Source organism: Kineothrix sp. MB12-C1 (assembly GCF_030863805.1).
Taxonomy (GTDB): domain Bacteria; phylum Bacillota; class Clostridia; order Lachnospirales; family Lachnospiraceae; genus Kineothrix.
Genome location: NZ_CP132957.1, coordinates 230,685 through 461,370 on the forward strand (window position 1 = coordinate 230,685; position 230,686 = coordinate 461,370).

The window sequence follows — 230,686 nt, forward strand, 5'->3', positions numbered from 1 at the left end:
ACCTATCATCATCTTCTTGTCATCTTGCTCCAGACCGAGTTCTGCCTGTAATGCGCGCTTATTTTTAATCTTTTCCTTACGGAAATTTACTGCATTATAGTTATGTTCAATATATTTATCTGTATCCGGATTGAATTCTTCATAATCAATTCCATTAACTATTCCTCTTAGATCCTGTTCTCTCGCACGTAAAAGTCCATCTAAGCCTTCTCCGTAGAAAGCTGTCTTAATTTCCTCCGCATAGGTATCGCTTACCGTCGTAATAACATCCGCATATACCATTCCGCCTTTTAGAAGATTCGCATCTTTATAAGCTTCTATCTTATCGGGCGTAAAGAAATAGTCCGGCAGTCCGGTAATAGATTTTACCGCCTTTACATCCCATTTTCCCTGGAACTTCAAATTATGAATCGTCATGACAGACTTCATTCCCCGGAAAAAGTCATTTCCCTGAAAACGTTCTTTTAAATATACCGGAACCAGCCCGGTCTGCCAGTCGTGGCAATGAATAACATCCGGCCTGAAATCAATGAGGGGTAGAGCAGACAAAGCCGCCTTGGAAAAGTACGCAAACTTCGTAATCTCATCTAATACATTGTCTCCATATGGTTTAAATCCTGTAAACATAGACTCATTATCGATGAAATAATAGGTAATACCATCTTGCATAGTTTCCAGAATTCCGACATATTCATTCTTCCAATTAAAATCCATATAAAAATAAGTCTTAAGAGTCATTCTTTCTTTGATTTCCTCAGACATACAACTATATTTAGGAATCATGACTCTAACGTCAAAATACTCTTTATCGATACATTTGGGTAAAGAACCAACAACATCCGCCAACCCACCCGTTTTAATAAACGGCACACCTTCCGATGCTACAAATAAGATTTTTTTCATAGCTTTACCTCCAATATAGTTAGAAATATTATACATCATATTGAAGCGCTTTGAAAGTGGTAAAACACGAAATTACGGTTTTTATCGGTTACTGTGAACAGTAACTTTTATTGTTTTCTGTATTGCAGGCGGATTTTATCTGCAATTAATGCTATAAATTCGGAATTGGTCGGTTTCCCTTTTCCTGTATTAATCGTATATCCGAACAAAGCATCCAGTGTTTCCATCCTCCCTCTGCTCCAAGCTACTTCGATCGCATGCCGAATAGCACGTTCCACACGGCTTGAAGTCGTCTGATATTTTTTTGCGATGGAAGGATAGAGTACCTTGGTAATGGAGTTTAACATTTCCGTATCCTCTACCGACATCATAATAGCTTCCCGAAGATACTGATACCCTTTAATATGAGCGGGAACACCTATCTCATGTATCATATCCGTCACATCCTTCTCAAGGTCTCTTTCCATCGTTATCCTCTTCACAACTGCATCCTGCCCAGTTTCTGATGAATTCTTATGACTGGATGGCACCGTTATCATAATTTGAAATTCTTTATCCATGTTCATCAGATCGCCAAGTATTTTATATACCCTTTCGTTATCCTTTGTAGCTGTTAGATTCAGTTGCTCCATATCAAACCTCCGACTTTTTTCTTTGCTGATATCTGAAAATCCAAAACAAATGCTAATTATTTCCAAATATTGCTAGTGTCTATTATAAAGGAACACTATTTGATGATTCAACCGTAAAGCATCGCATGAAAAAGGCAAAAGTTTCCATTATTTTCAATGAAGCAACATACTCTCTATAAATATGCCGTATCCACTCGTCGCATCCTGTACCAAAACATGGGTAACGGCCCCGATTATTTTACCATTTTGTACAATCGGAGATCCGCTCATTCCCTGTATAATCCCTCCTGTCAGGGCTAAAAGATTCTTATCCGTAATACGGAGCAATATCCCTCTATTAATATTATCGTTATTTAAATGCACCTCTAAAATTTCGACATCATAATACTTCGGACTTCCCTCTATACTGCAAATAATTTGGGCCGGCCCCTTTTCAATTTCCTGCTTCAGCCCTATGGGTAATTCTTCAAAAGGAATTTTTGCCCTTACTTGTTCCCCACAGTAGCCAAAAATACCCTCCGATGTATTTTCATTGATCTCACCGATAATATTCGCATCATCATATTCGATATAGCCCGTAAGCTCTCCGGGTGAACCATTACTCCCCCTGGTAATACCAACAATTTCAGTCTGATAAAGAGTCCCCTTTTCCAACGCCATCAATGTACTCGTATCCACATCGTTAATTCCGTGTCCCAAAGCACCAAAGCCTGAGCTTCCATTGATGTAGGTCATCGTTCCTACTCCCTGCGCGTTATCCCGAATCCATATGCCAATCTTATAATCTCCGGCCTGATTTACTTCGGGCTTCACCTTACATGTCAGTTGTTCTTCTCCCCTTCTCACCGTAAGCACCAGTTCTTGTCCTTCACAATGCTTCACCGTTTCCACGAAGGCTGCTTTGCCCACAATTTTCTCATCGTTGACATGGGTAATGTAATCGCCCGACTGCAAAATATATTCGGACGGAGAACAACGCTGTCCGTCCTCCCCGGTAAATTCTCCCACCCCTATAACAAGGACGCCTTGCGTCTTTACATAGATTCCAATGGGGATTCCCGCCGGCGTCAGCGTCTTATTCTGTATCACCTGAACACCTACCGTTTTTAACGGAATAAAGCCAAACAATTTCAAATCTAATACATACTCATTGATTTCATTGGCTTTAATCGTTACCGGCCTGGCCAGATCGATATGGATACTGTCTTTGGGAATATTAGATGCAGCAAGCCCGCTTACTTGTATAGCCTCCCGATACAAGTCTCCTGAAGCCGGAAGCTGCAGATTCAAAGTCTGATCCACGCCTGCCTTTATTTTGATATTGGAAGGCACCATCTTCCATAGAGCAAAATAGCAAGTACTGACAAGCGCAGTTACACCACAGCACAGTATAATATAGAGGAATATTTTATATTTTTTTACATTTTCCAAGCTATCACATCCTTTCACCGTTTATCGCAAACGATAAGCGATATCTTAGTATGTGAAAAACTTGCTCATTTTACTTTATTATTGTTTTGTATTTCTTGCCAATTCTTTCATTTCTTTTGCATTTTCAAGTGCCGCTTCTGTAATTTCCGCACCTCCGAGCATTCTGGCAAGTTCATTCAAGCTGCCATCTTCCACTATTTTCCTGATATTTGTGACTGTACGACCCTTTTTTGTACTTTTTTCAATCAGAAAATGGGTATCCGCCCTAGCCGCTATCTGTGGAAGATGGGTGATGCAGATTACCTGATGAGACATACCGAGAAGTCCCAGTTTCCCTGAGACCTTCCACGCCGTTTTTCCACTGATACCGGTATCGATTTCATCAAAAATCAGCGTCTGAATATCATCTTTATCCGCCAACACTGTCTTTAAGGCGAGCATAATTCTTGACAGTTCTCCCCCGCTTGCCACTTGACTCAAAGGCTTTAATACTTCTCCCTTATTGGTGGATATCATAAATTCCACATCATCATAGCCTTCGGCGGAGAATGCTCCTTCCTGAGGCCTCACCTGTATCTCGAACTCCACATTTTCAAAGTTCAAATCAATCAGAGCTTCTTTTAAATCCTTCGTCAGAACTTTCGCATATTTACTGCGGACAGAGGAAGCTTTTTGACAAAGAGCGGCCAGTTCCTTTGTTACCGTCTCATAAGATGCCAGCATCTGGTTCAGATGTGCTTCATAATTTTCCAATAAATTAAGTTTCTCTTCCACTTCTTCTTTATACAGAAGAATTTCTTTTATATCTTTTCCATACTTTGACTTTAAATGGTTGATAAGGTTCAAACGGTTTTCTGTATGAATAAAATCCTCCTCATCGAAATCCAATTCCTCCATATAGTCCATAAGCGACCTGTTAAAATCATTTAAAAGACCATCGATATCCTGAAGTTGTTGTTCCATATCAGGAAGCGTTTCATCATATTTGGATACACTTCTTAGCTCCCGCAGAGCTCTTCCTATACCCTCTCCTGCACTTTCTTCCTCTTCATAGCCGGTCAAACGATACACGATAGAAACCGTCTCTTTTATCTTACGACCGTTTACCATCCTGCGGTATCGCTTCTCAAGCGTAATATCCTCATCGGGTAAAAGTGATGCATCCTCTATTTCCTTTACTTCAAATGAAAGAAGAGAGACCTCCTTTTCTCTGGCACTCTCATCCGAATTTAATTCCTTTAATTCTCTTCCTATTTTCTGATAGTTATGATATTTCTCCTTCATATCAGCTTTTATCTGCGCAAGCGCATCCTTCGCATAGCTATCGAGAATCTCCTTATGCCTTTTCCTCTGCAAAAGAGACTGATGTTCATGCTGACCATGAATATCCATAAGAACACCCGATATTTCCTGAAGCTGCTTCGCACTCACCGTCTCACCGCATACCTTACATACACTTCTGCCGGACATAATTTTCCTCTGGATAAGAAGCATTCCATCCTCTTCCGGAAAAATATCCATCTTTCTCAGTTCCTCTTCCTGCACCGCGTCTAGCTGGAACATCAGCTCAATTAGCGCATATTCAGCCCCTGTACGAATCAAATCCTTATCCGCCTTGGCTCCGAGCGCCAAATTCACAGAGCCGATAATAATTGATTTACCAGCTCCAGTCTCACCTGTCAGAATATTTAAGCCTTTCTCGAAGCAAACTTCTTCTTCATCGATCAACGCCAGATTTTTCACATGTAAACTTACTAACATCCTTCTACTCCTTATGTGCTCAGGACAAAAATCATAACACACAAAATCTTTTTCCGGCTAGCCTTCTATTGTCTTTTGAATCTTATCCATTACAATAATAGTGTCTTCCACCGTTCTTATCGCAATCATAATCGTATCATCCCCTGCGATGGAACCTACGATTTCTTTCATCTTCATGGCATCGATAGCTGCCGCAACGGCCATTGCCATACCGGAAACGGTCTTAATTACGAGGATATTCTGTGCCATATCCATAGAAGCAAACCCGTCTCTCAGTACACGAATATATTTCTCACCGAGATGGCTGTCATCTTGTTTAAGTACAACATACTTCTGTTTTCCATCCCCTGTAGGAATCTTCGATAGCTTCAGTTCTCTTATATCTCTCGACACAGTAGCCTGCGTCACCTGGAAACCTGCCTCTTTCAGCCGGTCTGCCAATTCATCCTGTGTCTCGATATTATAATTTTCAATTAGTTCGACGATTTTCCCATGTCTGCTCTTTTTCATAACTGCTCCTTTCCGGTTCGGAACTTCATATCTTAGTCTTTCATCAATCACTCATTTTCTTATGTAATACCTCCAGGAAGCTAACTCGGTTAAGTTTAACAATTCCTGTCGTTTTCATCGCACGTCTGATTTCCACCCGGTCGCCGGTATATAAAATAAGCTTATGGCTTCCGTCGAAATTCACTTCCACTTGTTGGACAGAGTCTTCTCTTCCCGAAACAATTTCTATCTCTATTTTATCCGCAGGAGCTAAAACAATACTCCTTGTATTCAATGTATGCGGACAAATAGGTGTCACCACAATAAGTTCCGCCTTCGGTTCCACAATCGGACCTCCTGCAGACATATTATAGCCGGTAGAACCTGTCGGTGTGGCAACAATAACACCATCCGCATTATATCTATTTAAGAACTGCCCATTTACATAGAGATTGAACTTAATGATCTGCAGCGTCCCGCTTCTCGTAATCACAATATCGTTTAAAGCATATGACTCTTTCTTGTCATAATCTACAATTCCATTTTCTTGATGAAGCTTCTCATGATATTCGTTTCGTATCACTTTACCGCTAAGCATCATCCGCTGTTCAATGTCATATTGACCTTCCAACAGTTGATCCAGTGCTGACTCCAACCCGGACTCTTCAATTTCTGCCAGATAACCAAGAGTACCCAAATTAATGCCAAGTAACGGCATATCCTTATCGATAATGTCCCTGGCAGCCTGTAAAAGTGTACCATCGCCACCGAGTACAAGTACACAGTCCACATCCTCAGTAATCTTGTTTGCATCCGCATTTATGCTACATGTCCGATTATGAGATTCCAGATATTCTTTTATATAATTGGATTTTTCCAATTTGCCGTCCTTATGCTGGTTGGCAATAATATAAAAATGTTTCATATTTATACCCCATATCCGCCTCAGCGGACTTAAGACCAATAAGTTGAAAGTGCTTTTCTTTCAATTTTTTTATAACTCCTGATGTGCCTTTTTTACAATAGCTTTCATCATTTCTATGCTGTCACCCATAGAATCTATACTTTCGTTTTCTTCGGATAAGTAAACGGTATCTTCATCCTTTTTTTCCAAATAGAGCAGGTATTCAATATTCCCTTCAGGTCCTTTAATCGGGGAATAGTCCAGGCCGAGCAAAGAGAAACCTATCGATACCGCATAACTTGTAACCTTTTCTATTACTTCTTCATGAATCCCCGCTTCTCTTACAACACCCTTTTTCCCCACCTTGTCCTTACCAGCTTCAAATTGAGGCTTAATCAGACATACCATCTTCCCTTTGTCCCGCAACAAGTTTCTTGCAGGCATAAGAATCTTCGTCAGGGAAATAAATGATACATCTACAGAAGCAAAATCGAGAATATCCGCAATATCTTCCGGCTTCACATAACGGAAATTAGTCTTTTCCATACATACGACACGTTCATCATTTCTAAGCTTCCAATCTAGCTGCCCATGTCCTACGTCGACAGAATAAACCTTTATCGCACCGTTTTGCAACATACAATCGGTAAAACCGCCGGTAGAGGCTCCGATATCCATACAAACCATGCCATCTAAGGAAATATCAAATACTTCCATCGCCTTTTCCAGCTTCAAACCGCCTCTGCTCACATATTTCAGAGTGTTACCCCTTACCTCTATATGGACTTTTTCTTCTTCGAAAACAGTCCCTGCTTTATCCTCTCTTTGCCCGTTCACAAAGACATTTCCCGACATGATAATCGCTTTTGCCTTTTCCCTCGACTGAGCGTGTCCCTGCTTCACGAGAAGAACATCCAAACGTTCTTTCATTGCTTATCTTCCTTACCTGTTATTTGTCCTGCGTATTCTTACGGTCAACGCAGCAAATGCGCAGACCTACTGAATAGTTGCTAATGCCACATATGCAGTAACGATGCGTTTCACGATGGAGTCCGCATCGATACCGATTTCCTGCTTGAGCAAGTCCACGTTTCCATGCTCCACATACTCATCCGGTATTGCTACGGTAAGCACCGTCTTTTTCTCTTCCTTTCGGTCCAGCAGTTCTCTAACCTTTTCACCAAAACCACCACTCGCCACATTTTCCTCTAAAGTAACGAACATTCGATGTTCATCCCAGGCTTCTTCTATGAGCACCTCATCGATAGGCTTAACGAATCTCGCATTGATTAAGGAACAGGAGTATCCCTTTTCCTTTAACTGCTCCCTTACTTTTTCAGCCACGCTTACCATGCTTCCTACTGCCAGCAGACAGATATCCTCTTCTTCGTAGATATATTCGCCTTTTCCATATACAATAGGAGCCCGGTATTCTTTCAGACCATCATAAGCCTCTCCTCTCGGATAACGCAGTGCAATTGGGCCGTCAAAATTCACAGCGAACTTCATCATATCCGATAATTCCCACTTATTCTTAGGTGCCATAATATGCATATTCGGTATCGAAGATAAGAAGGATAAATCAAAAAGCCCCTGATGTGTTTCCCCATCGCTTCCTACAAGTCCTGCCCGATCAATCGCAAAGATAACAGGAAGATTCTGGATACAAACATCATGTAGTATCTGATCATAGGCACGCTGTAAAAATGAGGAATAAATAGCCACTACAGGCTTCAGCCCTCCTGCTGCCAGTCCTGCCGCAAAGGTCACTGCATGTTCCTCCGCAATCCCCACATCGAAAAAGCGATCGGGATACATATTCTTAAATCGTTTCAGCCCTGTTCCATCGGGCATAGCCGCAGTAATCGCAACGACCCGCTCATCTCTTTTACCCAGCTTTGTCATAACTGTGGAGAAAATATCCGAGTAATTCGCCTTAGTGCGGGAACGCAGCGGCACTCCGGTCTCCACATCAAAGGGTTCCGCCCCATGGAATCTTGCAGGATGCCTTCTTGCCGGCTCATAGCCTTTACCCTTTTCGGTAATTACATGAATCAATACGGACTTCTTAATCTTCTTCGCCTCTTGGAATACTCGCACCATCTGTCCGATATTATGTCCGTCTACCGGTCCCAGATAGGTAATACCCATATCTTCGAAAAACATACCGGGAATCATAAGCTGTTTAAAGCTATTCTTCGCACGACGAATAAAACGTACCATTTGATCGCCATATTTCGGCATATCTTTTAAGGTATTATATACGCCGTCGCGAAGGTCTAAATAACTATCTGCCATACGCACGTTATTCAAATATCTGGATACACCGCCTACATTTTCTGAAATAGACATATTATTATCATTTAGGATAATCATGAAGTTAGTTTCCTGCCTCGCAGCATTATTGAGCGCTTCATATGCCATACCTCCCGTTAAGGAGCCATCGCCGAGAACAGAAACGACCGTGTGCTTTTCTCCTTTGATATCCCTTGCCTTTACAAGACCTAATCCTGCTGATATGGAAGTGGAACTATGTCCCGTATCGAAACAGTCGCAATCGCTTTCCTTCCTCTTAGGGAATCCACTCATCCCTCCGTACTTGCGCAGAGTCTCAAATCCTTCTCTTCTTCCTGTCAATAACTTGTGGGTATAGGACTGATGTCCCACATCCCATACGATTTTATCCTCCGGAAGATGAAGTGCCAAATGAAGTGCCATGGTGAGTTCCACAGCTCCTAAATTGGAGCCTAGATGCCCCCCCGTCACACTTATCTTTTCTATAAGAAATTCTCTGATTTCCTGTGCCAGAGCCGGATAATCCTTCTCCTCCACCTCTTTAATATCATTCACCTTACGAATATCGTCCAACAGCATATATGCACCTCATTTATCTATCTTTCTCTGGTAATTAACTGTTCTACCAAGGCCTCCAGAAATTCATTACGCTCTGCAAAGGAGCCTAAAATATCCATCGCTTCCTTAGATAGCCGTTCCACCTCTTTCTTCGCTTCTTCCATTCCTTTTAAGCTCACATAAGTTGCTTTATGATTCTTCTCATCGCTTCCCGTCTGCTTGCCCAAGGCTTCCAGACTTCCCGTAATATCCAGGATATCATCCTGAATCTGAAAGGCCACGCCTATGTTATAAGCACAATTTTCTATTTTCTTAATCTGTTCTTCGCCAGCATCTGCGAGTACAGCACCAATCATCATAGCGCATTGGATAAGAGCTGCCGTTTTATATCCGTAGATAAACAAGAGCTGTTCTTCCGATACCACTGCCCCTTTATCCTCTGCTTCAATGTCCGCATTTTGTCCGCCTATCATACCATAGATACCTGCTTTTCCCGACAGGATAGCGAGAGCCTTCGATACTTTCTCCATTTCTCCTGCATCTTTTGCCTTAGAAAGGGCTGAAATCGCTGTTTCAAAAGCGTAGTTTAACAAAGCATCACCTGCAAGGACCGCCATGCCCTCTCCATACACCGCGTGGGTCGTCTTTCTTCCTCTCCGATATTCGTCATCGTCCATACATGGCAAGTCATCATGTACGAGGGAATAAGTATGTATCATTTCAAGCGCTGCCAGAAATGGATTCACCTCTTCTCCGTCTCCTCCGAACATACGATAGGTCTCCCACAAAAGCATAGGGCGCAGCCTTTTTCCTCCGGCGAGAACGCTATAATTCATCGCTTCAATTACCGTCTTTTGATATCCTTTTTCCTTCGGAAGAAAACTTTTGATTACGGACTCTATTTCTTCTATTCTTGCCGCCATTCCATTTTTAAAATCTATATCATTAAAATTCATTGATTTCTCCATCTTCGTTAATTTGAAGTACCTTTTTTTCCACCTTATCTATTTTATCGTTGCAATACTTCAACATATTCATTCCCTCTTTATATACTTGAAAGGATTCCTCCAAGGAAATATCTTCCGCCTCCAACTTCGAAACGGCTTCTTCCAATGCTGAAAACGCTTCTTCTAACGTCAATTCCTGCTTTGCTTCTCCCATACCACCATCTCCTTTTCCGTCGTTGTCGCTTTTACCAATCCATTTTTCATATGAATTTGTAAGGTATCTCCAATGTCCACCTTGTTAACATCCGTTACTGTCCTCCCCTTTTCATCCGATACATAAGAAAATCCTTGGTTAAGTTTATCTAATGGGGACAGCCCTTTCAGGCGTTCGATATAAACATCGAGCCGATGTCTTTTCTTCGACACTTTAGCCTTAATCGCGTCTTCCAAACGTCCTTCCAATCTGAGCGCCAGCGTACGTTTTTCCCGAATCTGCCCCGCCGGGCTTAAATATTTCAATTTTATCGTTAAGTTGTCCAACCTGCCTCTATATATATTTATTCTGTTTCGAAACAGACGCTTCAACGTATAATCATAATCCCTCAAATTCTCTTCATACTTCCGATATTCATATACGGCTAATTCAGCCGCTGCTGAGGGAGTAGGTGCGCGCAGATCCGACACATAATCGGCAATCGTCGTATCCGTCTCATGTCCTATCGCGGAAATAATGGGAACACTGCAATCAAAGATTGCCTGTGCCACCGCTTCTTCATTGAACGCCCACAAATCCTCGATAGACCCACCGCCTCTGCCGACAATAATTACATCCGCTCCATAACGCTCTAAAGTACGAATTCCCTTAATAATTGAAGCCGGCGCCTGTTCTCCCTGTACGATTGCCGGATATAAAATGATCTGCACGTAAGGATTACGCCTGGATGCAATATTGATAATATCCCTGACTGCTGCCCCTGTAGCAGCCGTAACAACGCCGAGCGTCCTTATATATCGAGGAATCGTCTGCTTATAAGAATGATCGAACATCCCACGCTCTTCCAGTTCTCGTTTCAGACGTTCGAACTTCTCATGCAAAAGTCCGGAGCCATCCAACATAATCTGTCTGGCATAAAGCTGGTACTTTCCGTCTCTTTCATAAATATCCACGGCACCGCCTACAATTACAGACTGACCTTCCTGCATCCGAAAAGCAAGACCGGAACGATTCCCTGCAAACATCACACAGGAGATCGTTCCTTTCTCATCCTTTAACGTAAAATAAATATGTCCGGAAGAATGATATTTGCAGTTGCTTACTTCACCCTTTATGAGTACCGACTGCAACATAAAATCTTGCAAAAACATATTTTTTATATATGAATTTATTTGTGCTACGGTATATACATTCTGCATTCTTATCCTACCTAAGCGAATTTAGCAAGAACCCCATTGATAAACCCGGGGGAATTATCCTGCCCAAACTTTTTTGCTAATTCCACTGCTTCATTGATAGCCACTCCCGTAGGAATTTCATTATCATATTTTATTTCATAAACTGCAAGACGAATAAGGGTCAAGTCCACCTTCCCCATACGAGAGGTGACCCACCCTTTTGTTTCTTGATTAATCAACTCATCGATGACATCCAATTTCGAAACGATGTCCTCATACTTCTTTAAGATATAGCCTTCCTCATTTTCACTGGCTGTATTTTCATCGTCAAAAAAAAGCTTTTCTTGTTCCGGCATATCTTCTTTTTCATTGAATTCTATGCGAAAGAGCAATTTAAAAATCTGTTCCCGCAGTTCTCTTCTTCCCATTAGTATATTCTTCCTATCTGTCTTTCTGCATATTCACGCCGGCAATTTTAATATTCACATTCGACACCGTAAGCCCAGTCATGTTCTCGATGGCATTTTTAACCTTTTCCTGCACCTGTCTGCTGGTCGCCGGAATGTTATATCCATATTCCATAATAAGTCCAAGGTCCACAGATACCTCTTTATTTATTACTTCTACTTTTACACCCTTTTTTAGGCTCTTTACGCCTACCATGCTCATCAGCTCATTGGTCGCATTGCCCGCCATTGTTGCGACTCCTTCCACCTCTGCTGCTGCAATCCCGGCAATCATCGCAACTACATCATCCGCAATCTTCACCGCTCCGGCGCTCTCATCTTCTTGCAATACATAAGTGCTTCTATCTAATTCCTTTTCCATATCAAGTGACCTCCATTTCATACGAAATTCAATTCTTCCTATTTGTATAATATACCAAAAACTACAGCCTTTGCATAGACCTTTCTTTCCATTAGAAAACGATGGCGGCCTGTTCTAAAGCCAAAAACTCAAACTAAGCTGTTCCTTATTGTCCGCATAAGCGACCACCCCGTCAGGACTATCCAAATATTCAAAAATCTCCTGTTCATCGATAAGTACCCGTCCCATTTCTTCATACACTGCTCTATCGCTGCATTTTAAGGTGATATAGGTACTTTCCCTTTCATACTCTTTTTCAAACAAAGCTTTCAGCTTCTCCTTATCCACCGAAGTGAAATAAGCTCCCTCCCTCACATAGTAGTTCGCTGTCATAGAGATACAGTCCGGTAGCTTCACTACGTTTTCTATCGTATGGGTTTTCTCAAGCTGTTTCGTCGTTACACATAAATAATCATAATTAATCGTCGGCAAGTGATTCTGTTCATAGCCCGTCTCTCCCTCATTCTCCTCCATCTGATAAGATGCATCTCCCCATGTGGGATCCACGTGATAATAAATCCCATCTATTCTTACCAGATTCCAGGCATGTCCTTCTCCTCCCGATACTCTTCCTATTACGAGTGTGGAAAAGACACCCACCCGTTCCAGCAAATATTGCATCGCCTTGGCATAACCTTGACAAACTGACTCACCATATAAAAAGACGGAGCATATATTCTGATTGTCCTCCGCTTCCAAATTGTATTCCGTACTATTGATAATATATTCATAAACAAATTTTACTTTTTCATATTCATCCGCATCCGCAGGAAGATGTGCGAGAAATTCTTTCACATAAGCATCGATAAGAAGCTGTCTTCTTCCCACCTCCTCAGCGTCAATATGATACGTCCCGGTAAAAGTGATCTTTTTTAATTCCTCTCCCAGCGTATATTTCGTAAAAGTATAGCCATCCACATAGAAAATCTCGGGATGATCGTTTAACACGCACTGAAAAACCTTTTCTATCTGATTAGTATCCATGGAAGAAATAAGTACGTTTTCTCCCCATCTTTTCAATATCTGAGTAATTTCCGCATAAATAATCTGTTCCTCTCCGGTAAGCCTTTCAAAGTTGTATTTCCCCTTTTGTCCGGCGAGGATCTTCGGCATTTCTTCTTCCGTAAGTCCGATAGAGGCACGTATTGAATCGTCGTCTAATTCCTCTTGTTTTTCATCATCATTTTGTCCCTTTGTACTTTGCGGCCATTCTTCAGGCACTGCATCGTCATCCTGCGTAACTGTTACCGGAGTTCTTCCGGGCTCCTGTAAATCTAAGGAGCATCCTGCAAGGAAAAGAAGCAGCAGGAGTAAAAAGGCAATCCGATTCTTTTTTCTCATTTAATCACGTCCAAATTCAGATAATATCAATCCTTCATTCCTTTCCAGTGTCATTCCAATGCTCCACTGATTGATAAACAGAAGCAGAGGATGTCCTTTCATATCTTTCACTTTTTTCATATCGGAGGTCCCTGTTAATTTCACCATATCGATATCTTTATTTTCCACCCACCTAATATGCTCATAAGGTAAGTTTTCCAAGCGAATCTCAACATTATACTCATTTTCAAGGCGATATTTCAAAACTTCGAATTGAAGGACACCTACCACGCCTACTATGATTTCCTCCATACCTGTATTAAATTCCTGGAATATCTGAATGGCACCCTCCTGCGCTATCTGGGTAATCCCTTTCACAAATTGCTTACGTTTCATCGTATCCATCTGACGCACCCTTGCAAAATGTTCCGGAGCAAAGGTAGGAATACCTTCATATTCTATCTGCTCCTTAGGCATACAAAGCGTATCGCCGATAGAGAAAATCCCCGGATCAAAGACTCCGATAATATCTCCCGCATATGCTTCCTCCAGCATCTTTCTTTCGCTCGCCATAATCTGCTGAGGCTGGGATAAACGCATGGTCTTCCCACCTTGTATGTGCTTCACTTCCATACTCGCTTCATATTTTCCGGAGCAAATTCTCATAAAGGCGATTCTGTCTCTATGAGCTTTATTCATATTAGCCTGTATCTTGAATACAAACGCAGAGAAATTATTTTCCACCGGATCGATCAAACCGATATCCGCTTTTCGGGGAAGCGGTGTTGTCGTCATCTTAAGGAAATGCTGTAGAAAAATCTCCACACCAAAGTTCGTCAGAGCAGATCCAAAGAAAACAGGGGTCAAATCTCCCGATCTTACCACCTCTAAGTCGAATTCTGCGCTGGCGCCATCCAAAAGCTCAATTTCCTCAAAAAGCTGTTCTTCCAATCTCTGACCGATATATTCGTTCAGCTTGTCCTTATCCGAAATGGGAATTATCGTCGTAGCCCCTCCCTGTGTTCCTTTATGTGTATCGGAATAGGTAACTACGCATTGTTCTTCCCTATCATATACCCCTTTGAATTCCTTGCCTGAACCTATGGGCCAATTCATAGGGCATGTGGCAATACCTAGTTCTCTTTCTATTTCATCCAAAAGCTCAAACATATCCCCGGCATCCCTATCCATCTTATTGATAAAGGTAAAAATGGGAATCTTACGCATAACACATACTTTGAAAAGCTTCCTTGTCTGTGCCTCTACACCTTTGGAAGCATCGATAACCATTACCGCAGAATCGGCCGCCATTAAGGTTCTATACGTATCCTCGGAAAAGTCCTGATGTCCCGGGGTGTCCAAAATATTAATACAAAATCCACCATATTCAAACTGCAGAACACTGGAAGTAACGGAAATACCCCTCTCTTTTTCTATTTCCATCCAATCGGAAACGGCATGCTTTGCGGTAGCTTTTCCTTTGACACTCCCTGCCATATTAATGGCACCTCCATAGAGCAGAAACTTTTCCGTCAAAGTCGTCTTTCCCGCATCGGGGTGCGAAATAATCGCAAAAGTCCTCCGTTTATTTATCTCCTCTGCATAGTTGCTCACACTTTTATCCTCCTGTCGCCCTTTTACAGCATTGATCTGCCGTCAAACTGGGGCTTAATATTAAAATAATCGAGTACCGTTGCTCCAATATCCGCAAAGGCATCTCTCGTACCCAGATTTTCCGGGGTAATCGCTTGACCGTACATAAGAAACGGCGTATGCTCTCTGGAGTGATCTGTAGACACCGTATAACCGGGGTCACAGCCATGATCCGCAGTAATCATAAGAACATCCTCTTCCTGAAGCTTAGAAAGAATCTCCGGCAGCCTCTCATCGAAATAAGTCAGTGCTTTCGCATAGCCATCAATATCATTGCGGTGACCGTAAAGCATATCATAATCCACCAAATTAATAAAGCACAATCCTTCGAATTCTTTGTCCATCATCGTCAGTGTCTTGTTAATTCCGTCTTCATTGCTCGTTGTATAGGTATATTCAGTAATACCTTTACCGGCGAAAATATCGTTAATCTTTCCAACTGCGATCACGGCTTTCCCCTCTGCCTTCAACTGGTCCAACATGGTAACTGCCGGCGGCTCCAGAGAATAATCATGTCTTCCCGATGTGCGTACATAATTTCCGCTCGTTCCGTTAAACGGTCTGGCAATCACTCTTCCCACACCGTGTTTTCCCACGAGCATTTTCCTCGCCATGGTACAATATTCATACAAATCAGCGAGCGGAACTACATCCTCATGGGCTGCAATCTGAAATACACTGTCTGCTGAAGTGTATACAATCAATTTCCCTGTTTTCACATGCTCATCACCATAATCTTTTATGACTTCTGTACCTGAATATGGCTTATTGCATAGAATTCGCCTTCCGGTCAGAGCCTCAAACTCATCAAGGACCTCTTGGGGAAATCCATCCGGATAGGTAGGCAACGGTTCCTTAGATATAATTCCGGCAATCTCCCAGTGTCCGATTGTTGTATCTTTTCCTTTGGAAGCCTCTTTCATGCGTGCAACCTTTGCTTGCGGAGATAATTCCTTCTCTCCACAGGTCACACCTTCTATGTTAAACAGGCCCATTTTCTTCATATTAGGCATAGAAAAATAAGGACTGGATGCGGCAGAAGACAGGGTATTGGTTCCTTCGTCCCCATATTCTTTCGCATCCTCCATTGCTCCTATTCCCACGCTATCAAGTACAATTAAAAATATACGTTTCATAAGTACACCTCTCTACTTCTTCCGACATCGAAATTATCGACTAACGGTAACTGTTCAGTATTCTCACAGTAAGCGCAGTAAATGCACAGACTTACTGAATAGTTACGACTAACGTTATGATTATACCATATCTTTTTTCGCAAATAAACTGTTATCTTTTATATTTTGAAGCTGTTTATTACCCTATTCTGCAGCCATTGTACTGATAATAATGGTCTCAGGAGCTACTCCCGTTTTACGAATGATGATATCTTCTATCTGAGCACGCTGTGCTTCCGATAACTCTGTTGCATTCACAACAACATCCACTCCGGTACTGCTAATGCTTACGACAACGTCAGAGAATCCTTTGGCTTCTAATAAGATTTCAGATGCGGTTTCTTTCTCTGCTATATCCGTAATCGCGATCATGTTATTAACGGCTTCTTGCTTCTGTGTCTCTGTTATGTTGGCATTATTAATAATTTCCATCAAAGTCTCTTTATTTTTCGCTCTTGTCTGTTCCTTCAAAAGTTTCGCGCCTGAAAGAGAATTCATGCCTGTAGTGGAAGTAAATACCGCTTCACCGGGAGTACCGCTTTCCGTAGTGGTGCTCTCATCTATCCCTTCTGCCATTCCTTCATCCAGGTAGTCTTGTGCCGCAAGAGTATCATCGGAATCCAGGCTGTTAATATCTCCATAAGTAGAATCTGCAAGGATATCCTCATCAGAAATATCGAACATTGCGGATACTTCTTCATCGGTAGTACCTACACCTGTTCCTCCAAGTATTAAATCATTGCCATCACTCACTACAGTATCGCTTTCTACTGTCATAATTTCATCTTCCGTTAATTTTGTACCTGCGAAATTAAGGTATCCCGCAACAGCAATCATTATCGCAAGTGCAGTAATCATAATCTGGTTCTTTTTCAGCATATTTTTCACGCAATTCTCCCCTTTTCTTTATTAGGTTTCCTTATTCGGATTGCATCTTAATTATTTTAATTTTATGTGACTCTATTCCAAATAATGCCACAATTGCTTCACTAATATTTTTCCTTACTTCTAGTTTGTCTCCGCCCTGTACCACTACGACCACTCCTTCTATAACAGGCTGCAGTGTTTTTACTACATAAGGAACATTTCCTACACCACTCTCCTCTACATATACCGTTTCCTCCTGGAAAGAGTCTTCTTGCATAATTCGGCTCCCCCCCTGAGCATCCTTCTCTTGTGTACTGCTTCTTGTCTCAGGTATATCTTTTTCCACCACCTTTTCTTTAGAAGCGCTCACTGTTACAATTACCTTTGCCTTACCGGCCCCCTCCATTACAGAGATTATCTGTTCTAATTTATTCTCAAGATACTTCTCATATGACTCCGCATCCTCATTTCCTGCCTCCCAATTCTCATATTCGCCTGCTTCCATCGGAATTTCCCCTGCCTTCTCCTTTGTTATCTGTGTATCTTCTATCTTATCTGCATTGGATTTTGCACCGCTCATATTCCATAGTCCGGCTGCCCCCTCGCTTTTCTTCGACGTTTCTGTGGGAAGAGCAATAATAATCAAAAGAATTCCTACTAAAATGAAAATAACAAACTGTTCCTTCCCCAGCCTCTTTCCTGCCTTAAGTCGCAAAAGTAAGCTATCTTTGTTCTCTCCCCCCATATCTATCTCACCTCCAAATATTCCTCATCCACTCCTAACAAAATACAAAATTCCTTTTTCATCGCCCCTATCACAGGGGATTTCTCCATATCTTTACTCCCTTGTCCATCTCCTGCCTCTTCATCCGCACCTATTTCCACCTTTATGCCTATTCCATCGCTTATTGTAATTGCTTCCACTGCCGTACTCTTATCTATCGATACGCTATCTCCCTCTCCTGCCGCTTCCGCCGTCTCAGCTCTTGAAGAAACCTTGAGCACAAACCCCGGAGGTTCCTCCCGGAATAATACTTCATCAATACCATATCCATATCCTTGTGCCGTACCCTGCAGCTTTTGTTTTACTTCTTCCTGTAAAAGTCCTCTTATCTTTTCTTTCTCTTCTTCCTCTGCACCGCCGAGAGCAGAGCCCGTTCCATTTTTTTCATAAAATATTTCCGCACCATCTATTCCTTTTTCTATGGCTGATTCCATATCTTCTTGGAATGCGAGAATACTTCTTTCCATTTCTCCACTTTCTGCTCCCAGAAGCAAGGATCTGATCGGAACAATGAACTGAGCCAGTATCATAATCCCCACTAACACTTTAATATATTTCTCATAAGATTTCTCCGCCGCAAAATATATAAGGCTCTGTGCACATATCATAAAAATTCCAATACTTTTCATAAATTCCAAAAGGGTATATCCCATAATCACATCCCCTTGCCCGTAGTATATGCCGCAATAGCAATTGTAATCATAAATAATGCCACCGAAGTGAAGGTTGTCCGGAATAAAAGCAAGCTTCCATCCCCTACTCTATCCGTGCATCCTGTAATCCGTTTGTCGCTGACAATTCCCGCAAGAGCTGCACTTCCCTTTATCATACAGGCGATTACAAAAAGCTTCGCCAAAGGTATCAGACAGATGGCAAGCAAGAGCAAAAGCATGAGAACTCCGATACTATTTTTAATAAGAACTGCAGAGCCTATCATCATTTCGGTTATCCCTTCCGCAAGGTTACCGATTCCCGGAATAACTGAAATCGCTTTCTTTACCGAAGAAGCTTTCAGCGAATCTATAACAGGTGTTATCATTGATTGGAACAGGCCAAATCCCGTAATCGCCCCCATCGCTACTTTAAGCCCGAGTATAATTCCCTTTTTCAGAAATTCAAGCAAGAGAGTAAGCCGTTCTTCTGCCCATATTCCATTCATCAATGCCATAAGCACATAACTGTATATAAGAGGTATCATAATAAATAACAATAGTTTTTCTACTGCATACACTAAAAATAACGTGAATTGATAGTAAGCAGTAGCTGTCATAACTCCCGATGCAGCCCCTACCGCCATAAAGTAGGTAGGAATGAACATTTTAATAAATAATACAATCGACTCCACCGTATCCGCTGCAATTGCTGCCGCAGCCAGAAAGGACCTCATCAATACGGCCATCAAAAGAAGATAGAGAAAATAAAAACCGATATCCGCAATTTGATGGTTCTTAAAGATATCCGAGAAGTTGGAGAATAATGCGGATAAAATACCGAGCACCAAAATAGAAACAAAAATATGCCTCATTGCCGATAGCTCAGCTCCCAGTTTTCCCTTGATTCCATCCCAGAGCAGCTTAATTGCCTCTCCGATCTTCCCTTGTATAATCTTCGATAATAATTCCTTCACATCGAATTCATAATCTGGCAAAAGACGCCCTAATTGCTGAGAGATTTCCCCCATTCCATAATCCCCCCATAGAGTACTAAAGTCTGTTATAATCTCTGCAGCATGTACCTGCTGACCCGAGAAGAAAAAAATGGTAAGTGCGAGTACCATCCCTGCTACTATCTTCTTTACGCCCAAGCGTTTCCGCATCCTTGCTCCCCTTGTTCTCTTCTTTTTCATTTCACACCTGCTCTTTTCCCCTAGCCTGATATTTCCTGAATACTTTGAATAATTGCCAGCAATACCGGCATTCCTGCAATTAATACCGATAGTTTCCCGAAGATTTCTACTTGTCCGGCTATTGAAGAATAGCCGGCATCTTTGCAGATTCCCGCACAAAATTCACAGATATAGGTAATCCCTATTACCTTTAATAAGATACGAAAATAGGCGTTGTCCGAATTTAAATACTGTTTAAGCTCTCCCATACCATTTAGAAAAGAGCCAAGTCCCGATATTGCATAGGAAAAAATAATCAGGCATACGGCAAACCCGATATACAATCCGTATTCCTGTTTGCCCGATTTAAACTGTAAGGCTATCATAACACCCGTTATTCCCAACAAACTGATTTTAAATACGTCCATCTTATTATGCCTTTCTATAATTCGAACAGATTCTGAATCAACATAAATAAATCATAGATATATGGAACGATCCATGTCAAAACAAGTATTAGCCCTGCCAAACTGATTAGAAACGCATGCTCTTCTCTTCCACTATGCTTTAATATCTGACCCAAAATTGTTATCAAAATTCCTACTGCCGCAATTTTAAACATTAGACTAACGCCCATAGTTCCCCCTTATGTATCGGTCAGAGCAGTATAATGACGGCGAGCAGACCGCCCATTATACTTAGACTCATAATCACCTTACTTTTATTTGCAATCTCTTCTTCCAGCCGCTTTACTTCCAGTCCCAGACGGTGTAGATATTGCGCAAACGCCTTTGACTGCATTTCTCCATCCATATATCCCACACAATCGCCGAAATCCATACACACCTTTTTATCCGCTTTAGAAAGAACCGTCTCCTTTAGACATTCTTCCATATGCCTCTTCCATATTTCTGAAAAGGAACAACCATTATTCATTGCCATTTCTTCATAGACCCCTTCAAGTGCTTTCCGGTATGGTTCCTTACTTCTTGCAGCAATTCTTCTGCATGCCTCCGGCAAAGATGCTTTGCTGTAGGTAATTTCATTTTGCAGCATTTTAAAAATCTGTTCCCATTGATAAAGAGCACTTAATCGTTCTTTCATCCGGCCTCTTAAGGTCCAACCAAAGCCGATACTTCCTCCCATCAGACATAAGATTCCTATTATTCGTAACATAACGCAAAACTCCTATCATAAATTGCTTTTACCATGCATTTCCCCTTTACTTTACCGAGTAAAATATAACGCCCAAATACTTTCTGTTCTCTGATATCTGTCAAAAAATTCTTATGCATTGCATCCTCTAGGGAGTCTCCGTGTACCGTTGCAATGATTCTACTCCCTGAACGCATTACCTGATAAACAGCTTTCATATCCTCTTCACATCCAAGCTCGTCTACCGCTACCGCCTTAGGAGCCATAGAACGAATCATCATCATCATTCCGAGTACCTTCGGGCAGCCATCCAGAATATCTGTCCGCATCCCTATATCATTCTGAGGTCGTCCCAAATAACTTCCCGCAAGCTCCGAACGTTCATCCACTACCCCTACATTCATCCCTTTTGCATAACGATTGCCATCGGAAACCTGTCGTATCATGTCGCGAAGTAAGGTTGTCTTACCGCAGCCCGGAGGCGAAATCAACAGGGTATCCAATAATTTCCCATCCTCATAGATATAAGGGAGGACCCCGTCAGCAGCTCCTTTAATTTCATGAGAAATACGTACATTCATATAGCCGATATGCTTCATATTACGTATCTTTCCTTCTTCTTGCAAGATAACCTGTCCGGCTAGTCCAATACGATGCCCGCCAGGAATAGTAAGAAATCCCTGCCTGATCTCATCAGCAAAAGCATAGAGGGAGTATTCACATATATGATTTAAGATTGCTTCCATATCCCTCTCCGATATAAGGACTGATTTCTCGTGTTCTTCAGTCAGTTCTCCATCATCGCCTAGATACCATTCTTTATTATCCGATATAATTATAATTTCTTTGCCTATGCGCAGCCTAATCTCCTGCAAATTATCCGGCGCTGCGGCTACCTTTCGCCATCTCTCCCTCATATAATCAGGAAAAATATGAAGTATTTCTTCACTTCCGGCCATATTTCCTCCTCTCTGTTCTTTAATTATTCCCTTATCTCAATATATGAGTTGTTGTCCAAGTTATTCCAACTATTTTGGTAACTGTTCAGTGCCCTCACAGTTACATGCGAAAATCCATTAAAGTCACCTCCGGTGATGGGATTTTCACCTGCTTTTCCACGTTATTCTTGCGGTCAGCGCAGTAAATGCGCAGACCTACAAAATAGCTACCTATTTTGTATCAAAAAAAATACACTTCTTTTTATAATTACCATGGACATTATCCTTCATGGATGATAATATAATACTATAATTATTAGTAACAATTACTATTATTAATAGAATAATATATGATTTTAAGGAGGAATTTTTATGACAAACTCAGCTCAAATTGATAACCTGGTAAGCTTATTGGATGGATATGCAGAAAAAGGCGGCCATCACCTGAATGTAAATGTATTGAACAAAGATACTCTTCTGGATGCACAAAAACACCCTGAAAAATATCCCCAACTCACAATCCGTGTCAGCGGTTATGCCGTTAACTTCATTAAACTCACACCTGAGCAGCAAAATGACGTTATCAGCAGAACCTTCCACGAATCCGTTTAAAAGACTCTTTTATAAAGTAGAACCACAAAAAAGCTTGTCGTACGAAAGTACGACAAGCTTTTTATTTCTACTGCTTTTGTTTTTTAAACTACATCCTGTGCTACATCTTTCATAGAGAAGCTCATTCTTCCCATCTTGTCTTTTCCAAGGCATACTACATTCACCTTATCGCCAAGTGTAAGCACATCTTCCACTCTATTCACTCTTTCCTTAGAAATTTTAGAAATGTGAACCATTCCTTCTTTTCCGGGAGCGAACTCTACAAAGGCACCAAATTCTTTGATGCTTACAACTGTACCTTTGAAAATCTGTCCTTCTGCTACATCGGTAGTAATAATTTTAATCATTTCTACCGCTTTATCCATCATCTCTCCATCAGTACCGCATACAGATACTTTACCGTCATCTGTAATATCTATTTTCACACCTGTACGAGCGATAATCTCATTGATGGTCTTTCCACGCTGTCCTACTACATCACCAATCTTTTCAGGGTCGATTTGAACGGAAATAATCTTCGGTGCATATTGACCTACTTCTTTTCTAGGTTCCGCAATTGCAGGAATCATAACATCATTTAAGATATATTCTCTCGCTTCCTTCGTTCTGCGAATTGCTTCCTCTACGATAGGTCTGGTCAAACCGTGAATCTTAATATCCATCTGAATCGCAGTAATACCATCATGGGTACCTGCCACTTTAAAGTCCATATCTCCGAAAAAGTCTTCCAGACCTTGAATATCTGTAAGAACGATATAATCCTCGTCACCGCCTTCTCCTGTTACCAATCCACAAGAAATACCCGCTACCGGCTTCTTAATCGGCACACCTGCCGCCATAAGGGACATGGTGGAAGCACAGATTGCTGCCTGAGAGGTAGAACCGTTAGATTCGAAAGTCTCAGATACGGTACGGATTGCATACGGGAATTCCTCTTCGGAAGGAAGTACAGGAATTAATGCTTTCTCAGCCAAAGCACCATGGCCAATTTCACGACGTCCCGGTCCTCTGCTAGGTCTTGTCTCACCTACGGAATAAGAAGGGAAATTATAGTGATGCATATATCTCTTATTTACTTCATTTTCATCCAAACCATCGATTCTTTGCATATCGGATAAAGGTGCTAAAGTGGTAACCGTACAAATCTGTGTCTGTCCACGTGTGAACATTGCAGATCCGTGCACTCTGGGAATTAAATCCACTTCTGCTGCAAGATGACGTATCTGTGTGATTTCACGGCCATCGGGACGCTTCTGATCCTTTAAGATCATCTTACGAACAGTCTTTTTCTCATATTGATAAATCGCTTCTCCGAGAATAGCAAGCCATTCTTCCTTCTCTGCAAAAGCTTCTTCCAATTTCGCTGTGATATTTCTTATATTTTCTTCACGTACCTGCTTCTCATCAGTAAATACTGCTGCTTCCATATCTTCCGGTGTCACGATTTCCTTCATCGCTGCAAACATTTCATCCGGGATCGCACAACTTGTATATCCGTGTTTAGCTTTTCCTACTTCTGCAACCATCTGATTGATAAATGCGATTAAAGTCTGATTCACTTCATGAGCCATATAAATGGCTTCAATCATTTTTTCTTCCTGGATTTCATTTGCACCGGCTTCTATCATAATTACTTTTTCACTTGTGGAAGCTACCGTCAAGTTAAGATCTCCAACTTTCCACTGCTCCTGAGACGGATTGACAATGAGCTCCCCATCGATCATACCAATCTGTGTCGTAGCACAAGGACCGTCGAAAGGAATATCAGAAATACTCGTTGCAATAGCGGAACCAATCATAGCTACCAACTCCGGACGGCAAGAAGGGTCTACTGCCATTACCATATTATTCAAAGTCACATCATTCCTGTAATCCTTAGGAAAGAGCGGACGCATCGGTCTATCGATAACACGGCTTGTCAGAACAGAGTTCTCAGACGCCTTTCCTTCTCTTTTGTTGAATCCGCCCGGAATCTTTCCTACTGAATATAACTTCTCTTCATATTCCACGCTAAGCGGGAAGAAATCAATTCCTTCCCTTGGCTTCTCAGAAGCCGTTGCTGTACAAAGTACCGTTGTCTCGCCATACTGCATAAATGCGCAGCCGTTGGCTTGTTTGCCTACTCTGCCTACATCAACGCGCAGAGTTCTTCCGGCAAGATCCATTGTAAAAGTCTTATAATTCTTTTCCATCTACTCTTTTCTCCTTTTGCTTTTTGCAGTTTAAAAATAAATTTTTAAACTTTTTGATTTTTTATAATAATGAAAAGGCAAGAGAGACCGAAACTACTGATGTATCCTCGATACCGCTATATTTCTTTATCGAATGCACATCAGTGGTCTCGGAACCTTCTCTCTACCTTTTGTTACTGAAGCTTAATTTTTATCGTTAAAAAGACGGACACTTAACCTTTCAGTCCGTATCCGCCTTCTTCCATCTTCATAATTACTTTCTGAGTCCAAGTCTTTCAATCAGAGCACGATATCTTTCGATTTCAGAATCTTTCAAATAACCGAGCAGACCACGTCTCTGACCAACCATTTTAAGAAGACCTCTTCTTGAGTGGTGGTCCTTCGGATTCTCTTTCAAGTGCTCAGTAAGCTCCTGAATTCTTGCAGTGAGAACTGCAACCTGAACTTCGGGTGAACCTGTATCACCTTCTGATCTTGCATATTCTTTGATAATTGCTGTTTTCTTTTCCTTTGAAATCATTTGATTTCCTCCTTCTTTTCATACACCGGATACTAAGAATGGGTCGGAGTCGTCCCTTATCTGAGCATCGGTACTATTTCATACTTTGCTATTTTACCACATTTTATTCTTCATGTAAATACCGAAAAATCTAATCTCTGGGCAAAACACGGACAACTTTCGCAGGTGTTCTGTAGTTATAGGTAGAAATCTTAATTCCCGTCTTAGGACTGCTGGCATGCACTACCTGACCGCCCCCGATATAGATTGCCACGTGATTGATATTTCCGCCTTTTGCATAGAAAATCAAGTCCCCCGGCTGAGCCTGAGACATCGTAATCTTCGTTCCTGCTCCCGCCTGAGAACCGGAGTTTCTCGGAAGTGAGATTCCGAAATTCTTAAACACACTTAAAACAAATCCTGAACAGTCTGCTCCCTTAGTCAAACTCGTTCCGCCCCATACATAAGGATTCCCCACAAATTGCTTCGCATACTGACATAAATCCACACGAATATCGGATACACCCTGCCCGTATAGCAGCTCTGTCATCGTAATAGCCGTTCCCAGTTTTTCTTCAATCTTCACATATTCCGATGCTATATAATTTTCTTCATCGTCTATTAAAATTTTCACCCAATCGCCGTTCATTTCTACGACATCCAACTCTTCTCCCTTTGGAACCATCGTAACCACTTCGGAGTCCGTATTGGGTTCTTCTCTTACCTTTAAGCTATCGGTATTGACTACTGCAACAACTGCCATCGCTTCATTAGCCCGCTTTTTCGCATTCCAACCGTCTAATAAAAATTCTCCCTTTACATAGCCCTCTACTTTTCCCGAACGAACAAGTGCCCATTCACCATCTCTCTCTATAATTTCACAAGCTGCATTTCTTGGAAGCTTCCCTACCAGCTTACCATCCTCTGCCGCAGTCTGCCTTATATTCAAATTATTATCCACATTCGAAATGCCGAGATTCGTATATCCCCACAGAGAGCCTTCCGCTTCGCTTGCAGTCTCGATATACTCTACCCTGGTCTTCTCCGATTCCAGCAAGGTGGCTGCTCCTATCGGTTGTGCTATCGATTCCTTAATGGAGTCCATTCTTATATTGCTAACTACCGGCATCACTGCCTCATTACCAACAAGACTTGCCGTATCCAGAACCGTCTCCGCCTGAGCCGGAGCAAGAAACTTCTCCAGTACCCCTTGATTCTCCACCGCATACACCGGAAGATTCTGTAAAAGAATTAAACCAGTTATGCACATCCCTGCCACGCCTGCCAATTGATATTTCATGAACGCCTCCAAAATATATTACAAAATATATTACAAATTTATTACATATATTACAGGGTTATTATACCAATGGTCTTCTCTTCTGTCAAATAAAAAAAAGCGGAAATATTTGGAAAATTTCGCGCTTTTTTTCAACTTTTTATTTACATCTTCTTGAGGTGAAACATTCTTCCGTCTTCGATATCTCGTGCCATTTGCTCTTGTAAAGCTTCTTTTCCCTCGAACTTCTTTTCCTCTCTCTGAAAGGCGAGTAACCGCACCACTATCTCTTCCTCATAAATATCCTTATGGAAGTCATAAATATAAGTCTCCACTCCCAGTTGCCTTTCATCGCTCACTGTAGGCTTATATCCAATATTCGTTATTCCCTTATGCACTTCTCCACGAAGTAATACTTCTGAATAATACACCCCATTGGGCGGCAGCAGCTTACTCGCTGCAGGAAGAATATTCGCCGTAGGCATACCTATTGTTCGACCAAATCGATTGCCATGAGTCACTGTACCACTAATGCCATAAGGTGCACCCAAAAGTTCCGTTACCGTCTCCATATGCCCCTTTGCCAGCTCCTTCCGCACATAAGTGGAACTGATTTCTTTTCCATAGAAATATACCTTATCTATAATCTGAACTTCATATCCAAGTTCTCTCGCCAGTGCCTGGAGAAGTACATAGTTCCCAGCCCCTTTATCTCCAAAAGAAACATCAGGCCCCGCAGCAATATAACCGGCATGGAGCTTTTTCGCTAAAATGTCGGTTATAAATTCTTCGGGCGAAATGGAAGCACTCTGCACTGTTAACGGAAACTCTATCAGCACATCCACACCCATTTTCTCAAAAGCAAATCGTTTCTCCGCTCTGGTCATCAATTCTTTTTCTTCTGTTCTCCCGAAGAACACAGAAGGAGGAGGATCAAAAGTAAATACAACTGCCTTCATCCCCTGTTCTTTTTGTTCTAATATGTGATGCAGCAATTTCTGATGTCCTAAATGAATACCATCGAACTTACCAATAGAAACTGCACTTTTTTCTTCTAATTCAAATTCTGTTGTTCCGTGAATCACCCGCATGCTCTTCTATTTCTCCATAAAGTAACTGTTACTCCATAAACATTTTCACCGGTTTAAACCGTTTCTCATAAGAACTATATGCAAAGATACCATAGAAACGATTATCCTGACTATATACTCTGACAGACTCCCCATCGATACAGGCACCGCTTTCCATTATCATATCTTCATAAAAAGCATTACCATTATCTATTAATTTGCGGAACCTGTCATCTACCGTTACTTTCCGGTAATCGGCAAAAATCCTCTCCACCGGAAGAATATGTCCATCTATCGTTCCCTCTTTTACCATCTGCTCTACCTCGGACAAAGGTAACGCTTCCTCCATGAGAAATTCTCCTACACGGCTGCGCTCTAAATGGGTCATAACCGCACCACAACCGAGTTCTTGTCCAATATCATGACATAGTGTACGAATATATGTACCCTTCGAACAACCGACTACCATAGCTATTTCAGGGAGCGCAAGTTCCTCGATATGAATGTATTCAATATGTACCTGTCGTGACTTCCGTTCGATTTCCTTACCTTCTCTGGCCAGTTGGTAAAGTCTTTTTCCATCTACCTTAATAGCGGAATACATGGGGGGAACTTGGTCATAATCGCCAAGAAAGGAGTGAATCACCGCTGTAACTTGTGCTTCGGTAACCGTTACAGGACTTTGTGTCAGCACTTGCCCGGAACTATCTTGTGTGTCCGTTGTTCTTCCAAGTAAAAAGCGTACGCGGTATTCCTTACTCTTATCCGTAAGCATATCACAAAGCTTCGTTGCGCTTCCCAGACAGACAGGGAGTACCCCTACCGCATCCGGGTCTAAAGTACCTGTATGTCCGATCTTTTTCTGCTTTAAAATTCCCCGAAGCTTCGCTACTACATCGTGAGAAGTGAAGCCAGCCTCTTTATAGATATTGATAATTCCGTTATACATTCCCTACTCCCATCTGCGTAACTGTGAGGGGACTAAACAGTTGCATTTTGCTTTAATTGATTTTCAATATGTAGCGACAGATTATTCACCACATCATGAAAATTACCATTCATCGTACAGCCCGATGCCCGCACATGACCGCCGCCGCCAAAAAGTACTGCAATCTTCGCCACATCCACCAAGCCCTTAGAACGAAGGCTTACTTTATATTCCATCGTACCCGTCTGATACATGAAAATCGTACATTCAACGCCTTTTGTCATATTCAATTGGCTGACAATTCCTTCTAAGTCCTTAGTGCTTGCCTGGTAGAAATCGAGAGTCCTTTGATGAATCGCACTGACAATGCACTTACCATCCATAAACTGTATACTCTCTAACAAAGCACGGCCAAGTAAAAGAGTCTGCACATAGGTTTTTTCATAAAAAGTTTTTTCTATAATTTCCGAAAAATCAAAACCGTAAGAAATTAACTTTCCTGCGGTTATAAGAGTTTCAGGGGTAGTATTAGAATATTTTAAAACACCGGTATCATGAATAATGCCAATATAAATTGCTTTGGCGATCTCTGCATCTATCTTATCCTCTTCCAACACTCGATACACCAATTCTGCGGTGGAACTGGCCTGCGGGTCGATGTAATTCACATCCCCGCTTCCAGTATTGCTTATATGATGATCGATATTAATCTTCTTTACCGCCCGGTCAAAGAATTTCTCTGCTTCACCCATCCGTTCCTTTCCCGTATCGAGAGCAATAAAAACATCAAATCTATCCACATCCGTTTTAAAATCAGTGCGGATTTCCTTTATATCCCGAATACACTCGAACACCGATGGCGGTTCTTCCAAAAAGACCTCTATTACCGCATCCTTATATTCTTTTTTCAAATACATATATAATGACATACAGGAGCCGACACAATCTCCATCCGGCCTGATATGCCCGCTGATTCCAATGGTTGCTGCTCCCTGCAATTCGTCTGAAATCCTCATCGTCTGCTCCCTTTCCCCGTTATCGATATACTACTATTTATTCTTTATTATTCTTATTCACATCATCGATTAACTTCGACATATTTACGCCATAAGCGATAGACTGATCAATAATAAATGTAATCTCCGGTGTATTTCTTAAATTGATTTCTTTCGCAAGCTGACTCTTAATATAACCGGAGGCGCTTCGTAAACCAGCCAAGGTATCTTTCTGTGCCTGTTCTTCTCCAAGAACGCTAATCCATGCCTTACATGTCTTAAGGTCAGGAGACACCTCCACCGATACGACCGAGGTAAGCGGGCTGATACGCGGGTCTTTAATTCCGCCGCGTATAATCTCAGCCAGAGCTTTTTGTACCTCTCCGTTTACTCGCGTATTTTTTACACTATTTTTTCTCAAATGAATACCCATACCTTTCCTTGCAGGCTTACGCAGGCAAGGTTCTTATCTGGGCACCTCTACCATCGTATAAGCCTCAACAATATCAAATTCCTGTATCTGATCAAATCCGTCAAATACAAGACCACATTCAAATCCTGCTTTCACTTCTTTAACATCGTCCTTAAATCTCTTAAGGGAAGCCAATTCACCTTCAAAGATCAGCTCGCCTTCTCTCGTAACACGAACCTTACTGTCTCTTTTGAACATACCGTCAAGCACATAGGAACCAGCGATATTACCGATAGCAGATGCCTTGAATATCTGGCGTACTTCCGCATGACCGATTACCTTTTCCTCGAATACAGGATCTAACATACCCTTCATCGCAGCCTCGATATCCTCAATCGCCTGATAAATTACTTTATACAGCCTAATATCAACGCCTTCTCTTTCCGAGATAGTCTTCGCCGTCGCATCCGGTCTTACGTTGAAGCCGATAATAATTGCTTGTGAAGCAGAAGCGAGGGATACGTCAGATTCATTGATAGCGCCTACGCCTCCGTGGATGCATTTTACAATCACTTCCTCGTTAGACAACTTCAAAAGACTTTGTTTTACCGCTTCCACACTTCCTTGTACGTCTGCCTTCACAATCAAGTTAAGCTCTTTTAAGTTACCCGCCTGAATCTTTGTAAAGAGATCATCGAGCGACATCTTAGCCTTAGTATCTTCCAGCATCTTTTCTTTATTCTGTGCGAGATAAGTTTCCGCATAAGATCTTGCAGTCTTATCGTTTTCATGCACAATAAATACTTCACCGGCACTCGGTACATCAGAAAGACCCAGAATCTCCACCGGCGTAGAAGGGGATGCTTCCTTCACTCTTCTTCCCTTGTCATCTATCATGGCTCTTACCTTACCATAACTTGCTCCTGCAGAAATGAAATCTCCTACACGAAGTGTACCCTTTTGTACGAGCACAGTAGCGACCGGTCCTCTTCCCTTATCCAGCTCAGCTTCAATAACGAGACCTCTTGCATGTCTTTCCGGATTCGCCTTAAGTTCCAGAATCTCTGAAGTGAGTACTATTGTTTCGAGTAAAGTATCGATTCCTTCTCCCGACTTCGCAGAAACAGGTACGAATTCCGTCGTTCCGCCCCAATCTACCGGAATAAGCTCATATTCTGTCATTTCTTGTTTTACGCGATCCATATTTGCACTCGGCTTATCAACTTTATTCACCGCAACGATAATCTCAATACCTGCCGCTTTCGCATGGTTAATCGCTTCCACCGTCTGAGGCATTACACCATCATCCGCTGCTACAACAAGAATGGCGATATCTGTGGAATTAGCTCCACGCATACGCATAGCCGTGAACGCTTCATGTCCCGGTGTATCGAGGAAAGTAATCTTCTGATCCCCTACGGTTACCATGTAAGCACCGATATGCTGTGTAATACCGCCTGCTTCTCTATTGGTAACATTAGTCTTACGAATCGCATCGAGTAAAGAAGTCTTACCATGGTCAACGTGACCCATAACACAAATAACCGGAGGTCTTGTTGTCAATTCTTCTTCGATCTCATCTTCCTCTTTCAAAAGCTCCTCAATAACATCGACCTTAATTTCTTTTTCACAGATAATGTCATACTCAATCGCAATGTTCTCCGCTTCTTCATATGAAATCTCTGAATTCACCGTAACGATCTGTCCCTGTAAGAACAATTTTTTAATGATGATCGAAGGCTGAAGCTTCATCTTATCCGCCAGTTCCTTAATTGTAAGGAAATCTGATATCGTAATTACTTTAATCCGTTCTTCTTTTGTTTCTTCCATCTTCTTCTCTGGTTTGATAAATCTTCCGGCTTTATTCTGCGCCTTAACGTCCTCTTCATACATCAGGTCTTTTCCAGAGCGTTTATCCCTCTCCTGACCGATCCTGCGCTTTTCTTCATCTCTGCTATGCTTCTTAGGTTCCTTTACCGGGCTTTCCGCAGCAAACCCTTTACCAGGCATAGGTTTTCTGAAACGATTGTCCGGCCCCGCATTGCCTCTGTTATTTCCATCATTATTGTTATAAGGCCTGCTGCCATTCTGATTAGAAGAATAACCGCGCCTATCATTCTGACCCGCCTGATTCCTTTCAAAAGGAGGTCTCGCTGGTCTATTGTTGTTGTACGGGCGATTATTATTATCCGGTCTCGTTCCATCCGTTCTATTGTTATTGTACGGACGATTATTATTATCTGACCTCGTTCCATCCGTCCTATTATTGTTGTATGGACGATTATTATTATCCGATCTCGTTCCATCCGTCCTATTATTGTTGTATGGACGATTGTTATTATTGCTTCTCGTTCCATCCGTCCTATTGTTGTTATATGGACGATTATTGTCGCCGCTTCTACCGCCATCCGGCCTGTTATTTCCGTACGGGCGAGTATTATCACCACCGTCTGTTCTATTATTATTGTACGGACGATTATTGTTATCGCTTCTATTTCTACTATTCCCATCGGCTCTGTTATTGTTATATGTGCCGCGGTTATTATCGCCGTTTGCATTATAATTGGATCTGGCCGGTTGTGCAGTCCTTGTCTGAGCAGGTGCTGAACTTCTGGTTCCTTCAGCAGGAGTCTGTACCTTTTCCTCTACTGTATTTCTCGCTAAAGCTTCTTCCTTCATGGCAGGCTTCGCCTCTTTCTTTGGCATATTATTGGAAGCCGGCACCATCGTTACGGGCGGCGTAGGGGAGGGAGGAGTCAACGGTCTTACCGGACGATAAGGCTCCGGCGCATTATTATTCCTCCTCTGATTGGAATTTCTCTGTTGTGCAGCCGGTCTTCTATCATTACCCTGATTTTGACCGTGCCCCTGCTGGGAAGATTTCTGTCCCGGCATCTTGCTGTTATGAGGATTGCTCACAAAGATAATTTTCTTCTTTTTCTTCGGCTCATCCGCTGTTTCTTGTTCCGCTCTTACCTCTTCTTTATTCGGCTTTACCATTTCCTGTTTTGTAATTTCCGGTTTCGTCGTTCCTGCCCCCTCTTTCCCAAATTGTTTTCTTACCATTACAACCGCATCCTCTTCCAAAGAACTCTGCGGTGCTTTTACTTCAATACCCTTGCCCTGTAAAAAAGCAATTACTTCTTTGCTCTGTTTATCTAATTCTTTCGCCAATTCATGTACTTTTATTTTCGCCATGCTCACTACCTCCGTTATATTCTTCCGATGCTTTTAAATGTTTCTTTATGGATTCTGCAAATCCGTTATCCGTTACCGCTAATGAAGATCGCATTTCTTTCCCCATGGCGTGCCCCAGTTCTTCTTTCGTTCCATATTGAAAAAATGGCACATTATAAAAGTCACACATATTGCGAAACATTTTGTTGGTATTGCCGGAAGCATCTGTGCTTATAATTACAAGCTCTGCACTTCCTGTCTTCACTGCTTTTTCTGTGGATAATTCTCCGCTCACTACATTTCGGGAGCGGGCAGCAAGGCCAAGTAATGAATACACCTTATTCATTTTCCTTTAACTCCTTCTCAAGCCTCTCATATACTTCATCCGGGATGCTCATTTTGAAAGAACGTTCCAGACCTTTATTCTTTCTTGCCTTTTTCAAGCATTCTTCCGAAATACAAATATAAGCGCCTCTTCCGTTCTTTTTACCTGTTACGTCAAGAACAATGCCTTCGTCCGCAGTCTTGAGTACGCGTATCATTTCCTTCTTGCTTTTCATCTGCGCGCAACCGACACATTGTCTTAAAGGGATTTTCTTTGCCATTCTCTGCCCTTTCCCTAATTTATTATTCTTCCAAAGCTTCCTCAGAATACTCTGGTGAAGGTTCCTGCAACATACCTTCTCCCTCTACATATTCCTCGTTGCTTTCATACTCTTCATCATATTCCTCATCATACTCATCGTATTCATCCTCATAATCTTCATAACGGAATCCCGGAGCATCTTTCGCCTGCGTCTCACTCTTAATATCTATCTTATAGCCGGTAAGTCTTGCCGCAAGTCTTGCATTTTGTCCTTCCTTACCGATTGCAAGAGACAATTGATAGTCAGGTACTACAACTTTCGCTGTCTTTTCGTCCGGGTCTGCGAACACTGCAACTATTTTCGCAGGTGAAAGTGCATTTTGAATGAGATTACCCGGATTCTCATCCCAATTGATAATATCGATTTTCTCTCCGCGAAGCTCTTCCACAATGGTATTCACCCTGGTGCCGTTAATACCGACACATGCTCCTACCGCATCCACGTTCGGATTGTTAGACCAAACTGCCATCTTCGTTCTGCTTCCTGCTTCCCTTGCAATACTCTTAATCTCAACCGTACCGTCCTTAATCTCAGTCACTTCCGATTCAAACAGACGCTTTACCAATTCCGGATGTGTACGGCTAACCATGATTCTCGGCCCCTTAGGAGTGTTCTTTACTTCGAGAATATACAACTTCACACGTTCTGTGGGCTTAAATACTTCTCCCTTTACCTGCTCACTTTCGTTTAATATTCCATCTGCTTTTCCCAGATTAATACTAATGTTCTTTCCTACATAGCGCTGTACAATACCTGTTACTACATCTTTTTCTTTTTCATAATACTGATTGTAGATAACACTTCTTTCTTCTTCTCTTATCTTTTGCAAGATAACGTTCTTAGCATTCTGTGTTGCAATACGTCCGAATTCTTTGGACTTTATTTCTACATGGAGTAAATCACCAAGCTGCGCTCTGTGGGAAATCTCTTTCGCATCAGTAAGGGAAATCTGGCAGCAGTCATCTTCCACCTCTTCCACTACTTCCTTTTCCGCATAGCATAGAAAATCACAGGTCTCTCTGTTGATTTCAACCTTGATATTGTCCGATTTACCAAAATGATTTTTGCAGGCTGTAATCAATGAATTCTCAATAGCATCAAATAAGGTCTCTTTACTGATTTCTTTTTCTTTCTCCAGAATATCTAATGCTTCCATTAATTCTTTGTTCATTTTTCCTTTTTCCTTTCTGCTTATCTCGTGTTGAGATTATCCTCTCTAAAAATCAAGCGCCAGCCTGATAAGTGCAATGTCTGTTCTTGCAAAAATCAGTTCTTCTTTTTCATCTTCTATCGTTATGGAACTCTCATCAAATGCCTTTAATTTCCCCCTGAATTCCTTACATTTATCAATTGCCTTATATGTCTTGATTTCCACTTCTTCACCGATACTCTTCGTTAAATGTTTATCTTTTTTCAAGGTTCTTCCAAGTCCCGGACTGCTTACTTCTAAAATATAAGCATCAGCAATAAAATCTTTCTCGTCCAGAGCCTCTGATAACGCCCTGCTCACCGTCTCACAGTCATTGATGTTTACCCCCTCCGGCTTATCGATATAAACGCGCAAATAAAAGTCGCTGCCTTCCTTCACATATTCTACATCATAAATTTCAACCTCTGCTGCTTCCACTATCGGATGAAGCAGTTCTTCCGTCCTGTTCTCGTATGTTTCTTTCCTGGACATCGATGCACCCGTTCCTTTCCATCATCTCATCGCTACTCGCAAAAAGAGTGGACTCGCAAGTCCACTCCAATTAACAATAGCATTTATTCTCTTATACTATAACACTGTATACCTTTAATTGCAAGGCTTTTAGAAAAAATACTTAAAACAGCTCGTAGGGGACTCGAACCCCTGATTCCGCCGTGAGAGGGCGGCGTCTTAACCTCTTGACCAACGAGCCAGAACAAATTCGACACGAATTATTTTCGTTATTCTCTTGCCGACTTGCTTATTCTATTACAAAACTTATTAGATTGCAAGCACTTTTTTTATCTTTTTTGCATTTGTTCTTTATTTTTTCTTTCAATATCCGAAAAACGCCCATTTTCCGCCTTTATTTTACCAAATTATTAACAGTCTCTATGATAATACCCGCTTCAAAGGGCTTCGTAATGAAGTCGGAAGCACCTTCTTTAATTGCTTTTACCATCTTCTCTTTCTGACCGGCTGCTGTAATCATAACAATCTTCGCCTCTTTGTCTTCATTCCGGATACCTTCGAGCGCCTCGAGCCCGTTCATTACAGGCATCGTAATATCAAGCGTTACCAGATCCGGTTTAAGTTCTTTATACAAAGCAATCCCTTCTTCGCCATTGGACGCCTCGCCAACAACGGTGTGTCCTGCACCTTCCAACACTTCTCTCAAGATTTTACGGGATGTTCTCGAATCATCTACAATTAAAATATTTGCCATAATCTCATCCTCCTGCTGCCATTCATTATGCGGAAACTTCAAGCTCAGTGTCTACTGAGATGAAGATTTCTACCATGTAGTTCTTAATACTTACGGGAATAACTAATGCTTTTTGTCCTGTTTTCACACAGCCCTTCTGATAGTAAGTAGGGGGAATCATATCCACCTGTATCCCTTCCGCACTAAGAGCGGATGCATACAGCCCATTAATACAGTTGATGAACTCACAAACAGAATCAAAAGCATAAATATCCATTTCTTCAAAAGATTCCCTGGCAAAGGTGCTTGCAATCGCCATAAGTCCGCACTCTTCTCCTGCCAATGCGAGAGCTATATTGCGTTCCCCCTCTACCTCCTGTAAAGCAATATCTTCAAACTCGTAATTATCCGCTTCTCTCGACGCACCAACAGAAATATTAGAATCGATTAAACGTACTATCGTACGAATAGCCACCCCTGCCAGTTCCCTGGCGAATCTGTTTTCACTCCTTACAAAAAGAGGAACGATACGATCCACATCGCCACTTTTCAAATCATCCATATCAGTAGGAGTGAATCCATTTTCCTTCTGATAGCTTTCCATTGCCTGTTCTATCTCTTCCAGCGTCATAAATCCCTTCTCCGTCACTGTCTGTATGAATATGAGATAAGGATTCCCTTGCTGCTTCAATAATCGTTCCACCTGATTCTCAGTCAGGTATCCTAACTCCACAGCAATATCACCAAAACGCTTGTCCTCTTGGGCCTGTCTCTTATTGATCTTATCTGCCTGCTCTTCGGTCAAAAGCTTCTCAGATACTGCAATAAGCCCCATTTTCACTCGCACATTCTTCTGTTCTTCTAATACTTCTTCCAGCTTTTGTGCAGAAATCAAATTCTTCTCTACCAAAAATTTCCCCAAAATCTGACTAAACATATGTACCCTCCATACAAGTTTTATCGTAATGCCAAAACTTTCCTTCAATTATATAACATTTAAGAGACAAAATCAAATAAACTTATTTGATTCGATTCCGGAAGATTTCCTAAAAGATTTAAGGTATCCATCAACTCCACCACCGTCTTGGAGACCTTCGTTCTCTGCCTAAAATCATCCTTTGATAAGAAAGGGCCGTTCTTAGCGGCTTCCACAATAGCATCCGCCGCCTTCTCGCCCAGACCATCGATACTATTTAAGGAGGGCATAATATCATCTCCTACAATTTGAAACAGTCTGGACTTAGCCGAGAAGATATCGATAGGAACGAACTTGAATCCTCTGGCATACATCTCCTGCACCAGCTTCATATCTTTATATGAGTCTTGCTCCTTTTTGGATAAGATATCGCTCCTCCTTCTATAGTCCTCCATCATCTTCTCCAAATGCTCTTTCCCCTGACACATCAGTTCGTAAGAAAATGCAGAGGCACGAATACTGAAAAAAGAAGCATAAAAAGCAAGGGGATAATTAATCTTGCAGTAAGCAATACGCCATGCCATCATAACATAGGCTGCCGCATGCGCCTTAGGGAACATATACTTAATCTTCTTACAAGACCAGATGTACCAATCCGGGACATTGGCCTCAACCATAGCAGCCTCCATCTTATCGGTCAGTCCTTTACCCTTACGCACACTCTCCATAATATTAAATGCAAGAGAGCTTTCCACTCCCATACTAATCAAATAAACCATAATATCATCTCGCGTACAGATGGCCGTAGAAATCGTTGCCGTTCCTTCTTGAATGAGGGTCTGTGCATTACCCAGCCATACGTCAGTACCATGGGCCAACCCTGCAATTCGAACCAAGTCAGAAAAAGCCTGGGGCTTCGTATCGATTAACATCTGCATCGCGAATTCTGTTCCGAACTCCGGTATTCCCAATGCTCCCAGCTTACAACCGCCAATTTCCTCCGGTGTAACACCGAGAGCACTCGTATTCTTAAACAGCGACATTACTTGCGGATCATCCAATGGTATGGCTACCGGATCGATACCTGTCAAATCTTGAAGCATACGAATCATGGTAGGATCGTCGTGCCCGAGAATATCCAGCTTTAATAAGTTATGATCGATGGAGTGATAATCGAAATGAGTGGTAATCGTATCCGTCGTCATATCGTTAGCCGGATGCTGCACCGGCGTAAAGGAATTGATATCTTCCCCTATAGGAAGTACGATAATTCCACCGGGATGCTGTCCGGTACTTCTTCGGATTCCCGTACACCCTACAACGATTCTATTAATTTCACAAGTGCGTTTTCTATGCCCTCTTTCTTCAAAATAGTTCTTAACATAACCAAAAGCAGTCTTATCCGCCAGCGTACCTATCGTTCCTGCCCGGTAAGTTTGTCCTGCACCGAAGATAACCTCCGTATACTTATGTGCTTTACTCTGGTACTCGCCGGAGAAGTTAAGATCGATATCCGGCTCCTTATCTCCTTTAAATCCAAGGAAGGTCTCGAAAGGAATATCAAAGCCATCCTTCTTCAAAGAAGCACCACAAACCGGACAGGGCTTATCAGGCATGTCACAACCTGCCCTTCCGAAATAAGCTTTCACTTCCTCCGAGTCAAAATCGTAATAATGGCATTCGCTGCAGTAGTAATGAGGACTTAGCGGATTTACTTCCGTAATTCCCGCCATGGTAGCTACGAAAGAGGACCCCACAGAGCCTCTCGAACCTACCAGATATCCATCTTCTACCGATTTCCAAACTAATTTCTGAGAGATAATATACATCACGGCAAATCCATTCGTTATAATGGAATTCAGCTCCCTCTCCAACCTTTTTTCTACAATTTCAGGCAGATTCTCGCCATAGATTTCATGCGCTTTATTATAACAGATATCTGTCAGCATTTTATCGCTGTCAGGGATGATAGGAGCACATTTATCCGGTCTTACCGGAGACATCGTTTCCACCATATCCGCAATCAGATTCGTGTTGGTAATAACGACCTCCTCCGCTTTATCGCTCCCCAGATAGGCGAACTCCTCCAACATTTCCTCCGTGGTGCGCAAGTAAAGGGGCGGCTGATCATCGGAATCAGCAAATCCTTTCCCCGCCATAATAATGCGACGATATACCTCTGCTTCCGGGTCGAGGAAGTGTACATCACAGGTCGCCACTACAGGTTTATCGAACTGCTCCCCCAATTCCACTATCTTTTTGTTAATTTCTATGATGTCTTCCATGGAATTAATATTTCTTATCCTATCGGATTCGATCATAAACTTATTGTTACCGAGAGGCTGTATTTCCAAATAATCATAGAAGTTAACGAGCCTTGCAATATCCGCATCCGACTTGCCGTCAAGAAGCGCCCGGTACAGTTCACCCGCTTCACAAGCACTACCTATAATCAGCCCTTCTCTATACTTTTGCAATAAGCTCTTCGGTACTCTCGGCCGTTTGCTATAATAAGTTAAATGAGACTCCGATACGAGACGGTATAGATTTATCCGCCCGGTATCATTCTTCGCAAGTATGATGGCATGATAGGACGGAAGTCTTTTCACAATATCCGTACTGGATGCACCGAGCTCATTCAGCTTATGAAGGGTATCTACTCCCTCCTCCTTTAACCTGGGAATAAACTTCGTAAATATTTCTGCGGTCGCTTCCGCATCATCTACCGCGCGGTGATGATTTTCCAAAGATATCCCGAGAGTCTTCGATACCGCATCCAGAGTATGCTTCGCCTGATGAGGCAGTAAGATTCTTGCAATTCCCACCGTATCCACATAAGTGAATTCTCTCTCCAGCCCAAGCCTTCTTGCATTTTCTATTACAAAACTCATATCGAAGCCCGCATTATGTGCTACCAATACCGCATCTGCACAAAAGTCTAAAAACTGCGGAAGTATCCGGTCGATCATAGGTGCATCGATTACCATATCATCGCTAATTCCTGTCAGCTTCTCAATTTCAAAAGGAATCGGAACGTCTGGATTCACAAACGCCGAATAACGCCCTGTAATCTGCCCCCCTTCTACCTTAACTGCACCAATTTCGATGATTTTATTATAAACCGGGGAGAAGCCTGTCGTTTCGATATCGAATACAACAAAAGAACCGTTAAAATCCTGCCCCTTATCCCCCGTTACAATTTCCTTCAAGTCATCCACCAAGTAAGCTTCCATTCCATAAATTACTTTGAAGAAATCCTGTTTATCCGGGTTAGATTCACCCGCTTCTTTTCTCCTTCCCTTCTCTGCCTTCCACAAATCCTCCCATACATGGTTGGCATCGGGAAAGGACTGCACCACCCCGTGATCGGTAATGGCAATAGCCGGATGCCCCCACTGATAAGCACGCTTTACAATATCCTTCGCCTCGGAAACACCATCCATATCGCTCATTTTCGTATGACAATGAAGCTCCACCCGCTTCCTTGCACTGGTATCCATCCTGGACGAAGTGAAATCAGGAATCTTTTTTACGCCGCTTATGGAGCCTATCGTCAATTCATTATCAAATTTATCTATAACCGCAACGCCTTTTAACTTAATAAAAGCACCTTTATTAATTCCGGAAGTTATTTCTTCCACCTGGTCGTTATGGACGAACATCTTCACGGTCATAGTATCGGAAAAGTCTGTAATATCGAAGAAAAGAATTGTTTTCTCATTCTTAATCTCCCGCTTATCCATATGAATGACTTTACCGCGTATTGTCACTTCTCCAATTTCTCCAATTACATCCTCGATATGCATCGCTTCCTCATCGAAATCTCGTCCATATAACACATCCGGATTATCAGAGCGTTTAATCGCACGCCTAAAGTCTCCCTTCTCACTATTCTTTCTTCCTCCGCGAAAATCGCTCCGAACTCCTGCTTCCTTAGACTTTACTACACCGCCCACTTTTTGTTTATCGGTATCCTCCCTTTTATCCTGAGTCTGAGCGGTTGCCGCGGGGGATGCTGTCTCTATAGTAGCAGGGGAATCGAATTCTTCATTGGAAACACCTGCTGCTCTGGCCGTAATATCCGCTACCTGCCTTGCAATCTTTAGATCATCATCCTCTTTATGTCGTCCGGCTTTCGCTTCCTTATAGGAAACCCCGACTTCTACTTGGAATTCAAACCGTTCATTATAGATCTTATCGATAATATGTATCAGTTCGTCCGCCTTGCTTCTGGCCGGCACGGAATCTTCTATGGTCAGCATTATTTTATTTTCCGACGGATAGCTGATATCCGCATTTTTAAAGAAATTGTATACCACCGGGCTATAAGCCCTTAGTTCCAGCAAAATACTATCTTTATAAATGTTCATAAATTTTTCCGGATTGTATTGAGCCGACAAATGATATTTCTCGTATATCTTTACCGTAATTTGAAAACTCGAAAAGAGTTGCTTTCGAATCGTTTCCTCCGCATTTAAAATGAACTCTTTATGAATGAGCCTATCGCTTACAATATAGATGCGAAGAAAATCCTTCCTTTTAGTGGCGGAGATTCTCTCTACCTCCACCTGCTCAAATAAGTTTCTTATCTTATCATCCAATTGTAATGAAGGAAATACATCAAAAAACTTTTTTCTCATCTCTTCTTCCTATTCCGGCTTCTTATCTCAGGCTGCACTAGTTCCAATGAAGAAGTTCTTCTCGTAATGTCTCAAGAAGCTGCTCCTCCGGCACCTTTCTAATAATTTCACCTTTTCTAATCAGCAAGCCTTCTCCCATACCTCCGGCAATGCCGATATCCGCTTCTCTCGCCTCGCCGGGGCCATTTACTGCACAGCCCATTACCGCCACTTTGATATCGAGGGGAATATCCTGTACCATTTCTTCTACCTGATTGGCGAGTTGTATTAGATCTATCTTCGTCCTTCCACAAGTCGGACAAGACACCACTTCGATTCCGCCTTTTCTAAGTCCCAGTGTGCGAAGAATCAATTTTGCCGACTTAATCTCCTCTACCGGATCGCCGGTAAGGGAGACGCGAATCGTATCGCCGATTCCCTGATATAACATAATGCCAAGCCCTACGCCCGACTTAATATTTCCCCCCAGCAAGGTGCCTGATTCCGTAATGCCCACATGAAGCGGGTAATTCGTCTGAGCCGCCAGGAGTTCATGAGCCCTTACGCACATAAGTACATCGGAGGATTTGATACTAATCACCAGATTATCATATCCCAAGTCCTCTATCATCTTCACTTTGTCCAAAGCACTCTCCACAATACCCTGCGCCGTAACTCCATTATATTTTTCGATCAAAGGTTTTTCCAAGGAACCGCTATTTACTCCAACACGGATAGGAATACTTCTTTCCTTCGCCATATTCACTACAGCAGCGACATTTTCCTTTTTTCCAATGTTTCCCGGATTAATTCTTATTTTATCAGCACCATTTTCCATAGATGCAATCGCCATTTTATAATCAAAGTGAATATCTGCAACGAGCGGAATAGATATTTGCTTCTTAATCTCTGCAATCGCATATGCTGCCTCCATGGTCGGAACCGTACAGCGGACAATCTCGCATCCTGCTTTTTCTAATCTATGTATTTGCTCCACCGTGGCCGCTATATCTTCCGTACTCGTATTTGTCATAGACTGGATTAAAATCGGATTCCCGCCTCCGATGACCCTGTCTCCTATTTTCACGATTCTTGTATGTTCTCTGTGCATAAATGCCTCCTCGCTGTCCATTTCCAGCTTCTTTCTCATGATGTAATGAAGTCTATCATACCCGTATTTTAGTGTCAAGGTTCGAGACTTTTCAGGTAGAAGGTTCTGCTTTTCTTCTCATTGGTACGAATTCTTACACATTCTACGGTAAGCTCATAGTCTTCCCCTCGCAAAAAATAGTCCGAAGGCACCTCCATCCTCATTGCTCCCTTGGGAGAATATTGTGCATCGTAGCGAATCAGTATCTTCTGCCCCTCCTCATTGCGAACTACAACGGGAAGCAACTCCTCTTTCGCATACACAGTATCAGGACTGGCAAAAAGATGGATACAAATTGCCACACACACTATCACTATGAGTCCTTTATTTCTCTTTGCCGATAAATATACCGCATTCAACTGTCGAATGTTCTTTCTGAAATGCTCATAGATCTTATCCCACACATATTTGCACAAACAAAGCAATAACACACCTCCCGCAATAACAACTACTCTTTCTCTATATCCTGTAATCTCAATAGTTTCTTTTATTCCGTCTTTTACATATCCACACAGATTCAAAAACATACCTCCCAATAAAAACAACAGCATATAATATAATCCTTCAACCACATTATATACATAGCGCCATCTCTTCTCCGATGTTCTCTGCCTTTTTAACGCTTCTTTCATCGGGGATATCCCTGCATATCGTTTTCCTTTCTCCGCCTGTGTGGATTTCTCTATTATTTTCTCAAGTCCGGCCGAAAGCGATGCATCGTAAAAACGGAGCGGCTGCACGATAAAAGGCGGGCAGGAAGGATCATTTCCGGTAAGCATATAATGTAACGTCATTCCCAACCCATACACATCGCTCTTTTCATCCGCTGTCTCCTTGCCAAGATAACCGAATTGTTCCGGTGCTCCATATCCATAAGTGCCGGTATATGGATGTTCCCTCCCCCGATGGTCACAATATTTCAATTGGGCACTCCCGAAATCAATCAGCTTAATCTTGCCTTCCGCGTTTATTATCACATTTGACGGCTTCATATCCTGATAAATAATGGGATCACTACTCCTATGCAGATATTCGAGCACTTCTGCAAGCTCTATCGCCCAGAAAACAGCCTGTTCACTATTCACCTTACCATATTTCTTTATATAGATATCCAAAGTTATCCCCTCGATATAATCCATTACGAGATACTTCCTCCCGTCAACCTCCATATAGTCGATAATACTCGGAAACGCCGGGTGATTTAGTTCTCTTAAGAAGCTAATCTCTTTCTCCAAGACATCCATCTCCCCCTCCTTATTATAAAACGCTTTCACTGCCCGGTAGCAATCCAGATTCCTATCGAATACTTTATAAACAATACCACTTCCTCCACTTCCCACAACTTCTATTACCTCATATTTCCCTCCTATTACTTCACCTTCTTTTATTTTGTCTTCTATTTCTTCCCTTATTTCCTTTCTTTTCATACCCGTTTCCCCTTTCTCCATTATTTGCATTAGGTTATTTCTTTTTCATTATTTTTTACCAGACCCTCACCCTGTTCGAATCACCACCGCTGAAATATTATCCATCTCCCCCTCTCTCTTCGAGTATTCAGCAATTTCCCTTAGCCTTCTCTCTATCTGCTCCTTAGAGGTTAAATATTCCGGGAGCAATGTCTCCATCATTTTCTCATCGGAAACAATATGGCGAAATCCATCCGAGCAAAGTAAAAAAGTATTCTTCCTCGTAAATCTTCCATAATGGCTATCCGGCTCCTTCCACACAAAACTGCCAATGCATTTAGTCAGAACCTGCTGCTGCGCTGCATGATCTCTCGTCAACTGCTTCATTCTCCCTTTTCTCCCCCTTCCTGCAATCCGGTAAGCCCTCGTATCACCACTATGCCATAGAAAATAATTCTTCCTATGAAAAAGAAGCATGGTAACAGTCGTTCCCATTTGTTCCTTATTTTCTTCCGAAAAATCCTTCATTTTTTGATTACAGGCATATAAACTTCTAATTCCGGATTTCCTTATTTTATTTTTACTCTTTCTCTTTTCCATCATAGGTATCGCCTCTTTATAGAACCACTCTGTCATCTGTTCTGCCACGAAACCACTAGCCAACTCTCCTTTCCACAGACCCCCAATGCCGTCACAGATAAGAGCGAACACAATTCGCTCTCCTTTTAGAAATACTTCCTGTAAGGAGATAGAATCCTGGTTAACAGGACATTTGCCCGTATCCCAATACACTTCTGTAAGAAAATTCATACTTATAACCATGCTCCTTTCAAAGTCTGGAGATTTGTTCTGCTGAAGGGGTAGAAAATAGAAATCATAAGATGTGAATCGATAGAATTTAATAAAGTACATAAATATTTACTTTTAGATAAAGAGATTCTTAAAATGTTAAAATGATTAATAGACCCATAGATTAAATATTTTTAAATTTGGGAAAAACATATCTTTGATTTGGAAAGAAAATAACTTCGATATGATATTAAGAATTATTTGACTGATAAATGATTAATAAAATTATATCGGATATTTAAGCCGGTGACAAGTATGCAATTTGTACAAATCTCTCAAGCCATTTGCCGAAGGATTTTATATCATGGGAAGTACAATCCTTTCCTATTGCATAACAAAACGTGCATCCAATCATGAATACACGTTTTCATAAGTCATCATTTATTCTTCTAAAGAGGCATTTCCTTGTTATCCTACGTAAATAACCTGGATATATCATTGAAGAGTACGAATACCATGAGAATCATAAGCGCTGCCATTCCTGCCAGATGTACCATGCCTTCCTTTTCTGGCGGAATCGGTTTCCCTCTAATTGCTTCTATTAAGAGGAACACTAACCGCCCTCCATCCAGTGCCGGAAGCGGTAAGAGATTCAAGATTCCCAAGTTCACGGAAAGCAAAATAGCAATATTCATCATAGAAAAGACAACCGAACTAATGCCGTAGGGTTTCACTTCCTCATAAGTCTCCCCTACAATCTGCGCGATTCCTACCGGACCGGCCATATCATCCTTACTCACCTGACCGGTGAAGAGCATTCCCAAGCTTTTTACTGTCGCTTTTACCCAGTATTCTAATTCATAGAAGCTGTACTGGAATACTTGAATAGGATTGCATTTGAAATATTCTCCTGCCCCCATCAGGCCAATATAATAACGGCCCGCTGTACTATCATAAATAGGGCTAATTGTCACACTGTACTTCTCGCCCTGACGCTCGAACTGAATATTTAATTCTTCCCCTTTATTCAGCGCTGATATCAAGTTCACCTGCCGATATAAGTGTATGCTTTCTCCGTTAATCTTCGTTATCAGGTCTCCGGACTCTATTCCGGCAGCCTGCGCCGCTCCTCCCGGAGTTACCTGCTGGACGACCGGCCTGTCAGAGCCGGTGAAAGCAACAATAATAAGCGCCAGAACAAAAGCGAGCAAAAAGTTAAAAAGAGGTCCCGCTAATACTGCGGATATCCTCGCCCATACATTTGCATGCAGAAAAGAGCCTTCATCCACCGCTCCATCCTTAGCGCTTACACCATCTTCTCCGTCGAAGATACATGCGCCGCCAATAGGAAAGGCTTTCAAACTATATATCGTCTCACCCTTTTTAACGTGGAATAGTGTCGGCCCCATACCTATGGCAAACTCTATAACACGAATCCCATTTTTCTTAGCCAACAAAAAATGCCCTAATTCATGGGATATAACAATAACACCGAAAATAAGTAAAAATAAAAGTATCGTTATAATCAATTGACCACCTGCTTTATAAATTCATAAGTTTCTGCTTCTGCTTGAAGAATCTCCTCTACCTTAGGATTCTCAAGTAGCTTATGCTTCTCCATCGAAGCCTCTATCAGTTCCGGTATTTGCATAAATCCTATCTTTCTGTCCAGAAATAAGCTCACTGCTTTTTCATTTGCCGCATTATACACTGTAGGCATACTGCCGCCTAAGTCTGATGCTTCAAAAGCTAAATTAAGTCCCGGAAAAGTATCCAGGTCCGGCTTTTCGAAAGTGAGCTGCCCCAAAGAGAAGAAATCGACTCTTTTCCCTTCCAAAGGACGTCTATCCGGATAAAAAAGCGCATAAGCAATCGGAAGCTTCATATCCGGCGTTCCCATCTGAGCCATCACTGCGCCATCCGTATATTCCACCATAGAATGAATAATACTCTGAGGGTGAACTACAACTTCGATCTGAGAAAGCGGCATATCGAACAACCATCTCGCCTCAATTACTTCCAACCCCTTATTCACCATTGTAGCAGAGTCTATCGTAATCTTTCTTCCCATCGCCCAATTGGGATGCTTTAGCGCATCTTCTACTTTCATATCAACAAGCTGAGCTTTTGTTTTCCCCCGAAAAGGCCCGCCTGACGCCGTTAAAAGTATTTTACTGATCCGCTTCTTATTTTCCCCGTTCATCGACTGGAAAATCGCACTGTGTTCGCTGTCCACCGGAAGAATATCTACATGATGTTTTGCCGCCAGCGGCATAATAATATGCCCTGCCGTTACCAACGTCTCCTTATTGGCAAGCGCAATCGTTTTTCCTTTTTCTATCGCTGCTATCGTTGGCCTTATTCCAATCATTCCCACAATCGCAGTTACCAATACTTCGGCTTCCTCCATTTGAGCAATTTGAAGAAGTCCATCCATACCGCATAACACTTTTACTCCTGTATCTGCAACTTTGATTTTCAGCGCTTCGCTGGCCTTTTCTTCCCACATTGCTGCATATAAAGGTCGGAATTCCCGTATCTGTGCCTCCATAAGCTCTACATTACTGCCTGCCGCAAGAGCAACGACCTGTAAGTCTTCGTTATTTCTAACGATTTCCAACGTCTGCGTTCCAATAGAACCCGTAGATCCCAGAATAGCTATCTTTTTTTTCACCATGTCTTTTCTCCATGCAAATTTTGCATTAGTATTGTAACAAATATTTGTGAAAATATTATGTTTCTTACAAGTATTTACATCTGTTTTATTAAAAGCACTGCCAGGGCATAAATCATTGGTGCGGTAAAAATAACGCTGTCAAAACGATCCATAATTCCGCCATGCCCCGGTATTAAATATCCATAATCTTTAATAGTATGATCTCTCTTAATAGCAGAAGCAGCTAAATCACCTATCTGAGATATTATTGCCCCTATCGCACTGATTATAATAAAGATCAATGTCATTCCCTGCTCCGCTATCACTCGTTCCACAATAAAGTGAGCATATAGTCCACCGACTAAAGCGGAGCCTGCAATTCCACCGATAGCACCTTCCACAGACTTCTTCGGGCTTAACCTCGGTGCCAGCCTGTGTTTTCCGAAAAGCATTCCTGTAATATATGCGCACGTATCACAGATCCATGAGCTGATAAAAATCATCCATACGATATAAATACCGCTCGGAAGCTCTCTCACTAAATAAATAAAAGAAAACATAACAGGTGCATATACAAAACTAAAAAATGCTGCCATAATCGTCGATGCCTTATATGTAGGAAAAGAAAATACATATACAAACATATATGCTACCATTACAAATAAAATACAAAGCAAAGAAAAGGAAATATTCTCCGTAAAGGTGAGCACAACATAATAAAAAATAATTCCCACATACCCAACAACAAGGAGCGCCGTCATTCTTTTTCTATCTTCACAGACTTTGCATGCCCGGCACAACTCATAGTAGGCAACCAATGATATGAATAAAAGAATGCCGGTCAGAAGGAACCCTCCCTGCAGTAAAGTGATAAGTGCGAGAAGAATCAACACCACACTGCTGAACAAACGCTTCATAAACATAGCTATTCCCCCTTTACTAAGCCATATCTTCTATCTCTCATATTATATGCTTCTATGGCTTTTACCAATTCTTCTTTTGTGAAATCCGGCCACGCAACTGGTGTAAAATACAGTTCCGTATAAGCGAGCTGCCATAACAAAAAGTTGGAAATACGCTGTTCATTACATGTACGAATAAGCAAATCAGGATCTGGAATCCCCTTCGTATCCAAAATATCGCCTAATGACTCCTCACTAATATCTTCCACACGCACAGCCCCGGCCACAGTATCCCTGACGAGGCTTTTCACAGCCCTTACTATTTCATCTCTTCCGCCATAATTCAGGGCAATCTGAAAATGAAGGCCATCATTATCCCTTGTAGCCTCCTCCAGTTCACCGATCCTTCTACGGATATCTTCATCTAACTGTGACTTATCCCCAATAACCCGGACACACATTCTGTTCTTTTCTGCAGTCTTCAAGCATGTTTTCAAATAATTACGCAGTAGCTTCATAAGTGCTTCCACTTCGTCCTTGGGCCTGTTCCAATTCTCTGTAGAAAACGCGTACACAGTTAAATATTGTATCCCCATTTTATAGGCTTCTTCACAAATGACTTCCACCGCCTTAGCACCTTGGATATGACCATAATTTCTCGGCATCCCTTTACTTTTAGCCCATCTGCCATTCCCATCTAAGATGATTGCCACATGTTTCGGAATATTTAATTCCTCAAGCATCTTGTTTCCTTGCATATCCGCTCCTGCTTTCATACCGTTAAAAGGGACAATACGATTACTATCGACTGTCCCTTTTTATTTTTATACCTTGTCCGCAAGCGGACATGATATGTTTTATGCACACTCGCTTCGCTCGGCACAGTATAATATTATACTATACTGTAAGGATTTCCTTTGATTTTTCTTCCACGAGCTTATCAATTTCTTTGATAAATTTATCTGTCATCTTCTGCAGTTCTTCTTCTAACTGCTTAATTTCATCCTCAGAGACATCCTCTTTTGCAAGCTTCTTAAATGCTTCATTGCCTTCTCTTCTTATGTTACGGATCGCAACTTTGCCTTCCTCGCCCTTTTTCTTCACATCTTTTACCAGGTCTTTTCTTCTCTCCTCTGTAAGTTCAGGGAATATCAGACGAATGTTGACACCATCATTGGAAGGAGTAATTCCCACATCGGAAGCCATAATAGCCTTTTCAATACTTTTAATCAGTGTTTTCTCCCAGGGTGAAATCTGAATCATTCTCGGTTCAGGAACTGTAATATTACCTACCTGCTGAATCGGTGTAGGAGTTCCATAATAATCCACTTTGATTTTATCTAACACATGGGGATTAGCACGCCCTGCACGGATTGCTGCGAAATCCATCTCCAAATAATCATATGCTTTCTTCATTTTTACATCATAAGTTTGTACTCTTTCATTCATGTTTCTTTCCTCCCACTTATTTATCTCTCATACCGTTCAGCCTTCGGCTAAACAGTAACCTTGGTACCCTTGAAGGTTCCCTTTACGGCATTCACTATACTATTTTCTTCATTCAGACCAAATACCCACATAGGCATCTTATTGTCCCTTGCCAAAATAGAAGCAGTCATATCCACAACTTGCAGATTCTTGGCAATCACCTCATCGATAGTTACCTTATCATATCTTTTCGCATTCGGATTCTTATTCGGATCATCATCATAGACCGCATCCACCGCTTTCGCAAGAAGAATAACTTCAGCCTCTACCTCTACCGCACGAAGAACAACCCCTGTATCCGTTGAAAAATAAGGATGCCCTGTTCCTCCTGCAAAAAATACCACTTTTCCCTGAGCAAAATATTTATTCGCTCTGTCCTTGGAAAACAGCTTTGTAAAAGAGCTGCATTCAAAAGGCGTTAAAATCTCCGTCTGCATTCCGGTTGAACGAAAGATCTCAGAAGTGTAAATACAGTTCATTACGGTGGCAAGCATACCGATCTGATCCGCTTTCGTCCTATCTATGTTCTCGCTGGAACGCCCCCTCCAAAAGTTACCGCCGCCGATAACGATTCCCACTTGCACGCCATCATCCAGCAGTTGTTTTACTTGTAATGCCACTTTTCTTACTGTATCTTCATCGAATCCCGTTTTCTTCGAGCCCGCAAGTGCTTCTCCGCTGAGCTTTAATAAAATCTTCTTCATAGTTATCTTTTCCCTTTATTGAATTCTTCAAAGAAGTCCGATGGCCTAACTTCTGAATAGCACTGTGAACACATACCTTCAATGACCGCACCGTTATTTATCTGGATGGATTGTGATCTGATGTTACCCATAACAATAGCTGTGGAATCCAACAAGACAGGACCGTGTATATCGATATCGCCCCTTACCGCACCGGATATCACCGCACTATTGGCAAATAGATTGCCAATTATTACAGAGCCATTACCGATTCTGACACCTCCTTGGCTGCTTAGCTCACCAAAAATCTGCGCATTCTCAGCATAAATTTCAACTGCTTTCGAATCCCCTTGAATACATCCGGTAACATTCAGCTTCCCTAATATGTTAATATTTCCGATTACCGTTCCTATTAAATCAACAGAACCTTCCGAGGTAATATCACCGTTAACAATCATTCCTGCCGTGATAACAGCGAGTTCGTCAGATGCCTTCCCCCCAGGCGTATCTTCTTTCTTATCGTGTGATTCCGTATCCGTATGAGAGATGTTCGACAATTCCTCTGAGACCGCCACTGTCTGTCCTTTCGAATTATCTTCGCCGGCTGTTCCTTCTACTGCCTCCGGTATGACTGTATCCCCCACAGCCTTTCCATCCGCTGGCTTCAATTCGTTAACCGCCTGCGACAAATCATCTTTTAAATCAGTAAAAAAACCCATACTATTTTCCTCCATGTCCCGGATACTTCTTTTGTCATTGTTTTACACAATTATATCATATTGTAACACATCTGTTCTGTATAGAAAAGAGAGAAAATGGAAAAAAGAGCAAAAAGGCAGCTCTTCTTTCGAAAGGCCGCCTTTTATCTCATCATATTCCCTATTAGCCCTGTCAGCGCACCCCTTTATCATAAGGAACACCCGCAGCTTTCGGTGCCTGAGAATTCCTGGAAGTAAAGATAAGAACGATTAACGTAGCAATATAAGGAATCATCTTATAAAGATAGCTGGGAATTCCCATATTTACCAGGAAGGGGATTCCTGAATATGCCGCTGCAATCGCCTTCATCAAACCGAAGAACAAGGAGGCCCACATAATCTTAAGCGGCTTCCATTGTCCGAATATAAGTACCGCCAAAGCCAGGAAACCATACCCAGATACTGTCGCATTGAAATTCGTAGAAGTAGGTACAACGAATACCAGGCCGCCGAGACCGGCAAGGGCACCAGAAATAATTACACCGGCGTATTGCATTCTATAGACGTTAATTCCTGCTGCATCGGCTGCCTGAGGATGTTCTCCGCATGCCCTCAGCCGTAATCCGAATTTCGTTTTATATAATACAAGAGCGGATATGGCCAAGACAAGAAATCCTAAATAAGTAGTCACATACGTATTCTTGAAAAATAAATCGCCAATGAACGGAACCTTTCCAAGAACCGGAACCTCCGCAATGCGGAAGGTATTGGTAAATGGAATCTGCTGTACACCCTGAATCACTCGCGCTACGAAGATCGCGAACGCCGGAGCGAATAAATTAAGCGCTGTACCACTGATGACCTGGTCCGCTTTCATGTTGATGGATGCATAAGCATGAAATATAGCAAAAATACCCCCTGTCACCATAGAAATCACTACCGCAATCAATAGCTGGCCCTGGCCGCTCATCGTGCCCCCGGTCAAACTAATAAACAAGATACCCGTAAAGGCACCCATAGTCATAATACCTTCCAGAGCGATATTAACGATGCCGCTTCGTTCGGAAAACATACCGCCAAGAGCCACTACCAGAAGAGGAATCATAAAAAACATCGTTTGTTGGAAAATAAAATATACTACGTTCATTCTCCCTTACCTCCCTTTTCTTCTCTTTTTGCCTGTCTGTTCTTTGTCACTTTCGCCATAAAGGACTTCACAATTAACGCAAAAGCACTGAAGTAAATAATAACAGCAACGATAATATCGATAATTTCCGTGGAGAATTCATAAAGCTGTAAATAGAAGCCTCCGGCCGTTAAGTACGCAATAAAGATTCCGGCGAACAAGACGCCAATAGGATGACTCAAGCCTAAAAGGGCTACCGAAATTCCGGTGAATCCTTCGGATGCAAGCACATCCACAATTTCAATATGTTTTCCAGTACCCGCCAAGTATAATAATCCCCCTGCAAGACCGGAAATCATACCCGCTATCATCATGGAGAATACAATACTCTTCTTTTCATCAATACCTGCATATCTGCTGGCATCCCGGTTAAAACCTACCGCGCGCAGCTCATATCCAAATGCAGTTTTGTTCAATACAATGTAAATGATAATAATAACTAAAATAGCGATTAAAATACCACCATTCACGCTGGATCCGGGAAAAAGCTTATCCATACCGAGTTTCGGTATTTGTGCACTGCTCGCCACATTCTTGGATTCATTACGCATACTGTTAAATAATACTTTATTCGCTTTTACCGTCCAGTTCACGGCATACATGCCGATGTAATTCATCATAATAGAGGAAATTACTTCATTCACATTAAAAAATGCTTTTAAAAGTCCCGGAACCACTCCCCATGCGGCCCCAAAAAGTGCGCTTACAAGGACTGCAACAATCCAGTGCACCGGTCCGAGAGATGTGAATACGATTCCTACATAGACAGCACCGAATGCTCCCATTATGAACTGCCCGGGCGTTCCGATATTAAAGAGTCCTGTTTTAAATGCAAACCCTACCGATAAACCAGTTAAAATAATCGGAGTGGCATAATAAAACACCTGTCCCACGCCCTTTAGTCCATGGGTAAAAGCCCCTGTTAAAATCGTGAAAAAACCCGGAACTGCCTGCGCAGGATTACATAGAAGCAACACGATGAATCCGAATAAAAGCCCAATTACAATTGCAAATACCGAAGATGCCGGTCCAGTCAGATTTCTAATTCTTCTATTTTTCATCTTAACCTGCCTCCCCTTCTCTCACTTGTTTCTTGGAACCGGCCATATAAAGTCCAAGTTCTTGTACCGTAATTTTCTTTGGATCTAACTCTGCCACAATACTTCCCTCAAACATTACCAAAATTCTGTCGCTTAAGTTCATCACCTCATCCAATTCCAAAGATACAAGCAATATACCGGCTCCTTCATCCCTTTTCTTTATAAGCTGCTTATGGATATATTCAATAGCTCCTACATCCAATCCACGAGTCGGCTGTACCGCTAACAGGAGGTCAGGATTCTTGCCTATTTCTCTTGCAACAATCGCTTTTTGCTGATTACCGCCCGACATACTCCTTGTAATAGTTGCAGTTCCCTCACCACTTCTAATATCGTACTGCTTTATTAAATTGTCCGCATATTCATAAATCTTATCTTTCTTCAAGAAACCAAGCTTCTGAAACTGCGGCTTAAAATATTGCTGCAATACGAGATTATAGGCCAGATTATAATCGAGTACCAAGCCGTGCTTATGCCTGTCCTCCGGGATATGTGAAAGACCATGGTCACTTCTATAACGAATACTCTTTTCTGTCATATCCTCACCATGCAAGATTACATTTCCTTCACTCATACGTTCCATTCCGGTAATTGCATATACAAGTTCCGATTGACCATTCCCGTCAATGCCCGCAATGCATACAATCTCACCCTTGCGAACCTCAAAACTCACATGATTTACCAGGTCCTTCGTATGGCCCTCTTTTCTCGTCTTTACAGATAAATTCTTTACAGAAAGCACTACGTCCTTCGGCTTTGCCGGCGGCTTCTCAACCGTTAGGTTAACTTTACGCCCTACCATCATTTCAGACATCATCTCTTTATCGGTATCTGCCACATCGATGGTCCCTATATATTTACCCCGTCTTAGAACCGTACATCGGTCCGCCGCTTCCTTGATTTCATTTAATTTATGAGTAATAAAAAGGATGGATTTCCCTTCCTTTGTCAGATTTTTCATAATTATCATCAGTTCATCGATTTCCTGCGGAGTCAATACCGCCGTAGGCTCATCGAAAATCATGATTTCATTATTACGGTAAAGCATTTTTAAGATTTCTACCCTTTGCTGCATTCCTACTGTGATATCGGAAATAAGAGCATCGGGTTCAATGAAAAGATTATACTTTTCACTTAATTCCACTATCTTCTTACGAGCCTCCTCCATACGGAGAATTCCACCCTTCACAGTTTCAATACCGAGTACAATATTTTGCAGAACTGTAAAATTATGCACCAACTTAAAATGCTGATGTACCATACCTATTCCCAGGGCATTTGCATCTAAGGGCCCCTTGATCTTCACTTCTTTTCCCTTTACTTTAATTACGCCCTTCTCCGGCTGATACATACCGAAAAGAACACTCATTAAAGTTGATTTTCCAGCACCATTTTCCCCAAGCAAGGCGTGAATCTCGCCCTTCTTTAACTGTAGGGTAATATTATCATTGGCAATAATCCCCGGAAACTCCTTTGTAATCCCCATCATCTCAATTACATAGTCCATAGCTTCTCCTTCTTTCATTACTTCTGAAAAAATCAGACCGTGTATTATAGCAGTTCTAGTAGAAAAAGGGCGCTTACCATAAATAAGCACCCTTTTTGGCTGTAACTCAAATTCCTTCAAATACCTTAACGCCTAACCTTATTCAACAAAGGTAACCTTTGAAGAAGATAAAGTAAGATCTGCTGTCGTTGTATCAGATACATCATTATTGATTGTGATAGAACCGTCTACAAGACCTGCAAGAATTGCATCATAATCATCCTGTGTAAAGTTTGTAAATTTCGAGGTCTCCATAGGAAGTCCGATACCATCGTTCTCTGCGGAGAAGATAGAAGTAGAACCGCCCGGGAAGCTGCCATCATAATAATCCCTGATTCCGTCATATACAGAAACAGAAAGTTTCTTCATTGCAGATGTAATAACTGTATCGGATTCAAAAGACTGATCTACGTCAACACCGATTACCTTAGCACCCGCTTCTTCTGCTGCTGCCATTACGGAGTTACCTACCGCACCACCGCAGCCGAAAATAACTTCTGTTCCGTTCTGATACCAGGAAGCTGCCATAGCCTGTGCTTCCGGTGTTGCTGCGAATGCGCCCGTATAGTGATACATAACATCAACATTTACGCCCATCTCTGTTGCGGCTGCATCAGCGCCCTGTACGAATCCATAACCGAAACGAACAACCGCCGGAACTGCCATACCACCCATAAATCCAAGCTTTGTCATACCATCTTTAACAGAAGCATAACCTGCAAGGTAACCGGGCTGGTCTTCCTGATATAAAATTGCCATCGTATTAGCCGCTGTTGTATAATCGGAATAATCTTCGTTGTGAGGTTCGCCGTCAAGTAAGATAAAACTTACATCCGGATACTGCTCTTGTACGATGTAAACCGGTGTCTCAAATAAAAATCCGGGACATACAACGACTTTCGCTCCACCTTCGATCGCAAGACCGATTGTCTCCACATAGGAATCGGTAGTTGCTTCCTGAGGCTGATAATACTTATAAGTCTTGCCAAACTCTTCCGCATACTGAGCAAGTCCTTCCCAAGCACCTTGGTTAAAAGATTTGTCATCGATTGTTCCAAGGTCTGTTACAAGCGCAAGCTCATAACCGCCCGCCTGCTCTTCTGTCGCTTCCGGAGCTTCCGCTACCTCTGTTTCGGCTTCCGTCTCAGTTGCTGTAGTGTCCGATTCAGCCGCCGGCTCCGTCTGTGTACCACCGCACGCTGCTAATGAGAGAACCATGGCTCCCGTGAGAAGCATTGCTAACAATTTCTTCTTCATACTAAAGTTTTCCTCCTTGTTTTTGAAATATAATTTTATTATTTCAACATCTTTATATTATCATGTTATACCGATTATCGTCAATGACAGCTTTATGTGTTTGCGATAATAATCGTCTCCACGGCATCCGCCAAATCCTCGCAGCAATCACATACTGTTTCAAAGGAACGATAAAGCTCTCTCCATGCCATTACTGTGTATGGATCAGCATTTTCTACGGATAATTTGCGAATATACTGAATATATAAATCATCGCCTTTTTCCTCCAGATGATTTAATTCGATAATATGGTTCATGATGGTCTTAGATTTCTTATAATCATGCAGCTCAGCAAGCAGCCTCTCTGCCGAATTACAACATGCTACGATAAGATCCGCGAACTCCATCACATCGTCTCTGAGCGTTGTAATGTTCCACGTATAGAAACCGATTACGATATCCTCTATGGAATCTGTTACATTATCGATACAATTGCTGATTTTCACAATATCATCGCGATCGATCGGAGTGATAAAAGCTTTTACAATTTCTCTTGTCATTTCATGCTTCTTCGAATCTCCCATATGTTCAATTTCATGCATAGCAGCCACGTCTTTTTCAATCGTGCTGTGATCATAATTCTTTATAATATCCTGCAATTTAACTGCAGCCATTTTCGAAACGCTAATTCCTTCCAAGAAATTCTGAAAATAAAAATTATCCTTTGACTTTGCCACGTTACTTCCTCCTTTTGTAATAAACCGTTTTAAGCAAACAATCCAAAAATTCTCACTGCGATATATGCGATAAGACCGCACCCCGGAAATGTCAGTATCCATGTAAATATCATTTCCTTTACTACCGACAGATTAATTGACGACAGCCTCTGTGTAGCACCTACACCCATAATAGCTGTAGTCTTCGTATGGGTCGTGCTGACCGGAATACCGGTAAGTGATGCGACGAGCAAGCAAAGTGCCGCACCTAAGTCCGCAGAAAATCCTTGATAAGTATTGAGTTTTACCATATCCATTCCCACTGATTTAATAATCTTGTAACCGCCAAGGGAGGTTCCAAGGGCCATCAATGTGGAACAAAGTATCATCATCCAAATAGGAAGCTGTACATTCCCTGTAGTCTCACTTCCATTAGCCAGAAATACGCCGAGCATCAATACGCCCATAAACTTCTGTCCATCCTGAGCACCATGCATAAAAGACATAGCCGCGCCGCCAAATACCTGTGCACCTTGGAAAAATCCAACCGTCTTTCTTCTATCAGCTTTACGGAATAATAGTTCTGTCAACTTCGTACACAAGAAACCACTGGAAAAACCAAGCATGGTAGAAAGAACCAGTCCATAAATTACTTTCAGCCACTCATCTCCGTTAATACCATTAAATCCACCGTGCAATGCAATGGCCGCTCCCGATAATCCGGCAATCAAAGCGTGGCTCTCGCTCGTCGGAATGCCGAAATACCATGCTGTCACGGCCCAAAGTATAATCGCCAAAAGAGCTGCGCACAAAGCGAGAATCGCAGCGTTCGTATCTCCATCGAAATTCACCATGTTTTTAATGGTCATGGCTACCGTGGAATTAATCAGGGTCATCACAAATACCCCCAAAAAGTTAAATACCGCAGACATTATAATCGCTGCACGCGGCGGTATTGCACGAGTCGCAATACAGGTCGCTATTGCGTTCGGGGCATCCGTCCATCCATTCACAAATACCACTCCACATGTTAAAATGACTGTAATCAAAAGAATGGGATTCTGGATTACTTGTGAAATGAAGTCAATAATATTCATATTACTTCTCCTTATCGTGTTGTATATGTTATAATTCCCTTGAAAATATACAATATCCAAATTAAAATCGTGCAATAATAACTCGGATACCACGTTTATTAGAATATCATACGCGGACAAATGTATCAACAAAATATTCAAAATTTAGTTAAATTACATTTTCTTTCTTTATGCCTCTTTGTTAATGGGCAAAGTGAACATAAACTGTGCTCCTCCATGGGGCAAGTTTTCTGCGTAAATCTCACCGCCATGGGCATTAATTATAGTCTTGCAGATGGATAGTCCAATGCCTAGTCCTCGCTTCGAATCTCTATATGGCTTATCCGATGTACCAGCTACATTAAAGAGATTGGGAAACACTTCCAGATCAATACCGGGTCCGTTATCGCTCACTACGAAAACTACCATATTTTCAATTTCCTTCATTTCAATCACCACATCCGACCTCTGCCCTTTGGCATGTCTTTGCGTATTCTCCAAGAGATTCGTTAACACCTGAGAAATCAACATAATATCCATGGGAACGAGCAGTACCTTTTCAGGCTGCTTCACCGTAATATTGGCGTCAGGAAAACGTTTATGAAAAATAGCAATAGCGCCCTCCACCACTTCCTCTGCCACTTCCTCCGATTTATCGATAATCATGTCATTTCTTCTCACCTTAGTAATGGACAAAATATTCTCAATCATATTCACAAGCCATTGTGCGTCGCTTTGTATTCCCTCAACCAACTTCTTGCGTTCATCCTCCGACAATTCATCCCCCACTTCCAACAAAGTAGAACTGGAGCCAATAATACCGGTCAAAGGTGTTCTCAAATCGTGAGAGATACTTCTCAAAAAGCTGTTCTTTACTTTTTCCATCTCCGCCATCACTTGGGTCTGCTGCTTCTGTACCATAAGATAATGCATACGAAGTGCTTGTGCCGTCTGCTCGGCAATCAGCGGAATAAACATTTGTTGTTTATGATTTAATTCTTTTGCATTGCAGGAGAAAGCAAACACCCCGTAGTTCTTATTTTGTGTCGTTATCGGAACGAAAAATCCACCACCCTTTACATTCAAAACTTTACGATTCTTGGCTGCACTTTTCACCAAGTAAAGAAGTTCTTCATTGACAAAGTATCCTTCTTCCACATCTCCGGCCATATAGATTAAGTAAGGTTCCGGCTTCTCTTGCGCCTGAACATTTTCAAAAAAACCTATGGAACAATGAAGCTCCTTCTTCAAATGTGCCATGGAATATTTGGCTATGTCATTCATATCTCTCGTGGACAGAAGCTCCCGATTAATACTATAAAGAAATTCAGCAAGTTCCCTTTGCTCTCTGGCGTGTACTACCTGCCTCTTAATTCTTCCCACTACCGTGCTGCTGATAAAAACTACAAGAAGCATAATAACAAATGTTATCGGAAATCCTTCCGTAAAACTAAACCCGAGTCTCGGCGAAGTAATCAAAAAATCATGAACAAAAACTCCGATTACTGCAGACACCACTCCATAAATATAACTATCGGTAGAAGCTGCTATGACAAAGATTGCCAAGGACATTATAATATTAATATTCTGGCCTCCGATTTCCTTTCTATACAATACCTCACAAAACAGTAAAGCTAAAAAAAGAATACTACCGGAGATAGCAATGTTCTTTATTGTCTTCTTCAAATCCATCCATCCTGTACTTTCATATTTCTATGTTCGGTCAATCCACAATATAAGGGCCTGCCGCCCCTGCTTTCATAAGTTCTTTTGCTCTTGTCATACACAATCCCAGCAAAAACATAACGACACCTGTAATGATAAGCAATATTTCTATCGCAACCACATCCGCAACCGGTCCGAATATTATCATACCAAGAGGCATCATGCTCGTATTTATCATCGTCATAATACCAAACACTCTTCCCATATATTTCGCATCCACACGCTCCTGCAACATCGTCATCGCCGGGGTATTTAAGAAAGGAAGCGCCGTTCCGAATAAGAACATTAAGATTACATAAGGAAGAAACGGCATGCGGATACCTAAACCAAAGGTACATAGACTCATAATAAGAACTGCGAGCATCATCGTATTGACCTTGTTCTTCATCCCTCCCCATATGGTAATAATGATTCCTCCCGCCAGCATTCCGAGGGAAAATGCCACCTCGATTGCAGACAAATACCAATAGTCCTCTCCATAATTTCTTACCACTTGTACCTGTGTCAGAAAGGCTGCCGGTGCCATCATTATAAAATAAATCATACAAAAACCGAAAAACTCTATCAAAAAACGGCTCTTGATAATATACCGAAACCCTTGTTTCATTTCCGAGAAATAATTGCCCGAAGCCATCTCTTCCACACTTTTTTCTTTTTTAGGAAGATGAAATGCCGTGAGTAAAATAATAATTGCAATAACTGCAGTGATAATGTCTATAAAGAAAATTTTACCGAGCGGCACAAGGGACAGAAGCAAAGCACCGAGCACCGGTGATGCCAACATAAAAAGGGACTGTATGCTCCCATTGATGCCATTGACCCTTGTCAGCTTATCCTCCGGCACAATATCCGGCAGCAAAGCTCCTACACAGGGGGACTGTACGGCAGACCCCAGGGCCCTGATAATAAGTGCCGCAAAGAGTAATTCAATCGACTCATAGCCAAGCAGAAAAGCAATTGCCACCAACAGGGTACATGCCGCAATACTGCTGTCCGCTATAATAATCAATATTTTCCTATTGTACCTATCGGCCCACACCCCTGCAAAAGGTGATAGAAGAAACACAGGAAGGATTGCGCATAATATTGCAATCGTAGCATATACTCCCGATTTCGTTTGTACTGTTATATAGGAGGTAATAGCAAATTGTACCAGCGATGATCCCAAAAGAGAAATCGCCTGGCTCGACATAAAAATAGCCGTATTTTTTTTCCAACGATAGTTCATATTTATGACCATATTCCTTTCAAGGTCCGGGAATTTTGTACTATACACATTTGCTATTATAACCGCTTCTCTTCCTATTTCCAAGATAATATTTTTATATTTACAAAAAGGGCGGTCACATTTTATTTGACCAGCCCTTATATTGTTTCCTATATTCTATATCCTTTTACTATTATCTTATCTCTATCGGAACATGCTTACTTCGCCGCAGGATATTCATTGCACAAAAGTCTATAAGGAGCCTCATCCTCTTCAATCTTCGGGAAACGCCCTACCTCCGGATTAAAACGATTGTCAACATTATCATCATTGCACATGGACACTTCTCCGATGAGCACATCCCCGGTTCCCGGTTTTACATCAAAATCATGATATTGATTCGGCCAAAGTGTAATACTTTCTCCCGGCTTCAGTTCCACCCCCGTACCTGCCGGAACATAATAAGAACGTCCGTCGGAGTTCACGCAGACATCCGTATCTGCCAGTTCCTCATTATCATCGCTGTTATATACGTGAATGATAAGTGTCCCTCCACCTCTATTAATAATATCTTCTGACTTTGCCCAATGAAAGTGCATCGGAGAATGCTGCCCCTCTTTCAACATCAGAAGTTTCTCCGCATATATTTTCTTATATTTCGGATTATTTCGGCTTCCGTTCCTAAGCGTTATCAGGGCAAATCCTATCTTGTCCCAATCGCCCAGGCCATAATCGGTAATATCCCATCCCAGCATGTTATCTCTTATCTCATCATATTCATGCCCTTTCATTTCCCATTCCTCAGGTGTCCAGTGGCAAAAGGGAGGCAAGTGAAACCCATTCTCCTTAACGAGCCTTTCCATATCTTTAATACATTTATTAATTTCTGAACGCTTCATAATTAATCACCATTCCTTTCTTAATCTATAACTTATCAGGCAATATCATAAATGCTTCGAACCTTTATGCCATTCGGTGTGCCGGATAAAATCTTTACCCTCTTCTCACCGGCTTCCATATCGAAATAATTATCCGATAATACCCAATCCTCCTCTTCATTGAGAAGCTCTACCGAGGCCGCATAAGCCTTAGCCGTAACGACCACCTCATCTCCTTCTGTACGAACTTTAAGTTCAGGATTCACATAATCGTAGAACTTCGGCATAGAAAAGATAACACTTCCTTCTGAAATAATCTCTTCTCCCTGCATACAAAGATAAGAGAGATGATCCTTCTTTAACCTGGCATGGGGCAGTTCTTCCTTTACCAGCCATACGCTTGTTAATGCGGGAACCATAATTTCTTCTTCTTTCTCCTCGCCTATTATGCAAGAGTGATTATCGCGCAGACTATAACGCACTGTTACTTTCCTGTCTTCTCTCGTTTCGTTCGCTACATTTAAACGAATACTCTTCTCCACCGCGTAAGGCCTCGCATTGATATTGGGATTCTGCGTCAAAAGGCCTTCTTCGCAACAGGAAATCATAACTGGTGCGAAGAAACGTTTCTCAAAATAATGCAGCGCTTTCCAACGTCCAAAATAATCGATGGAGGACCAGGACGTTACCGGCCAGCAGTCGTTCAACTGCCATACGATCGCTCCCATACATTCTCCTCTATGCCGTCTCCAATGTTCCACCGCATAACGCATAGCCTGTCCCTGCATCAATTGAGAGGCATAAATAAGAGTAGAAAAATCCTTCGGATACTTAAAATATTGCGAGATATAAACCATCATCTTCGCATAGCCATTCTCACTTCGCTGATGCCTCTCCATTACATAAGAAAATACATTTCTATCTTCCGGCAGCGTGAAGGCTTCTATCGTCTTCAAGGAAGGCATAGCTTCGAATCCGAATTCCGATGCATAACGGAAATTATGCTTTCTATAGTCAGGAAAAGGCTTATATCCGTGCCATACTTGCCAGTAGTGGGCGTCTCCTCTCGTTTCATCCTGGGGATTATCGAAATCCCCTCCCGAAGAAGGGCTGGAGGGCCAATAAAAGGTGTCCGGATCTTCCGCCTTAACCAGCCTGGGAATAATATAACTGTACATACGAGTGTAATCTCCTAACAGCCGCTGCGTCTTGCTGTGATTCTCACAATAACCTCCAAGGAGCATATCTTCCATCTCATTATTGCCGCACCATAGACCAAGACAGGCATGATGACGTATTCTTCGTACATTCTGTATAATTTCCCAGCTAATATTCTCCTCGAATTCCTCCGTCAGCAAATAGGTCGCACAAGCAAACATAAAGTCCTGCCACACGAGAAGTCCCAGCTCATCACATGCATCATAGAACCAATCATCTGGGTAGTAGGCACCACCCCATACCCTGATGGCGTTATAATTCGCCAGCGCACACTGCTCCAGAAGCTTTCTCGTCGTTTCTTCACTTACGCGGGGCAGAAGGCAGTCCTCTGGTATATAGTCAGCCCCCATAGCGAATACGGCTATGCCATTCACCTCATGGGCAAAGCTTTCTCCCCATGCATCCTTTTCTATCTTCATAGTCATTGTGCGAAGCCCTATGCGCCGCTGCCATATATCCACCACGTCGCCGTCCGCAACAGCCTCCACCTTAACCGTATACAAATCCTGTTTTCCGTAGCCTCTGGGCCACCAAAGTGAGGGTTTTGTAATTTCTATGCTTTCCGGTGATCCCTCCCATATAGCCGTACTTCTATCAGGAGCAATTATAGTAACGCGATAGTCACATACCGCTTTCTCTTCCAGCTTCTCCATATCCACATGGAGGGAAAGCCGAACCTTTTCTTTTTCATGCTCCTGGCGGATATGTACATCCGCGATTCTCACTTTATCAGTACCGTTCAGAAACACCTGTCTGAATATTCCCATATCCGGCAGCTTAGGCGCCCAATCCCAACCCGACATACAACTGGACTTACGAAGGTAAGGGAAGCCATCCAAAGTATCCGTATTGCATGGAATCGCCCCATGGACTTCTATCTGCTCCTCCATATAGCGTATCGGTGAAAACAGATGAACTTCCAGAAGGTTTTCCTTTTCTCTTAGAATACTTTCTACGGGAAATTCCCACTCTCTATGCATATTGAATGTCTTGCCAAGAAAAACGCCATTCAAAAAGATATCAGCAAGGGTATCCACTCCTTGGAAGCAAAGCCATATCTTCCCACATTGGAATAAGCCTTCTTCTGCATCAAAGCAAAGCTTATATACATAATCCCTTTCCGACAGAGGCAAGGCTGCTTCTTCATTATACCTGTAAAAAGGTTCTTCAATCTCACCGTGTTTTAACAAGTCGGAATATACGGAACAAGGTACTTCCGTTTCCAAAAGCTTATCATTCCACACAAGCTTCCAACCTGTCTTTAACTGTTGCTTTTCCATTTTTCATCTCCATTCTCAGAAACTGTAACAGTTCAGTACCTTCACTGTTACGTGTGAAAATCCATTAAAATCACCTTATACGTTTTAATCTCAAAAGGTTTGATGAGGAAACTAAACTCCTTATCCGTATATTCTGTCAGAACATCCTCCGGCTCTTCCATTAAATTGCATTCATATACCCCTTTTATCTTCTTACCCATACCAAAACTAATTGTCGCATGTGTCTTCGCATTTTCAAACTCATACATACGGATAATGATTCCTTCCCCATCTTCCGATGCCTTAATGGTCTCTATCATTATATTGGACGCATTCACAGATAAAAGCGATTCCTTCCGGCCAGGCTCGCCTGCCGCTAATGCTCGAAGGGGCACATTGAGCTGATAACTTTCCTTTACCGTGTCACATGCACTTAAATTTCCTGCATGCGGATACAAGGAATAGGTGAAGAAATGTTCTTCCTGATCCGTTACCGGATTAGGTTCAATCCCTGATTTAATTAAGGTAAGAGTAATAACGGAATCCTTCACAGAGTGACCGTATTTACAATCATTCAACAAGCTGACCCCATAGTGCCCTTCGGAAAGATCCATCCATTTTTGTCCGCACGATTCAAACCGGGCCATATCCCAGCTCGTATTCGTATGTACCTTCCTTGTCAGACTTCCAAACTGAATATCGAAAGCAGCCTCATCCGTATGAATATCCACCGGGAAATGAACTTTCAGCAAATGCTGGGACTCCTTCCAATCCACATATGTTTCAAAGTCTATTCTCGGACTGTCTGCATAAAAATATATCTTCTGCTTAATCAGAGAATTGCTCACCTTACGCTCTAAATGAAGTACTGTACATATCGGACCGTCTTCCTTCCACTGCATCGCCGTAAGGTCTTCCACTTTCCAGCTTTTTTCTGTATGATAAATATCGATATCCCAATTATCGTAATAAATCGGCTTATCCTCATACATCTCAAAAAGATTGCCCTTCTCCCCTTCCTGTAATACTTCCCTTTCATTTTTCTTATCGTAAATAGAAGTAAAATGCCCGCTTTCATCGAATTCTACCATATAGTAAGGAGTTTCCAGCTTGCTGTCCATCCTCACAAAGGGGCTTTCCATCATTTCTTCTCCCGCTGTTATCTCAAAGCTTTTAAACCCTTTGGAAGGAATATCTTTCACAAAAGCAAGTGCGCCTTCCTCCGTTTTCTGGATGGGATATAAGGTTCCTTCCTCATCGCGAAGCGCCCCTTGCATATCCCCCGGCAGATGAACGATATCACCTCTATCGAAGCCGAGGGTGTTGAATACAGTCACTGCATCCCCTTCTCCGGCCAGCGTTCCCATGCATTCTTTCAACAGCATATCTCCGTCTTGCGCTAACTGTTCATATTCCTTCTTAGTCACTTCATATACTTCGTGAATGGATGACCCCGGAAGAATATCATGGAACTGATTCAAAAGAAGTACTTTCCACATCTCATCTATCTTTTCCTTAGGATAGGGGATACCCTGCCATGCGGCAAACAGGCTGAGAAGCTCCAAATCCATCATAAGAAACTCGCTTTTTCTGTTGGAGCGTTTATTCCTCGCCATAGAGGTATAGGTTCCTCTATGATATTCGAAATACAGTTCTCCTTCCCAGACAGGAAGCCTGCGGTTATCTTTTACCCGATCGAAAAGCTCTTTGAAATAAATACCTGAAAATTCCTGACGCACCTTGGGGATTCCCTTAATTCCCTTCTCCATTCTCAAAGAGGTCTCCAGCATTTCCCTTGTAGGGCCGCCGCCTCCATCTCCATATCCGTAGGAAATTAAAATATCGTTATTAATCTCCTTGTTCTGATATCTTTTCCATCCACCCATAATCGAATCGGGATGAAGACGTCCATTGTAGGTGGTGAAGAAATTATCCGTACTCTGTCCCACGTCCAGTGTCGTTACCAAATGAGTAAATATTGCCGAACCATCGATTCCTTTCCAGAAGAAGGTATCATAAGGCATTTTATCGATTTGATTCCACGCCAGTTTCGTCGTCATAAAATAGTCAATACCGCTTTTCTTCATAATCTGCGGCAGTGCTCCTGAATATCCAAACACATCAGGCAGCCATAGCATCTTGCAATCTACGCCGAACTCTTCTTTAAAGAATCGCTTACCGTAAAGGAACTGACGTACCAAGGACTCCCCGGACGTCAAGTTGGTATCCGCTTCCACCCACATGCCGCCTTCCGGTTCCCAGCGTCCTTCCCTCACTCGTTCCTTTATCCTCGCATACAAATCGGGATATCTCTCTTTTAAGAATTCATAAAGCTGAGGCTGACTGGACATAAACTTATAATTCGGATATTCCTCCATCAGCTTCAATACTGTGGCAAAGCTTCTTCCTACCTTCTCTCTTGTCTGCTCTACCGTCCACCACCATGCCACATCGATATGAGTATGCCCGATACAGGTAGCGATTACTTCATCATATGGTACTCATGATCAAACTCTGAATCAGCTTATATTTGCGGTATTGGGTAGTAGTATCAGCTTCCTGCGATTCCGGCGACTGAGATAGTAATGTCTGACAGTTTTCACTTACCAGAACAGCGATTGCATCGTTACGAATTCCTTGGAAAAACATATCCAATTGTTTTTCAATCATCTGGATATCCTTCGTATGTTCCGTCTTTGTCTTGCTAAGCAATTGATTTTTCATAATCAGAAAGACACTGCCGACAAATGCCATATTAGAAATAATACTCAATATGGTAATAACCAGAATGATACGTTTTGTAATTGTCTGCTGATAGAAAAATGTTTGTAACCTTTTTGCCCATTTTTTCATATCGATTCCTCATATGTAATCTTTAAAAGCTGGTCTTTTGTTTTGAAAACTCATTCTTCATTTATATTGGCTGATACTGCTTATATTATAATAGTATCTATAGTATAAGAGGTATTTGAATTCTTATCAACAGAAAAGACGCAGTGTATATAAAAGTGCCATGAAAAAACCGACCTCCCAATCATTAGATTTTTGGTCTAACTTTTGGGGATCGGTTTTTTCATGGCATCATACTGATATTTAAAATATTCAGACTAGTTTCCCATCTGCTTTGCAACTTCATCTGCAAAGTTTTCTTCTTTTTTCTCAAGACCTTCGCCTGTCTCGAAGCGAACGAATCTCTTAACTGAAAGGTTTGCACTGTTATCTTTTGCAACCTGTGCGATGTACTGAGCAACTGTCTGCTTTCCATCTTCCGCTTTTACATATACCTGCTCTAAGAGGCATACTTCCTTTAATTCTTTGTTTAAGCGTCCCATTACTGCGCCTTCGATTACCTTCTCCGGCTTTCCTGCCATCTTAGGATCCTGTGCGATCTGAGCCATAAGAATTTCTTTCTCATGCTCCTTATATTCCTCAGAAACTTCATCGGTAGAAACATATTTAGGAGCAAGAGCTGCGATTTGCATAGCCACGTTAGACAGAGCTGTTTTCACATCATCATTTACAACATCTGTATCCGCTTCCACGATAACGCCAATTCTTCCGCCGCCATGTACATAAGAAACAACACAGCCGTTCTCCGCTACTACTTTTTCAAATCTTCTGATATTTAAGTTCTCACCGATTACTGAAACCTTATCGACCAAAGCTTCCTTTACAGTCTTAGAAGTATCTTCTTTCCATGTTTCATCCAAAAATGCTTCGATATCCGCTGAATCAGATGCTACTGCCTGTTTTGCAACGTTCTCAACGAAGTTCTGGAAATCTTCATTCTTTGCAACAAAGTCCGTTTCGGAGTTAACTTCAACAACTGCTGCACATTTATCTCCGTCCACAGCGATACGGCAAAGTCCTTCTGCTGCAATTCTACCAGCTTTTTTCTCCGCTTTCGCCTGTCCGTTCTTTCTTAAATACTCTACTGATGCTTCCATATCACCGTTATTTTCGGTAAGTGCCTTTTTGCAGTCCATCATGCCTGCACCAGTAAGTTCTCTTAACTCTTTTACCATTCCTGCTGTGATATTCATTTCATTTCCCTCCATTAAACTGAACTTATTCTGCTGCGATTTCTTCCATATCAGTTGCCTGAGTATCCGCCTGTGCTGTCATTTCTTCTGCTACTTCTACGAATGCTTCCGCTCCCTGATTTGCTTCGATTACAGCATCAGCCATTTTGGAAACGATTAATTTTACAGCTCTGATTGCGTCATCATTACCAGGGATGATGTAATCGAGTTCTTCCGGGTCGCTGTTAGTATCACCGATACCGATCAAAGTAATACCGAGTGTATGTGATTCCTGTACACAGATTCTTTCCTTCTTAGGGTCTACTACAAAAATTGCATCCGGAATTCTTGTCATATTCTTAATTCCGCCTAAGTTCTTCTCAAGTTTTTCCCACTCTTTTTTCAGTTCAATAACTTCTTTTTTGGGTAGAACATCGAAAGTTCCGTCCTGTGACATTGCTTCAATTTTCTTTAATCTATCAATTCTGCTACGGATAGTCTTAAAGTTAGTAAGCATACCGCCTAACCATCTTTCATTTACATAGTACATTCCGCAACGTTCTGCTTCTGTTTTCACAGCATCCTGTGCCTGTTTCTTCGTTCCAACGAAAAGAATGGTTCCACCCTGTGATGCAATATCGAATACTGCTTTGTAAGCTTCATCAACTTTACCTACAGATTTCTGTAAGTCGATGATATGAATACCATTTCTCTCTGTGAAGATGTAAGGAGCCATCTTAGGGTTCCATCTTCTTGTCTGGTGACCGAAATGTACACCTGCTTCTAATAACTGTTTCATTGAAATAACGCTCATTGTTTCTACCTCCATTTGGTTAGTTTACTTCCATGCACTTTACTCCATTGCCTACCTTTATAAATCAAAGGCACCGACAACAAATGAGCACATGTGTTTTTTCACAACATTCGAATTATAACATAACAAAAACCCTTCTGACAAGGGTTTTTACTAAACTAACTAAATTTATTTTATCTATAATGCATAGACCTACTGAATAGTTGCTACTATTCTACCCTTTGTCCCGTAATCAATCTTGCAATTGTTTCCTCATTCGCACCAGCAGGTATCTTATATTCACCAGCCATAACTTTTCTATCATAACCATTGTTAAGCATATAAGTCTCGAATTCCTCCGCCGAAGAGATTAATTCACTCTTCACAAGGCGCTCTCCTATACTATAAGGAAGTTCTCCCTTTTTAACTGTGAAAATTGTCGGCCCTGTAGGAAGCATACCTTCGTCCCCTTCTTCAAAGCCTCTGTCTTCTTCCGTATCTGAAGCCGCCCTTTCTTCCGGAGTATTCTTTTCCAAGCCTGCATTCTCTTCTTCCTGAACTGACCCGGTAAATGAAGAATCAACTGTTACCTCTGCTGCTTCAGTTTCTTTTTTTACCAAGGCACCCTCTTCTCGCTGCTTTCGGTCTTCCATATATTCTGTCAGCACCTTATCTTCTATCATACCAAGAGCCTTCGCTCTTTCCTTAATTTCTTCGTTAGTTAGCGATTCTTTTCTTCCACCGGTTATAATAGACATAATAACAACTGTAACTATGACACCCAGTCCAATGCCTCTTAAGTAATATTTCAAATTCATACTTGCTCCTGCCTGCCTCTATCTTTGCCACGCATTTTTTAAGCCTGCTTAAAAGTTTAAGTTGCCTTAAACAGGTCAATGACTAATTTCACTTCTCCGACGCCAAGCCCCAAATCTTTTGCTATTTCCGCATTGGATTTCCCTAACTTATGAAGTATCAATATTTGTTCATTGTTATTTCTTCTACCGTCTTCCGTTTCCTCAGCGATACCTTTTTCAGATTTTACTGCTTCCGACTTTACTTTTTTTTCATTTCCGACTATTTTTGTTTTGTTTGCATCCGTCTTGCGCCTTGTACCTCTTTTTGTTACCACCTTTTCCGGCTCTATCGGGGCAAACTCGACTTTTATTTCAGGAAGAATTGTTACTTGTCCGTTTTTCTTTGGCAATTCCTTACTTGCCGGCTTTTCTTCCTTCTTCGCCTCTTCCTTCTTAGGGTGACTTTTATCGTCTACACTATATTGTATCACCTGTTGTATTTCCTTTGATGCTTTTCCGGCTTCATTTACTGCATTTAACAAACTATCATGCTTATCCGTGAGCATATCGTATAAAAAGATAATTTCATTATGACTTTTATTAATTGTCTCTAAGACAAAGTCTGAATACTCATTAACTGCCATAATTTTCTCATTTGTCAATCGTTCCATGGAGCGTTCGGTCTTTTCCATCGAATAAGTAATCGTCTCATCTACAATATCATTAATACGATATTTCGCATCCGCAATTTCTTTTTCCAACAACTCTTTTATCTGTTCTCTATCGATCTGCGGCGCTTTTTCTTCCGTCTTGTCCTTTCTGGCGGGCAATACATAACTTAGTACCATTATAATGCCACCAATAACAAGAAGGACAATTTCTGCTGTACTCATAGACTGCATTCTCCTAAATTTTCATATCGAATCTGCTCATATTTTTAATAAAGACTTTTCCGTCGGAGTCTTTATTTTTTCCTTCATCCTTTTTACGATTCTGTCCGCCATCTCCGGAATATTGCCCATTTCCCTTATCTTTTGCATCGAATCGCTTATTTTGATTTTCAGTATTTTCTCCATGGTGAACCTGTGTGGTACGTTCATCCACCACTTTATTGAATTGGGTCTGGAAATTATTCTGATCCACTATGCCTTTATTGTTTTCATTATGCCTTATCGTTGTGTAATCTTGGGCACGTGCAATCTGCCCTTGCAGTTCAATACGACTAATTGACATCTTTTATGACCTCCTTTTTTATCAAAGTGCTGTCATTTTTACTTCTCCATCAATTTTAAGGAACTTACAATACTGCATTTCGTTTTTCACTACCATGGATACATCACCGATACAAATTCTTGTTCCGGCAAATACCACACCGGTCACAACAACCTGTGCTCCGGTCATGTTACCGATAGCTTCCTGAATTCGATCTATTTCTTCTGTTTTTTCTTCTATTTCCTTTGCCTTTTCCTTGTTTAACATAATGAGGGACTTCATGTATTGTATTTGATCAGGCGGTAGTTTCATACCTTTCGCCAACTTCTGTTGGGTTGCAGCCAGAAGAGGCTGCACAGAACGAACGACCTTCGTTGCTTCCATAATATCTTTTTGTAGTTCCTGTATTCTTACCTTAATCGTAGGGTCTGCCCCTACTTCGATAATTGTATCTGCTCCCATAGAAGAACCGAGTGTCTTAACAGTAATCGTATTAGTTGCGCTCACACGACCACCTGTGATAAACCCCCGGCGGCCGCTTACTGTAATCTCACTCGCTGACTGAACAGTACTGTGCAAAATAGACTCTGCAGATACATAGCCGCCCGCCATCGCCGTAGTATTTTCCATGAATTTCGAAATGATATTTCCTTGTGCTCTTAAAATACCACGATTCATGCCATTCATACCTCTGGCTATAATAATATCGCCGCCCGCCTCGAGATAGGCTCCCTCGACAACACCCTGTACCTCGATATTGCCTCTTGCCTTAACAGTAAAATTAGCACAGACATTTCCCTTTATCTTCACGCTTCCTTCGTAGTCAATATTCCCCGTTGAATTATCCACGTTATCAACTGCCAGAACATCCGATACAAATACTTTTTCATCCACCAGAGTTACATGCCCATCCACTTCGGATATCATTGAGAGCTTATCCTCTGAAAGCGTAACGTTTCTGCTATATTTCAATACTTTCTTTTTAACGTCCCTGGGTTTTATTCTCTCTCCTGCAACGTTCGTACCAGATTCACCTGCATCCTCTGGAAACAATCTGGCAATTACCTCGCCTTTATGACAGTGATTTATCGTATTTAAATGAAAGAAGTCCACACTTCCATCTTCTTTTAACGTTGGTTTCGCCTTTAAGTCAGTTTTGAAATAATATTCAATATATGCATCACTGCCATGGCGCGGTTCTTTTCCTCTCGCTACGATAATATCTTCACAATAACGTCTTTTTTCGAAATATTTATCAATTTCCTCTTCCTGTATACCATACTTTATGCCTTTAAAACCAAGATCATCCATAAATTCTTTCTTGGTTATATTTTCGCCGCCATGAGAAGATGGATAAAAACGAACAATTGCCGTCATCTTGTCCGGATTCACAACTATTTTATAGCTTTCTCTCTCTTCTCTTTTCGTTTCATTGTTTATCACTACTGCATAAGCTTCATTTCTCCCAATTACCGAATGTAGTGCTTCATTATCATAAGCGATATTCCTGTTCGTCAAATACTCCAGAATCTCGCCCATAGAAACCGCCATGCCCCCATCTGTAGGTGGAAATACTTGTAGCTTCGTCAATTTATCTCCACAAATAAGTTGAAAATATCCATTCATATGAAATAACCCCTTTATTTCGCAGTCAATACGCCTATATAGTTCCCCATTTTAGTTTTCATCTTCTGCAACCCCCGTGTATGCAGTTGTGAAATCCTCGATTCAGATACTTCTAAAATATTACTGATTTCCTTTAATGTCAAATCCTCATAATAATATAATTCAATGACACTACGCTCCCTTTCCGTAAGAAGGGCGAGTGCCTCTCCCAACATTTTTTTCAATTCTCCCTTTTCTACTACTTCTTCCGGGCTGTCGAAATGAGCATTTCTATTGTTCTCAATAGGAACTTCACTTCCCTGTTCCATAAATTCATTCAATGATACAACATTGGTGATTTTCATCTGCGACTGCCACTCGATAAATTCCGTCTCCGTAATCCCAAGTGTTGCTGCAATTTCCTCATCAGTCGCATTTCTTCCGTGTATCGCTTCTATTTCCTTAATCGCAGTATCAATTTTCTTCTGCCGCTGTCTTATTGTCCGAGGAATCCAATCCATCTTGCGTATCTGATCAAGGATAGCTCCCCTAATTCGCAGACTCGCATAAGTTTCGAACTTTACCTCTTTCATGCTGTCAAATTTATCGATCGCATCGATCAAGCCGAAAACACCATATCCCACCAAATCATCATATTCTACATTATAACCCAGATACATACTAAGCCTACCTGCTACAAGTTTAACAAGCGGAGCGTATTCCAAGATAAGCTTTTCACGTATTTCCGGCATCTGGGCCCTTCCGTATTCCTCCCACAGCTTTTTTCTGCCTGTTTCGTCCATACTCTCCTCCAGTTACCTTTAAGATTATCCACCTATGAATTAGCCGGCTCCCCTTCTCCAGCCTCTCTTTCTTCCGATTGTTCCACTTCTTCAGACATCGTAAGCACCTCATTTTGCTTGTCGAAAAGATCGAGCATCCATTTCAACAGACAGCCTATTATGTAAAAAAGCACTAGTACACCAAGCAGAATCAAAAGCATTTTATTTGTTTCATAGTGGAGTAACCACATCGTAATACTGGTAAATGCACCTGCAAACAGCATCAAAAAGGGCGGTATCAATTTTCGTTTCATTGTTTCTCCCCTCTTTTATCCCTGTGGAGTAACCACATTTATATTACCCTTTCCGTTTTACCCACCGCACGAATCACAAAATCTCCTGTTTCCGGATAGAATATAACGGTTCTTCCGTAATTTTCTCCTGTATCATGTGCCAAGAGCGGTATTTTAAGCTCCGATAATTTCTTCTTCGTTGCCTCTACATTCCTATCTCCAATACGGACTAAATCTGATTTATTTTGAAATGCGAACATCTGTGCTCCGCCCGCAATCTTCGCCACAAGCCGGCCTTGATTTGCTCCTTTCGCGACTATTTGACGCACCAGTTCGACAATTCCTGTATCCGCAAACTTAGGAATATTACTGTTGTTTTTAATCTGTGTGCTATCTGGAAGCATGATGTGTGCTAGACCGCCCACTTTAGTAACAGGGTCCCGAATTGCAATACCAACACAAGACCCTAATCCTAAAGTGGTGACGGCATCCGGACTCACACATATTTTAAGGTCCGCCATTCCGACTTTTATTGTTTCACTCATAACTTTCTTGAGTCTCCTATTTTTCTCTAGTACACAACTATCCTCACATAATCCCGAGAGAAGACAGTATCTTTCCGTAAGACTCCAAATCAGGAATCAGGATAAAATAGCCATCCAACTGAATCTCATCAAAAAACTGCGTTTGAATCAATAGTATTTTATCTCCTAAAGTTCCAAATTCAATTGCGGGAACGCTTAAAATTGCTCCTGCCATATCTATTGCCAATGATGGAATCGTAGGATATATACTTAATCCTGTAAGAGATGACAAGGAATTCAAGTAAGATCCGGTTATAATGTTACCAACCTCCTGCAGTGCAGACATTTCCATTTCTGAAAAATCATCTCCGTCTAAGGTCATTCCCATAAGTTTACTAACTAAATGCCTCGCCGAATCTTTCTCAAGTAAAAACATAATGCTTCCGCTGATATCGCCTTCTACACCGAGATATATGCCCGCCATTAACTGCTCTTCCCCCCCCATAAGGGAAGCTACATCCTGAAAATCAAGCAATTTTACTTGTGGAACGGACATGTCCACTTTGCATTGCAGCATCTGTGCCAAGGCTGTCGTCGCATTACCGGCTCCAATATTACCCAATTCCTTTAATACGTCAAAATACTCCTGAGACATCGTCTCCAAATCAAGATTAGACACACAAACCTCCTATGCGTTCTCTCTATCCAGTACAACCGTATTCAAGTCAAGAAGGGATATCAATCCTCCATCCCCATACTTTCCAATTGCAAAAATAAAGTTTTCACGCTCTTCTTTACTGTCATATGCTACTTTTTCAATCTGTGACTGATCCAGGGTAACTACCTCTTTCACTTCATCGACAATTACGCCGATATTACCCTGTTGCTCCAACTTTAAAATGATAATTCTGGTGGACTTCGTATATTCATCCAAATCGAGTTCCATCTTCAAGCGAATACTCATAACAGGAATCACTTCGCCGCGCAAATTGATAACTCCGCGTAAATATTCCTGCACCTTGGGAACTCTGGTAATATGCTGCATACGAACAATGTTATCCACATATTTAATATTGATACCATACTGTTCTTCACCAAGGCGTACTACTATGAATTGAGTAACGTCACTCTCTGTGCCTACTTTTAATTCTTCCATTTGCTATTCCTCCTTAAAACAACGCATTCGTGTCCAGAATAAGGGCAACCTCACCATCGCCCAAAATAGTTGCTCCGCTGATAATCTTACATTTTGTAATATATCTGCCCAAAGATTTGATAACGATTTCCTGCTGTCCCATAAGTTCATCCACCACAAGACCTGCCAATCGACTACCTTTTTTAACGATAACAACCGTCATATTATCTTCCGGATCCTTCTTGCTCTCAATATCGAGCACACCGCTCAATCTGATAAGTGGAATAACGACTCCCCTTAAATGAATTACTTCTTTATTCTGTACCGTCTTAATTTCACTTGGAGATATATCTTCAATCGTCTGAATCGAACCGAGAGAAACTGCATATTTTTCTCCACCCACATCTACCATAAGTGCCTGAATAATCGCAAGAGTCAACGGCAGACGGATAGTCCATATACTTCCCTCTCCTATCTTACTCTTAACTTCTACTTCACCGCTTAAGGCTTCAATCTTAGACTTTACAACGTCAAGTCCAACCCCTCTTCCTGACACATCAGATACCACATCTGCTGTAGAGAATCCGGCATGGAATAAGAGATTCACAATTTCCTGGTCAGACATATTCTCGCCCTGATCTACTGTGATAATACCTCTGCTTATCGCTTTTGCCTTCACAGCTTCTGTGTTGATTCCTGCACCGTCATCTCTTACTTCGATAATAACGTTATTGCCGTCCTGATAAGCATCGAGGAAAATAGAACCTACCTTCGGTTTTCCTTTTTCTTTACGAACCTGTGCCGATTCTAGACCGTGATCCGCTGCATTACGAAGCAAATGCATCAAAGGATCTCCAATTTCATCCACTACCGTACGATCCAACTCAGTCTCTTCACCCGTCATATACAGTTCCATCTGCTTGTCTAACTTCTTAGAAAGGTCGCGAATCATTCTCGGGAACTTATTCACTACACTTTCAATCGGAACCATTCGAACCTTCATTACCGATTCATGCAGATTAGTCGTCACACTCTCCAGATATTCAATTTGTTCATTGAACCCATTGCTTTTTGCACTCTCTCCACCGGATACAGATACCAAAGAGTTCTTTGCGATAATAAGCTCACTTACCAGGTTCATAAGTACATCCAGCTTCTCTATATCTACTCGAACCGTTCTATTTACCATCGGCTTCGATGCCTGTGTCTTCTTCTCAGCCGCTTTCGTTGCAGTGCCGGTCTGTTGAAGCTGTCTTTCTGTCTGAACCTGCTCCAACGATGTATTCTGATCGGAAACCACACTTCCTGTATCCTCAGACTCTATATCGGATATGGATAAAAATCTCTCTTTATCGATATCTGCTCCCTGTACTTTTTCAATCTCGGAAACATGCTTAACTGCATTGAGCACTTTATCTAACGGGCTGTCAGAAATAAAAATCAAACTGAAGTCCAAGTCGAATTTTTCATCCTCAATATCCTGCACCGGTGGGGTCGACACAATAATTTCACCCAACTCTTCAAGGGCCTTAAAAACAAGAAATGCTCTCGCAGCCTTTAAAATACAGGTTTCCTGCACTTTTACCGTAATTCCATATACATGTTTGTTCTGTCTGGCAGCTTCCTTTAAGACACGTTTTTGCGTATCATCGAATGCAATATCCTGCCATTTCTCCACTTTTACATCTTCGGCAGGAATGGCAACAGCCTCTGCTGCTTTTGCGACCGGTGCTGATTCGCTTCCCTTACTGTCCAGAACTTCATTTAAAAGCTTAATTAAAGGTTCGTTGTCGTTCGTTCCCTCATCGCCCGTTTCCTGTATTGCATTCAAATATTCTTCTAACGCATCCAGACACCGGAAAAGGATATCGATCATATTCCCTTTTACCTTGATTGTACCATTACGTACTTCTGAGAATACATTCTCCATATCATGGGTAAGCGCCTGCATTCTCTTATACCCCATCGTCCCTGCCATTCCCTTCAAGGAATGTGCCGCACGGAAGATTTCATTAATCGTATTCGCATTATCCGGTTCTTGCTCCAGATTTAATATTTCAGTATTCAAGCTTTGCAAATGTTCTTTTGTTTCATCAAGGAAAATTTCGAGATATTGGCTTACGTCCATTTTATATTACCCCCACGTTCATTATGATTTCCTGTGCAATGCCTTCAAGAGGTATAACTTTATCGGAAAGTCCTGCGTTCACTATATTCCTGGGCATACCATATACCGCGCAGCTTTCTTCCTCTTGTGCAACTACATGTACCTTTTTTTCATTTTTCAGATAAGTAATTCCTTTGGTTCCATCAGCGCCCATTCCTGTCATTACCACACATACAATCTCACTGTAGCGGCTGCCTGCCAGAGATTCATACATATAATTGGCACAAGGCTTTACACCCTCTCTATTAGGCTCATCCGAATAATAAATCACATGACGATTACCTGCATAGCGCACATTAAGGTGTTTCCCGCCTCTAGCAATATACACCATGCCAGCGGCTAACACATCTCCATCTTCAGCTTCTTTTACCTGTAATTCGCTAAGAGAATTCAATCTCTCTGCCAAAGATGCTGTAAAGCCAGCGGGCATATGCTGTACAATTATGACCGGAGCGTTTAATTTCGCCGGCAATTTGGTAATCACCGTTTGCAAAGCTTTCGGTCCGCCGGTAGAGCTCGCAATTGCCACTACCTTATTACCTGATAACTGACCTGTATTTCTATTCATAAGCTCTACTACCTTTTTCGCGTTTCCACGACATTTCCAGTCCTGCTTTTCCAAGAATCTTTTATCTGTGTCCATTATATCACAGACTTCCCTTCTCATGAGTGCAAAGTCATCATTATTCGACACTTTTTCTATTTTGTCTCAGATAAAACTGGAATTATTGGTCGTCGCCTTTCTTTCTTAAAATTTTTCTCTCTTCACCGAAAATAAATTTAATAATTTCTTCCCGTGTTTCTTTATCGATATTAATATATTGTACCCGACACTCGAATGTACCTTCTCTATTCTCCATCGCTTTTACATGAAGAACCTTGCCGAGCAGATCGTATACCTTCATTCCTTTATCACCATCGAGCTGATACTTACATAAAAGCACACTATTTACATCATACTTGAAATCCGAGATAAAACGAAGTCCGCCGCCGCTAATATCTACAATCACACCCTTTTTATAAGGAAGATCCGGAATTACAAATTCTTCTTTCTTTATCTTTCTTTCAAGAGCCTCTATTTCCAGGGGCTCTAATTCCCTGATATCCACCTGAAGCGCACAACTGAACCGAAAATACTCCCGTCTCTGTTCCTTACTCAACTTGCCGATTACTTGCATGGTGAGAAGATAGACATTATTTCTTTTCGTTCTATCAACCACTTTAGCACGGCACTGATAAATACTTGTATCCGTATAAAAAGACAAAATGTATTCTCTGTCGATGGAAAGAACAATGAGTTTTGCCTTTTTCATAGGCATAGCAATCTCAATTCTATCCTCCGCTAAAACATCATATACTTGACTCGAATATACTCTAATCTCCGACTCGATTTTCCCTTCGTTCTCTTTCTTTATTTCTTCCCTTATATCAACTTTACTCCCCGGTATCACATATTTTGATAAAATTTCACTTGCCATGAAGTCACCATCTCTTTATTTCTTTCTACTTAATATATGAGAAAGGAATGCTGTCATTCCTCTCCTGCTCCCGGTTTTATTAATTTCTTTATTTGCCAATATCGCTGTCAGCTCTTCATAGGCAAGCGCTGATTTCGCAGTCGGATTCTCCATCGATACAGGCTTTTGCTGCATTACTGCCTTGCTAAGCTGTCCATCCTCCGGTACTTCTCCCAAGTATTCCATCGGAATCTCTAAATATCTTGTGACAACGGAATAAAGCTTATGATACAGACTCTCTCCATCCCCTCTTTTCAACACCTTGTTAGCGATCATTCGAATCTTTGTTTCCTCTTTCGAAAAATCCGGATGTCTATTCAAAGCTTTCAGCAACGAATAGGAGTCTGTAATCGATGTTGGTTCCGGCGTCGTCACGAGTAAGATTTCCTGACTAGCTACGAGAAACCCAAGTACCGCTTCAGATATTCCGGCTCCGGTATCAATAATGATAACATCTGCAATGGAATCGAGTTCGGATAGTTTCTGAATAATAAAAGCAATGTTTTCCTTCGTAAGATTGGATAATCCTGCAATGCCTGAACCTCCCGAGATAAAACCTACCTCCATCGGTCCCCATGTAATAATTTCCTTAATACTTTTCCCCTGATAGATTAAATCGCTTAAATTGTGCTTCGGTACCGTTCCAAACATGATTTCAATATTCGCAAGCCCAAAATCTGCATCGAGAATAACCACTCTCTGTCCCATTTTTCGAAATTGGATTGCCAGATTGATGGATGTGTTGGATTTACCCACTCCTCCTTTTCCACTGGTAACCGTGATAACACGTGCCAGCGGTTTTTGCGAATGGTTGTTGGCTTTTATAATATTTCTTAACTGCTGCGCCTGGTCCATATTCACACCATCCTCCTATTTTTGTCCGCTAAGTAATGTTTTTACAGTCTTCTGGGGATTGAATTCCTCGATATCATCGGGTACATTCTGTCCGCTGGTAACATATGACAACGAAGCACCTGTATGCAATTTGATATTTAACAAATTGCCCATCGTTGACGTTTCATCTAATTTAGTAAATATTAACTTATAATCTGTAATCTGTGAATAAGAATCAACAATACGAAGTAAATCCCTGTATTTGGTCGTCGCACTAAGCACCAGGAAGATTTCCTTTTCTGCCAATCCATCAACAGAGCGTAGAATACTTTCGGTATTAGCCTTCTGCTCTTCATTCTGATAAGAATGCCCGGAAGTATCTACGAAGATATAATCGAATTCAGCGAAAGCTTTAATCGCTGCCATAATTTCATCCGAAGAATATACGACACGAAAAGGAACTTCAAGAATGTTAGCATAGGTACGAAGCTGTTCAGCCGCTGCAATACGGTACGTATCCGCCGTTAGCAGCGCCACCTGCTTCTTCTCATCCACAATATATCTAGAAGCGATTTTAGCTATCGTCGTTGTCTTTCCAACACCTGTCGGACCTATGAAAAAGATTACCTTCGCCCCATCTTCTGCCGGTGTAATACTTATTGGCTTCCCAAACTTTAGAACCATCTTTTGATAAATATTCGCCAAAGCATAATCAAAAGGCATGTTAGGCTTTACATTTTTCTCAATTTCATCGATAATTTGGTTGGCATATTGCTCGCTGACCTCATTATCCAACATAGTGTTATATAATACCTTTGTAAACTTCTCCAGCTCACTTAACTTCTCTTCATCTTCTTCCTGCTTTTCCTGATCCGAACGCTGTAACTGCTGTTCTAAGAGAGAATGAAGATTATCAAGCTTCTCCTCCAAAAGAGAGTTGTCCCTTTTTTGTTCATCCAGATTTTCTACTACGAAAGACCTGTTCGCCATTCCCGACACAGGCTCTTTTACCTCTTCTCTTCTCGGCGGATAATATCTCTCATTTTCTTCCTCAAGAGCAACAGTAACCTCCGTCATCTCAGAATGGAAGAAGCGGAAAATCCCTTTCCTTCTCACACCTCTAACATTCATGATGACAATATTCTGGCCCAGTTCTCTTTTGGCAGCCTCGACCGCCTCATTTTCTGTTTTTCCTTGGAATTTCTTAATTATCATGCTATCGTCACCATCCCAACAGATTGTAATTCAATATTTGATTCAATTTCATTATAAGAAACAACGATCAAATCTCTATAATAATCTTCTGTCAACCGTTTAAAATACATACGTACAATCGGTGACGTAATTATAATAGGATTCTTTCCCAGATTCTCCAACTTCTGTACTTCATCTCCTACCGCCTTGATAACAGCCTTTGTCTTATCAGGATCCAGTGTCAAGTATGCCCCCTGTTCCGTCTGTTTTACACTATTCATAATTTCTTGTTCAAGTTTCGGATCTATCGTTACCACACTTGTCGTCTCATTTGCCGGGAAATATTTGCCGGATATCGCCCGTTTCAAGCTCTGTCGTACATATTCTGTTAAAATATCCGTATCTCTCGTCGTTGCCGCATAATCCGCCAACGTCTCAAAAACAGTAAGCAAATCTCGAATGGAAATGCCTTCCTTCAACATATTCTGCAGTACCTTCTGGATTTCTCCCACACCGAGCAGCTTGGGTACCAATTCTTCCACAAGAGAAGGGTTGTTCTCCTTCATATTATTAACAAGATTCTGTACATCCTGTCTCGTAAGAAGCTCGGAAATATGCTGTCTGATAATCTCTGTCAGATGCGTCGCAATAATAGATGGCGGATCTACCACCGTATAGCCGAGGCTCTCTGCGCGTTCCCTTTGTCCTTCCGTAATCCAGATTGCTGGTAGATGGAAGGAAGGTTCAAAGGTAGGAATACCGGTAATTTCTTCCTCTACATACCCTGGATTCATGGCCATATAATGATCGAATAAAATCTCACCTTCACTAACCTGAACACCTTTTATCTTAATGATATACTGATTCGGGTTCAATTGTATATTATCCCTCAAACGGATAATCGGAACAACAGTTCCAAGCTCAAGGGCTATCTGCCTTCTAATCATAACGACACGATCCAAGAGGTCTCCGCCTTGATTCACGTCAGCAAGGGGAATAATCCCATAACCGAATTCCAGCTCGACGGGATCCACCTGTAGCAAACTCGTTACATTCTCAGGCTGCCGGATCTCCTCCGCAGCTATTTCATCCATATCCACCTCTGCATCTATCTTCGCCGTCTCAATAGTTCCTGCCATCACTCTTCCGCAGATAATGAACACAAGTCCCATTGTAACGAAAACTAACGCATTTAATGGGGTAATAATACCGAGTACTGCCAAAACAGCTCCTACGAAATACAGTACCCTGGGCACACCGAATAACTGACTAATTAATACCGTACCGAAATCCGCATCCTTCGAACCTTTCGTCACCAGAATACCGGTGGAAAGTGATATTAAAAGAGATGGTATCTGGCTCACAAGCCCATCGCCTATCGTAAGGATAGTATACTTGTCCAATGCCCCTGACATATCCATACCCTGACGAAGCACACCCATCGCAATACCACCTACAATATTAACTACGGAAATAATTAATCCAGCGATAGCATCTCCCTTTACATACTTAACCGCACCGTCCATGGAACCGAAGAAACTGGCTTCTTCCTGTATCTTATCACGCCTCCTCTTCGCTTCCGCATCTGTAATCGCACCGGTATTTAAGTCCGCATCGATAGCCATCTGTTTACCCGGCATAGCATCCAATGTAAACCTCGCTGTTACCTCGGCCACACGCTCTGAACCCTTATTGATAACCATGAACTGGATCAATATTAAAATAATAAATATGATCGAACCGATGATAAGGTCACCACCACCTACAAAGTTTCCGAATACCTGAATAACATTACCCGGATCTCCAGTGGATAAAATCAACTTAGTGGACGATACGTTAAGGGCGATTCGAAAGATAGTCGTAAATAGCAGAATCGTCGGAAAAAATGACAGATCCAATACCTCCTTTGCAAACATACACCCGAACATAACAGCAAACGCCACAGCTATATTAAAAGCGAGTAAAATATCGAGCAGCCAGGCCGGAACTGGCACAATAAACATAACAAATGCCGACAGCACATATAACGCAATGCCGATATCAGCCCTTTTCATACCTTACTCCTCCTCTCCTCTTACGTCTTTCCCTTCAGACTATATACGAATGCGAGCACCTCCGCTACTGCCTGATATAACTCCGGCGGTATGAGTTCTCCCACTTCCACATTTGCATACAGCATTCTGGCAAGGGGTTTATTCTCTACAACTTCTATCTGATTTTCCTTCGCAGCTTCTTTGATCTTCTGAGCCAGATAATTCTCTCCCTTGGCTAAGACAATAGGAGCTTCGTACTTCTCCGCATCATATTTGACAGCAACCGCATAATGGGTCGGGTTCGTAATTACCACATCCGCCTGCGGCAGTTGCTGCATCATACGCCGCTGTGATGCCTCGCGCATGCGTTGCTTTTGCTTCCCTTTAATCTGCGGGTCACCTTCCTGGTCTTTATATTCATCCTTGATTTCCTGCTTCGTCATCTTCATATCTTCTTTGAATTTGATTTTCTGATAAAAGAAATCCAAAGCTCCTATTAGTATATAAACGATGGAAACCCTTATTCCCAAGTCGATGACTAACTCGCCGATAAGCAAAATCGCTTGTTGCAGCGACATGTCATATAACAAAAATATATAATTATATTTATCTTTCAAGTAGGAATATGCCACATATACGACAATTCCAACTTTAAGAATTGATTTAAGAAGTTCCATTAAGGATTCCTTGGACGCAATCTTCTTGAAGCCTTTCAAAGGATTCAGCTTGCTGAGCTTAGGCTGAAGAGGTTTTCCTGTAGGTCTCCACTTCACCTGTGCAATATCACAGATAAATGCCACCAATACACCTATTATTAGTACCGGTGCCATAATAATGATCATTTCCAGAATCATATTGTTAAATATAGCACGAATACTCGTAACCGGAACTTCACCATTATAGGTCTTAATGAAAGAAGGTATCTGATGATAAATACCATAAAAAACTTCCATAAAGCTGTTCCCCATGCTTCCTACGTACATCTTAAGTACAAGAAATAATGCCAACAGCCCAAACGCATTTCCTACTTCCTTACTTTTGGCTACCTGTCCTTCTTTTCTGGCATCTCTTAGCTTTTTATCGGTAGCCGGCTCTGTTTTCTCTCCACCGGGACCTTCTTTTGCAAAAAATTGGAGGTTATATCGTAATATCACATCAATCCCTCTACAAATGCTACAATTATTTTCTTCATCTGTTCAAAAATAAAATTCGATGCGATAGGCATCATTCCCACAGTTAAAAACATTACTGTCAATCCTACAAGAATTTTAATCTGGATACCGACTGCAAACATATTAAGCTGCGGAGATACTTTAGCGAGTACACCTAGCACTACGTTGAGCATAATCATTACTGCAAAAACAGGAAGGCAAATACGAAAACCGATAACGATATACTCGCTCATGAAACGAATCATTGCTGACGTTAAAGAATCTGTCCTAAAAATCGCACCATTTATCGGTATTAAAGTAAAAGTATCCGTCAGAGCCTTAAGCAAATATTGATACATACCGCTTACAATAAGCATAAGTGTTACCACATATTGGTAGAATACACCGGAAATACTCGTGCTTTCCCTCGTGGTAGGATCCATAAGCGATACCATAGCAAGGCCTACCTCCATATCGATTACATGTCCCGCAAAAGATACGATAGAACTGCACATATTCGCACCAAATCCAATAATCAGCCCGGTTAATGCCTCCTTTAGGACAATCACTGCATATCCCAGCAAGGTCGTATAGCCAAGCGGCTCCAAAGGGCGTAATACATAGAAAATAAGAAGCGATGTGAAAAATCCCAGTCCTATCTTCACACGATGGGGTGTATTGTTCATGGAAAAAAATGGCGCAATAAAAATAAAACAAGTGATTCTTGTGAAAATCAATAAAAAATATTCAAGACTTGCATAGGTAAAACTATAATCAATCATAATACTACCTTATATAGACACTGAAATTAGACCATAGGCTTACCATGAATTCAGCCATTCCATTCATCATCCAGTGACCGAGTACGATAAGAGATAAAAAAACACAAATAATTTTAGGAACAAAAGTAAGGGTCTGCTCCTGAATGGACGTAACTGTCTGAAAAATACTAATAACCAAACCGATGATAAGCGAGACGAGCAAAACGGGGGTGGATGTCTTTATAATCAAAAATAATGCGGTAGAAGCAATCGCGGTTACTTCATCAATCGTCATACTCTAACTCCATTTCTATCTAATAAAATGTCTTTACAAGGCTTCCTATAATCAAGTTCCATCCATCTGCCAGCACGAATAAAAGTATTTTAAAGGGCATGGAAATCGTAGTGGGAGGAAGCATCATCATACCCATACTCATCAGCGTGGAAGCCACTACCATATCGATAACGATGAATGGAATATAAATTAAAAATCCAATAATAAATGCGGTCCGAAGCTCACTGATAATAAAACTGGGAACGAGCACACTCGTCGGTATTCCCGCCAAATCTCCCTGCCACTCCGTCTTGCTGATCTCCATAAACAGCCTTACGTCCTTCGCCTGGGTCTGCCCATACATGAAGTCGCGAAACGGCTGTATCCCTACTTCAAGAGCTTCTGACTGATCCAATTCTCCTGCCTCAAAAGGAACGACTGCTTCCTCATATACCTGTGTAAGCGTTGGCTGCATAATAAAAAAAGTCAAAAACAAAGCTAACCCAATCAACACCTGGTTAGGAGGCGCTGTTTGGGTATTCAAAGCTGCCCTCGCAAAATGTAGAACAATGATAATTCTGGTAAACGAGGTTAACATAATAATTAATGAGGGAGCAAGCGCAATTATAGTAAGTGTTAAAAGAATTCTAAGACTTCCATTTAACTGCCCGTTCCCATCATTATAAGTAAGTGACACTGTATTCGCAATGTTTAATTCCTTCAATTCTTCAGGTGTCTGTGCCTCACCAGGATTATTTATATTCGTTCTCTCATCCGTTGTACCGGTCAGATTAGATTCTCTGCCGGACGCATGTACCGTAAGAGGACTTCCTACATATAATAATATGCCTACCGAAAACAGCAGGCATATTATTTTCATCATACTTTTTCCGGAAAAAATTGTTTTCATATATCTCGCCTATTCTTCATTTTTTTCGGTCTTTATCCATAATTTTAGCCTTTTCAAATATCTTCTTGAAGTCTGGCATAGAGACACCCTCTCTGTCAGGCAGATGAATCTGCTCTTCAGGTATCTCCGCAAGCATCGTAACGGTATCCTTACCAATTGCTATCGCAAGATACTTATCTCCGGTTCTTACTATCTGGATATATTTGTTCGCGGTCAGCTTATACGTTTCTATAACTTCAATATTCGTACTTCCCTTCGCTCCGCTTTGCAAGCTCGTCATCCACCTGGTGAAAAACCAAGTAATCACGAGTACAAATACGAAGATAAAAAGCACGGTTATAAGCTGTAAAAAGGAATTCATACCATTTGATACGGTAAGCAGCATAACTAGCCAACTACTTTCTTAACAGCTTCCAATACACGATCTGCCTGGAAAGGCTTAACAATGAAATCTTTTGCTCCCGCCTGAATGGATTCAATAACCATTGCCTGCTGTCCCATTGCGGAACACATAATAACAAGAGCAGAAGGATCCGCTTCTTTAATTTTCTTCAATGCCTGAATTCCATCCATTTCCGGCATGGTAATATCCATAAGAACAAGATCAGGGTTCAATTCACCATATCTCTCAACTGCCTTTACTCCGTTCTCGGCTTCACCCGCAACGTTGTACCCGTTTTTCGTAAGGATATCTTTAATCATCATACGCATGAATGCCGCATCGTCGCAAATTAAAATATTCTTTGCCATATCTCTTTCTCCTATTTCTCTTCTTATTTAATAATTTCTGTTACTCGAATACCAAAGCTTTCTTCTATTACAACAACTTCGCCTTTGGCGACAAACTTACCATTTACCAAAACATCAATTGGTTCTCCGGCAATCTTATTCAATTCTATAATTGTACCCGGAGCAAAATCCAAAATCTCGGATATTGATTTACTCGTTCTTCCAAGTTCCACAGTTACTTCAAGCGGTACATCCATAATCAATCCGATATTTTCATTGCTTTGAAGCCCACTGTAATCGGTTGAAAAATTCTGGAACTGCGCCGGTTGAACATTCATATTCTGCATTTGCATCTGTGGCATTGCTATCTGCGGCTGCATTACCATTTGCTGTGGCATAGCCATCTGTTGCTGCATCCCATTGCCTCCCATCGCTATTTGTTGTGGTATCTCCTGCGTTACTACAGGAGCCGGCTCCGGTTCTACCGGTTGCTCAGGACCCGAGATTCCCATCTGATTATTAATAAAAGTCTCGTAAAGCGTTTTAGCAAAATCAATGGGATACAACTGCATAATCGTACTATCCACTAAATCTCCGATTTGCATTCTAAAAGATATCTTCACAAAAGCACCATCTAGGAAAGATGCAATATCACCGCCTGATTTAAAGGCATTCAAGTCTATCAAACTAGCATCCGGCGGACTGATATCAATCATTGTACCGAGCATTGTTGAAAGAGATGTAGCGGCCGAACCCATCATCTGATTCATTGCCTCCGAAATGGCACTAAGGTGCATCTCACCGAGTTCGCCATCCGTATTTGTTCCATCGCCACCCATCATAAGATCTGTAATAATCTTCACGTCATGTTCTTTTAACACTAAAATATTGGAACCTTCCAATCCGGAAGTATACCTTATTTGAATGAATACACAAGGACGCTCATAATCTTCCGTCATATTTGCCCAATTGGCAAGTCGTACAACGGGCGTTGTAATATTAACTTTTCGATTTACCAAGGAATAGAGCGTAGTGGCTGATGATCCCATACTGATATTGGCAACCTCACCAATCGCATCCTTTTCCACATCCGAAAGGAGATTATCATCTACTATTGCACTTCCCGTGTCAAAAGTATCTGTCCCTTCATTACTTTCGCCTTCCGATAAATCTATTCCATTTAATAATGCATTTATTTCGTCTTGAGATAACATTCCGTCCATGTTATTCCCCCTCTCTGATTACCGAGGTGACTCTTACCGCATAATTATCTTTGCTGGAGCCCGGTAACGCGGTGAATTTCTTTAAATTTCCGACATAAACACTAAGTTCACTGTCTACCCTTTTGTCAAGCCTGATGATATCACCCGGCTGTAAATTAACGAAATCATTCACAGAAACGCTGCTTTTCCCTAAAATGGCCTTTACAGGAATATCCACTTTACGAATTAACGCTTCGATATATTCCTCATAATGCTCATCATTCGTTTCCTGCATCGTTGAATACCAATATTTTGTATTCAGTTTATCCATTACATCTTCCAAAGTAAAGTAAGGAAGACATACATTCATCAACCCTTCCACATCTCCTATCTTGACGTTTAAGGTGATAATCGCAATCATATCGCTAGGCGCAATTACTTGAGCAAACTGTGGATTTGTTTCAATTCTCTCCATCATTGGATTGACATCCATCACATTCTTCCACGGTTCACGCATTAACTGCATACATACTATCATGAGTTTTTCTATGATGGTCATTTCAATTTCAGAAAAGTCACGATTTTTCTCGAGCGTTCCACCGGAACCGCCGAGCATTCTATCTATCATCGCAAATCCAAGATTACACGATAATTCCACAATAATATTTCCAGGTAATGGTGCGAAATTCACTATTCCCAGAATAACCGGATTGGATAACGCATTGGTAAATTCCGAAAAAGTAACCGCTTCGGAACTAGCTACACTGACTTGCACATTCTTACGCAGGTATACCGGTAAGTTCGTAGATATCAGACGGCTATAATGTTCATATATAATTTCCATCGTTCTTAGATGCTCTTTAGAAAACTTTGCAGGACGCTTGAAATCATAATTTTTCACCTGTTTCTCACTTTGTTCCTGCATATCATCCACGTCTAATTCACCTGTGCTAAGCGCTGCAAGCAAATTATCTATTTCGTTTTGTGACAGTACCTCACCCACTCAAGTCACCTCCTGCCTATTTTTTATAGGAGATTATTGGAACTTAATGTCACTAAACGAAACATTGTAAATAAACTCTGATTCAAACATACTCTGAATACGATGTAAAATTTCCTGCTTAGCTTCTGCTTCTTTTTCTCTTGTCTTAAGCTCATCCATCGTATAATTTCCAATGATATTAATAATCTCTCCGGTAATAAGAGGTTCATAGGATGACATAACTTCGGAACTTCCAAATTCTTTATAGCCATCCGCTTTCGTATTAATAGACAACGCCACGGATACCATGCAGTAATGTGTATTGCCATCCTCACCATTACGAAGTGTTACTGTCATTGAATCTGAAATATTGTAAACTTCTGTTTGTGACAAAGGTACTGCCTTCGTCTCCGCCTCTTCATCCCCGAGTTCCAAACGAAGTACCGATGCGATATCGGTCACAAGTTTCGATGTCTTCTTCGATGCTCCGGTTACGCTGAACATCATAATCGATGTTAATATGATGTTTACAACCAGTAAACCCAGAATTAAAATCGACAACAAATTCTTATTCATGTAAAAATCCCTCCTGCTTTTTAATAGGCACTTAGAGAATTATATATTCTTATCTCTACCCTTCTGTTTAATGCCCGGCCTTCTGCCGTTGAATTGTCTGCAATCGGCACATACTCCCCACGGCCGGAGTGCTTAATGGTAGCAGGGTCAAGATTCGCGTGTTCAATCAAGTAATTAAATACCGAAAGTGCCCTTCCACTGCTCAACTCATCATTATTGGAATATTTCGATCCTGACATAGGAACGTTATCCGTGTGACCTTCCACCTCTATCGTACTCTCGGCATAGCGCTCTAATATCACACCAATCTTATCGAGTACGGGAAAAGATCCTTGTTTCAACACTGTACTGCCCGAATCAAAAAGCAAAGCTCCCTGCAGAGTAAGCTGCACATATTGAGAAGTGAATTCAATATCGATAGCATCACTTAAATTCTGCTCTGCAATTGCTTCCTCCACCCTCTCCGCCAATTCTTCGGATTCCTTAATCTTGGCTTCCCTCATCTTCTGTTCCGCTTCGTCCAGCGATTCCGGAATGATATCTCCTTCCGCTGCTCTTCCTGTACTATTTATGTATTCATCCAACTCGTTCAACTGGCTGACACCGTTACTAATCAGGATACCATCACCGATAGCAGTAGCTCCTCCGTTGAAAATGCTAAACGCCTGACTGAACGAGGCTGCCAGCAAGTCGAACTTCTGCGTATCGACTGAAGACATGGAATAAAGCAAAACGAAAAAGCAAAGAAGCAGATTCATCAAATCCCCAAAAGTAGCCATCCAACCAGGGGCTCCTTTCGGAGGGGCATCTTCCTTCTTCTGCTTAGCCAACCGCCTCACCTCCGTCTTCCGGCTTATTCCAGCTTTCTCTATCCTTCGGAGATAGGAATGACTTTAATTTTTCTTCTATCACTCGCGGATTCTCACCCGCCTGAATAGAAAGAAGTCCTTCAATCATAATTTCTTTCATCATGACTTCTTCCGCGTTATTTTCTTTTAATTTACTCGCAACCGGAGCGCAAACCCAGTTCGCTAATAATGATCCGTATAAAGTCGTAATCAGGGCTGTTGCCATACCGGGACCGATTGCAGCCGGGTCATCCATATTCTCTAACATAATTACCAGACCAACCAAAGTACCAATCATACCCCATGCAGGTCCCATCGCTCCAAGCGCATCCCAAAAACCTATCTTTGTCTTATGTCTTTCTTCTACGCTGACAAGTTCCGTTTCCATAATGGCACGTACCAATTCAGGATCTGTACCGTCTACAATGAGTAAAATTCCCTTTTTTAAGAATTCATCTTCAAGGTTCGTTGCCGCTTCCTCCAGGGAAAGCAAACCTTCCTTACGAGCAATATTAGATAAATCGATAATTTTCCGAATCATCTCAGGCGTATCGATAGTAGGACGCTTGAGCACTAACCGAAAGCTCTTTATACCGTCCAGGAAATTCTGCATCGAATAAGACGCTAGTACACAAAACAGTGCTCCTCCAAAGGTAATAAAAACAGAAGGTAAGTCCCAAAAACTTCCCAATGCACCGAAACCACCACTACTTACGATACCGTATACAAATACAACGCCGCATAAAACAAGACCTAAAATTGATGCTATATCCACGAATTCTCACCCAGATTTTCGCGTCAATCCGCAAAAATATCCTTTCTATACGATTTTACTAGATTTTTCACCTCTTGTCTACTTTCTTTTACAATTATTTTGCGGCCTGTCGTAAACGAAACAACTGTATCTGGTGTCTCCTCTACCAACTCTATCAAGTCCGGATTGATCAATATTTTTGTCCCGTTAATCTTAGTTACTTCTATCATTTGTACCCTCCTCTCAAAATTCTCCGAAAGCCCTTCCTTACGGGAATCCTCCCAAGATTGTGGGGAACTTCATGTAGCGTTCCCCACATATTGTAGTTCTTTACATCATATTACTAACGTTTTAAATTGGTCAGTTCTTCTAACATCGTATCAGAAACTGTAATAATTCGGCTGTTGGCCTGGAAACCTCTCTGCGTTGTGATCATCTCTGTAAACTCTGCCGATAAATCCACATTACTCATCTCCAGGACGCCTGTGCTCATATAACCGCCATCCGCAGTGATGTCTACACCAATGCCATCGAAGGCACCGGAGTTCATCGTTGCAGAATAGAGGTTGTCTCCCTGCTTCTCAAGACCCGAAGGGTTGGCGAATACTGCTGTCGCAATCTGTCCTAAGCATTTACTCATTCCATTATCGTAAGAAGCGTATATAATTCCGTCCTTTCCGATAGAAACAGCAATCATCTCACCAATCTTACGTCCTGCTCCGAGACCCTCTACAGTCCCGCTCGTCGCCGCAATTGTGCTGGAACCATTATTATTTACACTCTGAGAATTGGAGAAGTTTATATTGATGGTAGAGAACTTCGGATTATTTCCGAAACTCAGGCTCATTGTTCCTGCACCGTTACCGTTTACACTTACGAAGTTTCCATTGCCCGTATTGTATACGAGGTTAGCTGCTTTTTCCACTGTTCTATTCGTGACTGTTAAGGTACCATTCGCTGCTATTTCAATCTCATTCACGCCTTCAGCATCAATATCCAAACCATAGAGTGTCTTAATAGCCACCTTATCAATCGTCGCCATATTCTGTGCCCCCACCGGCAAAGTCAACGATGTTGCCCCGCTTGTTAATATTATATTTTCAGTTGAGAAGGTGCCACCAACTGCCGAAACCGCGGCCGGGATCGTACCACTGCTTACAGTATCCACTGTCAAAGTCCCCTTCCCATCAATGGTAAAGCTTGTAACTAATGAAAAATCAATACTTGGATATGCCGCTTTCAAAGCTGCCAACTCCGGTGTCCCTGAAGCAGGTATCGTAGTCACTTGATTTCCAACCGTTGCACCAGCATATGTATTTGATCCACTTTTAATTGTAATAATACCTGAACCGTCCGCACTTCCATTTACAAGTGTATATGCTTGTGATACAGCCACATCCAGACTCTCTCCAAAGGCTACCTCATTCATAGCATCTTCACCGATGCTCTTACCATTGGAATCCAAAATATCATCCAACTGTACATAGTAATTGCCATCAGTTGTCGTTCCGTGAACGCTCATTTTTGCCGTATATTTATATCCCTGGTTATCGTAGAATTCCAGGTTCATAATTCGACCGGCAGCACTGTTCACTTTCGTGTCGTTCTTATCGATAATACCTGTCACTCTTGCTTCACTGGTTGCTTCCGCCGGATAACTCTTATTCGTATCATCCATAATACGAAGTGCTGTTACAGTATCGGACTTCGGTTCACCGGTGGTTTCATCCACTTTCCAACCCATTACATTGTATCCGGTGCTTGTCATAGCCAAGTTACCCGCACCATCTACATAGAAGGAACCATCCCTTGTGAAGAAGTTCTCCATACCATTACTTACTACGAAGAAGGCATCTCCTGTGATCATAATATCGAAGGGATTATTCGTTGTCTGCGCGGAGCCCTGCTGCGCGATTGCCGTATTAATCGCTCCCGTTACAACACCGAGACCGATCTGTTTCGCGTTGGTACCACCTACGCCTGTCTCAGCATTTGCTCCGGATGCTTTCTGTGTTGTCTGATACATCAGATCTCTGAATGTAACTGACTGTGATTTGTACGCTGTTGTATTGACGTTGGCAATATTATTGCCGATAACGTCCATCTTGGTCTGGTGCGTTCTAAGCCCTGCCACACCAGCATAAAGTGATCTCATCATAATGAATGACCTCCTGTTTATATTTATAGATGACTCATTCGTTCCTTCTGTCATTCCGGAACATTAGCCCCCATTAAGGTCCAGCTATATAATTACTGCGCCATCTATATTCGTAAATACGTTTTCATCTGTTTCTGTCTGTTTCATAGCAGTTACTACCGTGTTGTTGGGAACATTCACGATAAATGCCAACTGGTCGACAAGTACCAGTGATTCATTAATTCCTTTCAGTCCTGCTTTTACGGTTCCTTCCTGCAATCTTTCCTTCTGGTTCTGCGTAAGTTCTATATTACGCTCTGCCAGACGATTGGCCGCATGTTTGGAGAACTTCACTCCCGACGCGATTTCCGCAGCTTTGCTCGTACTCGTTAATACATCATAAAAGGATGCCTTACTCTCTTCCGAGACCTTGCGGCTTCGCTGTGCCTGGGTAAAATATTTCGCTTGAAGCTGTTCTATGGAAAGGAACTGATTATCCTGAATCTTCATAATCTTCTCCTCCTTGAGTTTTCCTATCCCTTATACTAAGTTTCTATCCTTATGAAACTCTTAAATCTATTCATCGTCCCCATCTTTATCTACATCTTTTTCAGCGTTATTCTCTTCCCAATCCTTTACTAACTCTTCCATACGCTCTGTGTATTCTTTCAGCTTCGTTACATAATCAGAAGCAACAAAAGATTTTTCGTAATCGGACATCTTTTTGTAGGTCTCATCCAGTTTCTCAACCGTTTCCCTATGGTCTAAACTGAGATTCTCCTTTGACGGAAGCTTGTTCATCGCAATTGCGAACTCCACTGCAAGATCATACGCATCCAAATAACCTTGGTCAGCCACTCCGTATACATCATTTAATGAATAGAGGGCACCTCCAATCGATACATAGGCTTTGCTATTTTCATATACGATATAATCGACCTTTCCTTGAATCTGAGTGGTCTGTCCGTTGCTGTTTGTCGTATTAACGCTCACCACCTGCCCTACTAAAGTAGAGGCTCTGGATAACTCTAATGTAGAGCTCATATTCTGCATCTGCTCCAAAGAAGAAAACTGTGCATACTGCGCTACGAACTCCGTATTGGAAGTAGGCTGCAGCGGATCCTGATATTTCATCTGTGCCACCAATAATCCTAAGAATGCATCTTTGTCTAATGTAGATTTATCCTTTACCGTGCTCTTTGCCATAGAAGAGGCCGATGTACTTTCTACTACCTTACCATCCTTAATCTGTGCAATTACTGACATATATCTCCTTTCCGTATGAAATCTTTTAACTGTTCAGTACCCTCACAGTTACACTTATTCATACTTTTCCTGTCTCATTTTCTTATGCCGTATAATCTACGGTACTTCCGTCGGCCGCCATCATCGCCACCGCAATCTGCGCTTCTTCGTCAAGCAGTGTTTCTTCTTCCGGGCTCAATTCGTTCAGATTAATCTTCCTGGCGTTCTTTTTCGCTCCGCCTTTCGACTGTTCCTTTCCGTTTCCTTCACCGTTTAGACTTCTTTCAAACCCGTGACTTTCTACGGCAACTTCTACTGCCTGTACTTTAACACCCTGCTCTTCAAAGCTATTTTTCAACTGAACGAGTTGGCTTTCAATCGCTGCCTTTACTGCTTCATTCTGGGTTAAAAACTGTGCGGTAATCACGCCATCTTTCGCCGTAATGTTGATGTTAACGGTCCCAAGGCTTGCGGGATGGAGTTGTATCTGCATCTGTGTCAAATCAGTCTTTATCTGAATCTTCATATAATCCATAATCTGATTCATAATATCCTGTGTATTCCCTGTCATTGTACTTTCAAAAGCTACATTAGCCTGAGGGACACTTCCCCGATTTGTCAACTGCTCGAGCAATACGTTACCATATGTATTACTTCCTTGAGATGAAGAATCATTCTTTGAAGAATGTTCCTTCCTACTCTCCGCATTGTCTTTTTCTGCTTCTGGTACTTCTGCCTTTTTCGTAATTAACTCCGGGCTCTCTTCCTTACTGCTTCCATTGGCTTTTATGCCAATTTCCACAACCTCACCGTCCCGTTCTAGCGTTACTGTATGAGCCTGCTCTTCGTCCGGCACTTCCTGAGGAACCTGTTCACCTGTTACTTTCGAACCGGCTTCTTCTTTCAACTTTACTTTCGCGGATATTTGTTCAAGAATTGCCGCAAGCTCTTCCGGTGTCAGCCCATTTTCTTCCTGCAACGCCACAAGCGCTTCCTCCGCCTTTCCCAGCAGATTAGTGAGGGAAGCATAGAGTCCTTCATCGGTCATCACCGTCAGCATATCAGCATTTTCCAAAGTAAGTACGAGTTGCATCATATTGTCTGGATTCAGCAGATCTGCCATTGTCAGTCCGAGGACTTCCATAGCCTTTTCCACTTCTTCCATCGAAACACCAAGCTCCTGCGCTACATCACGTGCCAAAGAAGTACCAGCCTTTTGCGCCGCGTCCTCTACGGACTTTATGTTCTTATCCGTTATCACATCTTTTTTTTCTGTCTTGGCCGGGTTTTTGTTACTGTCAAGTCCCTTTTTATCCACATGGTCTACTTTGACCTGAGACCCTTTTGCTGTTTTTTCATTTGCAAACATCATGCCTTGAACGTCCGGTTGCCCTGATGCCCTGCCAAATATATCCGTGAAGCTTCCTGATAGATTCTCCGACGCACCGGAGGCTTGTTTTACCGGCACATAATTCACTAATGGATTAATACCTTTTACTAGTGTACTCATCGTTATTTCCTCCTTTCTCTCTTATTTTCATAGCAATTTATATATAAAATGCACTATTGTGCATGTTACATATCCTTCTTAAGACTCCGGATCCATAATCTTCGTAATACGCGCTGCTATCGTAGGATTCATCGCACCTAAGATTTTACCTCTTTCATCCGCACTCATTACAGACAATATCCTCGAAGCCAGACCGAGATTATCGGTCATCGATTCAAAAATAGCCGCGGCCTCCTTAGGTTTCATCTCAGAATATGCTTTCGCATATTCTTTCACTTCATTGCTCTCTTCTACCTGCTGTACTACTTGCTTGTACAAATATTCTGCTGTTGTCGGGTCGATGCCTTCATAGTATTTTTTATATGCTTCTGCGCCCGGACCATTCTCCGCATATACGACTTCCTCATAGAATTCCGTCTTTATTCTCTGAAATTCTACCTGATTGCTTTCAAAGGTCTTCAGTCGTTCTACTTCCGCTTTAAGATTGGCAACTTCTTCTGAATTGCTCACTCCTGCCGACTGTGCCCGTTGTAATTCAAGTTCCAATTCCTTAATATAATTCACAGCTTCCGCCATACTCTTATAACCACCATAATCCACCGCCTCTTCATCTGTCAGAACTTCTTTCGTTCCTGTAGACGGAAGAATCTTATTCACAATCGGCACATCCCGCAGAACAGGGGATAGAACGCCGGAGCCGAATCCTCCCACATCTAACTTTACAAGCAGACAGAGAATTGCAATCCATACGACAACAATTAACGATGTTACTAAGAACACAGATACGCCGCTCGCCCCATCATCGTCACCTAACTGAGCTTCCTGCATATAAATCTCTTTGGCGCGCCGTTTCGCTTCCTTTTTCTGTTCCTTTTGTTCCGCCTTCAGCTTCTTCTTCTCTTCCTGTAACTTCTTCTTTTCTGTTTTTTGTTCTATATCCGTTATAACCTCTGTACCTGGCATTCCTTCACCTTCTTCTCCGGCCATATGTATAGCTGGTTAATTCATCAACTTCTTTTCCCTCTGCCGCGTTTTCTTCTTGTAAAAAGACCTCAAATGCCTTTTCCCGCAGTTTCTCTTGTACCTTGCGTTCCCGCATAACTTCCTGCAATTCTTGCCTTTTCTCCTCCAAGAACATCTCTGCCCGGCGCACTTCTATCTGCTGAATGGTAATGTATTCATCAAACTGCAAAATAGCATTCTTATTGTCCAGAATATCCTGAACATTCAATGTATGTTCTCTAAGCCTCAATCCTTCTTCTTCATAGGATTTCTTCCTCAAAAAGAGAACATCCAATTTCTCTTCTTCTTCATCCAGGCGAATTCTGGCCGCCGCAAACTCCATCTTAGCCTGTTCTTCCAACTTATATTTCAAATTTAGAATACTCTGCATCCTATATATGAATCTTGACATAAGACCCTCTAATCCTCAAATAAGGCTAACTATTCGGTAGCAAATATGGCTTCCATGTTCTGTACTGTTTCTTCAAAACTAACTCTATCCTCCACAGCCTGAAGCAGAAAGGCGTTTACGGCTTCTATTTTCTCTATTGCATAATCAATATTAGGATTGCTGCCGCTCTTATAAGCGCCTATGTTGATCAAATCTTCCGCTTCATTGTAGGTCGCCAATACATTTTTCAATTTACCCGCCGTTTGCTTGTGCTCACGCTCTGTAATCTGACTCATACAACGGGAAATGCTTTGCAAAACATCAATGGCCGGATAGTGATTTCTGTGAGCCAGTTTTCTGCTCAACATAATATGCCCATCCAAAATGCTTCTTGCCGTATCTGTAATCGGTTCATTGAAATCATCACCATCTACAAGAACCGTGTATAATCCTGTTATCGAACCTTCCCTGGAGCGGCCTGCGCGTTCAAGCAGCTTAGGCATCTCGGAATATACGCTGGGCGGATATCCTCTTGACACCGGAGGTTCCCCGCTGGCAAGGCCTATCTCTCTTTGTGCCATGGAGAAACGGGTAAGAGAGTCCATCATCAACAGCACATCTTTCCCCTGATCCCTGAAATATTCAGCAATCGCTGTCGCTGTCTTAGCCGCCTTATTACGCTCTAATGCCGGTTTATCCGATGTGGCCACCACTACAATAGAACGCTTCATTCCTTCTGGCCCTAAGTCTCTTTCTATAAATTCCCGGACCTCGCGGCCTCGCTCTCCAATAAGTGCAATAACATTAATATCCGCTTTTGTATTTCTTGCAAACATACCAAGCAGAGTGGATTTCCCCACTCCTGAACCGGCAAATATTCCAACCCTCTGGCCTTTTCCTATTGTCAACAATCCGTCCACTGCCTTTACGCCAAGCGGAAGAACATCATCGATAATATTTCTGCTCAAAGGATCCGGAGGAGGAGCTTCCACGGAATAGGTATATCCGTTTATCATTATCTCATCTCCCACAGGTCTTCCAAGGCCATCCAAAGTCTGTCCGAGAAGGTCCTCACTCACCTGTATCGTAAGCGGCGCTCCCGTATTCTCAACTATACTGCCAAAACCGATGCCCTCCACCGACTCATATGGCATCAAAAGCGTTTTCTTATCTTTAAACCCGACCACTTCTGCCATTGCAGGCTTCACATTCTCTCCTGCATCCGGATAAATAAGACAAATATCACCAAGTCTTGCATCCGGGCCGAGAGACTCAATGGTCAGACCTACGATATTCACCACTTTTCCCTTCATCTTGAAATAGGTGCCTTCTATCAACTTCTCATATTTAACAAAATCAATCGTTGCTCTCAATATAGGTTCACCTCTTATGTACTTATACTACCCTCTCGTATACGATAACAGCCTCAGCTTCTGTGAAAGTTCTTCCAGTTGCGTTCCCAATCCGCAATCAAACACTCCGCCATCCGTCTCTATCATGCATTCATTTACTCCAAGAGTTATATCTTCCACAACTTCCACAGAAGCGTTGGGGGATATCCCTGCGGTCAGCAGCTCTTCCTTTTTCATGTTCACATAAGGATAATCTTCCCTCGATACATGAATGAGATAATTATTGCTTCCTTCTATCTTGTGCATGGAATTGGATATCAGATGCAGAATTATGTCTTGTTCTTTCGATAAATCCACTTTAAATATCTGCTCATAAATATCCGTTAAACTTTCGATAAATTTAGGCTCCAGCTCTTTTACCAAATCTCTGTATTCCTGCTCCAAACGCAGTCTTTCTTCTTCCAGATTCTTTCTTTGCATTTCAACTTTCGCCTTACCTTCATTATATCCGGCATTATATCCCTGCGCATGACCCTCATCCCACGCACTTTGGCGAAGCTGTTCCAGTTCCTGTTGAGCCCCGGCCATTACCTCAGACTTAATCTCCTCAGCATCGCTGCGAGCCTGTTCCAACATCTCTTGAACCTGGGCCGATGTAACTTGAAAGGACTCTTGATTCCCTTCTCCTTCTGCCGCAGGCTCTTTCAACATATCCTCTTCATCCGCAAGCAGCGCATCGACCTGTTCAGCATCCACTCCCAGAGTAAAGCCGCCCGGCATATCATTTTCGCTTTCGTTCTTCGCTTCACTCAGCATAAGGCTTTCTATATGTGCTATTTTTTTTGCGATTTTTTCATTATTATCTATCATTAAAGCATCATCATTTTGTACGATAATCTGATTGGATTTATAAATATTACTAGACAATAATCTCGTCACCTCCACCCCTGGAGATAACAATCTCTGCGGAATCTTCCAGCTTCCTTATAATATTAACAATCTTTTGCTGTGCTTCTTCTACGTCCTTCATACGCACAGGTCCCATGAATTCCATATCTTCCTTAATCATAACAGCAAGACGTTTGGACATATTATTGAAAATGGTATTCTGAACCTGTTCGTTAGATCCCTTTAAGGCAATCGCCAAATCGTTATTATCTACATCGCGAAGCACTCGCTGAATCGCTCTGTCATCAAGCAGCAAGATATCTTCGAAAACAAACATTTTCTTTCTGATCTCGTCTGCAAGTTCCGGCTCTTCGATTTCCAAAGTCTCCATGATATGTTTTTCCGTACCGCGGTCTACTGTGTTCAAAATATCTACCACTGCATCTACACCGCCGATAATTGTGTAATCCTGATTTACCAAAGATGCCAACTTCGATTCTAACACCTTCTCCACCTCTTTAATCACATCCGGGCTTGTCCTATCCATAACAGCAATACGCCTCGCCACATCTGCCTGCCTGTCAGGAGGAAGGGCCGCTATAATAAGTGCCGACTGCGCAGATGACAAATATGACATAATAAGTGCAATTGTCTGCGGATGCTCATCCTGAATAAAGTTAAGCAACTGCGATGCATCCGTCTTTCGAATAAACTCGAAAGGTTTTACCTGCAACGATGCTGTCAGTTTGCCGATAACATCCATCGCTTTTTCCTGACCGAGCGCCTTCTCCAAAAGTTCCTTCGCATAACCGATTCCGCCCTCCGCGATATACTGCTGTGCAAGACAAACCTGGTAAAACTCTTCCAATATTTCTTCTTTTACTTGCGGTGTAATACTTCTTGTATTCGCAATTTCCAAGGTCAGTTCTTCTATTTCATCTTCCTTCAAATGTTTAAATATCATCGCTGACCGCTCCGGTCCCAAAGCAATTAATAAAATGGCTGCTTTTTGAAGTCCCGTAATCTTCTCTTCTGCCCCTCTGGCCATTTCTTTTACCCCCAGTCTTCATTCAGCCAATTTCTTAATAAGCTGGCTGCCGCTTCCGGATTCTCCGTTACGAACTTATCGATCATCTTCCTCGTCTCGGATTCCGTTTCAAGTCCAATATTCTCAAGTTCTACGACAGGAGCAGACTGAAGCAGCGCTTCTACAGACAATTCTGTTTCCGCCTCTTGTTCCTTGTCTCCGCGCATACTTCTGAATATTACAAAAGCAAGAAGTAATAGAATTACAACTACCAAAAGAATCTGCATCACATCAGTAGGAGTTACGTTAAGACCTTCGCTATCAAAAAACACATTTTCTCTATATGCTACAATCGTAATGTCATCCGCACTAATACCAGTCGCATTTGCCACTACATCATACAATTCTGTTTCTACATCTATTTTTGTTCTTCCCACATTGGCCGTCTTATACTCAGCCCATGTTATTCCATCGAGCAGACCTTGACGTTTTGCATCCTCCTCACGCACAACATTGTAAACAATACCTGTAACGGAGATGGAGGATTCATTGTACTTAATCAACCCTGCCGGAATGCTCTTATTCGTAATCATCTCGTTAGGGAGGTAATCTCTCGATTCCTCGGAAACAGTAGAACTGCTTTCCGCATTATCCTGAAGTACATAGGTCGACTGATCGTTAGAGTCCGTTCCCGGTATTCCGCTGTTAGAATTAGTAGAATCCGAGTTGTAGATATCTTCATGGCTCAACATACCTTCCGTCCGTCCTTCAGGCGCAGAATAGGTATGCTCTGTTGTGTCCGTTGTCGAAAAATCCAACGCCAAATTGCTTGCAACTTCGATATTGTCAAACTCGTTAGTCCCAAGCAATACTCTCTTCACTTCATTTTTCACAAGGCTTTCCGCCTGTGTTTTCACGGTAAGTTGGGAATTAGCCACTCCGGATATCGTATAATTATCATCCCCTGAGAATAACATATTTCCCGTTGTATCAAGAATTACTATATTATTTGTGGTCGTATTCCCAATTGCTGTTGCCACCGCCCTTGCAAGATATGCGGCATTATCTGTTGTAAATTCTCCGTCAATTTCTAATAATATACTGGCAAATGCCTCTTCCTCTGTAGATATGAGGGTTCCGTCATTTTCCGGTATAGACAATTCCACACTCGCGCTCTTAATCGCCGCGAACTTCTCTATGAATTCTTTTTCCAGCCTGGTCTCCATATAAAGCTGGTATTTCTTCTGTTTATCAGATTCAGTCGTGCTGAAACCGCCATTTGTTACATTATCAATGCTATAAGCCACGGATTGGATATCATTAGCCCCTAGCAAAAGATTTGCATCCGACTGCTGAGATTTTAGAACCTTAATCTGATATCCATCGCTGGATACCTGATGGTTAATACCATTCCCTTCCAAAAGTTCTGTTACTTCTGCCGCCTGCTTTGTTGTTTCGCAATTTAGTAACAATACATATTGTGGTCTTGTAAGAACAGTTACTATAATTACTATCATCAGAATCACCACAGCCGCTGCTGAAATGATAATCGTTTTTTGTTTCGCGGTAAATTTATTCCACCACTCAAGAACCCTGTTTAAAAGCTCTTTCATTTTATCTGTCATGTTAAAAGTCTCCTTATCCGACGTAAAATTCTATCAGACTTTTTAGATTTGTATTTGCATAATCTCTTTGTAAGCATCCAATAATCGATCCCTAACCGCTACCGTATATTGCAACGCGGCAGATGCCTTACCAAGAGCTACCGTAAGATCATGTGTATTCTGGGTTTCTCCCAGCGCCCACCTAATCTCTTCATTTTCCGCATCCGACAAATAACTGTTTGTGGTGTTAATATTTTCCATCGCTTTCGTAAGTATACTATCAAAAGAAGTGTCCGCCGCCTCTATCGCTTTTCTTCCAATTGCGCTAGTTCCTACCGCCTCTTTCACGGCACCCGACGTCACATTGTATAAGGATGTGATATCCATTGTTTCCCTCCATTATTAAACATCAAACTCAGACCCTATGCTATTTACTTTATCACTTGCCCATTTCCAACCCCTTCAAGGCCATGGACTTGCTAGCCGTAAAAGCGGTAGCATTCGCTTCATATGCCCGGCTGGCATCAATCATATTCGTCATCTCTGTAATAATACTCACATTAGGATATAGTACATATCCATCCTCATCTGCGTCCGGATGCGAAGGATCATAAGTCTTCACCATCTCCGTCCAGGTATCCTCATAAACGCCATCCACCTTAACACCCGTTCCCGAGTATCTATCCGTCGCCGTATTCAACACGCGGCTAAAAGGTGTCTGAGAATTCTTCTCAGCAAAAGTAACCACCTGCCTACGGTAAGGAGTCCCATCCTCCGTACGCGTAGTATTGGCATTCGCAAGATTCTGCGAAATGATATCCATGCGATATCTCTGCGCGGTCATTCCTGATGAATTAATGTTAAAAGACGAAAAAATATTGCTCATCTGTCATACTCCCCTGCTTTTTATTTTGAAACCATCTGAATATTCTTGAATTCATGAGTCATGCTGTCAACCAAGCCATTATAACGTAACTGGTTAGCCGCAAGCGTTACGTTTTCAGTCTCGATATCTACATTATTCCCGTCCAAACGATAGGAAAAATTAGCTGAATCTCTGTATGTACGCGGATTTAACCTATTGATCTTCAAATCTCCCACCTTGTCATCCATAGACCCATATTTAGAATTCTTCAAGGCTCGCTTCAATTCCGTCTCGAATTCCACATCCTGCCTCTTATAGCCCGGAGTGGTAGCATTCGCTATATTATTCGCCAGCACTTCATTACGAATCCATGTCGCATCCGCCGCTTTATCCAGAACATTAATATAATCAAATGCATTGCTGTTAATCATACCGGTTCTCCTTTGTTTTTTCATTCCGACTATATCTTGGATAGCAGAAACTACTTTTTCCAAAAAAACCCCTAAATATAGCCATCCTATTCTACTTCTTCTATTATAGATTATTTACAAAAAAACACAAGTTTTTTTGCAAAAAAAGTCGAAAAGGATTTATGAATAATTCTATAAATCCTTTCCATTTTCTTTCATTTTATATATTTTTTCATTGTTTTCTGTTTTCTTTTTTTATTTTCTCTATTTCGTCAAACACTACATCATTTAACACTTTGATGTATGTCCCCTTCATTCCTGAAGAACGAGATTCGATAACTCCCGCACTTTCGAACTTTCTAAGAGCATTAACAATCACAGAACGGGTAATTCCCACTCGGTCTGCAATCTTACTCGCAACCAGTATTCCTTCCATACCTCCCAATTCATCAAAAATATGGGTGACTGCCTCTAACTCGGAGAAAGAAAGTGTCCCTACTGCAGAGCGCACCACCGCAATCTTCCTGCCTTCTTCCGCACTTTCTTCATTCACCGCCCGAAGCATCTCGAGTCCCACTACCGTTGTCCCGTATTCGCACAAAATAATATCATCGATATCATACTGTTCGTTACATTTATAAATAAACAAAGTTCCAAGTCGCTCCCCTGCAATATCGATAGGGGTGATAATCGCCTGAATCTTCTTCACATTCTCGCTTTCAAAACCAAGAGTCTCTAAGTTCACATTTTCTTTCGTAGACAAAACGGCAAGCATTCTCTCATTTAGCATAGCATCAATAAATCCCCCGACGTTGTCAACGATTAGTTCATTAATGGAGTCCACACCCGGAGATGTCGCAACCCCCAACACCTTTCCTTTCTTACTGATGACAAGAACATTAGAAAACAATATTTCACACAAAACATTGCATATATCATTAAAAACTACTTTGCTGGAATTATTATTGTGTAACAGCTTCCCTATTTTTCTCGTTTTGTCCAATAACTGAACGCTGCTCATTCCCCTACCTCACTTTTCCTTTTGTATTCGGCATATGCCGCTGTTTTCCGGTTGCTGCAAATATAAAAACCCTCGGAATTGTTGATTAACAGGTCAATTGTATCACACTATTTTCTCATTATCAACGTTTCCCGAGGGAATTATTTAAAAATTAGACAATTTTATTGCTAATTCTCATATTTTTTCCATATACTTACTATAAATTTTCCGAATTATTTGCTTTATTCTTTACAAAACCGCACTCTTCCTTCGTACATACAAGTTTATTTCCTTTTTCCAACATAAGAGAACCACATTCCGGACATGCCTCTTTGGAAGGTTTTTGCCACACCATAAAGTCACATTCAGGATTATCTACGCAACCATAATACTTTCTCCCTTTTTTTGTCTTCTTAAGCACAATATCCTTGCCGCACTTCGGACAGTCAATTCCGGTTTTCTCCAGATAGGGCTTCGTATTTCGGCACTCCGGGAAACCGGGACAGGCTAAAAAACGTCCATGAGGCCCATACTTAATCACCATCTGTTTCCCGCAAAGTTCGCACACTTCATCCGATACTTCGTCAGCGATCTTCACATGTTCCAATTCCTTTTCCGCCTTCTTCACCGCTTCCTCTAAATCAGGATAGAAATTGGAAATGACAATCTTCCAATTAATCGTGCCTTCCTCCACACCATCCAACAGCACCTCCATATTAGCCGTAAAGTTCACATCAACAATACTCGGAAAGGCTTCTTTCATCATATTGTTCACTACTTCTCCAAGCTCCGTCACATAAAGGTTTTTATTTTCTTTTACTACATATCTTCTTGCAAGAATGGTAGTGATGGTCGGAGCATAAGTACTGGGGCGTCCAATCCCAAGTTCCTCTAATGCACGTACAAGAGAGGCTTCCGTATAATGAGGAGCAGGTTGCGTAAAATGCTGTTTATAATCGAACGCTTCGAAGTTAAGCTTCGTCTCTTTGTCGATACCTCTTACCAAAGTATTGTTATCCACTTTTTCTTCATCATCGGTATAAACGCTCATGAAACCATCGAAAAGAATCTTCGATGCCGCCACAGTGAATCGATGTCCATTTCCGTCTATCTTCACCGAAGTAGTTTCATATTTTGCCGGATTCATCCTACTCGCAGTAAATCGCTTCCATATAAGCTGATACAAACGGAATTGATCTCTTGACAGAGATTCCTTAAGTTCAAAAGGCGTTCTCGCAATATCTGTAGGGCGGATTGCTTCATGAGCATCCTGAATCTTCTGGGTCGCCTTCTTTTCGCGAGCTGTTTCCGCCGCATATTCGTTTCCATATGTTCTATCGATATATTCTTTGGCATGATTCTCAGCTTCCTCCGATACTCTCGTGGAATCCGTACGGAGATAAGTGATAATACCGACCGTACCATTGCCCTTAATATCAATCCCCTCATAAAGCTGCTGTGCAAGGCGCATCGTCTTCTGTGTAGAAAAATTGAGAACTTTACTAGCCTCCTGTTGTAGCGTCGATGTGGTAAAAGGCAAAGGAGCCTTTTTAGTTCTTTCTCCTTTTTTCACTTCTGCTACTTCATATTCAGCACCTTCCAATTCAGCCATAATACCTTTTAGCTGTTCCTCTGAAGAGATATTCACTTTCCCGTCCGGAGTACCATAATATTTAGCCGCTAAAGGCTTCTTCTCTCCCTGAACGTGAAGCAAGGCATCCAGAGTCCAATATTCCTCAGGAATAAACGCGTTGATTTCATCCTCTCTATCACAAATAATACGCAAAGCTACTGACTGTACACGTCCCGCACTTAATCCTCTTTTCACTTTTGCCCATAACACCGGAGAAATACGATATCCCACCATACGATCCAGAACTCTTCGCGCCTGTTGAGCATCCACTAGGTCCATGTCCACTTTACGTGCATTTTTTAATGATTCCTTTACCGCATTTTTTGTAATTTCATTGAAAGTAATACGGTAAACCTTTTTATCCTCTAGCTTTAATGCCTTTGTAAGATGCCACGAAATAGCTTCTCCCTCGCGGTCAGGGTCAGTTGCCAAGTAGATTTTTTCAGCCTTTTTAACTTCTTTGCGAAGGTTTGCAAGAATATCTCCTTTTCCCCTAATTGTAATATATTTCGGTTCATAATTATTCTCTATGTCAATTCCAAGTTGACTTTTAGGCATATCACGCACATGCCCATTGCTCGCCGCAACCTCATAATTCGGTCCTAAAAACTTTTTAATCGTCTTCACTTTTGCTGGTGATTCTACAATTACTAAATATTTCGCCATATTACTTCCCCTGTCTGTTTGTTCATCGTAACGACCTGTTTCTTCTATATATAGTGCATCTATCTAATATAGCAAGCCGCCCGGCTTACAACTTGCACCACTATACAATAAATTCTCATCGCTTGCAAGTAATATTATGAAAAATTTAGAATTTTTATTCATTTATCGGAAACAAATTACTACAATCCCTCTTTCTGATATTGTCCCGCTGACACTTGTCTCGCTTTACCCGCTACACATAAATGCATTAATTCACATACTAATTCCCGATAATCAATTCCCGACTCCATATGTAACTGTTCTATATTCTTAGGATAGAAATCGAGGTGTCGCAATAAGCCTCTTTTCGTTTCATCCAGCTCCTCTTCGCTTCTCCTTCCTTCTGTGCTTTCTTCTCCCTTTTCTAATCGTATACCGCCTCCTCCGCTCTTTTTCTGGCATAATCCCGTTTCTTCCAATAGCTCTGATACCGTAGAAAATATACCAGCTCCTTGTTTGATCAGGCGATTACAACCTTCACTTAAAGGATCTGTCACTCTCCCCGGAATCACATACACTTCTTTCCCCTGCTCCAGCGCCATATCCGCAGTAATTAAAGTTCCGCTTTTCTCTTTTGCCTCCACAATAATGATCACATCCGCCAATCCGCTGATAATTCTGTTTCTCGGCGGAAAAAGCTGTGGCTGTGGCTGTGTACCAGGGTTATATTCGGAGATAATTCCTCCTTTTTTCTTCATCTGTTCATAAACGTATCTATTCTCCGATGGATAGCATATATCGATACCACATCCTAATACGGCATAACTCTTTCCCCCTTCTAAAAGAGCTGCATACTGGCCGATTCCATCAATTCCCCTTGCCATACCGCTCACCACCGAAACACCCGCTTTCGCCAGTTCACTCCCACATACTTTCGCCATATATCGTCCATACTCGGAACACTGCCGTGCTCCTATTAATGCTACTGAAGGCAGCGACTCTTCCGGCAGGCCTCCATAATAATAAAGAGCAAAGGGGGGATCTGCTATTTTTGTCAACTTCTGAGGATAAGCGGACTGTTTCCACCCTACAAAATCCATTCCCTTTATCGAAAGAGTTCGATACTTTTTTTCTAACTCCCAGTCTCTTTTGGAAGCAATAACTTTCTCTACTCTTGCCATTGGAATCAATTCCTTCAATTCCTGTTCCGACATTTCATAGACCGCTCTCGCTGTCCCTGCATAATCTGTCAACATACATCTCATCCGATTGCCAAGTCCCTTTACATTAGCAAGCCAATAGCCATAGGCTGCTTCCTTATCACAATTCGTATTTTCCTTCATTCCCAATATTGATTCCCCTCCACGCGGTAGCCAAGTGCTTCCGACAAATGTATTTCTTCTATCTTTTCACTTCCATCCAAATCAGCAATGGTACGCGCCACACGCAAGATACGATAGTAGCCTCTCGCACTGAGTTTAAATCGTTCAAATGCCTGTTCTATCAATTTTCTTTCTCGTTCCTCCATGGGGCAGAATCTCCCGATATCCTTAGCTGTGAGTCCCGCATTGAAATCATATCCCCTCCCTTTATACCGCTCCTTTTGCCTATTCCTCGCTGCAATCACCCGGCTCCGAATGGAGGCACTGGATTCACCTTCCACTTTATTCACCAATTCTTTCATAGAAATTTGAGGTACTTCGGCACATAAATCAATACGATCCATAATCGGCCCGGATATACTGTTTTGATACTTTACAATCGCCGCATGATTACATCGACATCTGCTCATATCGGGATAGTATCCGCAAGGGCATGGGTTAACTGCCCCTACCAACATAAAATCGGCCGGATAAGTATAGTTTCCTCCAACTCGCGCAATATTGACTCTTTTATCCTCCAGGGGCTGCCTCAACATGTCCAAAACGCTGTTGCTCATCTCCGTCATTTCATCCAAAAAGAGTACACCTTTATGTGCCAGACTTATGACCCCGGGCTTCGGAATAAGTCCCCCTCCTATAAGAGATTTGGCTGTCACAGTATGATGCGGACTCATAAAAGGTCGTTTTGTAATTAATGTTTCCTCGCTATTTAACAATCCTGATATGCTGTAAAGCGTAGAAACCTCCAGACATTCCTCTCTCGTAAGCGGTGGCAAGATACCCGGTATCCGCTTTGCTATCATCGTTTTACCCGATCCCGGCGGTCCAACTAAAAGCAAGTTGTGGAACCCGGCTGCCGCGATTTCCACTGCTCTTTTCGCTGCTGTCTGCCCGCTTATTTCAGAGAAATCAGGAAGTAATTTCCCTTTCTTGTGCCGCACCTTTTTCTTTTCCGATATTCGATCTATTTTCTCTCCCCTTAAATAAATAAGGGCTTCCTGCAAAGAGATAACCCCGATTACATCAATGCCCTCTATCACATCCCCTTCCGCTTTATTCTCTTCCGGAACAAGGCATCTTCTTATTCCCATTTCCTTCGCTTTTCTTACTAAAGGCAGGATGCCTTTTATAGCATTTACCTTTCCGTCAAGACTGAGTTCTCCGGCAATCATAGTGTCCGACAAAGCATCCTCCTTCACGTGACCGAGGGATTGCAACATTCCGACAGCGATAGGAAGATCAAAAGAAGTCCCCTCCTTCCTTACATCTGCCGGGGAAAGATTCACTGTAATACGAACAGGAGGTATAGAGATTCCGGAATTCTTAAGCGCCACCCGAACACGCTCCCCGGCCTCTTTCACCGCACTGCTCAAATAACCGACCATCATCAAACAGGGAAGTCCTTGTGATACGTCTACTTCCACTTGCACAAGAATAACATTCATTCCACTGATGGTGGCTGAAGTAATAGTACTGAACATATTTTCCTCCTTATAATATTAACTTTAAACTTGAAATGAAATACCGGGGAGACTTCCCCATGAAAAACAAAGAATATAAATAGATAAGTCACTCCATACGTCCGGCAAAGAATGCCGGCCGTAGGAAACTTATAATCTTTTAGAAAAACTGTCCCGGGATGTACTCTTCCACTTCTATGACATCACCGTTTTCTTCTTGGATTCCTGTGCGAATTTCGCCTTCATCCTGGCCATCCACATAAAAACCGTGTTCTCTCAAGGTCTGCACATCGATAATACAACGATTATCCATGGTTTTCATAATATCCACGACTTCCAAATCGCTATACGCCCTATCCAATAAATCCATAATATTGTTATGTTTAAACCCTAATACCATCGGACGGAGAATATTTTCATCATTACTTCTGATAACAATAGCTTTTTCCCCCGTATTCAACTCCACACTGGTACCCGGTGCGAGAATATGAATGGATTGAATGAGCGCATCCACCACTTCAGGGTCGAACACATCCGGATGAGCAAGTAAATACTTGATTGCCGACACTTCCGATACCGGAGCTCCATTCAAGTGCATTGCAGTCATCATATCGTAAGTCTGAGCTACCATCAATACACGGGCGCCTATGACCACTGTCTTAATTTTATCATCTTCTTTGCCTCTCCTAAGCCCCTCTAGTATGCGCTGGGACTGCACACAGATACGTTTGATATTAGGCTCCATAGCAAATACTCTGCCTATCAATTCAAAACCGGCCACTTCATAAGAAACCATCGCCTCTTGTTCGGCCTCCGTAGGCAATTCTTTGTCTGCAAGATGCTTTGGCAGAGACAACAAACCCACATTATGCACAAGAGCTGCAATAATCGTATCCGTCTTATCCTCTAGCTTCACATTCAATACATGCGTCATCATTGCACTGAGAATCGCTGTATTCAATGCGTGCTTATAGACATGATCCTCTTTACTTCGCAGATTCTGTATAAAGTTAATCTTTTTATCCAGATGACCATAACGCCTCAAAATATTATTCACAATAACCTGAAGCTTCGGTCCTCTCTTACCTTCCTTTACTTTGTTCAGCTCTTCCCGCAAAGAAAAGACAGTCATCGTCTGGAAGCGTTCAAACAAAATATCTTCCTGTGTCATCGGAGGCACCGGCTCCGCCGGCTCCAATATAAACAGCCCAAGCAGTCCAAATCCTTTAATCCCCTGAATACCTTGAGCCGTAAGCTTAGAACTGCGTTCATATAGCAAAACACCATCCTTGTTATAAATGGGTCTTGCCAATCTCATCCCCGTTTTTAATTGATCCGTTTTTACAAAAAGCATATTCTGTCCCCCTTATCCAACGTTCTTCAAAATTCCTTCTCAAAACCCCTCTTTAGCTTACTCAAAGCCCTTTTCTCAATACGCGAAACATAACTTCTGGATATTCCAAGCCGCTCTCCTATTTCTCGTTGCGTTACTTCCCTTCCGTTCTCCAGCCCATATCTTAAATAAATAATTTCTTTTTCTCTTCCTTCTAATAATTCCAACAAATTCGTCAGCTTCTTCAAATCACTACGCAATTCCATCTTGTCTATTACATCAATCTGTTCCGTCTCTATAATATCGAGCAGATTTATCTCATTACCTTCTTTGTCCGTTCCTATCGGCTCATACAAAGATACTTCTTTCGACGTCTTTCTCTTAGAACGGATGAGCATTAGCAATTCGTTATCAATACAGCGAGACGCATATGTACTGAGTTTCCCTTTGCTAGCATCAAAAGAGGCTACTGCCTTAATTAGCCCTATGGTTCCTATGGAAATTAAATCTTCCATATCCTCGTCTACATTCTGATACTTCTTAGCAATATGGGCCACCAGGCGTAAATTGCGCTCAATTAAAATTTCCCTTGCTTCTCTCGCCTTGTCACTGCTTCCTTTTTGCAGGTTCTGAATATAGCGGGCTTCTTCTTCCGCGGTTAAAGGTTTTTGGAAAGTTTTCAAAAAGCGCCCCCGAAGTCAATTTATTATATTCTATGACCCGGCTGCACTTCTAGTGCCTTTCCATCTAAATTAACTATATTACTAACTGTTCAATACCTTCACAGTTACATGCGAAAGTCCATTAAAATCACCTTCGGTGATGGGACTTTCCCTTGCTATTCCACGCATTCTTGCGGTCGGCGCGATAAATGCGCAGACCTGCTGGATAGTTATCTATATTATACAAATTATTATAAGAAATAGCAATCAATTAAAGAAGAAATTGTGCCAAAACATAATTGCTCACATCCCTGCCAAATGGGGTTAGCGTAATCTGTTCAAATGACTTTATCAGCCCCTGTTTGCGAAGTTTCGTCAGTACATCTCCATATACATCCTCTATATTCTTTTGAAACAGTTTCAGAAATACTGCACGGCTCACTCCCCCTGTCAGACGAAGTCCAAGAAACATGAATTCCTCCATCTGTTCCTCCATGCTTAAATACTGTATTTCTTCCCTAATATCGCTTCTGTCTCCCGAAACATCATCTGCTGCCTGCCCTGAGAACATTGCCATGTACTTCGATATATCGGAAGTATTCTTCCAACGAACATTATCCACCATAGAAGCCGATCCCAGGCCAAACCCCACATAATTCTCACGCTTCCAATAAGCGATATTGTGACGGCACTCTCTGCCGGCCCGCGCATAATTCGAGATTTCGTAACGCCAGTAACCAGCCTCATCCAAAAGCCGTCCGGTCTCTTCATACATAAGTCGCTCTTCTTCTTCTGATGGTAGCATTTCCTTCTGCTTCGCATCAATCCCATACCGATCAAAGAAAGGCGTTCCTTCTTCAATAATAAGACTATAGGCTGAAATATGCTCCGGCTGAAGTTCTATGACTTTATCCAGACTATCCCGATACGACTCTATCTTCTGCCCCGGAAGCGCCGACATAAGGTCTATATTGATATTATCAAATCCCACCTCTCTTGCCATGTAGAACGTTCGGTAGAAGTCGGAAACACCATGAATTCTTCCGAGCAGCTGCAGTTCTTCTTCCTGAAGCGATTGAGTACCTATGCTTAAACGGTTGATCCCTGCCTTCTGATATGCTAATAACTTCTCTTTATCCACTGTTCCCGGATTGACCTCTATTGTAACTTCCGGTGTTGTGGCAAAGTGATAACATCTCTTCAACGCCTCCATAATACCCACAATCTGCCCACCGTCCAGCAAGGAGGGAGTTCCTCCCCCGAAGAAGACCGTATCCACCAGATGGCTTTTATATCGAGGCGCTTCCCTTTTTATTTCTTCGAGCAACGCCTGGATATACGCTTCTTTTTCCTCTCTATCGGATGAAAAGGATAGAAAATCACAATAGAAGCACTTTTTTACACAAAAGGGAATATGAATATATATGCTTAACATATCAGCTCCCTTATCTATCATCCAACTTCAATACGCTCATAAATGCCTTTTGAGGAATCTCCACATTACCAACCTGGCGCATGCGCTTTTTACCTTCCTTCTGCTTCTCGAGCAACTTCTTCTTACGGCTGATGTCACCACCATAGCACTTCGCAAGCACGTCCTTGCGCATTGCCTTTACCGTCTCTCTGGCGATTACTTTGCCGCCTACCGCTGCTTGTATCGGAACTTCAAACAAATGTCTGGGAATCTCATCTTTTAGTTTCTCGCACATTTTCCGCCCCCTCTCATAAGCACTTTCCGCGTGTACGATAAAGGAGAGTGCGTCCACTTCCTCTTTATTAATGAGAATATCCAGCTTCACCAGCTTGGACTCTTCGTAACCCTTTAAATCATAATCGAAGGATGCATACCCTTTAGAACGGGATTTCAACGCATCGAAGAAATCATAGATTATTTCATTTAAAGGTAACTCGTACTTCAACAGAGCACGTGTTTCTTCCATATAGTCCATACCGAGATAGCGCCCTCTTCGCTCCTGGCAAAGCTCCATAATTGCTCCGATATATTCCGTCGTCACCATAATCTCCGCACTTACCACAGGCTCTTCCATATATTCGATTTCCGTAGGTTCAGGAAGATTGGAAGGATTCGTAAGTTCAATGACTTCTCCATTATGCTTATGCACCTTATAAATAACGCTGGGCGCTGTCGTTACGAGATCCAGATTATATTCTCTTTCCAGACGCTCTTGAATAATCTCTAAGTGCAAAAGGCCTAAAAATCCGCAACGGTAACCGAACCCGAGAGCTACTGAAGTCTCCGGTTCATAATGAAGGGAAGCATCATTGAGCTGCAGCTTCTCCAAGGCATCCCTTAAGTCTGGGTATTTAGCTCCATCCGCCGGGTACATTCCGCAATATACCATGGAATTCACCTTCTTATATCCCGGCAAAGGTTCTGTGCAGGGGTTTTTCACATCAGTCACCGTATCTCCCACTGCCGTATCCCTTACGTTTTTAATCGATGCTGTAATATAACCTACCATACCTGCAGACAACTCTTCACAAGGAATAAACTGTCCCGGTCCGAAATACCCCACCTCTACTACCTCTGCTTTTGCCCCGGTAGCCATCATCTTAATCTGTGTTCCTTTGCTCACTCTGCCCTCTTTGATACGGCAGAAGATAATAACTCCTTTATAGGGATCGTATAAAGAATCAAAAATAAGCGCCTGCAGAGGATGATCCGCACTGCCTGTAGGGGCAGGTATTTTGTGCACTACCGCCTCTAACACATCTTCGATGCCGAGGCCCTTTTTGGCGGAAATAAGAGGTGCATCCTGTGCCTCAATACCAATAATATCTTCGACCTCATCCTTCACACGCTGAGGATCTGCACTCGGTAAATCAATCTTATTAATAACTGGGAAAACATCCAGGTTATGGTCCAATGCCAAATATACGTTAGCAAGTGTCTGTGCCTCGATACCCTGTGCAGCATCCACCACCAGAATCGCTCCATCACAAGCGGCAAGACTCCTGCTGACCTCATAATTAAAGTCTACATGTCCCGGAGTATCGATTAAGTTAAACACATACTCCTCTCCATCCTTCGCTTTGTATATAATACGGACCGTCTGTGCCTTAATGGTAATTCCGCGTTCTCTCTCAAGGTCCATATTATCCAGAATCTGTGCCTGCATCTCGCGGCTCGTTAAAAGTCCCGTACTTTCTATAATACGGTCTGCCAAAGTGGACTTCCCGTGGTCGATATGAGCCACAATACAAAAATTCCTTATTTTACTCTGATCTATGCCTGACATTTGTTTCCTCCGCTAGTTTATCATCCGGTTTATAATCCGAATAAGTATATCATAAATCCCCTTCCAACACAATGGAAATTACGTGTGCTAACGGATCACAGGCATTCATAATTTCTTCTACCGTATTGTTCTGCGCTCCCAACTCTATCAACAACGACTTCGGCCTCAAATGCATATTATAACGGAATGCTTTTAGATAGATTCTTCTTGCAATTCCCGGATAATACTCATTGCAAGCGGTCTGGGCCTGGAAGGAAAAGGCGAGGTTGTCATCCGTATATGGATTTTCCAAATGAGAGATATCTCCCTTTTGTCTGCTACGGCTCAATCCATTAAAAAACATGAACTGAGCAGTGGGGCGTCCTTGTAAATCGATAACAAGTCTCCTTCCTACCGGCATCGCATCCCGATGCAGATCAATGACAACCTCTATCGTTGGATTCTCTGCAAGTATTTGCTCAACAGCAGGAAGTGCATTGGCATAAGCATAATCTCTCGATTCCACATCATATTTCCCTGTATGATGGATTACATTATAGCCATATTCTTCTCGAAGAACCTGTGCCAGCCGCTCTCCTGCCCCCACTACTGTAGTGGATTCATCTCCCGGTATCGAATCTGCGAAAGCTTCTTGGGAATGAGTATGATAAATCAATATTTGAGGCATATCTGCGGAGGCCTTCATCTTCATATCCTTCCCCAGAAGGCTTTCCAGGTTCAATTGACTATCTGTAATCGATGTGGTCTTATCAACAGCATAGAAAGCCGATATAATATCATCATATTCGGTAAGAGAGTCCCAATCATATTCATAACTTTTTTCCTCTGCCCGTACAAATTCTCTAATCCCTGTCTTCTCTCCCTCATTCTCCTGCGTTTCCGGCTGGTTCTTCGCTTCTTCCATCGCCGCATCTTCCCCTTGCTCACCGCTTATCTCTTCTTCATCCTTTTTCTGTCTATTTTCCTCCAGCATTGCCCGCTGTAAATCACCATCAATATGGAGGGCATCCTCCTCATACTCCAAAGCTCCGTCATCCAGATCCTTACGTTCCTCATCGGTTCCCTCTTGCCTAATCAATAGATCATAAGTGTCCTCATCTTCTATACTCACCAATTCCCTTGCCTGCGCCTCGCTATATCCATAGATAGGCAGATTCCCTGCTATTGCGTCTTTTAGTTGCTGCGTCAGAAAGCCCGACAAAAAAAGAGAGTTTTGAATGCCTGTCTCTTCTTCCATAAAAGCAAAAACAGGCATGTATGTCTCCACCATCCGCTCTTGTAGCCAGCCAGCCATCTTTTCCCCTATTTTATAATCCGTCTCTTCCCGTTCCTTCGAAAGACCGGATAAAATAACGCAAAAAAGGGTGATTACGATTAAAATCGCCCCACAAACTACCATTATTTTCTTTTTTCTAATACCCTTGTTGTGGCTTTTGTTTTTAAAATGCAATCACTTCACCCCGGCTTCATACGCAAAGTTGCGATAATCGCAAAGTTATTATAAATAACAACTAAGCAATTATATGCCGGAAGACAGCTTATAATTCCAGAGCTTCATTAATCGCATCACAAATCACATGGCTAATCTGTTTAATTTGATAATCCACATCCTTACTCGTTACATACATATTGTTTAATTCCGCCAGGTTAATATCCATTTCTCCCGACACCGCATCATTTACGATCGTTGCCGCATCCACTACTGTCGGTACACCGATAGCGACAACCGGAACTTCAAGACTTTCCTCTGTAATGGCATTTCTATGGTTACCTACACCGGAACCCGGATGGATGCCGGTATTCGTCACCTGTATCGTCCGATTCAGCCGCTTCGTAGAACGGGCTGCAAGAGCATCCACAACAAGGATCACATCAGGCTTTGTCTGTTCCACAACTCCCTTAATGATCTCTGCACTCTCCATACCTGTTTTCGCCATTACTCCCGGCACGATACTACTCACCATATTCATCCGGTCCTTGCTGTACGCCGCTTTGCCATATTCCTTTACCACATGTCTTGTGATAAATAAATTGTCCGCCACATTCGGTCCAAGAGCATCCGCCGTTACATCCCTATTGCCCAGACCTACTATTAGAACTGATTTTTCTTCTTCTGACTCAGGAATAATATTCTTTAATTCCTTTGCCAGAGCAGACGAAATCTCCTGATGATAATTCTCATCCGGTTCTACCATTCTCGGCGCCTCCAAAGTCGTATAGATGCCAATTGGTTTGCCCATTGCTTTCGCTCCATTTTTTGTCTCGATAACAACCCTGGTGACTCTTATCTCATTTTTCTCGTCATAGCTTTCTTCCACACTGACGCCTCTGATTTCCCCGTCCGCTTCTCCGATACTCTCTCTGGCCTCCAGGGCCAAGTCTGTCCTTACCTGAAAACAACCCATCTCTCCGCTCCCAAATCCTTTTCTTTGTTTAATTTATGCAATCCTTACCTTTTGCTGCAAAAAACTTCTCTGACTTGTATTTTTTGCAAAAATAGATGAATTATGTATTGACATCTGCAAAGTCTTATTTTACAATGATATTCGTGTATTTCATTAAAACGTCCGTGTCCGGATTTAATGAAATCTCATACAAAATTGACTGATTGAGAATAAATAGGAGGTGTAAGTCTTGGCTAACATCAAATCTGCAAAAAAAAGAATTTTAGTGAACAACGCAAAAGCTGATAGAAACAAAGCGATTAAGTCCGGCGTTAAAACAGCTATGAAGAAAGTAACTGTTGCAATTGAAGCAAACGACAAAGAAGCTGCTTCTGCTGCATTATTAGCTGCTACTTCTGCAATTGACAAAGCTTCTACGAAGGGCGTATATCACAAGAATACCGCTTCTAGAAAAGTTTCCCGTCTGGCTGCTGCTGTTAATAAGATGGCTTAATTTTTCGATATAGACGAAATGATAAGAATTTGCCTATATTAGGCAAACCAAAAACAACCCATACCGTCATGTGGGTTGTTTTTTTATTTAATAGGAAAGTGCTCCTATTAAAGAACCAATTGATGCGCAGCTACGCGCGCGGAACAAAAGCTGTGCTGCCAAAGGTTTAAATCGCGAGAGTGGGCAAAGCACACTTTTGTTCTTCTATAGGAACGACCTTGTTACATGTAACAGTTCAGCCATCAACACCGCGCCGTAGGCTGAATAGTAACTAGCGGCTTCGTCCGCCTCCGCCGTGGCTTCCACCACCGCCATAGCTTCTACCGCCTCCGCCTCCACTGCCCCTCGAACCTCCTGAGTCATTTCTGGGAATATGTCTTTTTGTCACGACTTTATTCACGAGAATATCTTCTTTTCTTCTCATCTTCGGCCTGCCGTCATTTACATAGGTGGTCGGCACTGTCGTCCTGCTGCCTTTTTTCGAACTCCAATGCAGTGCTATGAAAATAAGGGCAGAAACTCCTGCTATCAAAAGAGGAACCCAAAAAGGTATCGCCCCTGCCAAATCTCCTCGTCCTGTCATCTCCTGATAAAATTCATTTATGTATGCTTCATAGGCCCTGTAAGGGTTATATTCCACATAATTATATACCCCATCGAGAACACGATCGACAAGTTCATTTCCATGTTCTTCCTTCACTCTGCCTGTAGTACAAAGCCAGGTATAGATTCTGCCATCATCCTCACGATACCAATTATCCAATAGAAGAACACCATCACCGATAGGTTTATTGTATCCGAATTTATTATCATCATAAAACTGTTCCGCATAAATCCGCACAAATTCCGAATAAGGAACGTTCCCTTCCTTTTGTGTTGCGTATTCCTTCAACGATTCGTTCAGAGTAACAAGTATAATATCACAACCTGTTTGCTTTTCTCTTTTCGCAATGAGCTTGCGCAGATTGTCTTCTTCCTCATCCAGCAAAACATCGCCATAATCAAATACTCTCTCTGTCGTAAGACTTTCCGTATTAGAACGTTCTCCATAACTATGCATTCCACGGGTAAGTGCTATCCCTCCGTACACAAGTCCAAGAATTGCAGTTATGATAAATATCCATTTAAAGTAGTGAATATATTGCTTCATCGCCTATATCACCTCCAAGATTCCAATAAGAAAGACTAACATCATCCACACAACTGCGAATACAGTAACACCATAAGATAATACTTTCTTCTTAGATACAGGTGTTGAACCGGTAATTTTACCCGTTTGTCCATTCACATGAAAATAATAATCTTTCTCCTGGTAGCGGTAAAGATAACGCCAGACCGGAAGCAACGCATAATTTGCCATATGTTTTTCCATGGATATATTCTGTCTCTCAGGTACTACCGATGTATAACCCGTAACGGTCTCATGCAGTAAAGACTCCAAATCCCGTTTTACCTTTTCTTTAGCCCTGCCTTCCAAAGCCTCCTCTCCTTCCGAATAAATCTCCCCGAAGAAGCCTGACATATATTTTTCTTCAAAACCTTCCAGTAACTTATGGTCATAAGGTTCCATTAAGTCCATCACATCATTTGGCATGACAACCGAAGCATCCACCGGCACCTTCTCGAACTCAGCATCCATATCCCGTTCGATGCGATAGTAGGAAGTCTCTGTATATTCCGTATCTCCCGTTCTCCATACACGGACTTTCGTTCCCTTTCCCGTATATTTATAATTCGATGCGTAATCATACATCCAAAAAGGTACATAGATTCCTTTCATCTCTTTTAAGGTAGCCTCGGACAAGAAACTACCCGGCGTAAAGACTCTCTTCCTGAACTCATTTCGCAACAGCTCTACCGCACCTTTTTTGTCAATCTTAAACGGAAGCATGAGATTCGGCCGATACTCTCCGCTCACTCTATGATCCAATATAATATAGCTTTCGCAATATTCACATTGGCAAGTGGAATCGTACTCACCTATCGTAAGAGGAGCCCCACAGTTTACACATTCCGTCTGCACCTCTTTATTTTCCTGCTCTTCACTATCCAAACCATCGCAGTGAGGACAATACATCCTCCCCACCCCTGGAGCGAACACAGCATTACCTCCACAATTCTTACACCGAAATAACATTTTCTCCCCCTATCTTCCCTGCTTGCTTTAATATGTAATAGTTCAGTATTTTCACTTTAGCCGAACTGTTATCTTTAATATACTATCTTGTTTCTTCCTGAGTGCTTACCGTGATATAGCTTCTCATCTATATCACAAATGGTAACATCGATCCCTTTTTTAAAGTCGAATTCACCCAAACCGAAGGTCATCGTTACCTTTATGGACTCGCCCCGATAGTTGATCTCCATCATCTGTATCTTTCTGCGAAGCTCATCCAGAATAATCATTGCATCATCACCGTTTATGTTATCAAAAACGAAGAGGAATTCCTCACCGCCCCAGCGGCTGCTTTTCCCTTTCATCCCAATGCACTTCTCAAATAGATCCGCCAGATGCTGTAGTACAACGTCACCGCACTCGTGGCCATATGTATCATTTACCCGCTTAAAGAAATCAATATCCGCAAGAGCCAGAGAGAGACTCTGCAGCTTTCCATCCCTGCACTCTTTTTCTTTTTGCTCCAAATACTCCCTGATACTGCGCCTGTTCAAAAGTCCGGTCAACGGATCCAGCGCTGCCAATCCATGAAGTTTTTCATTATATATAACGAGCTTCTTCTCCATTTCCTGCGAATTCTCTGTAAACACTGCCATAATTGTTGTAATGCTGATGAATACAAAGAGTGTGTTTATAACTTGAAAAGTAATCTGCATGTTCTTCGACATAATGAAAACAGGATCATACGTCATCGTATAGACATTTAAAGCAAGCCGGAAAACGCATAATGCAGCTCCTACGAGTAACTTCCAACTAAATTTACTATAACTGGTCGTGAAATTCAAAACCAGAAGAACAAATATAAAATGCTGTACACCGCAATCCCATCCAAAATCTCTGATAAAAAGGATAATCCATCCTCCTGTCAGAATATGTACGAAGATAATTGACTTTCTGGTACAGTTCATGTAGGTCGTATAAAAAGATACCCCATAGGCACATAACAAGGATATACATACAACAAAAAGGTTCGCACCCCCTGTGATAAAAAATGCACATAGAAGAACCAAAAAGTAAATGCACATAATAATAGCATTCATCCTCAGTATGACAGCCGCCTTCTTTGTCTCATTCTCACTCTTTACATCCTGCAATATCACTTTCGTTAACTTACGAATCATCCCTGCCCTCCGGTTCCCTCACCCTGCACTTGCATGATCCCCTTATATAACGATATTATAACTTAATTCTTACCTTTTATCAAACTTTTTTATAACAGTTCAGCCCCCTCACTGTTACATGTGAAAATCCATTAAAGTCATCTTCGATAAAGGGATTTTCACTTATCTTTTCACTGACTTGACGTAAAATAATTCCTCCCGATAAAGAAAAAGCATCCATGGAACAAGTCAGAATCAATTACCGTCCCACAGATGCAATATGTCACTTTTATTACTTCAATTATATGCTATGCAGTATCTACGCTTTGGTGCGCAAAAGAATGGAAAAACTTTGGTACTATTCAGCATATCTGTGCATTTACTGCGTTGACTGTAAGGATGTATGGAATTAGGAAGTAAAAATTCCATCACCGAAGGTAATTTTAATGGATGTTCACATGTAGCTGTGAGGGCACAAAGCTGCTGCAAGTTCTGCTGTGAAATCAGGGATATCTTGAGATAGGTAGTCCTTCACCTCTTGCAAAAATAACCGATCATCTTCTCTTTCCCCATATTCCTCCTGAATAAATATATGAAAAAGAAATCTTATCTCTTCTTCCAACGCTTTTTTATTCTTCCATCTTATTTCTACTTTTTGATTCCTGTATTCCTCATGGGACTCTAGCATACGCTTAATCACACTCCTTAGAACGATGGATGGGAGATTAATCAATAATTCCTCGTATTCTCTATGATATTCGCGCAGCACTTCCAAAACATAAGCTTTTGAAAAAGTCTTCAGGAAACGCTGCTCCGTAGCGATACAAGAAAGATATTTGTAAATTAAATCAATCCCGGATTTCTCTTTTTGTTTTCTCGCATCCAATAAGGGATAATCCAGAGTTAAAATATGATCCTGCGGGAAAAATCTTGCGTCATAATGAATAAAAAATTCCGGCATTCCTTGGCTTACCGTATCGAAAAGAGCTCGATTCCCATAAGAATCGAAATCCTCTATCAAGATATCGTACAGTTCTTTTGTCTTCTTCACTTTCTGCAAAACGGCCTGATATCCTGCTTCGTATGCTTCTATCGCGCTTACCCTATCTTTTTTAACCACAGATACCTCATCCACTCCTAGTTCATCTCCCGCCATTTCACGCTCTTTGATACAATATAAAACGGCCCCCATTAACTGTTCGGCAGTTTCATACGTAATGGAGGTACTGGCTTTACTCGTGTATTTGTCCGTTAACTTCTTGACAACAGGCAGCAATTCTTCCATTTTATAGTCCATAGTTTCCTCCTTATCAGCACAATTCATCATATAAGACTTCGAGATACAAATCCCTGTCCCATCTTTTTTCTTCCGAGAACTTACTCGCTTCCCCTTTCCCTCCACTTTTCTCGTATCCACGGTAACCCGCACGAACTGCTCTGGCGAATCGTTCCAGACAAGTCTCCTCAAGATACTCTACAGAGCCGAAGCAAATCCCTTCATATAACTCCTTCATTACCATAATCAGTTCATCATCCGTTAGGTTATCCTGTGCTTCATTTTTATATAAGTAAAAAATATCCTGCAACTGTGTCAATGTTTGCACATAGTTATTCTGATCGATATACACAGAATCACAGAAAGCATCGATTAATTCAGTTATTATTCCTTCCCCAAATTCTACCCGGCGCTGAGTCTTTAAGCTTTCCTGCCTCGACTGTACCAGCATCTGTGCCTCCTCCTTTGTTAACGAAAGTCCATATTTTTCCGTCCTTGCATTGCATGAAAGTACTGTTTCCAATTGCTGCTTATTTCCAGCCATTACCAGCAATTCATATATATTATCTTTCATATTGAATAACCGCCCTTTCCCCAAAGTTTACTAAAACCATCAAGGTAACCTGACAGTCTTGGTAATTATTCATTTTATACCAAATAAATAACATTACAAGAATTGAAAAAATATGAATTTTGTGGTATTATAATAATAGAAAAAGAGACGATAGCATTTTTGCTTTTCGTCTCCTTTTTATTGTTCTTAACGTCCTATTTATACTTTCGTTCCAAAGAATTCAATATTCTTCCGTATCATCCTCTTTCGTCCGATGTACCGTTCCCCGCAGATGAGCAGGGGGTGCATAAGTAGACGAAACCTGAAGAGGTACCATACCCATATTAATTATATTATGCCAAACTCCGGCCGGCACAAAGACGGTATCTCCTTTACATAGATGCTGCTGGAAATCCAACTCATCCTTCGTATTCCCTATACGAACCAATCCCCGACCTTCCTCGATACGTATCATTTGATCCGTATCCGGATGCCTTTCTAAGCCAATCTCTCCGCGAACCGGAATAGACATCAACGTCGTCTGTAAGTATCGCCCTGTCCACAATGTCCTTCGGAAGTTCTCGTTTTTCCTGGCATCTTCTCCGATATTAGCCACAAAGGGATATGGTCCATAATCAGCAGTACCTGTCGCATGATAATAAAACATTAGAGACTCCTTTCCCCATTCTCTTATCATCATATGCAAATACCATATCTATGGAACAAGAAGCTATTTTGTTTTACAGCAGTTGCGCTATTCTATCTTCTACATATCCCATATCTTCTGTTGGTTCAAAGCGTTCTACTACATGCCCTTCTCTATTAATCAGAAACTTTGTGAAATTCCATTTAATATCCGGTTCATTTTTGTAATTAGGATTGCTTTTTTCCAAAACATCTTCCAATATAGGAGTCATATTGCTCTCCGGACTAAAACCTTCAAAGCCTTTCTCTTCCACCAAATATCGATAAAGCGGTATCGCATGCTCTCCGTTCACATTAATCTTTGTAAAGCGAGGGAAGGTAATTCCATAATGAGCGTCACAGAAGGCAGCAATCTCTTCATTGCTTCCGGGTGCCTGATTACCGAACTGATTACATGGGAAATCCAAAATTTCAAGTCCCTCTCCCTGATACTTCTCGTATAAGTCCTGTAAAATATCATATTGAGGAGTAAATCCACACTGTGTTGCAGTATTCACAATCAGAAGGATCTTCCCTTCATATTCGCTCAGGGAAACTTCATCTCCCTTTATATCCTCTACCATAAAATCATAAACCTTTTTTTCTGCCATAATTTCTTCTCCCTTCCTAATTCTTTGTTTTCATGTTCTTCTAATATCTTTACTATCTATAAATCACCATATTAATTGTTCTCAATAATATTGAGCTTGATTTATATTGATTTTACACAACTTATTTACACTTGTCAATCCTATTCTATATAAAAACTAATTATTAAAAGCAAGATATTAAAAACAAATTTCAATACTTAAATATTCTCTGCAAAGTATTCCATCCATATTGGTGAAAAACCTGCCGAGATTGCAGTTCGGGTTGAAGCTATATTAGGACTCCATGTTGTATAAAAGGGGACCTGATTTCTCTTTTTGCTCTCCATTGCTATTTCTTTCACAAGATATGCCGCAAGACCCTGACCTCTATAATCGACAACAGTATCAATACCTATTTGCCATAGGCCATGATGATAATCATCAACAGCTACAACTGCTGCAATATCCTTGTCTTTTCGCGCAACTATTGCAAGCACCTCCCCTTTATATTCATAATTTAATGCACTATCGAAGCGATTATCCAAATACAGTTCTGGCAAATTCTCTCCATCCATAATATCAATTGCAGGTATATCCGAAAAACTCTCAACACACCAATTGAAAATCTCTTTATCTGCTCTTATCACAGCGTTAGAACCAAACGTTACTATTTCAAAGAAGGTCTTATCGGTTTCTATTATTATATTTTTTCTTTGTGAAAAGACATCTTCAGGGCAAGACCATGAAGTGGAGATACAAGTTTGTACATACTTAATTTTGTCTGGTTTTGTCATATTGAGTGATCCTTTCAGATGTGGTATAAACTTCCTATGTATCAAAAACTGCATCCTCAATTTGCCTGTATAAGAGATTCCATAAAAATAAGTTGCAAAATATCATAAGGTATCTCCTGATTTAAATAAATCTGCAGCATTCCTTGCGGCGTTATCCTATATTGCTCTAATTGTGACTTATACTTAATGATCACAGGTGTTTGAATATTAACATGGTCTTTAAAAGGAATTACTCTTATAAATTTATCTTTCACATAAAAGCTTGGTAATTTAGCCCACATTTTTTCTTCTATTTCACAAAGTGTACTTTTAATAATAAGTTCTCGTATCGCAATAAAAAGATCTTGTATTTCTTCGTTATATTTCCCCAGGTAAGACTGGACTTCTTCCCTCATATACATCACCTCACCAGTTCAACTTTATAATTATTTCCGACATGTTTGCAAGATACTCCTAGGCTTCTAATGTATCGGCCCTCCAATATGCTTATCCTTCCTCCACCGGGGAGGTTCCCCATCATCACCCCAGTATTCATCCAGAGTTTTTATTTTTCTTTCCTCTATACTGATAAATGAAGTTACATGAAAGGACATCTCCTTTGTCCAAACACGGACAACAGAAATAACTGTATTGCCAATTTGTTCTATGCGCTCAACAGCGCCATCCCAACTCCCCGGGTATTCACAGTTCGCTCTTATAAATTCCTCAACATTAAATTGCTCGTTTGTATTATGCCACCGAATACAAGCATCCTCATGAAAATACTTTCTCAGTTCTTCTTTATCCTGCCTCACAATACAGTTCCAGTATTGTTTTATCAACTTCTCCACAACCACATTCCCTTCTCCAAACCATCATTTTATTCGCTGTATGCCACCAATGTCATCTAATATCACTGACTATTATTATGAAAAATTATACTATATCTTTTATTAAGCTTCCATATAATTTTATACCTCTTTTATATCCAGGAAATCATAACACTTCTATCCATTACTACAACAATGATTTCCTATGATGATTCGGGTGTCCAATCCGAATCTTATGATATAAAAAGTCAGGGTGAAATCTTCGAAAGATTTTTCCCTGACTTTTTAATTATGTTTATTTATTTTCTATTATGTATATTTTATCTCTTATACTTATCCAGCATCGCTCTTCTGCGTTCTGCCGTCATACCTATCTTTTCTACATTTTCGATTAAATCCTTCGTAACAGAAGTAATCTGTTCGGTGGCTTGTTTGCAGTCAGATACAAGTCCTTCGAATTCCAGCATAGCATCGGTAGTCTCTCTGGCACTTGTCGTATTAGATATAGCAGCATCGGATAATTCTACAATTCCCTCTTTCATCAAATCCTTATGCTGATCTAAAGCATTTACCTCCGTACTTATCTCATCAATAGAAGCTCCTACACTCATAATTTCATGATTCAGATGCGCAAATATCTCCTTTGTTCTGCGGATCTTCTCATTCTGCAGTACAAAAGCATCGGATACCTTCTGCGTCACTTCCACACTTTCATCGGAATTCGATATTAACAAATTAACAATCTTACTGATATGTTCCGAGGATTCTCTCGATTGATCTGCTAAAGTCCTGATTTCTTCGGCAACCACTGCGAAGCCTTTCCCCTGCTCTCCTGCTCTGGCTGCCTCAATAGAAGCATTCAGCGCAAGCAAGTTAGTCTGACTGGCAATTCCCGCGATAATATCCGTTGCCTGACGAATTTCCTGTGCCGATTGATTGGTAAGATTCGTCTGATTTCTAACATTTTCAATTGAAACGCTATTCTCTTCACTGATTGTTACTAGCTCCTGCATAATCTCTTCGGAGGAACGATTATAATCCTTCATCTTATCCGCACTTCCTGTCAGCGCTTCGATGTTGGATGCAATTACTTCTATGGCATGGCTGATATCGATAATCTCTTCTTCAATACTCTTCGTCTGATTAGCCTGTGACACTGTATTATCCGCAATACTTTCCACTTCACGGCTCACCTGCTCCAAAGCTGTTGTCATATTGCCAAAGGACTCTTTGAAATCACCGGAAAGAGAGTCCAGAGAATCTACCGCATTACGGATTCCTACCACTACTTTAGCAAATGACTGCATCATCTCATTTACACTGCGCATCATCTGTCCTAACTCATCATTGCGTTTCGTCAGCTTATTACCGTCGAGCAATATCGTTCCATCAGCAATCTGATCGAAATTTCTCGCCATTTTTCCCAGGTTCTTCAAGATAACCTCAATCACTGCAAAGATTCCCGCACCGATGCCCAGCAAAAGTAAAACGAGAACCAATGCCGCCGTTCCGGCCGACATCCCCTGTGCTTCCACCTTAAATAGAAAAAATACCATTACCAGGGCAAATATAACCTCCGGTATCATAATCATCACTAAGAGGCGAAGCCATGCCCCCTTCTTATTCGTTTCCTCCATATGTATCCAAGTTCCTTTCTTTTATCATGATTACTTTTATCATACAAGTCTTACTACGATACCGCCTTAATTCTTCTAATCTATCAACTTGTATATCGTATCCTCTTCCTTCTTAACTCTCGCCGTTATCTTATTCAGAATCGTGTTAGCATCCCTAGCGAAGGAAGCTTTTGCTTCTAATAGCTTGGGCTTTGTATTATACTTTTCTTTAAACTCTGTAAATTCCTTCGCAAGTCCGCCCATTTCATCGATATAAGACTCTATGGCAAACCCGGTATTTCCTTTTGCCAACAAACTTGGATAGAGATATTTATCCTCCATCGTCAAGTGGATATTCAACTTTCCTGCAAGCGTATTAATATGCTTCGCAATTTCACCCGCTTCTTCCTCCGAAATATCAGAAGATGCCTTCGATTGAAGAAATTGTATTTCTTCCGCAATGTTTTCATGTTGTTCTAAATAACTCTTAAGATTCATTCGCTGAACCCTCCTTCGTAGGAATAATATGGTCATGATTCTACCACATTTTTCTATTCGTTACCACAGGATTTTTCCTTCTTATTTTTTTATTTATAATCTTACTATTTATTTTATTTTCTTCATTTTATTTTAACAATTTATAAAATAAAATTTTCCGCTAAGGTGGATCCATGCCATAGCCCTCTCATAATTATAGTTATTTTTCATATAATATAATTTTTTTGCGCCAACCAGCAAACTAATAAAATAGCTGTAAGATCAGATAAATCACAGGTTGGTGAAGAAGATAAATAATCAGAGAATGTCTGCCCATAAATGAGAACATCTTCCCCCTGCTTCTTTGGAGAAACGGCTGTCTTAAAAATTCACGCTGCTTCGCATACCGATAGATAAAATATCCTGTCACAAATAAAAAAAACCATGGGAAAAAGGAAAAATAGTCGATAGAGAAAAACTGCCTGTCCGTAAATCCAAGAAAGGTCATGCCATTTCCTTTTTCATACCATTCTTTTGGCAGTTCAGCCAAAACCCAGTTGCCAATTCCCAAATATCCCGAATTGATTCTTTTCATCACAACAAAAAGCAAAAAAGATAGTATAACGCCTACTTTAGATGGAATTCGTCGTAAAACCGGATAAAGCGGAATCATAACGAGCATACAACTCCCTAATAACGTCAGCACACCGAATACAACTCTCTGCTGCGGGGTCGCAATTAAAGTTATTGCTGTCACTAACAGCCCTGCGCCAAATACAATAACTCCCCGCCTTAACCTGTGTCTTCCCATCGGCCAACAAAATCCTGATAAAGCAATAAAAGTCCAGCAAATGCTCTGCTGCCATATATAGGCCGCTTCCGAACGAAACCAAGCCCAATCCCATCCTGCAATATAGACCAGATCCCAGGCTGTATGATATAAAATCATACTGATTAACGTCATTCCCCGTAAATAATCCAGATATCCATATCTCGTACCGCTTTGCTGTTTTTTGCCCATTTATTAGCTCCTGTTCTTACGTTTCTTTATTTCTTTTCGTGCTTTCCTGATTGATTGTGATTGTATAAGAATCCAAGCAGCAAGTCAACTACTCAAAAAGCCAATATCGCAAAATGCTTACTTCGAGGATAAAATGCGTATCTCGGGGATAAATCATGTACAAAAATTATATTTTTATTTAAAATACAGTCAATAGCTTTACTCATAACATATAATTCTTACAATTTATTTTTTGTATAAGGTTTGATAAGTATATTTTGTATTACAGCATGTATTTTTCAACGATTTCAAAATATGAAAGCGCGCAGTTGGAATTGTTGCAAAAATAAAATGAGGAGACGCAAAACAAACTTGAGTAGGTAATTGTGAAACACCCAAAAGATACTCGATATGAATCGACATTTTAGTCATTTCTATGTTTCTCAGGCACCTATCAAACCAAACAGTAAAAGGAGAAGAAAAAATGAAGGAAATGAAAAAGACAAAGAAATTGAACAAGAATAGTAATGTTATGAAAAATACTATCAGAGCGTATGCATGTGCTTGTGAAACACATGGTTGTAACGAATCGTGGCAAGACTACGGGATGCGAGTGAATACCAGAGGAGCAGGACGTCAAGTATAATGATACTACTTCTGCCAAACAGATAAACGTATCTAATACAACATAGTTAAGAATAAGGATATTTGTTTTTACAAATATCCTTATTCTATATAAATTTATAGGAGGCCATCGGATGAACCCTATTTATAAGACATTTTCAACGTTAAAAGGATTCTACGTTTATGATAGAGGTACCAATTCCATTATTAACCTACAAAAAGAAGAATTTGATCAATTGAATAAATATGATAATGAAACAATTATACAATTTAGGGAAAAGGGCTATTTGGAGGATAATACTATTGAAAAAATATGGCATTCTGACATGAATTATCTTGAATATTACCTTCGAGATAGTCTAGAGCATCTCACCATACAATTAACACAAAATTGTAATCTAAGATGCAGTTATTGTCCTTATACTGGAGGATATGATAATAGAAGGCATTTTAACAAAGCCACTTCTATAGAGACAATACAAAAAGGAATTGACTATCTATTCACTCATTCTCAAAATACAACACAACTTTCAATTGGATTTTATGGGGGTGAACCATTGTTGGAAATCCCTTTGCTTAAGAAAGCCGTTGCATACATAGAAGAAATAAAAGAGGGAAGAAATGTTTACCTCACTCTGACCACCAATGGAACTTTACTATCGGATGATAATGTGGAATATCTTATAAAAAAAGATATCCATGTTCTTCTTAGTCTGGATGGCGCAAAGGAATATCATGATGCTAACAGAGTATTTCCTAATGGTAAAGGTTCCTTTGATGTTATTATGGAAAAACTCCGCCATCTAAAGCAACAGTATCCGGCGTTTTTTTCCAAACTTATGATCAACTCTGTTATCAGCACCAACAATGATCTTTCCTGTACTAACGATTTTTTTAATGCAAATCATGTTTTGGAAGAATTGAACGTAAACATGAATACGATAAATGAAAACAACTCTAAAACTATCATACAATATGATGAAAATTTTAAAATAATAGATGATTTCGAAACATGTAAATCATATCTATATATGATCGGAAAGATTTCTCAGAGGCATGTGTCAAAGTTATATAAATTGAATGAGGGGAAAATATACAGTACATATAAAATACTAAAACCTTATAAAATGCAAAAAAAGGAATCTCATCCTGGCGGCCCATGTCTTCCTGGAGTTACCCGCCTCTTTATGGATGTGAATGGATATTTCTATCCTTGCGAAAGGATTAGTGAAACATCTGAAATCATGCGAATCGGTCATATTAATCAAGGAATTGACCTGAAAAAAGCAAAATATCTGCTTAATGTAGGTTCCGTCACAGAAGAAGAGTGTAAAAATTGTTTTGCATTTAATTTTTGCAAAGCTTGTTGCGCATGTGCTGATGGAAATACAGAACTATCAAGGGAAAAGAAACTTACTTATTGTGACGGTATCCGATATATGGCATTAGAAGACATGAAGCTAATTACAATGCTTGAAGAATTTAACTATAAATTTACCACATCAGCATATAAATGAGGATAAATATGAATAAAAAATTAATGATATACCCTTTTAACAAACGCGTAAATTCAATTGCCAAATATGCCCAATTATTAGAAAATTACATATTAATTGCAGCAGTATCTCCCAAAAGCTATGGATATGAGGGAAAAGATATTTCTTGCATAGACGGTAGTTCATTTGTCGGTATCACAATTACTTCTGCTTTTCAGGAAAGTCTTGAGAAATGTGACAGCGTCCTTTTTTCTGCTAGTACTTTTCTTATAGATTTGAGTTATTATGAGGAGCGGATACAAGAGGCTTTTAACTATAACAAAGAAGTATTAATTACAAAGGAATTAGCAGAGAATTTTATCCTTAACAAAAAAAATATTCCATCTAATGTGAAAGTACTTGGAGACAATCCCCCTGGCAAAAAAATATCATATACCGAAATAAAACATATTCAAGAGATTCCTGTTCCAGTTATGACAATTTTTCAAATAGGAGAATTTTGTAACGGTTTTGATACTCAACTACTGATAACCAAAAGATTTGAGGAAGAGGGCTATCGAGTAAGCAAAATCAGTTCCTGCCCACTCGGCAGCATATTCGGTATGCATATGCTGCCAGATTATATCTACCAATCAAATATGACTTACGAAGATAAAATTGTTAGCTTTAATCATTTTCTTATTTCCATTATTGATGAGGAGCAGCCCGATATCCTTCTATTGCAAATTGAAGAAGCCATTCTACCATATAATGATAAAGTTACTAATCACTTTGGAGTAATTCCTGAAATCGTTGCTCATGCTGCCCAAGCAGATATAGGTATATTGAGTCTTTACTATAATGATTTCTATGACAAAGAATATCTTGACCATTTAAGAGCCTTTTGCAGATATACGCTGAATATAGAAATAAATTACATTAATATGGCAAATACAACTATGTCAATTCAGGAATTTGATATAATGAAGCCCATACATTATGTCCTCGTTGATTGGAATATAGTAATCCACTCTATTTCCTCTGATTATAAAAACTATGACTGCCTATTTTTTAACACTTACGATTTAAGCAGTGTGGATACTGTATATTATGATATAATAAATCATCTTTCACAAAATAAAGAAACCGTTAGAATCTGGTAGAAAGGATACATATATGATAGATAAAAAGACGATAATACACCAGCTTAAAGATGTAATATATAATTTATTGCAGATAACGATTTCTGATGAAAACACTAATTTATTTAGTAATAAGATTGATATTTCTCCGGTAAATATGGTTTATTTATTACTAGAGATGGAGAAAGAATTTTCCATTACAATAAATGATCAATTTTTTGACGAACTTCCCTGTATTACTATCAATCATCTAGCAGATGCCATATGTATTTGTACCGAAACAAATATATCATAAATTATAAAAATATGGGAGAACAATTTAGAAATGAAAAAGATATCAAACAAATGTTATGTATTTTGCCCTATCCTACTAATAGCATTTCTTTTGTATGGATGTGGAGCCAGTAACAGCGAGGTTGGTAACCAAAATGGAACTATCATTACACAGGAAGATGTCTTATATGTAACTCAAGATATCCCTCTACCGGCGTATTCTTCTTTTGATGGAGCCTATTCCAATGGAAATGACTTATACTATGCAGCCGCTGAATTCAATGAAAGTTCCCAAACATTTCAGACCTCATTCTATTCCTTAAAACAAGGAGATGCGGACCCCCAGATGAACTTCTCTTTAGCAGAAAATCAAAGAGTACAGAGTATGACTATGGACTCTGAAGGAAATATTTATTACCTTGGTTATGAAGAGCCTTCATTGAAAAATTCAGAAAGTCCAGCGTCTACTGGCACCATGCTTTACAAGTCAGATCCTAAGGGAATGCCCATTCTAGAATTAAATCTGTCAGAATATACCAAGGGACAGGATCAAACCATGGTTCAAGATTTATCTGTAGATGGAGAAAGCCGCATTGTACTGTGCGACTCCAACCAAAATATCTACATGCTTAATCAAAATGGTGAATTGTTGTTTGAAGTCAGAGCAGACGGTCGGATTTATGACTTATGCAACAGCAATGGAAAGGTTCTAGTTGTCCACAGCAGCATGGATGGTATGGAGGTCAGAGAAGTAGATATTGATGGCAAAAAACTGTCCTCAAAGTTAATAAGTGGTATCCCTGGAACGCAGTTTCATATGACGGCCGGAAGTAATGGTAACCTGTTGATCGCTTCCGAAGAAAGTGTTTATCAGTATATGTTTGAAACTAGAGAGACTCTCAAAAAGTTCGACTGGCAAACCCATGATTTTACCGGAATCATAACCGGTATGTTATTACCCTATGGAGAAAATGGCATTTTGGTTATCAATCAAGATTATGCTGCTATCCCGATGAAGGCAAAAGCCACGGTCTTTCGAGTAGCCACTGAAGGAGAAACCATGGTAGAGGGAAAGAAAGTAATTACTCTGGGAATAACTGATAAACTCAAATGGGTACGCGGAGATGCCATTGCCAATTTTAATAAGATTAATCCAAATTACAAGATTGAGATCAAAAATTATCAAGGGGATTACACTCGCCTTAACACAGAGCTAATAGCGGGCAATGGTCCTGACATCCTGGCACTACCCTCCTACCGTGCGAACCTCCTCGCCGAAAAAGGAGTTCTGGAAGACTTGAATCCTTATTTCGATGAAGACGAGACCATTAACCGCAGTGACTACTACGAAAATGTCCTAAAGGCTTTTGAGGAAGAAGGACATCTATATGTCATGCCAATTACTTTTCGAATCAGTACGATGGTTGGAAAGAACTCGTTTTTAGGCGGACGAGAGGGCTGGACTCTGGAGGAGTTTATCTCCTTTGCGGAAAATTGCCCGGAAGGAACACCTCTCTTTGATAATACCTCTAAAAGCGGTGTAATGCGCTTACTAAAATATGCCAATTCCCGACAATTGGTGGATATGAAAAATACAGAAAACCCTCTCAATCGAGAGTTACTTATAAAGATGCTTACCTTTGCCAATCAGTATGACAGTGATGAACGGTATGTGCAAGAAATTAATATGCTCAACCATAAGATTCTAAATGGACAGGTAATGCTCCCTGATGTGATTATTGTGACAGCATATGATTATTTTGGATACTCCTGCATGTTTGGAGAACCGGTGACCTTCATCGGATATCCAACGGAAGACGGGAACGGAAGTTTGATTATTTCCGACAATACCTATTCCATCAATTCAGACAGCGAATACAAGGATGTTGCATGGGAATTTATCAGTACATTATTATCTGACAAGGGGCAAGAAATTATGAGATTTGGTGATGTTCCGCTAAAAAAAGATAAGTGGAGTCTTGTCACACATGCAATCAGCTGGACTGAAAACAGCATTGTTAGGTCAGCATCAATGATTGGCGATAGTGATGATAGCACTAATGACATTGCATACTATTTTCCTGCCGGTAGTAAGGCAAGCAGCGAAGATGCTCAGAGAATTTTGGATTTAATACAAAATGCCGATACAGCAGTACACATATCTCCAGACATCGATAAAATTATTCAAGAAGAAGCTGTTTTTTATTTCAATGGTACTAAGCCAATAGAAGAAGTGGTAGATGTTATTGAGAACAGAATCAGAACCTATGTTAACGAAATGCAATAATGCTATATTCTTTTCAATATATAAGCCTTATCAATTTAGCAAAAGTTATCACAGTTATTTAGGGAGGAGAGACCTTGAGATGAAAATACAAGTAAATAGTTCTTATGCTATTCATTATATTTCATTTGTAATGCTATTCCTGTGCGGATGTGGAAACGAGAATCTTTCAGTAATCAACCAAAAAGAAACTATTATTAAGCAGGAAGAAATCAGCTATATGACTCAAGATATTTCCTTACCGGAATATGACTCTTTAGATGGAGCCTATTCCGATGGGAGCACCCTTTATTATGCTGCAACGGGATTCGAACAAACCTCTCAACAAAATAGAACCACATTCTATTCTTTAAAAGAGGGAGATTCTATTCCCGAAATACTCTTTTCTCTACCTGAAAATCAAAGCGTTACAACGATAACCATGGATGAAAACAAAAATATCTATTACCTTGGGCACGATGTAAGCAAACCTAATGATGACCATCCCATACTTTACAAGGTTGATTTAAAAGGCACGCTGCTGCTCACGTTAAGTCTATCAGAATATATCAAGGAACAGGAACAAGCCGTAATCCAGGGTATAGCCGTAGATGGCGAAAACTATATGGTACTGTTTGATTCCAACCAAAATATTTTTATATTTAATCCAAACGGAGAACTCCTATTTAAGGATAGAATGCCTGATATCATCTATAACATATGCAGCAACAATGGAAAAATATTTGTAGGATATCGTAGTAGCAATGGGATGTCCATTAAAGAAATTGATATTCCCGGAAGAAAACTTACCGCAAAATTAGAGCATATTGTTCCTGGTGATAAATTCTATATGACTTCTGGCTCAGGAAAAAATCTATTAATTTCTTCAGCGGAAAGTCTTTATGAGTATTCTTTGGAAGAGGAATCACTTGTTAAAAAATTTGATTGGCAGACTTATGATTTTGCTGGTATTTCTGCTGGTATTTTGCTTCCTCTGAATACAAACGGTATATTAGCAATCAGCCGTAACTATAGTGCTGTTCCAATGAAAGTAGAGGTAGTTGCTTTTCGGGAAGCATCTGAGGGAGAAATTGCCCTTCCTGAAAAGCTAGTACTTACACTTGGAACGCTCTCTTCTCTCCCATCAGGCCTCAACGCTGAAATTGTTTATTTTAATAAAAATAACCCCGAGTATAAAATCGAGGTAATAAACTATGAAGAGGATTTTATGCGACTCAACACTGAAATCATGGCTGGAAATGGCCCGGATTTTCTCTCAATGCCTTTCGATAGGATAGCCTCTTTTGCAACAAGAGGTGTCGTAGAGGATTTAAATCCCTATTTCGATGAAGATAAAACTCTTAACCGCAGTGATTTTCTGGAAAATATTCTAAATGCATTTGAGACAGATGGATTTCTCTATGGAATCCCTGCTATTAAATTTAGGATTTATACACTTGTCGGAAAATCATCACTTCTGGAAAATAAATCCAGTTGGGATTTAGACGAATTAATTGCTTTTACCAAGAACTTTTCAGAAGAAACGGATGTTTTTGATTCTACCTCTAAAAGTGGCGTTTTGCGTCTAATTAAAACTGCTTATACCAATCAGCTGGTAAACATAGATGATACCATTACCCCTCTTAATTGCGAATTGCTTATAAAAATGCTTTTGTTTGCTAATCAATATGCAAACGATGACCAATATATTTATGATGCCAATTTATCTGGCAAAATCATGGGAGAGCAACTAATACTCCCAGATATTATCGTAACATCAGGTCATGATTTTTTTGGTTGTTCCAGCTTATTTGGCGAACCCGTTACTTATATCGGATACCCCACTGTGGAGGGAAATGGAAATCTGATAGTTTCCTCTCAAACCTTCGCCATAAACTCCGGTAGTAAATACAAAGACATCTCGTGGAAGTTTATTAGTACTCTCCTATCGAAAGAATCCCAAATGAGAATGGAAAAAAACTATACAACAATGGGATTTCACCTTAGAAAAGAAGCCTTGGAAGAACATTTTTCATATATTAAGAAAAATGCCAGCGGCTATGCTATGTGTCTTCTTATCAGCGATCACTACACTGCCATCAAATTCAATCTTGGAGATGTAAAAGAGGAACACATTGATCAGATTCGTTCCTTAATTCAAAATGCAGATACTACACTGATAACTTTACCTGATATCGATAAGATTATAGAAGGAGAAGCTATTTTCTATTTCAACGGTACCAAACCTGTAGAAGAAGTTGTTGATGTTATCGAGAATAGAGTCAGAACCTATGTTAACGAAATGAAATAAGGCTATCTTATCACTTTATTTGTTATGAGAAATAGGTATATAAATTATATGCTATCCTTGAAAGTCGTCATTTCACAAGAACTTCAATCTATTCATAAGCAACATGAGAGGGAATGCTAACATGAGTTTCCCATTATAATAAGCGACCAATTTATTGACTCGCTTCCTGCCATAACCATCAATCATTTGGCAGATGCAATTTGTATACATTCTAAGTAGTAATAAATTAAAACTCATAAAGGAGAATCCGAAAAATGAAAAGGAAATTTATTAATTATTATATACTATATTGCATTTTAGCGGTAACGATATTCCTATGTGGGTGCGAAAACAGAATCGGCACTGCCGATAATCAAAAAGATGATGGAATAAAAGCCGAGGAAACCACTTATTTAGCCCAACCACTTTCTCTTCCAGAATATGCCTCTTTAGATGGAGCATATTCTGACGGGAATAACTTACATTATGCCGCTGCTAAATTGGATCAGACTTCTCAAAAATATGAAACTGCTTTCTACATCTTGAAAGAAGGAGAAAAAGAACCTAAGATGCTTTTCCTTTTACCAGAAAACCAAAGGGTTTTTAAAATGACCATGGATAAGGATGAGAACATTTATTATCTTGGCTATGAAGAATTTTCATCTGATGACGATAATCTGACGATATCTGACATTATTCTTTATAAGTTGGACCAACGCGGAACTCCCCTTCTGGTTCTGGATTTAACAAATTATATGGGAGGAGTTGATCAATCCATGGTTCAAGGAATTGCAGTGGATGGAGAAAAGCGTATTATTCTATTTGCTTCTAATCAAAATATCTATGTATTTGATTCGAGTGGCAGTCTATTGTTTAAAGTCAAAGCAGATGGCAGGATTTACGATATATGTTGCAGTAACGGTAAGATATTTGCCGCATATGACGGCATCGATGGAATTGAAATTAAGGTGGTCGATATCCTCAATAAAAAACTCTCATCCAAATTGGCTCAAACTATACCAGGAAATCAATTTCACATGGTATCAGATAGTAATGAAAATCTTCTAATGGCTACTGAAAACAGCGTTTATACTTATAATCTGGAAACAGAAGAAATAATTAAGAAATTCGATTGGCAAACCTATGATTCCACAGGAATTACTGCCGGGATCCTACTGCCGTTCAGAGAAAAAGGAGTCCTAGCAATCAATCGTGACTATACCTCTTTTCCGATGAAGGTAGAAGCAACATTCTTCAAGGAGGCTGTTGAAGGAGAAAGCATTATACCGGAAAAAACTGTTCTTACTCTCGGTACAGATTATTCTCTTTCCAACGCCATGAATCAAGGTATTGTAGCATTTAACCATTCCAATTCTGATTATAAAATTGAGATAAAGATTTATAATGAAAATTATGCTCAACTCAATACTGAAATCATAGCCGGTAACGGACCCGATATTTTAGTTCTATCTTTTGATAAAATTGACCAGCTTTCTGCAAAAAATGTTCTGGAAGATTTGAATCCTTACTTTAGTGAGGATGTGACTTTGGATCGAGATGACTTCTTGGAAAATATACTCAATTCCTTCGAGACCGATGGACACATCTATGGAATGCCTTTTAGCTTTAATATCGATACACTTGTAGGAAAAACCTCGATTCTGAAGGATAAGTCAAGTTGGAATCTGGATGAATTGATTGCCTTTACAGAAAGTTTCCCGAAAGGAACAGATATTTTTGTTGACACTTCCAAAAGTGGGGTTTTCCATTTACTTAAAACTGCTTATACCAGTCAATTAGTGGATATGAATAATATGGAAATCCCTCTTAATCGAGAGTTGCTTATAAAGATGCTTACTTTTGCCAATCGGTATGAAGACGACGAACGATATACTTATAACGGTCTCTTGGATATAAGGGCTATGGACGGCCAATTGATATTGCTAGATACTAATGTATTTAGCGGAATTACTTATCGAGCTTGTTCAGATAGCGTATTCGGAGAACCTGTAACTTTCATCGGATATCCCACTGTACAAGGAAATGGCAACTTGATTAACTGTGAATGGGCTCTAGCCATTAATTCTAGTAGTAAATACAAAGATACCGCCTGGACATTGATCAGTATGCTCCTATCGGAGGAAATACAGGCAAAAATTGAACGAGACTTAGGATCTATGGGATTTCCAATCAGAAAAGATTCTTTAGAAGAGCATTTCATACATGTGGCAGAATGGGAATATAATGATTTTCTCATTAATTACAATTTTTTACGCCAAAGCGGAAAGCCGGCCATCGAGGAAGAAATTGAGCCTATTCGCAACCTGATCCAAAGTGCGGATACAGCATTCCGTTCATCACCTGATATCGATAAGATTATCGAGGAGGAATCTATCTTCTATTTCAATGGCACCAAACCAGTAGAAGAAGTTGTCAATGTTATTGAAAATAGGATCAGAACCTATGTAAACGAAAACAACTAACACCATTCGAACAGCAAAACTTCTCTTTATATGACATATGGCTTAACATTTTCAATCTACTACCCTATTGCAGAAAAAGGGTAGTAGATTTGATTATGTTCTAACAGCCATATTGACCATCTCTGCAAAACTCGGATTTCCATTATACAATTCTTCATAAGTTCCGCTTACAATGCCTTCCTGATTGATTAACACAATATTATCCACATCTTTCAAAATCTCCTGTTTATGCGTGACTACAATTACTGTTTTTTCTTTCAGTCTGGTATGAAGCAAATTATTAATCTGCATTTCTGAATATACGTCAGTATTAGATGTCGCCTCATCTAAAATAATAATGGGTTTATCATGAATTAATGCCCGCGCCATCGCAATCTTTTGTTTCTGTCCTCCTGACAGCCATGAACCATTCTGCCCCACTAAATAGTCTAACGATACTTCCTCTATATAATCCTTTAATCCGCTATCGATGACTGCCTGCATAATTTTATCTTCGCTCACCTCTTTATATAAGCAAATATTATTACGGATCGTATCATCAAATAAATATATTTGCTGACTTACTATCGATATCATTTCCCGATACTCCTGCAAGGCAAAAGATAGGATATTCTTATCCCCTAGTAAAATTTGACCCGAGTCAGGAATATACATCCGCGTAAGCAATCCTATGATGGTGGATTTCCCTGAACCATTTTTACCGATCAAAGCTGTCTTACTTCCCTTTTCAAATATTACATTTACATGATTTAAAATCGGCTTATCTTGTATGTAAGAAAAACTAACATTCCGTAATTTTAAATCATCAAATTCAGGGGATACAGAAGCGTTGCCTTCTTCAAACTCTTCCGGTAACTCCATAAATTTATAGAACCGTTTTGTAGAAGGGAGAATCCCTGATAGCATATATCCAATATTTAAGATACCTGAAATCGGACTGGTCACGTAGGTGCTATAGGTAATAAAAGCAAAAACACTTCCTACAGACAATTGCAGGTCAAATACCAGATTAGCCCCCATAATATACAACACCATAATCAAAAGCTGAATCATCAGGGTATCCACGGAAAGATTGTAAACTCCCAGTATATTCATCCTTTTTTTCTGATGGATTACTTTTTTCTGCCTGTTCTCAAACTCCTGCTTCTTTACACCTGCAAGATTAAAAAGCTTAATCTCATGAATTCCCCCAATCGTATCCCCAAACCATTTCGCATAACCCTGAGCTTCTTTGATGAATTGATCCATATATGATTTTCTTTTTTTTACAAGGTATTTCATAAAGAAATATTTACAAGGAATATAAAGAAGTACCAATAAAGTAAGCTTGCCATTAATAATAAATAAACCTATGATACCTCCGGTGATGCTAAAGATTTGAGTTATAATGAAAAAAGTGGCTCCATCAGTAATGGAAACCATACGCATAATATCTGTATCCAGATTATTGAAAATCTCGGTATAATTTTTTCCGGTAAAATAATCCGTTTTTAATTTTACCAAATGCTGAAAAGCCTTCTCCATCAAGGAATATTCCATTTTAGCAGAAATATCCGTTCGCTTTTTTTCCTTTATCAGATCAATAACGGCATTAATAACAGGGAGAATCGCTGATAATACAACTAATTGAATCAATAGCTGCTTATTTCCTCCGATGAATCCATAATCCATAATATTCCTACTCAGCAAAGGGATACAGAGATTAAGACCGGTACTGACAATTAGACAAGCAAATATAATACAAATTGTTTTTTTATAATCTCCTAAAAGCCTAACCAGATTTTTCACTGCATCCTTATCGCTCATTTTCATTCCCCCAATACTTCCCTGATTTTTCGAAAAATTGTTTGTATATATTCAGTATCTATTTCTGGAGAACGGACATCTCCTACAGCGATATCTTCATATAGGAACAAAGTTCGATATCCGATTTCACATCGCTCCAATGTAATTTTTAAATCTATTTTATCCTGCAGACATAACTTTTGCTTTCCAAAATATAATGGTGAACCAATCAGAACGGCATCATTTTGCTTATAATGGGTCTGCCAGTAAATAAAACGATACAAAGAAGATATGTATTTCTCTTCAAGAACTTCTTCCGGTATATATTCCAGATCATACAATACACTTTCTGCACAAAAGCTAATAGTATATAGATAATAACCGCCCTTACCAAAGCTTTTCTTTAGCTGAGAGAGCAGGAACATTTCATCAATCTCATCTTTCCATTCGCATAAAATAACAGGAATCTTTAATTCATGCTCCATTTCCGCTTCTATTTCAATATGTTCTCTATTCAGAATTTGTTTCAGTCGATTTTCAGAACTCCAAAAAAACTTATTAGTGTTCGGTTGTTTTACCTTTTCTTTACCTAAATAAATAATATTTTTATTATTGAAAGAACCCCCCTCTACTTTGGATAAATCATCAATCACAACAGTATCAATCGAATGGATAACATCCGCATGTCTCATTTCTTCTACTGCTTTTTCATCTACAGCATTGAAATAATATTCCGCCCGGCTTTTTCTTCCTGTTGTTTTAATCAAGGCATTATGAATCCAATCCGGTTCTTCATATACGGGAGAAAGATATACCTTATGTTCTTCAATTATAGATGCTAAAGCCAGTTTAGCTATATATATATTAATCATAGGCTTTTCCATCGCCAGCTTGCCAATGAGCGCTGTAATATATGGGGCCGCATAACTATTACTTTTCTGTGCTGTTATTTTCTTTTCTCCGCTTATCAACTCCTGCTCTCCCGGAACCAATACATCAATTCCAAGATGCCCATTTCCTGTAAAGTCATTATATGCATCACGGTCTATCGCCACTCCAATCACATGAGATAGAGCTGCCGGGTAAGATACATATCCACTGTTTGCAGTTGCTGCAATGACGATCAATCCTTTCACCGCATATTCATTGATTAAAGTTCTTATTTGATTTCTGTCTTGAAAATGCATGGAGCCGAGACTTACATTTAAGATATTGATTTGATTCTGCAGACACCATTCCATTGCCGGTCGAAGCTTAGTAAGCAGCCCTGTCCCCTTTTCATCTAAGACCTTCACGCTGCTTAAATTACCCTCCGGAAAATACTTTTCAATAATCTGGGCACAGGTAGTTCCATGCAAAAAGCTTACATGCTCCACATCGCTATTATCAGGAATACAGTCTCCATCCTCTGTTATAAGAACCTTATATTCCAGAGGTTTTTTCAAAAAAACTTCATCAACCCCATTATCAACAATGGCAATCCTAACGTCAGGCAATCCCTACTCACCAGCTTTCTAGCATGAATTATATATGAATTCATTTACCCTTTCTTTAAACCCCACTACCCTCTTTTGCGATAAGGGTAGTTCTTCACCATTATCCATCTGTATTCTATATCTCGTAATCTTACTAACTTTTCCAACATTTATGAGAAAACCTCTGCAATTTGTTTCGAATCCTAACGGCTTCATTCTCTCCTCTAGTTCCTTCATTGTCTCAGAATATATATATTTTTGATTGTTCGTAACTATCTCTATCTTCTTTTGTGTCTTTATATATTGAAAATATACAATTTCTTCCACCGGTAAAACTAATAATTCTTTCTTGACTTCAATTTCACCGGATATATATTTCACGTTTTTGAATTCTATATGAAGACGCTGTATCTTATCCTCACTTGCTATAGATTCCTTTATTTGCTCTTCCAATAAATCTGTTTGTATAGGCTTTTCCAAAAAAGCAAAAGCATGAGATCTATTTAAAGCTTCCTGGCAATACCACTTGAAACTTGATTGAAATATAATCTTTGTATAACTATTCTTTTCATAAATAAGCCGCCCAATCTCTATTCCATTTTCTCCGTCTATCCTAATGTCCAAAAATACTAAATCAAATATCCTGGATGCCCTCACCAGCTTCTCGCCGGAATCATACTCCTCAATATTATACGGAATAAGAAGCTTATCCATTATGCCTTGCACTGCTAACTTCAACTGTCTTAGTTCCGACATATTACTATCACAAATCGCTACATATACCATACTTCATCCCCCTTGTACATGCTCCTTTCTTAACGACAAAAAAACTATTAAAAAAAATATTTTCTAATAGTTTTCAATCATATATTCCTCATATTTCCCCCCTCCACATGCAACTATTATCATAAAATAATTGAAATGGCTTGTATTCCCTTCTTTTACATATCTTACATGCATAATATACACAATTTTGAGCTTTTATTCCATTGTCTATGTTGTCATTTTTTGCTCTTTATTGTACATTAATTTCCAAACACAAATGACAGGAATACTCACATTAAAATACTTTTCTTCTTGTATCAAAATATGATAGAATTAGCCATTTAAATTATTCTGGTATTAAAAAAACAACATGCCCATCTCATATACGAAAAGAACATGTTGTTTTATAGTGTTTCATAATATTTTACGTTGCTATTCTTACGGGAATTATCTCTTATTATCTATTCATTTCCCCTACAGCATAAGCCGATATATTGCTTCCACATCCTTCTGGCCCAACTTCACGAATCCCTCAATGCTTCCTGTATTGACATCCCCAAAACATGCAATATGAGCCATTTTCTCGATATCTTCTTCTTTTGCACCTAGTTCTGCAAAATTCTTCGGCATACCGATTGATATTAAGAAATTACGCAATGCTTCGATTCCAGCTTTCGCGGTTCGCCCCGGATGCTCAAAATCCATCTCACATCCCCATACACGAACTGCCACCTTGGCAAACCGCATAATATCATGATGCATGTTGTAGGTAAATACTGCCGGCATAACTACTGCCAGACCTGCACCATGGGCACAGTCATATAATGCGGATAACTCGTGCTCAATCACATGACTCGTCCAATCCTGTGTACGCCCTACTCCACAGGAATTGTTATGAGCCATCATGGCCGCCCACATAATATTTGCCCGCGCTTCATAATTGTTCGCATCTTCCATGATCCGTGTTCCTTCTTGAATCATTGTCAGTAACAACGCCTCAATCATGCGATCCGTCACTTCTACTTCTTTTGTATTGGTCAAATACCGTTCGTACAAATGTGCCATAATATCTGTAATTCCACATGCCGTCTGATACGGCGGCAACGTTTTCGCAAGTTCAGGATTCATAACTGTAAATTTCGGACGCAACGCCTCTCCCGATGCACCGCGCTTGAACATTCCATTTTCGTTTGTAATAACCGAATCTGCAGAACCTTCGCTTCCGGCCGCAGAAATGGTCAGAACGGTACCAAGAGGCAATGCTTCTTCTACAGCCTTTCCCTGATAATAATCCCAGAAGTCCCCATCGTAAACGGCTCCTGCTGCAATTGCTTTTGCCGAATCGATGGCACTGCCGCCTCCGACTGCCAGAATAAAATCGACTCCTTCTTTTTTACATAGTTCGATTCCCTCATATACCAGCCCACTTCTTGGATTTGGCTTCGCCCCACCTAATTCCACATATGAGATTTCTTCTTTAGAAAGAGATGTTTTCACTCTGTCCAAAAGTCCGCTTCGAATGACAGAGCCGCCGCCATAATGGATAAGAACTTTCTTTCCACCGAAACGTTTCACATATTTTCCTGTTTCATTTTCTGTCTCTTTGCCAAACGCAAAATAAGTTGGTGCATAAAATGTAAAATTATCCATAACACTACCTTCTTTCTTTTTTCTAAATTATAAGAGTATTACAGCATCTATACAAGGAGGCACTTTTATTTCCCCTTATCAATACTCCATATAATTTATTCTTCGCCGGAACACTGTGCATTTGTCAATTCGAATTTATCCCCGATATTCCTGCATCCCCAATCGCACATCATCTCAACAATAGGTATTAGAGTCTTTCCCTTCTCCGTCGCGGAATATTCTACTTGCGCCGGTACGGTCTCATAGACCTTTCTGATAATGATTCCATCCTCCTCCAATTCTCTAAGTTGGATGGTCAATGTCTTTTTATTTGCATGTTCCAAAAAACGTAAGATCTCATTATACCGTTTCGGTCCTTCCTCCAATAAATAATGCAAAATAAGAAGCTTCCACTTTCCTCCGATAATTTTCAAGGTAACTTCCATCTCACAGGAAACTTGTATTTTCTCCCCCATCGCTTTCTCTCCTTTAAAATCTCTCTACTGCCTCCGTTACTTTTAATAGCTTACCACAAATCTTTGTACTTTTCATCGCTTCCAGTACCAATGGGCCTTTTCCATTTAGTATTTCTATATAGGTCAGGGTATCTTGTATCGTTATTATCCCGATATCCTCCGGCTTAACCCCTTCCAGATTGGATATGACCCCGACAAAATTCGTTGCTCTCAGTTTCTTTTTCTTTCCGCCGTTAAAGCGTAATTTCATTATCCCCTTGTTTAATCTGTCGCTTTTCATTTTTTTAATTTGAGGCTTCCTATTTATCTTTTTATTAAAAGCAGGCTTCTGAACAGATACCTCCTCTTCGGCAGGTACCGTTCTTTCCTGAATTTCAAACCCAATCAGCTCTTCAATGTCGTGCAAATATTTGGCTTGTGTCGGAACTACAAAGGAAATGGCTTTTCCTTTTTGCCCTGCACGCCCCGTTCTTCCTGTTCTATGGACATAGTTCTCCTCGTCCAAAGGAATATCCAAATTAATAACAAGAGAGATATCCTCTATATCTATACCTCTTGCAGCTACATCTGTAGCTATTAAATAGCGGTATTCTCCCCTTTTAAAGCGTTTCATCGCCGATAAACGTTCGGGTTGTTCCATGCCGCCATGAATTTTAATGCAAGGATAGGATAAGTCATTCAGGTAATCACATACTATATCCACCCGTTCCTTTGTACTGCAAAAGATGATACAACTATCCGGATTTTCTATAATCGTGACATCGATCAATAGTTTGAATTTATCCTCTTCCTTCGTCATATAAAGAAAATGATTGATATCACTTGTCATGATGTCGTCCTCACTGACATCTATATTGACAGGACCTTCCATATATTTTGATGATATATCTTTCACTTCATCGGACATAGTAGCGGAGAATAACATTGTCATCCGTTCCTTGGGCAGTTCTTCCATAATTGTTTCCACTTGCTCAACGAACCCCATATCGAGCATTCTATCCGCTTCATCGATTACTAAGCAGTTAATTTTATTTAAGGGTAATGTTCCTTTCTTTATATGGTCCATCACGCGCCCCGGTGTACCGACTACTACATGTGTTTTCTGCTTCAGTTCTCCTTTTTCAATAGAAAAAGGATGTCCTCCATAGATTGCGGTTGCTTTTATCCGTTTAAACCTGCCTATGTTAATAAAATTTTCCTTAACCTGAACCGCAAGTTCTCTTGTTGGAGTCAAAATAAGCGCTTGTGGTTTATTTTCGAGCCATTCAATTAATTCACATATCGGAATTGCATATGCGGCCGTCTTTCCGCTGCCTGTCTGTGCTTTGACGATAAGATCTCTTTTCTCCAAAGCAGATGGAATCACTCTAGCCTGAACTTCCGTCGGTATCTCATATCCAAGTCCATCGAGTGCCTTTACAATATCCTCGCTGATTCTATCATTATAAAAACTGTTAACATCCATATTAAAACCTCTCGTTCTTTTGTTATGCGTTTGCTATTATAACATAATATTGCTAAAATATTATAGATTTGGTATTATGTAATTCACAAGAATATTTCAATCTGCCAGCTTTCCAGAGGCTTCGGATCATAGATCGAATATAGATTTAAGAAAGTGAAAATAAGAATGAACAATCAAGAACAAAAGCATCAACGCCGTCCCAGATATAAAGGTACTCATCCAAAGGCTTTCAAAGATAAATATAAAGAATTACAGCCCGAACTATATGCCGATGCTGTAGAAAAGGTAATCCAAAAAGGCAATACCCCTGCCGGTATGCATCGTTCCATCTGCGTACAAGAAATAATGGATTTCTTGCAAATTACCCCCGGACAAATCGGTCTGGATGCAACCTTAGGTTATGGAGGTCATACTTTAGAAATGCTTAAATGCTTGGATTCAAAGGGGCACTTGTATGCTACTGATGTAGATTCCATTGAATTACCCCGAACGAAAGAACGCTTGGAAAGCTTAGGCTATGGACCGGAAATTCTAACAATTAAGCAAACAAATTATTCCAATATAGACCAAATTATTTCTACATCAGGTCCCTTAAATTTTATATTGGCAGATTTGGGTGTCTCTTCCATGCAAATAGACAATCCCGAAAGGGGGTTTTCCTTTAAAACAGAAGGACCACTTGACTTACGGCTCGACCCGTCTAAAGGTATCTCCGCCGCGGAGCGCCTTAAAACAATCTCACAAGATGAATTACACAGTATGTTATTAGAAAATTCAGACGAGCCTCATGCTGCTGAAATCGCCCGCGCGATTACTTTAGCGATTAAAAAAGGAACAGACATCACAACGACAAGTCAGCTCCAGCAAATAATACAAGATGCTCTGAAGTTCATTCCGGAAAAAGATAGGAAGAACGAAATTAAAAAATCCTGCCAAAGATCCTTTCAAGCACTGAGAATCGATGTTAATAACGAGTTTGAAATGCTATATGAATTCTTAGAAAAGCTTCCTGCTGCTGTGGCTGAAGGCGGGCGCGTCGCTATCCTTACCTTTCATTCCGGTGAAGACCGCCTCGTTAAGAAATCTTTCCAGCGCTTCTATCGTGAAGGTATTTATAGGGAAATATCTCCAAAAGCCATTAGGCCATCCGCTATTGAATGTAATTCTAACAGCCGCGCCAAGTGTGCGAAGTTACGCTGGGCAATAAAAGCTTAATCTGCCTTTTGCGCTATCATATGTTTACCCTTACAGCGCTGTACCCTTTGTAGGTGCAAACAACCGAGACATGTCGACACCTTCCAATTCGAGCAACTTCACTTTTGTTTTTAGTCCTCCGGCATAGCCTGTCAAACTGCCATTCGCTCCCACAACCCGATGACAGGGGATGATAATAGAGATAGGGTTATGTCCAACAGCTCCGCCCACCGCTTGGCTTGACATCGTTTCTTTATTCATTTCTGCCGCTATCTTTTTCGCGATATCGCCATATGTGATTGTCCCGCCATATGGTATTTCACATAAAATATTCCATACGCTTTTCCGGAATTCACTACCAATAGGAGCCAGAGGTAATTCGGAAATGGCAGGTTTCTTACCTGCAAAATATCTGTTCAACCATTCTGTTGCCGCATCAAATACCGGCATATCGTCCTTTTCGATCATTTCTGCGGATATGGAAGCGCCATGATATTTCTGCCCTTCATTCCATACACCGATAAGATCGTCTCCATCACATGCAAGTGTAATTAAACCTACGGGTGACGGATAAGTTGTCCTATAATACATGGGAAACCTCCTTGCATTCTTTCTTTTTATAACGTATTCCACAGATTAATGGTAGCGTAACTGCGCCATGGATGCCACACATTTGACATTTCCAGAAGTTCTTTTGATGTCAGAGGATAGAGTGCCTTTTTTACACCGGCGTCCGTCTCGAGAAAAGCATCCGGCCACTCCATAGTACGCATGGCTATATATTGTGCCGTCCAACTTCCGATACCCCGGATTGTCATCAGCTTTTTTATTTCTTCTTCCGGTCGAGCCGGGAGCTCGAAATCAATTTCTTTTTGTACGATTGCCCTTGCCAACTCATAGATTGTTTTTGAACGCGTTGTAATGATCCCCAATGGACCGAAATGATTTTCAATAGGACCGTCCAAAGCCAATATATCTTCAGGAGAAGGAAAGACATGGGTCAGACCCGGAATCTTCGTTTGAACAGGCGTACCATAAGTATCCACAATTCTTGCGGTCAATGTACTTGCTGCCTTAACCGTAATTTGCTGCCCGAGCACCGCCCTCACCACCATCTCAAATGCATTAAAACAGCCCGGCAAACGAGTCCCTAAAACACAAAGTCCCGGTCGTATTTCATTCATTACCCGCAGTGTCTCATACACTGCTTCCGGATCACAATATAAGTCAAACATATGCCTTACCCGAGCTAATACTTGCGGTAAGACAGGCAGTAACGTCTCACTTACTGTTACGCTCAAAGCATTCTTATGAGGTCTGTGTCCTACCCTCATCCAACCATAGACATGCTTTCCTTCCGAAGTTACTAAATGTACCGTTCTCATATATGTGTCGTCTTGCACTATATCAATCCCCGGAATTGCACGTCCGGCAAAGAAGTGAAGCATTTCTTCCCAGGGATAAGGCGGTCGATAGCCTAATGCTAAAGTCACATCACCGGTATTCTTTTGTTCCTCCAAAGTACGTTTCCGCAAAGCTGTAGGAGAAAGATTATACTGTTTCTTAAAAAGATCGTTGAATCGGCGCAGACTTCCAAATCCAGCAGCCATCGCAACTTCAATGACCGGTAAGTCAGTATCCGTAAGTAGATTTTTCGCAAGAAGTAACCGGCATGTTTGCAGATATTGCACCGGTGTCACATTGTATTCTGCTGTAAAAACACGCCGTAAATGTCTATCGGTGCAACCAAGCCGTCCGGAAAGCTCGTCCAGACTTTGTCCGCTCCCGCAATTTTCTTCCAGCATTCTTGCTGCCCGGTAAACCAAATTAGGGGTAGCATCAACTATGGAAGAACCCGGGGCAAGTTCCGGTCTGCACAAAAGGCATGGACGATATCCGGCTTGCTCGGCTTCCGCTGCCGTATGATAAAAAGTACAATTCTCAGCTTTAGGTTGTTTTGCCCGGCACACCGGGCGGCAATAGATTCCCGTAGACGATATCCCTACAAAAAAACGTCCATCAAAGCGCGTATCTTTTGCCACAAATGCCGCATATAGCCCGCTTTTATTCTCTAGCATTACTTCACCTCCTACTTGTTCTCAATGTAATTATATCATATTTGTCGAGAATAACTGGCTGTTTTCGGACATGGTTTTTTGATTATCTCCATGTAATCGGATAATCTAAATATTGAGGCAGCTTGGTCTTTCGATTACCTTTCGCCGAATTTATTTGTCCTTGTGACAAATAAACTGCATCTCTTAAATCCGCATTGCTGAAATCTGCGTCACGCGTATCCGCCCCTAAAAAAATCGTTCCATCAAACACACAATTATTAAAATTTGCGGCAATTAATAACTTTGTGCTTAAGTCCAATCCTCTCATATCTTTATTCTTAAAGTTTCTTCCCAGAAAATCGGACGGACATTTCTTATTTTCACAGCCCAAGCTCTTTTGCAGCAAATTACAAACCTGCTTTAAAAGAACATTTACTCTACTTCTGTAACCTTCTACATCGAATATTATAATATCTTGGGGCTTGGAACTACATATCAGTTCATTTTCTTCCAACAGGGCTTCGATATCATTTTTCAATACCTGTGCCGGAAAAATCACTATAGACTCTAATAGAAAGTAACGTATTTGATATAGTTGAAAAACCACTATAAATACATCGAATATTTCTTTTGCCTGCTCCGGTACACTCTGCCACGTTTGCCCGGAATAAATGGATTGTGTTACTTGCTGCCCTGCGCCAAAGCAATCATATCCAATGCATCCTTTCATGTTTCTTTTTTCAAGTTCTCCATGGATCTTGCATCGGAAATCCTTTTGAAGATTCATACAAGGCTTCCCTGCTGCTTTATTTTCCGGAAATCCATCCATTTCAGAGAAAAACAATGCTGTACAACACAATCCACTACATTTTGAACAATCCGATTTCAACGATTGTAATAACATCGTATTTTCATTATGTATTTTCATCCTATATCTGCTCCTATCATTTGCCGTTAAATTTCTACTTAATGTACTGGATTTCACTTACTGCATATCGGTCCATTGCAATAGTGCAACCTGTAGGTTGTGTATAGACCTCCGTAAATTCCTGACTATAAACTTTAATATCATAATATCATATTAAGTCAAAAAATAAACTGAATTTTTCAATAGTAATGTTAGTATATTGTGTGTCAAAAATTTGAAAATCATCGTAGTAGAAAAAATCACCAGAAACCTTCTAAAAGATTTCTGGCGATTTCAAACACGCTCTAATGCACGATGGTAATTATTTTCTCCTTCGGGGATATTTTGCCGCTTACTACTTCCGGTAATACAGATAGGTAGTCGTTTGTATTTGTTACAACTATCATTACCGTTGAATCGTAGCCGGCTTCTTGAATTGCTTTGTTATCAAATTTTACCAACAAATCCCCAGGTGCTACTTTCTGATCCACCTTGCAAATCGCATCAAAATATTGCCCTTCCAACTTAACGGTGTTCACGCCGATATGAATTAAGATCTCTACTCCATGCTCATCTATTATCCCAATTGCGTGTCCGGTATGAAATACCGTTGTGATGATACCCGACACAGGCGAAACAATTTCTCCTTTCATCGGTACGATTGCAATACCTTCCCCCAGTAGTTTCTCTGCAAATGTTTGATCGGAAACGGTACTTAATTCTTGTACGGTACCTTCTACCGGACTATAGATAGCACTGGGAACGTCCCTTCTTGGCAAAACTGTATCCGTTTTATCCTCATTCATGGTATCGTCTTTATACCCAATAAAACATAATACAGATCACCCAGCAGGCTCTGCTTACGAAGTACCGCAAAACTACCCAGCACTCCACTGATCAGTCCCAGAAGCGTTGAACCCAAGGCAACTGTTCGAAATGTATAGTCTGAAAATAACATCATCAAGCTGCTCATATCACATCACGCTCCTTAAGAGTAATCTTGAACTGCGATAGGTCTTCTTTAAATTTTCCTCATGGAATACCTCTTGCACTGGTCCACTGGCAACCACGCACAAGTTAATCAAAGTCACCCAGTCAAAATAATCGGGTACCGTCTGCAGATCATGATGAACGACTACGACGGTCTTTCCTTGTTCCTTTAAGTCTTTCAGCAATGCAACAATTGCCCGTTCCGTCTTAGCGTCTACCCCTTTGAAAGGTTCATCCATAAAATAGACTTCAGCCTCCTGTGCCAACGCACGGGCAATAAATACCCTCTGCTGCTGGCCGCCGGATAACTGGCTGATTTGCCGGTTGGCGCAATCCTGCATCCCGACCTTTGCCAGCGCTTGTTTCGTCAGTTCCATATCCGCTTTACGGGGGCGCCGAACCCAGCCCAGTTTACCGTAGCAGCCCATCAACACCACATCCTGCACTGTGGCCGGAAAATCCCAGTCCACACTGCCGCTCTGAGGTACATAGCCAATTCGGTTTTTTAGGGTGTGGATATCACCTATTCCATCAAGAAACCGGACTTCCCCGGTGACTGGCTTAAGTAACCCCAGCATAGCCTTAATCAAAGTTGTTTTACCAGCCCCGTTGGGACCGACTACCGCCATCAACTGTCCCTTGGGTATTTTCAGGTCAATGTCCCAAAGAACAGGCTTAGCATCATAGGCAACGGTGAGATCTTCCACCTCCACCGCGTAGTTTTGTTGTTTCCTCATATGCTTCCCTCCCCTCACTTTAATGCATCTACAATGGTATCAATATTGGCTTTGACAGTCAGGATGTAAGTATCGGCTCCGGAATCTGCATCCCCTAAGGAATCGGAGAAAAGTTCTCCACCGATAGCGACATCGAAACCTTTTGCTTTGACCGCCGCCTGCAACGCTTCGATAGTCTTAGGCGGTACGGAGGATTCCACAAAGATAGCTTTGATTTGCCGTTCCACAATAAAATTCGCCAGATTACTTACGTCGGCTGTTCCCGCTTCTGCATCGGTACTGATACCCTGAAGGCCCCGCACTTCAAAGCCATATGCCTTACCGAAATACTGGAATGCATCGTGTGCCGTAACCAGTACACGCTGTTCTTCCGATAGTTCTGCCACCCGGTTACGGATGTATGTATCCGTTTCATCCAGTTCTTTCAAGTAAGTTTCCAGATTCGCTTCATAGTCCGATTTTCCTTCCGGGTCTGCTTCGGATAATCCGTCCGTCACGGTCTGTGCCGCTTCTTTCCACAGGGAGACATCAAACCAAATGTGTGGATCGTAGGCGGAACTATCGTCTTCCGAGGCCAGAAGCTTGGATTCGTCTAAGCCTTCTTCAATACAAATGACAGTCGATCCCTGACCGGATAGGTTTTCAAATATTTCACCCATTTTACCTTCCAGATGCAGGCCATTGTACACAACTACATCCGCCTTCTGCATTAGGGAAACATCTCCCGCACTGGCCTGATAGAGGAGAGGATCAATACCAGGACCCATCAAGCCATCCACCGTAACCCGTTCGCCGCCGATTGCCGTGGATAAATCAGCTAGCATAGTAGTGGTTGCTACAACATTTACCTTCTCTTCTTTCGTGGAATCCATATTAGCTACCGGCGCCGTACAGCCCACAAGCAGTAAAGATAAACTCAGGAATGTACAAAATAATGTTTTGATTTTATGATTCATAAGTAACCTCCTAAATAATGTATTTGGTGTTATAACCCCTCCGTCTGGTCCACATAGATTTGACAAGCGGCTTTATAACTGATTTGAACACGCTTGCCATCCAGGTCAAGCGTAAGCGGCCCTTCATATTCCCCAACTTCAATAATGCGAACAGCGTTTCCAATTGCAACCTCGATCTCCTGCGGATAATTCAGAAACTGATCCAGCCGCGCCGTCAGCCGCCGAGGCGTAATATGCTCTAAAAGCTCCGCGTCTTCATGAGCTTCACTCCATGAATATCCAAGATGACGCATAAGGATAATCTTCTCCATTTGCAATTTTAAAATATATCTTTTAGGTATGCCTAAATATGTTTATATTATATGCCTAAACATCAGAAATTGCAACCAACTTTTAAAAATGATTAAACATGATGCTCGTTCGTTAAGCGCGGGAAACACCGTTTACCATGACTAATTTATGAGTTCACGTCATAAAGTGTTACATATGCATAGTATAAAAAATGAAATAGAGGACGAACATTTATGAACAAGCCTACAGAGAATGAATTCCATACCATTCGTGGATATCAACTAAAACAGCAAAATGAGAGCGGGCTTACGCCTGCTCTGGAAGATTATCTCGAAATGACATACCGGTTATGTGTGGAAGAAAAATATACGCGTATTAACAAACTTTCCAAAAGTCTGCATGTCAGTCCGCCCGCTGCATCAAAGATGGTTTCCAAGCTTGTGGAATTTGGGTTTTTAGAATATGACAGCCTTGAATGTATCCGGCTGACTAAAGAAGGAAAATGTGCTGGTGCATATCTGCTGGAACGCCATTATATCATGGAGAGTTTTTTTTCTTTGCTTGGAAGTGAAACTCCCCTAAAGGAAACAGAATTGGTCGAGCATATGCTATGTCGGTCTACCGTGCTTAAAATTCAGGCACTAGTGGATTTTTTTAACCAGAATACAGATCTTCATCAGCAGTTTCATTCATTCATTGATTCCTATAATTTCTCCAAAATCTAAAATATAATCTTTGTCTCAATCTTCTTCATAATCTGTATCCCATAGACAAATAAATTATGATATAAGTTTCCTTTATAAAATGGACAGAATAAAACCTCCAAATTGACTTGGAGGTTTTATTCTACTCACTTAATTTCATTCAGTTTACACTCTTCTCACGCCATACTGTACATCGAGTCTTTCTCATGAGCTAAGCTTTATTACTCATTAAATATTTTGATGTCCTTAAACATTCTATGCATTTTATGCTCATCAAACGGCAGATATTCTGCTATCGTAAATCCAACAACATTGGCGTTCTCAGTTATACACTTCAGTATACCGGAAAGCTTCTCCATCTTCATCCTTCCACTGCCACTACCATCTCCAACCAACTCTTTGTTCGCAAAATAGGTGGAATGAAATAAATTTGCATCCAATACATCAATATCAAGATGAACCAATATATGGTCAAAACGTCACAGGAAATTCTTGATTTCATCATCAGATATAAATTCCTTTGTCTGCACGCTGTAATCTACACCCATATCTTTTAAAAACTTCTCCTGGTAACTATCCGATATACGTTGCAACTCAGGACTCTGCCACTCCCTAAAACCGCGAACCCACAGCATATGTACCCAAAGGGCAAAGGACAACGGCAATAAGATTGGTGATTCAGAACGCCCCGGCCAATTGGAATTTGTCACATACACAACCTACCAAACATTCTTGTGTATTCTTTCAGTTATAAGGTATTCTTTTTGCTCCACGCATGAAGCATTTACACTCGCTTTTCCCACAGCTATAAAACACGGCATAAGGTAATCCTCCGGGAAATTTAATACTTTTCTTGCTATTATCAATTGGTACTATTTCCATCACTATAAGAGCCTACTTTAGCATTCTCTGCGATAAGTTCTACATCTCATGCTGCTTTTCTTTGATCTTAGCACCGTATTCATACTCTCTTTCCGCATATAGAAAACAATCATAACAAAATATTATAAACATATCCTCTGAATTTTACACATACTTATTCCCTTAATATTTTCTGCATTGCTTTACCTTTCGCTAACTCATCTATTAATTTATCTAAATATCGGATTTGCCGCATTAAATCATCTTCTATTTCTTCCACTCGATATCCACAGATAACCCCTTTGATGAGTAAAGCATTCGGGTTAATATGAGGTGCCTGTTTAAAGAATGTTTCTAAATCTGTTTCTTTAGTTATTTGCTGTTGTAATGAATGCTCATCATAACCGGTAAGCCAAAAAATGATTTCATCTACTTCTTTTTTTGTCCTCCCTTTCTTCTCTGCTTTTTGGATATAAAGTGGATAAATACTTGAAAAAGGCATTTTAAAAATACGTGATTTTTCCATATCGAAACGCTCCTTTGCTATAAAATTGAACATCATGCTCATTCTTTCTATTCTTTTGACTGCAAGAAATCATCTTAAGTTGATCTCCAACACTAACTTCGTTATAGCTTTATTGTGTACCCGTATTATTCGTATGATTCATTATACCATTTTTGCGGATTCCCCGGAACCCGCATTTTTAGACTTATCATTTTCAGGAAATGGTTTTATATAGCATGGTGTATAGATTACTTTCTTATCCATTTGAATACCTCCTTAATTATATTTATTCAATCGGTGAATCTGCAGTTTTGTTCTTTTATATACAATTAACCCTCGTGGCTTAATGCAAGCAACGAGGGTCATCTTGAAAATTACATTATCTCACTGTCTCACAGTAAGAACTAATTCTCTTAACTTTATAACTGGGGACCTGCAGAAACTAATGCCTTACCTGCCTCATTCCCTTCATATTTCACAAAATTCTTCACAAAACGCTGTGCCAGATCTTTGGCCTTGGTATCCCACTCGGAAGCATTTGCATAGGTGTCGCGAGGATCAAGAATCTTGGAATCCACTCCCGGCAATTCTGTCGGAATATCGAAATTAAAGTACGGTAACTTCTTGATCGGTGCATTTGCAATGGCACCGTCCAAAATTGCATCGATGATACCACGTGTGTCACGGATAGAGATACGCTTCCCTGAACCATTCCAGCCGGTGTTGACAAGATATGCCTTCGCACCGCTTTCCTGCATTTTCTTAACGAGCTCCTCCGCATACTTAGTCGGATGAAGTTCCAGAAATGCCTGACCGAAACAAGCGGAAAATGTAGGTGTAGGCTCTGTGATTCCGCGCTCTGTACCGGCGAGTTTCGCTGTGAATCCGGACAAGAAGTAATACTGAGTCTGTTCCGGAGTTAAAACGGATACCGGAGGAAGAACACCGAATGCATCTGCCGATAGGAAGATAACATCTTTTGCTGCCGGAGCTGCTGAAACCGGCTGAACAATATTCTTAATGTGGTCAATCGGATAAGATACACGAGTATTCTCAGTCACGCTCTTGTCATTGAAATCAATCTTACCGTCCGCATCAAGCGTAACATTCTCCAGAAGAGCGTCTCGCTTAATCGCATTGTAAATGTCCGGCTCTGATTCCTTATCGAGGTCAATCACTTTAGCATAACATCCGCCTTCAAAGTTGAATACGCCCTTGTCATCCCAGCCATGCTCGTCATCTCCGATGAGAAGACGTTTCGGATCTGTCGATAATGTAGTTTTACCTGTTCCGGAAAGTCCGAAGAAAATCGCGGTATTCTCACCGTTCAAATCAGTATTTGCAGAACAATGCATAGAAGCAATACCCTTCAGCGGCAAATAGTAGTTCATCATAGAGAACATCCCCTTCTTCATCTCACCGCCGTACCAAGTATTTACGATAACCTGTTCACGAGTTGTTATGTTGAACAATACACCCGTCTCAGAATTCAGACCCAGTTCTTTGAAATTCTCTACTTTTGCCTTAGAAGCGTTATATACAATAAAATCGGGTTTAAAATCTTCCAATTCCTCAGCGGTAGGCTTAATAAACATGTTCGTAACGAAATGAGCCTGCCATGCAACCTCAACAATGAAACGAATCGCCATGCGGGTATCCTTATTAGCGCCGCAAAATGCATCTACAACAAAAAGTCTTTTATTAGAAAGCTCATTCAGAGCGATCTCTTTCACAGTGTCCCATGCTTCCTGGCTAGCCGGGTGATTATCGTTCTTATACTCGTCAGAGGTCCACCATACGGTATCCTTGGAATTCTCGTCCATGACAATGAACTTATCCTTAGGCGAACGTCCCGTATAAATACCTGTCATAACATTTACTGCACCAAGCTCGCTTACCTGACCCCTTTCAAAGCCCTCCAAACTTGGTTTTGTCTCTTCCTCAAATAACATCTCATAAGAAGGATTTCGAACAATTTCTGTAACCCCGGTGATGCCATATTGGCTTAAATCAATACTTGCCATCCTTTACCAACCTCTCTTTCATTTTTATTATGTCCAATTTATTGTCTCACTTTTTACATAAGCTGTCAACAAACGGGCGAGATTGAGTTTCCGCAACCTTCCATAAGACCATACATCGACTTGCCTCTTTAATGCTGGTGGGCGGAAAATCAGATGATTTTCCGCCCACCAGCAAGTGTAAAGTATTATATTATTCTACCAACTGAAGGATTTTATCATCTCCGGGGCTCGGAATCCCCCTGCCGTCCAAGTTGCTGGTAGTAAGATATATGGAATCATCCCTCGCATGATAGGCTTCCCTTAATCGTCCGTAACGGCCCTGCAATAACCGTTCCATATTAACCACTTGTGTCCCTAATTCGTCAAAGGTAATTGCCAAGAGTGCACTCCCCCTGAGTGTCGATACAAGCAACTGACCCGTTCTGGGGCCTGAGGCTACAAAAGCTATTCCCGCAGGGGCCCAGGTATTATTTCCACTTTGTATGACCGGCTTAATAAAATCATATCCCTGCATTTCCTCATCACCTATAACTAAGGGCCAGCCATAATTACCACCCGGTTGTACGATATTAATTTCATCATGGGCTGTTTCCCCATGATCCGAGGCATATAATATCCCCCTATCATTCCAAGCCAAACCCTGAGGATTCCTGAATCCTAAAGCATAAACCGGCGAACCATTGAAAGGGTTATCAGGAGGAATACTTCCATCTGTTCCAATTCTTAGAATCTTACCTGCCAGACTGTTTATATCCTGTGCAAGATAACGTTCTTCAGCATCCCCGGTAGTTATATACAGGTAACCATCGGGTCCGATTTTTATCCTTCCCCCGTTATGGAACTGACCTGCCGGAATTCGATCCAAAATAATTTCCTCTCCGGATGCTGTATTGTCCTGGATATGCATACGTACCACACGGCTATAAAGTCCTCCGTTCTCCTGATAGGTATACATAAGATAAATATATCCGTTTGAAAGAAAATCTTTATCCAAAGCAAGCCCCATAAGTCCGCCTTCTCCCATACTGACAAAAGGAGGTTCGAATGTATACACCGGCTCCGGATTTAATGTCCCGTTTTCTATGACACGCAGGTTTCCGTTGCGCTCCGTAAAAAACAGCCTGCCGTCTTCACTGATATCTACTGCCCAAGGTATATGGAGGTTTTCTGCAATCGCCCGAAATTCAAATGAATTATTCCGGGAGTTAAGTACACCTAACCGGGTATAATCCTCCTCGTTTAATGTGATAAGACTTCCGCTAATCATGGCTTCTTCCTTAAACTCTTTACCGGCATTGCCACCGTATCTTTCCTACCACTATATGTAGGAAAGTATGATTATGTGTGCGGTATGTTCTATAGACGTTTTCTCGATTGCCTTGCCCAAGAAAGGTGGAAACGAACAACAGGTGCTCCTTTTTCGAGAAATTCACCTTGCAATTCCTGTTGGGCATCCGTAACAAAATATACTTAACACCCATACTTCATTTATAATATAAGTTCTATACACTTGCCAAACTGGAATCGGCTATTTCAAGTTTGTATAAACCGGTTGCCATATCTAAAATAAATCCGTTTCTTTCAAGAAGCTTTATTGAATCCGTATTTTCAGGAACAGGATCAGCAACAATTTGTACAGGTTCCTCAAGTGAGATGATTAGCTGACACAGTTGTTGAACAATCATACTTCCCATACCTTTTTTAAGAAAAACTTCTTCTCCAATCAGATAATCAATGGCAAAAGTGCCTGGCGGCTCATTATCCCATTCAAAGCCCTCTGGTGTTTGGGAACAATTATAATATTGACAAAATCCAACCGGCGTGTTCTCATATGTAACAATGTAATGACTTAACCAGCCGAAATCACCATTGTCATTTCGAATTTCCGTCAACCATTCTTGCGGCTCACCATACCATTTTTTTATATATTTCTTATTCAGCCACACTTCTAATATAAAAAAATCATCTTTATTTACCGGACGAAGGCAAAACATATTCTCATCAATCCACTTCCTCATATATTTAGTTCTCCTATAAGTAACCAGTTCATATTACAAATACTTTTCTATAATTACTTTGTTCAATAATACACTTATTCCATTCACTTAATTTCTTTCTATTCTGATAGACATCTTGTCAAATATCCCCTGCATTTCCAAGGATAATATTTTTAAATTCGAAAGGGTTATTAATCCAAAACCGAACCTCTTTCTCTTAAAAAAGGGGTCATATCTAAGTTCACTATCATTCCTTCCTGCCTATAATTCATGATATATAGGTTTCATCTTCTCAAAAGTACAAAACGTTCTATATCCCATGCTTTTCAATTCTTCTTTCACTTCATCTATATGGTCTGCCAAATGTTCTGTTTCGTGTGTATCCGAACCAAGTGTTATGATGGTTCCGCCAAGTTCAAAATAACGTTTTAAAATTCTTCTGGAAGGCATTAAATCTTTTAAACCATACTTAAAACTTGACGTGTTAATTTCTATTCCTTTTTCATCTTCAATAGCAAGCCTTAGTATGGGATCAACGTATTCCATAATTTTCTCATCCGGAAAGTCACCCATTTTATCATATCGCTTAATCATATCCAGATGCCCCAGCACAGAATAGGACTTAAAGTTTTTCATTACGTCATAAATTGCCTTGTAATAATCCTCCTGATATTCTTGCTGTTTTTTTCCTCCTTGATAAGCATAATTCCAAAATTCCTTATTATCAATCTGATGATTACTCAATATAATAAAATCAAATGGATATTTTTCGCAGTCTCGCTGGAACTGATTGATTGTTTGAATCTGCACACCAAATTCAATCCCACACTTTATAGAAATCTGTCCTGCATATTTCTCACTTAGTTTTCTCACTTCTTCAAAGTATGCTTCATAATCGCAGTTTAAATCTGTTTTTACACCATAATCCACATGCTCTGTAAATGCAATTTCATCCAACTTAAGCTGTAACGCCCTATGAACCATATCTTCCATAGGGCATTCTGAATCATCACTATAATAGGTGTGTACATGGTAGTCTGCTCTATATTTTTTTAACATTTCCATAATTTCGCCTCCTTTTCTACCGCAGTCTTCTTTCTTCTAAATCTTCAATTGTAATCTCTCTGTCTTTAAAATGACATTTCTCATCGTTTTACCTAAAATAAATATCTGCAATCTTTGCTCGGCGCAGTATAATATTGCTAAAATATTCATCTTTTCTTATGATAAAGGTCTGCCTGATGACAGTATAGTTTTTCTATCCCATTGCCTTCTGAAAATTCCACTAATTCAGAAGACAGATTTTGCAGATATCCCACACCTCACATACTCTCATGGGCAGGAAAATATAATTTTTTTATATATAATTAGTTCTTCTATGTCCATCTAATACTCTTCTACATACACACGCTGATCGTATGGTAACCAGTGGGGAAATAATGGACTTATGTTTTATTCAAGGTATAAACTGCGTAAAAGTTCAGCGTCCTTCTCCGTTATACTAAGCCCTTCCCTTATGTATCCTTCAAAATCACCATAGATCTCTTTCGCCGTATAATACATCGTTTCCAGATAGCTTTCATGAACGGAAAGCAGACGTCTCATACCTTCCAGTTGCTCACTGTTGAATCCTTTTTCTATCTCGATTGCTTCCAATATCAAATTATTCGCAGCCTCTCTGGACTTGTTAGTTTGCAGATAATCTTCAAAAATATCATCTTTGTCAGCGCCAAGAATAGTCAAGACAATCGCTGCACCAATCCCTGTCCGGTCCTTTCCGGCAAAGCAGTGAAAAATTGTCGACCCTTGCGTAATCTCATTTAACTTAATAATAAAATCATGGTATCCCTGACGAGAACCTGAATCCAACGTAATTCCCTTATAAATGTCCTGCATTCCACGGTCAGCGAGGGTAATATTTAAATCTGCACTGATATTATCCAAGCTTGTCTTATTTTCCTTGATTGATTTCATAATGTCGATATGACAATACTCCACACCAGAAATGGTAACATCCGGTCTTAACCCGACTTCTTTTTTATCCCTGAAATCTACTATCATCTTCAATTGATGGTCTCGGATCAGACTGTTGATATCTTCCTTGCCAACCTCCACCAATTCGCCGGAACGAAACAATCTGTTCCTCCTTATGGTACCATATGCTGTTTTCAGCCCTCCCAGTTCTCTGAAGTTCACTAAACCTGACATCTGTACTCCTCCTTTGTTCCTCACTTATAAATAAATTTATTCTTTATATACATCTCAGCCTTTGATCTTTTCCGCACCTTCTGGTCCCTTTTATCCACTTTTCGTTGTAACAGGACTATGGATTCTACATTCCTATAGACGGACGTTTTATACTACATGACAGAAGTAAACTGATGGATTTTTAGGCGTGGTAAAATTTTACCCCTGACACCTCTCTTCTTCATGTGTTCAATTGTAGAATCGAGGTTTGGGGTCTGAAAAACAAAAGATTGATGCCCAGTTGGTTCTACATTACACTTTTTGCAATCCCATATACAAATCATAGGTCCATTTTTTAAAAATCCAAGATAAACACCATTTGTATTATCACCATCTGTTTTGGTAATCGGTATTTCTAATATTTGTGTATAAAATTCAATAAGCTCTTCTGCTTTTTCGGAGAAAATATTGGTACAGTAATATCCTGTTATCATTATCTCACTTCCCTCAAATTCCGATTTGTATTCCGATATAACTGGAAATTTATGTTTCATTGGTACTACCGATTTCAAGTAGATTTCCCTCAGGGTCGGCGACATAAAAGTTGCGAATACCAAAAGGATAGGTGATGGGTTCGCCTGTAGGAAATTGTAGACCCAGCTTTGATAGCCGCTCATATTCCATATCCACATCAGCAAAACTGGGTAACCAAAGGGCAATTTCAAACGTCTGATTGATTCCTTTTGGTGGAATATAACTTTCCCCAATTGCCTTCACGAACTCTTTCCTACTATACATAAATAGGGATAACACACCGCTTGCAGTCTCAAACTCTGCGAAATCCCCACCAGTCCACTCCGTATAAAAGCCTAAGGTATCTCTGTAGAACCGAACCATACTGTCTATATCGTCAACTAATAGACCCGTACCTATCCTTACATCTTTTCCGTTCAAAATCATCATCTCCTTTATATAAGAAAGTTAATTTGCAAATTCTTTAGGTTAGAATCGATGATGGTGTAAACGAGAAAGCAGTTTTTGTTTGCCAGCAACTGCCCTTTCGTTTACATCATTTTCTATTTGACCTAATTGAACAAAGTGAGCGTCCGAATAGCCATAACCTATGGTCTTTCAATTCTTTGCTCCTACCCATGATTATACTGGATTTTTCAACAAGTGCAAGATATTATCTGACATAACTGCTATAAATGGCATGACAATAAAACCTCAGAAACTGGGGCTTGTAAAAAGTATGGATAGCACATGCTAGCTGCGAAGTGGACCTTTTCGCTGTGGGGCACCAAGATGACCACCGCATGTTTTACAGATGTACCCCTCGAGACTGGACATGGTATAATAAACTAGACACTTAGATAAGAGAATTCTGTGAAAGGTGGATGGTTTATGGCAAGAAGAAAGTTTGATAGAAATTTCAAATTAGCAGCGGTAAAGCTTGTTGTTCATGATGAGATGCCCGTTTCTGAAGTAGCTATGCAACTGGACATTCATTATAATAGTTTATATCGTTGGATTCGTGAATACGAAGAGTATGGAGAAAGTGCGTTCCCATGGGTGCGCACTTTTTAATTATCAGTATGAAATTAATAAATTAAAGAGTGAAAATAAGCATTTACAGGAGGAACTTGAATGGTTAAAAAAGTTCCGGGCCTTCTTGAAGAAAAAGAATGTGTGAGATTCCAGTTTTTAAAGGATCATCAGGAACAATACAACATCAAGAGGGCCTGTAAAACACTCCATATATCCCGTTCTGGATTTTATGAATATTTAAAGCGTAAAGAATCTGATCGTGCCATTGAAAACAAAATACTTAGTCAGGAAATTAAACACGTATTTGAAGAACATAAAGAAAGATACGGCTGTTTACGAATTTCAAAGGCTTTGGAAAATGAGGGTTTAAAGATTAATCATAAACGAGTCCAGAAACTTATGCGTTCCATAGGCTTATATGCCAAGGGAACCCGGTATCGATATAAGCATTTGTTCCAACGAAAAAAGGTGTTTTATATCTGGCAGTCTTTTTAGATATATTTTCTCGAAAGATTACAGGCTGGTCCATGGGAAGAAACATGAAAGATACTCTCGTAATGGAGGCTTTCATGCAGGGATATGGCCGGGAACTTCCGGAAGATGAATTAATTGTTCATACTGATCAAGGCTCACAATATACAAGCGGTAATTTCAGAAGGCTATTGAAACAACATAAAGCCATCCATAGTAATAGCCGAAAAGGGAATCCTTATGATAATGCAATGATGGAGTCTTTCTATCGTACCTTAAAAAGAGAGCTTATTCTGGATGCCAGATTTGAAACACCAGAACAAGCTCAAATGGAAATTTTTAAATATATTGAACTATACTATAATACGAAGCGCATGCATTCTGCACTGGGCTATATTTCTCCCGTGCAATTTGAGCAAGAAAACTCATAAAATCAACTTAACTTTGTGTCTAGAAAATGTTGACAAGTACAAGACTTTAATTATTTCATCTGTCTACTATATGGGGAGCATATCATTTACTGGGCTTTCTTCTCTAGCAACAACACCGTCTCCACATGCCCCGAACAGGAAGCAATTTTCAAAGCGGTTAATCATCCCGCTTCTGCGGGGAACACTTGTAGAGAAATCTGCATAGGGGCTCTTTTTTAGGTTCACTCCCGCCTACGCGGGGAACACTTGCTCTTCCGAATCCTCATGCTTCTCCTTCTGGGATCACTCCCGCCTACGCGGGGAACACGCTCACTGTGGTTTATCTTATTGATCTGCCACAGGATCACTCCCGCCTACGCGGGGAACACAGCGTAAAGACCATGCTGAGAAAGGCTGGTGTAGGATCACTCCCGCCTACGCGGGGAACACTCTAATACTGCCCGTAGTAATAGTTCAAATTCAGGATCACTCCCGCCTACGCGGGGAACACAGAAGACTGCTCCATGGAATTCATGTTTTTCCAGGATCACTCCCGCCTACGCGGGGAACACTTAATGCGAGACAGTATTCCTTTTCAGGGGGGTAGGATCACTCCCGCCTACGCGGGGAACACTGCCATTTGCGCAGATAGCAGAGTTAAGGTATAGGATCACTCCCGCCTACGCGGGGAACACAAGTTCCAATCAACATTGCCGGCAGAAGTATTAGGATCACTCCCGCCTACGCGGGGAACACTCTATCTCTGGAGCCTTAAAGTTTAATATTTCAGGATCACTCCCGCCTACGCGGGGAACACGCCGTCTGGATTAAAACGTATTTTCCTGAGCTGGGATCACTCCCGCCTACGCGGGGAACACCCTTCCTCATCCGGATGAAGTCTTGTGGAGTCAGGATCACTCCCGCCTACGCGGGGAACACTCTTAGTTAAATCTCAGTTTATTTTAGAACCCAGGATCACTCCCGCCTACGCGGAGAACACTTAAAGCAAACATCAAATTCCCTCACTTCCCCAGGATCACTCCCGCCTACGCGGGGAACACTTCTGCACCATATAAAACGGGGACTAAAGCATAGGATCACTCCCGCCTACGCGGGGAACACCGAGCCAAGTGACGACTTATTAGAAATCAATGAGGATCACTCCCGCCTACGCGGGGAACACTGACCGGAATGAGATTTGGCCGGCTATCTGTCGGGATCACTCCCGCCTACGCGGGGAACACTACTATTAATGCGGACGGTACAATCCTTACATAGGATCACTCCCGCCTACGCGGGGAACACGTTGTAATCCGACGGGAATGTTAGTCCTAGGGAGGATCACTCCCGCCTACGCGGGGAACACGGCGATAGGCATTGACTATAAATTGTTTTGGCAGGATCACTCCCGCCTACGCGGGGAACACAGTTAACAACCTCGTAAAATCGAATTTAAGCCAGGATCACTCCCGCCTACGCGGGGAACACCAGACCTTGCATTGGTATCCGAAACCTCTACTAGGATCACTCCCGCCTACGCGGGGAACACTCCATATCCAATAGTCCAGATTCCGGCCGGGCAGGATCACTCCCGCCTACGCGGGGAACACTCATTCGGATGGTTGATTCTCCACGCCGGGAAGGGATCACTCCCGCCTACGCGGGGAACACCAATTGATGATGTGCCGAAGTTGTGGAGAGCTGGGATCACTCCCGCCTACGCGGGGAACACACAATAGCCATAAACTCAAACTCGGCGGATTTGGGATCACTCCCGCCTACGCGGGGAACACGAAGGTAGTGCAATGGATGCCGAAGCATCCGCAGGATCACTCCCGCCTACGCGGGGAACACATCCCGTAGCCGGTACAATACAGCGACTCTCCAGGATCACTCCCGCCTACGCGGGGAACACTGCTTGCCATTGATAACCCCCGCATCAGTCATAGGATCACTCCCGCCTACGCGGGGAACACACTTCGGAGCTTGCTCGGAATGCGAATGCTCTGGGATCACTCCCGCCTACGCGGGGAACACTCTACTTTTGCCGATTCCAAACCGACAATCTGAGGATCACTCCCGCCTACGCGGGGAACACTGTCCGGGATAAGTTACAGGCGATAAGGGATTAGGATCACTCCCGCCTACGCGGGGAACACCCTTTTTGATAGACAACAAACATCCCCTTGCCGGGATCACTCCCGCCTACGCGGGGAACACTATACAGTCCCCGACGGTTATGAAAAGTCCGTAGGATCACTCCCGCCTACGCGGGGAACACACTGGATATTTGACAATAAATTTACAGATTATAGGATCACTCCCGCCTACGCGGGGAACACTCATAAATCCCAAGTAGTTCTCCGACCTTACCGGGATCACTCCCGCCTACGCGGGGAACACCCACTGGTTGCAGCGTGAAATCCAATGCCAACAGGATCACTCCCGCCTACGCGGGGAACACATGGCACTTTGGTGGGTAAACTCATGCCTCAGAGGATCACTCCCGCCTACGCGGGGAACACACTTAAAAATCCTTGATTTCTCGCCATTCACCTATCTTACAGTATCAAAAAATATTTAGTTTTACTGCTAATTCATATTCTGCCTTGACATCCACATAAGCTCGATGCAAACCTTCTGTACTTATATCGTATTTCTTTAAAACAGTACTTAGCTTATAATCCCGTAGCAGTTTCTGTTTCCTTTTCGCCTCTTGTAAAAGACATATCGTTTTATTCGTCAATACCGCATTACCACTCTTTTTTAATTCGGCATTAAGAAAACTGATATCAAATTTCACATTATATCCTACTAGAATTGACCCTCCCACAAAGTCCAAGAATTCATCAAGCACGACAGCTATATTCTTACCGTCATTAGCAAGCATTTCATCCGTAATTCCCGTTAATTCAGATATTTCTCTTTGAAGTCCTTTCTCAACTTTTACCAACTCCTGAAAAACAATCATCTCATTGCCTTCCATTTTTACTGCAGCTATCTCAATAATCTGATCCTTTTCTGCATTAATACCGGTTGTTTCTACATCAATAACTACATAATTCTCACTCTTATTTTCGCTTATAACTTTTCTGCGTTGTCTGGCCCTTTTTATTTTTTCAAATTTAGCCGCATTGCTGAATCCCAACTGCTGCAGTGGCGTAGCGCTTAACTCTTTTGGCAAAAAAACCAGAGGTATACCATCGTAATAAATCACTTCTCTCTTTGTATTATGAACCATGAAATCATAACCTATTTCATTACGTTTAGCATAAGACATTGTTGCCTGTCCCTGTTTGATGTTATCAATAATTCGTTTCCACAACTCTTCTCTGATTCGTGTATTTATGTTCCCTACATAAACACCTGTAGATATCTCTTGCATCCATTTCGTCAAATCTCCTCTTAACGAACTGGGTACATTTGTCAATGTAACAACCGTCATAGGCATATCCCCAGCCCCCTTTTATGAAAATTCTTCGTACGAAACACCGTGCTCCACAAGACCCTCTTTATCATCCCACAGATTGATTAAATCTGCAATTACCTCTTGTTCTCCTTCCCCCATAAGTTTATACAGATCCCTCGTTATTTTCTCCATAATCTTGCCATCTACAAACGCATCACGTACTGCCAGCCGCGTTTCTCTTCCAATATTATTCACATCTAATTTTGATGCGATTTTAAAAGCAATAGGTATTGTAACATCTGCCTTATATAAATCTGCAATGTCGTAAACAAAAGATAAATCATGTCCCGTGTGAACAAATCCTAATCCAGGTGATAATCCAAGTGCTACAATCACACTGTACACCAAGCCATATAACGCTGTATGAGCCGCTGATAAAGCTTGATTAATTGGATTTCCGCCTGCAAAATCATTCGGATCATACTCTCTGCCTGTCCATGGAACCCCTGTTGCTTTTGATTCTTTCCTGTAGATGCTTCTCACTCTGGCGCCTTCCCGGCCCCGAAGCTGCTGCATGGTCAGATTTGAAACATCTTCATTTTCAAAACGTATTTGGTACATTTTCCGTGCTACCGATATCCTGGTTCTGACATTGGAGACTAATTCTGCTTGTTTTATCAGCAATTTGGTATTGTGAGACAAAGCCCGGCCATGCGCATAATTCCTGACGCCCCGTTCTCCAGTCCACACAACACTCGTCCCCGTATCTCCTATCAGCTCCATGGCCCTGTGTGTAACATCTGTTCCCGGTCCGAACAGCAATACTCCGACGATTGCAGCCGGAATACGTATAATACCCCGGCTGTCCGTCACTGTAATAGCGCCATCCTGTCTGTTAACCTTTGCATGTTCTACATATAAAAATGTTATTCTATCACCCACACGCGGAAGTGCCTGTAACTCCGGTTTTTTAATTCCTGATATCTCATCCATCTATCTTCCTCACTGTATTACGGTCATCATTCCAAAACCATATGCTTTCTCTTTTCCCACACCCTCAGTTAAGGTTTTTCTAAAAATCTCAGCATTTTCAATAATCAGACTTCCTTCATAAATTGCCCTGGCTAACTTAATACTTTTTCCGCCTTTTTTCCTCAATATCGGAAAGTCTCTTTGTACAATCTGATAGTCATAATCCACCAAAGAAAAACCCAGTCTCTCTGCTCGTTTTTCCAGATATTCCAATTGCTTCTCAACTGTAGTGTGTGGACAAACCTTTCCTCTTTGAGCCTCTTGCTTAGCCGCTCTTGCAGGATTGGCCGTTAATCGAAATGACATTTTCTGACCATGTATCAGGCTTTGTAAAAATGCATCATAGGTTTTACATTGTCCGGTGCCAGGAACTCCATATGCTTCCAATTGTGTCATATCCGGCTCACCTTGGCTGACAATCAACAGATAGCTTCGTCCCTTCAGTTGATCTACTCGCCACAATTTACGGCTTCTTTCCCCAGCAGCAAATTCTTCGGGAAAGCTTTTCTCAACCCAATTGTGATATGCGCCTAAATGGGTAAGTTCCGAAATCTTTCTTCGGTTTCCTGTATCAATTTCCACTCGCGAAATATAATACATCATACGCCTCCTATTCCTTGAAAAGCATCATGTTCTGTGTCTTTGCCCATTTCTGCGGTTTGAATTTCGACTTGCATGGATTTTACCGGCCTAAAACCATGGTTCCGATTCATCAAATCAAATGACTCTGCTCTATCCCGTTGAAACATAGGCGGTAAAGAATCATCTAATAAACCGGCATCTACATAAGCATCTAACATAATCCTATTCAATTTACTTTCTCGTGAAAGCTTTTTCTGATACCACCCACTCGCCTGCCAATGATACGATTTAATGGTAGATAATAAATCGTTTTCTACAACTCCCTGAAAAAATTCACTGTCCACCGGAACACTGCGCCGTCCCATATAAAGCGGAAAAACAGGCGAAACAAGTGCTTTTGCCACAGTATCGATCCAACTTGAATCTTCATGAGAAAGCATTGTCAGAAAGACAGCATCTTGCAGGTAATATCGATTTGTCACATAAGTCTGATTTGCAGACCTTGCAATATGATAATCCTTTAACAAGGTGCCCCTTTGTTCAATGCGGACTCCGAAAGACAATTCATTGAGCTCTTGGATTTTTTCAGTTTCATCCCGACGATACCCCAAGGCTCCGCCAATTAACCCGATGACTGCACTTTTTGTAGGATATCTTGCCGTATCCCTGGTTTCAAAATTAGAACCAGTTCCCCAAGATTGCAGCGGACCCGAAAATTTTAATATAATTGTTTTCATCATGAACCTCACCTATAGCAGTCTATCTATAGTTTCTCCAACCTTCTCCAAAAGCTCATTTAAATTCTTCTTGCCTTCTCCCAGTCCCTCTATATCACCCACGGTAAACGTCGCAATAGATTCCTCCGCAAAACGGTCAATTTTTTCAAATTCTGTTTTCAGCCTGGAAATAGACCCGGTTACATATCCGCCCTGGGATTTAACAGGATTTTCAAAGGCATTTACCAGATTCACCGGGCGGTCCGAGCGAATAGAAACGATTAATGCATCGGGAAGCGTCTGATTGGCAAATGTATTGATTTTTCCTGATGGTAAGGACTGCACAAATGATTTCACAAAAAGTTTTAACGCCTCGATCACCGCATCTTTATCGTCCCCCAATTGGACTCTCAGTTCATGCACCGCCACATTCGCATATCTATATAAGGTAGAAGAATTATATTCCACCGTTCCAAGCATACCCGCTCCCGCCTGATCATCGGGTGTCAAATCATCAACGGCCGTGAAAAAATCAAACTCTGCCGCAATTTCATGTGTCGATATAGCATGGGCAACTTGTGAGCTTGCATCTACGTTCAATTCCGGCGCATCTGCGACCATACGTCCGAACAAAGCAACATCAATACTTTGATTCGCATTTAAGATACTCTTAATCTCTTTCGCCTGTAAATCGCCTAAGTGTTCCACTCCATAAGAAGCAAGCATTTGCCGTTGTTTGCCACCCAGGAAAAAAAGTGCTTTGGCTTCCTGATCTTTTGTAGATATTTTTGCTTTATTAAAAATCTCTTCCGCTAACTTAAGCGCACTGCTTTCATCCATTGACGGTTCTTTTTCTATAATAGCTTTTGCAAGTGAATGTACAATTTTCTTTGTTCTGATTCCCAGATTTTCTTTATCTTCATGCTCTTTGAAATATTCTCTCATAGCCTTTTTCCAGCTTTGAGAAGATACCCGGGCCCGTGTAACGCCTCCATACCTGGCAGTTTTGGGACTGCCTGTATCATCCCGGTTAATATTACTTGGCGGAACAGTCTGAAGCACATGTAAATCAACATAAATATTATTCTGCATCTTTTTCTCCTTCTTTCTCTTTTACTTGGTAGAAATAATAATCTTGTCCCCAACACATACGCATGCGATTGGCAGATTCCGGCGAACTCTGATACCAATAGAAATCCTCTGCTAATTTAGCGTAATCGATTTTTGTATCTGCTTCTTGTTTGAGTATGCTGATGAGATGACGTAAATGTGTGGTCAGTTCTTTAAAATTACCGGAAGTAATCAGTGAATTAAATCGCCTGTCTAATGCTGTATTGTCCATATCCCTAATAGTATGCAAGGCTTTTCCGATACTATTTTTTGATGCTTTATGCACAGAGTCACTCCTTCCCTGCTGATGCAGTGCATACAGCTGCAAAGAGGTTACTATTGCATTTTCCTCATGGGTAGGTATTCCGTTTTTACTTAAGTATTCCACCGGTACTTCTTCAAATACTAACGGCCAAATTTCAACTGTTTCTGAAATATCCCGGCCTATAGAATTTCTTAGACGGGATAAGGCAGCCCTTGTCTCAGATAATTCCAGCCGTTCCCCCAGTTTACAAAGAATTCTTTCAGTTACTTTGTATAAGCCTTCACTCATTCTCTCACCCCCAATTCTCTTTTTAAATTTGTTCTGAACCGAATATAAGCCGTTTCTATATTTTCCAGTTTGCTCTTGTTTTTATCTGTATAATAACCAAGATAATCTCTGTTTCCTGCTTCCTGTATTAATTCGCCTCCCTGTTTAGCAATTTCTTCTCGCAGTATGGTCTTCCATTCCCGCGTGCGCTCTTTTTTCTCATCCTGCGGTGAAATACTGATTATCCACTCACGAAAGCGGCGGTCGATGGAAAAGAATATCTGTGTTTTTGTTTTTTGTTCCGCAGCACCATTTTGTAGATTCCGTATTTTATCAATATCTCTGGCAAAACGAATCACAGTGCTTCCAATGACTCTCTCAGTATTCTTTATCTCCTCTGCAATACAGGTCAGCCAGCCATTTTCCTGCTTGTCCAATAACCCAATGTTCTCATTAATTTGATCGTATATCTGTCTGTCTACCACACCATCTTTTTGAATATAGTTTTCCGCCACTGCATTGAGTGATATCAGACCTGTTACAAGCTTATCTCCCTGCAGACTTCTAAGCCACTGAATAATACCCGGATTATAGTTCTTTTCTTCAATGGAAGAAAAGGTCTGCATCTCCTGCCAGAAATACTTATCCGGGTCATGGCGTTTCGGTACAAATCCCTCTTTTACTTTCCATTTTCCGACATCCAGCTTGGTATCATACCTCCAGAAGGTAAACGGTTCTATTATTAAATTTGGCTCATACTCAAAATTGCTGACAGCCAGATCCAGCCTGTATTCAATAATCTTATGATTCTCATCTGCCTTTAAAAGCAGCTGCCTGCTGGGATAAGTGAAGAGCTGGGCCAGATTATCCGGTATCGCCTGAAAATGGTTGATTTGGGGTTCTGCTTCCCATATTGGCTTTTGTACACAAGCACTCTGTGGAAGATTTAGATTCAGTAACAGGGTTTCAAAAAGATTCTTTCCACTGGCATAAATGCCACCCAGCTTTCCTAAATAGGCTACTCCTGTAGATTCTCTCTTTTTCTTCTTGCCTGGATTTCCCGACTTTGAAGGTGCATAACCGTTGGTATATAACAGCCATCTGGCCGCCACCGAATACTCTAACTCGGTTTGATACTGGCTCATAAAAAGTCTGGGTTTTCTCGGGTCCCCCTCTAGAATCTTACCATTTAATTTGTTGATGCCATTATCCGTTGCGCTATAGGGATAGTCCGGTTCTCCAATTTCCGTAAACTGAAAAAAAGGATATGTTTCATCCAGTAAATTAAAACGGTAACGGTATTTTTCCAGATATTCATTCACAATATCTGGAAACTCCCCTTTTTTCCAAAGAGTTTTCCAAGTCGCATATAAATCTTCTTTATATTCTGAGATATCGTCTTCATCAATTTTTTTCCTGACCTGAAATGTGTCCGTATCCACATCCACCCATTCATAGCCCTCACCCGTTGCCGTAAATCTGGTGAAGACCGTATGTAACACGGCTAACAGCAGCCGTAAAACTGCAAAATCCTGTGTGGGTGTTTCCCCGGCAAGCCGCTTATACCTATGAGCATTTTCGAACAATTCCTTTAATGATACTTCTTCTGTTTCTCCTTTCTCACCGGTCATAACCATTAACCATTTTTCATCCAATAAATTAAATCGGCTCATTCTTCCTCCTTTCCAACCATCAATCCATATTGTTTATCATAATGAAGCTTATATCCTATCAGCTCAGCACTATTATCTTCATCCAGAATGATGCCCAGACTTCCTTTTAACCACGGCTCATCTTGCCAATAAGAAAGTTCGGCATGATTACGTGTCTCTAATTCTTTAATTATGTCATCCGTTTTATAGCAGAAAATATGGGGAAGCCGAATGGTCTGCTGGGATATTTTCTTTGCAAGAGCAGGTGTTAGCTCGCCGCCGATGTTAGTAATATCATCCAGTAGATACAATTCGTCTTCTTTTCTCTTAATCAGTATGACTTCCATGGAATCAGAACCATCCCGAACTTTAGCCAGCCCCGCCTCTTCCGTATCACTTTGTATGTCGTCCTTTAACCAGCCAATCAGGCTGCCTCTCTCCGGATAATAAGGCTCTGCAAGACGAAAGACATCTGCATTTTTTTCCTTTTTCTTTCTTTCTGACCCATCTTTTTCTTTCATTTCCTTATATTTTTCTCTTATTGATACGGGGATATCTAATTCTTCCTTTGGATTTTCCTTATATACTTTCTGAACCAGTCTGGATATATCCTCAGGAAGCACCAGCTTTTCCGGAAGAACTAATTGTGTGCGAGTCAGCAAATAATCTCCGTATATCGTCCTAGTCCCCTCCTCAAATTCCGCCATTCCCTGTATGCCCATCACATACACAACAGGAGCCTTCAGGTTTTCCGGTCTTATCGTTTCCGCATGCCTGTGCAGCCGTCCGATTCGCTGAAGCAGCAAATCTATGGGGGCAATATCTGTAAAAATCGCGTCAAAATCAATATCTATCGATTGCTCTAAAACTTGTGTTCCTATAACAATTCTCAGTTTGGGGCGTTTGGCATTTTTCCCGATTTCATTTAGCAACTGCTTTTCTTTTTCCCGTCTGTGGGGAGCCAGAAAGCCGGAGTGCAGCACGCTGATATTTTCTCGTCCAAATATGTGCTCTAATTTCTCGGCAAATTCTTGCGCCCGTTTCACCGTATTTACAATAATCCCCACAATTCCTCCGTTTGAAAGCGTTCTTTGAAGGATTGTTACTAAATCATCCTCTTCCATCAATTCTACTTTTACTTCTTTTGTGTCTCCCAACGGAAAATCCCGCAGCTGGCTGACCCTGTCACCGTCTGTGTATGTAATCAATGGATAGGCTTCTGTTTCTTTCCAGTCGCTATATTCTGCCTTTATATTCCGCTTCTTCATCCCCATACCCCGGCAATAAGTTTCGACTAATCTTGTCCGTCTCGATGCCGGCAGCGTCGCAGACAGGATGATTATCGGTACCCGGTATGCACCGAGCCACTCAACAACCCGGTATAGAAATTCTCCCATATAAGCATCGTATGCATGTATTTCATCAATCACGATGACCTTTTTGGATAATCCCAAATGTCTAAGCGCCAGATGTTTCTGCTTTAATCCCGCCAGTAAAAACTGATCCACAGTTCCCACAACGAAATCATCTAATATGGCAGTTTTTCTTCCCGTAAACCATTCATTGATAACAACACTGCCCTCATCTGCATAAATATTCTCTGCATTTTTCAAGTTCTGGAATGTCTCGTTAAACTGTGCTTTCCCATGCACGAGCTGAATCGACTTGTTATCACCCGTTTCATTGGCAATTTTTTCAATCCATTCTTCAATCCTTTGGAAAATACTATCAGAGGTCGCCTGTGTCGGTAAGCCAAAAAACATGCCGGAGCACTTTCCTTTCTCCGCCAATTGTTCAACCCCCAATAATGCGGCTTCTGTTTTTCCAATACCCATAGGCGCTTCCAGTATAATAATTCCCGGGGTTTGCGCTTTATCAATGGATTCAGAAAATGCCCGCTGTATTTCTCTTGGATGAAACTGAAATCTTTTGCTGTATTGCTCCTCAACACTACCATCGCACTCAGCAATCCATGGATATGTCTTGGTCCAACGCTCCCATCCATATTCTAAACGTTCTTCTTGAAACTCTTCTTCCTCCTTATCTATCGGAAACAAAGGAAAATACTCCTCATTACTGGCAATCCAGTCAGCCATAATAAGAAGACCTTGTAGAAGAACCTGTGCAGGCTGCTCAATCTTCGGAAGCGCATCAACATTCTTATATCCAGACTCCTCCAGTGCCCACTCAAACAATTTACGCTGCATCTTCTTCCAGTTCTCAGTGCATTCACCGCCATGGTCGTATTGATAGTAGTTCGCAGTGTAAGCCTCCAGCTGTACCCCGATCTCCCATTTATCATTTACCGTCCTTCCATGATGTCCGCCGATAATCGATGCAATATCTTCGCCAACACCATAAGAATCCAGTAAGACCTGACTTGCCAGGGCATGGGGGGATTTTGATGATAATTCTGTGCTCCAATTTTCCAGTCCGGTAAATCCTGATCTTATCAGGTTTTCTGTCAGTATTTTATCCAGATCTGCTGATTGATTGTTCCCTGACGGCCTCAACGCAAAACAGGGAGTGCTTTTGGCCAAATCATGCGTTAAGCCTATAAAGGATACAAGGTTTACTCCAGCATTCTCTTCTGAATCAGAAATAGACTCCAGAATAAATTCCCTTTGTCCCTCGCTAAGCCAATGATTCCATATTTGAATAAGGACATTCGATGTATCCAGTAAATGCTGCTCAAGCGGGAGCCAATAGTATTGTCCGTCTTTTTCTTTTTTCTTACCCCATAGATTAGTTTTTATACGCATTGATTTTCCTCCAAAGTAATTAAGTTGGGTTTTGGACTTTGTCAGGAAGCAGTTAAAAGTCAAAAAAATCATGGGGATTATTCACACCCCCGCATATGCGGGGAACACTTTATTTGCTCCTAGTAAGATTATCTTTACATATGGAACACTCCTGCTAATGCAGGAAACACTTTATCATATTATCATAAACCATTTTCTTTTGCTTCCAGACAAAAACTTTCTATTTCCCACATCATTTTTTTCTTTATAATTAAAATTTAAAGATTATCTTTACATAATTTTATTCTAATATGTTTTCAATTTAAATGCAAGTATATTTTACTTGATTTTTCTAAACGCTAATCAAAAAAGTCATTATCATGTATGCCATCCCAAAATAATTTCACATTAATGTCTTTTCTCTATTTTCTCTAAATCAAAACAGAAACTTATAAATTATTCTACTGAATGTACACCTTTACTTTAACTCTTTCTCAATCTCCTCAATGGAAGGGAGATTACTCCGTAATTCCTCTGGTAAAGATTTCTCCATTTATTTTTCCACTTTGTTACACCAATTGGATTCTGATATCCGGATAAAGAATACTTCACAACCGTCTGGTCTTTACCTTAATCAGAAGTAAACCAATAGCTGGTTTATCGTCTGGGTGGCATAGAATATCATTTACCACATTTTAATACATGTTGAGTTGACTGATAAAACCAGGCTCAAAGTCACATGCTTTCAATTCAATGACTACATAGCAGTGTAATTTAAGATTAGTTCTCCATGGAGTTGGTGCAGCGACCTGTTGCACAATTTTATAATATGGCAAACACCGAGCAAACTTAAGCATGTACTTTATGTTTCTTGGAGAGAAACCGGACATTTGCGGAAAAGTTTTCTTCAAATCCCTTTCCATCCGGTCTATAACCTTGGCTCCCCAGCCCTCTTCCTCTATTTAATAACCCTCTCAACCTCCCTATTACCCCCATTTGAACTGTTGCAAATTTTGCAACAGTTGACTGTCTTACTAATTCACCCTCATTAAACATATTTTTAATATACCTTGAAATTGTGGATTTATCTCTTTGTAACAAATCAGCCATCTGTTCTAACGACAACCACTCTGTTTCATTCTGCATATTAACATTTATTTTCGTCAAACCGTCTTCCGTTTGATATATTATAATTTCTCCGTAGTTGTACACTGCAGCAAGTGTGCAATAAAGATGCGCTACTCATGACTTTTCGTTAAGTCGTGGATTCTAAAATGATGCAACAGTCCCCTAACAGGCCTGCAAAACTTCAGAATAGTGCACCGATTGCATCTGCTATAGAAAAAGATTAGATTTGTTTTTGAGATATAAATCTTTGACTTATGAATGATTTGTATTGACACTATCGAATATAATTACGCTTTCCTCAAGGGCAAAATTATTGAAATTATTAACACACTTACCAATTTTGATAATTTATTATGTTGATTAAATCTTGCATTAGAATGGGTAGAAGAAAACCCCCAAATCTTGTTTGACTTGGAGGCACTGTTCCAACCATTTTAGTACTTATTTGATCTTTACTGCTATTCGGTCTATTATTAAGTCACCTACTAATATCAATACTCTAATGATATCTTGTCACCAATGTACATCATAACAACTCCATACCATTAATCTCGTCCTGTATTTCATCCCTTACCTGTTCAAGGATTATAAGTATTTTAGGCTGTATCATATTCATAATTTTCTTTGAGTCTTTCAAAGCCATATGCATATTTTCCTCATATGTTTGCAGATGCCAGATCATTTTGTGCCAGCCTAAGCCATTGACTGATATAATTGTGCGTTTCGCTCATACAGCTTTACTCCCCTTTCATATACCGTACGTTCTAATGTCATTGCATTACATTTTTCATGGAATCTTCTGGATTCCTCCGCAAGAATATCTACTGAGCGGATATCCATTCTGGCAATAGCCATATTCATTTTTTGAATCGCCCTTAAAGGACGTTCCGTTCCATCGGTCAATACAACATAAAGGTCAAAATCACTATCTTGGGTAGGTGCTCCATATGCAAACGATCCGAATAAAAAAATTTCCTCAGCTTCCACGACATCGGCAATTGCATGTACAATCTGATCCAATTCTCTTTTATCCATTTCCTCCATCGACATCTTCTCCCTTCAATTACTTTTCTGATTTTATCATACCTTAATTCTTTCCTTTTTCAATGTTATTACAGTCCATCTGTTATTACAGTCAATCCTACACTTTGCTTATGCCAGCAATAAAATGCCCAGCTCACTTCTAGGCATTTTACTCTTACCATAATCAGGCAGGAATTTTGTTTATTTATTCAGTTATTATAAGATACCCATACGTTTCATAAAAAAAACCATGTCTTTTGCTCCTTGTTCATAAATCAACCTGTCGTTCTTCCTCAAATCGGCTGACACAGGGCAGAATGGGTGCTGGTCGGTCACTTCTACTTTTTCCAAGCAAGGGCATAAATCGGCTCACAAAGGGTTACACGGCGTAATTCACCCTTTTCATCCTATCCGTTCTACACTGAAGAATTTGTTACTCTGCTGTTTCTTGTTACAGTGTCATTATTTTTCTTAATATCCAGAGGCACCTATTTAATTTCTAAAATAAGTACCGCCTTGCGTTTCTACCCATATTCACTTTTGAACTTTATTCCCCTCTCCTTCCTCCGATTTTCTCCAAATCACTCCAAAACCACTTTTTCACCCACATACATCTATAAAAAACGGGGAAAATAGGGCAAAAACTAGCCATTTCCAGTTCGATTTTACCCATTTTCTCTCTTTAAACCACAACATTTTGTAGTCAAACCCTATCTTTTCTTCCCTGCACCACACTTCTGCATCAGAATCACTGTTTCTATTTGCGCAGTCCAAGGAAACTGATCCACCGCCACTGCCCGCTCCACCCTATATCCATTTTCCAAAAATACTTCCAAGTCTCTCACGAGGCTGGTTGGTTTACAAGAGATATAGACCAATCTATCCACTTTATAATCAATAATTTTCTTCAATGCCTTGGGATGGATGCCATCGCGAGGGGGATCTAGGATAATAAAATCCGGTTTCTCTTCTATTTCATCGAGGACTTTCAGCACATCTCCTGCGATAAATTCGCAATTATGCAGGTAGTTTAGCTCCGCATTTTTCTTTGCGGCCTCCACCGCTTCTTCTACGATTTCTACCCCGATTACTTTCCCGGCTACGGGAGCCATCATTTGTGCGATCGTTCCTGTTCCGCTGTATAAATCAAAGATAACCTTATCCGCCTTTCCTTCTGGCGAAAGGGAGCCGATATATTCTCTTGCTGTCTCGTAAAGAACTTCTGCCCCGTAGGTATTCGTCTGGAAAAATGAAAACTGGGAAATCTTAAATTTCAATCCTAACAACTCTTCATAGAAGTAGTCTTGTCCATAGAGGATTATCGTTTCATCACTTTTTACTACATCGGCTACGGAGTCATTTTTCGTATGTAGAATACCGACAATCTTACCTTTCAGCTCCAGCGACAGGAGCATTTCCCGGAATGCGGTCAGATCATGTTCCTCTTGTGTGGTCGTAACGAGAGCAATTAATATTTCTCCTGTTTTAGAAGCCTTTCTTACCAGCAAGTGCCGTAAGTATCCTTGATGGCTCAGCCTATGATGAAAGGAAACATTTCTCTCTGCAAAAAAGTTCCTCGTTCCCGACAGAATCTTTCTATAGTCCTCATCCATTATTTTGCAATCCGACACGGTTACAATATCGTAGAAGCTTCCTCTTTTATGCATACCAAGAGCAAGCGGACCATCCTTAATCTCATCCCCGAAGGAAAACTCCATTTTATTTCTATATCCATACACTTCCGGACTTCCTTTGATTCTCTCAAATATATAGCCACCCTCTTGTTTTCCTAATACGGAGTCGAGCAACCCCTTTACCTGTTCCTCTTTTAATGCTAATTGTTTCTCATAAGGAAGAGACAGGTAAGTGCAGCCGCCGCAAGTTCCGAAATGCTCACAAGGGCTTTCCACCTCCATAGGAGACTTTTCCAACACCTCAAGTAACCTTCCTTCTGCTTTTCCTTTTCTCACTTTATTAATTCTACAAGAAACCCTCTGTCCCGGAAGTGTATTCTTTACGATGCATCTTCCCTCCCCGGATTCTACAATTCCTTTATTGGGAAAGTCAACTCTCCCTACAATACCTTCTATTACCTGTCCCTTTTTCATTCCTGATTTTATTATCCTTTCTATCTATTAATAACATCAAATAATTGCGAAACTTGCTAATTTTTATAATTTCATACACTCTTCATACAATCTTTCTTAATTAAACACTGTATATATTGCATATGAAATCTTCGCAACTTATCTATTTCACGATTTCCTATCTTATAGCATATCAAAAACGGAATGTACGCACAAGTACATTCCGTTCCACGTTCTTTTTCACTTAACTTGTTACTGTTCACACCTATGGTGCTCACAGCAACAGTATCACACAAATTGCATAAAGAACATGCAATTTGGCGTCCGCCAAACTCGGGATTTTGTGCACATCGTGCACAAAACACCTCGCGGAATATCACCTGTGAACAGTAACCTTAACTTTCATTACATCTGTACACTGACACTGTATTCTTACTCTTGAGAAACTGCGTCTCCATCAAAGTCATCATCTTCATCTTCGAAGAAATCGTCTTCGAAGTCATCATCGAAATCATCCTCAAAGTCTTCCAGATAATCGGGGGTAAAATAACGGTAAACTGCATAAGCAATTGCCGCAACTGCTGCTATTGCACCGATAACCGCGAACACCCAAAGCACCGTGTTGCATTTCTTTTCTTCTTTTTTTCCTAATAACTCATTAATTCTTGACATATCAATGTATTCTTCCAATTTACTTAATCGATTCATAGCGCATACCTCTCTTTGCCTTTATTCTCTTTATTATTACCCTTTGGAACTTTGTTTATCAACAATTTCCTTACCAACTTTTACAAGTGGCCAAAACCGCCACTTATTATATAATATAACACTTATTCCAGAATTTTACTATTGTTTTTTAAATGTTTATAAAAATGATGAGCAAATTTACCGTCACAAATTTTATAGTTTTTTCAGCTTCGCAAAGGCCGCATACATAACTTTCTGCCCTGCTTCATCGAATACTACCGTCACCTGATAATCTCTCGGTCCCTTTTCCATCTTAGCCACGGTTCCTTCTCCATATTTAACATGTCGGACTCTATCCCCTACACCATAATTTAACTCTGCTGCCTGGGGAGCACCTTTTGACAACCCGGTAATTCCGCCCAAGCCACCGGCTCCTCCGCCCGCTATGAAAGGTCTGTTTTGCGCAGGTGTGCGTTTTGGTACTGCAACTGCTCTCGGCTTTGGTTTCGCAGTCTGGGAAGGCACCTCTTTATCAAAAATCCTCTGATAGCTTCCTGTCGCTCCCTGCCTGGAAAATCCGGAGTTCTCATCCTCACCGCTTCTATATACCGCTTCTTTGTCATTATTTTCTTCCGATGTCCCGCTGCCATATTGAGGCATATAATTCATTCCGAAGGGCTTGGACTTAAAACGGCTGCGCTCATAGGAATCATCTTCATATTCCACATAATCCCACCGTTTTACAGAAGGAATCTTGCTATCCAAAAGTGCTTCCGGTATTTCCTTCACGAAGCGGCTGACAGGATTATACTGCGTCTCTCCCCTTAACATTCTTTGCTTCGCACAGGTAATAGTCAGATCATCCTTCGCACGCGTAATTCCTACATAAGCAAGGCGCCTTTCCTCTTCCACATCCTCAGGATTATCCGAAGTGATCGTCATATAACTGGGGAATACCCCATCCTCCATTCCGGCTAAATACACATGAGGGAATTCCAGACCCTTGGCACTATGCAATGTCATGAGAAGAACACGATTCCCATCATCATCAATGCGATCGATATCGGCGACAAGAGCGACCTCTTCCAGAAACTCACTAAGACTTGGTTCCTCATGGGTCTCCTGATAAGATACGATCTTACTGATTAATTCATCGATATTGTTAATTCTATCTTCCGCATCCTCGTCGTCGGACGCTTCCAACTCTTTTACATATCCGGTGGAATCAATCACATCCTTAATCAAATCCTCCAAGCTATAGTATTCCAGCTTACTGCGAAATGACTGTATCATGGTAACGAAAGGTTCCAGTTTCACCCCACTTTTGCCAATCGTCATTATCTGCTGTGCTTCTCTTAACGCATCATAAAAGCTGATTCCCCTTGTATCCGCATATTCCTGTACCCGCGCAACGGTAGTCGCCCCGATTCCCCTTTTCGGTACATTGATAATTCTTTTTACCGCAACGTCATCCCTGCCATTATCAATTGTCTTTAAATAAGCCAAAATATCCTTAATTTCTCTTCTGGAATAGAAATTAGTACCGCCTACCACGTCATAAGGAATTCCTTTTACGACAAAACGTTCCTCCAGCATACGTGATTGTGCATTCGTCCGGTACAAAACGGCACACTCCCCATAAGAGGATAGCCCTTCTCTCTTCTTCCTCGCAATTTCATCCGTAATATACTCCGCCTCTTCGAATGCCGTATCGAACTGTCTGAAATGCAGTTTGCTTCCTTCTCCTTTTTTGGTCCAAAGCGCCTTATCCTTACGGCTTACATTATTTTGAATTACTGCATTAGCAGCTTCTAATACATTTTGAGTGGAGCGGTAATTTTGTTCCAATTTAATGACGGAAGCCTCAGCATATACCTTTTCAAAATCCAGAATATTTCTAATATTAGCTCCTCTGAATTTGTAAATAGACTGGTCATCATCTCCCACTACGCAGAGATTGCGGTACTTATCTGCCAATAAGCGAATCAACTCGAATTGTGCGGTATTCGTATCCTGATATTCATCCACCATAATATACCGGAAACGCTCCTGATAGCTGTCCAGCACCTCCGGACAGGATTTAAACAGTTCCACAGTCTTTACAATCAAATCATCGAAATCAAGAGCGTTGTTTTTACGAAGGACAGCCTGATATTCCTGATAAACCGAAGCGATCTTAGTCTTCGTATAGTCACCCATTGCCTGCAATTGATAATCGATGGGAGAAATCAGCTCGTCTTTGGCAGAAGAAATCGCACTCAACAACGTTCTTTCTTTCATCATCTTCGTATCGATCTGCAGACGTTTACAAACATCCTTCATAACCGTCTTCTGATCGTCAGTATCATAAATGGTAAAATTATTATCATATCCAATTCTCTCTATGTATCTTCGAAGAATTCTTACACAGGTGGAATGAAAGGTGGACACCCATACTTGTTCCGCCCCATGCCCGATAATGCTGTCCACACGTTCCCGCATTTCTCCTGCTGCCTTATTCGTAAATGTGATAGCCATAATATTCCATGGCTGCACCCCGAATTCATCGATTAAATAAGCGATTCTGTGGGTTAGCACACGGGTTTTCCCGCTTCCTGCTCCTGCCAGCAAAAGGACAGGGCCTTCCACCGTAAAAACTCCCTGTTTTTGTTGTTCATTCAGTGTATCATAAATACTCATATCTTTCCGTTTATTTCCTTTCGGTGAAAGTCCTCTTGTAGGTAATTGCTTACAAGAGGACTAATTTTACTATTTTACATCTTTTTCATCAAATAAATCGCCGCATTCCGGGCAAAACTTCGGTGGATTCTGTGCATCCTCCGGTTCCCATCCGCATTTATCACATTTATACAGAAGTTCACCCGCAGGCTTTTTCTGCCCGCATTCACTGCAGAACTTTCCTTTATTTACCGCACCGCAACTGCACATCCAGCCATCTGCCGGCTTCGCCAAACCACATTCCATGCAGAATTTCCCTGAATTGCCTGTCTTGCCGCAAGAACAACTCCAGCCTTGTGATGCTTCCCTCGTCTTCACCTGCGATGTTTCCGCTTCTGCTTTTCTTTGAGCTGCCATTCCAAATAGTGTGTTCGCATCCATTCCGCCGGCTGCATTTGCCATATTCATACCTGCAAAGGCCATCATCGGACCGGTTGCCTGATTGGATGCTGCCGACTTCATTGCCTCCGCCTGAGCTCCCACTAAGGTAGCCGCTGCCATATCCGGCGTTCTGAGTACCGCAGACTTCTGCAACTCCTTAATCATCGCCTCATCTTCTTCAGAGGCCTTCACAGAATTAACCCCGAAGGAAATGATGGAAATCCCTCTTAACTGCGACCATTTTGCAGACAGCACTTCATTCAATGCCTGTGACAGCTCCATCGTATGAGCGGGAACCGCACTGTAGCGGATACCCATATCCGATATTCTGGCGAATGCCGGCTGTAATGCTGTCATAAGCTCTGTTTTAAGCTGGCTGTCAATTCGATCTCTCGTATAATCTTCCGTTATATTTCCCGATACATTCGTATAAAATAAAAGCGGATCCGTAATCTTATAAGAATATTCTCCGTTACACCGGATAGCAATATCCACATCAAGGCCGATATTGCGGTCTACAACGCGGAAGGGAACCGGACTTGCGGTGCCATATTTATTCCCCATAATTTCTTTCGTATTGAAAAAGTAGATTCTTTGATCCTTACCCGTATCGCCGCCGAAAGTAAACCGTTTACCGATGGATGCGAAGGTACGCTCTATATTTTCCCCAAAATCTCCATAAAACAAAGTCGCTTCTGTGGATGTATCATAAATGAATTCTCCAGCTTCAGCACAGAACTCCACTACCTTACCCTGATCCACAATAATCATACACTGGCCTTCATTTACTGCTACTACCGAGCCATTCGTAATAATATTATCCGATCCTTTGGTATTGCTGCTCTTTCCACCATTTACCCGTTTCTTTCCCTTTGTTACTAATACATCGCTGCTAAGGGCTTCACAGTAAAAATATTCTTTCCACTGATCTGCCATCGTCGTGCTTACCGCACTCGTAATCGCTTTTATTAATCCCATTTGAATAATCCTCCGTTATGTTGCCGAAACAAATACCCCCGACTCTTTTTGGAACCATTTACAATCTATTATAACTAGTTTATCAATGATTGTCTAGCCAAACACGCCTCTTAGGACAAACACATTTTCGACCTTCTTCCATATGATAAATCATCTATTATTCATGGAGGAATTATGTAAAAATGCCGAAACATATTTCATTTTCTTACAAAGGACTGGCGCTCATCCTATCCGCCCTCTTGCTAGTGGGCTGCGTAGCCGGCTGCCAAAAGACAAATAAAAACGAAGCCCCGGGCAGCAGCAAAACACTGACAAAGGTTACACTGAACGAAGTGGCTCACTCTATTTTCTACGCTCCTATGTATGTGGCGATAGAGGAAGGTTATTTCAAAGAAGAAGGTATTGATATCACGTTAGTTACCGGATTCGGTGCCGATAAAACGATGACCGCAGTTCTCACCGGCGAAGCGGATATTGGCTTCATGGGCAGCGAAAGTACCATCTATACTTATATCGGAGGAACACAAGATTACGTAGTCAATTTCGCACAGCTTACACAGCGTGCAGGGAATTTCCTCGTTTCCAGAGAACCCATCGATAATTTCTCATGGGATATGTTAAAAGGGAAGAAAGTGCTTGGCGGAAGAGCAGGCGGAATGCCTGAAATGGTCTTTGAATATATTCTGAAGAAACATAGCATTGATCCGGGAACTGATGTGAGCATTGATCAAAGCATTGATTTCGGTTCTACTGCTGCTGCCTTCTCCGGAGGTCAAGGGGAGTTCACGATCGAATTCGAACCTCATGCTACCTCTCTGGAAACGAAAGGTGACGGCTATGTTATCGCTTCTCTCGGCAAAGATTCCGGTTATGTTCCTTATACCGCCTTCAGCGCCAAGAAAAGTTACCTGGAGGCTCACCCCGATACCATTCAAGCCTTCACCAATGCTTTACAAAAAGGCATGGAATATGTAAACAGCCATACGCCGGAAGAAATCGCAAAAGCGATCGCTCCGCAGTTTGAAGAGACCGATCTGGAGACAATCACCACCATCGTATCCCGTTATCACGAACAGGATACGTGGAAGGAAAATCTTATTTTTGAAGAAGATGCCTTCACCCTCCTGCAAAATATTCTGGATGAGGCAGGCGAATTATCTGAACGTGTCCCTTATGAAACTTTGGTCAACACACAATTTGCAAAAACAGCAGTCCAATAAAAAATTAAATTATAGGTAACTGTTCAGTACCTTCATAGTTACAATTATAGTGCTTTTACAAATAAGTCTATCGGCAAATGTGATAAAATCTCATATTTGCCGATGTTTTTTATAAACTTTTATACAATTTCCCTTTATATTTTATCACTAATTTCAATAAAATTAACTTAAAAATCTTCAAAATATGTATTTATATCGATAAAATTAGACAATTTATTATTATATTCCCTTTTGTCTGTTATATTTTAAAAAATAAATAAGTTTTAAATTTATTCTCTGATGTGATATAATGTCACCAACCAATACACAACCAAGTATAAACCGTGTATATCATATGCGCCGTATCATCCTTTTTATCACGGTATACTTTATCACATTAACAGAATAGGAGTGATCATTTATGTTTTCTCAACTACATTGTGCAAACAAAATATTTAGAAATTTATATAATGGTGAATGGGCAGAATCCAATTCCGGTCAAACGATTCCCATCCACTCTCCGGTAGACGGCTCTTTGATTGGTCATATACAGGCAATGACGAAAGAAGAAGCAGACCGGGCCATCCAGAATACTAAGACGAATCTCACAGAATGGGCCAACACCCCCATCTATAAACGCGCCGAAGTTCTTTACCGCGCAGCGGATATCTTAGTGAAAAATGCGGAAACGATCGCAGATGTATTGGTTATGGAAATTTCTAAGGATAAAAAATCTGCTTTATCCGAAGTAGAACGTACTGCGGACTTTCTTCGTTACACTGCAGATGTGGGTAAAGGTCTGGAAGGAGAAGCGATTGGAGGCGGAAACTTCCCCGGCGGTTCCAAGGATAAAATTTCCTATGTAACACGGGTACCCTTAGGGACTGTACTCGCTATTTCTCCCTTCAACTACCCGGTAAATCTGTCCGTATCCAAGATTGCTCCCGCTCTTATGGGTGGTAACGCTGTTTTACTTAAGCCTCCGACGCAGGGTGCTATCAGTGCACTTTATCTTGTGCAGGCTATGAATGAGGCTGGTCTCCCTGCCGGTATTCTCAATACGGTTACAGGTAAGGGAAGCGAAATCGGAGATTATATCGTAACGCATCCCGGCATCAATTTCATTAACTTTACGGGAAGTACGGGGGTAGGTAAACATATCTCCAATCTTGCCAGAATGGTTCCTTTATTGTTGGAGCTTGGCGGTAAAGATGCCGCTATCGTTATGGAAGATGCTGATTTGGATTCTACCGCAGATAATATTGTTTCAGGCGCTTTTTCCTACTCCGGACAGCGTTGTACCGCTGTAAAACGTATTCTGGTAATGGATAGCGTTGCCGATGAGTTAATTAAACGGCTGACTGATAGAATTCAGGCTCTTAAAGTAGGTGATCCCAGAGATAATGCTCATATTACACCACTGATAGACAAAAAAGCGGCCGACTTCGTTCAGGAGCTTATCGATGATGCGATAAATAAAGGGGCAACTCTTGTTATGGGTAACCACAGAGAAGGAAATCTGCTTTCTCCTACGCTATTCGATAATGTTACGGAAGATATGCGTCTGGCATGGGAAGAACCTTTTGGTCCGGTTCTACCTATTATCCGCGTAAAGAGCAGAGATGAGGCTATCGCGATTGCAAACCGTTCCGAATATGGCCTGCAGTCTTCTGTCTTCACTCAAAATATCAATGATGCCTTTTACATTGCTAATCGATTGGAAGTAGGTACTGTGCAGGTCAATAATAAGACGGAACGCGGTCCTGACCATTTCCCATTCCTAGGTGTTAAGGCTTCCGGCATGGGCACTCAGGGCGTTAAGTATTCTATCGAGGCTATGACCAGACCAAAAGCTGTCGTTATCAATATCGAAGAACATTCTTAAAAACTTTCGCATATAAAATAATTATTAGAAACACGAACAAAGAGCACCGGGTACAACATCTAGTACCCGGTGCTCTTTACTATCGTTTTATATTCTACATAATAACTCCGTATTGTATCGCATAATCAACGGCTGCCATTATCATTGCAAAGAAGGATAGGCAGATAATCAAAACAATCGCCACACTATCATAAACGAAATGAACGCTTTCCTGTTCCCCTTCCAGTTTAGAGAATTTTCTATTACCTGCAAGTACCTCCAGACCTAAAAAGATGAAAATAAACGGCCAAAGACGAAATATCATCTGATAGCTAAGTTGTGGTATCCATATATTTGCCAGAAACAAAAGCCCGAACAATACAAGTAAAATACCAAAGGTTACTGTACCGATCCTATGCGTCTTTACGACCTTCGTCTGTTCCATACTCGCTCCTTCCTATTATTTCTGCCTCTTCATTCACAGAATCACTTTCCTGTGCTTTCACATCTATAATCACTTCGTTCAGCTCTGCCTTTTTCCCTTTAATCATATAGAAACCGCCCAGCACAATACCTATCCCAACAACCATCTGCGGAATTGTATATCCGATACGGCGAAGCACAATAATCATCTCGTTAGGAAGATAAGAATAACAAATGTCCATAATGCTATTCCACAAGAGAACCATACCTATGATAATCAAGGCCGATGCAATTACTTTTCTGAGTTTCTGCGCTCCTACCTTTTCCCATTGGAAAAAAGAATCCAGATGGAATAAGTAGTCGTCCTCCACATTGTTCAAGTCCGTATCCGACATACTGGCAAGATTATGCACATGGAAGAATCCATAAAACCATACGATTAAAATGAGGTAAACCAAAGCCGACAGATTAAGAAATTGAATAATTGCCAATAATCCGAAGCATATCCCCATAAGGCTGACACCCATTTTCATAAATCCCATATACATTTCTCCGGCTCCCGGAATCAGGGAAAAGCAAAATGTTAAAAACTTGTTCTTTTTTCTTCTATTCATTATTTTTTCCTCCATTTTTAATTTGTCAACTCGCTCCACATATGAACGAGATCTTGCGACTTATTTTCTATAAGCTCTCCTAGATTACTTTTATTTCCCTTGCTATCATTCAGAAGTTTTCTATTTTCTTCTTCATAACGTTCCATATCCTCGTTGATTCTTCGTTCTATCCTACTTTCATTTTTCAGTTCCGGAATACCTGTAAAGTCTAAGGGGACAGCGGTCAAACAGAAAATTGCCATGGCTGCAGCCGCCAAAATCTTGACACTATATGCCATAAACTGTTTTTGCACCACTTTCTTGCGTTCGACTGCATCGAAGGAATTGATTCCGCTCACTATCGATACGCTTTTCAACGAGCTTTGTTCTTCTTGCTCTGCCAGCTTAAATACTTCACCCATAATCTGACTCTTAAGATAAACAGGAGCTTTTATTATACTATCTTTCTCCACTTCCTTAAGAAAGGCTTCCAGTTCTTCATCATTCAGATATCTGTACTCTTCCTTCATGCACTCTTCTCCTTCCCATATAGTTTCCTAAGCATATCCCGCGCCCTATAAATTTGTGTCTGAACTGTTTTTATATTTTCGTTCCTTTTCTTCGCGATTTCCTCCGCCTTAAGTTCATCGTAATAAACCGCTTTCGCAATTTCATTATAGGGAGACTTCAACCTACTGCAATAAGTAAGTAATTGCTCTCGCACTTCTTCTTCCAGACATAGTTCTTCCGGCGAGCTACGTGTTTCACTTTGCTGTTCGAAAAATAAATCTTCAGTAGGTACTGACCTTCGCCCTGCACTTCTTAAGTAATCAATGCTTTTGTTCGTAGCCACTTTACACAGCCATGCCTTTTCATTCATATCTTTTAGTTCATCCATATGCTTATATGCGGTGAGGAAGGTCTCCTGAGTCAAATCCTCAGCGGCAAAATAGTCTGCTGTCACCTTATAACAAACGGAAAAGACAAGGTTCTGATAAGTATCAATCATCGCTGACAGCAGTTGTTCTTTCTTTATTTGATTAATACTTCTCACCCCTTCCTTTTTCGTATTCATTTATTATAACGTATTGCTTTCCAGAAAATCTTCAATTTTATTAATTCTTAAAAAGCTTCTTAAAAAGCTCTTAAAAAGAAAAACACAAGGGTTCGACTTTTCACTGTCGTAATTCCTTGTGTCTTTCATTATTTTATCATACCTTGTCCGCAAGCGGCCATGGTATGTTTTTTGCACACTCGCTTTGCTCGGCGCAGTATAATATTGTTTAAATATTATACCTTGTCCGCAAGCGGCCACGGTATACCTTACTATTTTCTATTTATTTTTCTCTTCGTTTGACTTTTCCTTTTTTCCTTCTTTTTTCGTCTCTTCTACAGCCTTTCCCAAGCTATCTACCATCTTCTCGATCAGCAGCTTCTTCACATATACATCGAAGCTAAGCATACAGATAAAAGAAAATAATTGCAGAAATTCCCTATCCTCATCCGGGGCCCTCTCAAAGGTATCCCTGGATATATGATACTTGTTTATCACATCTTCTTTCAAGACATCTACCTGCTCTTTTTCCAGACCGAATACTTCTTTGTATACCTCTCCCAACCCGAATTCATCATTTCTGAAAAAATGCTCCGTTAACGGATTGAGAAGAGTCTGAATGTCGTTAATGGTCAAAATTCCCTTATAATAGTAAATGAAAATCAAGAGCAAGATATGTTCCTTGGAATACTTCTTTTTCTCCGGAGGAGGAAGTAAATCATTCTTCGCATAGTTATTAATCATCGTTTTGGTCAGAATCTTATCGTCTCCCGGATTTCTCGTAGCGCTCTTTAGCTTTTTATCCATAAACGTTGTTACTTGATCCATGTACAAATCTATATTAGGGATATCCTCTAGCTTTATATACTGTATCCGATCTAAGCTTTCTATTATGCTATTTAATAAATCATCCTTATCAATTGTCATAGAAACACCTCTGTACTTTATTATATAGTATTAAAAACCACATGGCAAGCATAAACTTTTGCTTCCCATCGATAGTATAGGCCACAATTCCTCTTTTTAAGTCCTCCTTTACTTTATAACTTTAATATGATAAAATGAAGCATATTGAGTTGTAAGGCTTTAAAGCGCAAAAGCAATCATGTCCGTTGCACAAAGTTTACAGACTACAAGAAAGGTATGGTTATTGACATGAATAAGAAAATAAGGACGGATGCTGTCGATCATTTATTTGATGGCTTTCTTAGTTTGAAGGATAAGGAGGAATGCTACAGCTTCTTCGAAGATTTATGTACGGTCAACGAGTTGTTGTCCCTTTCACAGAGATTCGAAGTCGCTGCTATGTTACGCGACCGCAAGACATATCTGGAAATTGCGGAAAAGACCGGTGCTTCTACGGCAACCATTAGCCGCGTAAATCGTTCCCTCAATTATGGAAATGATGGATACGAGCTTGTATTCGAGAGAATGGATCCGCAATAAAATAAGCCTGAAAAAGGCCGGAAAGAAAATCCACGATTGGATTACTTTCCGGCCTTTTTACCGCTTTCAAATCTTAGACTTCCGTCTCCGGTATCTCCGCCGCTATTAACTCTGACTCAATATCCTGAGTATTCATAGTGCATTGTCCCTGGAATACAGCATTTTCATCGATAATCAAACTTCTCGTCTTGATATTTCCGTCTATCTTTCCTGTCGCGGATACCTCTATCCGACCGCCGGAGTTCATATCTCCTTTTATCGTTCCGGCAACCATAATACTGCTTCCCTTTACATTGCCGTTTATCGTTCCCGTGGGGCTGACAATAACGATTCCTTCAGAGCTCACATCTCCTTTTACCGTTCCTTCAATTCGGATCGTTTCCTTGGCGGTAATATTGCCTTCCATTATCATATCCGCGCCTACAATACTGCTGATTTTAGCATTCAAATGCTCTTGTTTCTTACCCAACATAACTTCCTCCTAACCATTAATTTCAATCATTTCCATTGGATCAATATATGTATTTTCCTGTTTGATACTGTATCCCATATCTACATTTCCCTCTGATATTACATACAATATAGCACCTCTCATCACTTCATCGCCAACCTTTACCAGCGGGTTGCCTCCATTGCGATATATTGTAACATATCCGTTGCCGTGATCAATGCTAATTGAATTGCCGTACTCTATATCCGCAATTACCTCAATCACATTCCCTGCTCCGGAAGCAATTACTTTGGCTCCTGTGGCTGCAGTAAATACCACTTCTTTTCTATCCGTATTCTCAACGGCTGCGGCCGTTTCCTGCTCCGCCGCTTGATCTTCCTCTCCATCTTCACGAGTTTCTTCTACCCCTTCGCTCTTAATCTGTGCTGAGCCGCTCAAGGGAAATCCTTTGGGAAGATGACTCTCTTCCTGCTGTGCTGCTAAGGCTTGCTCTGCCTCCACCTTTTGATTCACCGTCTCGCTTAAGATTGCCACCTTCTGTATCAACTCTTCATTTGAAGTTTCAAGCTGTGCCTTTTCTTCCTTTAATAAATTAATCTGTTCCATCTGCTTCTTTGTACGCTCTACGGAGTCAGAGAGCGTAATGGAGCTATATACCATATAACAGATAATAAGCACTACCGCTGCGAAAATAATTCCTGTAACTGCACCAACTGCTCCTGCCTTGATGTGGAATTGCTTCCTATAATTTTTCGCGGAATCGGAGACTATCATAATGGTATAGCTTGTCTTACTTCTTCTCATTTTGAGATTCATAATAAAAGTCACCTCCAGTAAACTTTACATATTTTACCATAGGTGACCTTATAAACACAACTTTATCATGAAAATTAATTGTAAATCCTTATATTTCTACACATTCAGCTTCATATCCCCATCATTAATCCATCCTTTTTTGCGCATGAATTCAGAAATGAGGAAAGATAAGACGGCCGGTAGTACAAAGTGCATCAATATAACCTGATATAGAATAACGCCAGGAGCCATTCCGGTTTGTATCATCGCCTGATAAGCATTAATCTGGCCTACCAGACCTGCAGTACCCATTCCTGAACCAGTCGGGTTGTTCACCATTGCGAATCCCATCGTTGAAATCGGACCCAAAATAGCACTGGTAATAATAGCCGGAAGCCATATCACCGGCTTTTTTACAATGTTTCCCATTTGTAACATGCTCGTTCCAAGTCCCTGTGCCAACAGACCGTTTGTTTTATTTTCCCTAAATGATGCTACTGCAAAGCCTACCATATTAGCACAGCAGCCTACAACAGCCGCTCCGGCCGCAATTCCATCCAAGCCGAGAATAATTCCAAGTGCTGCGGAGCTGATGGGAAGAGTAAGAATAATTCCCATCAATACTGATACAATGATTCCCATTAAGAAAGGCGATTGAACGGTTCCCCAATTAACAAGGGATCCGAGCCACATCATAAAAGCAGAAATCGAAGGTCCTATCAATAATCCTACCGTCCCTCCGGATATGATACATGCAAAAGGAGTCACAAGAATATCCACTTTTGTCTTTCCTGCTACAAGGCGCCCAATATAAATTGCTACGGTAGCCGCAATAAATGCGCCTAAAGGTTCCCCAGGCCCTGCAAAATGAATCACACCATCTGTGAAAGCACTTCCTTCTATGATTTTGGCTGCAAATGCTCCGATCATACCTGCCACTGCAGTCGATAGGATGACGAGCGGACTGGACTTTAGCCTAACAGCCGCACCGCACCCGATACCCGCTCCTGTCAGCGCTGCTGCCACCTTACCCATGAGAAATAGATATTCTCCAATACTTCCCGGAATTATATTCCCTATCTGCTGAATAATCGTTCCGATAATAAGTGTAGCAAATAACCCCGATGCCATTCCGCTCATTCCTTCAATAAAGATTTCATTTAATACTTTCTTTAATTTTTCCATTATTCCTCCACCCTGACTCTATATGTATTGTCACCTGTCTTGTCAGTCAAGGGCAAGAATAACATATCTTCATTAATTAATCAAGTATCCTTTTTTCTCAAGTTCCTCTCCGATTCTGTTAAGAATCTCTTCATCACCCGCTTCCACCGTATGAAAATGCACTCCACCTGTAAGTTTATTCAGAGGTTTCGTCTCATATTTTTCTACTTGTTGTACAAAAGCTTCCGCATCTGCCCTACTGTTTATAATTAAATCGACTGCAATTTGTCCATAAATATCGTGTTCAACTACGACATCCAGAATCCTTCCTCCGCAATCAACGATAGTATTCAGTTCATCCAGAATTTCTTCATCCTTGTGTTTTACTTTGAACGTCCTTTTTTTTATATTATCATCCGATACTTCCACAAATAAAATATAACCTTTATTCGTGGAAAGTATATTCTTATCCGTGGCGCGCAATAAAGCGATATCCTGAACAATTACCTGTCTGCTCACACCCAGTATTCCTGCCAGTTCCGTTCCTGACACGGGCAACGATTCCTCATGTAATATCTCAATTATCTTCTTCCTTCTTACGTCACCTTCCATAATTACAGCCCTATCCTTTTCTACCGATTATCTATGATTGATATTTCCGTTTCCCATAGCATGGACAGCAAAAAAGACACTTACTAAAAGCAAGTGCCTTTTCCATGTAAAAGGGGAATTTTACATTTGGATTAACTATTGTTAAATCCTTTGTTAAGAATATCATGTGTTTCTAATATTGTATTTGCACTATCTGCATAATTATTTGACATTTCAATCTTTTTATTTTTATTTCATTTTTATTCACATTTTCATTTACTTTTTCGTTTATATATGATATTCTATGGGTGTCGTGTAATGGTATACGATATATTTATTTTGTGGAGGTATCTCAAATGAACAAAGGTACAGTAAAATGGTTTAACAACCAAAAAGGTTATGGCTTCATCTCTGATGAGCAGGGAAATGATGTATTCGTACATTACTCAGGACTTAACATGGACGGCTTCAAGTCTCTTGACGAAGGCGCTGCAGTTCAGTTCGAAGTAATCAACGGCGAAAAAGGTCCCCAGGCTGTTAACGTAACTAGGTTATAATTAGCACTTCGCTAATATAACAAGCTTTAATCAGTATCAACATGTGCCTTTTCATATATAAATAATATACTTTATTAAAATTGTTAATAATAGCAATCGTTTAATAATGGCTTTTATTTAGAATTTGTAATATGGTAACAGTTTTGGTAACGGATTAAGGAAAGAACCTATCTGCATCAGATAGGTTCTTTTTTTGTTCTTTTATTTTTGTTCTTTTATATATGTAAGCACTTCTTCCCACTTCATACTGCCTCCAAATAGATCAAGAGCACTTCCTATCGTTACATTCACTCTTCCCTTGCCAAGCTCCCTCAGTTTCTTCAAATCAGAAAAATTATGAACACCTCCTGCATAGGTGACAGGAATCTTCCCCCAGCCTCCAAGCAGTCCGGCCAATTCTTCCTCAATTCCTTCCGCTTTTCCTTCCACATCCACGGCATGAATTAAAAATTCATCACAATAATTGGAAAACTCATCAAGCATCTCAAGAGATAACTCTACCTTCGTATAATTTTGCCATCGATCGGTCACAATATAATAACGGTCATCCTTTTTGCGACAACTTAAATCTAAAACAATTTTTTCCTTTCCCACTTTGGAAACTAATTTCTCCAAATTTTCATATTTTATACTTCCATCCCTAAAGACATAGGAAGTTACAATCACATGCGAAGCACCGTGTTCTAAATATTCCTCCGCATTATCCGCTGTAATTCCTCCGCCTATCTGAAGGTTCTCCGGATATGCATTAAGGGCTTTTATTGCCTGTTCCTTCGTTTCTTTGAAAAAATTGCTGGATACAGCGTTCAAAAGAATGATATGTCCGCCTTTCAATTGGTGCTTTTTATATAAATTTGCATAAAAAGCTGCATCCAATTCGGACACATAATTTTCACTGGCGGCATCACCTTCATCTTTTAAGCTTCCGCCTATAATTTGTTTTACTTTTCCGTTATGAATATCGATACAAGGTCTAAACTCCATTTTTATTGCCGGCCTCCGTATATTTTTTGTCTCTTTGAACATAATACATAAGGAACACCCGCCTGCTGTGTGCATATGGGTGCGATATGTTTTAACTTGATAAGATGGAGGGAATATTATGAAAAACAGTAAAAAGCTGATATCGGTCTCTCTTATTGTGCTCATGCTCGGTCTTGTTACTGCCTGCGGTAACAGAACGACAACCGACACGAAGAACGATACGGGAACCACTACCGGTACTACTACAAATGGTACCGATAACGGCACTGGTCTTGGCACCACTAATACAAACAATACAACCGGTACCACGAACACCACAGATACTACAAACACTACAGATACCACAGACACCGCAAATGATAGTTTAAATAACGATGTAAACGGTGCGGACAATGCAACAAATGGAGTCGGTGATGGCGTAGGTAACACGACCGATAACCTTGACGACAACAATACAAATACCGGTTCTGTATTAGAAGATGCCGGAAATGCAGTTGGCGATGTCGTAGATGATGTTGCTGATGGCGTATCTAATATTGCTGATGACGTAGTTGGCAATACAAAAACTAATCCTTAATAGCACTGCCACTTAAAATAGGGGGACTTTAACGTCTCCCTATAATGCTTTTTCAGTAATAATTCCGTCTCTATATGCTCTTAAAAGCTCTTCGAGCTGATGAATACTCTCTTTTAGTTCTACTCCAACATCCGTATCCGCTACACTGATTCTCCTCTGACTCGTCTCCAGAATAAAGGAATCCGAAAAAATATCCGATTCATGTAAGATTGCCGACTCTGTCGATTCGAAAGGCTCATGAGCTACCAGACGCATTCCATGGGAATTTGCAACCAAGGTATATCCTGCAATTCCTGTTTTTCCTTGATATGCCCTCGAGAATCCGCCATCTATAATAAGAAGTTTACCATTACATTTAACCGGAGATTCTCCCTTCTTCAATTCTACCGGGACATGTCCGTTCACAATGTGGGAATTCACCGTATCGAGACCGAATTCAGTCAATATTTTATTGATGACATTTTCGTCATCCAACAGTCTATAGTAACCGTTTTTAATTTCTGCATGTGTTGTCTTGTCTTTTACAAAATACCGCTCAAAGGTAGCCATTTTATCTTTGCCGAATACCGGCGACATCGGACCGCCCCAGATATACCATATCATGTCCTGTCCTTTTTGCATTTCTCCGGGGCTATTCTTGGAATAATACCCTTTTCTCGCATAATGATCGAGAACATCATATAAGGCCTTACCGCTATATTTCGTGCCATCGACCGTTATCTCACTGAAATTGCCGTTATCGTCCATAGGCATACAGCCATGGTATAACAAATTAGAGTTGTAAACCTTATAAAGTCCACCTTGGGAAAATAAAAACCGAACATGCCGCTGCAGCTTCTCACAGTTCACAAAAGCTTGCCGCAGACGTTCCATAACCTGCTCTTCTTCCGGTGTTAACGCATAAGGATTATCCGGATTCACAGTAGGGAACTCCACATCGATCATCTCATAGGCCTTCCCGTCTATCGTCACAGTCTTATCTTCATAATTAATCTTATCCAGAAGCAACCGATCTGCCATCTGGAATTCCGGTCTCCTCATAATGAGATTACCCTCTAGTTTGAACTGAATAATGGAAATAGCCTTATGCATCTTCATATCCATACTCAGATCTTTTGTATTATAATCCGTATTATATTTTATAGAAAAAACATCACAGTTTACATCCGTATATGTCTCCAATGCAAAAGCCGCTAGAGGAATCAGGTTAATACCATATCCCTCTTCCAGTGTATCAAGATTGCCATAGCGCGCCGACATACGAATAACATTAGCGATGCATGCCAAATGTCCTGCTGCCGCACCCATCCATACAATATCATGATTTCCCCACTGAATATCTACCGAATGATACTTACTTAGGGTATCCAGAATAATATGAGGTCCCGGACCTCTATCGAAAATATCACCTACAATGTGAAGATGATCGATAACCATTCTCTGAATAAGATTACTAAGCGCAATAATAAACTCCTGAGCCCTATCAATCTTGATAATCGTATGGATAATCTCATTATAGTAGGCTTCCTTATCTTGTATATCCGCCTTCTCGGTAATAAGCTCTTCAATAATATAAGCGAAATCCTTCGGCAGAGCCTTCCTCACTTTGGAACGGGTATATTTCGAAGATACCCTCTTGGTCATTTGAACGAGCCGATAGAGCGTTATCTTATACCAATCCTCAATATTAGGCTCCTCCTGAAGCACAATATCTAACTTTTCTTTCGGATAATAAATCAAGGTGGCAAGACTCTTTTTATCTTTGCTGCTCAGCGTATTTCCGAATTCCTCATCGATTTTTCTTTTGACAGATCCCGAACCATTCTTGAGTACATGGTTGAACTGCTCACACTCCCCGTGAATGTCCGTCAGAAAATGCTCCGTTCCCTTTGGCAGGTTAAGAATTGCCTGTAAATTAATAATCTCCGTAGATGCCGCCGCAATCGTCGGATATTGGTGCGACAGACTTCGTAAATATTTTAATTCCAAATCGTTCATTGCAACCCCTGTTCCGGCAGTTTCTTTCTCTCAATCTGCCCTCTATTTCTTTATTTATTATTTTATATCTTTTTTATATATGTTTTAGCCTTCTTCAATCACATCGCTCATATTATATAAGCCGGCTTTCTTCCCTGCGAGAAATTTTGAAGCTTGTACTGCACCTTTTGCAAATACAGCCTTGGAATACGCTGTATGTGAGAAGGTAATAACCTCATCCGTTCCTGCGAAAATCACATCATGGTCTCCTACAATCGTTCCACCCCTTACTGCCGAGATACCTATTTCCTTCCGAGGGCGGCTCTCCCTGCGGCTGCTTCTGTCATAAACATATTCGTATTCGCCTTCTAACTCCTCATTAATGGAATCGGCAAGGGCAAGTGCCGTACCGCTCGGAGCGTCCACTTTCAGGCTATGATGCTTTTCCACAATTTCAATATCAAAACCCGCCGGAGCCAAGATACCGGCAGCTTCTTTAATAAGCTTAAGCAGCATATTGACTCCCAGCGACATATTTGCCGATTTTAAAATTGCTGTTTCCTTCGCGACCTCTTCTACCTTACCCAACTGTTGTTCGGAAAGTCCCGTCGTACAGAGCACACAAGGCACCTTCTTCTCCTGGCAATAGGAAAGAAGCACATCTATCGCTTTGGCGTTACTGAAGTCAATGATTACATCCGCTTCTACATCGCATAATTCTATGCTCTTAAATACCGGATATTCATTTTTCCCTTCATCATATGCATCCACACCCGCCACAATTTCGATATCTTCGTCCACAGCAATGATTTCCGTTATGGTTCTTCCCATTTTACCGTTACAGCCGTGCATTATCACTTTTGTCATATCGTATACCTTTCTTTATTCCATCAAGCCTCGCTATTATAAAATACCGAAATCTTTCATCGCTTTTTCCAGCTTTACCGCGTTCGCTTCCTCCATCTCGGTCAGGGGCATTCGAAGCGGTCCTGCTTCCATATTCATCAAGTTAAGACCTTTTTTCACAGGAATCGGGTTCACTTCACAGAACAAAGCATCACATAACTCGATAGCTCTTAGCTGAATATCTCTGCTCCCTTCCATATCCCCTGCGAAGAACTTCTCACAAATATCATGAGTTTCCTTCGGTGCTACATTGGAAAGAACGGAGATTACTCCTTTTCCCCCAAGCGTAAGCAGCGAGAATATCTGGTCATCGTTGCCCGAATACAAATCTACTTTTCCCTCAGCCAGGGACATTAACTTCACTACCTGAGAAATATTACCGCTGGCTTCCTTTACTCCTACAATGTTTTCCACCTCTGTGCAAAGCTTCACTATCGTCTCCGGTAAAATATTGCACCCTGTACGGCTCGGTACATTATAAAGAATGATCGGAAGCTTTACAGAATCAGCAATCGCTTTAAAATGAGCAAATAGTCCCTTTTGCGTTGCTTTATTGTAATAAGGAGTTACCGTTAAAAGGCCGTCTACCCCATGTTTCTCCGCCTCTGTCGAAAGATAAATTGCAGTCTCCGTACAGTTAGATCCGGTTCCCGCAATTACCGGGATTCTTCCGTTTACCTTTTCCACACAATATTTGATGACTTCCAAGTGTTCCTCATGAGTAAGGGTGGATGCCTCTCCTGTCGTTCCGCATACGATAATCGCATCCGTTCCGCCCTTTATCTGAAACTCTAACAGTTCCCCGAACTTTTCATAGTTAACTTCTCCATTTGCTTTAAAAGGTGTAACAATCGCTACGCCTGCTCCTGTAAAAACAGCCATTTCTTTTCCTCCTTATATATAAAAGGCTCACCGATAGGTCTGGCCTCTTGGCTCCCCGCATGAGAAATCTCTTGTAGATTCCTTATAGAATAAAAAACGGAAAGCCGACACAATATGCGCCGGCTTATGATTACTTAATATCCGGAAAAGTACTTATGCTTACTCTCCCAATGTCCATAATCTCAGATAGCGCCCCATCATACCGATGACAGTCATACAGTTATTCGCTGTATGCCCAAGAACGTGACCGCATAGTATCCCGCTCTTTCGGCGTCTTTTCCTTTCATTTTTCTTCTCCTGTGCCTGCCACATCCAAAAAATTACTTATAAAATACGCAACCTCTACCTTTTAATCTTATAAAATTATCATATCACTGTACGGTTTAACTGTCAATGTTCGTTTTCGCAGAACACTTTCCATAGAAAACTTTTCAGAGAATTCTTTACCATACTTTAAATTTCATAGTTTCCATCTTGGTCACTTCGTCCGCAAATACACAAACATCATCATTTAAAGTGATTCCCGTTATAATGATGTCCGTCTCTTCGTTGGCCCTCGCTTCCAGCAGATTCTTAAGTTCATCTACCGTTATAATATTATTATCTATCAGCCCCAGCACTTCGTCCAAAATAAGCAAATCACACTCTCCTGTGGACAGCACCTTCTTGGCATAGTTCAATCCGTTCTTAATGTTTCCAATTTCCTCTGCCTTTTGTTCTGTGCTAAGTTCTGCGAAATTCTCATCTGACTTTTCAAAGCGAAATAGCTTCATCTCGGGTTCAAGCCTTCGAAGAAAATCGGAATCCTCCAACCCCTTTCCTTTCAAAAACTGGATAATCACCACTTTTTTGCCGTGACATGCCATTTGTACCGCTCTGCCTAAGGCGGCTGGTGACTTTCCATGCCCGTCGCCGCTGTAAATATGTATTGTTCCTTTTCTCATATCCGGCTCCTATCTCCAAATCAGGATATATAACCTTTTCTTATGCAATATGTAACAATGTATGGCATATAATATCACACAAACTTGTGGAAATCAACTATTAATCTTCTATTAACTCTAATTTGCTTACTGATACTTCATAAGCAACCCTTCTTTCCAACTGCTCTTCGGATAACTTTTTCATATATTCTCTGCTCTGGATCCTGCCCCAGACAGCACATCTTGCACCTACTTCGAATCCGCTTGCAAATCTGGCATTTCTTCCCCAGCAGATGCACGGTATGTAATCTGATTTTCCATAAGGCCTGTTCACCGCAAGAAGGAGGTCGGCTATTTCTCTTCCCAAAGGGGTCTTTCTATAAATCGGCTCCTTACAAATATAACCATCTAAATAAATTTGATTCGACTTCGTACTTTCTCCAATTTCATCTACGAACTCTATTTCTCTTGCAAATACGGAAAGCACCAGCTTATTCTTTCTCTCTTCATGCCGGTTATAGGAGCGGAACTGTCCATTTACTATGATATACATTCCTTTATAATCCCCATCCACATCGATGAGACGTTCCGATACCATAAGAGGAATATTATCCATCGATTCGCTCAGCCTCTCCACACGGACATCTACCATATAGAATCCCTCTCCGAATATTTCGTGGCTGAAAATGAAATCACTCACTATTTCCCCCATGATTACCACCTGGTTGTTTTCAATTACTTTATCTGTCATTTTTGTTCTCCCTTCTTACACTTTTAAGAATTTTTTCCCGTAATTAATACTAATATATCGCATTTTTCACAAAAAAGAACTGTAAGGCACCGCGCAGCACCACCATTTTCACTATAAATCATATTTCTTTTTCCCGTATTTTCGCATACTAAAGATGCACATTCCTTGTTTTTACACGATTATTTCTTGCAACTTATCATATACAATGATATACTGAACAAGTTTTATAAATTTAAAAACATGATAAAATTAATCACATTTTGAAAAAGTTAATTGAGGAGTAACTATGAAGCAAAATAGAGACGATGTAAGAAACATTGCCATTATCGCCCACGTTGACCATGGCAAGACTACTTTAGTGGATGAACTTCTAAAGCAAAGCGGTGTATTCCGTGAAAACCAGGCCGTTACCGAACGCGTAATGGATTCTAACGATATCGAACGCGAGCGAGGTATTACAATTCTCGCTAAGAATACGGCAGTCACATACAAAAGTACGAAGATAAATATTATCGACACTCCCGGACATGCTGATTTCGGCGGCGAAGTGGAACGAGTTCTTAAGATGGTAAACGGCGTTGTTCTCGTAGTCGATGCCTTCGAAGGCGCTATGCCTCAGACAAAATTCGTTCTGAAAAAGGCATTGGAACTACAGCTCCCCGTCATCGTATGCATCAATAAAATTGACCGTCCGGAAGCAAGGCCACGCGAAGTTATCGACGAAGTGTTAGAACTTTTCATAGATCTGGACGCTAACGAAGAACAACTCGACTGCCCTTTCATCTTCGCTTCTGCGAAAACAGGTATCGCTTCCACGGATATCGATGCCAAAGGCTCTGATATGGTTCCCTTGTTCGAAACCATATTAGACTATATTCCTGCACCCTCCGGTGATCCTGATGCAGGCACACAGGTGCTGATCAGTACTATAGACTATAATGAATATGTAGGCCGTATCGGTGTGGGCAAGGTGGATAATGGTTGTGTAAAAATCAATCAGGAAGTGGTTATTGTGAACCATCATGATCCCGAAAAGCAAAGAAAAGTAAAAATAAGCAAACTATACGAATTCGATGGACTTAATAAAGTAGAGGTAAAGGAATCCGGAATCGGCTCTATCGTTGCTATCTCCGGCATTGCGGATATCCACATCGGAGATACTCTTTGTTCTCCGGAATCCCCCACTCCTATTACCTTCCAGAAAATATCGGAACCTACTATTGCTATGCATTTTATTGTTAACGACTCTCCCCTCGCCGGACGAGAAGGAAAATATGTTACAAGCCGCCATCTGCGCGACCGCCTTTTCCGTGAGTTAAATACCGATGTCTCTCTTCGGGTAGAGGATACTGCCACAACGGAAAGTTTCAAGGTATCAGGGCGCGGTGAGCTTCACCTCTCCGTACTTATCGAGAATATGCGTAGAGAAGGCTTTGAATTCGCGGTGAGCAAAGCGGAAGTATTATATAAGACCGATGAAGACGGCAAGAAACTCGAGCCCATGGAACTCGCTTATGTAGATGTTCCCGAGGAGTTCTCCGGTACGGTCATCGAAAAGCTGAGCCAGAGAAAAGGAGAACTAATTACGATGGGTATGGCTTCCGGCGGTTACAGCAGGCTGGAATTCTCCATTCCGGCACGTGGACTTATTGGATACCGCGGCGAATTCATGACAGATACAAAAGGTAACGGTATTATGAATAGTACCTTCAGCGGCTATGGCCCTTATAAAGGAGATATTCAGTATAGAAAACAAGGTTCTCTCATCGCTTTCGAAACAGGCGAAGCCATCACTTATGGCCTTTACAATGCACAAGAGCGGGGTACCCTATTCATCGGTCCCGGCGAAAAGGTTTATGCAGGTATGGTCATCGGTCAGAACGGCCGCGGTGAAGATATTGAACTGAATGTCTGCAAGAAGAAACAGCTTACAAATACGCGCTCTTCCAGCGCTGATGAAGCTCTAAGGCTTAGCCCTCCTAAAGTTCTTAGCTTGGAACAGGCACTTGAATTTATCGATACGGATGAGCTTTTGGAAGTTACTCCTGAATCTCTGCGAATCAGAAAGAAAATATTAGACCCCACTATGAGAAAACGTGCATCAAACAAATAGTGTGCTCAGATTGATTGAAAATGACGGAATCGGTAATACCGGATCGTGAAGATATTAGATCAATAGATTATAATATGAATAAGTCATAATATGACTTAGATAATAGATAGAAAGTAAGTAATAGGGTGAACTGCTCCTGAGGGCGTTCACCCTATTATATTATGGGTCGCGCCCCATATATAATAGCACTCCGTGTAGGATGCGCAGCTACGCGCGCGGAACAAAAGCTGTGCCGCAAAATATTTAAATCACGAGAGTGGACGAAGCACACTTTTGTTCTGAGTATTAACCAAGATGTAATATATGTGTCGCAATGGTAAAATAAATCATAAGCGAAAGCGCATCGAGTACCGTACTGATAAACGGGCTAGCCATAACCGCCGGATCAATCCCTACCCTCTTTGCCAACAGCGGTAGCGTACAGCCTATCACCTTGGCGATAGATACCTCTGCAATTAAAGTCAGACAAATAACCAAGGCCACATCGAACCCTGACTTGTCAAATAGCAACAACTTAACAAAATATGCTGCTGCTAATGTAATTCCGCAGGCTAATGCCACACGAAGCTCCTTCCATATAATCTTAAAGACGTCCCGGTAACTGATTTCCCCGGAAGATATTCCCCGGATAACCGTAGCGCTGACCTGACCTCCTGCATTTCCGCTGGTACTCATCAACATCGGAATAAACACAGTAAGCATGGGAACGGCACTGAGCGCCGTTTCAAAGGACGTGATAATACTTCCTGTAAAAGTAGCAGAAATCATAAGGAGCAACAGCCAGGGAATCCTCTTTTTCCAAGTTTCGAAAACTCCTGTTTTCATATAGGGCCTGTCACTCGGCACGATAGCCGCCATTTTCTCAATATCTTCCGTCGCTTCTTCCTGCAAAATATCCACAACGTCGTCTACCGTAACGATACCCACAAGTCTGCCTTCATTATCCACTACCGGCATCGATGAAAAATCGTATTTTTGAAATTGTCTCGCTACTTCTTCCTGATCCATCAGCGTATGAAGATATATAACATTTTCATGCATAATATCTCCGATGATCGCATCAGGGGGACTTATTAGCAGGTAACGAAGCGCTACCGTACCTACTAACGTTCTCTTCGGATCAAGTACATAGCATATATTGATAGTTTCGCTGTCTACTCCTATCTGACGGATTCGTTGTATTGCATCTTCCACCGTCATGGTTTCCTTTAAATCTACGTATTCCACCGTCATAATACTTCCGGCGGAAGAATCCGGGTAACGAAGCAGATGATTGATGTCCCGCCTCGTCTCAGCACTCGCATGGGAAAGCATACGCTTTACCATATTGGCCGGCATCTCCTCTAAGAGGTCAGTAGCATCATCGGCCATCAGATTATCGATAATATTCGCCGCTTCCTTGTCGGATAACGATGTAATAATATATTGCTGATTATCTACTTCCAGATAAGAAAATACATCCGCCGCTATACTCTTGGGAAGAATGCGGAATATCTTAAGCAGCTCCTCTCTTCCGAGCTCTTCAATAAGAATTGCGATATCCGCTATGTTAATATCCGAAAGCTTCTGGCGGAGCCTAGTATACTGCTTGGTTTCCAATAATTCTTTAATAACATCTAAATCTTTGATTTCTTCCATAGCAATGTTCCTCCATATGTGATTTTTATGCTCCGCCTCGGGAGAGGTATATCCGAACTTGTTGAACTTCGACTTGACTTCATAAAAACCACCACCTTTCCTAACATTGCTTTTTCGACATCCGTTGTCGATAAATAAACTTACTACTTTGAGTATAATTATATCTCTTAATTTGTCAACCACTGACAAAATAAAATTTTTCCAACTCCTCTATTTTCACTTTTCCCGATGTGCTCTCAATCAGTTCCTTGCATACTTCTTCCTTTTCCTCATAAGGAACGGTAAGAATTAATCGGACAATATCCGTGTATTCACTGGAATCTATAGCAAGGTTCCTCTGTGATAATAAGTACTGTATCTTCCCAATTCCATTATAGTCGGTCACAAGCATCAGGCGTACTCCATAACGCATCGTAACGATACGGGAGGCTGCCAAACCCGCCTGCAGCGCTTGAGTATAGGCCCTTACGAGTCCGCCTGTACCCAGCAATGTTCCGCCGAAATACCGGGTTACCACTGCTGCCACATTGCGTATCTCCGAGGAAAGGAGGACCTCCAACATCGGCTTTCCTGCCGTCCCGCCAGGTTCACCATCATCGCTGCACCTTGTAATCTGAGCTCGCTCTCCGAGTACAAATGCGGAACAGTTATGCCTGGCATCCCAATATTTTTTCTTCATCTCTTCAACAAAGGCTGCAGCCTCTTCTTCCGATTCCACGGGAGTAAGCGTTGCGATAAACCTGGACTTTTTCTCCACAATTTCACCGCGTCCCCCTTCTTTCAATACTTTATATGGTAAAAAAAGCTGTTCCTTTTCCATCATAAATCCTTCGCTCCACAATCAGATGATTCGTAAAAACACGATTTACATTTTATCATAAAACGGAATAAAAGTGTATCCAATTGTGAACAATTCTTAATATAAACGAATTAATTAACGAAAAAACTTTATTTCACTGGAAGACTTTGCTATAATCGTAATGTTAGTTGTGCTTATTATGCACACTTCAAGGAGGCAAAATTCATGAACTATGGAAAAAAGGGTGTCAGAAACAAGCAAAAGGCACTCCATTCTACATCTGCGAAGTGGGGAAGAAAATTTGCACTTACATTTTTTAATGTAATCATTATTGCTGTCATCGCAACGGCTGTTATTGGCGCCAGTGCAGTCTTCGGTTTATTCCGGGGAATCATCGACAGTGCTCCCGACATCGGCAATATTAATGTGCAGCCGACCGGGTTTTCCACCTTCGTATATGATATTGACGGTTCTCAAACTGCTAAATTGGTTTCCGCGAACTCCAATCGTATTCCTGTTACCATGGATATGATTCCGGAATATCTCCCCCATGCCTTTGTAGCGGTAGAGGATGAACGCTTTTATGAACACAATGGTATCGACCTTCAAGGAATCATCCGTGCCGGAGTCATCGGCATCACTTCCGGTAATTTCTCCGAAGGCGCCAGCACCATCACCCAACAGTTATTAAAAAACAACGTATTTACTGACTGGGTATCGGAAGATGGCTTTATGGAAAAGGTAGAACGTAAGCTGCAGGAGCAGTATCTCGCTTTGGAACTTGAGAAGATCTCCACCAAGGATGATATTATCTTAAATTATATGAATACGATTAACTTAGGACAAAATACCCTCGGTGTGCAGGCTGCTTCTCAGCGTTACTTCAACAAATCAGTCAGCGAACTGACTTTATCCGAATGTGCGGTCATCGCGAGCATTACTCAGAATCCGAGCCGCTTAAATCCTATTTCCCATCCGGATAAGAATGCGGAAAGACGAGAAAAAATATTAAATTATATGTTCAAGCAAGGATATATCACCAATGAAGAACTTGACACGGCGATGGCTGACGATGTCTACTCCCGGATACAGACCACTAACAAGGAGATAGAGAACTCCTCCATCAATACATACTTTGTGGATGCATTAGTGGATGATGTATTAGAGGACTTGATAGCTGCCGGTTACAATGAAACACAGGCTAATACTCTTCTCTATACCGGTGGTCTTAAGATTTACTCCACGCAAGATCCTGATGTTCAGGCAATTTGCGACGAGGTTTTCAGCAATCCCGAGAACTATCCCGAGAACGTTAAATGGTATTTAAATTATGAGTTGACCGTACAGAAGAAAAATGGGGATACGGAAAACTACAGTACCGAAATGTTCAAAGCTTATTTCAAAGAATCGAATTTGAAGTTCAACTTGATTTACTCCTCTCAGGAGGATGCTATGGCCGCCATCGAAGAATATCAGAATGCTGTTATGGAAGACGGCGATGAAGTATATGCGGAGAAGATCAATCTTACTCCTCAGCCTCAGGTATCATTCACTGTAGAAGATCAAAGCAGCGGAGCAGTCGTGGCTTTAGTAGGCGGACGCGGTGCCAAAGAAGGAAGCCGAACATTAAATCGAGCTACCGATACGGTAAGACAGCCCGGTTCCACCTTCAAAATAGTATCCACCTATGCGCCCGCTTTGGATAGTGCCGGTCTTACTCTGGCAAGTGTTTATAACGATGCACCATTTAACTATGGGGACGGAACACCTGTAAGAAACTGGTACGGAGAAGCTTATCGCGGACTTTGCTCCTTACGTCTCGGTATTCAAGATTCCCTCAATATCATAGCGGTTAAAACGCTCACTCAGATTACACCGAGACTCGGCTTTGACTATCTGCAGAATTTCGGTTTTACAACACTCGTTGAAAATGAAGTGATTGGCGGAGAAACCAAATCGGATATCGTGCAATCATTAGCCCTCGGCGGTATTACGAGAGGTGTCACCAATGAAGAATTAAATGCCGCTTATGCTACGATTGCTAATCACGGCACTTATGTGAAACCCAGATTATATAATACGGTAGTCGATCATGACGGTAACGTAATTCTGGATAATACACATCCAGAGTCAAAACAGGTTATTAAGGAAACGACAGCTTTCCTCCTGACAGACGCTATGGTAGACGTTGTAACAAAGGGAACCGGCGGCTCCGTTAATTTCGGCGGTATGGCAATTGCCGGTAAGACGGGAACTACTTCCGACTACAACGATGTATGGTTCGCAGGCTATACACCTTACTATACCGCTACCACATGGGCAGGCTATGACAATAATACAAAACTTACCGGTGAAGAAAAAAATCTCGCCAAGAAGCTTTGGAGAACGGCTATGTCTCAGATTCATGCAGATTTACCGAATGAATCCTTCCCTGTTCCTGCCGGTATCGTAACAGCAACCGTATGCTCCAGATCAGGCAAGTTACCGATACCCGGGTTGTGTGATGCCACATTGACTACAGAATACTTCGCTGATGGAACAGTTCCTACCGATAGCTGCAATGTCCATTATCAGGGCGCTATCTGTCAGTATAGCTCCTTACCGGCAACAGAATTCTGTCCGTTTAAGGTAGAAGGCGTTCTGGAGCTCATTCCGGTAGAGGATGTCTCCTTACAGGGCGGCTCTTCCACTACCGCACAGGTTACCAATCCTGATGGCAGCGTATCTACCGTGACTGTTCCCGCTAATCAGAGCAATCTCTGTCCTCATACTGCCGAGTTCTTCGCTACACCCGGACACGAAGAGATTATCGAACAGCAGCGGGCCGAAATACAACAGCGTAATATCGCTGCTCAGCAGGCCGCTCTTGCTGCTCAACAGGCGGCAGCCGAACAAGCACAGCAAGCCGGGGAACAACAACCATAATGATAGAATTTTATAAAAGAGGCAGTTGCTTTTACAAGCAGCTGCCTCTTCTTTCCTAATTTCTTTTACTTTTATCTCTTTTACTTCTTACTACTTTCACCCTTTGGCATATCCTTATTCTACACGCCTTTAATATCACGGATTTTCTCTTCTAATGCTTCCACACCGCTTTTTGCATTAGTAATTGCACTGCATTGCTCTACGAAGTCATTATATTCTGCCTCTTTGAACTGCTCGTAATAAAGTCTTCCGATTTCCATGTAGTTTTTCTTAATTACCTCTTCACAAGCATTGATCTGACTCCTCAGATTAGCTATTTCAGCCAAATCCTTTGCTTTATCCGTTACGTCCTTCCCTGCTGTTACGATTGTAGCTCCTACCTTTTCAAAAAAATCCATCCTCTTAATCCTCCTATTTTTGATTTGTTTTATGTTTTATAGTTCTGTCCTTCCCTTGCGTACTCCATGGCATTATGTAAGCTAGCCCGCCTCTCTTCTTCCGTCACCTTGCGAAGTATTTTACCCGGACAGCCTATAACGAGGGAATCGTCAGGAATTACCATATTCTGAGGCACTAATGCTCCTGCACCTATAATACAGTTTTTCCCTACTTTTGCTCCATTCAGAATAATAGCTCCCATACCTACCAGCGTATTATCCCCGATTGTACTTCCATGAACGATGGCGCTATGCCCAACAGTTACATTCTCACCGATATACACCGGAAAGTCAGTCTCCACATGCACCACTGCATTGTCTTGAATATTGCTTCTATTGCCAATGATAATCTCATCTCTGTCAGCCCTTACGGTAGCATGAAACCATATACTGCATTCTTCTCCTACTCTAACATCGCCCAGTACGATTGCTCCCTGTGCAATAAATGCACTACTATGAATCTTCCCTTCTTCCATTTCAAACCTCCGTCATCTGCTTTTGTTACTCCATTCTACTACTATTCTAACTCTTATTTCAATACTATTCTATTTCTTTGCTCTCTTATAATTCCCTGTCAGGAAGAAACAATCTTCTTCTTGGACCATTTTCCTGTCAACATCCATAAAAAGGATATGATATAATTGGCTACCCATCCCATCGGTACCGCATACCAAACCGCTTCGATTCCCCATATACCGGCAAACTGAAACGATATAAACACACGAATCCCCAGATTTATCAAATTAGCTATCGTAAATACTGCCACATCACCCGCTCCCCTGAGAACCCCATCCGTAATTGATTTCAGTCCGATAAACACGAAGAAAAAGCGAATAAATGTAATATAAGCATTTCCGACCGCAAAAGCTTCTCCTCCGCTTTCACTATCGATAAACGCAGAAATTAGTTGCCCATGGAAAATAGTTAATATAAGAAATGTAATCACGGCAAAAGCAAAGATTAAAACATAGGCACTCCGATATCCTTGCCTCACTCTATCTGCCCTTTCAGCGCCCATATTCTGTGCGGTAAAAGTGGAAACAGCATTCCCCATCGCAATCATCGATACAATACAAATAGACTCGATACGGATTCCCGAAGTGTATCCGGCCAGAACTGAGGATCCGAAGCCATTCACTACGGACTGCACAACTAACATTCCAATAGATACAATGGATTGCTGGATCATAGACGGAAGCGCAATCCTTAACATTTTCCCGAGCATGTCCCCACGGAAGGCTACAAATTTATCTTCCTGCCCTCCATACTGCCTCAAGCGCCTTGTTAGTATAGAGAAGGAAAGAAGCGCTGAAATCCCCTGCGCAATTACTGTTGCAACCGCCACTCCCGCTACTCCCATATGTAACGAAAGCACCATATATAAATCCAACACAACATTTAATATAGAGGAAAAAATAAGAAGATAAAGAGGTGTCTTAGAATCCCCTAAGGAATTAAACAAAGCGGATAAAATATTATACATAAATAAGAATGGAAGTCCTACAAAATAAATCCTTAAATATAAGATTGCATCTGCTAAGATATTTTCCGGTGTCCGAAGTGCCAACAATATATTTTCGCACATAACGAAACCGAATACTCCCATGACAATGCTAAGAACTGCAAAGCTAATCAGTGCCGTATATACTGATATTTTCATTTTATCATGGAGTCCTGCACCCAAATACTGGGAAGTTACTACCGATGCCCCGATTCCTCCTCCTATGGCAATCATAATAAAAACTGTCGTCAGAGAATAAGATGCTCCTACCGCTGCCAACGCCTCTTCTCCTACAAATCGCCCTACGATTATTGAGTCTGCCATATTATAAAACTGTTGGAACAAGTTCCCGATTATAAGCGGAAGCGCAAAGAAAAACAGTGACTTTCCCGGCGCATCCGTAAGCATGTTGTACTTCTTCATTTTCAAATAACACTCCTTTGTAAGATCATTGTTGCTTCGCCTCTTACTATATTACATATAGTTTTTACAGTAAATAGCCAGATTATTAAAATAAAAGAAAAACCTCCATAAACATTGCATATATTATTACGGCAACGTTTATGGAGCTTTATATTATTTATATTTTATATACGCTTTGAAACTCTTCAAAAATTCTTTTATCTCGCTAATCTTCTTTCCGCTAAGTCTTTTGAAATTTGAGGGTAAATCTTATCAATATTAGCAAATAGCAAAATAATAAGTCCAACTGCAAATAATACGAACGGAACTGCTGTAAATAACATCTTAATAGCATTAACGGTTTCTGTTGTCTGAGATGCGAGCACACCATTATAATGCCCCCACGCAAGTCCCCAGCCAACAACAGCTGCGCCAAATCCTGAGCCAACTTTCATTCCAAAGCTCGTCGCTGAATAAGTAAGCCCATCAATACGTACTCCGGTCTTCCACTCTCCATAATCTACAATATCCGCAACCATCGCAAACAGTCCTGCCGTATGAGGAATACCACCGATACCCAATAATACAAGTCCCGTAATGGTTCCAGGCAATGAAGCCGGCATTACCATCATCATACCAACCCCAAACATTTCTAATACATAACCTATTACAAGGCTCTTCCATTTTCCAAGCATCTTGGAAATTTGAGGATAAAGAAGATTACCAATCATCTTAGGTAAAATAAAGCATAATGTCAAAGTTCCCATTAATGCCGCATTTCCCAATACATCCCTTGCAAAGTAGATACGAATGCCATTATTAATACCAAGTGCTGTATAATTTATAATGAAAATCAAAGTAATTAAAACGAAGTATTTATTCTTAAATAGTATCTTAAAGGAATGAATTACAGATACTTTTTCCTTTTCTTCCTTCTTTTCTTGCACATCAACAAAGTTGCGTTCCTTCGTAAAGAAGAAAGTAATCAGCAACAGTACGATTGCAATTATACCAAAAATAATCGCCATTCCGGTCCAGCCAAATTTGTTAACTAGTTTCATGGTATTGTAGTTGATAATTAAAACAACACTCATTGTACAGAAGAATCTCATAGAGCTCATAGTAACACGATCCTTGGGGTCCGGAGCTTCTAAAGACAACAATGTATTATAAGCAAGGTTACTTGCGGTATAAATAACTGCTGCCATAATAGTATAGGAAATAGCGGCATATGCTATTTTGGCACCACTGCTAAAAGAATCCGGCACGCTAAACAGCAATACAAGACCAACTCCCATAGGAACTGCAGACCAGAGAATCCATGGTCTCGCTTTACCTAAGCGGGTATGAGTCCTGTCAATAATCACACCCATTCCTAAATCCGAAAATCCATCCACAAGTCTTGACAACAGCATAATAGTACCTATTACTGCCGCACTAATACCAACATTATCCGTATAATACAATGTTAAGAAAGAACCAATTGTCGTCCATATAAAGTTACATCCCCCATCACCGACTGCAAAAGCAAGTTTCTCATAAAATGGTATCTTATTTTTCATTTTCTTCCTCCTAGATTGTAATCGTTGTCTTCAACAAATCCTTTGTTGCACTACTTGTACCCAAATACACCTCATACTCCATATGTTCTATTTCAAATGCATTTTTCTCCTCATTAAACCAGGAAAGTTCTGAAACAGGGCAGGATATAATAACCTGACGCTTTTCGCTTTGCTGCAAATGCACTCTTTTAAAACCTTTTAAGGTTTTAAAAGGTCTTTCAACCTTAGAATGCTCAAATCCCACATACAGCTGCAATACTTCATCTCCTTCACAATCCCCGGTATTTTTCAGTTCACAGCACGCATAAAGTACATCATCTGCTACCCATGCTTTCATCTTATCTTTAGTAAAAGATGTATAAGATAAACCAAATCCAAATGGTACTTCCGGTTCCACTCCCTCCTTTTCAAGCTTTCGGTATCCATGAAAATACTCATAATACTGATACTCTGCATCCCAGTCCACCTGAGGCAAATCACTTTCCTTTTTGGGAATTACGAAAGGAAGTTTCCCGCTTGGGTTGACATCTCCATAAATAATTTCTCCCAGTGCTGTTCCACCTTCCATCCCCGGATAGTAGGCCATTACAATAGAGCTCACACAGTCTTTCCACTCACTTATCAAAATAGTACTTCCGCCAATTAAAACAGCAATTGAGTTATTATTTACAGGTCCTATATGTTTCAGTAACTCTATATCTTCTTTGTGAAGTCCGAGACCAGTTCTTCGATCCCCGCCAATAGCACCTGTATAGACATCTTCCTTATTCGGAGCAACAAACTCACCCTCGTCATTGAAATCATATCCTACAACAAAGATTACTGCATCTGCAGATTCAGCCAGCTTTTTGCAATGATTCAAATCCTCCCCTTCGTAATAAATTACCTCTGTGTTGGAAGATGCCTTTACTATTCCCTGTAAAGGGGTAACTACATAAGGCGGGAAAACCTGACTTGATCCCTTATCACCAGTCGCTTCATCCTGGGCCAGTTTGCCAAAAACAACAACTTGTCTGGTTGTTTTCTTATCCAGCGGTAATACATGATTTTGATTTTTAATCAAAGTAATACCTTCTCTCGCAGATTGCAATGCTAACTGTATATGGTCTTTACATCCCACCACATCCATCTTTACTCTTTCTTTATCTTCTGTAAAAGCTAATATTGTTCGTATAATCCGAAGGGCCGCATCATCAATTTTACCTTCATCTACCAGACCTTCCTTCACCGCATTTATAAGCTTTTCGCCAAAAAACTTGGTCACGCACATCTCCATGTTCTGACCACCATTTACTGCCTCTACTGTATCTTTCACACCCCATACAAAGTCGCTCATAATAAATCCATCAAATCCCCATTCTTCTTTTAAAACCTGATTTAACAGATAATTATTATGACCACACATCGTTCCTTTGTAGAGATTATAAGCACTCATAACAGAGCCCGCTCCGGCATCAATACACTTTTTAAAATGAGGAAGAAACACTTCTCTTTCTGTCCTTTTACTACAGTCAATATTCACCTTAAATCTTGCATTTTCCATCTGATTAAAGGCGAAGTGCTTCAAGCAGGCCATAACACCATGTTTTTGCACTCCTTTTACCAAAGCTGCTCCCATCTCTCCTAATTCAAAGGAATCTTCTCCATAGGTTTCCTGACTTCTGCCCCAACCAGGGTTATAGGGCAGATTGATGCATACACCTGCAAAAAGATTTCCACCAAATGCAAGTACTTCTCTGGCTATTGCTTCTCCTATCTCTTCTTCCAGCTCCGTATCAAAGGTTGCACCCCGAAGCATGGAAACAGGAAAGCATGTACTTTTTCCATTTCCGCAAACAACTCCTCTGGGACCATCACAAAAAAGCATGGGGGAAATCCCCTTTTCCGGTATTCCACCCGCCGGATACGGAAACTGATTATAATGTTCTTTCGTCAATTTCCGTATTGCGCCACGCACCTCTTCAAAGGTCATGCTCCCACTCATCAAGGATACCTTTTCCTCCAACGACAAAGTATCTACAATACTTTTCGCCTTATCGGTAAATAACATCCTCTTTTCCTTGCTGTATTTCATCATCCTTTATCCTCCAATATTTCCAGTAAGATTCGTTTTGCTTCACCTTGTTCAAAATCAAGGTACCCTCTTAGCTTAGGGCTTCCTTCTATGTCTATTTTTCGTTGACGATATTCATTGGGTGTTAATCCTGCACTCTTTTTAAAAATACGATAAAAAGTATTTTCTGAACCAAATCCACATTCATCAATAATGCATCCGATACTCTTCTCTGTATTTTTCAGTAGCCGTTTAGCTTCATTCACTCGTAACGTATCAAGCATTTCTTTTAAAGAAAATCCGGCATGTTCTTTTAAATATCGATATACTGTCTTCTCTCCCATACCAATCTCTTTATAAAGGCTGCCCATAACGTCTTCTTCTGACAGATTATCTTTCAAATAATCGATAATTTTCATCAGCGTGGCCGCATTGCTGTCAGACTGCTCTGTCTTCAAATGCATATCATACTGCACATATTCAAATAAATCTGCAATCAAATCATAAACCTTGGCCCTCAAACGGTAGCAAGCCTTCCTGTCCTGCTGCAATACAGGTAATACGATTCCAGCAACTTTCTTCACAAAATAGCTATACTCCTTTTTTGCCGATTCTTCATTCACAACACTGTTTAGATAAAAGCGATAATAAGCATTGTCACTATTTTCTTTTTTAAAAAGTCCCGGATCCAATTGTAAAATCATACAAATATTTTGATCTTCACTTTTTATTTCATGTACAGTTTTAGAATTCACCAGAATAATATCTCCTTGGTGCATATCGATCGGCTTGGGACTAACACTTACTATAATGCTACCTTTCAACACTACAATTAGTTCATATTCATAGTGCCAATGAAAGCTACTGCTTTGAATAGAAGCAGCAAAAGCATTAACTGGATATTGATTTTTAAATTCAACTGTTTCAAAAATATATGAGCTCATATTCTTTTCCTTTTGTGTAGCCTTATAGATATCATAAAATAATTATATTATAATTTAATAATTTTTGTTGTCACAATCGTTTTAATGTACTGTCAAAAAAGGACATTATGACGATATATCTTATAATATAAATTCCAATTTATACATTTTGTATAATATCTTCTCATTTAATTTGGTTAATTATACCTTGACTAGTGAACCAACCTGTACTAATTTAGACTAATCCTCATTTCCTATTGGTTCTCTTAACGGATGATATAAGAAGTGTTCCTATGAAGATTCAATTTTCGATAAAAAGTGTTTTTTTCATTGACAAAGATATTCTTAAATGATACAATGACTTTCGGTATTGCTGATGTGGCACAGTCGGTAGCGCACCTCATTGGTAGTGAGGAGGTCACGGGTTCGATTCCCGTCATCAGCTTGTGAAAAGTCCTTGATTTCAGGGACTTTTTTTATTGTTGGGATTTGTTTCTTGATGTGGTATTAGAAAAATCATAACTTCATACCTCTCGGTATATGACAATGTAATAGTTTAAATCATTCAATCAAAAACACTTTATATATAACACTATTTCCTGTGGAGAAAAAAGAAAAGAAAAAACAGCATTATAATAAAATCAGGAGCAGAATTCTGTTTCCAGTTTTCTGCTCCATACAACTATTCACAAATCATATATCGGTTCTTGGTATTTTTAAAATATATATATTTATAATTTGGATAGCACCACTGCTCTGTTGTTCCCCATGAACATGTGTTTTTGTTCTTTTCATTTGGATATTATTTATCCACTGGGATGACAGCCCCTTCTTATTGCTTCTCCGTATTAATAGCTATAACTTTTAATCCTTCATCCAGCACTTCTCCAATCCAAACTTCTCCGTTCCCAAGCATAATACCCTGCCAATTAGCAAAAAGGTTCTTGCAAGAGGCTGTCTCCAACGCCTCTTTATATTCCTCACTTAACACAATATCCGCGTGCGCAAGACTTTCCTCATCTACGTATTCTACTCCTTGTATCGTGATCGGATAAGTAGCCATCTCAGAAACCGCCGCCCAGTCCTCATTCAAGATAGCTGCCTTCATCGACTCTGCAAACTCTTCTACCTCCTGCTTTGACTTCGAGGTACACACACTATAATAATCCATATCCTCAGAAACAAGGCTTTCTTCGTCTACTACATCATTATGACTATCCTCTGAATTTTCTTCTGTTTCATTATCAAAATTTTCCGCTATCCCTTCCCCTCCATTGCCGCACCCCATTAGTATCATAACAATAGATGTAGCTGCTAGTGCCAATACATATTTTCTAAGCATAATTAACATCATCTCCTTTTTAAATATATCATCTGTTCTGTCCTCTTGGTCACAATAGTAACTTTTTACGCATAGTCTAGTCTACAAATTTTAATAGCTCACAATCACTACAATATGGCACCCTATTTGACTTTTATAAATCCCCCTTAATTTATCAATAACAACTCTGATTGTAGGATTACAATACATGTGTTACAAAACTGAATAATATAAAAGCAAGGATACCTTTTTGTGTTATATTTAAGTCACCACAACAAAAATCAACGCAAAGGAGTGTATTCTCGCATGGCTAGTATAACACAGGATATGAGGTACCGTCTATCTCTCATTCATTACGCTGATAAGTATGGGGTCTCTAAGGCTGCCGCTAGATATGAGACCAACCGACAGTATATCTATCGGTGGAAACGACGCTTTCTCCCTCTTTTCCGAGCGCTAACTCTAAGTAATCTTTTGCTTCCGTATACTCAATGCCAGAAGATCGTTCTTTAAAAACTACCTCTATATCATTACATGCCACAAGCACCTTCAAAGATTAATTATCCTCCATTGATGCTTTTCAATCGAACATCAGTTCTGTATGTATTATAATCGTGTTGTATAATTGAAAAGAGAGCGGATGCGATTTCCCGATATTTGATACCAAACAAAAAGAAATAGCATTCACTTCACCGTCCAAAGTAGATGCTATTTCAACAATACATTTTACTGAGGGCAAATCGGAACTTCGCTTCCGACTACCTTTCTAAGTAAATTATACAATGGGGTGCTTGAGAAATCAAGTACCCTTTTTGTCTCTCACTACTAAATCTATTCTCATAGAGACTATCCCAAAGTGTTCGTGTAGAAAACGTTTAAAGTTGGTTGATTTTTTTAGAGTTTTTCTATCCTCTGTCTGCCAATATATATAGTCTTTCCAGCCATTATCAGTAAAAACTTTATTCATCAACCTCTACCTCAACGAGTTTATGCGTAGAAATAGTTCCATTCTCCAACTGTGACTTCGATTCCATTAACCAATCATAGTTAGTTTTATTTCCCATTACGTAAATGTTTTCCATGAGATTATTATAGGACTCTTCTGATAACATTACAACGTTCTTATTATTTTTTCTGGTAACAATCATTGTTTCATAATCATCTGTTACTTTATCCATATATGACTTCATATTATCACGAAGATTGGTATAATATTTTAACAATATTATGAATTTCTGTACTTTTATTATATCGTACAGACAAAAGTTCATTGCCATATCAAAATTCTATTTACTCTTCATTTATTGTTACATTCTTATCTTCCTTAAGACGCGGATTCGCAGGAAACCAACCTTTACTCACGCGCTCCGCCTGTTCCTTCAGCTCATGAATGGACCACAGCATAGTAAACCCTAAGACTGCGAGACCTCCGGATACAATCGTATGTGAGACAAATAGAGAAGCTGCGCAGCTCACAAGGCCGCCAATTAAGAATACAGGCCAAATCCTCCATGTGAAATAGTATTCACACTTAATAACAATAGGATGAAACAGACCTATAATAATAAAAGATAGTGCTCCGATAATTAAACCTGATATATGCATAACTTCCTCCTTAAACAATAATGTTCGCGTTGATAATACAGCTAAAACATTGCTTTTACCGATTGTAATACAAGTATAATTCTCACCGCTCTTCGCAAAGCCGGGAACAATTGCGTCCGTTGTCTTTTGCTTTATACAAGGCCGAATCCGCCTGGGATAACATCTCATCCAAGGAATATGCGCTTCCTGCTTGAGAATATGCTATTCCGATACTAATTGTAACTCTTATTTCATGTCCTTGGTAAAGAATTATTGTATTCTCAATATCCATCCGAAGTCTTTCCACTATGTCGAGCACCTTCTCTACCGGGAGATTCTCCAACATAACCACAATTTCCTCACCGCCGTAACGCCCTACCATATCATTCTGGCGAAAATAGCCTTTTATAATAGCTGCTATGTCCTGCAGCACCATATCTCCACAAGAATGTCCGTAGGTGTCGTTCACTAGTTTAAAATGGTCCAAATCAATCATTAGTAAGGCATATGGATAGCTTTTAGCTTTCTTCGAACTTAGCTTAAAATTCGCAAGATCGAAGAAAGTAGCCCTATTATAAATATGCATTAAAGGATCAAAAGTTGCTTTGCTATATAAGCTTTTCAGTTCGTTTTCTTTATCGGTAATATCATGGAATACAATACAGGTAGCATTTTTCTTATTATTTTGCACGATGTGAGTCTGTGTCACCCTATAAAACCGCATCTCACCATCTATGGGGAGATATAGCTCACCTTCGTTTTTAAGCCACTGAGGGTCCTTTATGATCTCGCCGGGAAGCAAGGAGGCTAACTCGGGAAACAGATTCTTGGCTGCCTTATTCGCATCCAAAAAACCGAAATCCTTGCCGTAAACGATAAAGGCATCTCCCATCGATTCAATCACTTGTGCCCGGGCTAACGGTACAACATTAAGTAAATTCTGCTTCCGAACAGAATATAGGAGCAGTGCCATAGAAAGAGAGACTGCAAAAGGATTCAGATCGATGCGAAGATGATTATAGGAAAAAGTATGATAAATATTAACCACAAGGGGCATCAAAATAGATGCCAGCAAGCTAAGGCTCTGCCGTTTCTGCAATTGGCTTCCTATTCTTAGGTTCTTTAGAATACGCAGGATATTTAAAAATACGAACAGAAAACTATATGCAGTGGCAAGATAGCTCATCGGGCCCGCATATCCATGACAATTAGCAAGCTGCCCATTCCAGAAATATTCGATATGTGTATAATGTAAACGCACTAACGGAAATGCCTGAATGGTGAACAAATTAAATATAGGTAATGCAAAAATCAGACAATGCCTGCGAAGACTAAAGCGCTTTTCCCCATAAACATCCCGTATGAAAAGATAGTTTAGAATTACAAGGAACGGGGTTCCCATCTTTTGTACCCGCACTCCCATGAATGCAGCTTCTAACGTAGGAGAAATAATTTCCAACAAGTAACCAAATACATACAGGAAAGTACAGATGGTGGCGAAAATTAAGAAAAATGATCGTTCCGAATTGTGGTTCGCAACCGCATATATTAACAACAGGACGGAACCTAATGTTGCTGTAAGCATGAACCAAACAAATACATTCACCCCAACAACCTCCTTAGTAAAATTTTATATATCGTATATAGCCTATTTATTATTTTATCTTGCTTATCTTTTATAATACTCCGTTTTATTACAAGCCACTTCTACACTTTAGTATAGCATAGTCCGGTTCATTTTTCTATACCTTAGCCGCAAGCGGCCATGGTATACTTTCTACTTTTCTCATGGGCATATCCAGCCGCCGCGTACAAAGGTTATCCAAGAGTTGCTCGGAATGGCTTACAACCAGCATCCCTATATTGCGTCTTGTAATTTCCTCTTTCAAAAAGCTCCATATTTGAGCCTGCGTAATTAAGTCAAGCATAGCTGTTATTTCATCTGCCAGAATAAATCTCGTATTCTCTCCCAGAGCCCGTGCAATACAGAAGCGTTGCAACTCTCCACCGGACAGTTCTGCCGGATATCGATCCATCCATTCACGTTCAATTCCAAGACTCTTTATCACATGCTCATCGATAGTTCCTGCCTCAGCAAGTACCCGGGACATCTTCAGCCGGGGATTAACTGCGAGTTCGGGATGCTGCCAGATCATCTGTACCGGGCAGTAACCGCGGTAATCTTCAATTGGCTTTCCTCCCAAGGTCACCATCCCTGCATCCGGCTTCTCATATCCTGCGAATATTTTACATAACGTAGTCTTTCCATGGCCGCTGGAAGCATATAAACCTACAATCTCGCCACTTTCTATCGCAAGAGAAAAGCTGTGAAATATCTGCCGATTGCCATTTTCGTAGCGAAATGACAATTTCTCCCCTTCTAAGATCATACGCTTCTCCCCTCAATATATCCTGTAACCCCTTTGGTATATTTTCTTTCCTCTATCTGCATTCCATTTTTAGGCATTGCCCGCCGCAAGGCTTTCGTATATGGATGGTGCAGCTTAGATTCCTGTGCGAAGTCTAAAGCCTGCACTTCTTCCAAAGTCATTCCTTCATAAAATACCACAATTCGGTCTGCCGTCTCCACTGCCAATTCCAGGTCATGAGTAATCAGTAATACTGCCGCACCCTCATTAGCAATTTCCCGAAAATGGCTCATTACACGTTTTGCCGATGTAATATCCAAGCCGGGGGTAGGTTCATCTGCAATTACCAACTTCGGCCGCTCCATGACTGCTGTAGAAATAAGAACCCTTCGTGCCATACCTCCGGAAAGTTCAAAGGGATAGAGATTTTCCGTTTCTTTTCCCAGTCCATAACGGTCTAAAATCTGAAAGGTCTTTTCTTTGGATACACTATCCTTAGCATTCTTGCGTATCTGAGGACCGACTTTCATCAGTGGATCCAGATAGGATACATTTTGCGGCACTAATACGATTTCCTTTCCACGCAACTGCCTTGTTCTTTCTTCTGTGAGCGGAGTACCGTAATAACTCAACGTTCCATTCATAGATGCATTATAAGGCAATATCCCTAAAATAGCATGAGCGAGCAGACTTTTTCCACTTCCGCTGGCACCTACAATTGCCACTATTTCTTTTTCATAGACAATGATATTCAAATCTTTTATAGCTTGTACCTGTCTTCTTTTAAAAATTCCCGCATACTGCGAAAAGGAAACGGATAAATTCTCTATCTTAAGAACCGGTATTCTTTCCACTTTCATCCTCCTTACTCATGTACGCTGGCAGGATCAAGGGCTCTTCTTGTCACACTGCCAATATAATCGAATAATATAACTGTTACCACTAATGAAAGTCCCGGGAAGACCACAAGCCACCAATTCCCCGTAAGCAGATGACGAATGCTTTCGGAAAGAATAACACCGATTGCCGGTTGTTCTGAAGATAAACCAAAGCCTAAAAAAGTAATACTCGCTTCATGCAATATGGCATGAGGAAACAGCAACACTAATCCTGTAATAAATTGCGGAACCAGGTGGGGAAGCATATGCATCCTTATAATTTTACCCCTGCTGCTTCCTAATTTGGCCGCCACCTGTATATAACCGCTTTGCGTAAGCTGCAGCACCTCTCCTCGTATCACACGGGCAAGAGACATCCAGTGGGTACACAATATTCCGATCACTACACCCCGAACACCTTTTCCACAAGCGAATGAGATAAGAATAAGCAGTAGAATATGGGGGATTCCCATCATAAGATCGATAAGCCCGCCAATCAATATATCTGCTGCCTTCCCCATAACTACTGCTAAAGAACCGAGTAGCAATGCGACTGCCGCACTTACCGTTGCTGTAAGCAAGCCAATCCGTATACTCATAGAAAGCCCTGCCATCGTACGGGCAAACATATCACGTCCCATCCAGTCGGTACCGAATGGATATTGTAAGGATGGCGGCTGATTCTTATGAATAAAATCAGTTTTCATAGCTGCCTCTGTATATAGAAATCCCAATACGAGAATACAAAGCAAAAAGGAAACCGCAGCCACAAGAAATATAGTCTTACCTTTTCTTCCGGGAACATTCATAGCCGTGCCCCCTTTCTCATACGGGGGTCTACTACTCCGTAAAGAACGTCAGCAATAAAGTTTCCTAAAAACACGATAGAAGCACTAATAATCGTAATTCCTAAAAGCAGGGGAATATCGCCCCCAAGCCCCGCCGTTACCGCTGCCTGTCCCATACCCGGATAAGAGAAAACCTGCTCCACCAAAATAGAACCTCCGAATATCTCGCCGATAGAAGCAAATTGAAGTGTGATGGCAGGAAGCAGCACATTCCGAAGTCCATGATTCTTCAATATCTCCCACCGTTTTTCACCCCGTGCCACCGCGAACAGTACATAGTCACTCTCCATCACATCGATCATTTTTTCCCTTGTGTGCAGAATGATGTTAGATATACCGGTAATGGACAAAGTGGCTGCCGGAAGCACCGCATGCCATAACTTGTCTGACAAACTTACGGATGCCGCATCCATTCCGATAGGAACACTTAAGCCCACAGGAAATAATCTAAGCCCAACAGAAAATACGAGAAGAAATATAATCGCAAGCCAAAATGCAGGGGTACTTGCTGTCAGCAACGCATATCCTTTAATGATCCTATCGATTCTCTTTCCTCTGTTCATTCCTGATAAGATTCCAAGCACAAACCCGATTCCACCCGAAATAATCCATGCGAAAGCCATAAGCAATAGGGAACTTGATAATTTCTGCATAATAACAGATGAGACACTTTGGCGATACAAAAGAGAAATCCCCATATCTCCCCTGAGAAAATCTCCCGCCCATGCCAGATATCTTTGAAGGGGAGGCTCATTCACTCCCCAATATATTTCCAGTTTGTCGATTTGCTCCTGACTGAGAGCGCCGAGTGCCGCTTGTCCGATATTAGCCTGAAGAGGGTCTACCGGAGACAAGGACACTAAGACAAATGCTCCAATGCTCACAAAAAATATCAAAAGAAGCATTCGTATGAAATTCTTTAAGATGTGCCAAACCCATTTTTTCATTATAATTACTCAAATCTCCACTGATCCACATTATTTACAATAGACCAGCCGTGTCCATGGGGATGAATCTTTTGAGGTGTAACTTGTAAATCACTCTTTGCCCAATATAAATGATCGATGTTCACTAACCATATCCACGGTACATCCCAATCAGTGCCGGTCTCTCCATCCCACTGTGCCTTTTTCCACAGTTCATAGGACTCTTCCAGATCTTTGCTGGTAAGTGCTTGATCCATATAAGAATCTACCGTTTCATTCTTATAGGGAGAATATGAGGCCAAGCCTGTCTCAGGCATCGTATGATAAATATTATAAAATTCCATAGGCGTATGGGCACCCCACCCCCACAGCAGCGGCTCTCTCTGCGCCCTATCGTAAGCTACATCCCAGCCTACTCCTTCAATAGTTACATCAATGCCCAATTCTTCCATCTGATTCGCCGCCTCTGCAGCCAGAGCCTGTCTTACCGAATCATTCGCAGGATAGAGAAGATTCATTTCTGCCCTAAGCCCTTCTTTTGTACGAATACCGTCTTCCCCTGCAATCCATCCGGCCTCTTCTAATAATATAACAGCCCCGTCAAAATCATGTTCTACCACCGCACTGTTATTAAACCACGGCATTTTATCACAGACACTGTAAGCCGGCGTCCCATGGCCATTTAATACATAATCGATCATCTGCTGACGATCAATCCCCATAGAAATCGCTCTGCGGATTGCCATGTCACTCGTCACATCATTGCCGATAGCTCCATCACTAGGGATTGCAGGCAAATTAAAACCACGGTTATCCACGGTCTCATAACTTAGTAACTCATATCCATCTACCGCTTGTTCCGAATAGGAAGCTGCCGTATAGGCCAAATCCACCTGCCCTGCTTTCACCGCCGCAAAAGCTGCCGCTTCTTCCATAAATACGATCGTTACCTTCTTCATACGAATTTCTTCCCCATAATAATTGGGATTGGCCTCTAATATAATTTGTTGCCCTTTATCCCATTGCTTCAGCATATATCTGCCGGAGCCGATAGGTTTTTGCCCGTAATCAGGTCCATAAGCATGCTCCGGAACAATCCCTACAATTGCCATAGTATAAGGCCATATGGAATAAGGTTCCGCCATATGGAACTGCACCGTATCATCGTCCAAAGCTTCCGCTCTATCCAACATGGTAAAATCGTTGACAGAGCTTTCCTCTTTTACCGTGTTATATGTAAACGCAACATCCTGAGCGGTAAGTTTTTCTCCATCGGTAAAAAAGACATCTTCCCTTATCTTGACCGTCCACAACAAGCCATCATCACTCACTGAAATATCTTTCGCCAAATCATAAGCAATCTGCAAATCATTTGTAGTAACAGTGAGGGTACTTTGAATCAATGGCTCATGCACATGTTCCCCTGCACCCCAGCCATATGCCGGGTCGAATCCTGCTTCCGGCTCAGAAGTAACCCCCATGGCCACAATCACTGTATCTTTCAAAGGCTCCTGATTGTTATCTGAACCGGATAAAACTTCCTCCGGCTTACCACAGCCTGCTAAAGAAGCGAACGCTAAGCATACCGCCAGCAATACAAATACCCTTTTCATTTATAAATATCCTCCAAAAGTAATTTTTATTTTTCCTAAAGCAATGTTCTTCGCAGCTTCCCCTTAATTCTTTGCAACGCATTATCCGTAGACTTTTCATCCTTGCCAAGCACTTTAGCAATCTGCACATAACTCATTCCGGTAATATATAAGTCCAGCACCTGCTTCTCAAAGGAACTAAGCTCACGTTCTATCATTCGTTCCAGGTTTTCCACGTTTTCCTTATCGATTATCATTTCTTCCGGGCTTAACTCTGACCTGGAAAAAAGTACGTTAAGAAGCTCAGCCTCTTCGCCTCCCGGTTCTCCGGGAGCAGTCACCTTACTATAGAAAGAAATATACGTATTCAAAGGGGCGTGCTTTTGACGCCCCGAAGCTTGAACTGCCGTATACATCTGCCTTGATATACATAAATCTGCAAAAGTAAAAAAGCTGGCGTCCCTGCCGCTATCATAATCTCGGACAGCCTTAAATAACCCAATCATACCTTCCTGAATCAGATCCTCACCATCCGCACCTAAGATATACATGGATTTCGCCTTACTTTTAACCAGGTTCTTATATTTGTCCATAATGTAATCGATAATATCTTCTTCTCCGTCCCGAAGGCGTAAAATCAGTTCTTCATCGCTATACTGTTCATAAGAATCCCGCATATCCACACCCTTTTCACCTGATTAATTATTGTATAATAATCGCTTCACCGCTATATTGATAGTTATTTTGCATATCATCTGAAACATTTGTGTTACTATCATTTTGCGCATTATCTGTCTCTTCTTCCGATGGTGAAGAAGGGGGAATGATAACTGCATTATTTATTACTGCTTCGGTATTCATAGGTTCATCGATAGTATTTTCCCCGGGAGCACTTTCGCTAATGGCCCCTTGAAAAGTACCATTTCCGCTCACTGCATCTTGTGAAAGCGCATTACCGCTAATTGTCTCTTCCCGGGAAGAGTTGCCGCTAACTGTCCCTTCCTGAAGACCGCCTCTTTCTATACTCCGAATTATCTCTGCAGCAAAATGCTCTGCCAGAATCTGATACCCCGCAGGATTACCATGCACGCCATCTGGCATATAGGTGGAGATAACCTGGGCGTCATGGGTATCGAGCATATTGGAATTATATAAATCGATAACATCTATTTCGTATTCTGCTGCCAGTTCTTTAATAGCATTTACAAAGGCCCTCTGTGGAAGAAGATAATCTCTTTGCTGCATAAGGTAATCATGCAAAATATTAGGAAGAGGGGTCGCAAATATAATCTTCGCATTGGGGTAATTCTTCTTTAAACCACGCATGAGTCCATCCACATCACCATAAAAAGTACGCGGTTTCCGTTCCTCAATACTTCCCAGCTCTTTTGCTGAAGCGGCAAACCCATCATTCGTGCCGCCCATAACAAGTATGATATCAGAATCTTCCGGAATCTCCTTATAGCGATCCACAAAAGCTTCATCCCAATACCTTCCGTAGGAAGAACCCCCGATTCCCAGATTATAAACTTCCTGTGCATTCAAAATATTCTTCAATACGGATGGGTAGGAATACTTCTGATATTCTTCCAGATTATTCAGATTGCTTCCAGCCGTTATACTATCGCCCAGACAAGCGATCTTCTTATCGGAGAAATCAATATTTCTTCCGGCTATCTGTGCTTTATCCTCTCCATTCCTCTGAGTAGTCTCCGCATAAGAAGAACGAATATTCCGCCTCGCCTCTAATGTCATGCCCGACTCGCTATACTCAAACGGAATGACCTGTCCATCTACAACCGCATTGCCCGATATCGTTTCTGCTTCTTCCTGAGATACTGTATTACCGGATACTGTTTCCGCTCCTTCCGGAGATACTGTATTACCGGATATTGTTTCCGCTCCTTCCGGAGATACGTTATTGCCCGATATTGTCTCCGCTTCTTCCGGCAATACCGAGTTACCTGATATGGTTTCTAATTCTTCAGCCGAAGGAGAGCGATCGGATATTGTTTCCCTCTGTTCCTCCTGCCCAGATGCATTGGCGGAAATACTGTCTTCTTCCGTCTCCTGAGGTCTTGCTTTTTCCGGAACATCTATAATAATCGCATTATCTTCTACATTAGAATCATCATAAGGTTCATCCGCCGACTGACCCTCATTCGCAGATACTGCCCCTGATACCACTTCTTGTACTGCTTCTGTTTCTTGTACTATTTCTTCTTTTACTACATCGTTTATCTTCTTGTCTAAGAATTCTTGCAGGGCTTTCCCATCACCTGACAGCTTTTGAATCTCCATCTGAATATCATCAAGTTCAGACTGTACCTCCTGATTTCGCACATCCAGCTTCTCCTGGTGTACTTTTTCCCGGTACAAACTATAGCCTTTATAAAACAAAAGCACCGCAAGAACAATTGCCAATATTCCGATGATATACAATAAAACTTTCTGCATGTGATACATATCTTTTTTCATAAAAATTTTATGGCCCTTTCCAATGCCTTCTTCATACCATCCGACTCTCTGTTTTTCAGCAATCTATGCCATACGCTGTCTGACAATTTCATAAGCCAGAACTCCGGCTGCCACAGATGCATTCAGGGAATCGATATCCCCTTTCATAGGAATGGATGCAACAAAGTCACATTTCTCCTTTACAAGCCTTCCCACACCTTCACCTTCACTACCTATAACAAGGCCAATCGCACCTTTTAGATTCAACTGATACATACTCGTTCCTTCCATATCTGCACAGACAAACCACAACCCTTGTTTTTTCAGTTCCTCTATTGTCTTTGTCAGATTCGTCACCTTAGCTACCGGCGTATAATTCAATGCACCTGCCGAGGTACGTGCTACCGTGGCTGTCAGACCTGCTGCCCGATTCTTCGGTATAATAACACCATGAGCCCCTGCCAGATTAGCAGTTCGTATGATGGCTCCGAGATTGTGAGGATCTTCAATATTATCTAACAGAAAGATAAATGGAGGCTCACCTTTCTTTTCGGCCGCCTGCAAAATATCCTCTACCTGAGCATACTCGTAGGCTGCCGCATAAGCGATGACCCCTTGGTGTTTCCCACTTTCGGACATTTGATCCAGTCTGTCTTTCGTTACAAACTTCACGATACAATCCTGTTTCTTAGCCTCTCTTTTTATCGTTGCTATCGGTCCATCCTGGCATCCGTCCAGAATAAATATTTTATCAATCGGTTTTCCGGAACGAAACGCCTCGATAACCGCATTTCTTCCTTCAATGGTAAATTCTTCATATCTCATAGTTCACTCTCTGACCTCATCCATTTCTTAATATACTGTTGTATGGGTACAACATTCAAAATCCGCCCTATCCGGGCTACTTTCTCATATTTGGCGGGTCCCAAAGTCATGTTTTTTCATGCAAGCATGAAACGCATGACCTTTTGACCCTGGTATTATATTTCATTATATATCTTCCGCACTGCAAACATCCATAGAATATAAGAAA

216 protein-coding genes, 2 tRNA genes, 3 pseudogenes, 1 CRISPR repeat array and 1 riboswitch (1 of these 223 running past the window's edge) are annotated in these 230,686 nt (G+C 41.0%); of the genes and pseudogenes, 19 read left to right on the forward strand and 202 right to left on the reverse strand.

What is annotated here, in order from left to right; translation table 11 throughout:
- From glgA to spoIIIAA, 24 genes and pseudogenes are all read right to left on the reverse strand, one after another.
- Positions 1-903, reverse strand: the 5' portion of a protein-coding gene (gene glgA, locus RBB56_RS01160) for a glycogen synthase GlgA (protein WP_306720554.1). Its footprint begins 543 nt before the window's first position; the window shows 903 of its 1,446 coding nt (coding positions 1-903); it begins with the start codon at positions 901-903; the stop codon falls past the left edge of the window.
- A gap of 107 nt (positions 904-1,010) precedes the next feature.
- Positions 1,011-1,367 (reverse strand): annotated as a pseudogene (gene spo0A / locus RBB56_RS01165) (sporulation transcription factor Spo0A); the annotation flags it as partial.
- A gap of 321 nt (positions 1,368-1,688) precedes the next feature.
- Complete coding sequence (spoIVB, locus tag RBB56_RS01170; RefSeq protein WP_306720555.1) at positions 1,689-2,966, reverse strand: SpoIVB peptidase; 1,278 nt, start codon at positions 2,964-2,966, stop codon at positions 1,689-1,691.
- A 78-nt stretch (positions 2,967-3,044) separates the two neighbouring features.
- A complete protein-coding gene (gene recN / locus RBB56_RS01175) occupies positions 3,045-4,727 on the reverse strand; it encodes a DNA repair protein RecN (protein WP_306720556.1) in 1,683 nt (560 codons plus the stop codon).
- Positions 4,728-4,784: 57 nt separating this feature from the next.
- Positions 4,785-5,237, reverse strand: a complete 453-nt coding sequence (gene argR, locus RBB56_RS01180; RefSeq protein WP_306720558.1) for an arginine repressor — start codon at positions 5,235-5,237, stop codon at positions 4,785-4,787.
- A gap of 43 nt (positions 5,238-5,280) precedes the next feature.
- Positions 5,281-6,141: an NAD(+)/NADH kinase gene (locus RBB56_RS01185; RefSeq protein WP_306720559.1), complete on the reverse strand. Its 861-nt coding sequence runs from the start codon at positions 6,139-6,141 to the stop codon at positions 5,281-5,283.
- A 69-nt stretch (positions 6,142-6,210) separates the two neighbouring features.
- A complete protein-coding gene (locus RBB56_RS01190; RefSeq protein ID WP_306720560.1) occupies positions 6,211-7,050 on the reverse strand; it encodes a TlyA family RNA methyltransferase in 840 nt (279 codons plus the stop codon).
- 66 nt (positions 7,051-7,116) lie between these two features.
- A complete protein-coding gene (gene dxs, locus RBB56_RS01195) occupies positions 7,117-8,994 on the reverse strand; it encodes a 1-deoxy-D-xylulose-5-phosphate synthase (RefSeq protein ID WP_306720561.1) in 1,878 nt (625 codons plus the stop codon).
- Between the two features lie 17 nt (positions 8,995-9,011).
- Complete coding sequence (locus RBB56_RS01200; protein ID WP_442905439.1) at positions 9,012-9,914, reverse strand: polyprenyl synthetase family protein; 903 nt, start codon at positions 9,912-9,914, stop codon at positions 9,012-9,014.
- Between the two features lie 4 nt (positions 9,915-9,918).
- Positions 9,919-10,134: an exodeoxyribonuclease VII small subunit gene (gene xseB / locus RBB56_RS01205; RefSeq protein WP_306720565.1), complete on the reverse strand. Its 216-nt coding sequence runs from the start codon at positions 10,132-10,134 to the stop codon at positions 9,919-9,921.
- Positions 10,110-11,333, reverse strand: a complete 1,224-nt coding sequence (xseA, locus tag RBB56_RS01210; RefSeq protein ID WP_306720566.1) for an exodeoxyribonuclease VII large subunit — start codon at positions 11,331-11,333, stop codon at positions 10,110-10,112. Before xseA ends, xseB begins: the two co-directional genes overlap by 25 nt.
- Before the next feature lie 11 nt (positions 11,334-11,344).
- Positions 11,345-11,740, reverse strand: a complete 396-nt coding sequence (nusB, locus tag RBB56_RS01215) for a transcription antitermination factor NusB (RefSeq protein ID WP_306720568.1) — start codon at positions 11,738-11,740, stop codon at positions 11,345-11,347.
- A gap of 13 nt (positions 11,741-11,753) precedes the next feature.
- On the reverse strand, positions 11,754-12,140 hold the full coding sequence (locus RBB56_RS01220; RefSeq protein WP_306720570.1) for an Asp23/Gls24 family envelope stress response protein: 387 nt from the start codon (positions 12,138-12,140) through the stop codon (positions 11,754-11,756).
- A 114-nt stretch (positions 12,141-12,254) separates the two neighbouring features.
- Positions 12,255-13,520, reverse strand: coding sequence for a transglutaminase domain-containing protein (locus RBB56_RS01225; RefSeq protein ID WP_306720571.1), 1,266 nt, complete (start codon positions 13,518-13,520; stop codon positions 12,255-12,257).
- Entirely contained in the window at positions 13,521-15,113 is a 1,593-nt protein-coding gene (locus RBB56_RS01230; protein WP_306720573.1) for a peptide chain release factor 3, read from the reverse strand.
- A 23-nt stretch (positions 15,114-15,136) separates the two neighbouring features.
- Positions 15,137-16,288: a phosphopentomutase gene (locus RBB56_RS01235; protein ID WP_306720574.1), complete on the reverse strand. Its 1,152-nt coding sequence runs from the start codon at positions 16,286-16,288 to the stop codon at positions 15,137-15,139.
- A gap of 183 nt (positions 16,289-16,471) precedes the next feature.
- Positions 16,472-17,206, reverse strand: a complete 735-nt coding sequence (locus tag RBB56_RS01240) for a SpoIIIAH-like family protein (protein ID WP_306720576.1) — start codon at positions 17,204-17,206, stop codon at positions 16,472-16,474.
- A 40-nt stretch (positions 17,207-17,246) separates the two neighbouring features.
- A complete protein-coding gene (locus RBB56_RS01245; RefSeq protein ID WP_306720578.1) occupies positions 17,247-17,939 on the reverse strand; it encodes a hypothetical protein in 693 nt (230 codons plus the stop codon).
- A 2-nt stretch (positions 17,940-17,941) separates the two neighbouring features.
- The gene (locus RBB56_RS01250) at positions 17,942-18,607 is read right to left on the reverse strand and encodes a stage III sporulation protein AF (RefSeq protein ID WP_306720579.1); all 666 of its coding nucleotides are present in this window, start codon (positions 18,605-18,607) and stop codon (positions 17,942-17,944) included.
- A 26-nt stretch (positions 18,608-18,633) separates the two neighbouring features.
- Positions 18,634-19,824, reverse strand: coding sequence for a stage III sporulation protein AE (locus RBB56_RS01255; RefSeq protein ID WP_306720581.1), 1,191 nt, complete (start codon positions 19,822-19,824; stop codon positions 18,634-18,636).
- 20 nt (positions 19,825-19,844) lie between these two features.
- Positions 19,845-20,231, reverse strand: a complete 387-nt coding sequence (locus RBB56_RS01260) for a stage III sporulation AC/AD family protein (RefSeq protein WP_306720582.1) — start codon at positions 20,229-20,231, stop codon at positions 19,845-19,847.
- Positions 20,232-20,245: 14 nt separating this feature from the next.
- Complete coding sequence (gene spoIIIAC / locus RBB56_RS01265; RefSeq protein WP_306720584.1) at positions 20,246-20,440, reverse strand: stage III sporulation protein AC; 195 nt, start codon at positions 20,438-20,440, stop codon at positions 20,246-20,248.
- Positions 20,441-20,460: 20 nt separating this feature from the next.
- Positions 20,461-20,979, reverse strand: a complete 519-nt coding sequence (locus tag RBB56_RS01270) for a stage III sporulation protein AB (protein WP_306720586.1) — start codon at positions 20,977-20,979, stop codon at positions 20,461-20,463.
- Entirely contained in the window at positions 20,967-21,917 is a 951-nt protein-coding gene (gene spoIIIAA / locus RBB56_RS01275; RefSeq protein ID WP_306720587.1) for a stage III sporulation protein AA, read from the reverse strand. Before spoIIIAA ends, RBB56_RS01270 begins: the two co-directional genes overlap by 13 nt.
- Positions 21,918-22,268: 351 nt before the next feature.
- Between spoIIIAA and grcA3 the strand changes: the two genes are divergently transcribed.
- Positions 22,269-22,508 (forward strand): autonomous glycyl radical cofactor GrcA3, encoded by a 240-nt coding sequence (gene grcA3, locus RBB56_RS01280; RefSeq protein WP_306720588.1) that lies wholly within the window; start codon positions 22,269-22,271, stop codon positions 22,506-22,508.
- Positions 22,509-22,591: 83 nt separating this feature from the next.
- On the opposite strand, the gene RBB56_RS01285 is transcribed toward grcA3, so the two are convergent.
- The 90 genes and pseudogenes from RBB56_RS01285 to gpr form a co-directional block, all read right to left on the reverse strand.
- Positions 22,592-24,700 carry a polyribonucleotide nucleotidyltransferase gene (locus RBB56_RS01285; protein WP_306720589.1) on the reverse strand — a complete coding sequence of 703 codons (2,109 nt, stop codon included), beginning with the start codon at positions 24,698-24,700 and terminating at the stop codon, positions 22,592-22,594.
- A 253-nt stretch (positions 24,701-24,953) separates the two neighbouring features.
- Positions 24,954-25,220 carry a 30S ribosomal protein S15 gene (gene rpsO / locus RBB56_RS01290; RefSeq protein ID WP_306720590.1) on the reverse strand — a complete coding sequence of 89 codons (267 nt, stop codon included), beginning with the start codon at positions 25,218-25,220 and terminating at the stop codon, positions 24,954-24,956.
- A gap of 130 nt (positions 25,221-25,350) precedes the next feature.
- The gene (locus RBB56_RS01295) at positions 25,351-26,499 is read right to left on the reverse strand and encodes a C40 family peptidase (protein WP_306720591.1); all 1,149 of its coding nucleotides are present in this window, start codon (positions 26,497-26,499) and stop codon (positions 25,351-25,353) included.
- Positions 26,500-26,642: 143 nt separating this feature from the next.
- A complete protein-coding gene (locus RBB56_RS01300) occupies positions 26,643-27,569 on the reverse strand; it encodes a bifunctional riboflavin kinase/FAD synthetase (protein WP_306720592.1) in 927 nt (308 codons plus the stop codon).
- A gap of 28 nt (positions 27,570-27,597) precedes the next feature.
- Positions 27,598-28,497 carry a tRNA pseudouridine(55) synthase TruB gene (truB, locus tag RBB56_RS01305; RefSeq protein WP_306720593.1) on the reverse strand — a complete coding sequence of 300 codons (900 nt, stop codon included), beginning with the start codon at positions 28,495-28,497 and terminating at the stop codon, positions 27,598-27,600.
- Positions 28,498-28,529: 32 nt separating this feature from the next.
- The gene (locus tag RBB56_RS01310) at positions 28,530-29,492 is read right to left on the reverse strand and encodes a DHH family phosphoesterase (RefSeq protein WP_306720594.1); all 963 of its coding nucleotides are present in this window, start codon (positions 29,490-29,492) and stop codon (positions 28,530-28,532) included.
- Positions 29,493-29,529: 37 nt separating this feature from the next.
- Entirely contained in the window at positions 29,530-29,892 is a 363-nt protein-coding gene (rbfA, locus tag RBB56_RS01315; protein ID WP_306722059.1) for a 30S ribosome-binding factor RbfA, read from the reverse strand.
- Between the two features lie 45 nt (positions 29,893-29,937).
- Positions 29,938-33,081: a translation initiation factor IF-2 gene (infB, locus tag RBB56_RS01320; protein WP_306720595.1), complete on the reverse strand. Its 3,144-nt coding sequence runs from the start codon at positions 33,079-33,081 to the stop codon at positions 29,938-29,940.
- Positions 33,059-33,406 carry a L7Ae/L30e/S12e/Gadd45 family ribosomal protein gene (locus RBB56_RS01325; protein WP_306720596.1) on the reverse strand — a complete coding sequence of 116 codons (348 nt, stop codon included), beginning with the start codon at positions 33,404-33,406 and terminating at the stop codon, positions 33,059-33,061. The genes infB and RBB56_RS01325 overlap by 23 nt, the downstream gene beginning before the upstream one ends.
- Complete coding sequence (rnpM, locus tag RBB56_RS01330; protein ID WP_306720597.1) at positions 33,399-33,665, reverse strand: RNase P modulator RnpM; 267 nt, start codon at positions 33,663-33,665, stop codon at positions 33,399-33,401. Before rnpM ends, RBB56_RS01325 begins: the two co-directional genes overlap by 8 nt.
- Positions 33,666-33,687: 22 nt before the next feature.
- Positions 33,688-34,878 carry a transcription termination factor NusA gene (gene nusA, locus RBB56_RS01335; protein WP_306720598.1) on the reverse strand — a complete coding sequence of 397 codons (1,191 nt, stop codon included), beginning with the start codon at positions 34,876-34,878 and terminating at the stop codon, positions 33,688-33,690.
- A 45-nt stretch (positions 34,879-34,923) separates the two neighbouring features.
- A complete protein-coding gene (gene rimP / locus RBB56_RS01340) occupies positions 34,924-35,388 on the reverse strand; it encodes a ribosome maturation factor RimP (protein WP_306720599.1) in 465 nt (154 codons plus the stop codon).
- A gap of 148 nt (positions 35,389-35,536) precedes the next feature.
- A tRNA-Glu gene (locus RBB56_RS01345) sits at positions 35,537-35,608 on the reverse strand.
- A gap of 153 nt (positions 35,609-35,761) precedes the next feature.
- On the reverse strand, positions 35,762-36,121 hold the full coding sequence (locus tag RBB56_RS01350) for a response regulator (RefSeq protein WP_306720600.1): 360 nt from the start codon (positions 36,119-36,121) through the stop codon (positions 35,762-35,764).
- Between the two features lie 25 nt (positions 36,122-36,146).
- On the reverse strand, positions 36,147-37,037 hold the full coding sequence (locus RBB56_RS01355; RefSeq protein WP_306720602.1) for a chemotaxis protein CheX: 891 nt from the start codon (positions 37,035-37,037) through the stop codon (positions 36,147-36,149).
- 59 nt (positions 37,038-37,096) lie between these two features.
- Complete coding sequence (locus RBB56_RS01360) at positions 37,097-41,656, reverse strand: PolC-type DNA polymerase III (RefSeq protein WP_306720603.1); 4,560 nt, start codon at positions 41,654-41,656, stop codon at positions 37,097-37,099.
- 37 nt (positions 41,657-41,693) lie between these two features.
- On the reverse strand, positions 41,694-42,746 hold the full coding sequence (gene ispG, locus RBB56_RS01365) for a flavodoxin-dependent (E)-4-hydroxy-3-methylbut-2-enyl-diphosphate synthase (protein ID WP_306722060.1): 1,053 nt from the start codon (positions 42,744-42,746) through the stop codon (positions 41,694-41,696).
- 74 nt (positions 42,747-42,820) lie between these two features.
- Positions 42,821-44,212: a serine/threonine protein kinase gene (locus RBB56_RS01370; RefSeq protein ID WP_306720605.1), complete on the reverse strand. Its 1,392-nt coding sequence runs from the start codon at positions 44,210-44,212 to the stop codon at positions 42,821-42,823.
- 66 nt (positions 44,213-44,278) lie between these two features.
- Entirely contained in the window at positions 44,279-45,001 is a 723-nt protein-coding gene (locus tag RBB56_RS01375) for a PP2C family protein-serine/threonine phosphatase (RefSeq protein ID WP_306720607.1), read from the reverse strand.
- A 452-nt stretch (positions 45,002-45,453) separates the two neighbouring features.
- Entirely contained in the window at positions 45,454-46,509 is a 1,056-nt protein-coding gene (rseP, locus tag RBB56_RS01380; RefSeq protein ID WP_331526330.1) for an RIP metalloprotease RseP, read from the reverse strand.
- Positions 46,506-47,657, reverse strand: a complete 1,152-nt coding sequence (dxr, locus tag RBB56_RS01385) for a 1-deoxy-D-xylulose-5-phosphate reductoisomerase (protein WP_306720608.1) — start codon at positions 47,655-47,657, stop codon at positions 46,506-46,508. Before dxr ends, rseP begins: the two co-directional genes overlap by 4 nt.
- A 74-nt stretch (positions 47,658-47,731) precedes the next feature.
- Complete coding sequence (locus tag RBB56_RS01390) at positions 47,732-48,559, reverse strand: phosphatidate cytidylyltransferase (RefSeq protein ID WP_306720610.1); 828 nt, start codon at positions 48,557-48,559, stop codon at positions 47,732-47,734.
- A gap of 2 nt (positions 48,560-48,561) precedes the next feature.
- Positions 48,562-49,296, reverse strand: a complete 735-nt coding sequence (locus tag RBB56_RS01395; protein WP_306720611.1) for an isoprenyl transferase — start codon at positions 49,294-49,296, stop codon at positions 48,562-48,564.
- Between the two features lie 139 nt (positions 49,297-49,435).
- Positions 49,436-49,987 carry a ribosome recycling factor gene (gene frr / locus RBB56_RS01400; RefSeq protein WP_306720612.1) on the reverse strand — a complete coding sequence of 184 codons (552 nt, stop codon included), beginning with the start codon at positions 49,985-49,987 and terminating at the stop codon, positions 49,436-49,438.
- 47 nt (positions 49,988-50,034) lie between these two features.
- Positions 50,035-50,730 carry a UMP kinase gene (pyrH, locus tag RBB56_RS01405; protein WP_306720613.1) on the reverse strand — a complete coding sequence of 232 codons (696 nt, stop codon included), beginning with the start codon at positions 50,728-50,730 and terminating at the stop codon, positions 50,035-50,037.
- Positions 50,731-50,732: 2 nt separating this feature from the next.
- Positions 50,733-51,428, reverse strand: a complete 696-nt coding sequence (locus RBB56_RS01410; protein WP_306720615.1) for a bactofilin family protein — start codon at positions 51,426-51,428, stop codon at positions 50,733-50,735.
- Positions 51,429-51,600: 172 nt separating this feature from the next.
- Positions 51,601-52,554, reverse strand: a complete 954-nt coding sequence (locus RBB56_RS01415; protein ID WP_306720616.1) for an ABC transporter permease — start codon at positions 52,552-52,554, stop codon at positions 51,601-51,603.
- The gene (locus tag RBB56_RS01420) at positions 52,551-53,654 is read right to left on the reverse strand and encodes an ABC transporter permease (protein ID WP_306720617.1); all 1,104 of its coding nucleotides are present in this window, start codon (positions 53,652-53,654) and stop codon (positions 52,551-52,553) included. Before RBB56_RS01420 ends, RBB56_RS01415 begins: the two co-directional genes overlap by 4 nt.
- Position 53,655: 1 nt before the next feature.
- Positions 53,656-55,200 (reverse strand): ABC transporter ATP-binding protein, encoded by a 1,545-nt coding sequence (locus tag RBB56_RS01425; RefSeq protein ID WP_306720619.1) that lies wholly within the window; start codon positions 55,198-55,200, stop codon positions 53,656-53,658.
- A 138-nt stretch (positions 55,201-55,338) separates the two neighbouring features.
- Positions 55,339-56,496: a BMP family lipoprotein gene (locus RBB56_RS01430; protein WP_306720620.1), complete on the reverse strand. Its 1,158-nt coding sequence runs from the start codon at positions 56,494-56,496 to the stop codon at positions 55,339-55,341.
- 92 nt (positions 56,497-56,588) lie between these two features.
- Positions 56,589-57,212 carry a DUF47 domain-containing protein gene (locus tag RBB56_RS01435; protein ID WP_306720621.1) on the reverse strand — a complete coding sequence of 208 codons (624 nt, stop codon included), beginning with the start codon at positions 57,210-57,212 and terminating at the stop codon, positions 56,589-56,591.
- Positions 57,213-57,241: 29 nt separating this feature from the next.
- Positions 57,242-58,288, reverse strand: a complete 1,047-nt coding sequence (locus RBB56_RS01440) for an inorganic phosphate transporter (RefSeq protein WP_306720622.1) — start codon at positions 58,286-58,288, stop codon at positions 57,242-57,244.
- Positions 58,289-58,456: 168 nt separating this feature from the next.
- Complete coding sequence (locus RBB56_RS01445) at positions 58,457-59,953, reverse strand: sensor histidine kinase (protein ID WP_306720624.1); 1,497 nt, start codon at positions 59,951-59,953, stop codon at positions 58,457-58,459.
- A 37-nt stretch (positions 59,954-59,990) separates the two neighbouring features.
- Positions 59,991-61,220 carry an MFS transporter gene (locus RBB56_RS01450; protein ID WP_306720626.1) on the reverse strand — a complete coding sequence of 410 codons (1,230 nt, stop codon included), beginning with the start codon at positions 61,218-61,220 and terminating at the stop codon, positions 59,991-59,993.
- Positions 61,221-61,417: 197 nt separating this feature from the next.
- On the reverse strand, positions 61,418-62,098 hold the full coding sequence (locus RBB56_RS01455; RefSeq protein ID WP_306720628.1) for a D-lyxose/D-mannose family sugar isomerase: 681 nt from the start codon (positions 62,096-62,098) through the stop codon (positions 61,418-61,420).
- A gap of 35 nt (positions 62,099-62,133) precedes the next feature.
- Positions 62,134-64,575, reverse strand: a complete 2,442-nt coding sequence (locus tag RBB56_RS01460; RefSeq protein WP_306720630.1) for a beta-mannosidase — start codon at positions 64,573-64,575, stop codon at positions 62,134-62,136.
- Between the two features lie 47 nt (positions 64,576-64,622).
- A pseudogene (locus tag RBB56_RS01465) lies at positions 64,623-67,049 on the reverse strand (alpha-mannosidase); the annotation flags it as partial.
- Positions 67,045-67,407, reverse strand: coding sequence for a hypothetical protein (locus RBB56_RS01470; protein ID WP_306720631.1), 363 nt, complete (start codon positions 67,405-67,407; stop codon positions 67,045-67,047). The pseudogene RBB56_RS01465 and the gene RBB56_RS01470, both read right to left, overlap by 5 nt.
- Before the next feature lie 254 nt (positions 67,408-67,661).
- The gene (gene tsf, locus RBB56_RS01475; RefSeq protein ID WP_306720632.1) at positions 67,662-68,597 is read right to left on the reverse strand and encodes a translation elongation factor Ts; all 936 of its coding nucleotides are present in this window, start codon (positions 68,595-68,597) and stop codon (positions 67,662-67,664) included.
- A 25-nt stretch (positions 68,598-68,622) separates the two neighbouring features.
- Positions 68,623-69,390, reverse strand: a complete 768-nt coding sequence (rpsB, locus tag RBB56_RS01480) for a 30S ribosomal protein S2 (RefSeq protein WP_306720634.1) — start codon at positions 69,388-69,390, stop codon at positions 68,623-68,625.
- A 209-nt stretch (positions 69,391-69,599) separates the two neighbouring features.
- Positions 69,600-70,187 carry a hypothetical protein gene (locus RBB56_RS01485; protein WP_306720636.1) on the reverse strand — a complete coding sequence of 196 codons (588 nt, stop codon included), beginning with the start codon at positions 70,185-70,187 and terminating at the stop codon, positions 69,600-69,602.
- Between the two features lie 56 nt (positions 70,188-70,243).
- Positions 70,244-71,059 (reverse strand): DUF6115 domain-containing protein, encoded by an 816-nt coding sequence (locus RBB56_RS01490; RefSeq protein ID WP_306720637.1) that lies wholly within the window; start codon positions 71,057-71,059, stop codon positions 70,244-70,246.
- A 13-nt stretch (positions 71,060-71,072) separates the two neighbouring features.
- The gene (locus RBB56_RS01495; protein ID WP_306720638.1) at positions 71,073-71,399 is read right to left on the reverse strand and encodes a hypothetical protein; all 327 of its coding nucleotides are present in this window, start codon (positions 71,397-71,399) and stop codon (positions 71,073-71,075) included.
- Positions 71,400-71,420: 21 nt separating this feature from the next.
- The gene (locus tag RBB56_RS01500) at positions 71,421-73,004 is read right to left on the reverse strand and encodes a DUF342 domain-containing protein (protein WP_306720639.1); all 1,584 of its coding nucleotides are present in this window, start codon (positions 73,002-73,004) and stop codon (positions 71,421-71,423) included.
- A 14-nt stretch (positions 73,005-73,018) separates the two neighbouring features.
- On the reverse strand, positions 73,019-73,786 hold the full coding sequence (locus tag RBB56_RS01505) for a FliA/WhiG family RNA polymerase sigma factor (protein WP_306720640.1): 768 nt from the start codon (positions 73,784-73,786) through the stop codon (positions 73,019-73,021).
- A gap of 32 nt (positions 73,787-73,818) precedes the next feature.
- The gene (locus tag RBB56_RS01510; protein WP_306720641.1) at positions 73,819-74,079 is read right to left on the reverse strand and encodes a hypothetical protein; all 261 of its coding nucleotides are present in this window, start codon (positions 74,077-74,079) and stop codon (positions 73,819-73,821) included.
- Between the two features lie 38 nt (positions 74,080-74,117).
- Complete coding sequence (locus RBB56_RS01515) at positions 74,118-74,603, reverse strand: chemotaxis protein CheD (protein ID WP_306720642.1); 486 nt, start codon at positions 74,601-74,603, stop codon at positions 74,118-74,120.
- A gap of 43 nt (positions 74,604-74,646) precedes the next feature.
- Positions 74,647-75,261 (reverse strand): chemotaxis protein CheC, encoded by a 615-nt coding sequence (locus tag RBB56_RS01520; protein ID WP_306720643.1) that lies wholly within the window; start codon positions 75,259-75,261, stop codon positions 74,647-74,649.
- Between the two features lie 9 nt (positions 75,262-75,270).
- Positions 75,271-75,738, reverse strand: a complete 468-nt coding sequence (locus RBB56_RS01525) for a chemotaxis protein CheW (protein WP_306720645.1) — start codon at positions 75,736-75,738, stop codon at positions 75,271-75,273.
- 13 nt (positions 75,739-75,751) lie between these two features.
- Positions 75,752-77,845: a chemotaxis protein CheA gene (locus RBB56_RS01530; RefSeq protein WP_306720646.1), complete on the reverse strand. Its 2,094-nt coding sequence runs from the start codon at positions 77,843-77,845 to the stop codon at positions 75,752-75,754.
- Between the two features lies 1 nt (position 77,846).
- Positions 77,847-78,578, reverse strand: coding sequence for a CheB methylesterase domain-containing protein (locus RBB56_RS01535; RefSeq protein ID WP_306720648.1), 732 nt, complete (start codon positions 78,576-78,578; stop codon positions 77,847-77,849).
- A gap of 31 nt (positions 78,579-78,609) precedes the next feature.
- Positions 78,610-79,362, reverse strand: a complete 753-nt coding sequence (locus RBB56_RS01540) for a flagellar brake protein (protein WP_306720649.1) — start codon at positions 79,360-79,362, stop codon at positions 78,610-78,612.
- A gap of 15 nt (positions 79,363-79,377) precedes the next feature.
- Positions 79,378-80,256, reverse strand: a complete 879-nt coding sequence (locus RBB56_RS01545) for a MinD/ParA family protein (protein WP_306722062.1) — start codon at positions 80,254-80,256, stop codon at positions 79,378-79,380.
- A gap of 15 nt (positions 80,257-80,271) precedes the next feature.
- A complete protein-coding gene (gene flhF / locus RBB56_RS01550; protein WP_306720650.1) occupies positions 80,272-81,450 on the reverse strand; it encodes a flagellar biosynthesis protein FlhF in 1,179 nt (392 codons plus the stop codon).
- Positions 81,447-83,483 carry a flagellar biosynthesis protein FlhA gene (gene flhA / locus RBB56_RS01555; protein ID WP_306720651.1) on the reverse strand — a complete coding sequence of 679 codons (2,037 nt, stop codon included), beginning with the start codon at positions 83,481-83,483 and terminating at the stop codon, positions 81,447-81,449. Before flhA ends, flhF begins: the two co-directional genes overlap by 4 nt.
- A gap of 20 nt (positions 83,484-83,503) precedes the next feature.
- The gene (gene flhB, locus RBB56_RS01560; protein WP_331526343.1) at positions 83,504-84,616 is read right to left on the reverse strand and encodes a flagellar biosynthesis protein FlhB; all 1,113 of its coding nucleotides are present in this window, start codon (positions 84,614-84,616) and stop codon (positions 83,504-83,506) included.
- Positions 84,613-85,395 (reverse strand): flagellar biosynthetic protein FliR, encoded by a 783-nt coding sequence (locus tag RBB56_RS01565; protein WP_306720652.1) that lies wholly within the window; start codon positions 85,393-85,395, stop codon positions 84,613-84,615. The genes flhB and RBB56_RS01565 overlap by 4 nt, the downstream gene beginning before the upstream one ends.
- A 4-nt stretch (positions 85,396-85,399) precedes the next feature.
- Positions 85,400-85,669: a flagellar biosynthesis protein FliQ gene (gene fliQ, locus RBB56_RS01570; RefSeq protein ID WP_306720654.1), complete on the reverse strand. Its 270-nt coding sequence runs from the start codon at positions 85,667-85,669 to the stop codon at positions 85,400-85,402.
- 19 nt (positions 85,670-85,688) lie between these two features.
- Positions 85,689-86,558 (reverse strand): flagellar type III secretion system pore protein FliP, encoded by an 870-nt coding sequence (fliP, locus tag RBB56_RS01575; protein WP_306720657.1) that lies wholly within the window; start codon positions 86,556-86,558, stop codon positions 85,689-85,691.
- Positions 86,559-86,574: 16 nt separating this feature from the next.
- Positions 86,575-86,919, reverse strand: a complete 345-nt coding sequence (locus RBB56_RS01580; protein WP_306720659.1) for a flagellar biosynthetic protein FliO — start codon at positions 86,917-86,919, stop codon at positions 86,575-86,577.
- A gap of 26 nt (positions 86,920-86,945) precedes the next feature.
- The gene (locus RBB56_RS01585) at positions 86,946-87,308 is read right to left on the reverse strand and encodes a response regulator (RefSeq protein WP_306720661.1); all 363 of its coding nucleotides are present in this window, start codon (positions 87,306-87,308) and stop codon (positions 86,946-86,948) included.
- Between the two features lie 23 nt (positions 87,309-87,331).
- Positions 87,332-88,510, reverse strand: coding sequence for a flagellar motor switch phosphatase FliY (gene fliY / locus RBB56_RS01590; RefSeq protein ID WP_306720662.1), 1,179 nt, complete (start codon positions 88,508-88,510; stop codon positions 87,332-87,334).
- A 1-nt stretch (position 88,511) separates the two neighbouring features.
- Positions 88,512-89,492, reverse strand: a complete 981-nt coding sequence (gene fliM / locus RBB56_RS01595) for a flagellar motor switch protein FliM (RefSeq protein ID WP_306720664.1) — start codon at positions 89,490-89,492, stop codon at positions 88,512-88,514.
- Between the two features lie 33 nt (positions 89,493-89,525).
- Positions 89,526-90,047: a flagellar basal body-associated FliL family protein gene (locus RBB56_RS01600; protein WP_306720665.1), complete on the reverse strand. Its 522-nt coding sequence runs from the start codon at positions 90,045-90,047 to the stop codon at positions 89,526-89,528.
- A 20-nt stretch (positions 90,048-90,067) separates the two neighbouring features.
- A complete protein-coding gene (locus RBB56_RS01605) occupies positions 90,068-90,886 on the reverse strand; it encodes an OmpA/MotB family protein (RefSeq protein WP_306720666.1) in 819 nt (272 codons plus the stop codon).
- The gene (locus RBB56_RS01610; RefSeq protein ID WP_306720667.1) at positions 90,870-91,670 is read right to left on the reverse strand and encodes a motility protein A; all 801 of its coding nucleotides are present in this window, start codon (positions 91,668-91,670) and stop codon (positions 90,870-90,872) included. The genes RBB56_RS01605 and RBB56_RS01610 overlap by 17 nt, the downstream gene beginning before the upstream one ends.
- 23 nt (positions 91,671-91,693) lie before the next feature.
- On the reverse strand, positions 91,694-91,879 hold the full coding sequence (locus RBB56_RS01615) for a flagellar FlbD family protein (RefSeq protein WP_306720668.1): 186 nt from the start codon (positions 91,877-91,879) through the stop codon (positions 91,694-91,696).
- 113 nt (positions 91,880-91,992) lie between these two features.
- Positions 91,993-93,807, reverse strand: coding sequence for a flagellar hook protein FlgE (locus tag RBB56_RS01620; RefSeq protein WP_306720669.1), 1,815 nt, complete (start codon positions 93,805-93,807; stop codon positions 91,993-91,995).
- Positions 93,808-93,891: 84 nt separating this feature from the next.
- Positions 93,892-94,296, reverse strand: coding sequence for a TIGR02530 family flagellar biosynthesis protein (locus RBB56_RS01625; RefSeq protein ID WP_306720670.1), 405 nt, complete (start codon positions 94,294-94,296; stop codon positions 93,892-93,894).
- 66 nt (positions 94,297-94,362) lie between these two features.
- A complete protein-coding gene (locus RBB56_RS01630; RefSeq protein WP_306720671.1) occupies positions 94,363-95,052 on the reverse strand; it encodes a flagellar hook assembly protein FlgD in 690 nt (229 codons plus the stop codon).
- Positions 95,053-95,134: 82 nt separating this feature from the next.
- On the reverse strand, positions 95,135-96,541 hold the full coding sequence (locus RBB56_RS01635; RefSeq protein ID WP_306720672.1) for a flagellar hook-length control protein FliK: 1,407 nt from the start codon (positions 96,539-96,541) through the stop codon (positions 95,135-95,137).
- Between the two features lie 78 nt (positions 96,542-96,619).
- Complete coding sequence (locus RBB56_RS01640; protein WP_306720673.1) at positions 96,620-97,528, reverse strand: MotE family protein; 909 nt, start codon at positions 97,526-97,528, stop codon at positions 96,620-96,622.
- Complete coding sequence (gene fliJ, locus RBB56_RS01645) at positions 97,509-97,955, reverse strand: flagellar export protein FliJ (RefSeq protein WP_306720674.1); 447 nt, start codon at positions 97,953-97,955, stop codon at positions 97,509-97,511. Before fliJ ends, RBB56_RS01640 begins: the two co-directional genes overlap by 20 nt.
- A 29-nt stretch (positions 97,956-97,984) precedes the next feature.
- Positions 97,985-99,247: a flagellar protein export ATPase FliI gene (gene fliI, locus RBB56_RS01650; RefSeq protein ID WP_306722064.1), complete on the reverse strand. Its 1,263-nt coding sequence runs from the start codon at positions 99,245-99,247 to the stop codon at positions 97,985-97,987.
- 87 nt (positions 99,248-99,334) lie between these two features.
- On the reverse strand, positions 99,335-100,213 hold the full coding sequence (locus RBB56_RS01655; RefSeq protein ID WP_306720675.1) for a FliH/SctL family protein: 879 nt from the start codon (positions 100,211-100,213) through the stop codon (positions 99,335-99,337).
- Complete coding sequence (gene fliG / locus RBB56_RS01660) at positions 100,206-101,222, reverse strand: flagellar motor switch protein FliG (RefSeq protein WP_306720676.1); 1,017 nt, start codon at positions 101,220-101,222, stop codon at positions 100,206-100,208. Before fliG ends, RBB56_RS01655 begins: the two co-directional genes overlap by 8 nt.
- Before the next feature lie 5 nt (positions 101,223-101,227).
- Positions 101,228-102,826: a flagellar M-ring protein FliF C-terminal domain-containing protein gene (locus tag RBB56_RS01665; protein WP_306720677.1), complete on the reverse strand. Its 1,599-nt coding sequence runs from the start codon at positions 102,824-102,826 to the stop codon at positions 101,228-101,230.
- A 42-nt stretch (positions 102,827-102,868) separates the two neighbouring features.
- Positions 102,869-103,192, reverse strand: coding sequence for a flagellar hook-basal body complex protein FliE (gene fliE, locus RBB56_RS01670; protein WP_306720678.1), 324 nt, complete (start codon positions 103,190-103,192; stop codon positions 102,869-102,871).
- Positions 103,193-103,244: 52 nt separating this feature from the next.
- On the reverse strand, positions 103,245-103,691 hold the full coding sequence (gene flgC / locus RBB56_RS01675) for a flagellar basal body rod protein FlgC (protein WP_306720679.1): 447 nt from the start codon (positions 103,689-103,691) through the stop codon (positions 103,245-103,247).
- Positions 103,692-103,711: 20 nt separating this feature from the next.
- A complete protein-coding gene (flgB, locus tag RBB56_RS01680; protein WP_306720680.1) occupies positions 103,712-104,101 on the reverse strand; it encodes a flagellar basal body rod protein FlgB in 390 nt (129 codons plus the stop codon).
- Between the two features lie 211 nt (positions 104,102-104,312).
- Positions 104,313-105,101, reverse strand: a complete 789-nt coding sequence (codY, locus tag RBB56_RS01685) for a GTP-sensing pleiotropic transcriptional regulator CodY (RefSeq protein WP_306720681.1) — start codon at positions 105,099-105,101, stop codon at positions 104,313-104,315.
- Between the two features lie 196 nt (positions 105,102-105,297).
- On the reverse strand, positions 105,298-107,379 hold the full coding sequence (topA, locus tag RBB56_RS01690) for a type I DNA topoisomerase (protein WP_306720682.1): 2,082 nt from the start codon (positions 107,377-107,379) through the stop codon (positions 105,298-105,300).
- Positions 107,380-107,558: 179 nt separating this feature from the next.
- Complete coding sequence (gene dprA, locus RBB56_RS01695) at positions 107,559-108,701, reverse strand: DNA-processing protein DprA (RefSeq protein WP_306722065.1); 1,143 nt, start codon at positions 108,699-108,701, stop codon at positions 107,559-107,561.
- A complete protein-coding gene (locus tag RBB56_RS01700; RefSeq protein ID WP_306720683.1) occupies positions 108,698-110,221 on the reverse strand; it encodes a YifB family Mg chelatase-like AAA ATPase in 1,524 nt (507 codons plus the stop codon). Before RBB56_RS01700 ends, dprA begins: the two co-directional genes overlap by 4 nt.
- A gap of 139 nt (positions 110,222-110,360) precedes the next feature.
- Positions 110,361-111,554 (reverse strand): HD-GYP domain-containing protein, encoded by a 1,194-nt coding sequence (locus RBB56_RS01705; RefSeq protein ID WP_306720684.1) that lies wholly within the window; start codon positions 111,552-111,554, stop codon positions 110,361-110,363.
- Between the two features lie 26 nt (positions 111,555-111,580).
- Positions 111,581-112,216 (reverse strand): RNA polymerase sporulation sigma factor SigK, encoded by a 636-nt coding sequence (gene sigK / locus RBB56_RS01710; protein WP_306720685.1) that lies wholly within the window; start codon positions 112,214-112,216, stop codon positions 111,581-111,583.
- Positions 112,217-112,466: 250 nt separating this feature from the next.
- Positions 112,467-113,651: a radical SAM family heme chaperone HemW gene (gene hemW / locus RBB56_RS01715; protein WP_306720686.1), complete on the reverse strand. Its 1,185-nt coding sequence runs from the start codon at positions 113,649-113,651 to the stop codon at positions 112,467-112,469.
- Positions 113,641-115,455 (reverse strand): translation elongation factor 4, encoded by a 1,815-nt coding sequence (gene lepA / locus RBB56_RS01720; protein WP_306720687.1) that lies wholly within the window; start codon positions 115,453-115,455, stop codon positions 113,641-113,643. The genes hemW and lepA overlap by 11 nt, the downstream gene beginning before the upstream one ends.
- 49 nt (positions 115,456-115,504) lie before the next feature.
- On the reverse strand, positions 115,505-116,854 hold the full coding sequence (locus RBB56_RS01725) for a stage II sporulation protein P (protein ID WP_306720688.1): 1,350 nt from the start codon (positions 116,852-116,854) through the stop codon (positions 115,505-115,507).
- A 139-nt stretch (positions 116,855-116,993) separates the two neighbouring features.
- Positions 116,994-117,860 (reverse strand): GPR endopeptidase, encoded by an 867-nt coding sequence (gene gpr, locus RBB56_RS01730; protein ID WP_306720689.1) that lies wholly within the window; start codon positions 117,858-117,860, stop codon positions 116,994-116,996.
- Positions 117,861-118,089: 229 nt separating this feature from the next.
- Between gpr and rpsT the strand changes: the two genes are divergently transcribed.
- On the forward strand, positions 118,090-118,353 hold the full coding sequence (gene rpsT / locus RBB56_RS01735) for a 30S ribosomal protein S20 (protein ID WP_306720690.1): 264 nt from the start codon (positions 118,090-118,092) through the stop codon (positions 118,351-118,353).
- Positions 118,354-118,624: 271 nt separating this feature from the next.
- Here the strand turns inward: rpsT and RBB56_RS01740 are convergent, their stop codons facing one another.
- The 13 genes from RBB56_RS01740 to RBB56_RS01800 form a co-directional block, all read right to left on the reverse strand.
- The gene (locus RBB56_RS01740; protein ID WP_306720691.1) at positions 118,625-119,503 is read right to left on the reverse strand and encodes a TPM domain-containing protein; all 879 of its coding nucleotides are present in this window, start codon (positions 119,501-119,503) and stop codon (positions 118,625-118,627) included.
- A 3-nt stretch (positions 119,504-119,506) separates the two neighbouring features.
- Positions 119,507-120,454 (reverse strand): hypothetical protein, encoded by a 948-nt coding sequence (locus tag RBB56_RS01745; protein ID WP_306720692.1) that lies wholly within the window; start codon positions 120,452-120,454, stop codon positions 119,507-119,509.
- Between the two features lie 110 nt (positions 120,455-120,564).
- On the reverse strand, positions 120,565-121,650 hold the full coding sequence (locus RBB56_RS01750; RefSeq protein ID WP_306720693.1) for a GGDEF domain-containing protein: 1,086 nt from the start codon (positions 121,648-121,650) through the stop codon (positions 120,565-120,567).
- 433 nt (positions 121,651-122,083) lie between these two features.
- Positions 122,084-122,926, reverse strand: a complete 843-nt coding sequence (locus RBB56_RS01755) for a DUF6179 domain-containing protein (protein WP_306720694.1) — start codon at positions 122,924-122,926, stop codon at positions 122,084-122,086.
- Between the two features lie 13 nt (positions 122,927-122,939).
- Entirely contained in the window at positions 122,940-123,479 is a 540-nt protein-coding gene (locus RBB56_RS01760; RefSeq protein WP_306720695.1) for a DUF6323 family protein, read from the reverse strand.
- Positions 123,480-123,699: 220 nt separating this feature from the next.
- Positions 123,700-124,158: a cupin domain-containing protein gene (locus tag RBB56_RS01765; protein ID WP_306720696.1), complete on the reverse strand. Its 459-nt coding sequence runs from the start codon at positions 124,156-124,158 to the stop codon at positions 123,700-123,702.
- Positions 124,159-124,198: 40 nt separating this feature from the next.
- The gene (locus RBB56_RS01770) at positions 124,199-124,753 is read right to left on the reverse strand and encodes a glutathione peroxidase (protein ID WP_306720697.1); all 555 of its coding nucleotides are present in this window, start codon (positions 124,751-124,753) and stop codon (positions 124,199-124,201) included.
- Positions 124,754-124,950: 197 nt separating this feature from the next.
- Positions 124,951-125,526: a GNAT family N-acetyltransferase gene (locus RBB56_RS01775; RefSeq protein WP_306720698.1), complete on the reverse strand. Its 576-nt coding sequence runs from the start codon at positions 125,524-125,526 to the stop codon at positions 124,951-124,953.
- A 56-nt stretch (positions 125,527-125,582) separates the two neighbouring features.
- Positions 125,583-125,921, reverse strand: coding sequence for a DUF5655 domain-containing protein (locus RBB56_RS01780; RefSeq protein WP_306720699.1), 339 nt, complete (start codon positions 125,919-125,921; stop codon positions 125,583-125,585).
- Positions 125,922-125,987: 66 nt separating this feature from the next.
- Positions 125,988-126,356, reverse strand: coding sequence for a nuclear transport factor 2 family protein (locus RBB56_RS01785; RefSeq protein WP_331526359.1), 369 nt, complete (start codon positions 126,354-126,356; stop codon positions 125,988-125,990).
- A gap of 299 nt (positions 126,357-126,655) precedes the next feature.
- Positions 126,656-127,972, reverse strand: coding sequence for a methyl-accepting chemotaxis protein (locus RBB56_RS01790; protein WP_306720701.1), 1,317 nt, complete (start codon positions 127,970-127,972; stop codon positions 126,656-126,658).
- Positions 127,973-128,047: 75 nt separating this feature from the next.
- Positions 128,048-128,449: a hemerythrin domain-containing protein gene (locus RBB56_RS01795; protein ID WP_306720702.1), complete on the reverse strand. Its 402-nt coding sequence runs from the start codon at positions 128,447-128,449 to the stop codon at positions 128,048-128,050.
- Between the two features lie 241 nt (positions 128,450-128,690).
- Positions 128,691-129,449: a heparan-alpha-glucosaminide N-acetyltransferase domain-containing protein gene (locus RBB56_RS01800; protein WP_306720703.1), complete on the reverse strand. Its 759-nt coding sequence runs from the start codon at positions 129,447-129,449 to the stop codon at positions 128,691-128,693.
- A gap of 737 nt (positions 129,450-130,186) precedes the next feature.
- Here RBB56_RS01800 and ccpM point away from each other — a divergent pair.
- The 6 genes from ccpM (at position 130,187) to RBB56_RS01830 (ending at position 139,978) form a co-directional block, all read left to right on the forward strand.
- Entirely contained in the window at positions 130,187-131,569 is a 1,383-nt protein-coding gene (gene ccpM, locus RBB56_RS01805; RefSeq protein ID WP_306720704.1) for a Cys-rich peptide radical SAM maturase CcpM, read from the forward strand.
- Positions 131,570-131,577: 8 nt separating this feature from the next.
- Positions 131,578-132,690: a TIGR04066 family peptide maturation system protein gene (locus RBB56_RS01810; RefSeq protein WP_306720705.1), complete on the forward strand. Its 1,113-nt coding sequence runs from the start codon at positions 131,578-131,580 to the stop codon at positions 132,688-132,690.
- Between the two features lie 13 nt (positions 132,691-132,703).
- Positions 132,704-132,964, forward strand: a complete 261-nt coding sequence (locus RBB56_RS01815; protein WP_306720706.1) for a hypothetical protein — start codon at positions 132,704-132,706, stop codon at positions 132,962-132,964.
- A gap of 30 nt (positions 132,965-132,994) precedes the next feature.
- Positions 132,995-135,229, forward strand: coding sequence for an extracellular solute-binding protein (locus tag RBB56_RS01820; RefSeq protein WP_306720707.1), 2,235 nt, complete (start codon positions 132,995-132,997; stop codon positions 135,227-135,229).
- A gap of 79 nt (positions 135,230-135,308) precedes the next feature.
- Positions 135,309-137,516 carry an ABC transporter substrate-binding protein gene (locus RBB56_RS01825; protein WP_306720708.1) on the forward strand — a complete coding sequence of 736 codons (2,208 nt, stop codon included), beginning with the start codon at positions 135,309-135,311 and terminating at the stop codon, positions 137,514-137,516.
- 254 nt (positions 137,517-137,770) lie between these two features.
- Positions 137,771-139,978, forward strand: a complete 2,208-nt coding sequence (locus RBB56_RS01830) for an ABC transporter substrate-binding protein (protein ID WP_306720709.1) — start codon at positions 137,771-137,773, stop codon at positions 139,976-139,978.
- A gap of 93 nt (positions 139,979-140,071) precedes the next feature.
- On the opposite strand, the gene RBB56_RS01835 is transcribed toward RBB56_RS01830, so the two are convergent.
- From RBB56_RS01835 to RBB56_RS01860, 6 genes are all read right to left on the reverse strand, one after another.
- Positions 140,072-141,784, reverse strand: a complete 1,713-nt coding sequence (locus tag RBB56_RS01835; protein WP_306720710.1) for an ABC transporter ATP-binding protein — start codon at positions 141,782-141,784, stop codon at positions 140,072-140,074.
- Between the two features lie 2 nt (positions 141,785-141,786).
- Complete coding sequence (locus RBB56_RS01840; RefSeq protein ID WP_306720711.1) at positions 141,787-143,208, reverse strand: S8 family serine peptidase; 1,422 nt, start codon at positions 143,206-143,208, stop codon at positions 141,787-141,789.
- 69 nt (positions 143,209-143,277) lie between these two features.
- On the reverse strand, positions 143,278-144,024 hold the full coding sequence (locus tag RBB56_RS01845; RefSeq protein ID WP_306720712.1) for a LytR/AlgR family response regulator transcription factor: 747 nt from the start codon (positions 144,022-144,024) through the stop codon (positions 143,278-143,280).
- Positions 144,025-144,477: 453 nt separating this feature from the next.
- Positions 144,478-145,653 carry an iron-containing alcohol dehydrogenase gene (locus tag RBB56_RS01850; RefSeq protein WP_306720713.1) on the reverse strand — a complete coding sequence of 392 codons (1,176 nt, stop codon included), beginning with the start codon at positions 145,651-145,653 and terminating at the stop codon, positions 144,478-144,480.
- 95 nt (positions 145,654-145,748) lie between these two features.
- Positions 145,749-146,108 (reverse strand): winged helix-turn-helix transcriptional regulator, encoded by a 360-nt coding sequence (locus RBB56_RS01855; protein WP_306720714.1) that lies wholly within the window; start codon positions 146,106-146,108, stop codon positions 145,749-145,751.
- Positions 146,109-146,121: 13 nt separating this feature from the next.
- Positions 146,122-147,573 carry a DEAD/DEAH box helicase gene (locus RBB56_RS01860; RefSeq protein WP_306720715.1) on the reverse strand — a complete coding sequence of 484 codons (1,452 nt, stop codon included), beginning with the start codon at positions 147,571-147,573 and terminating at the stop codon, positions 146,122-146,124.
- A 165-nt stretch (positions 147,574-147,738) separates the two neighbouring features.
- Here RBB56_RS01860 and rsmH point away from each other — a divergent pair, with 165 nt between their 5' ends.
- Positions 147,739-148,788, forward strand: a complete 1,050-nt coding sequence (rsmH, locus tag RBB56_RS01865; RefSeq protein ID WP_306720716.1) for a 16S rRNA (cytosine(1402)-N(4))-methyltransferase RsmH — start codon at positions 147,739-147,741, stop codon at positions 148,786-148,788.
- Between the two features lie 30 nt (positions 148,789-148,818).
- Here the strand turns inward: rsmH and RBB56_RS01870 are convergent, their stop codons facing one another.
- From RBB56_RS01870 to RBB56_RS01905, 8 genes are all read right to left on the reverse strand, one after another.
- Positions 148,819-149,358 carry a methylated-DNA--[protein]-cysteine S-methyltransferase gene (locus tag RBB56_RS01870; protein ID WP_306720717.1) on the reverse strand — a complete coding sequence of 180 codons (540 nt, stop codon included), beginning with the start codon at positions 149,356-149,358 and terminating at the stop codon, positions 148,819-148,821.
- A 26-nt stretch (positions 149,359-149,384) separates the two neighbouring features.
- Entirely contained in the window at positions 149,385-150,845 is a 1,461-nt protein-coding gene (locus RBB56_RS01875) for an AlkA N-terminal domain-containing protein (RefSeq protein ID WP_306720718.1), read from the reverse strand.
- An 82-nt stretch (positions 150,846-150,927) separates the two neighbouring features.
- A complete protein-coding gene (locus RBB56_RS01880) occupies positions 150,928-151,752 on the reverse strand; it encodes a pentapeptide repeat-containing protein (RefSeq protein WP_306720719.1) in 825 nt (274 codons plus the stop codon).
- 284 nt (positions 151,753-152,036) lie between these two features.
- Positions 152,037-152,537 carry a PTS sugar transporter subunit IIA gene (locus tag RBB56_RS01885; protein WP_306720720.1) on the reverse strand — a complete coding sequence of 167 codons (501 nt, stop codon included), beginning with the start codon at positions 152,535-152,537 and terminating at the stop codon, positions 152,037-152,039.
- Positions 152,534-152,704 (reverse strand): metal ABC transporter permease, encoded by a 171-nt coding sequence (locus tag RBB56_RS01890; protein ID WP_331526369.1) that lies wholly within the window; start codon positions 152,702-152,704, stop codon positions 152,534-152,536. The genes RBB56_RS01885 and RBB56_RS01890 overlap by 4 nt, the downstream gene beginning before the upstream one ends.
- A 1-nt stretch (position 152,705) precedes the next feature.
- Positions 152,706-153,458 carry a metal ABC transporter ATP-binding protein gene (locus RBB56_RS01895; protein WP_306720721.1) on the reverse strand — a complete coding sequence of 251 codons (753 nt, stop codon included), beginning with the start codon at positions 153,456-153,458 and terminating at the stop codon, positions 152,706-152,708.
- Between the two features lie 14 nt (positions 153,459-153,472).
- Positions 153,473-154,414, reverse strand: a complete 942-nt coding sequence (locus tag RBB56_RS01900) for a metal ABC transporter solute-binding protein, Zn/Mn family (protein WP_306720722.1) — start codon at positions 154,412-154,414, stop codon at positions 153,473-153,475.
- A gap of 29 nt (positions 154,415-154,443) precedes the next feature.
- Entirely contained in the window at positions 154,444-154,725 is a 282-nt protein-coding gene (locus tag RBB56_RS01905) for a metal-dependent transcriptional regulator (protein ID WP_306720723.1), read from the reverse strand.
- 213 nt (positions 154,726-154,938) lie between these two features.
- On the opposite strand from RBB56_RS01905, the gene RBB56_RS01910 reads away from it, so the two are divergent.
- A complete protein-coding gene (locus RBB56_RS01910) occupies positions 154,939-155,430 on the forward strand; it encodes a metal-dependent transcriptional regulator (RefSeq protein WP_306720724.1) in 492 nt (163 codons plus the stop codon).
- Between the two features lie 200 nt (positions 155,431-155,630).
- On the opposite strand, the gene RBB56_RS01915 is transcribed toward RBB56_RS01910, so the two are convergent.
- The 10 genes from RBB56_RS01915 to RBB56_RS01960 form a co-directional block, all read right to left on the reverse strand.
- Positions 155,631-155,873, reverse strand: a complete 243-nt coding sequence (locus tag RBB56_RS01915) for a hypothetical protein (RefSeq protein ID WP_306720725.1) — start codon at positions 155,871-155,873, stop codon at positions 155,631-155,633.
- A 15-nt stretch (positions 155,874-155,888) separates the two neighbouring features.
- Complete coding sequence (locus RBB56_RS01920) at positions 155,889-156,119, reverse strand: hypothetical protein (protein WP_306720726.1); 231 nt, start codon at positions 156,117-156,119, stop codon at positions 155,889-155,891.
- Positions 156,120-156,445: 326 nt separating this feature from the next.
- Positions 156,446-156,796: a DUF2200 domain-containing protein gene (locus tag RBB56_RS01925; protein WP_306720727.1), complete on the reverse strand. Its 351-nt coding sequence runs from the start codon at positions 156,794-156,796 to the stop codon at positions 156,446-156,448.
- A gap of 398 nt (positions 156,797-157,194) precedes the next feature.
- The gene (pckA, locus tag RBB56_RS01930) at positions 157,195-158,799 is read right to left on the reverse strand and encodes a phosphoenolpyruvate carboxykinase (ATP) (RefSeq protein ID WP_306720728.1); all 1,605 of its coding nucleotides are present in this window, start codon (positions 158,797-158,799) and stop codon (positions 157,195-157,197) included.
- A 190-nt stretch (positions 158,800-158,989) separates the two neighbouring features.
- On the reverse strand, positions 158,990-160,066 hold the full coding sequence (locus RBB56_RS01935; RefSeq protein ID WP_306720729.1) for a PQQ-dependent sugar dehydrogenase: 1,077 nt from the start codon (positions 160,064-160,066) through the stop codon (positions 158,990-158,992).
- Positions 160,067-160,301: 235 nt separating this feature from the next.
- On the reverse strand, positions 160,302-160,817 hold the full coding sequence (locus RBB56_RS01940) for a GNAT family N-acetyltransferase (RefSeq protein WP_306720730.1): 516 nt from the start codon (positions 160,815-160,817) through the stop codon (positions 160,302-160,304).
- 240 nt (positions 160,818-161,057) lie between these two features.
- Positions 161,058-161,861, reverse strand: a complete 804-nt coding sequence (locus RBB56_RS01945) for a histidinol-phosphatase HisJ family protein (RefSeq protein WP_306720731.1) — start codon at positions 161,859-161,861, stop codon at positions 161,058-161,060.
- A gap of 387 nt (positions 161,862-162,248) precedes the next feature.
- Positions 162,249-163,004, reverse strand: a complete 756-nt coding sequence (locus RBB56_RS01950) for a tyrosine-protein phosphatase (RefSeq protein WP_306720732.1) — start codon at positions 163,002-163,004, stop codon at positions 162,249-162,251.
- Between the two features lie 152 nt (positions 163,005-163,156).
- Positions 163,157-163,537, reverse strand: coding sequence for a VOC family protein (locus RBB56_RS01955; RefSeq protein ID WP_306720733.1), 381 nt, complete (start codon positions 163,535-163,537; stop codon positions 163,157-163,159).
- A complete protein-coding gene (locus RBB56_RS01960; RefSeq protein ID WP_442905440.1) occupies positions 163,527-163,937 on the reverse strand; it encodes a VOC family protein in 411 nt (136 codons plus the stop codon). Before RBB56_RS01960 ends, RBB56_RS01955 begins: the two co-directional genes overlap by 11 nt.
- Before the next feature lie 450 nt (positions 163,938-164,387).
- On the opposite strand from RBB56_RS01960, the pseudogene RBB56_RS01965 reads away from it, so the two are divergent.
- Positions 164,388-165,433: pseudogene (locus tag RBB56_RS01965) on the forward strand (IS3 family transposase).
- A gap of 218 nt (positions 165,434-165,651) precedes the next feature.
- Positions 165,652-167,937: direct repeats of the CRISPR family, unit length 28 nt; unit sequence GGATCACTCCCGCCTACGCGGGGAACAC.
- Between the two features lie 44 nt (positions 167,938-167,981).
- Here RBB56_RS01965 and cas2e read toward each other — a convergent pair.
- The 15 genes from cas2e to RBB56_RS02040 all read right to left on the reverse strand — a co-directional run bounded on the left by cas2e (position 167,982) and on the right by RBB56_RS02040 (position 186,188).
- Positions 167,982-168,863 (reverse strand): type I-E CRISPR-associated endoribonuclease Cas2e, encoded by an 882-nt coding sequence (gene cas2e, locus RBB56_RS01970; protein ID WP_306720735.1) that lies wholly within the window; start codon positions 168,861-168,863, stop codon positions 167,982-167,984.
- Between the two features lie 15 nt (positions 168,864-168,878).
- The gene (gene cas1e / locus RBB56_RS01975) at positions 168,879-169,814 is read right to left on the reverse strand and encodes a type I-E CRISPR-associated endonuclease Cas1e (protein WP_306720736.1); all 936 of its coding nucleotides are present in this window, start codon (positions 169,812-169,814) and stop codon (positions 168,879-168,881) included.
- 9 nt (positions 169,815-169,823) lie between these two features.
- Positions 169,824-170,453, reverse strand: a complete 630-nt coding sequence (cas6e, locus tag RBB56_RS01980) for a type I-E CRISPR-associated protein Cas6/Cse3/CasE (RefSeq protein ID WP_306720737.1) — start codon at positions 170,451-170,453, stop codon at positions 169,824-169,826.
- On the reverse strand, positions 170,453-171,175 hold the full coding sequence (gene cas5e / locus RBB56_RS01985) for a type I-E CRISPR-associated protein Cas5/CasD (RefSeq protein ID WP_306720738.1): 723 nt from the start codon (positions 171,173-171,175) through the stop codon (positions 170,453-170,455). The genes cas6e and cas5e overlap by 1 nt, the downstream gene beginning before the upstream one ends.
- A 9-nt stretch (positions 171,176-171,184) precedes the next feature.
- Positions 171,185-172,243, reverse strand: coding sequence for a type I-E CRISPR-associated protein Cas7/Cse4/CasC (gene cas7e, locus RBB56_RS01990; RefSeq protein ID WP_306720739.1), 1,059 nt, complete (start codon positions 172,241-172,243; stop codon positions 171,185-171,187).
- Positions 172,233-172,814 carry a type I-E CRISPR-associated protein Cse2/CasB gene (casB, locus tag RBB56_RS01995; RefSeq protein ID WP_306720740.1) on the reverse strand — a complete coding sequence of 194 codons (582 nt, stop codon included), beginning with the start codon at positions 172,812-172,814 and terminating at the stop codon, positions 172,233-172,235. The genes cas7e and casB overlap by 11 nt, the downstream gene beginning before the upstream one ends.
- On the reverse strand, positions 172,811-174,466 hold the full coding sequence (locus tag RBB56_RS02000) for a type I-E CRISPR-associated protein Cse1/CasA (RefSeq protein ID WP_306720741.1): 1,656 nt from the start codon (positions 174,464-174,466) through the stop codon (positions 172,811-172,813). Before RBB56_RS02000 ends, casB begins: the two co-directional genes overlap by 4 nt.
- Positions 174,463-177,207, reverse strand: coding sequence for a CRISPR-associated helicase Cas3' (cas3, locus tag RBB56_RS02005; RefSeq protein ID WP_306720742.1), 2,745 nt, complete (start codon positions 177,205-177,207; stop codon positions 174,463-174,465). Before cas3 ends, RBB56_RS02000 begins: the two co-directional genes overlap by 4 nt.
- A gap of 674 nt (positions 177,208-177,881) precedes the next feature.
- Positions 177,882-178,109 carry a DUF1016 N-terminal domain-containing protein gene (locus RBB56_RS18465; protein WP_306720743.1) on the reverse strand — a complete coding sequence of 76 codons (228 nt, stop codon included), beginning with the start codon at positions 178,107-178,109 and terminating at the stop codon, positions 177,882-177,884.
- Positions 178,036-178,353, reverse strand: a complete 318-nt coding sequence (locus tag RBB56_RS02015) for a hypothetical protein (RefSeq protein WP_306722216.1) — start codon at positions 178,351-178,353, stop codon at positions 178,036-178,038. The genes RBB56_RS18465 and RBB56_RS02015 overlap by 74 nt, the downstream gene beginning before the upstream one ends.
- Before the next feature lie 654 nt (positions 178,354-179,007).
- A complete protein-coding gene (locus RBB56_RS02020) occupies positions 179,008-179,358 on the reverse strand; it encodes a nucleotidyltransferase domain-containing protein (RefSeq protein WP_306720744.1) in 351 nt (116 codons plus the stop codon).
- A gap of 689 nt (positions 179,359-180,047) precedes the next feature.
- The gene (gene rlmD, locus RBB56_RS02025) at positions 180,048-181,445 is read right to left on the reverse strand and encodes a 23S rRNA (uracil(1939)-C(5))-methyltransferase RlmD (RefSeq protein ID WP_306720745.1); all 1,398 of its coding nucleotides are present in this window, start codon (positions 181,443-181,445) and stop codon (positions 180,048-180,050) included.
- A 411-nt stretch (positions 181,446-181,856) separates the two neighbouring features.
- Positions 181,857-182,132 carry a hypothetical protein gene (locus tag RBB56_RS02030; protein WP_306720746.1) on the reverse strand — a complete coding sequence of 92 codons (276 nt, stop codon included), beginning with the start codon at positions 182,130-182,132 and terminating at the stop codon, positions 181,857-181,859.
- Positions 182,133-182,324: 192 nt separating this feature from the next.
- A complete protein-coding gene (locus RBB56_RS02035) occupies positions 182,325-184,790 on the reverse strand; it encodes an ATP-dependent helicase (protein WP_306720747.1) in 2,466 nt (821 codons plus the stop codon).
- A 69-nt stretch (positions 184,791-184,859) separates the two neighbouring features.
- Positions 184,860-186,188, reverse strand: a complete 1,329-nt coding sequence (locus RBB56_RS02040) for an SPFH domain-containing protein (protein WP_306720748.1) — start codon at positions 186,186-186,188, stop codon at positions 184,860-184,862.
- 182 nt (positions 186,189-186,370) lie between these two features.
- Here RBB56_RS02040 and RBB56_RS02045 point away from each other — a divergent pair, with 182 nt between their 5' ends.
- Complete coding sequence (locus tag RBB56_RS02045) at positions 186,371-187,408, forward strand: ABC transporter substrate-binding protein (protein WP_306720749.1); 1,038 nt, start codon at positions 186,371-186,373, stop codon at positions 187,406-187,408.
- 400 nt (positions 187,409-187,808) lie between these two features.
- On the forward strand, positions 187,809-189,272 hold the full coding sequence (locus tag RBB56_RS02050; protein ID WP_306720750.1) for an NADP-dependent glyceraldehyde-3-phosphate dehydrogenase: 1,464 nt from the start codon (positions 187,809-187,811) through the stop codon (positions 189,270-189,272).
- Positions 189,273-189,366: 94 nt separating this feature from the next.
- On the opposite strand, the gene RBB56_RS02055 is transcribed toward RBB56_RS02050, so the two are convergent.
- From RBB56_RS02055 to RBB56_RS02075, 5 genes are all read right to left on the reverse strand, one after another.
- Positions 189,367-189,696, reverse strand: coding sequence for a LiaI-LiaF-like domain-containing protein (locus tag RBB56_RS02055; protein ID WP_306720751.1), 330 nt, complete (start codon positions 189,694-189,696; stop codon positions 189,367-189,369).
- Entirely contained in the window at positions 189,665-190,288 is a 624-nt protein-coding gene (locus RBB56_RS02060; RefSeq protein WP_306720752.1) for a hypothetical protein, read from the reverse strand. Before RBB56_RS02060 ends, RBB56_RS02055 begins: the two co-directional genes overlap by 32 nt.
- Positions 190,289-190,305: 17 nt before the next feature.
- Positions 190,306-190,797 (reverse strand): hypothetical protein, encoded by a 492-nt coding sequence (locus RBB56_RS02065; protein WP_306720753.1) that lies wholly within the window; start codon positions 190,795-190,797, stop codon positions 190,306-190,308.
- Positions 190,794-191,342: an RNA polymerase sigma factor gene (locus RBB56_RS02070; protein ID WP_306720754.1), complete on the reverse strand. Its 549-nt coding sequence runs from the start codon at positions 191,340-191,342 to the stop codon at positions 190,794-190,796. The genes RBB56_RS02065 and RBB56_RS02070 overlap by 4 nt, the downstream gene beginning before the upstream one ends.
- Positions 191,343-191,600: 258 nt before the next feature.
- Positions 191,601-192,248, reverse strand: coding sequence for a DUF1836 domain-containing protein (locus RBB56_RS02075; RefSeq protein ID WP_306720755.1), 648 nt, complete (start codon positions 192,246-192,248; stop codon positions 191,601-191,603).
- 228 nt (positions 192,249-192,476) lie between these two features.
- Between RBB56_RS02075 and RBB56_RS02080 the strand changes: the two genes are divergently transcribed.
- Positions 192,477-192,767, forward strand: a complete 291-nt coding sequence (locus RBB56_RS02080) for a YerC/YecD family TrpR-related protein (RefSeq protein ID WP_306720756.1) — start codon at positions 192,477-192,479, stop codon at positions 192,765-192,767.
- A gap of 73 nt (positions 192,768-192,840) precedes the next feature.
- On the opposite strand, the gene RBB56_RS02085 is transcribed toward RBB56_RS02080, so the two are convergent.
- From RBB56_RS02085 to RBB56_RS02100, 4 genes are all read right to left on the reverse strand, one after another.
- Positions 192,841-193,239: a bactofilin family protein gene (locus RBB56_RS02085; protein ID WP_306720757.1), complete on the reverse strand. Its 399-nt coding sequence runs from the start codon at positions 193,237-193,239 to the stop codon at positions 192,841-192,843.
- Positions 193,240-193,248: 9 nt separating this feature from the next.
- The gene (locus RBB56_RS02090; protein WP_306720758.1) at positions 193,249-194,034 is read right to left on the reverse strand and encodes a M23 family metallopeptidase; all 786 of its coding nucleotides are present in this window, start codon (positions 194,032-194,034) and stop codon (positions 193,249-193,251) included.
- A gap of 96 nt (positions 194,035-194,130) precedes the next feature.
- The gene (locus RBB56_RS02095; RefSeq protein ID WP_306720759.1) at positions 194,131-195,198 is read right to left on the reverse strand and encodes a PTS transporter subunit IIC; all 1,068 of its coding nucleotides are present in this window, start codon (positions 195,196-195,198) and stop codon (positions 194,131-194,133) included.
- Between the two features lie 72 nt (positions 195,199-195,270).
- Complete coding sequence (locus RBB56_RS02100; protein ID WP_306720760.1) at positions 195,271-195,789, reverse strand: transcription repressor NadR; 519 nt, start codon at positions 195,787-195,789, stop codon at positions 195,271-195,273.
- A 335-nt stretch (positions 195,790-196,124) separates the two neighbouring features.
- Between RBB56_RS02100 and RBB56_RS02105 the strand changes: the two genes are divergently transcribed.
- Positions 196,125-196,325, forward strand: coding sequence for a cold-shock protein (locus RBB56_RS02105; RefSeq protein ID WP_306720761.1), 201 nt, complete (start codon positions 196,125-196,127; stop codon positions 196,323-196,325).
- Between the two features lie 201 nt (positions 196,326-196,526).
- On the opposite strand, the gene hisA is transcribed toward RBB56_RS02105, so the two are convergent.
- On the reverse strand, positions 196,527-197,309 hold the full coding sequence (hisA, locus tag RBB56_RS02110; protein ID WP_306720762.1) for a phosphoribosylformimino-5-aminoimidazole carboxamide ribotide isomerase: 783 nt from the start codon (positions 197,307-197,309) through the stop codon (positions 196,527-196,529).
- Positions 197,310-197,466: 157 nt separating this feature from the next.
- Here hisA and RBB56_RS02115 point away from each other — a divergent pair, with 157 nt between their 5' ends.
- Positions 197,467-197,886 (forward strand): hypothetical protein, encoded by a 420-nt coding sequence (locus tag RBB56_RS02115; protein WP_306720763.1) that lies wholly within the window; start codon positions 197,467-197,469, stop codon positions 197,884-197,886.
- Between the two features lie 39 nt (positions 197,887-197,925).
- Here the strand turns inward: RBB56_RS02115 and RBB56_RS02120 are convergent, their stop codons facing one another.
- The 5 genes from RBB56_RS02120 to RBB56_RS02140 all read right to left on the reverse strand — a co-directional run bounded on the left by RBB56_RS02120 (position 197,926) and on the right by RBB56_RS02140 (position 203,325).
- Positions 197,926-199,884 (reverse strand): fructose-1,6-bisphosphatase, encoded by a 1,959-nt coding sequence (locus RBB56_RS02120; protein ID WP_306720764.1) that lies wholly within the window; start codon positions 199,882-199,884, stop codon positions 197,926-197,928.
- Positions 199,885-199,968: 84 nt separating this feature from the next.
- A complete protein-coding gene (gene dapB, locus RBB56_RS02125) occupies positions 199,969-200,730 on the reverse strand; it encodes a 4-hydroxy-tetrahydrodipicolinate reductase (RefSeq protein WP_306720765.1) in 762 nt (253 codons plus the stop codon).
- Positions 200,731-200,766: 36 nt separating this feature from the next.
- Complete coding sequence (dapA, locus tag RBB56_RS02130; protein ID WP_306720766.1) at positions 200,767-201,651, reverse strand: 4-hydroxy-tetrahydrodipicolinate synthase; 885 nt, start codon at positions 201,649-201,651, stop codon at positions 200,767-200,769.
- A gap of 179 nt (positions 201,652-201,830) precedes the next feature.
- A riboswitch (Lysine riboswitch) is annotated at positions 201,831-202,004 on the reverse strand.
- 90 nt (positions 202,005-202,094) lie between these two features.
- The gene (locus RBB56_RS02135; RefSeq protein ID WP_306720767.1) at positions 202,095-202,595 is read right to left on the reverse strand and encodes a cob(I)yrinic acid a,c-diamide adenosyltransferase; all 501 of its coding nucleotides are present in this window, start codon (positions 202,593-202,595) and stop codon (positions 202,095-202,097) included.
- A gap of 100 nt (positions 202,596-202,695) precedes the next feature.
- On the reverse strand, positions 202,696-203,325 hold the full coding sequence (locus RBB56_RS02140) for a single-stranded DNA-binding protein (RefSeq protein WP_306720768.1): 630 nt from the start codon (positions 203,323-203,325) through the stop codon (positions 202,696-202,698).
- Positions 203,326-203,611: 286 nt separating this feature from the next.
- Between RBB56_RS02140 and typA the strand changes: the two genes are divergently transcribed.
- Complete coding sequence (gene typA, locus RBB56_RS02145) at positions 203,612-205,438, forward strand: translational GTPase TypA (RefSeq protein WP_306720769.1); 1,827 nt, start codon at positions 203,612-203,614, stop codon at positions 205,436-205,438.
- 285 nt (positions 205,439-205,723) lie between these two features.
- On the opposite strand, the gene mgtE is transcribed toward typA, so the two are convergent.
- Together mgtE and RBB56_RS02155 are read right to left on the reverse strand one after the other, a co-directional pair.
- Positions 205,724-207,076, reverse strand: a complete 1,353-nt coding sequence (mgtE, locus tag RBB56_RS02150) for a magnesium transporter (protein WP_306720770.1) — start codon at positions 207,074-207,076, stop codon at positions 205,724-205,726.
- A gap of 175 nt (positions 207,077-207,251) precedes the next feature.
- Entirely contained in the window at positions 207,252-207,896 is a 645-nt protein-coding gene (locus tag RBB56_RS02155; protein ID WP_442905441.1) for a YigZ family protein, read from the reverse strand.
- A 204-nt stretch (positions 207,897-208,100) separates the two neighbouring features.
- Between RBB56_RS02155 and RBB56_RS02160 the strand changes: the two genes are divergently transcribed.
- Positions 208,101-210,800, forward strand: coding sequence for a transglycosylase domain-containing protein (locus RBB56_RS02160; RefSeq protein ID WP_306720772.1), 2,700 nt, complete (start codon positions 208,101-208,103; stop codon positions 210,798-210,800).
- A 119-nt stretch (positions 210,801-210,919) separates the two neighbouring features.
- On the opposite strand, the gene RBB56_RS02165 is transcribed toward RBB56_RS02160, so the two are convergent.
- The 6 genes from RBB56_RS02165 to RBB56_RS02190 form a co-directional block, all read right to left on the reverse strand.
- Positions 210,920-211,198, reverse strand: a complete 279-nt coding sequence (locus tag RBB56_RS02165; RefSeq protein ID WP_306720773.1) for a zinc ribbon domain-containing protein — start codon at positions 211,196-211,198, stop codon at positions 210,920-210,922.
- A gap of 29 nt (positions 211,199-211,227) precedes the next feature.
- Positions 211,228-211,713 (reverse strand): gamma carbonic anhydrase family protein, encoded by a 486-nt coding sequence (locus RBB56_RS02170; RefSeq protein WP_306720774.1) that lies wholly within the window; start codon positions 211,711-211,713, stop codon positions 211,228-211,230.
- Positions 211,714-211,811: 98 nt separating this feature from the next.
- Positions 211,812-213,161, reverse strand: a complete 1,350-nt coding sequence (locus RBB56_RS02175) for an MATE family efflux transporter (protein WP_306720775.1) — start codon at positions 213,159-213,161, stop codon at positions 211,812-211,814.
- 197 nt (positions 213,162-213,358) lie between these two features.
- Positions 213,359-214,702, reverse strand: coding sequence for an MFS transporter (locus tag RBB56_RS02180; protein WP_306720776.1), 1,344 nt, complete (start codon positions 214,700-214,702; stop codon positions 213,359-213,361).
- Positions 214,703-214,712: 10 nt separating this feature from the next.
- Complete coding sequence (locus RBB56_RS02185; RefSeq protein WP_331526388.1) at positions 214,713-216,779, reverse strand: beta-glucosidase; 2,067 nt, start codon at positions 216,777-216,779, stop codon at positions 214,713-214,715.
- Positions 216,776-217,699, reverse strand: a complete 924-nt coding sequence (locus tag RBB56_RS02190) for an AraC family transcriptional regulator (protein ID WP_306720777.1) — start codon at positions 217,697-217,699, stop codon at positions 216,776-216,778. The genes RBB56_RS02185 and RBB56_RS02190 overlap by 4 nt, the downstream gene beginning before the upstream one ends.
- Positions 217,700-218,050: 351 nt before the next feature.
- Between RBB56_RS02190 and RBB56_RS02195 the strand changes: the two genes are divergently transcribed.
- Positions 218,051-218,123: transfer RNA gene (locus tag RBB56_RS02195), tRNA-Thr, on the forward strand.
- Between the two features lie 387 nt (positions 218,124-218,510).
- Here RBB56_RS02195 and RBB56_RS02200 read toward each other — a convergent pair.
- The 13 genes from RBB56_RS02200 to rlmB form a co-directional block, all read right to left on the reverse strand.
- A complete protein-coding gene (locus tag RBB56_RS02200) occupies positions 218,511-219,020 on the reverse strand; it encodes a hypothetical protein (protein ID WP_306720778.1) in 510 nt (169 codons plus the stop codon).
- A 367-nt stretch (positions 219,021-219,387) separates the two neighbouring features.
- Positions 219,388-219,540 (reverse strand): hypothetical protein, encoded by a 153-nt coding sequence (locus RBB56_RS02205; protein ID WP_306720779.1) that lies wholly within the window; start codon positions 219,538-219,540, stop codon positions 219,388-219,390.
- A gap of 418 nt (positions 219,541-219,958) precedes the next feature.
- Positions 219,959-220,225: a type II toxin-antitoxin system Phd/YefM family antitoxin gene (locus tag RBB56_RS02210; protein WP_306722067.1), complete on the reverse strand. Its 267-nt coding sequence runs from the start codon at positions 220,223-220,225 to the stop codon at positions 219,959-219,961.
- A gap of 64 nt (positions 220,226-220,289) precedes the next feature.
- Positions 220,290-220,604 (reverse strand): DUF4491 family protein, encoded by a 315-nt coding sequence (locus RBB56_RS02215; RefSeq protein ID WP_306720780.1) that lies wholly within the window; start codon positions 220,602-220,604, stop codon positions 220,290-220,292.
- 82 nt (positions 220,605-220,686) lie between these two features.
- The gene (locus RBB56_RS02220) at positions 220,687-222,189 is read right to left on the reverse strand and encodes a histidine kinase N-terminal 7TM domain-containing diguanylate cyclase (protein ID WP_306720781.1); all 1,503 of its coding nucleotides are present in this window, start codon (positions 222,187-222,189) and stop codon (positions 220,687-220,689) included.
- 136 nt (positions 222,190-222,325) lie between these two features.
- On the reverse strand, positions 222,326-222,973 hold the full coding sequence (locus RBB56_RS02225) for an ABC transporter ATP-binding protein (RefSeq protein WP_306720782.1): 648 nt from the start codon (positions 222,971-222,973) through the stop codon (positions 222,326-222,328).
- Positions 222,970-223,812: an ABC transporter ATP-binding protein gene (locus RBB56_RS02230; protein ID WP_334307468.1), complete on the reverse strand. Its 843-nt coding sequence runs from the start codon at positions 223,810-223,812 to the stop codon at positions 222,970-222,972. Before RBB56_RS02230 ends, RBB56_RS02225 begins: the two co-directional genes overlap by 4 nt.
- Before the next feature lie 5 nt (positions 223,813-223,817).
- Complete coding sequence (locus tag RBB56_RS02235; protein WP_306720784.1) at positions 223,818-224,639, reverse strand: ABC transporter permease; 822 nt, start codon at positions 224,637-224,639, stop codon at positions 223,818-223,820.
- A complete protein-coding gene (locus RBB56_RS02240; protein ID WP_306720785.1) occupies positions 224,636-225,625 on the reverse strand; it encodes an ABC transporter permease in 990 nt (329 codons plus the stop codon). The genes RBB56_RS02235 and RBB56_RS02240 overlap by 4 nt, the downstream gene beginning before the upstream one ends.
- 5 nt (positions 225,626-225,630) lie before the next feature.
- The gene (locus RBB56_RS02245) at positions 225,631-227,217 is read right to left on the reverse strand and encodes an ABC transporter substrate-binding protein (protein ID WP_306720786.1); all 1,587 of its coding nucleotides are present in this window, start codon (positions 227,215-227,217) and stop codon (positions 225,631-225,633) included.
- A gap of 35 nt (positions 227,218-227,252) precedes the next feature.
- Positions 227,253-227,873, reverse strand: coding sequence for an RNA polymerase sporulation sigma factor SigH (sigH, locus tag RBB56_RS02250; protein ID WP_306722068.1), 621 nt, complete (start codon positions 227,871-227,873; stop codon positions 227,253-227,255).
- 25 nt (positions 227,874-227,898) lie between these two features.
- Positions 227,899-229,674, reverse strand: a complete 1,776-nt coding sequence (locus RBB56_RS02255) for an SGNH/GDSL hydrolase family protein (protein ID WP_306720787.1) — start codon at positions 229,672-229,674, stop codon at positions 227,899-227,901.
- A gap of 63 nt (positions 229,675-229,737) precedes the next feature.
- Entirely contained in the window at positions 229,738-230,478 is a 741-nt protein-coding gene (gene rlmB, locus RBB56_RS02260; RefSeq protein WP_306720788.1) for a 23S rRNA (guanosine(2251)-2'-O)-methyltransferase RlmB, read from the reverse strand.
- Between the last annotated feature and the right edge of the window lie 208 nt (positions 230,479-230,686).

Bases quoted from the DNA above. Each gene is read 5' to 3' on its own strand.
- RBB56_RS01800 (WP_306720703.1), bottom strand. From the start codon at position 129,449: ATGGGCAAAAAACAGCAAAGCGGTACGAGATATGGATATCTGGATTAT.
- RBB56_RS02045 (WP_306720749.1), top strand. From the start codon at position 186,371: ATGCCGAAACATATTTCATTTTCTTACAAAGGACTGGCGCTCATCCTA.
- RBB56_RS02060 (WP_306720752.1), bottom strand. From the start codon at position 190,288: ATGAATAGAAGAAAAAAGAACAAGTTTTTAACATTTTGCTTTTCCCTG.
- RBB56_RS01260 (WP_306720582.1), bottom strand. From the start codon at position 20,231: ATGGACGTATTTAAAATCAGTTTGTTGGGAATAACGGGTGTTATGATA.
- RBB56_RS01485 (WP_306720636.1), bottom strand. From the start codon at position 70,187: ATGAATTTGAAATATTACTTAAGAGGCATTGGACTGGGTGTCATAGTT.
- frr (WP_306720612.1), bottom strand. From the start codon at position 49,987: ATGAATGAAAGAGTACAAACTTATGATGTAAAAATGAAGAAAGCATAT.
- RBB56_RS01470 (WP_306720631.1), bottom strand. From the start codon at position 67,407: ATGAAAAAATGGGCAAAAAGGTTACAAACATTTTTCTATCAGCAGACA.
- RBB56_RS01770 (WP_306720697.1), bottom strand. From the start codon at position 124,753: ATGGCAGAAAAAAAGGTTTATGATTTTATGGTAGAGGATATAAAGGGA.
- RBB56_RS02230 (WP_334307468.1), bottom strand. From the start codon at position 223,812: ATGAAAGTGGAAAGAATACCGGTTCTTAAGATAGAGAATTTATCCGTT.
- RBB56_RS01775 (WP_306720698.1), bottom strand. From the start codon at position 125,526: ATGACAAAACCAGACAAAATTAAGTATGTACAAACTTGTATCTCCACT.
- cas2e (WP_306720735.1), bottom strand. From the start codon at position 168,863: ATGCCTATGACGGTTGTTACATTGACAAATGTACCCAGTTCGTTAAGA.
- rlmD (WP_306720745.1), bottom strand. From the start codon at position 181,445: ATGAAAAAGGGACAGGTAATAGAAGGTATTGTAGGGAGAGTTGACTTT.
- infB (WP_306720595.1), bottom strand. From the start codon at position 33,081: ATGGCGAAAATAAAAGTACATGAATTGGCGAAAGAATTAGATAAACAG.
- RBB56_RS01640 (WP_306720673.1), bottom strand. From the start codon at position 97,528: ATGGCCGGAGAAGAAGGTGAAGGAATGCCAGGTACAGAGGTTATAACG.
- RBB56_RS02175 (WP_306720775.1), bottom strand. From the start codon at position 213,161: ATGAAGAAGTACAACATGCTTACGGATGCGCCGGGAAAGTCACTGTTT.
- RBB56_RS01240 (WP_306720576.1), bottom strand. From the start codon at position 17,206: ATGCTGAAAAAGAACCAGATTATGATTACTGCACTTGCGATAATGATT.
- pckA (WP_306720728.1), bottom strand. From the start codon at position 158,799: ATGGCAAGTATTGATTTAAGCCAATATGGCATCACCGGGGTTACAGAA.
- RBB56_RS01600 (WP_306720665.1), bottom strand. From the start codon at position 90,047: ATGAATAAGAATTTGTTGTCGATTTTAATTCTGGGTTTACTGGTTGTA.
- grcA3 (WP_306720588.1), top strand. From the start codon at position 22,269: ATGACAAACTCAGCTCAAATTGATAACCTGGTAAGCTTATTGGATGGA.
- hemW (WP_306720686.1), bottom strand. From the start codon at position 113,651: ATGATAGATAAGGGAGCTGATATGTTAAGCATATATATTCATATTCCC.
- spoIIIAC (WP_306720584.1), bottom strand. From the start codon at position 20,440: ATGGGCGTTAGTCTAATGTTTAAAATTGCGGCAGTAGGAATTTTGATA.
- mgtE (WP_306720770.1), bottom strand. From the start codon at position 207,076: ATGGAAGAAATCAAAGATTTAGATGTTATTAAAGAATTATTGGAAACC.
- RBB56_RS01250 (WP_306720579.1), bottom strand. From the start codon at position 18,607: ATGAAAAGTATTGGAATTTTTATGATATGTGCACAGAGCCTTATATAT.
- RBB56_RS01905 (WP_306720723.1), bottom strand. From the start codon at position 154,725: ATGGAGAAGATTATCCTTATGCGTCATCTTGGATATTCATGGAGTGAA.
- RBB56_RS02095 (WP_306720759.1), bottom strand. From the start codon at position 195,198: ATGGAAAAATTAAAGAAAGTATTAAATGAAATCTTTATTGAAGGAATG.
- RBB56_RS01505 (WP_306720640.1), bottom strand. From the start codon at position 73,786: ATGGACGAAACAGGCAGAAAAAAGCTGTGGGAGGAATACGGAAGGGCC.
- RBB56_RS02200 (WP_306720778.1), bottom strand. From the start codon at position 219,020: ATGCTTAGAAAATATGTATTGGCACTAGCAGCTACATCTATTGTTATG.
- RBB56_RS01795 (WP_306720702.1), bottom strand. From the start codon at position 128,449: ATGAATCTTAAGAGTTATTTAGAACAACATGAAAACATTGCGGAAGAA.
- RBB56_RS01325 (WP_306720596.1), bottom strand. From the start codon at position 33,406: ATGAATAAGGTGTATTCATTACTTGGCCTTGCTGCCCGCTCCCGAAAT.
- RBB56_RS01910 (WP_306720724.1), top strand. From the start codon at position 154,939: ATGAACAAGCCTACAGAGAATGAATTCCATACCATTCGTGGATATCAA.
- RBB56_RS01955 (WP_306720733.1), bottom strand. From the start codon at position 163,537: ATGAAACATAAATTTCCAGTTATATCGGAATACAAATCGGAATTTGAG.
- RBB56_RS01750 (WP_306720693.1), bottom strand. From the start codon at position 121,650: ATGATTCGTAAGTTAACGAAAGTGATATTGCAGGATGTAAAGAGTGAG.
- RBB56_RS01370 (WP_306720605.1), bottom strand. From the start codon at position 44,212: ATGAAAAGAAAGGAAATAAGGGAAGAAATAGAAGACAAAATAAAAGAA.
- RBB56_RS01390 (WP_306720610.1), bottom strand. From the start codon at position 48,559: ATGTTTATGAAGCGTTTGTTCAGCAGTGTGGTGTTGATTCTTCTCGCA.
- RBB56_RS01925 (WP_306720727.1), bottom strand. From the start codon at position 156,796: ATGGAAAAATCACGTATTTTTAAAATGCCTTTTTCAAGTATTTATCCA.
- rimP (WP_306720599.1), bottom strand. From the start codon at position 35,388: ATGTCCAGGAAAGAAACATACGAGAACAGGACGGAAGAACTGCTTCAT.
- RBB56_RS02135 (WP_306720767.1), bottom strand. From the start codon at position 202,595: ATGAGAAAAGGAACAATACATATTTACAGCGGCGACGGGCATGGAAAG.
- RBB56_RS02255 (WP_306720787.1), bottom strand. From the start codon at position 229,674: ATGAAAAAAGATATGTATCACATGCAGAAAGTTTTATTGTATATCATC.
- RBB56_RS01705 (WP_306720684.1), bottom strand. From the start codon at position 111,554: ATGCTTTTTGTAAAAACGGATCAATTAAAAACGGGGATGAGATTGGCA.
- RBB56_RS01490 (WP_306720637.1), bottom strand. From the start codon at position 71,059: ATGAGTACAGCAGAAATTGTCCTTCTTGTTATTGGTGGCATTATAATG.
- RBB56_RS01615 (WP_306720668.1), bottom strand. From the start codon at position 91,879: ATGATAGAAGTAACTAAGATTAACGGGACAAAAATATTGATCAATCCG.
- nusA (WP_306720598.1), bottom strand. From the start codon at position 34,878: ATGAACAAAGAATTAATGGAAGCATTAGATATTCTGGAGAAAGAAAAA.
- RBB56_RS02245 (WP_306720786.1), bottom strand. From the start codon at position 227,217: ATGAAAAGGGTATTTGTATTGCTGGCGGTATGCTTAGCGTTCGCTTCT.
- RBB56_RS01860 (WP_306720715.1), bottom strand. From the start codon at position 147,573: ATGGATGTTAACAGTTTTTATAATGATAGAATCAGCGAGGATATTGTA.
- fliJ (WP_306720674.1), bottom strand. From the start codon at position 97,955: ATGTCAAGATTCATATATAGGATGCAGAGTATTCTAAATTTGAAATAT.
- RBB56_RS01500 (WP_306720639.1), bottom strand. From the start codon at position 73,004: ATGAATGGATATTTTCAACTTATTTGTGGAGATAAATTGACGAAGCTA.
- rsmH (WP_306720716.1), top strand. From the start codon at position 147,739: ATGAACAATCAAGAACAAAAGCATCAACGCCGTCCCAGATATAAAGGT.
- RBB56_RS01580 (WP_306720659.1), bottom strand. From the start codon at position 86,919: ATGAATTCCTTTTTACAGCTTATAACCGTGCTTTTTATCTTCGTATTT.
- RBB56_RS01765 (WP_306720696.1), bottom strand. From the start codon at position 124,158: ATGATGATAAGAGAATGGGGAAAGGAGTCTCTAATGTTTTATTATCAT.
- RBB56_RS01450 (WP_306720626.1), bottom strand. From the start codon at position 61,220: ATGAACTATCGTTGGAAAAAAAATACGGCTATTTTTATGTCGAGCCAG.
- RBB56_RS01515 (WP_306720642.1), bottom strand. From the start codon at position 74,603: ATGAGTGAAACAATAAAAGTCGGAATGGCGGACCTTAAAATATGTGTG.
- RBB56_RS01630 (WP_306720671.1), bottom strand. From the start codon at position 95,052: ATGTCAGTAATTGCACAGATTAAGGATGGTAAGGTAGTAGAAAGTACA.
- RBB56_RS02085 (WP_306720757.1), bottom strand. From the start codon at position 193,239: ATGTTGGGTAAGAAACAAGAGCATTTGAATGCTAAAATCAGCAGTATT.
- RBB56_RS02235 (WP_306720784.1), bottom strand. From the start codon at position 224,639: ATGAATGTTCCCGGAAGAAAAGGTAAGACTATATTTCTTGTGGCTGCG.
- dxr (WP_306720608.1), bottom strand. From the start codon at position 47,657: ATGGTGAAAAAAAAGATAGCTATTCTGGGATCTACGGGTTCTATTGGA.
- RBB56_RS01415 (WP_306720616.1), bottom strand. From the start codon at position 52,554: ATGAACGTAGTATATTTTATTTTCCAACAAACGATGTTTTTTATGATT.
- RBB56_RS01900 (WP_306720722.1), bottom strand. From the start codon at position 154,414: ATGAATCATAAAATCAAAACATTATTTTGTACATTCCTGAGTTTATCT.
- RBB56_RS01430 (WP_306720620.1), bottom strand. From the start codon at position 56,496: ATGAAGAAGAAATTGTTAGCAATGCTTCTCACGGGAGCCATGGTTCTC.
- RBB56_RS01440 (WP_306720622.1), bottom strand. From the start codon at position 58,288: ATGAATATTATTGACTTCATTTCACAAGTAATCCAGAATCCCATTCTT.
- cas3 (WP_306720742.1), bottom strand. From the start codon at position 177,207: ATGCGTATAAAAACTAATCTATGGGGTAAGAAAAAAGAAAAAGACGGA.
- RBB56_RS01525 (WP_306720645.1), bottom strand. From the start codon at position 75,738: ATGGAAGAATTAAAAGTAGGCACAGAGAGTGACGTTACTCAATTCATA.
- RBB56_RS02080 (WP_306720756.1), top strand. From the start codon at position 192,477: ATGAATAAGAAAATAAGGACGGATGCTGTCGATCATTTATTTGATGGC.
- RBB56_RS01945 (WP_306720731.1), bottom strand. From the start codon at position 161,861: ATGGAAATGTTAAAAAAATATAGAGCAGACTACCATGTACACACCTAT.
- RBB56_RS02065 (WP_306720753.1), bottom strand. From the start codon at position 190,797: ATGAAGGAAGAGTACAGATATCTGAATGATGAAGAACTGGAAGCCTTT.
- RBB56_RS01815 (WP_306720706.1), top strand. From the start codon at position 132,704: ATGATAGATAAAAAGACGATAATACACCAGCTTAAAGATGTAATATAT.
- recN (WP_306720556.1), bottom strand. From the start codon at position 4,727: ATGTTAGTAAGTTTACATGTGAAAAATCTGGCGTTGATCGATGAAGAA.
- rnpM (WP_306720597.1), bottom strand. From the start codon at position 33,665: ATGGCAAAGAAAATCCCTTTAAGACAATGTGTCGGTTGCGCGCAGATG.
- flhA (WP_306720651.1), bottom strand. From the start codon at position 83,483: ATGAAAAGGGCTGATATCGGCATTGCGTTATATGTGCTGTCGGCATTT.
- RBB56_RS02170 (WP_306720774.1), bottom strand. From the start codon at position 211,713: ATGGAAGAAGGGAAGATTCATAGTAGTGCATTTATTGCACAGGGAGCA.
- RBB56_RS01425 (WP_306720619.1), bottom strand. From the start codon at position 55,200: ATGGACTATGTAATTGAGATGATGGGGATTACAAAGGAGTTTCCGGGG.
- RBB56_RS01950 (WP_306720732.1), bottom strand. From the start codon at position 163,004: ATGTCAGGTTTAGTGAACTTCAGAGAACTGGGAGGGCTGAAAACAGCA.
- truB (WP_306720593.1), bottom strand. From the start codon at position 28,497: ATGTATAACGGAATTATCAATATCTATAAAGAGGCTGGCTTCACTTCT.
- sigH (WP_306722068.1), bottom strand. From the start codon at position 227,873: ATGCGGGATTCTTATGAACAGTATAGCGATGAAGAACTGATTTTACGC.
- RBB56_RS01285 (WP_306720589.1), bottom strand. From the start codon at position 24,700: ATGGAAAAGAATTATAAGACTTTTACAATGGATCTTGCCGGAAGAACT.
- RBB56_RS01540 (WP_306720649.1), bottom strand. From the start codon at position 79,362: ATGGCAAGTGAAATTTTATCAAAATATGTGATACCGGGGAGTAAAGTT.
- lepA (WP_306720687.1), bottom strand. From the start codon at position 115,455: ATGTCAGGCATAGATCAGAGTAAAATAAGGAATTTTTGTATTGTGGCT.
- RBB56_RS18465 (WP_306720743.1), bottom strand. From the start codon at position 178,109: ATGGAAAGGGATTTGAAGAAAACTTTTCCGCAAATGTCCGGTTTCTCT.
- RBB56_RS02090 (WP_306720758.1), bottom strand. From the start codon at position 194,034: ATGAATCTCAAAATGAGAAGAAGTAAGACAAGCTATACCATTATGATA.
- RBB56_RS02035 (WP_306720747.1), bottom strand. From the start codon at position 184,790: ATGAGTATTTATGATACACTGAATGAACAACAAAAACAGGGAGTTTTT.
- tsf (WP_306720632.1), bottom strand. From the start codon at position 68,597: ATGAATATCACAGCAGGAATGGTAAAAGAGTTAAGAGAACTTACTGGT.
- dapA (WP_306720766.1), bottom strand. From the start codon at position 201,651: ATGGCTGTTTTTACAGGAGCAGGCGTAGCGATTGTTACACCTTTTAAA.
- dprA (WP_306722065.1), bottom strand. From the start codon at position 108,701: ATGAAGGAAAATACGAATTGTGATAAGGAAGCAGCCTATGGCTATTGG.
- RBB56_RS02215 (WP_306720780.1), bottom strand. From the start codon at position 220,604: ATGCATATATCAGGTTTAATTATCGGAGCACTATCTTTTATTATTATA.
- RBB56_RS01830 (WP_306720709.1), top strand. From the start codon at position 137,771: ATGAAAAGGAAATTTATTAATTATTATATACTATATTGCATTTTAGCG.
- RBB56_RS02100 (WP_306720760.1), bottom strand. From the start codon at position 195,789: ATGGAAGGTGACGTAAGAAGGAAGAAGATAATTGAGATATTACATGAG.
- RBB56_RS02155 (WP_442905441.1), bottom strand. From the start codon at position 207,896: ATGGAAAAGGAACAGCTTTTTTTACCATATAAAGTATTGAAAGAAGGG.
- RBB56_RS01790 (WP_306720701.1), bottom strand. From the start codon at position 127,972: ATGGAGGAAACGAATAAGAAGGGGGCATGGCTTCGCCTCTTAGTGATG.
- RBB56_RS01460 (WP_306720630.1), bottom strand. From the start codon at position 64,575: ATGGAAAAGCAACAGTTAAAGACAGGTTGGAAGCTTGTGTGGAATGAT.
- RBB56_RS01190 (WP_306720560.1), bottom strand. From the start codon at position 7,050: ATGAAAGAACGTTTGGATGTTCTTCTCGTGAAGCAGGGACACGCTCAG.
- RBB56_RS01855 (WP_306720714.1), bottom strand. From the start codon at position 146,108: ATGGGGGAGAAAATACAAGTTTCCTGTGAGATGGAAGTTACCTTGAAA.
- gpr (WP_306720689.1), bottom strand. From the start codon at position 117,860: ATGGGTTGTTTTCAGGTAAGGACAGACTTGGCCCTGGAGGCCAGAGAG.
- flhF (WP_306720650.1), bottom strand. From the start codon at position 81,450: ATGATAATTAAGAAATTCCAAGGAAAAACAGAAAATGAGGCGGTCGAG.
- hisA (WP_306720762.1), bottom strand. From the start codon at position 197,309: ATGGAGTTTAGACCTTGTATCGATATTCATAACGGAAAAGTAAAACAA.
- dxs (WP_306720561.1), bottom strand. From the start codon at position 8,994: ATGCTGTTGGACGATATTCGTAAGGTGAATGATATTAAAGAGGTGGAG.
- dapB (WP_306720765.1), bottom strand. From the start codon at position 200,730: ATGACAAAAGTGATAATGCACGGCTGTAACGGTAAAATGGGAAGAACC.
- typA (WP_306720769.1), top strand. From the start codon at position 203,612: ATGAAGCAAAATAGAGACGATGTAAGAAACATTGCCATTATCGCCCAC.
- RBB56_RS01185 (WP_306720559.1), bottom strand. From the start codon at position 6,141: ATGAAACATTTTTATATTATTGCCAACCAGCATAAGGACGGCAAATTG.
- RBB56_RS01455 (WP_306720628.1), bottom strand. From the start codon at position 62,098: ATGAAGCGTTCAGAAATTAATAAATGTATTAAAGATATGGAAAGGCTC.
- RBB56_RS01245 (WP_306720578.1), bottom strand. From the start codon at position 17,939: ATGGGGGGAGAGAACAAAGATAGCTTACTTTTGCGACTTAAGGCAGGA.
- RBB56_RS01395 (WP_306720611.1), bottom strand. From the start codon at position 49,296: ATGCAAGGAAACAAGATGCTTGAGGAATTAAATATTCCGAAACATGTG.
- pyrH (WP_306720613.1), bottom strand. From the start codon at position 50,730: ATGAAGAAGATTTTATTAAAGCTCAGCGGAGAAGCACTTGCGGGCTCG.
- RBB56_RS02165 (WP_306720773.1), bottom strand. From the start codon at position 211,198: ATGGATTTTTTTGAAAAGGTAGGAGCTACAATCGTAACAGCAGGGAAG.
- RBB56_RS02050 (WP_306720750.1), top strand. From the start codon at position 187,809: ATGTTTTCTCAACTACATTGTGCAAACAAAATATTTAGAAATTTATAT.
- RBB56_RS01295 (WP_306720591.1), bottom strand. From the start codon at position 26,499: ATGAAATATCAATTGGCAGGCGTGGCAGGGATGTGCATAACTGGTTTA.
- RBB56_RS01585 (WP_306720661.1), bottom strand. From the start codon at position 87,308: ATGGCAAAGAATATTTTAATTTGCGACGATGCGGCATTCATGCGTATG.
- RBB56_RS01620 (WP_306720669.1), bottom strand. From the start codon at position 93,807: ATGATGAGATCACTTTATGCTGGTGTGGCAGGGCTTAGAACGCACCAG.
- RBB56_RS01300 (WP_306720592.1), bottom strand. From the start codon at position 27,569: ATGCGGGTGATTCACGGAACAACAGAATTTGAATTAGAAGAAAAAAGT.
- RBB56_RS01420 (WP_306720617.1), bottom strand. From the start codon at position 53,654: ATGAAAAATAGAAGAATTAGAAATCTGACTGGACCGGCATCTTCGGTA.
- spoIIIAA (WP_306720587.1), bottom strand. From the start codon at position 21,917: ATGGCCGGAAGTGAAGAAATACTTCATATTTTTCCTGATTATATGAGG.
- ccpM (WP_306720704.1), top strand. From the start codon at position 130,187: ATGAACCCTATTTATAAGACATTTTCAACGTTAAAAGGATTCTACGTT.
- RBB56_RS01255 (WP_306720581.1), bottom strand. From the start codon at position 19,824: ATGAAAAAGAAGAGAACAAGGGGAGCAAGGATGCGGAAACGCTTGGGC.
- cas1e (WP_306720736.1), bottom strand. From the start codon at position 169,814: ATGGATGAGATATCAGGAATTAAAAAACCGGAGTTACAGGCACTTCCG.
- RBB56_RS01870 (WP_306720717.1), bottom strand. From the start codon at position 149,358: ATGTATTATAGGACAACTTATCCGTCACCCGTAGGTTTAATTACACTT.
- rlmB (WP_306720788.1), bottom strand. From the start codon at position 230,478: ATGAGATATGAAGAATTTACCATTGAAGGAAGAAATGCGGTTATCGAG.
- rpsO (WP_306720590.1), bottom strand. From the start codon at position 25,220: ATGATTTCAAAGGAAAAGAAAACAGCAATTATCAAAGAATATGCAAGA.
- rpsB (WP_306720634.1), bottom strand. From the start codon at position 69,390: ATGAGCGTTATTTCAATGAAACAGTTATTAGAAGCAGGTGTACATTTC.
- RBB56_RS01780 (WP_306720699.1), bottom strand. From the start codon at position 125,921: ATGAGGGAAGAAGTCCAGTCTTACCTGGGGAAATATAACGAAGAAATA.
- RBB56_RS02140 (WP_306720768.1), bottom strand. From the start codon at position 203,325: ATGACAGATAAAGTAATTGAAAACAACCAGGTGGTAATCATGGGGGAA.
- RBB56_RS02020 (WP_306720744.1), bottom strand. From the start codon at position 179,358: ATGGAGGAAATGGATAAAAGAGAATTGGATCAGATTGTACATGCAATT.
- RBB56_RS01755 (WP_306720694.1), bottom strand. From the start codon at position 122,926: ATGGACTATAAAATGGAAGAATTGCTGCCTGTTGTCAAGAAGTTAACG.
- fliE (WP_306720678.1), bottom strand. From the start codon at position 103,192: ATGGATATCACATCCTTATACAATGTGACGTCGGGTGCCGTGAAAGAG.
- RBB56_RS01355 (WP_306720602.1), bottom strand. From the start codon at position 37,037: ATGTTTAGTCAGATTTTGGGGAAATTTTTGGTAGAGAAGAATTTGATT.
- RBB56_RS02120 (WP_306720764.1), bottom strand. From the start codon at position 199,884: ATGAACGATTTGGAATTAAAATATTTACGAAGTCTGTCGCACCAATAT.
- flgB (WP_306720680.1), bottom strand. From the start codon at position 104,101: ATGATTAACAGCAATGCATTTGATTATATTAATGTTCTGGATAAAGCG.
- RBB56_RS01935 (WP_306720729.1), bottom strand. From the start codon at position 160,066: ATGATTAGCGGAAGTCTTATCACATTAAACGAGGAGGATTATACCCGG.
- RBB56_RS01530 (WP_306720646.1), bottom strand. From the start codon at position 77,845: ATGGACGTAAGCCAATATCTCGAAATTTTCCTTGATGAAACAAAAGAA.
- codY (WP_306720681.1), bottom strand. From the start codon at position 105,101: ATGAGCAGCGTTCAGTTATTGGACAAAACGAGAAAAATAGGGAAGCTG.
- RBB56_RS02160 (WP_306720772.1), top strand. From the start codon at position 208,101: ATGAACTATGGAAAAAAGGGTGTCAGAAACAAGCAAAAGGCACTCCAT.
- RBB56_RS01565 (WP_306720652.1), bottom strand. From the start codon at position 85,395: ATGATTGATTATAGTTTTACCTATGCAAGTCTTGAATATTTTTTATTG.
- fliI (WP_306722064.1), bottom strand. From the start codon at position 99,247: ATGAAGGGAAAAGTGGTGAATATCGTAGGTCTGACCATTGAGTCTCTC.
- casB (WP_306720740.1), bottom strand. From the start codon at position 172,814: ATGAGTGAAGGCTTATACAAAGTAACTGAAAGAATTCTTTGTAAACTG.
- fliG (WP_306720676.1), bottom strand. From the start codon at position 101,222: ATGGCCAGAGGGGCAGAAGAGAAGATTACGGGACTTCAAAAAGCAGCC.
- RBB56_RS02190 (WP_306720777.1), bottom strand. From the start codon at position 217,699: ATGAGCTCATATATTTTTGAAACAGTTGAATTTAAAAATCAATATCCA.
- RBB56_RS01625 (WP_306720670.1), bottom strand. From the start codon at position 94,296: ATGAAGATTCAGGATAATCAGTTCCTTTCCATAGAACAGCTTCAAGCG.
- RBB56_RS01270 (WP_306720586.1), bottom strand. From the start codon at position 20,979: ATGTTACGAATAATAGGAATCTTATGTCTGATGGGAGGAAGTATCGGC.
- RBB56_RS01310 (WP_306720594.1), bottom strand. From the start codon at position 29,492: ATGAGGATTTCAGACGAATTGCAGGGAGCAGCAACCATTGGAATCAGC.
- RBB56_RS01845 (WP_306720712.1), bottom strand. From the start codon at position 144,024: ATGGTATATGTAGCGATTTGTGATAGTAATATGTCGGAACTAAGACAG.
- fliY (WP_306720662.1), bottom strand. From the start codon at position 88,510: ATGGACGGAATGTTATCTCAAGACGAAATAAATGCATTATTAAATGGA.
- ispG (WP_306722060.1), bottom strand. From the start codon at position 42,746: ATGCACAGAGAACATACAAGAATCGTGAAAATAGGAGACAGGGTCATC.
- RBB56_RS02030 (WP_306720746.1), bottom strand. From the start codon at position 182,132: ATGAATCGATTAAGTAAATTGGAAGAATACATTGATATGTCAAGAATT.
- cas7e (WP_306720739.1), bottom strand. From the start codon at position 172,243: ATGCAGAATAATATTTATGTTGATTTACATGTGCTTCAGACTGTTCCG.
- RBB56_RS02040 (WP_306720748.1), bottom strand. From the start codon at position 186,188: ATGGGATTAATAAAAGCGATTACGAGTGCGGTAAGCACGACGATGGCA.
- RBB56_RS01225 (WP_306720571.1), bottom strand. From the start codon at position 13,520: ATGAGAAAAAAGAATCGGATTGCCTTTTTACTCCTGCTGCTTCTTTTC.
- fliQ (WP_306720654.1), bottom strand. From the start codon at position 85,669: ATGACGATTGATGAAGTAACCGCGATTGCTTCTACCGCATTATTTTTG.
- RBB56_RS01350 (WP_306720600.1), bottom strand. From the start codon at position 36,121: ATGGCAAATATTTTAATTGTAGATGATTCGAGAACATCCCGTAAAATC.
- RBB56_RS01885 (WP_306720720.1), bottom strand. From the start codon at position 152,537: ATGAATGAGGATAAAACGGATACAGTTTTGCCAAGAAGGGACGTTCCC.
- RBB56_RS01635 (WP_306720672.1), bottom strand. From the start codon at position 96,541: ATGAGTACACTAGTAAAAGGTATTAATCCATTAGTGAATTATGTGCCG.
- RBB56_RS01880 (WP_306720719.1), bottom strand. From the start codon at position 151,752: ATGAAAATACATAATGAAAATACGATGTTATTACAATCGTTGAAATCG.
- xseB (WP_306720565.1), bottom strand. From the start codon at position 10,134: ATGGGAGAAGCAAAGCAGGAATTGACGTTAGAAGAAGCGTTTTCAGCA.
- RBB56_RS01510 (WP_306720641.1), bottom strand. From the start codon at position 74,079: ATGAAACGAAAATTGATACCGCCCTTTTTGATGCTGTTTGCAGGTGCA.
- argR (WP_306720558.1), bottom strand. From the start codon at position 5,237: ATGAAAAAGAGCAGACATGGGAAAATCGTCGAACTAATTGAAAATTAT.
- RBB56_RS01360 (WP_306720603.1), bottom strand. From the start codon at position 41,656: ATGAGAAAAAAGTTTTTTGATGTATTTCCTTCATTACAATTGGATGAT.
- cas5e (WP_306720738.1), bottom strand. From the start codon at position 171,175: ATGATGAAAACAATTATATTAAAATTTTCGGGTCCGCTGCAATCTTGG.
- RBB56_RS01760 (WP_306720695.1), bottom strand. From the start codon at position 123,479: ATGAAAGATAATATATATGAATTGCTGGTAATGGCTGGAAATAAGCAG.
- RBB56_RS02075 (WP_306720755.1), bottom strand. From the start codon at position 192,248: ATGACAATTGATAAGGATGATTTATTAAATAGCATAATAGAAAGCTTA.
- RBB56_RS01235 (WP_306720574.1), bottom strand. From the start codon at position 16,288: ATGAAACGTATATTTTTAATTGTACTTGATAGCGTGGGAATAGGAGCA.
- RBB56_RS01410 (WP_306720615.1), bottom strand. From the start codon at position 51,428: ATGGGTTTTTTTACTGATTTAAAAGATGATTTGTCGCAGGCGGTTAAC.
- RBB56_RS01940 (WP_306720730.1), bottom strand. From the start codon at position 160,817: ATGAGGAAGTGGATTGATGAGAATATGTTTTGCCTTCGTCCGGTAAAT.
- fliP (WP_306720657.1), bottom strand. From the start codon at position 86,558: ATGAAAACAATTTTTTCCGGAAAAAGTATGATGAAAATAATATGCCTG.
- cas6e (WP_306720737.1), bottom strand. From the start codon at position 170,453: ATGTATTATATTTCGCGAGTGGAAATTGATACAGGAAACCGAAGAAAG.
- RBB56_RS01545 (WP_306722062.1), bottom strand. From the start codon at position 80,256: ATGGACCAGGCGCAGCAGTTAAGAAATATTATAAAAGCCAACAACCAT.
- RBB56_RS01875 (WP_306720718.1), bottom strand. From the start codon at position 150,845: ATGCTAGAGAATAAAAGCGGGCTATATGCGGCATTTGTGGCAAAAGAT.
- RBB56_RS02000 (WP_306720741.1), bottom strand. From the start codon at position 174,466: ATGAGCCGATTTAATTTATTGGATGAAAAATGGTTAATGGTTATGACC.
- RBB56_RS01220 (WP_306720570.1), bottom strand. From the start codon at position 12,140: ATGGAAAAGGAATTAGATAGAAGCACTTATGTATTGCAAGAAGATGAG.
- RBB56_RS01495 (WP_306720638.1), bottom strand. From the start codon at position 71,399: ATGTCAATTAGTCGTATTGAACTGCAAGGGCAGATTGCACGTGCCCAA.
- RBB56_RS01725 (WP_306720688.1), bottom strand. From the start codon at position 116,854: ATGGTAGTTTGTGGGGCGATTTTAATCGTAATCACCCTTTTTTGCGTT.
- RBB56_RS01835 (WP_306720710.1), bottom strand. From the start codon at position 141,784: ATGAGCGATAAGGATGCAGTGAAAAATCTGGTTAGGCTTTTAGGAGAT.
- RBB56_RS01820 (WP_306720707.1), top strand. From the start codon at position 132,995: ATGAAAAAGATATCAAACAAATGTTATGTATTTTGCCCTATCCTACTA.
- RBB56_RS01825 (WP_306720708.1), top strand. From the start codon at position 135,309: ATGAAAATACAAGTAAATAGTTCTTATGCTATTCATTATATTTCATTT.
- RBB56_RS01895 (WP_306720721.1), bottom strand. From the start codon at position 153,458: ATGAGGAAACAACAAAACTACGCGGTGGAGGTGGAAGATCTCACCGTT.
- RBB56_RS01665 (WP_306720677.1), bottom strand. From the start codon at position 102,826: ATGACAGATAAAATGAAAGAGCTTTTAAACAGGGTTCTTGAGTGGTGG.
- xseA (WP_306720566.1), bottom strand. From the start codon at position 11,333: ATGCAGAATGTATATACCGTAGCACAAATAAATTCATATATAAAAAAT.
- RBB56_RS01700 (WP_306720683.1), bottom strand. From the start codon at position 110,221: ATGTTCAGTACTATTACTTCAGCCACCATCAGTGGAATGAATGTTATT.
- RBB56_RS02225 (WP_306720782.1), bottom strand. From the start codon at position 222,973: ATGATCTTAGAAGGGGAGAAATTGTCATTTCGCTACGAAAATGGCAAT.
- RBB56_RS02185 (WP_331526388.1), bottom strand. From the start codon at position 216,779: ATGATGAAATACAGCAAGGAAAAGAGGATGTTATTTACCGATAAGGCG.
- topA (WP_306720682.1), bottom strand. From the start codon at position 107,379: ATGGCGAAATATTTAGTAATTGTAGAATCACCAGCAAAAGTGAAGACG.
- RBB56_RS02070 (WP_306720754.1), bottom strand. From the start codon at position 191,342: ATGAATACGAAAAAGGAAGGGGTGAGAAGTATTAATCAAATAAAGAAA.
- flgC (WP_306720679.1), bottom strand. From the start codon at position 103,691: ATGAGCAATATTTTTTCGTCTTTTAACATTAATTCATCAGGAATGACC.
- RBB56_RS01810 (WP_306720705.1), top strand. From the start codon at position 131,578: ATGAATAAAAAATTAATGATATACCCTTTTAACAAACGCGTAAATTCA.
- RBB56_RS02055 (WP_306720751.1), bottom strand. From the start codon at position 189,696: ATGGAACAGACGAAGGTCGTAAAGACGCATAGGATCGGTACAGTAACC.
- RBB56_RS01850 (WP_306720713.1), bottom strand. From the start codon at position 145,653: ATGGATAATTTTACATTTTATGCACCAACTTATTTTGCGTTTGGCAAA.
- RBB56_RS01890 (WP_331526369.1), bottom strand. From the start codon at position 152,704: ATGAGCAGCTTGATGATGTTATTTTCAGACTATACATTTCGAACAGTT.
- RBB56_RS01740 (WP_306720691.1), bottom strand. From the start codon at position 119,503: ATGAAGCAATATATTCACTACTTTAAATGGATATTTATCATAACTGCA.
- nusB (WP_306720568.1), bottom strand. From the start codon at position 11,740: ATGGGAAGAAGAGAACTGCGGGAACAGATTTTTAAATTGCTCTTTCGC.
- RBB56_RS02105 (WP_306720761.1), top strand. From the start codon at position 196,125: ATGAACAAAGGTACAGTAAAATGGTTTAACAACCAAAAAGGTTATGGC.
- RBB56_RS01375 (WP_306720607.1), bottom strand. From the start codon at position 45,001: ATGAATTTTCTTACAGAAGTGTATTGGGATACGGGCAAATGTCCTGTT.
- RBB56_RS02180 (WP_306720776.1), bottom strand. From the start codon at position 214,702: ATGAAAAATAAGATACCATTTTATGAGAAACTTGCTTTTGCAGTCGGT.
- RBB56_RS02240 (WP_306720785.1), bottom strand. From the start codon at position 225,625: ATGAAAAAATGGGTTTGGCACATCTTAAAGAATTTCATACGAATGCTT.